General features: G+C 71.4%; 175 protein-coding genes, 4 pseudogenes, 2 CRISPR repeat arrays and 1 riboswitch (2 of these 182 running past the window's edge). Of the genes and pseudogenes, 99 read left to right on the top strand and 80 right to left on the bottom strand.

Going from position 1 to position 230686, the window contains the following annotated elements:
• Positions 1-92, top strand: partial view of a sigma 54-interacting transcriptional regulator gene (locus tag WMF11_RS01790; RefSeq protein ID WP_437976214.1) — the 3' end only. Its footprint begins 4648 nt before the window's first position; only the last 92 of its 4740 coding nucleotides appear in the window; its start codon lies off the left edge, out of view; the stop codon is at positions 90-92.
• A gap of 46 nt (positions 93-138) precedes the next feature.
• On the opposite strand, the gene WMF11_RS01785 is transcribed toward WMF11_RS01790, so the two are convergent.
• Complete coding sequence (locus WMF11_RS01785; RefSeq protein WP_437976213.1) at positions 139-729, bottom strand: Uma2 family endonuclease; 591 nt, start codon at positions 727-729, stop codon at positions 139-141.
• Positions 730-849: 120 nt separating this feature from the next.
• Here WMF11_RS01785 and WMF11_RS01780 point away from each other — a divergent pair, with 120 nt between their 5' ends.
• Positions 850-1179 carry a hypothetical protein gene (locus WMF11_RS01780; protein WP_437976212.1) on the top strand — a complete coding sequence of 110 codons (330 nt, stop codon included), beginning with the start codon at positions 850-852 and terminating at the stop codon, positions 1177-1179.
• A gap of 72 nt (positions 1180-1251) precedes the next feature.
• Here WMF11_RS01780 and WMF11_RS01775 read toward each other — a convergent pair whose 3' ends face one another.
• The 7 genes from WMF11_RS01775 to WMF11_RS01745 all read right to left on the bottom strand — a co-directional run bounded on the left by WMF11_RS01775 (position 1252) and on the right by WMF11_RS01745 (position 9125).
• Positions 1252-1962 carry an RNA ligase family protein gene (locus tag WMF11_RS01775; RefSeq protein ID WP_012232939.1) on the bottom strand — a complete coding sequence of 237 codons (711 nt, stop codon included), beginning with the start codon at positions 1960-1962 and terminating at the stop codon, positions 1252-1254.
• Positions 1963-2326: 364 nt separating this feature from the next.
• Positions 2327-2776: a hypothetical protein gene (locus tag WMF11_RS01770; RefSeq protein ID WP_437548928.1), complete on the bottom strand. Its 450-nt coding sequence runs from the start codon at positions 2774-2776 to the stop codon at positions 2327-2329.
• A 400-nt stretch (positions 2777-3176) separates the two neighbouring features.
• Positions 3177-4400, bottom strand: coding sequence for a matrixin family metalloprotease (locus tag WMF11_RS01765; protein WP_437976211.1), 1224 nt, complete (start codon positions 4398-4400; stop codon positions 3177-3179).
• Position 4401: 1 nt separating this feature from the next.
• A complete protein-coding gene (locus WMF11_RS01760; RefSeq protein ID WP_437976210.1) occupies positions 4402-4974 on the bottom strand; it encodes a hypothetical protein in 573 nt (190 codons plus the stop codon).
• Positions 4975-5437: 463 nt separating this feature from the next.
• Positions 5438-7078 carry a tetratricopeptide repeat protein gene (locus WMF11_RS01755; RefSeq protein WP_437906704.1) on the bottom strand — a complete coding sequence of 547 codons (1641 nt, stop codon included), beginning with the start codon at positions 7076-7078 and terminating at the stop codon, positions 5438-5440.
• A 308-nt stretch (positions 7079-7386) separates the two neighbouring features.
• Positions 7387-8721, bottom strand: a complete 1335-nt coding sequence (locus tag WMF11_RS01750; RefSeq protein WP_437906702.1) for a LysM peptidoglycan-binding domain-containing protein — start codon at positions 8719-8721, stop codon at positions 7387-7389.
• Positions 8718-9125, bottom strand: a complete 408-nt coding sequence (locus WMF11_RS01745; protein ID WP_437548918.1) for a hypothetical protein — start codon at positions 9123-9125, stop codon at positions 8718-8720. The genes WMF11_RS01750 and WMF11_RS01745 overlap by 4 nt, the downstream gene beginning before the upstream one ends.
• Positions 9126-9345: 220 nt before the next feature.
• On the opposite strand from WMF11_RS01745, the gene WMF11_RS01740 reads away from it, so the two are divergent.
• From WMF11_RS01740 to WMF11_RS01725, 4 genes are all read left to right on the top strand, one after another.
• Entirely contained in the window at positions 9346-9861 is a 516-nt protein-coding gene (locus WMF11_RS01740) for a hypothetical protein (RefSeq protein WP_437976209.1), read from the top strand.
• Positions 9831-10484: a Holliday junction branch migration protein RuvA gene (gene ruvA, locus WMF11_RS01735; protein WP_437548914.1), complete on the top strand. Its 654-nt coding sequence runs from the start codon at positions 9831-9833 to the stop codon at positions 10482-10484. The genes WMF11_RS01740 and ruvA overlap by 31 nt, the downstream gene beginning before the upstream one ends.
• Before the next feature lie 244 nt (positions 10485-10728).
• On the top strand, positions 10729-11820 hold the full coding sequence (locus WMF11_RS01730) for an FHA domain-containing protein (protein WP_437906694.1): 1092 nt from the start codon (positions 10729-10731) through the stop codon (positions 11818-11820).
• 91 nt (positions 11821-11911) lie between these two features.
• Positions 11912-12310: a (deoxy)nucleoside triphosphate pyrophosphohydrolase gene (locus WMF11_RS01725; RefSeq protein WP_437548910.1), complete on the top strand. Its 399-nt coding sequence runs from the start codon at positions 11912-11914 to the stop codon at positions 12308-12310.
• Positions 12311-12325: 15 nt separating this feature from the next.
• Here the strand turns inward: WMF11_RS01725 and WMF11_RS01720 are convergent, their stop codons facing one another.
• The 3 genes from WMF11_RS01720 to WMF11_RS01710 all read right to left on the bottom strand — a co-directional run bounded on the left by WMF11_RS01720 (position 12326) and on the right by WMF11_RS01710 (position 15035).
• Entirely contained in the window at positions 12326-13354 is a 1029-nt protein-coding gene (locus WMF11_RS01720; protein ID WP_437976208.1) for a FecCD family ABC transporter permease, read from the bottom strand.
• Between the two features lie 38 nt (positions 13355-13392).
• Positions 13393-14292, bottom strand: a complete 900-nt coding sequence (locus WMF11_RS01715) for a type III pantothenate kinase (RefSeq protein ID WP_437715229.1) — start codon at positions 14290-14292, stop codon at positions 13393-13395.
• 101 nt (positions 14293-14393) lie between these two features.
• Positions 14394-15035 (bottom strand): O-methyltransferase, encoded by a 642-nt coding sequence (locus WMF11_RS01710; protein ID WP_437906690.1) that lies wholly within the window; start codon positions 15033-15035, stop codon positions 14394-14396.
• 93 nt (positions 15036-15128) lie between these two features.
• Between WMF11_RS01710 and WMF11_RS01705 the strand changes: the two genes are divergently transcribed.
• Both WMF11_RS01705 and WMF11_RS01700 read left to right on the top strand, forming a co-directional pair.
• Positions 15129-15839, top strand: coding sequence for a hypothetical protein (locus WMF11_RS01705; protein ID WP_437976207.1), 711 nt, complete (start codon positions 15129-15131; stop codon positions 15837-15839).
• Between the two features lie 80 nt (positions 15840-15919).
• On the top strand, positions 15920-16354 hold the full coding sequence (locus tag WMF11_RS01700; protein WP_437715226.1) for a hypothetical protein: 435 nt from the start codon (positions 15920-15922) through the stop codon (positions 16352-16354).
• 11 nt (positions 16355-16365) lie between these two features.
• On the opposite strand, the gene WMF11_RS01695 is transcribed toward WMF11_RS01700, so the two are convergent.
• A complete protein-coding gene (locus WMF11_RS01695; RefSeq protein ID WP_437548900.1) occupies positions 16366-17256 on the bottom strand; it encodes an SDR family oxidoreductase in 891 nt (296 codons plus the stop codon).
• A gap of 376 nt (positions 17257-17632) precedes the next feature.
• On the opposite strand from WMF11_RS01695, the gene WMF11_RS01690 reads away from it, so the two are divergent.
• Both WMF11_RS01690 and WMF11_RS01685 read left to right on the top strand, forming a co-directional pair.
• Positions 17633-18211 (top strand): protoglobin family protein, encoded by a 579-nt coding sequence (locus WMF11_RS01690; protein WP_437906685.1) that lies wholly within the window; start codon positions 17633-17635, stop codon positions 18209-18211.
• Positions 18212-18475: 264 nt separating this feature from the next.
• Positions 18476-19834 (top strand): hypothetical protein, encoded by a 1359-nt coding sequence (locus tag WMF11_RS01685; protein WP_437976206.1) that lies wholly within the window; start codon positions 18476-18478, stop codon positions 19832-19834.
• A 21-nt stretch (positions 19835-19855) separates the two neighbouring features.
• Here the strand turns inward: WMF11_RS01685 and WMF11_RS01680 are convergent, their stop codons facing one another.
• Together WMF11_RS01680 and WMF11_RS01675 are read right to left on the bottom strand one after the other, a co-directional pair.
• Positions 19856-20071 (bottom strand): hypothetical protein, encoded by a 216-nt coding sequence (locus tag WMF11_RS01680; protein WP_437906681.1) that lies wholly within the window; start codon positions 20069-20071, stop codon positions 19856-19858.
• Positions 20072-20466: 395 nt separating this feature from the next.
• Positions 20467-23886, bottom strand: coding sequence for a DUF2126 domain-containing protein (locus tag WMF11_RS01675; RefSeq protein WP_437976205.1), 3420 nt, complete (start codon positions 23884-23886; stop codon positions 20467-20469).
• A gap of 387 nt (positions 23887-24273) precedes the next feature.
• Here WMF11_RS01675 and WMF11_RS01670 point away from each other — a divergent pair, with 387 nt between their 5' ends.
• The 3 genes from WMF11_RS01670 (at position 24274) to WMF11_RS01660 (ending at position 28975) form a co-directional block, all read left to right on the top strand.
• A complete protein-coding gene (locus WMF11_RS01670) occupies positions 24274-26157 on the top strand; it encodes a serine/threonine protein kinase (RefSeq protein ID WP_437976204.1) in 1884 nt (627 codons plus the stop codon).
• Positions 26158-26167: 10 nt separating this feature from the next.
• Entirely contained in the window at positions 26168-27244 is a 1077-nt protein-coding gene (locus WMF11_RS01665) for a hypothetical protein (RefSeq protein ID WP_437976203.1), read from the top strand.
• 177 nt (positions 27245-27421) lie between these two features.
• The gene (locus WMF11_RS01660; RefSeq protein WP_437976202.1) at positions 27422-28975 is read left to right on the top strand and encodes an ATP-binding protein; all 1554 of its coding nucleotides are present in this window, start codon (positions 27422-27424) and stop codon (positions 28973-28975) included.
• Between the two features lie 21 nt (positions 28976-28996).
• Here WMF11_RS01660 and WMF11_RS01655 read toward each other — a convergent pair whose 3' ends face one another.
• The 7 genes from WMF11_RS01655 to WMF11_RS01625 all read right to left on the bottom strand — a co-directional run bounded on the left by WMF11_RS01655 (position 28997) and on the right by WMF11_RS01625 (position 37375).
• Positions 28997-30010 carry an MvdC/MvdD family ATP grasp protein gene (locus tag WMF11_RS01655; protein ID WP_437976201.1) on the bottom strand — a complete coding sequence of 338 codons (1014 nt, stop codon included), beginning with the start codon at positions 30008-30010 and terminating at the stop codon, positions 28997-28999.
• A complete protein-coding gene (locus tag WMF11_RS01650; RefSeq protein WP_437976200.1) occupies positions 30007-30960 on the bottom strand; it encodes an MvdC/MvdD family ATP grasp protein in 954 nt (317 codons plus the stop codon). Before WMF11_RS01650 ends, WMF11_RS01655 begins: the two co-directional genes overlap by 4 nt.
• Positions 30961-30983: 23 nt before the next feature.
• Positions 30984-31190, bottom strand: coding sequence for a hypothetical protein (locus WMF11_RS01645; protein WP_437976199.1), 207 nt, complete (start codon positions 31188-31190; stop codon positions 30984-30986).
• A 260-nt stretch (positions 31191-31450) separates the two neighbouring features.
• Positions 31451-33232 carry an ABC transporter ATP-binding protein gene (locus WMF11_RS01640; protein WP_437976198.1) on the bottom strand — a complete coding sequence of 594 codons (1782 nt, stop codon included), beginning with the start codon at positions 33230-33232 and terminating at the stop codon, positions 31451-31453.
• A 169-nt stretch (positions 33233-33401) separates the two neighbouring features.
• Positions 33402-34478, bottom strand: a complete 1077-nt coding sequence (locus WMF11_RS01635) for a hypothetical protein (RefSeq protein WP_437976197.1) — start codon at positions 34476-34478, stop codon at positions 33402-33404.
• Between the two features lie 231 nt (positions 34479-34709).
• Entirely contained in the window at positions 34710-35825 is a 1116-nt protein-coding gene (locus WMF11_RS01630) for a hypothetical protein (RefSeq protein ID WP_437976196.1), read from the bottom strand.
• Between the two features lie 17 nt (positions 35826-35842).
• Positions 35843-37375, bottom strand: coding sequence for an RNA polymerase sigma factor (locus WMF11_RS01625; RefSeq protein ID WP_437976195.1), 1533 nt, complete (start codon positions 37373-37375; stop codon positions 35843-35845).
• 124 nt (positions 37376-37499) lie between these two features.
• Here WMF11_RS01625 and WMF11_RS01620 point away from each other — a divergent pair, with 124 nt between their 5' ends.
• The 7 genes from WMF11_RS01620 (at position 37500) to WMF11_RS01590 (ending at position 43753) form a co-directional block, all read left to right on the top strand.
• Complete coding sequence (locus WMF11_RS01620) at positions 37500-38192, top strand: DNA-binding protein (RefSeq protein WP_437976194.1); 693 nt, start codon at positions 37500-37502, stop codon at positions 38190-38192.
• 706 nt (positions 38193-38898) lie between these two features.
• Entirely contained in the window at positions 38899-39954 is a 1056-nt protein-coding gene (locus WMF11_RS01615) for a hypothetical protein (RefSeq protein WP_437976193.1), read from the top strand.
• A 226-nt stretch (positions 39955-40180) separates the two neighbouring features.
• Positions 40181-40315, top strand: a complete 135-nt coding sequence (locus WMF11_RS01610) for a hypothetical protein (protein ID WP_437976192.1) — start codon at positions 40181-40183, stop codon at positions 40313-40315.
• Positions 40316-40612: 297 nt separating this feature from the next.
• On the top strand, positions 40613-40924 hold the full coding sequence (gene tnpA, locus WMF11_RS01605; RefSeq protein ID WP_437976191.1) for an IS66 family insertion sequence element accessory protein TnpA: 312 nt from the start codon (positions 40613-40615) through the stop codon (positions 40922-40924).
• Positions 40921-41277, top strand: coding sequence for an IS66 family insertion sequence element accessory protein TnpB (gene tnpB / locus WMF11_RS01600; protein WP_437976190.1), 357 nt, complete (start codon positions 40921-40923; stop codon positions 41275-41277). Before tnpA ends, tnpB begins: the two co-directional genes overlap by 4 nt.
• A gap of 50 nt (positions 41278-41327) precedes the next feature.
• The gene (tnpC, locus tag WMF11_RS01595; RefSeq protein ID WP_437976189.1) at positions 41328-43235 is read left to right on the top strand and encodes an IS66 family transposase; all 1908 of its coding nucleotides are present in this window, start codon (positions 41328-41330) and stop codon (positions 43233-43235) included.
• 44 nt (positions 43236-43279) lie between these two features.
• A complete protein-coding gene (locus WMF11_RS01590; RefSeq protein WP_437976188.1) occupies positions 43280-43753 on the top strand; it encodes a Uma2 family endonuclease in 474 nt (157 codons plus the stop codon).
• A 91-nt stretch (positions 43754-43844) separates the two neighbouring features.
• Here the strand turns inward: WMF11_RS01590 and WMF11_RS01585 are convergent, their stop codons facing one another.
• The 11 genes and pseudogenes from WMF11_RS01585 to WMF11_RS01535 all read right to left on the bottom strand — a co-directional run.
• Positions 43845-44426, bottom strand: a complete 582-nt coding sequence (locus WMF11_RS01585) for a hypothetical protein (RefSeq protein WP_437976187.1) — start codon at positions 44424-44426, stop codon at positions 43845-43847.
• Positions 44423-45868, bottom strand: a complete 1446-nt coding sequence (locus tag WMF11_RS01580; RefSeq protein WP_437976186.1) for a hypothetical protein — start codon at positions 45866-45868, stop codon at positions 44423-44425. The genes WMF11_RS01585 and WMF11_RS01580 overlap by 4 nt, the downstream gene beginning before the upstream one ends.
• Before the next feature lie 95 nt (positions 45869-45963).
• Entirely contained in the window at positions 45964-48081 is a 2118-nt protein-coding gene (locus WMF11_RS01575; RefSeq protein ID WP_437976185.1) for a hypothetical protein, read from the bottom strand.
• 26 nt (positions 48082-48107) lie between these two features.
• Positions 48108-48668 carry a peptidoglycan-binding domain-containing protein gene (locus WMF11_RS01570; RefSeq protein ID WP_437979275.1) on the bottom strand — a complete coding sequence of 187 codons (561 nt, stop codon included), beginning with the start codon at positions 48666-48668 and terminating at the stop codon, positions 48108-48110.
• On the bottom strand, positions 48602-49561 hold the full coding sequence (locus WMF11_RS01565; protein ID WP_437979274.1) for a type VI secretion system Vgr family protein: 960 nt from the start codon (positions 49559-49561) through the stop codon (positions 48602-48604). Before WMF11_RS01565 ends, WMF11_RS01570 begins: the two co-directional genes overlap by 67 nt.
• A 7-nt stretch (positions 49562-49568) precedes the next feature.
• A pseudogene (locus WMF11_RS01560) lies at positions 49569-49766 on the bottom strand (contractile injection system protein, VgrG/Pvc8 family); the annotation flags it as partial.
• A gap of 86 nt (positions 49767-49852) precedes the next feature.
• Complete coding sequence (locus WMF11_RS01555; RefSeq protein WP_437976184.1) at positions 49853-50866, bottom strand: SGNH/GDSL hydrolase family protein; 1014 nt, start codon at positions 50864-50866, stop codon at positions 49853-49855.
• Positions 50867-51204: 338 nt separating this feature from the next.
• Complete coding sequence (locus tag WMF11_RS01550) at positions 51205-52233, bottom strand: hypothetical protein (protein ID WP_437976183.1); 1029 nt, start codon at positions 52231-52233, stop codon at positions 51205-51207.
• A 500-nt stretch (positions 52234-52733) separates the two neighbouring features.
• Positions 52734-56854: direct repeats of the CRISPR family, unit length 36 nt; unit sequence GCTTCAATGGGGCCGCCGCCTTTCAGCGGCGGAGAG.
• A 108-nt stretch (positions 56855-56962) separates the two neighbouring features.
• A CRISPR array of direct repeats spans positions 56963-61550; the repeat unit is 36 nt; unit sequence GCTTCAATGGGGCCGCCGCCTTTCAGCGGCGGAGAG.
• Between the two features lie 905 nt (positions 61551-62455).
• Positions 62456-62746, bottom strand: coding sequence for a CRISPR-associated endonuclease Cas2 (gene cas2, locus WMF11_RS01545; RefSeq protein ID WP_437976182.1), 291 nt, complete (start codon positions 62744-62746; stop codon positions 62456-62458).
• Positions 62747-62821: 75 nt separating this feature from the next.
• Entirely contained in the window at positions 62822-63964 is a 1143-nt protein-coding gene (gene cas1 / locus WMF11_RS01540) for a CRISPR-associated endonuclease Cas1 (protein WP_437976181.1), read from the bottom strand.
• Between the two features lie 148 nt (positions 63965-64112).
• Positions 64113-64433: pseudogene (locus tag WMF11_RS01535) on the bottom strand (CRISPR-associated protein Cas4); the annotation flags it as partial.
• On the opposite strand from WMF11_RS01535, the gene WMF11_RS01530 reads away from it, so the two are divergent.
• The 12 genes from WMF11_RS01530 to WMF11_RS01475 all read left to right on the top strand — a co-directional run bounded on the left by WMF11_RS01530 (position 64405) and on the right by WMF11_RS01475 (position 77648).
• Positions 64405-64689, top strand: a complete 285-nt coding sequence (locus tag WMF11_RS01530) for a hypothetical protein (RefSeq protein ID WP_437976180.1) — start codon at positions 64405-64407, stop codon at positions 64687-64689. The pseudogene WMF11_RS01535 and the gene WMF11_RS01530 sit on opposite strands and share 29 nt — an antisense overlap.
• A 400-nt stretch (positions 64690-65089) precedes the next feature.
• Entirely contained in the window at positions 65090-65365 is a 276-nt protein-coding gene (locus WMF11_RS01525; RefSeq protein WP_437976179.1) for a hypothetical protein, read from the top strand.
• Positions 65366-65398: 33 nt separating this feature from the next.
• Positions 65399-65908 carry a hypothetical protein gene (locus WMF11_RS01520; RefSeq protein ID WP_437976178.1) on the top strand — a complete coding sequence of 170 codons (510 nt, stop codon included), beginning with the start codon at positions 65399-65401 and terminating at the stop codon, positions 65906-65908.
• A gap of 112 nt (positions 65909-66020) precedes the next feature.
• A complete protein-coding gene (cas3g, locus tag WMF11_RS01515) occupies positions 66021-68654 on the top strand; it encodes a type I-G CRISPR-associated helicase/endonuclease Cas3g (protein ID WP_437976177.1) in 2634 nt (877 codons plus the stop codon).
• Positions 68651-70897: a type I-G CRISPR-associated protein Cas8g1/Csx17 gene (gene cas8g1 / locus WMF11_RS01510; protein ID WP_437976176.1), complete on the top strand. Its 2247-nt coding sequence runs from the start codon at positions 68651-68653 to the stop codon at positions 70895-70897. Before cas3g ends, cas8g1 begins: the two co-directional genes overlap by 4 nt.
• 2 nt (positions 70898-70899) lie before the next feature.
• Positions 70900-71871, top strand: coding sequence for a type I-G CRISPR-associated RAMP protein Csb1/Cas7g (cas7g, locus tag WMF11_RS01505; protein ID WP_437976175.1), 972 nt, complete (start codon positions 70900-70902; stop codon positions 71869-71871).
• Positions 71871-73544 carry a type I-G CRISPR-associated protein Csb2 gene (gene csb2, locus WMF11_RS01500; protein ID WP_437976174.1) on the top strand — a complete coding sequence of 558 codons (1674 nt, stop codon included), beginning with the start codon at positions 71871-71873 and terminating at the stop codon, positions 73542-73544. Before cas7g ends, csb2 begins: the two co-directional genes overlap by 1 nt.
• A gap of 64 nt (positions 73545-73608) precedes the next feature.
• Complete coding sequence (locus tag WMF11_RS01495) at positions 73609-74355, top strand: radical SAM protein (protein WP_437976173.1); 747 nt, start codon at positions 73609-73611, stop codon at positions 74353-74355.
• Positions 74352-75428, top strand: a complete 1077-nt coding sequence (locus WMF11_RS01490) for a radical SAM protein (RefSeq protein ID WP_437976172.1) — start codon at positions 74352-74354, stop codon at positions 75426-75428. Before WMF11_RS01495 ends, WMF11_RS01490 begins: the two co-directional genes overlap by 4 nt.
• On the top strand, positions 75425-76417 hold the full coding sequence (locus WMF11_RS01485) for a class I SAM-dependent methyltransferase (RefSeq protein WP_437976171.1): 993 nt from the start codon (positions 75425-75427) through the stop codon (positions 76415-76417). Before WMF11_RS01490 ends, WMF11_RS01485 begins: the two co-directional genes overlap by 4 nt.
• A gap of 11 nt (positions 76418-76428) precedes the next feature.
• The gene (locus WMF11_RS01480; protein ID WP_437976170.1) at positions 76429-77046 is read left to right on the top strand and encodes an AAA family ATPase; all 618 of its coding nucleotides are present in this window, start codon (positions 76429-76431) and stop codon (positions 77044-77046) included.
• Positions 77040-77648 (top strand): Uma2 family endonuclease, encoded by a 609-nt coding sequence (locus WMF11_RS01475; RefSeq protein WP_437906641.1) that lies wholly within the window; start codon positions 77040-77042, stop codon positions 77646-77648. The genes WMF11_RS01480 and WMF11_RS01475 overlap by 7 nt, the downstream gene beginning before the upstream one ends.
• A 70-nt stretch (positions 77649-77718) precedes the next feature.
• Here WMF11_RS01475 and dnaX read toward each other — a convergent pair whose 3' ends face one another.
• Positions 77719-80040 (bottom strand): DNA polymerase III subunit gamma/tau, encoded by a 2322-nt coding sequence (dnaX, locus tag WMF11_RS01470; protein ID WP_437976169.1) that lies wholly within the window; start codon positions 80038-80040, stop codon positions 77719-77721.
• Positions 80041-80442: 402 nt separating this feature from the next.
• On the opposite strand from dnaX, the gene WMF11_RS01465 reads away from it, so the two are divergent.
• The 4 genes from WMF11_RS01465 (at position 80443) to WMF11_RS01450 (ending at position 84290) form a co-directional block, all read left to right on the top strand.
• Positions 80443-80766: a YbaB/EbfC family nucleoid-associated protein gene (locus WMF11_RS01465; protein ID WP_437976168.1), complete on the top strand. Its 324-nt coding sequence runs from the start codon at positions 80443-80445 to the stop codon at positions 80764-80766.
• Between the two features lie 98 nt (positions 80767-80864).
• Positions 80865-81479, top strand: a complete 615-nt coding sequence (gene recR, locus WMF11_RS01460) for a recombination mediator RecR (protein ID WP_437331070.1) — start codon at positions 80865-80867, stop codon at positions 81477-81479.
• 96 nt (positions 81480-81575) lie between these two features.
• Entirely contained in the window at positions 81576-81962 is a 387-nt protein-coding gene (locus tag WMF11_RS01455; protein ID WP_437279214.1) for a RidA family protein, read from the top strand.
• Between the two features lie 54 nt (positions 81963-82016).
• The gene (locus tag WMF11_RS01450) at positions 82017-84290 is read left to right on the top strand and encodes a hypothetical protein (RefSeq protein WP_437976167.1); all 2274 of its coding nucleotides are present in this window, start codon (positions 82017-82019) and stop codon (positions 84288-84290) included.
• A gap of 113 nt (positions 84291-84403) precedes the next feature.
• On the opposite strand, the gene WMF11_RS01445 is transcribed toward WMF11_RS01450, so the two are convergent.
• From WMF11_RS01445 to WMF11_RS01435, 3 genes are all read right to left on the bottom strand, one after another.
• Entirely contained in the window at positions 84404-85237 is an 834-nt protein-coding gene (locus WMF11_RS01445) for a hypothetical protein (RefSeq protein WP_437906633.1), read from the bottom strand.
• Between the two features lie 151 nt (positions 85238-85388).
• On the bottom strand, positions 85389-86381 hold the full coding sequence (locus WMF11_RS01440) for an aminotransferase class IV (protein WP_437976166.1): 993 nt from the start codon (positions 86379-86381) through the stop codon (positions 85389-85391).
• 14 nt (positions 86382-86395) lie between these two features.
• The gene (locus WMF11_RS01435) at positions 86396-97549 is read right to left on the bottom strand and encodes a tetratricopeptide repeat protein (protein ID WP_437976165.1); all 11154 of its coding nucleotides are present in this window, start codon (positions 97547-97549) and stop codon (positions 86396-86398) included.
• Positions 97550-97866: 317 nt separating this feature from the next.
• Here WMF11_RS01435 and WMF11_RS01430 point away from each other — a divergent pair, with 317 nt between their 5' ends.
• From WMF11_RS01430 to cobJ, 20 genes and pseudogenes are all read left to right on the top strand, one after another.
• Complete coding sequence (locus WMF11_RS01430) at positions 97867-98757, top strand: 3-hydroxyacyl-CoA dehydrogenase family protein (RefSeq protein WP_437906627.1); 891 nt, start codon at positions 97867-97869, stop codon at positions 98755-98757.
• 544 nt (positions 98758-99301) lie between these two features.
• Complete coding sequence (locus WMF11_RS01425; protein WP_437976164.1) at positions 99302-100129, top strand: enoyl-CoA hydratase/isomerase family protein; 828 nt, start codon at positions 99302-99304, stop codon at positions 100127-100129.
• 1155 nt (positions 100130-101284) lie between these two features.
• Positions 101285-101493, top strand: a riboswitch (cobalamin riboswitch).
• 98 nt (positions 101494-101591) lie between these two features.
• A complete protein-coding gene (locus WMF11_RS01420) occupies positions 101592-102305 on the top strand; it encodes an energy-coupling factor ABC transporter permease (protein ID WP_437911127.1) in 714 nt (237 codons plus the stop codon).
• On the top strand, positions 102302-102643 hold the full coding sequence (locus WMF11_RS01415) for a hypothetical protein (RefSeq protein WP_437906623.1): 342 nt from the start codon (positions 102302-102304) through the stop codon (positions 102641-102643). Before WMF11_RS01420 ends, WMF11_RS01415 begins: the two co-directional genes overlap by 4 nt.
• Positions 102633-103382: a CbiQ family ECF transporter T component gene (locus WMF11_RS01410; RefSeq protein ID WP_437906621.1), complete on the top strand. Its 750-nt coding sequence runs from the start codon at positions 102633-102635 to the stop codon at positions 103380-103382. Before WMF11_RS01415 ends, WMF11_RS01410 begins: the two co-directional genes overlap by 11 nt.
• Positions 103379-104200 (top strand): energy-coupling factor ABC transporter ATP-binding protein, encoded by an 822-nt coding sequence (locus WMF11_RS01405; RefSeq protein WP_437976163.1) that lies wholly within the window; start codon positions 103379-103381, stop codon positions 104198-104200. The genes WMF11_RS01410 and WMF11_RS01405 overlap by 4 nt, the downstream gene beginning before the upstream one ends.
• Complete coding sequence (locus WMF11_RS01400; protein ID WP_437906617.1) at positions 104176-105363, top strand: CbiX/SirB N-terminal domain-containing protein; 1188 nt, start codon at positions 104176-104178, stop codon at positions 105361-105363. Before WMF11_RS01405 ends, WMF11_RS01400 begins: the two co-directional genes overlap by 25 nt.
• Before the next feature lie 147 nt (positions 105364-105510).
• Complete coding sequence (locus WMF11_RS01395) at positions 105511-106221, top strand: TetR/AcrR family transcriptional regulator (RefSeq protein WP_437906615.1); 711 nt, start codon at positions 105511-105513, stop codon at positions 106219-106221.
• Positions 106218-106955 (top strand): ABC transporter ATP-binding protein, encoded by a 738-nt coding sequence (locus WMF11_RS01390; protein ID WP_437906613.1) that lies wholly within the window; start codon positions 106218-106220, stop codon positions 106953-106955. Before WMF11_RS01395 ends, WMF11_RS01390 begins: the two co-directional genes overlap by 4 nt.
• Positions 106952-107719 (top strand): hypothetical protein, encoded by a 768-nt coding sequence (locus WMF11_RS01385; protein WP_437906611.1) that lies wholly within the window; start codon positions 106952-106954, stop codon positions 107717-107719. Before WMF11_RS01390 ends, WMF11_RS01385 begins: the two co-directional genes overlap by 4 nt.
• A complete protein-coding gene (locus WMF11_RS01380) occupies positions 107716-108522 on the top strand; it encodes a hypothetical protein (protein WP_437976162.1) in 807 nt (268 codons plus the stop codon). Before WMF11_RS01385 ends, WMF11_RS01380 begins: the two co-directional genes overlap by 4 nt.
• Before the next feature lie 133 nt (positions 108523-108655).
• Positions 108656-109030, top strand: a complete 375-nt coding sequence (locus WMF11_RS01375; RefSeq protein ID WP_012232878.1) for a DUF3209 family protein — start codon at positions 108656-108658, stop codon at positions 109028-109030.
• A gap of 80 nt (positions 109031-109110) precedes the next feature.
• Complete coding sequence (locus WMF11_RS01370; protein ID WP_437976161.1) at positions 109111-109848, top strand: FAD-dependent oxidoreductase; 738 nt, start codon at positions 109111-109113, stop codon at positions 109846-109848.
• Positions 109849-109980: 132 nt separating this feature from the next.
• Positions 109981-113910 carry a phosphoribosylformylglycinamidine synthase gene (gene purL, locus WMF11_RS01365; RefSeq protein WP_437976160.1) on the top strand — a complete coding sequence of 1310 codons (3930 nt, stop codon included), beginning with the start codon at positions 109981-109983 and terminating at the stop codon, positions 113908-113910.
• A 134-nt stretch (positions 113911-114044) separates the two neighbouring features.
• Positions 114045-115190, top strand: coding sequence for a cobalt-precorrin-5B (C(1))-methyltransferase (locus WMF11_RS01360; protein WP_437976159.1), 1146 nt, complete (start codon positions 114045-114047; stop codon positions 115188-115190).
• Positions 115187-115906, top strand: coding sequence for a precorrin-8X methylmutase (locus WMF11_RS01355; protein ID WP_437976158.1), 720 nt, complete (start codon positions 115187-115189; stop codon positions 115904-115906). Before WMF11_RS01360 ends, WMF11_RS01355 begins: the two co-directional genes overlap by 4 nt.
• A complete protein-coding gene (gene cbiE / locus WMF11_RS01350; RefSeq protein ID WP_437976157.1) occupies positions 115903-117222 on the top strand; it encodes a precorrin-6y C5,15-methyltransferase (decarboxylating) subunit CbiE in 1320 nt (439 codons plus the stop codon). The genes WMF11_RS01355 and cbiE overlap by 4 nt, the downstream gene beginning before the upstream one ends.
• Positions 117219-118019: a precorrin-2 C(20)-methyltransferase gene (gene cobI, locus WMF11_RS01345; RefSeq protein ID WP_437906599.1), complete on the top strand. Its 801-nt coding sequence runs from the start codon at positions 117219-117221 to the stop codon at positions 118017-118019. The genes cbiE and cobI overlap by 4 nt, the downstream gene beginning before the upstream one ends.
• Complete coding sequence (locus tag WMF11_RS01340; protein WP_437976156.1) at positions 118016-119155, top strand: cobalt-precorrin 5A hydrolase; 1140 nt, start codon at positions 118016-118018, stop codon at positions 119153-119155. Before cobI ends, WMF11_RS01340 begins: the two co-directional genes overlap by 4 nt.
• Positions 119148-120419 (top strand): annotated as a pseudogene (gene cobJ, locus WMF11_RS01335) (precorrin-3B C(17)-methyltransferase). The gene WMF11_RS01340 and the pseudogene cobJ overlap by 8 nt, the downstream one beginning before the upstream one ends.
• Before the next feature lie 98 nt (positions 120420-120517).
• Here cobJ and WMF11_RS01330 read toward each other — a convergent pair.
• From WMF11_RS01330 to WMF11_RS01295, 8 genes are all read right to left on the bottom strand, one after another.
• Entirely contained in the window at positions 120518-120958 is a 441-nt protein-coding gene (locus WMF11_RS01330; RefSeq protein ID WP_437906595.1) for a hypothetical protein, read from the bottom strand.
• Positions 120959-121552: 594 nt separating this feature from the next.
• Positions 121553-123781, bottom strand: coding sequence for a TOMM precursor leader peptide-binding protein (locus tag WMF11_RS01325; RefSeq protein ID WP_437976155.1), 2229 nt, complete (start codon positions 123779-123781; stop codon positions 121553-121555).
• Positions 123782-123952: 171 nt separating this feature from the next.
• Positions 123953-124903: a BMA_0021/BMA_0022 family TOMM bacteriocin gene (locus tag WMF11_RS01320; protein ID WP_437976154.1), complete on the bottom strand. Its 951-nt coding sequence runs from the start codon at positions 124901-124903 to the stop codon at positions 123953-123955.
• A 62-nt stretch (positions 124904-124965) separates the two neighbouring features.
• Positions 124966-126153, bottom strand: coding sequence for an amidohydrolase family protein (locus WMF11_RS01315; protein WP_437976153.1), 1188 nt, complete (start codon positions 126151-126153; stop codon positions 124966-124968).
• Between the two features lie 127 nt (positions 126154-126280).
• Entirely contained in the window at positions 126281-127051 is a 771-nt protein-coding gene (locus WMF11_RS01310; protein WP_437976152.1) for a BMA_0021/BMA_0022 family TOMM bacteriocin, read from the bottom strand.
• The gene (locus tag WMF11_RS01305; protein WP_437976151.1) at positions 127048-131121 is read right to left on the bottom strand and encodes a TOMM system kinase/cyclase fusion protein; all 4074 of its coding nucleotides are present in this window, start codon (positions 131119-131121) and stop codon (positions 127048-127050) included. The genes WMF11_RS01310 and WMF11_RS01305 overlap by 4 nt, the downstream gene beginning before the upstream one ends.
• 51 nt (positions 131122-131172) lie before the next feature.
• Positions 131173-132930, bottom strand: a complete 1758-nt coding sequence (locus WMF11_RS01300; RefSeq protein WP_437976150.1) for a sigma 54-interacting transcriptional regulator — start codon at positions 132928-132930, stop codon at positions 131173-131175.
• 184 nt (positions 132931-133114) lie between these two features.
• On the bottom strand, positions 133115-133690 hold the full coding sequence (locus WMF11_RS01295; RefSeq protein WP_437976149.1) for a GNAT family N-acetyltransferase: 576 nt from the start codon (positions 133688-133690) through the stop codon (positions 133115-133117).
• A gap of 77 nt (positions 133691-133767) precedes the next feature.
• On the opposite strand from WMF11_RS01295, the gene WMF11_RS01290 reads away from it, so the two are divergent.
• Together WMF11_RS01290 and WMF11_RS01285 are read left to right on the top strand one after the other, a co-directional pair.
• Positions 133768-134745: an AraC family transcriptional regulator ligand-binding domain-containing protein gene (locus tag WMF11_RS01290; protein ID WP_437976148.1), complete on the top strand. Its 978-nt coding sequence runs from the start codon at positions 133768-133770 to the stop codon at positions 134743-134745.
• A gap of 103 nt (positions 134746-134848) precedes the next feature.
• Positions 134849-135964 (top strand): BPSS1187 family protein, encoded by a 1116-nt coding sequence (locus WMF11_RS01285; protein WP_437976147.1) that lies wholly within the window; start codon positions 134849-134851, stop codon positions 135962-135964.
• A 33-nt stretch (positions 135965-135997) separates the two neighbouring features.
• Here the strand turns inward: WMF11_RS01285 and WMF11_RS01280 are convergent, their stop codons facing one another.
• Together WMF11_RS01280 and WMF11_RS01275 are read right to left on the bottom strand one after the other, a co-directional pair.
• Complete coding sequence (locus tag WMF11_RS01280) at positions 135998-136393, bottom strand: type II toxin-antitoxin system VapC family toxin (protein ID WP_437976146.1); 396 nt, start codon at positions 136391-136393, stop codon at positions 135998-136000.
• Positions 136390-136623 (bottom strand): hypothetical protein, encoded by a 234-nt coding sequence (locus WMF11_RS01275; protein WP_437976145.1) that lies wholly within the window; start codon positions 136621-136623, stop codon positions 136390-136392. The genes WMF11_RS01280 and WMF11_RS01275 overlap by 4 nt, the downstream gene beginning before the upstream one ends.
• A gap of 119 nt (positions 136624-136742) precedes the next feature.
• On the opposite strand from WMF11_RS01275, the gene WMF11_RS01270 reads away from it, so the two are divergent.
• The 8 genes from WMF11_RS01270 to WMF11_RS01235 all read left to right on the top strand — a co-directional run bounded on the left by WMF11_RS01270 (position 136743) and on the right by WMF11_RS01235 (position 145388).
• Positions 136743-136913, top strand: coding sequence for a hypothetical protein (locus WMF11_RS01270; protein ID WP_437976144.1), 171 nt, complete (start codon positions 136743-136745; stop codon positions 136911-136913).
• A gap of 60 nt (positions 136914-136973) precedes the next feature.
• Positions 136974-138842 carry an FG-GAP repeat domain-containing protein gene (locus tag WMF11_RS01265; RefSeq protein WP_437976143.1) on the top strand — a complete coding sequence of 623 codons (1869 nt, stop codon included), beginning with the start codon at positions 136974-136976 and terminating at the stop codon, positions 138840-138842.
• A 147-nt stretch (positions 138843-138989) separates the two neighbouring features.
• Positions 138990-140315, top strand: a complete 1326-nt coding sequence (locus WMF11_RS01260) for a formylglycine-generating enzyme family protein (protein ID WP_437979420.1) — start codon at positions 138990-138992, stop codon at positions 140313-140315.
• Between the two features lie 306 nt (positions 140316-140621).
• Positions 140622-141683, top strand: a complete 1062-nt coding sequence (locus WMF11_RS01255) for an IS701 family transposase (protein ID WP_437976142.1) — start codon at positions 140622-140624, stop codon at positions 141681-141683.
• Between the two features lie 101 nt (positions 141684-141784).
• Positions 141785-142408, top strand: coding sequence for a hypothetical protein (locus WMF11_RS01250; protein WP_437976141.1), 624 nt, complete (start codon positions 141785-141787; stop codon positions 142406-142408).
• A gap of 119 nt (positions 142409-142527) precedes the next feature.
• Positions 142528-143883, top strand: a complete 1356-nt coding sequence (locus tag WMF11_RS01245; RefSeq protein ID WP_437976140.1) for a DDE-type integrase/transposase/recombinase — start codon at positions 142528-142530, stop codon at positions 143881-143883.
• Positions 143880-144695 (top strand): ExeA family protein, encoded by an 816-nt coding sequence (locus WMF11_RS01240; RefSeq protein ID WP_012238190.1) that lies wholly within the window; start codon positions 143880-143882, stop codon positions 144693-144695. Before WMF11_RS01245 ends, WMF11_RS01240 begins: the two co-directional genes overlap by 4 nt.
• Positions 144696-144998: 303 nt before the next feature.
• On the top strand, positions 144999-145388 hold the full coding sequence (locus WMF11_RS01235) for a hypothetical protein (protein WP_437976139.1): 390 nt from the start codon (positions 144999-145001) through the stop codon (positions 145386-145388).
• A 143-nt stretch (positions 145389-145531) separates the two neighbouring features.
• On the opposite strand, the gene WMF11_RS01230 is transcribed toward WMF11_RS01235, so the two are convergent.
• The 6 genes and pseudogenes from WMF11_RS01230 to WMF11_RS01205 form a co-directional block, all read right to left on the bottom strand.
• Positions 145532-147148: a hypothetical protein gene (locus tag WMF11_RS01230; protein WP_437976138.1), complete on the bottom strand. Its 1617-nt coding sequence runs from the start codon at positions 147146-147148 to the stop codon at positions 145532-145534.
• 586 nt (positions 147149-147734) lie between these two features.
• Positions 147735-148556, bottom strand: coding sequence for an ATP-binding protein (locus WMF11_RS01225; RefSeq protein WP_437743789.1), 822 nt, complete (start codon positions 148554-148556; stop codon positions 147735-147737).
• Positions 148556-150142 (bottom strand): IS21 family transposase, encoded by a 1587-nt coding sequence (gene istA, locus WMF11_RS01220; RefSeq protein ID WP_437974280.1) that lies wholly within the window; start codon positions 150140-150142, stop codon positions 148556-148558. Before istA ends, WMF11_RS01225 begins: the two co-directional genes overlap by 1 nt.
• 206 nt (positions 150143-150348) lie before the next feature.
• Positions 150349-150612 carry a hypothetical protein gene (locus WMF11_RS01215; protein ID WP_437976137.1) on the bottom strand — a complete coding sequence of 88 codons (264 nt, stop codon included), beginning with the start codon at positions 150610-150612 and terminating at the stop codon, positions 150349-150351.
• A 10-nt stretch (positions 150613-150622) separates the two neighbouring features.
• A pseudogene (locus tag WMF11_RS01210) lies at positions 150623-151734 on the bottom strand (IS1 family transposase).
• Positions 151735-151971: 237 nt separating this feature from the next.
• Positions 151972-152814 carry a DUF6602 domain-containing protein gene (locus WMF11_RS01205; RefSeq protein WP_437976136.1) on the bottom strand — a complete coding sequence of 281 codons (843 nt, stop codon included), beginning with the start codon at positions 152812-152814 and terminating at the stop codon, positions 151972-151974.
• Positions 152815-153910: 1096 nt separating this feature from the next.
• On the opposite strand from WMF11_RS01205, the gene WMF11_RS01200 reads away from it, so the two are divergent.
• On the top strand, positions 153911-154708 hold the full coding sequence (locus WMF11_RS01200; protein ID WP_437976135.1) for a hypothetical protein: 798 nt from the start codon (positions 153911-153913) through the stop codon (positions 154706-154708).
• A gap of 896 nt (positions 154709-155604) precedes the next feature.
• Here the strand turns inward: WMF11_RS01200 and WMF11_RS01195 are convergent.
• The 4 genes from WMF11_RS01195 to WMF11_RS01180 form a co-directional block, all read right to left on the bottom strand.
• Complete coding sequence (locus WMF11_RS01195) at positions 155605-156153, bottom strand: RNA polymerase sigma factor (RefSeq protein WP_437976134.1); 549 nt, start codon at positions 156151-156153, stop codon at positions 155605-155607.
• On the bottom strand, positions 156150-156491 hold the full coding sequence (locus WMF11_RS01190) for a transcriptional regulator (RefSeq protein WP_437976133.1): 342 nt from the start codon (positions 156489-156491) through the stop codon (positions 156150-156152). Before WMF11_RS01190 ends, WMF11_RS01195 begins: the two co-directional genes overlap by 4 nt.
• A 148-nt stretch (positions 156492-156639) precedes the next feature.
• Entirely contained in the window at positions 156640-157962 is a 1323-nt protein-coding gene (locus WMF11_RS01185; protein ID WP_437976132.1) for a protein kinase domain-containing protein, read from the bottom strand.
• Between the two features lie 15 nt (positions 157963-157977).
• A complete protein-coding gene (locus WMF11_RS01180; RefSeq protein ID WP_437976131.1) occupies positions 157978-159828 on the bottom strand; it encodes a hypothetical protein in 1851 nt (616 codons plus the stop codon).
• Between the two features lie 493 nt (positions 159829-160321).
• Between WMF11_RS01180 and WMF11_RS01175 the strand changes: the two genes are divergently transcribed.
• The 7 genes from WMF11_RS01175 (at position 160322) to WMF11_RS01145 (ending at position 166828) form a co-directional block, all read left to right on the top strand.
• On the top strand, positions 160322-160561 hold the full coding sequence (locus WMF11_RS01175) for a hypothetical protein (RefSeq protein WP_437906576.1): 240 nt from the start codon (positions 160322-160324) through the stop codon (positions 160559-160561).
• 347 nt (positions 160562-160908) lie between these two features.
• Positions 160909-161703 carry a precorrin-4 C(11)-methyltransferase gene (gene cobM, locus WMF11_RS01170; protein WP_437976130.1) on the top strand — a complete coding sequence of 265 codons (795 nt, stop codon included), beginning with the start codon at positions 160909-160911 and terminating at the stop codon, positions 161701-161703.
• On the top strand, positions 161700-162260 hold the full coding sequence (gene cobO / locus WMF11_RS01165; RefSeq protein WP_437906573.1) for a cob(I)yrinic acid a,c-diamide adenosyltransferase: 561 nt from the start codon (positions 161700-161702) through the stop codon (positions 162258-162260). Before cobM ends, cobO begins: the two co-directional genes overlap by 4 nt.
• Complete coding sequence (locus WMF11_RS01160; protein ID WP_437906571.1) at positions 162260-163756, top strand: cobyrinate a,c-diamide synthase; 1497 nt, start codon at positions 162260-162262, stop codon at positions 163754-163756. Before cobO ends, WMF11_RS01160 begins: the two co-directional genes overlap by 1 nt.
• Complete coding sequence (cobU, locus tag WMF11_RS01155; RefSeq protein WP_437548783.1) at positions 163753-164343, top strand: bifunctional adenosylcobinamide kinase/adenosylcobinamide-phosphate guanylyltransferase; 591 nt, start codon at positions 163753-163755, stop codon at positions 164341-164343. Before WMF11_RS01160 ends, cobU begins: the two co-directional genes overlap by 4 nt.
• Entirely contained in the window at positions 164340-165278 is a 939-nt protein-coding gene (gene cbiB / locus WMF11_RS01150) for an adenosylcobinamide-phosphate synthase CbiB (RefSeq protein ID WP_437548782.1), read from the top strand. Before cobU ends, cbiB begins: the two co-directional genes overlap by 4 nt.
• Positions 165275-166828, top strand: a complete 1554-nt coding sequence (locus tag WMF11_RS01145) for a cobyric acid synthase (RefSeq protein ID WP_437976129.1) — start codon at positions 165275-165277, stop codon at positions 166826-166828. The genes cbiB and WMF11_RS01145 overlap by 4 nt, the downstream gene beginning before the upstream one ends.
• 31 nt (positions 166829-166859) lie before the next feature.
• Here the strand turns inward: WMF11_RS01145 and WMF11_RS01140 are convergent, their stop codons facing one another.
• Positions 166860-167531, bottom strand: coding sequence for a hypothetical protein (locus tag WMF11_RS01140; RefSeq protein WP_437976128.1), 672 nt, complete (start codon positions 167529-167531; stop codon positions 166860-166862).
• A 155-nt stretch (positions 167532-167686) separates the two neighbouring features.
• Here WMF11_RS01140 and WMF11_RS01135 point away from each other — a divergent pair, with 155 nt between their 5' ends.
• The 7 genes from WMF11_RS01135 to WMF11_RS01105 all read left to right on the top strand — a co-directional run bounded on the left by WMF11_RS01135 (position 167687) and on the right by WMF11_RS01105 (position 180241).
• Positions 167687-169864 carry a DUF362 domain-containing protein gene (locus WMF11_RS01135; RefSeq protein WP_437976127.1) on the top strand — a complete coding sequence of 726 codons (2178 nt, stop codon included), beginning with the start codon at positions 167687-167689 and terminating at the stop codon, positions 169862-169864.
• A gap of 91 nt (positions 169865-169955) precedes the next feature.
• Positions 169956-170594: a regulatory protein RecX gene (locus WMF11_RS01130; protein WP_437976126.1), complete on the top strand. Its 639-nt coding sequence runs from the start codon at positions 169956-169958 to the stop codon at positions 170592-170594.
• 109 nt (positions 170595-170703) lie between these two features.
• Positions 170704-174207, top strand: coding sequence for an ATP-binding protein (locus WMF11_RS01125; protein ID WP_437976125.1), 3504 nt, complete (start codon positions 170704-170706; stop codon positions 174205-174207).
• A 67-nt stretch (positions 174208-174274) separates the two neighbouring features.
• On the top strand, positions 174275-174691 hold the full coding sequence (locus WMF11_RS01120; RefSeq protein ID WP_272097267.1) for a GAF domain-containing protein: 417 nt from the start codon (positions 174275-174277) through the stop codon (positions 174689-174691).
• A gap of 141 nt (positions 174692-174832) precedes the next feature.
• Positions 174833-176062: a radical SAM protein gene (locus WMF11_RS01115; RefSeq protein ID WP_437976124.1), complete on the top strand. Its 1230-nt coding sequence runs from the start codon at positions 174833-174835 to the stop codon at positions 176060-176062.
• 355 nt (positions 176063-176417) lie between these two features.
• Entirely contained in the window at positions 176418-177044 is a 627-nt protein-coding gene (locus tag WMF11_RS01110; protein WP_437906554.1) for an L-2-amino-thiazoline-4-carboxylic acid hydrolase, read from the top strand.
• A 359-nt stretch (positions 177045-177403) separates the two neighbouring features.
• Positions 177404-180241, top strand: coding sequence for a hypothetical protein (locus WMF11_RS01105; RefSeq protein ID WP_437976123.1), 2838 nt, complete (start codon positions 177404-177406; stop codon positions 180239-180241).
• Positions 180242-180296: 55 nt separating this feature from the next.
• Here WMF11_RS01105 and WMF11_RS01100 read toward each other — a convergent pair whose 3' ends face one another.
• A complete protein-coding gene (locus WMF11_RS01100) occupies positions 180297-181250 on the bottom strand; it encodes a S1 family peptidase (RefSeq protein ID WP_437976122.1) in 954 nt (317 codons plus the stop codon).
• Between the two features lie 423 nt (positions 181251-181673).
• Here WMF11_RS01100 and WMF11_RS01095 point away from each other — a divergent pair, with 423 nt between their 5' ends.
• The 5 genes from WMF11_RS01095 (at position 181674) to WMF11_RS01075 (ending at position 189655) form a co-directional block, all read left to right on the top strand.
• Positions 181674-183122 (top strand): cytochrome P450, encoded by a 1449-nt coding sequence (locus WMF11_RS01095; protein ID WP_437976121.1) that lies wholly within the window; start codon positions 181674-181676, stop codon positions 183120-183122.
• 242 nt (positions 183123-183364) lie between these two features.
• Positions 183365-183622, top strand: coding sequence for a hypothetical protein (locus tag WMF11_RS01090; protein ID WP_437906550.1), 258 nt, complete (start codon positions 183365-183367; stop codon positions 183620-183622).
• A 219-nt stretch (positions 183623-183841) separates the two neighbouring features.
• Positions 183842-184756 carry a hypothetical protein gene (locus WMF11_RS01085; protein WP_437976120.1) on the top strand — a complete coding sequence of 305 codons (915 nt, stop codon included), beginning with the start codon at positions 183842-183844 and terminating at the stop codon, positions 184754-184756.
• Positions 184757-184841: 85 nt separating this feature from the next.
• On the top strand, positions 184842-188357 hold the full coding sequence (locus WMF11_RS01080) for a PD-(D/E)XK nuclease family protein (protein WP_437976119.1): 3516 nt from the start codon (positions 184842-184844) through the stop codon (positions 188355-188357).
• 83 nt (positions 188358-188440) lie between these two features.
• On the top strand, positions 188441-189655 hold the full coding sequence (locus WMF11_RS01075; RefSeq protein WP_437976118.1) for an ABC transporter permease: 1215 nt from the start codon (positions 188441-188443) through the stop codon (positions 189653-189655).
• Positions 189656-189718: 63 nt separating this feature from the next.
• On the opposite strand, the gene WMF11_RS01070 is transcribed toward WMF11_RS01075, so the two are convergent.
• The gene (locus WMF11_RS01070; RefSeq protein WP_437906546.1) at positions 189719-192076 is read right to left on the bottom strand and encodes a GAF domain-containing protein; all 2358 of its coding nucleotides are present in this window, start codon (positions 192074-192076) and stop codon (positions 189719-189721) included.
• Between the two features lie 514 nt (positions 192077-192590).
• Positions 192591-193121: a hypothetical protein gene (locus WMF11_RS01065; RefSeq protein WP_437979432.1), complete on the bottom strand. Its 531-nt coding sequence runs from the start codon at positions 193119-193121 to the stop codon at positions 192591-192593.
• Between WMF11_RS01065 and WMF11_RS01060 the strand changes: the two genes are divergently transcribed.
• Positions 193011-193880: a DUF4142 domain-containing protein gene (locus tag WMF11_RS01060; protein ID WP_437976117.1), complete on the top strand. Its 870-nt coding sequence runs from the start codon at positions 193011-193013 to the stop codon at positions 193878-193880. The genes WMF11_RS01065 and WMF11_RS01060 overlap by 111 nt on opposite strands.
• A 175-nt stretch (positions 193881-194055) precedes the next feature.
• Here WMF11_RS01060 and WMF11_RS01055 read toward each other — a convergent pair whose 3' ends face one another.
• Entirely contained in the window at positions 194056-194481 is a 426-nt protein-coding gene (locus tag WMF11_RS01055; RefSeq protein ID WP_437548747.1) for a hypothetical protein, read from the bottom strand.
• Between the two features lie 149 nt (positions 194482-194630).
• Between WMF11_RS01055 and WMF11_RS01050 the strand changes: the two genes are divergently transcribed.
• Positions 194631-195260, top strand: a complete 630-nt coding sequence (locus WMF11_RS01050) for a hypothetical protein (RefSeq protein WP_437976116.1) — start codon at positions 194631-194633, stop codon at positions 195258-195260.
• Between the two features lie 145 nt (positions 195261-195405).
• Here WMF11_RS01050 and WMF11_RS01045 read toward each other — a convergent pair whose 3' ends face one another.
• Positions 195406-195765: an arsenate reductase family protein gene (locus WMF11_RS01045; RefSeq protein ID WP_437906543.1), complete on the bottom strand. Its 360-nt coding sequence runs from the start codon at positions 195763-195765 to the stop codon at positions 195406-195408.
• Between the two features lie 727 nt (positions 195766-196492).
• Between WMF11_RS01045 and WMF11_RS01040 the strand changes: the two genes are divergently transcribed.
• On the top strand, positions 196493-197833 hold the full coding sequence (locus WMF11_RS01040; protein ID WP_437906542.1) for a sigma-70 family RNA polymerase sigma factor: 1341 nt from the start codon (positions 196493-196495) through the stop codon (positions 197831-197833).
• A gap of 24 nt (positions 197834-197857) precedes the next feature.
• On the opposite strand, the gene WMF11_RS01035 is transcribed toward WMF11_RS01040, so the two are convergent.
• The 4 genes from WMF11_RS01035 to WMF11_RS01020 form a co-directional block, all read right to left on the bottom strand.
• Positions 197858-198019 carry a hypothetical protein gene (locus tag WMF11_RS01035; protein ID WP_437906541.1) on the bottom strand — a complete coding sequence of 54 codons (162 nt, stop codon included), beginning with the start codon at positions 198017-198019 and terminating at the stop codon, positions 197858-197860.
• A gap of 465 nt (positions 198020-198484) precedes the next feature.
• The gene (locus WMF11_RS01030; RefSeq protein WP_437976115.1) at positions 198485-198850 is read right to left on the bottom strand and encodes an RCC1 domain-containing protein; all 366 of its coding nucleotides are present in this window, start codon (positions 198848-198850) and stop codon (positions 198485-198487) included.
• A gap of 324 nt (positions 198851-199174) precedes the next feature.
• On the bottom strand, positions 199175-199372 hold the full coding sequence (locus WMF11_RS01025; RefSeq protein ID WP_437906539.1) for a hypothetical protein: 198 nt from the start codon (positions 199370-199372) through the stop codon (positions 199175-199177).
• A 385-nt stretch (positions 199373-199757) separates the two neighbouring features.
• Positions 199758-200678 (bottom strand): transposase, encoded by a 921-nt coding sequence (locus WMF11_RS01020; RefSeq protein WP_437976114.1) that lies wholly within the window; start codon positions 200676-200678, stop codon positions 199758-199760.
• Positions 200679-201710: 1032 nt separating this feature from the next.
• Between WMF11_RS01020 and WMF11_RS01015 the strand changes: the two genes are divergently transcribed.
• Entirely contained in the window at positions 201711-204149 is a 2439-nt protein-coding gene (locus tag WMF11_RS01015) for a PAS domain-containing protein (RefSeq protein WP_437906537.1), read from the top strand.
• A 60-nt stretch (positions 204150-204209) separates the two neighbouring features.
• Here WMF11_RS01015 and WMF11_RS01010 read toward each other — a convergent pair whose 3' ends face one another.
• The gene (locus WMF11_RS01010; RefSeq protein WP_437906536.1) at positions 204210-204476 is read right to left on the bottom strand and encodes a hypothetical protein; all 267 of its coding nucleotides are present in this window, start codon (positions 204474-204476) and stop codon (positions 204210-204212) included.
• 338 nt (positions 204477-204814) lie between these two features.
• Between WMF11_RS01010 and WMF11_RS01005 the strand changes: the two genes are divergently transcribed.
• The 3 genes from WMF11_RS01005 to WMF11_RS00995 all read left to right on the top strand — a co-directional run bounded on the left by WMF11_RS01005 (position 204815) and on the right by WMF11_RS00995 (position 210452).
• Entirely contained in the window at positions 204815-208102 is a 3288-nt protein-coding gene (locus WMF11_RS01005; protein ID WP_437976113.1) for a protein kinase domain-containing protein, read from the top strand.
• 101 nt (positions 208103-208203) lie between these two features.
• Positions 208204-208959, top strand: a complete 756-nt coding sequence (locus WMF11_RS01000; protein WP_437906534.1) for a glutathione S-transferase — start codon at positions 208204-208206, stop codon at positions 208957-208959.
• Positions 208960-209192: 233 nt separating this feature from the next.
• Positions 209193-210452 (top strand): PAS domain S-box protein, encoded by a 1260-nt coding sequence (locus tag WMF11_RS00995; protein ID WP_437906533.1) that lies wholly within the window; start codon positions 209193-209195, stop codon positions 210450-210452.
• A gap of 76 nt (positions 210453-210528) precedes the next feature.
• Here WMF11_RS00995 and WMF11_RS00990 read toward each other — a convergent pair whose 3' ends face one another.
• Positions 210529-211191, bottom strand: coding sequence for a TetR/AcrR family transcriptional regulator (locus tag WMF11_RS00990; RefSeq protein ID WP_437906532.1), 663 nt, complete (start codon positions 211189-211191; stop codon positions 210529-210531).
• A gap of 127 nt (positions 211192-211318) precedes the next feature.
• On the opposite strand from WMF11_RS00990, the gene WMF11_RS00985 reads away from it, so the two are divergent.
• Both WMF11_RS00985 and WMF11_RS00980 read left to right on the top strand, forming a co-directional pair.
• Positions 211319-211927, top strand: coding sequence for a VOC family protein (locus WMF11_RS00985; protein WP_437906531.1), 609 nt, complete (start codon positions 211319-211321; stop codon positions 211925-211927).
• Positions 211928-212158: 231 nt separating this feature from the next.
• The gene (locus tag WMF11_RS00980; RefSeq protein ID WP_437548723.1) at positions 212159-212584 is read left to right on the top strand and encodes an organic hydroperoxide resistance protein; all 426 of its coding nucleotides are present in this window, start codon (positions 212159-212161) and stop codon (positions 212582-212584) included.
• Here WMF11_RS00980 and WMF11_RS00975 read toward each other — a convergent pair.
• The 3 genes from WMF11_RS00975 to WMF11_RS00965 all read right to left on the bottom strand — a co-directional run bounded on the left by WMF11_RS00975 (position 212570) and on the right by WMF11_RS00965 (position 218158).
• Positions 212570-214504, bottom strand: coding sequence for an ABC transporter ATP-binding protein (locus WMF11_RS00975; RefSeq protein ID WP_437976112.1), 1935 nt, complete (start codon positions 214502-214504; stop codon positions 212570-212572). The two genes, WMF11_RS00980 and WMF11_RS00975, sit on opposite strands and share 15 nt — an antisense overlap.
• On the bottom strand, positions 214501-216441 hold the full coding sequence (locus tag WMF11_RS00970; protein ID WP_437976111.1) for an ABC transporter ATP-binding protein: 1941 nt from the start codon (positions 216439-216441) through the stop codon (positions 214501-214503). Before WMF11_RS00970 ends, WMF11_RS00975 begins: the two co-directional genes overlap by 4 nt.
• 154 nt (positions 216442-216595) lie before the next feature.
• Positions 216596-218158, bottom strand: a complete 1563-nt coding sequence (locus tag WMF11_RS00965; protein ID WP_437906528.1) for a hypothetical protein — start codon at positions 218156-218158, stop codon at positions 216596-216598.
• A gap of 696 nt (positions 218159-218854) precedes the next feature.
• On the opposite strand from WMF11_RS00965, the gene WMF11_RS00960 reads away from it, so the two are divergent.
• Positions 218855-219766 (top strand): LysR family transcriptional regulator, encoded by a 912-nt coding sequence (locus tag WMF11_RS00960; protein ID WP_437906527.1) that lies wholly within the window; start codon positions 218855-218857, stop codon positions 219764-219766.
• A 95-nt stretch (positions 219767-219861) separates the two neighbouring features.
• Here WMF11_RS00960 and ilvE read toward each other — a convergent pair whose 3' ends face one another.
• Both ilvE and WMF11_RS00950 read right to left on the bottom strand, forming a co-directional pair.
• The gene (gene ilvE / locus WMF11_RS00955; protein ID WP_437976110.1) at positions 219862-220752 is read right to left on the bottom strand and encodes a branched-chain-amino-acid transaminase; all 891 of its coding nucleotides are present in this window, start codon (positions 220750-220752) and stop codon (positions 219862-219864) included.
• A gap of 5 nt (positions 220753-220757) precedes the next feature.
• Positions 220758-221471, bottom strand: a complete 714-nt coding sequence (locus WMF11_RS00950; RefSeq protein WP_437548713.1) for an IclR family transcriptional regulator — start codon at positions 221469-221471, stop codon at positions 220758-220760.
• Positions 221472-221714: 243 nt separating this feature from the next.
• Here WMF11_RS00950 and WMF11_RS00945 point away from each other — a divergent pair, with 243 nt between their 5' ends.
• The 3 genes from WMF11_RS00945 to WMF11_RS00935 all read left to right on the top strand — a co-directional run bounded on the left by WMF11_RS00945 (position 221715) and on the right by WMF11_RS00935 (position 223736).
• Positions 221715-222407, top strand: coding sequence for an alpha/beta hydrolase (locus WMF11_RS00945; protein ID WP_437976109.1), 693 nt, complete (start codon positions 221715-221717; stop codon positions 222405-222407).
• Positions 222408-222598: 191 nt separating this feature from the next.
• Positions 222599-223006 carry a cupin domain-containing protein gene (locus WMF11_RS00940; RefSeq protein ID WP_437976108.1) on the top strand — a complete coding sequence of 136 codons (408 nt, stop codon included), beginning with the start codon at positions 222599-222601 and terminating at the stop codon, positions 223004-223006.
• A gap of 181 nt (positions 223007-223187) precedes the next feature.
• On the top strand, positions 223188-223736 hold the full coding sequence (locus WMF11_RS00935; protein WP_437906523.1) for a hypothetical protein: 549 nt from the start codon (positions 223188-223190) through the stop codon (positions 223734-223736).
• A 93-nt stretch (positions 223737-223829) separates the two neighbouring features.
• Here WMF11_RS00935 and WMF11_RS00930 read toward each other — a convergent pair whose 3' ends face one another.
• The 7 genes from WMF11_RS00930 to WMF11_RS00900 form a co-directional block, all read right to left on the bottom strand.
• Entirely contained in the window at positions 223830-225140 is a 1311-nt protein-coding gene (locus tag WMF11_RS00930; protein WP_437906522.1) for a hypothetical protein, read from the bottom strand.
• Complete coding sequence (locus WMF11_RS00925; protein WP_437548705.1) at positions 225140-225778, bottom strand: peroxiredoxin; 639 nt, start codon at positions 225776-225778, stop codon at positions 225140-225142. Before WMF11_RS00925 ends, WMF11_RS00930 begins: the two co-directional genes overlap by 1 nt.
• Before the next feature lie 137 nt (positions 225779-225915).
• Complete coding sequence (locus WMF11_RS00920; protein ID WP_437976107.1) at positions 225916-227238, bottom strand: S41 family peptidase; 1323 nt, start codon at positions 227236-227238, stop codon at positions 225916-225918.
• A 329-nt stretch (positions 227239-227567) separates the two neighbouring features.
• Positions 227568-228920 carry an LLM class flavin-dependent oxidoreductase gene (locus WMF11_RS00915; protein WP_437976106.1) on the bottom strand — a complete coding sequence of 451 codons (1353 nt, stop codon included), beginning with the start codon at positions 228918-228920 and terminating at the stop codon, positions 227568-227570.
• Complete coding sequence (locus tag WMF11_RS00910; RefSeq protein WP_437976105.1) at positions 228917-229705, bottom strand: ABC transporter ATP-binding protein; 789 nt, start codon at positions 229703-229705, stop codon at positions 228917-228919. Before WMF11_RS00910 ends, WMF11_RS00915 begins: the two co-directional genes overlap by 4 nt.
• Complete coding sequence (locus tag WMF11_RS00905) at positions 229681-230589, bottom strand: ABC transporter permease (RefSeq protein ID WP_437906518.1); 909 nt, start codon at positions 230587-230589, stop codon at positions 229681-229683. Before WMF11_RS00905 ends, WMF11_RS00910 begins: the two co-directional genes overlap by 25 nt.
• A protein-coding gene (locus tag WMF11_RS00900) for an ABC transporter substrate-binding protein (protein ID WP_437976104.1) crosses the window boundary here: on the bottom strand, positions 230586-230686 show its 3' end. It continues 811 nt past the right edge of the window; only the last 101 of its 912 coding nucleotides appear in the window; its start codon lies beyond the right edge, outside the window — the gene reads right to left on this strand; it ends in the stop codon at positions 230586-230588. Before WMF11_RS00900 ends, WMF11_RS00905 begins: the two co-directional genes overlap by 4 nt.

Below are 230686 nucleotides of genomic sequence, written 5' to 3'. Positions count from 1 at the left end.
GCTGTAACTGGAACCGGGTGAAGGCGGCGCAGGTCGTGGGCCTGCCGCGCCGGACGTTCTACCGGCGCCTCAAGGAGTACGGGATCCAGTGACGCGGGGGCCGCGCTCGGGGCAGGGCGCGGCGGCGAAGCTGGCCGGCTACCTCGCCCAGAGGACCGAGAGATCGAGCTCGATGGCCTCGAAGGGCTCAACGCGGACGCATGCGGCGTCGCGGTGGACGACGGCGGGCCCCCAGCGACGATCCTGGCCGAGCACATAGACCTCGAGCGTCCGCGCGATCGGGTCGACGAGCCACGCGTGCCGCACGCCCTCGCGCGCGTAGATGGGCATCTTTTCGTCGCGGTCGACGTCCTCGGTCGACGGGCTCAAGACTTCGCAGACCCAGTCCGGGGCGAGCGCGAAATAGGCCGTCTCGGGCAGCTCGGGCATGCGCTCGCGGCGCCAGCCGGCGAGGTCGGGCACGAGCGCGTCGATCTCCCCCGGCGCGTCCGGCTCGGGGAAGTGGAGTTCGGGCTCGTCCAGGATGATCCAGCCACCCGGGCCGCCGCGCCCACGCTGGAAGGGGCCGATGAGCTCGGCTCCCAGGCCCGAGGATGTCCATGCGTGCTTCGGCGCCGGCCGGGGGAACACGTGCAGGGTGCCGCAGACGAGCTCCGCCACCTTGTTCGGTGGGACAGCTTCGAGATCGGCGTACGTCGCGCGGCGCTGCTTCTCGGCGGGCTGGCCCATGGGCGAAGCCTGCCCGGGGGCGGATGGCGCGGCAAGGCGCCGAGACGTGCGGGGTCGACCCGCCAATAACCCCTGGAAACGTCGCACTTCAGGGCGCATCATCCCAGCCACGGGATCCACGTGAGCGATCGTTCGAACCTCGCCGCCTCCATCGACGGCGCGCCCCTCGCCGACGAGGAGGCGCGCGATCTCTGGACGCGGTTCAGCCGGTACATGGATGAGCACCGCGGCGACATGGCGGGCTTCGCGCGAGAGAACGGCTACGTGAGCGTGACGCCGACCTTCGAGCGCGGGCGGGCGTTGCTCGTCGTCCGGACGACGGAGGCGCCGCCGGAGAAGCCGGCCCAGCGCCCAAGTGGAGAGAAGCCGGCCCCGCGCCCCGGTGGAGAGAAGCCAGCGCCGCGCCGCAAAGGCGGCAGCAAGCCAGCGCGCGGCAGGCGGCGGCGCTGAGCGCCCGCGGTACGGGCGCGAATCGCGAGCTGCCTCGATCCCGGCGGAGAGGCGCCCCGCTCGGCCGGAGCCTCACCGCGACTTGCCGGCCCCTCCGGGGAAGTCCTTGCGCTTGATCTTGGCGCGCCGGCCGTCGGGGTGGTGGAACACGATCCCCTCGGCGAGGTGGCCAGGGGCGAAGCGGCTCTCCAGGTGCTGGAACAGGCCGCGGAGGCCGTCATAGGTCCTCGGGACGTCATCGTAGACGGGGATCTCGAGGTTGAACGGCACGACCATGTGCCTGGCGAGCCCGAGCGGGTTGCCCTGAATGCTCGGTCCGAGCGCCTCCGCCGAATGCTCGCCGTCCGGCCAGCCCTGGAACTCCGTCCCGCGAACCGCCTCGAAGATCCACCTGTCTTCCGGGCCGTGCTCGTCGGCGTCGACGTACCAGCCGTCGATGATTCCCTGCTGCTTCTGGAGCTTGCTCGGGTTCCTGCGCTTCTCGACCCGGACCACGTGGCCCGAGCGGATGGTCAACCGCACGTTCGTACCGTCGAGCTTCTCGGTGGGACGGCCCTCGCCCGCAAAGACCCACTCGCACCCCTCCCGCGGCTTCGGGAGCACCTTGAAGTCGTCGCCGCGATCGAAAATCGTCGGAATCTTCTCCATGACCTGAATGCCCTTTCGTACCTGGCCGAGCAGCTCGTCAGGGGTGATGACGCCCCCAGCGAGCCCGCTCGCCAGCGCACGCACCAGCTCCGCGACGGAGGTGCTCGCCTCGAGCGCGACGCGCTTCAGCGCCATCCGCTCCTCCGGCGAGATCCACGCGACAAGGCGTGACCAGCCTTCGGGCGGAACCCATGTCGCGAGCTGCTGCGGATCCTTCCTCGGTCTGCCGCGCGGGCGGCCTGGCGCTGTCACGAGCTTCAAGGTAGCCCGATTTTCTATTGTGTCAATTGGCAAAACAAAAATTGGGAGCGAGGCGGGAGAGGTAGGAACAGGTAAGACGTCGAGTGCTGCCCTCGTGTCGAGCGCTGCTCTCGTGGAGATCGGGAGACAGGGCGAGCTCCGCGAAGGCGCGCGTGGAAGCGCGCCTGGGGACATCGGGGGCTCCGTGCGCGGTGACGCCCTCGCCCTGCAACAGGGCTGCTGGTCTGCCGACGCGGGTTCAGTCGGGGAGGATCCAGGTGGCCTTGGCGGTGCAGCCGTAGGCGTCGAGCGCGCCGGGGTGCGTGAGGGGGACGAGCTTGGTCTGGCCCTTCGCGAGCGGCCCGGTGACCGAGCGGGTGTAGGGCCCCGGATCGCCGTAGTAGTGCGTGACGGTGAAGGTGATCTTCGCATCTTCCGGAACGCCAAAGAGCGAGGTGTTCTTGATCGCGGCGTTCGGGTTGAAGATGCTGGGATAGGTGATCGAGCAGGAGAGGTTCACGGTCTTCGTGACCGGGCCGCCGCCGTCATCCCCGCCGGGGCCGATGATCGCCTCTGCGCCCTCGCCCACGACCTCGGCGGCGTCGCTCGCGCCCTCATCGACGCTGTCGCCCTCGAGCGGCTCGGCGATGCAGCCGACGAGCGAGGAGGAAGAGATGAGCGAGCAGAGGAGCAGGTTCTTGATGTTCATGGTGGTGTGTCCTTGGGCCTTGTGTTCGCGCTCGCGAGATCGCGTGTCGACGGCCTCTTTGCGAGCTCGAGCTCGCCTCGGCGTCCCTCGTCGCTGTCTCGCGGCGTCGCATCCGGATAGAGCAACCGGCGGGCCAGGTTGTCGGGGTGCTTCGGCCCGCCCTCGGCGCGCCCAGGATCCGCGGGGAAGACGGCCTATCTCGGGGTTTTTGCGCTCCACCGCGCCGCGCCGGCGGGCGCCCGCGCGGCGCGGTGGAGGTCAGAGCCCCCACGCCGACGGCGCGGGCCTCCACCAGGTGTCCTCTCAGGTGCTCTCTGGCCCGGAAGATGGCGGCAGGCCCAGACGCGAGCCGCGCCGCCGCGGGGGCCGGCGCTCCCCCTGAAGCCCCGCGACCGAACGCTCAGCGCCGGCGCCGTCGCGACGCCAGCGCGCCGAGCACGCCGAGGAGCATGACGCCGCCGAGATCGGCCGATCGGCCGGTCGTCGAGCAGGAGCACCCGGCATCGCCGCCAGACTCCTCATCGCCGCTCTTCGGCGTGTCGTCGGGATCGGCGCCGCCCGCGCCGCCCACCCCGCCGCTCGAGGCGACCGACGAGCTCACGGTCGCGCCCACGGTCGATCCGCCGCCGGCCGATGAGGAGGAGGTCGACACGCTGCTGCCGTCCGCTCCGCCATCGCCCCCGCTGCCGCCGGCGCCGCCGGCGCCGCTGCCGCCGCCATCGAAGCCAGCGCACTCGGTCGAGCACTCGGTCGAGCATTCCCCGCAGATGCACTCGAGGATGCTGATATACATGCCGGCGCCCTCGGCATGGTCATCCATGCATCGCTCGACGCACGCGTCGTCCTGGCACTCGTTGACACAGCCGATGAATCCCCTGCACGCGTTCGACCCACCGCACGCGTCATAGGGCGCCCTGCAGGTGTCCGCGAGCGAATCGTTGGAGCAGCTATCGCAGCTGCCGCCGCCGCCGGCGGCAGCGCTCGCGGCGCTCGCGGCCGTGGTCCCGCCGATGGGATACAGCGCGCACACGCCATCGATGTCGTCCTGCTCGATGGTGCGCATCGACGAGCCCACGACATAGTAAGGGGTCATCGTCGCGCTCCGCTCGGCGGAGTGGCCGAGGCCCAGGAAATGCCCCTCTTCGTGCGTGGCGATCGACTGCGTGTCGACACAGCCGTTGTTGCCGGTGTCGTTCCAGCAAAACCCGACGTCGTTGAAGACCATGTCGGCGTCAATGATGGCGCCGTCGAAGCTCCAGACCGGCATCGTGACGCCGATGACCGAGTTGACGTCGCCGAGCATGTTCGGCCAGGAGGAGCTGATCCACTGAAACACGTTCTTGCCGTCGTTGTAGTTGTAACGATCGGTGGTGTCGCCGAGGAGCTCGACCTGCCACGCCGTACACCCCGCGTTCGACCAGGCCTCGAACCCGGTCTCGACACGGTCGACGGCGAAGGCGGAGATCTCGCCCGGGATCGTCGAGCGGTTGATGTAGTAGGTGACGGGCAGCTTGCCCCAGCGGGGGACCACGTCATCGAGCGGCGTCCACGCGGCGGCCTCACGGGCCACGGCGAGGGACGAGACGGCGCCGAGCAGGGCGGCGAGGGCGACGCGGCGCCTCACCTCACTTCCCTCCCGCGATGCGCACGACGTCCGTCATGAGGCTCTCGATGGGCTCGACCGCCTCGACGGGCGTCTCGACGGGCACCAGCGCGGCTCCGGTCCGCCGGACGAGGTGCAGCCCATCGAGGATGCGCCGCGCCATGCCCTTCTTGTCCACGTGATAGGCCGACAGCGCCAGCGCCGTGAGGTGCCACCGCCCCTTGTCGCCCGAGCGCAGGAAGACCACGGCGTCCTCGCCGGGCGAGAGCTTGGCGTCGCCGAGCAGCCGCTGTGTCTTGCCGTTGTAGGTCCCGCCCATCTGCTCCAGCACAATCATCTTCGCCCCCCCCTTGTCCGCCGCGCCGCCCTTGAGCGGCTGGGTGATCGTGAGCTCGGTGCGGGTCACGATCGATTTTCCGTCGTCGGATTCCGCCGTGTACGATCGGCCGACGATCACCCGCGCGATGGTCGCCGACTGGCGCACGAGCTCCTCCCGCGAGAGAAGGACGGCCGTCGTCGCGTCCGCGGGCGCACCGATGCCTAGCAGAGCGAGCGCGGCGGACAGGGCGAGCACTGCTTTCAAGCCTCTCTTCATGTAGATGACTCCTTAAGACATTCTTTTCTATCCCGAAGCGCACGCGGCGGCCAGACAGGAAACAGCGCTGCAACGTGCTCGCGATGCCGTGGTGTTGCCCATCTGTCGTGACGGCGGATCATCACACCGCGGCGCGATGCCATGCCGACATGTACGGAAGCGGGCATTGGCGCCCGCGCCGTGGTGCGCCTGTATTTGTGCCGTACATGTAGACGACCCACTCCGGAGCTCTCGGGAGGAGATACCCCTTATCGGGTCATCCCGGCTCTCGGCAGCATCGGTCGGAGTCAGGGTGGTTGTCCGTCGATCCGGTCAACTCGCCATCAGCGTCATCAAAGGCTGTCCTCGCTCGCCGGGAGCGGCGCGCGGGTCCTCGGTGCGGCGCCGCGCCGCCCGCGGAGGCCCGGGGGCGCGGAGGCTCTCCCGGGCGCCCTCCGCGCGCCGGCGCGGCTCAGGGCCTCTCTCAGTCGAACCGCTTCAGGCCGTTCGGCGCCCTGGAGTCGCGCTTCGCGAACGCCTCGTCCCGGGCCACGACGCGGCCGGCGAGGACCGCCTCCGCGAGCTCGCGGTGCTCGGCGCTGGTCGCGCGATCGGCCCGCGCGAGCGCCTGCTCCGCCGCGGCGCGCGCCTCGGCCGCGCGGCCCGCGAGCGCGTGCGTCCGGGCGATCTCGGCGAGGGTCGCCGAGAGCTCCGCGGCGTTTCCCGACACGTCCAGGAGCCGCTTCGCGCCGAGGTAGAGCGACAGCGCCCCGGCGAGATCCCCCTGGATGCGCGCCAGATCGCCCCGCGCCCGCAGCACGCCGGCCTGACCCGCGCCGTCCTCGAGCACCTCGAACAGGGCGAGCGCCTGCTCGTAGTCCGAGAGCGCCTCCTCCAGATCCGACGCGTCGGCCGCCGCGACGCCCACGAGCTCGGCCACCAGCTCGAACTGCTTGCGGCGGAGATCGCCCCGCACCTTGAGCGTCGCGGCCTGCCCGCGGCGCTCGAAGCCCGTGCGGAACAGGGCGAGCGCCCGGTCGTAGTCGCGCACCGCGTCCACGAGGTCCTCCTGCACGGAGCGCAGATCGCCCCGCGCCTTGAGCACCGCGGCCTGGCCCAGGACCTCGCGCGTCGCCGTGAACAGCTCGAGCCCCTGGTCGTAATCCTTCTCGGCGCCCGCCAGATCCCCCTGCCGCACCCGGAGATCGCCCCGCGCCTTGAGCACGCCGGCCTGCCCGAGGTGGTCCTCGGTCGCCTGGTAGAGCGTGAGCGCCCAGTCGTAGTCGCGCGCGGCGCCCGTCACGTTGTCCTGGGCGAACCGCATGTCGCCCCGCGCCTTCAGCACGCTGGCCTGCCCGCTCCGATCCCCCGTGTCCTGGAAGAGCGCGAGCGCCGTGCTGTAGTCGCGCGCCGCTCCCGCCAGGTTGCGGAGCCGGACCCGCAGATCGCCGCGCGCCTTGAGCGCCCGCCCGTGCGCGGCGCCGTGAGGGCGGGCGCGAGGCGGCTCCGAGGGGCCCGGGGCGTCGGCGTCGCCGGCCGCCCCGCGCGACCCGGCCCGGGGCTTGAGCGGCTCGCGATCGCCGAGCTGCAGGAAGAGGTGGATCGCCAGATCGTAGTCGCACACAGCGCCGCCGAGATCGCCCTCCTCGGCGCGCGCGAAGCCCCGCGCCCGCAGCGCGTCGCCCTCCGCCGCGCGATCGCCCGCGGCCTGGAACAGCGCGAGCGCCTCGTCGTAGTCGCGCACCGCCTGCACCGGGACGCCCTCCCGCAAGCGCAGCGCGCCCCGATCCATGAACACCTGGGCCTGCCCGAGCGCGTCGCCCGTCGCCCGGAACATCGCGAGCGCCTCGTCGTAATCGCGCGCGGCGCCCGCGTAGTCGTTCCGCCGGAGGAGCAGGTTGCCGCGCTCCCGCAGCGCGTGGCCGCGCGCCTCCGGCGGGGTGCTGTTGAGGCTCGGAGGCGCCGCGCTCGAACGGGGCCCCCGCACCACCCCCTCGCCGAGCACCTCGGCCAGCGATCCGCTCCTCGGCGTGCAGCGATCCGTCACGCTGTCGAACGAGCGCTGCGTGGGAGGATCGCCGTCCACTCCCCTCAGCTCGGACTGGACTTCGGGAAGGCGACGCATGCCAGGCGGAACATCATACCGCGCCGGCACCCCCCTCGTGGAGACATTGCGCGGTCAGCGCGGCGGCAGTGCTTGATCTCCCCCCGCCTTCTTCCCCCCCGCCTTCTTCCCCCCCGCCTTCTTCCCCCCCGCCTTCCTCCCCCCCGCCTCCCTCCGCCGCCGCCTCCGCCGCCCAGGTCGCGCGCGGCGGCGCGCCGACGGCTGGGGCCGCTGCCTTCGCGCACGTTGGCCCGCTCACGCAATCGGACGCGGGGCCGTGGGCTTCGCCCCGCACACCCCGGCCGTGAAACGCCGCAGGCGGTCGATCCTCAGAGGCCCTTGCGCGAGACAAGCACCGCGTCCCGCTCGACCTCGTACATCGCGTGGGTCACGAGCGCCGCAGCCGTGCGCTCGCGCACATGCACGACCCGCAGCTCGGCGTAGGTCTCGTCCGGCAGCAGCTCCTCGTCGACGCCGAACTTCGGCTCGTCGACCTGCGCCGGACGCTCGTCCTGCACCCGCGGCCGGACCGTGGCCAGCTTGCCGGCGCCGCTGATCTGCTGCAGCCAGCGGTCGCCCCGCCGGACCGCGAAGAAGCGCTGCCCCGGCTTCACGCCGTCCTTCTCGCCCTTGTCGATGAACACCACCTGGTGCTGCCCGACGAGCTGGTAGGGGTAGACGGCCGCGAGGATCTTCGCCTCGAGATCCGCCTCGGCGCCCACCGGCGGCACCACGTCGAGGCGCCGCAACACCGCGCCGACCCTGTCCGTGCGCTCGACAACGTCGAGCGACTCGATGAGCCGCGCGCGCACCATGTGCGTCTTCGGGTTGTAGCGATCCACGCGCGCCGTGCCGCGCACCGTCACGAGCTCGCCCTTCACGTCCCCGCTCTTCACCTTCTTGATCTCGCGGAAGATCGTCAGCTCCTGGCCGATCGAGACGTCGTGATCGTCCGAGAGGCGGAGGTAGACGTCGTCGCCCTCGCTGAGGAGCATCTGGTCGTCGGGGCTCGCGACGAGCTCCCCCCACGTGTCCTTCTTCACGTCGTCGACCCAGCCGAGCTCGCGCAGGAAGATCGTCTTCGACGGCACGCGCCCCCCTCGCCCCAGCTGGTTCGCGCCGAACCCGATGCTGCCGCGGGTCGGGCCCTCGCTCGGGTCGCGGAGCCGGATCCGGTCGCCCGGGTAGATCCAGTGCGGGTTCTGGAGCTGCGGGTTCAGCGCCCAGACCTGCGGCCACGCATAGGGGTTCGTGTAGTACCTGCCCGAGATGTCCCAGAGCGTGTCGCCGCGCCGCACCGAGTGCGACTCGGGCACGAACTGCCCCTCGACGACGTAGCTGCCGTTCGCGCCGCCCTTCACCGAGGCGGCGCCCTCGCTCCGGCGGCCCAGATCGAAGCCGTCCGACGGGCGGGACGTGTCCGTCGTGCCCCGCGAGCTCGAGGGCAGGTGGGCGTTCGGATCGAACCCCGGCTGCGGATAACCCGGCACCACGACCTGCGTCTCGACGGTCGGCTCGCCCCTCGGGAGCTGGACCACGGTGACGCCCGGCGCCTGGCCGGCGCCCTCCTCGCCGCCCTGCTGGTCCTGAGCGCGCGCCAGCGGCGGCGCGGCGACGATCGCCAGGGAGACCAGGACCAGCGTTGCCTTCGCGGGGAACATCATCGCTTGCGCCTCGACAGGGTGGAGGGGGGCTGGCTCGACGGCGGCGACCCGCCCGGGGGCTCTTCGATCACGGCGCCGTTCGCGGTCGAGCGGAGCACCGGCGGCCGCGCGCCGTCGTCCTCCGGCGCGAGCCGCACCACCTCGAGGTCGGGCCTGTCCGGCTCCTCCGGGGGCACCGCGCGCGCCCCGGCCTCGTCAGGGCGCGCCGCGCTGCGGGCGCCGCCCCGCGAGCGCTCCAGCGAGCCCACACGATCCGCGAGCACCGCGTTCTCCGCGCGCACCCTGACGAGCTCCGCGCGCAGCTCGGAGAGCTGTCGTTCGACCGCGTCGTGCCCTCCGCCGCAACCGACGTTGAGCGCGGCGAGCGCGAGCGCCGTCGAGCCGATGCCCAGGCCAATCCTCATGGGACGCCCAGCCTACCCGCCGCCGCGCCGGCCGGCCAAACGCGCGGCGATCTCCGCGCCCAGCGACAGGACGCCGCGCGCCCCGACGGGGCGACACGCCGCGCGCGCCGCGCTGGAACAACCGCACGCGACCGGAGGTGCGCGGCGCGACGTCACGCGTTACGGAGCGCGCGCAGTTCTGCTAGGGTCCCAGCCCGAGATCTGGGTGCGAGGGGTGAACGTGCGGAAACTCTTCCTGATTTTCCTTGTCGCGACGGCGTGCGCCGGCGCCGGCTGCGGTGACGACGGCCCCGGGCCCGCGGCGACGGAGTGCTTCGACTACAGCAAGTTCGACGGCACCACGCCCGAGGTGAGCTTCGCGGGCGAGGTCCTCCCCATCTTCCAGCGGTCCTGCGCGTTCAGCTCGACGTGCCACGGCGCCGAGGCCGGCTCGGCCGGGTTCGCGTACCTCGGCCCGCCGCTGATCGAGCAGGCCACGCAGGCGCAGATCGACGCGATCGTGGCCCAGAACGTCGGCGCCGCGTCGAGGGCGCCCTCCGGGATGGCGCGGATCACGGCCGGCGACCCCGCGAACAGCTTCCTCATGCACAAGCTCGACGACACCCTGAGCTGCGGGGACCTCGAGTGCGCCCCCGACGGCTGCGGGGCCCCGATGCCCTCTGGCGGCGACCCCCTGCCCTCCGCGGAGCGTGACGTCATCCGCAGGTGGATCCAGCAAGGGGCCAAGGTCAATTGATCGGCCGGCTCTCCGGCCACGTCGTGGAAGAAGGCGACGAGGGCACGGTCGTCCTCGACGTCAGCGGGGTCGGCTACGAGGTGACCGTCCCGCTCGGGGCGCTGGGGCGCGCGCGCGGCATCGCCGCGAACGCGAAGGCCGGCTCGGACGCGATCACCCTGTTCGTCCACACCCACGTGCGCGAGGACGCGCTCCTCCTGTACGGCTTCGCGACGCGCGAGGACCGGGCGGCCTTCCGCGTGCTCATCGGCATCTCCAGCATCGGCCCGAAGATCGCGATGGCCATCCTCAGCGCGCTCGGCGCGGGGGAGCTCGCCGCGGTGATCACCCGCCGGGAGACCGCGCGCCTCACCGCCATCCCCGGCGTCGGCAAGAAGACCGCCGAGCGGCTCGTCCTCGAGCTGAAGGACAAGCTCGTCCACCTCCCCGCGGCCCCGCTCTCCCCCGCGGCCCCCCCGCCCGCGGCCACCGGCGCCAAGCAGGACCTCCTGCACAGCGCGCTCACCCGCATGGGCTACCGCCCTGCCGAGGCCGAGCGCGCCGTCACCGCCCTCGGCGCGCGCGTCGACAGCGCCCCGCTCGGCGACCTCGTGCGCGATGCGCTCGCGCTCCTCTCCAAGTGACCCACGCCGCCGGCGGCCGGCAAAACGCGATCGCCCGCGCCCGGAAAAACGCGGCCGCCCGCGCCCGGCGAGCCGCGATTTGCCCGGCAGAATCGCCCCGGCGAACGGGCGGGCGGCGGCGCGGGACCCCCGCTCGAGGGGGCGGAGGAGCGACAGACAGTCGACAGAGGGCCGCCGCGGCGAATATGCTCCCGCCGCCGTTCGCCCTGGGACCCAGTCCGGTCGCTCGTTGTGAGGAGGCGTGGTGATCACCTGCCCGAAGTGCTCCAAAGAAAATCAGGACCATTACAAGTTCTGTCTCGGCTGCGGCGCCGAGCTGCCTCGCGACGTTTCGCCCAAGAAGTTCGCGGCAGGCACCCCGCCCCACGGCGTGCCGGCAGCGACGCGGGCGAAGGATTACGGCGATGAGCCGACCGCCATCGGCACCGGCGCCCAGAAGGGCCCCGCGGTCGCGCCCCCGCCGCCCGCGCTCGTCGATCCCGCGGCGTTCATCGCCCCGGCCCGCGGGGAGGACACCGGCGCCAGCAAGAAGGCCGCGTCCGCGACGCCGGCGGCGGCGGCCGGCGCAGGGACGGTCGTCTGTCCCCAGTGCCAGGAGCCCAACCCGCCGTCGAACAAGTTCTGCGCGCTGTGCGGCTTCAAGCTCGTCAAGCCGGCGGGCCAGGCCGCGCAGCCCTCCACGCCGATCGTCTCCACGTCGGGCGCCGCGAACGTCGTGCTGACGGCGCTCCGGGCCGACGGCACCGAGGCCGGCTCGTACACGCTGCCCACGAACCCCACGCTCATCGGGCGCGACTCGGGCACGATCTTCGGCGGCGACAGCTACCTCTCGCCGCGCCACGCGACGTTCTCGATCAAGGGCGGGCGGCTCTTCGTCAAGGACGAGGGCTCGCTGAACGGCGTCTACCGCAGGCTGCGCAGGGACACGCCGGTGCAGCTCGACAACGGCGACGTCTTCCGCATCGGCCAGGAGATCGTCCGCGTCGAGCCGCTCTCCCCGGCGCCCACGACCCCCGACGGCGTCGAGCGGCTCGGCAGCCCCTCGAAGGGCTACGTCGCGCGGCTCGCCCTCATCATCGGCAGGGACGCGACCGGCAACGCGTTCCCGGTCCCCGACACCGGCCTGCACCTCGGGCGCGAGCGCGGCGACATCCTCTTCCCCGAGGACGGCTACGTCTCCGGGCTCCACTGCCAGATCTCGCTCCAGGGCGGCCGGCTGTTCCTCACGGACCTCGGCAGCTCGAACGGCACCTTCCTCCGCGTCCTCGGCGAGACCGAGATCACGGGCGGCGACATCCTGCTCATGGGTCAGCAACTGTTCCGCATCAACGTCTGAGCGCGCGCCAGCGGCGCCTTGAGGGCGGCGACCGTCCCGCTCGCACAACCCGACGCCCCATCGTACGCTCAGCAGCCCTGAGGCACTCGCCATGGAAATGGTCCGCACCATCCGCGTGGTCGCCGCCGTGATTGAACAGGACGGCCGGTACCTGATCACCCAGCGCCGGCCGACCGCCGTGCTCCCGATGCTCTGGGAGTTCCCCGGGGGGCGCGTGGAGGAGACCGAGACGGACGCGGCCGCGCTGAAGCGCGAGGTCCGCCACCGGCTCGGCGTCGAGATCGAGGTGGGCCAGCTGATCTCGTTCGTGAGCCACCCCTACGAGCGCTACGTCGTCGATCTGTACCTCTACGAGTGCCACATCAGGAGCGGCGAGCTCGCCTCGCTGGCCGTGAACGCGTTCCGGTGGGTCACGAGCGCCGAGTTCGATCGCTACCCGTTCACGCCGGCGGACGAGGCCAGCATGAACAAGCTCCTCGGCATGACCTGACGCGCCCGCGCGCCCTTACAGCCGCGGCGAGCGCCGCAGCAGCACGAGGAACAACGGCCCGCCGAGCACCGCGGTCACCGCGCCCACCGGCGGCTCCGTGCCGAGCCACCGGAACAGGAGCCGCGCGACGAGGTCGCACGTGACGAGCAGGACCGCGCCGGCCACGAGCGACAGCGGCAGGAGCCGCCGGTGATCCGCGCCGCAGAGCCGGCGGACCGCGTGCGGGACGATCAGCCCGACGAAGCCGATGAGGCCCGTGCGGCTGACGATCGCGCCGACGACGCACGAGGACGCGAGGAAGACCCGGCGCTCGACGGCGCGGACGTCGACGCCCAGGGTCCCGGCCGACTCGTCGCCGAGCGAGAGGAGGTTCAGCCGCGCGGCGTCGGCGAGGAGCACGGCGCAGCCGGCGGCGACGTAGACGGCGACGCCGAGGAGGGCCGAGGTCGTGGGCAGCTCGACGAAGCCGATGAGCCACCGGAGCAGCTGCTGGGCGCGCGAGGGAGAGACGAGCGTCTTGAGGAAGGAGATGAGGCCCGCGGCGATGGAGTTCACGATGACGCCGGCGAGGAGCATCGAGGCGCCGGAGGTGCCCTCGGCCGCGCCGCGCGCGATGGCGTAGACGAGCAGCGTCGCGACGAGGCCGCCGGCGAGCGCCGCCGCGGGCAGGAGGGTGGCGCCGAGGACGGTCGTCGCGCCGACGCCGAGCGCGATCGCGACCGCGGCGCCGAGCGCGGAGCCGCCGGAGACGCCCAGCACGTACGGCTCGGCGAGCGGGTTCCTGAGCAGCGCCTGGAACGCGGCGCCCACGGCCGCGAGGCCGGCGCCGGAGACGGCCGCGAGGAGCACGCGCGGCAAGCGCACGTCGATGAGGAGGGTCCGGTCGAGGCCGGGCTCGGCGACGGCGCGCGCGATCGAGACGGGCTCGGCGCCGAGGAGGACGGCGAGGACGAGCGAGAGCACGAGCGCCGCGGGCGCGGCGGCGAGGACGAGCGCGCGGCGGGGGCCCCGGCCGGACGCCGGCGGCGCCGGGAGGGAGGGCACGCTCGCTCGGCGCGGGGCGGGACCGGACACGGGCGACGTCAATCCTGGCCGCCTCCGCGCGCCGCGGGCGGCAGGGTGGCGGGCCCGCTGTTGCGCTCGGCGTTCCGCTCGTAGATGAGGCGCAGCCCGGTGAGCGTCAGGTCGTCGTCGACCTCCTCGATGGTCTCGGTCTGCGGCGCGATGAGCCGCGCCAGGCCACCGGTCGCGATGACGCGGCACGGGTAGCCGAGCTCCCGCCGGAGGCGGCCCACGAGCCCGTCGACGAGCCCCGCGTAGCCGTACACGATGCCCGACTGCATCGAGTGGACGGGGTTGCGGCCGACGACCCGGGGCGGGAGCGCGATCTCGACGCGGGACAGCCGCGCGGCGCGGGAGAAGAGCGCCTCGGCGCTGATCTGGATGCCCGGCGCGATGACGCCGCCCAGGTACTCTCCCTTCGGGGTCACGCAGTCGAACGTCGTCGCCGTGCCGAAGTCGACGACGATGACGCCGGCGGCGGCGTGATCCCCCCGGTCGTGCTCGGCCGCGTGCGCTCGCGCCGGCGCGGCGCGGGGCGCGGGCTCGGGCTGCCGCCGCACCCACTCGTGCGCCGCGACCGCGTTGACGATCCGGTCGGCGCCGACCTCGCGCGGGTTCTCGTAGAGGATGGCCATGCCGGTCTTGATGCCGGGCCCCACGACGAGCGGCTCGATCCCGAACGCCCGCTCGACGAGCCCCACCATCGTGTCGGTCAGCGTCGGCACGACGCTCGCGACGATCGCGCTGTCGATGCGGGCGAGGTCGACGCGGCGGAGGTCGAGCATCTGCCGGACGAGCACGGCGTACTCGTCCGAGGTGCGGGAGCGCGCGCTCTCGCAGCGGAGGTGGTGCTGGAGCACCTCGCCCTCCAGCACCCCGAAGCTGATGTTGGTGTTCCCGACGTCGATGGCGAGCAGCATGCTGGCCCGACTCTAGCGCCGCGCGCCCGGGATCCGGCCAGGATTTCGGACGCGCTGCCGGCGCGCGCGGCGCGCTGCCGCACGTCCGCCGCGCCCGGCCTTCAGCGCTTGCGCGCGAGCGTCACCCCGTCGCGCACGGTGAGCATGACCTTCTCGACCCGGGGATCGCGGAAGACGAGATCGTTGAAGGCGGCGATGGCGCGGCCGTCCACGCTCTCGGGGGCGAGGACCTCGCCGCTCCAGAGGGTGTTGTCTGCGACGATCAGGCCGCCGCGGCGGAGGCGCGGGAGGGCCTCCTCGTAGTAGGCCGGGTACCGCTCCTTGTCGGCGTCGATGAACACGAGATCGAAGGCAGGGCTCGCCGGCATGGCGCGCAGGGTGGCGAGCGCGTCGCCGAGCGCGATCCGGATCTTCCCGCCGTGCTCGCTGCGGTCGAAGAACGATCGGGCGATGCGGACCACCTCGGGGTCGCGATCGCACGTGATGAGCTCGCCGTCCGGCGGGAGCGCCTCGGCCATGCTGAGCGCCGAGTAGCCGGTGAACGTCCCGATCTCGAGCACCCGACGCGCCTGCATGAGCGCGACCAGCATCCTGAGCAGGGAGCCTTCGACCCGCCCGACCTGCATGACCGCCCTCGGCTCGTGGGCCAGGGTGAACTCGCGCAGCTCATCGAGGAGCGCGGGCGGCGGCTCGGAGTGGTCGTGAACGTAGCGATCCAGCTCTGGATTGACGATAGCGATCATGGCGAGGCTCCTCGGCCGCGCACGGTAGCATCGGTGCGCGCTCCCTCCTCACCTCACCTTGAGCCGCCGGCGGCCTTCGCGGTAGCGTCGACCATGGCCTTCTCTTCCTGGAAGACGTGCGCCGCAGCGGCGCTCCTGGCGGCGGCCTGCAGCTCGACGGACGGCAGCCCCGGGACGGGCGGCGCCGGCGGCGCCGGCACGGGCGGCTCCAGCGGGGGCACGGGCGGCGCCGGCGGCGCAGGCATCGGCGGCGCAGGCGGCTCCGGCGGCGCAGGCGCTGGCGTGGGGGCGAGCTCCACGACGGCCGGCGGCGGCGCGGGGGGAGAGGCGGTCTACGATTGCGCGTCGCTCGGCGATCCGTGCACGACCTGCCTCGCCCTGCGCTGCCAGGAGAGCTATTGCGCGTGCCAGCGGAGCGCGGAGTGCGCCGCGCTGGGCAACTGCCTCCTCGGCTGCGCGGCGGAGGACGCGGCTTGCGAGCAGGCGTGCCTGACGGCGCACCGGGCGGGTATCTCGGGCATCTTCCTCGAGGGAGGCTGCGCGTCCGAGCGGTGCAGCGCGCAATGCCCATCGCGAGACGCGCTGTCCCCTTGCGCGTCCTGCCGGTTGACAGGGTGCGCAGCCGAGATGAACGCGTGCGTCGCCGAGCCGTCGTGCAGGGCAATGCTCGCGTGCGTGGATGCCTGCCGTGCGGACGGAGATGGCTGCCTGGAGGTGTGCTCGGCGATGCACGCGGACGGCGTGCAGGCTGCCGGGGCGGTCTTCGCATGCGAAGAGGCGCGGTGCGGGGCGGATTGCGAGTGACCGGTGAAACGCCGCGGGTCGCCATGCCGCGCCGCGCCGCGGGGGTCGACGCCCTGGGCGAACAGGCATAACATTCCGTCGTGGCCTTCCTCGGATTGCGCGAGATTGAGCGGGACCCGTACGCGGTCGTCCATCACGACCCCGCTCAGCAGCTCGTGCTCATCAAGCGATATTCGCTGAACTATCCGAGCATCGCGGCGATCGAGCTGAGCTTCGATCGCATCGATCGGTCGCTCGAGGCGATCGCCAGGCGGCACACGCTCCTGCTGGTCGACGCCCGCGACGCACCGCTGCGCAACGACGCCGGATTCGAGAATGCGTTCGCGCACTGTCACACGCGGCTGACGCAAGGTTTCAAGAAGACCGCGGTCCTCCTGAAGAGCGCGACCGGGGTGCTCCAGGTCGGCCGGCTTTCGAAGGGCTATGAAAAACCGATGGGCATTTTCACCCGCCCCGAGGACGCGCTCCACCACCTCGGCGTCAGCGTCGACCTGAAGCAGCTCACCGATCCCTGACGCGCCCCGCTCTAGGAAAGCGGTTTGCCGCCGGTTACACCGAGGACCTCGCCGTTGACGTAGATCGCCTCGTTCGAGGCGAGGAACACGAATGCGGGGGCGAGCTCGACCGGCTGCGCCGGGCGCTCCATTGGATGATTCTTGCCGAAGGTGGCCACCTTCTCCTTGTCGAACGATTGCTGGATGAGCGGCGTCCACACGGGGCCGGGCGCCACGACGTTGACGCGGATGCCACGCTCGATGAGGTCCTGCGCCAGGCCCTTGCTGAAGGTGACGATCGCCCCCTTCGTGGACGCGTAATCGAGGATCGCCGGGCTCGGCTGGTACGCCTGGATCGAGGCGACGTTGATGATCGAGCCGCCTTCCTTCATGTGCGGCAGCGCGTACCGGATCATGTGGAACATGGCCAGGATGTTGACGCGGAAGGTGCGCTCGAGGCGCGCTGCGTCGATGTCCTCGAACCGCTCGACGGCCTTGCCCTGCTCCGCCGCGTTGTTCACAAGGACATCGATGCGCCCGAATTTACGCGCCACCTCCTCGACCACCTTCCGGCAATGAGCCTCGTCGGCCAGGTCGCCGGGTAGCGTGAGCGCCTCGCGCCCCGCCTCCTTGATGACCCGCGCCGTCTCCTTCGCGTCCTCGTGCTCGCTCAGGTAGGAGATCGCCACGTGGGCCCCCTCGCGGGCGAACGCGAGCGCGACGGCTCGGCCGATCCCGCTGTCCCCTCCGGTGATCAGCGCGATGCGGTCCTTCAGCCGGCCGAGCCCCTTGTACGACGACTCGCCGTAATCGGGTCTCGGATCCATCTTGGCTTCGATTCCGGGACGCTCCTGTGTCTTGCCCTCGAAAGGCGGCTTCGGGCCCGCGCCTTTCGGATCCGCTGCCGGTCCAGTGTTCTGCATAACCTCCTCCTGACGCTGCGATGTCGTGAGAGGCCGAACGCGCTCCCACCGAACCCTCGCCATAAGGGCGGCGGCACAGCCCGGCCATCGGTGGCCGCCTGCTCTCCAGATCGGAGCCGCCCCTACACCGGCGCAGCGACCCGCGAGCGGCGCGCCGTCGGCCCCTCGCCGGGCGCTCCCGAGCGGACACGGCGGCAGACATCTCTCGTGGCTCGACGTGGATCGACGTGATCGAGCAGACGGCGCGCGCCACTGTCGCGCGGCACCGCCACGACCTGTCACGTCAAGGCTTGACAGGCGACAGCTGGTCCGGTGTCTTCACCCTGCGTTGTCTCGCGGCACGCCGCCGGCGAAGACGCGGAGGAGAACCGTGGTGATGAAACACGTCGACGAGAGCCGTCTGGAGTCAGATCTCGAGTATCGGTTCGGTTATCTCATCGAGTTTGTCGGCTTCGGCGAGGCGGACATCGCGGCGATCCACGGCGCCGCGCCGCACCTCGCCCCGCGGGTCGAGGCGCTCGTCAACGCGGTGTACGAGAAGCTGTTCCTCTACGACGCCACCAAGCGCCACTTCGTGCCGAAGCAGCACGGCTACGAGGGGGCGCCCCCGGTCGACCTCGCGTCGCTCACGATGGACCACGAGCAGATCAAGTTCCGCAAGCAGCACCTCGCAGCCTACCTCGTCCGGCTCGTGACCCATCCGTACGATCCGAAGATGGTCGCCTACCTCGATATGGTGGGGAAGATCCACACCGCGAAGGCCGGCAATCCCGAGGTCGTCGTCCCGCTCGTGCAGATGAACGCGCTCATGGGCTTCGTGTCGGACGCCCTGCTCCAGACCATCCTGTCGCTGGGCCTCGACCGCGAAACCGAGGTGCGCACCCTCCGCGCGTTCAACAAGCTGCTCTGGCTCCAGAACGACCTCCTCGCGCGCCACTACGTCTCGGCGGCCTGATCCCCCTCCCCTTCCGGCCATGTGTCGCCCGCCGGGACGGACCGCAGCGGCGGGCTGCGCGCCGGCATCCCGGGGGCGGCGGCGCGTCGAGCGGACGGCCCATTGCGCAATCGCGCGACCGTTTGCGCAAGCGCACAACGGCGCGCGCTGCGCCGCCCTGCCGCGCGCGCCACGCGCCGGCGAGGGCGCCTTTGGATCGCCTGGATCGGCCGGGAACACCGCGACGAAGAGCCCGGCACATGCGGTGCTAGGCGCCCGCCCACCATGAACCGATTCTTCGATGGCATCGCGCTTCTCGTGGGGCTGTCCGTCATCCCGACGATCGCCGGCTGCAGCGACGAGCCATCCGAGGAGGAGCGCCGCTTCGCCCGGCTCGCGAAGCGCGCCGAGCAGGTGCGCGAGCTGTCATTCCGCCACGCCGTGCCGGTCGTCACGATCACGCGGGACGAGTTCGAGGCGGACCAGGAGGCGGCCGCGGCCGCCGCCGAGGAGGCCGATCTCGCGGAGATGGCCGCGACCTACGGCCGGCTCGGCTACTTCGCCGCCGACGCCGACCTCCGGGAGACGCTGGCTCGCTCGGGGGACTGGGCCGCTGCGTGGTACTCTCTCGAGAGCAACGGCATCGTGCTCATCGGCGAGGTGGACGACTCTGTTCTCATCCACGAGTACGTGCACGGGCTCCAGGATCAGCATTTCGACCTGGCGCCGGACCAGGACGACGCGCTGACGAGCGACGCGTTCCTCGCGCAGCGGGCGGTCACCGAGGGCGACGCGACGCTCGCGGAGGGGCGCTTCATCATGCAGGAGCACCTCGACGCTGATCTGCACCTCGTGGACTGGGGCCGGCTCCTGTCCTCGGTGCATGCGCAGCGGGAGGAGCTCCTCGCCGGAAGCGGGCTCCCCCTCTTGTTCATGGCGTATCCATCGTTCGCCTACAGCTTCGGGCTCGAGTACTGCGCCCACAACCTGACCGGCGCGAGCGCGGCGACGCCCGTCATCGACAGGCTCCCGCCGTTCGACTGGTCGAGCGAGGACGCGCTCTTCACGACGCGGGCGCCCACGAGCACCCAGCAGATCCTCACCCTCGACGCCCAGGACCCCGAGGTCGGCGTCGGCCTGGACGAGATGCCGTCCACGCTCGACGATCGGCTCGAGCGGCTCGACTGGGACACCCTCGGTGAGTGGTTCACCTACCTGCTCCTGCGCCCGCTCGAGGGCGCGCCCGATCTCGGCGACATGCGCGCGCTGGCCGCGGCCTGGGACGGAGATCGCGCCCTGTTCGTGCGCGATCGGAAGACGGACGCGATCGGCACGGCGTGGGCGTCGGCGTGGGACGACGCCGGCGCCGCGGCGGGCGTCGAGGCCGCGCTGTGGCAGCTCTACGACGGCTCGCCGATCGCCGGCGACGAGCCGCGGCTCGGGCGCGCCGGCGACGGCGAGCTCATCTGGATCGAGCGCAGGGAAGAGCGCGTGGTCGCCCTCAAGAACGTGGACGAGGCGCTCATGCCCTCGCTCGCCGAGGCCGCCTTCCCCTCCGGGATCCGGCCGATGCGGCACATGATCCGGACGCGCCCGTCGCTCGCGGCCAGGCTCTCGCGGCGCCTGGCCGGGCGACATCACTGAAGCAGCGACGGCGCGGCGCGCTCAGATGCAGAGCGAGTCGCAGTCGTGATCTTCTTCGCACGCCGAGACGCAATCGCCGTCGTCGTCGCACGCCGCGATGCAATCGTCTCGATCCGTCGAACATGCCGTGATGCAATCGTCCTCGCCTTCGTCCTTGTCGTCGTCCGCGTCGACGAAACAGCCGGCGGCCAGGGGAATCGTGGAGACCAAGAGCACTGCAAGCACCTTGCGCAACATGGGTTGTCCTCCTTCGTGGTGTACTGTCCGCATGCGATGCAGGGGACATCGAACACTCAAGCAGGGGGCGTACCAATCGCTGTTCTGACGCGACTCACCCGCTGGATCGCAGGCCCGGAGAGCCGTTATGCCGCGCAAAGCGAGCTCGGCGCCGGAGCTCCGGGTCACCCGAGCGCCCCGGCCGGCGGACGTGAGGGTTCCCGCGAGAAGGCAAATCGCCACAGCGGAGGAGGCCATGGCGGCGCGCGACGCCCTCGGCGCCGGGCTTTTCCGCGCGGCGCGCCGGGCGTGCGCGCTGGGTCAAAGTGTCACAGCCGGCTCGACCGTGGGCGACGGACCTCCGTCCAGGTGAGCCTCCGGCCACGCTGGGTCTCACCGCAGCGCGGCCCGGCAGCTCACGCCTCGTCCTCGGGCTTCTGCGGCTTGGGCGGCGGACGGTCCACGGCGTAGCGCCGTAGATCCAGCGTGTAGGGCGCGTCCCCGTGGGCGATCGCCTGCTTCGCGGTCACCGGCCAGGGCGTCGGCCCCTCGATCGTGAACCGCTGCGCGCGCCGCGCCGCCGCCTCGAACCGCGTGAGCGGCGCGGCGTCGTAGGCGCGGCCCTCGGGGTGCCACACGTGGTAGGCGCACGCGCCGATCGAGCGCTTGCCCCACGTGTCCAGGATGTCGATGTGGACCGGGTGGTGAATGCCGATGTGCGCGTGCAGGCTGTGCGGCGGCGCCCAGGCGCGGAACCGCACGCCGCCCACGTGCTCGCCCGCCGTCCCTGTCGACCGGAGCGGCAGCACGTGGCCGTTCACGAGCACCGTGTGGCGCTCCGGCGTGAGCCCCTGCGCGCGCACCTCGATGCGCTCCATCGACGAGTCCACGTAGCGCGACGTGCCCGTCGTCGTCAGCTCCTCGCCGAGCACGTGCCACGGCTCGATCGCGTTGCGCACCTCCAGCACCACGTCGCCGGCGTGCAGCGTGCCCACCACCGGGCAGCGCAGCTCGATGAACGGCCGGTACGCGTCCGCGGGCAGGGCGAGCCCGCGCTGCTTCAGGTGATCGAGCACGTCCTCGAAGTCGCGCCACAGGTAGTACGGCAGGAGGAAGCGGTCGTGCAGCGCCTGGCCCCAGCGCACGAGCCGGCCCGTGTACGGCTCCTCGGCGAACGAGGCGAGCAGCGTGCGGACGAGGAGCGCCTGGGCGACCGCCATCCGGAAGTGCGGCGGCATCTCGAAGGCGCGCAGCTCGATGAGCCCCTGCCGGCCGTGCGCCGTCTGCGGATCGAACAGCTTGTCGATGCTCACCTCGGCGCGGTGCGTGTTGCCCGTCATGTCCACGAGCAGGTGGCGGAACAGGAGGTCCGAGAGCCACGCCGGCTCGTTCTGCCGGCGCTCGAACGCGCGCGCGAGCGCGATCTCCAGCTCGTAGAGGTTCTCGTGGCGCGCCTCGTCCACGCGCGGCGCCTGCGACGTCGGGCCGACGAAGAGGCCGGCGAACATGTACGAGAGCGACGGGTGGTGCTGGTTGAACGTGAGCAGGCTGGCCAGCAGATCCGGCCGGCGCAGGAAGGGGCTCGAGAGCGGCGTCGGGCCGCCGAACGTGAGGTGATGGCCGCCCCCGCTCCCCGCCATGCGCCCGTCGACCAGGTATTTCTCGCAGTGCAGGCCGCTGTGCAGCGACGCGTCGAACACCGTCTCGAGGAGCGACGCGTACGCGCGCACCCCGTCGGAGGGCGGCAGGTTCACCTCGAGCACGCCCGGGTCCGGCGTCACCGAGAAGCGGAGCACGTTCGCGCCGGACGGGGGCGGGTACCCCTCGAGCAGCACGTCGATGCCCGTCTCCTGCCGGGTCGCGTCGATCGCGGCGATGAGGTCGAAGAAGTCGGCCGGCGAGAGGAGCGGCGGCAGGAAGACGTGGACGAGGCCGTCGCGCGTCTCGACGCAGAGCGCCGTGCGCACGCCGTAGCCCGATCGCCCCGCGGCGGGGGCGGCGCGCTGGGCGTGATGCGCGGCGCGCTCGCCGTCGTGGGCGTGCCGCTGGGCCGCGCGCGCGCGCGCCGTCTCGGCGTGCTCCGGGTCGCCATCGGCCTCGAGGAGCTCGACGCGGCGCTGCCTCTCTTCCTCCTCGTCGGCCTCGGGCTCGCCGCGCCGCGGGTCCTGCGGCGACACGAGCTCCTCGATCGGCGGCGGCGGGGCCACCGCGACGAGCGAGCGGAGCGGGAGGCGCAGGCCGATGGAGCTGTCGCCCGGGAGCAGGAAGAGGTGCCCGCGCCGGAAGCCCCAGCGCTCGCTGATCCACGACCCCCACTGGCGCGCGAGGGGCAGGACGAAGCCGACCTCTCGCCCGAGCCCGCGATCGAGGACCCGCGCGAGGCGCCGCCGCTCCTCCGCGTCGTCGAGGTTCGCCTTGAGCGGGTCGACGTCGGTGGGCAGGCTCGCCTCGTCCTGGAGGTGGCGCCAGGGGTCCTCGAGGGCCGGCATCAGGAAGTCAGCCAGCCCGAGCCGCGCCGCGAGCGCGTCGGCGAACTTCCGCGAGAGCTCGACGCCGCGCCCGCGCGACGCGCTCGTCGCCGGATCGGCGTGGCGCGCCTGGGACATCTCGGTCCAGATCGGGACGCCGTCGCGCCGGCCGATGATCTCGAGCGCCCAGCGGGGCAGGCTCTCGCCGGGGTAGTGCTTGCCGGCGCGGAGCAGCAGGACGCCGCCCGGCGTGATCCGGCGCCGGAGCTCGTGCGCGAGCCGGAGCCCTTGCGACCACTTCGTCGGGCCGAGCGCGCCCTCGCACCACTCGGGCGCGTCCGGGTACTCGCGCGAGTTGAACGTCGGCTCGCCGCCCATCGTCAGGGAGAAGCCCGCGGCGGCGAGCCGCTCGTCGGCGCGATCGGCCACGGACAGGAGCTCCTGCCACACGGGCTCCTCGTAGGGCGTGGTGGGCCTCGGCTCGTGGCCGAGCCGCCCGACCTTCATCTCGAAGGTCACGTCGGTCGCGCGCGTGTCGCTCGTGCCCTCGACCGGCGCCGCGAGCGCGGGCGAGGCGGTGCAGGCGAGCGGGATGTGGCCTTCGCCGCAGAGCAGGCCGCTCGTCGCGTCGAGGCCGATCCAGCCTCCGCCGGGGAGGTAGACCTCGGCCCACGCGTGCAGGTCGACGACGTCGCGGCTCACGCCGCGCGGCTGGTCGGGGATCATCCCCTCGTCCGTGAGCTGCACGAGGTAGCCGCTCACGAAGCGCGCGGCGAGCCCGCGCGACCGGAGCGCCGCGATGAGCAGCACCGCCGAGTCGCGGCAGCTGCCGCGGCCTTGCGCGAGCGTCTCCTCCGGCGTCCAGATGCCGGCCTCCTCGCGGATGACGTACTTGATGCGCCGGTTCACGGCGGTGTTCAGCGCGACGAGGAGCGACACGGTGTCGCCCTTCGAGGGCAGCCCGGCGAGGAACTCGTCGAGCAGCGGGCCGCGGGCGAACGAGGGGTCGGTGCTGTCGAGGAAGGGGGCCAGGTCCTGCTTGAGCTCGGCCGGATACGCGAACGGGACCTCCTTCGCGCGGTCGTCGAGGAAGAAGTCGAACGGGTTCACGGGGCGCACGCTGACCGCGAGCTCGACAAGGACGTCGAAGTGAGGGACGCGCTCGCCCGCGGGCAAGAGCACCCGCGCGACGTGGTTGCCATACGGGTCCTGCTGCCAGCGCGCCGCGATCGGCGGGTCGATCTTCAGGCTGTACGACTCGATCTTCGCCTTCGCGTGCGTCGCGGGCCGCAGCCGGATGAGCTGCGGGCCGAGCGAGGCGGGGCGGGGATAATTGTAACGGGTCCGGTGCTGGATGAGCAGGCGCACGGTGGTTTGTCTCCGGGGGTGGCCCTATCCAACCAGAAGTGCCCCCTTCCGTCTCGCCTTCCGTGACGCGCGTGAGGCGCGCTGCGCGATCGTTTCGAGGACGATTCGGCCAGGGATCGACGGCGTGGCGGCGCGTGGGCGCGAGCGTGCGGCGGGCGAGCGTCTGACGGCGCGACCGCGCGGCGACGCGAGCGTCTGACGGCGCGACCGCGCAGCGACGCGGCCTCGCGACGGCGCGAGCCGCGTGCCGAAGCGACCGTGCGACGGCACAAAAACCGCGTGCTGCGGCGCCTTTGACGCCGTTCTGTCCGCCTCGTCACGCCGCGCCCCGACACCGGAGCCGCCCGCGCTTGCCGTCCGAGGGCGAAGCGGTGATCATCGCCCGCTGTGTCGGGTTCGGAGACGAAACAGCCCTCGCTGCCCCCGGTCGAGCCGGGGACGGTGCTCGCCGGCAAGTACCGCGTGGAGCGGGTCATCGGCCAGGGCGGCATGGGTGTGGTCGTCGAGGCCCGCCACGTCGTGCTCGACGAGCGGGTCGCCCTGAAGTTCCTGCTCCCCGCGTTCACCGAGCACCCGGAGGGGTCGGCCCGCTTCCTCCGCGAGGCGAAGGCCGGCATGAAGATCAAGAGCGAGCACGTCGCCCGTGTTTCGGACGTCGGCACGCTCGAGAACGGCGCTCCCTACATGGTCATGGAGTTCCTGATCGGGAGCGACCTGGCGCGCCTGCTCCGCGATCAAGGGGTGCTCGGCATCGAGGACGCGATCGATTACATCGCGCAGGGCAGCGAGGCGATCGTCGAGGCCCACGGGCTCGGCATCGTCCACCGCGATCTCAAGCCGGCGAACCTGTTCCTGACGACGCGCGTCGACGGCTCGCCGCTCGTCAAGGTGCTCGACTTCGGCATCTCCAAGATGGCGACCGGCGCGGTCGACATCCTGACGGGCACGGACGCGGCGCTGGGCTCGGCCCTGTACATGTCGCCGGAGCAGATGCGGCAGACGCGCTCGGTGGATCACCGGACGGACATCTATGCGCTCGGCGTCTCGCTCTACGAGCTGCTCGCCGGCAGGCAGCCGTACTACGCGGAGACGCTGCCGCAGCTCTGCGCGGAGGTGCTGACGGGCACACCGACGCCGCTGCGGGAGATCCGCCCCGACGTGCCCGCCGCGCTCGCGGCCGTGCTGGAGAAGGCGTACGCGCGCGAGCGCGAGCACCGGCATGCGTCGGTCGCCGAGCTCATCGTGTCGCTCGCGCCGTTCGCGCCCGCGCGCACGTACACGACCCTGGCCCGGATCGCGCGCATGGGCGGCCTGTCGCTCCACGCCGCGATCCCCGGCGGCCAGCGCGCGTCACAGCCGTCGTTCTCCACCATCGACCCGAGGCCCCCTGGGCCGGCCGCTCGCGAGCCGTCGTGGCCGGGGCTCGCCTCGCATCCGGCCGGGCAGCGCGACACCGGGCAGCCGCGCCCGCCGACGCCGCTCCCTCACGGGACGCCGTTCCCGCAGGCGCCGTCGCCCGTCGCCCACGCCTCGACGCCTTACCCGCATCCCTCGTCGCCGTTTTCCCAGCCTCCGTCGTCCGGCAACGGCGCCTTCGGGCCTCGCCCTGGCGAGGACGGCAGGCCGAGCCCGGTCCCGCCGAACGGCTTCCCGGCGCCTACGCCGCAGCAGCACATCGTCCCCGGTCCGTACAACGCGCCGATGAGCTCGCGCGCCGCCGCGACCTTCGCGTCGTCGACCCACCTCGGGATCTCGTCGGACGGGCGCCGGATCCCTGGGCTATCGGTCTCCCCTTCCGCGATCCTCGCGATCGCGCTGATCTCCGCGACCCTCCTCCTGGGGCTCATCGTCGGCAGCGTGTACATGCTCCGCCGCAGCGGCGCCGACGGGACGGAGAGCACGGCGGCGGCGCCGACGGTCGCCGTGAGCGCGACGGAGACCGCCGCGCCGGCGCCGGCGCCGACCCCCGAGCAGCCCGCGCCTGCCGCCGGGACGACGACGCCGGACGGGCCGACGATCCGACCGACAGGCGCGGCAGCCGACGCAGCGACCACGGCGGACACAGCGGCGGCGAGCGCCACCGCGGCCGCGAGCGCCACCGCGCCGAACGCCGCGGCGGCCGCGAGCTCCCCCGCGGCGTCGCCGAGGACGGCGCCCACAGCCGCCCGGGGCGGCTCGCCCGCAGCGCGGACCACGCCGGCCGCCCGCCCGTCGCAAGCCACGACGACGCAGCGCCCTCCGAAGGGCATCGACCTGAACGACCCGCACTGAGCCCACAGCCATGATCCCCTCGACAGTCCATGCCCCCCGCGCGCTCCGTCGCGCCCGCCTCGCCCTCGCCGCGGTCGTGCTCGGCTCGGCCGCCCTGCTCGCGCCCTCGGGCGCCGCCGCGCAGGGCGCGGGCGGCGATCCGACGCTCGCCCAGACGTTGTTCGAGGAGGGGCGCCGCCTGATGGAGGCGAAGTCGTACGCGCAGGCGTGCCCCAAGCTGGCCGAGAGCCAGCGCCTGCGGCCCGGCACGGGGACGCTGCTCAACCTGGCCCTGTGCAACGAGGGGCTCGGCAAGACGGCGACGGCGTGGGGGCAGTTCAAGGAGGCGCTCTTCGCCTCGAAGAAGGAGGGCAACGCCGCGCGGGAGGCGTTCGCGCAGGAGCACATCGACGCCCTGGAGCCGAGGCTCTCGAGGATCCAGCTCAACGCGGAGAACACGCCCGGCCTGCTGGTCCGCGTCGACGGCGGCGACATCCCCGCGGCCGCGCTCGGCACGCCGATCCCGATCGATCCCGGGGCGCACGAGGTCGAGGCGACGGCGAGCGGCTACACGGTCTGGTCGACGACCGTCCAGGTCGGCGAGAGCGCCGATCTGAAGGCGATCGCCATCCCGAAGCTCCTGCCGGTGGCACCCACGAGCAAGCCCGCCGGGCCCGAGGCGCCGCCGGCCGGCGGCACCGACGGCGGCCGCAGCGGCGGACGCGGCCTGCAGACCGCGGGCTTCGTGATCGGGGGCGCCGGCGCGGCGGTGCTCGGCGTCGGCGCGGTGTTCGGCATCCTCGCCGCGGGGCAAGCGAGCGACGCGGAAAAGGACGAAGCGCTCTGTCCGGAGAAGCTGTGTACGCCGGAAGGTCGCAAAGAGATCAACGCGGCGGAGACCAAGGCGCTCGTGTCCACGATCGGCGTCGGCGTGGGCGTCGCCGCGCTCGCCGCGGGGGCGGTCCTCGTGCTGACCTCGGGCCCATCGAGGGCGGAGGGCGCGAGCGCCGCGGCCGTACGGCAGGGCTCGCCGGCGCGGGTGCAGGCGCGCATCGTGCCGCTCATCGGCCCTGAGGGCGGCGGGGTCGGGGTGCTGGGCGCGTTCTAGCGCCGGGGCGCGGCAGACGCCGATCGGCCGGGGACTGAAGAGCCAGCGGGCCGAGGGCGGAGGCGTCGGGCCCGGTGGCCGAGGGCGGAGACGTCGGCCCCGGTGACGGTCACTTACGCGCCAATCAGGGGGTGTCCTCACGTGACATCCGCGCCGGCGGGCGCTCGCTTTGTAGCGATGGATGACGCCGGCCCGCTAGCAAAGATCTCCGCTGCCTCCCGGCTCCGCAGCTGCAAGCGCGACGTGCTCGATCGCTGGACGCGCCGGGTGCTCGACGATCCCAGGGCGCCGGCGCCGCGGCGGGGCGAGCGCCCGGTGCTCGTCGACGCGGCGCCGGCGCTGCTCGAGCACCTCATCGAGGCGCTCGCGGCGAGCCGGCTCACCGGCGAGGACGCGGCGCTCCGCGGCGCTTACGAGCGGGTCGAGGACCACGCGCGCCGCTGCGTCACGCGGGGCCGCTGCATCGAGGCGGCGCTGCGGGAGCTATCGCACCTCCGGGCCGCGCTGATCGAGGAGTGCGTCGCCCAGGGCATCGCGCTCGGGGCGGGAGAAGCGCAGGTCCTCCACGCGGTGGTGGACGCGAGCATGTGGACGAGCGCGCTCGAGATCGAGCGGGCGACGCGCGCCGCACTCGAGGACAGCGGCGCGCGCCTGCGGCTCGCGACGCAGGCCGGCGGCGTCGGCGTCTGGGATTACGACACGGTGACCGGCAAGCTGCGCTGGGACGACCGCTGCCGGGAGGTGTGCGGGCTGGAGCCGGCGTCGGACGTCGATTACGAGCTCTTCCTCTCGGCGATCCACCCGGACGATCGCGCGCGCGTGCAGGAGGCCGTGCTGCGCTCACAGGCCCCGGAGAGCGGCGGCGAGTACAGCATCGAGTACCGCCTCGTGGGGATCTGCGACGGGATCGAGCGCTGGGTCTGCGTGCAGGGGCGCACCTTCTTCGACGCGACCGGGCGCAGCGTCCGGATGATCGGCACGGCGATCGACATCTCCGATCGCAAGCGGGCGGAGGCTGCGCGGCTGGACGATCTCGCGTTTCGCGATCGATTCCTGGCCGCGCTCAGCCATTACCTGCGCACGCCGCTCACGGCGGTCACGCTGGCGTCGAGCACGCTGGTGCGCCACGGCAACCTGACGCCGCGCCAGGCGACGAGCGTCGAGGGGATCGCGGCGAGCGCGCGCCGCATGGCGCGGACGATCGACGACCTGCTCGACCTGACGCGGAGCTGCTTCGGCGACAGCATCCCGATCGCGCGGAGGCCGGGGAACCTCCATGTCCTCTGCAAGGGGGCGATCGACGAGCTCCGGGCGACGCGCGCGGGGGTGCCGATCCGGCTCGATCTCCGGGGGAGCGGCGCGGGGCTGTGGGATCCCGAGCGGATCGCCCAGATGGTGACGAACCTCGTGCAGAACGCGGTCGACCACGCCGAGCCCGGGAGCGCCGTGCGGGTGGCGCTCCGGCCGCGCGGGGGGGACGTGCTGATCGAGGTGCACAACAAGGGCCCGGAGATCGCGCCGGAGCGGCTGGCGACGCTGTTCGAGCCCTGGCAGCAGGCATCGCCCGCGGAGGGGCGAGCGAGCGCGGGGCGGGGGCTCGGGCTCGGGCTGTTCATCGCGCACCAGATCGCGCGGGCGCACGGCGGGGTGATCGAGGTGGCGAGCCAGGCGGAGCGGGGGACGACGTTCACGGCGCGGCTGCCGCGGAGGGGGGCGGCGGCGAGGGGCTGAGGGACGGCGGCGGCGAGCGAATCACGCGTCTGGCGGCGCCGGGAGGTCCGGGAACCTGCGACGCGACCCCGGCACGCCCACGAGGACGTCGACGAGGGCGGCGACCATCGGGTGGTGGGGTGGGTTCGCCTCGAGCCAGAAGAACTCGCCGGCCGGGTTGACCTCGAGGAGCACGTGCTCACCGGCCGGGGTCACGATGAAGTCGGCGGCGCCGTACTGGAGGCCGACCGCGTCCTGGTAGCGGTGAAGGGCGTCCTCGACGTGCCTCGGCAGCGCGTGGTCGCGCCACGCCTCGATGGTCTCGAGCCCCTTCGTGCGCCAGTCGACCTCGGCCCCGGCAAACGTCGGCGAGTCGAGGCGCGCCGCGAAGACCTTGGTGCCGAAGACGGTCACGCGGAGCTCGTAGGCTTTCGGGACCCTCTCCTGGAAGTACATGGGGCAGAGGCGGAGCTGCTCGAGCTTCTCGAGCGTCTCGGGGCGCACCTCGCTCGTCATCACCACCTGGAGCTTTCCGTCGTCCTTCCGGAACGGCTCCGGGCTCAGCATCTTGACGACGGCGCCGTCCGGACAGCTCGCGAGGAAGGCGCGGGCCGCCTCCGGCTCGTTCGTGCCGAGCGTGCGCGGCGTGCGAACGCCCGCTTCCCGGAAGATACGCTGCTGCAGCGGCTTGTGGTCGGCGCCGCGGACGCGCGCGTACGGGTCCACCTTGAAGGCGGGGCAGGCGGCGAGCACCCCGTGCAGGAACCGCTCCGTCTCCGCGAGGACCATCCGCCGATGGCCCGGGTGCATGGCCTCTGGCAGCCCGACGGGGGCATGGTAGCGGCGCGCCCAGATCGCGTCGCCCGCCCCGATCGCGTGCCCGCCGAGGAGGAAGCGCTCGCCGTCCGGCCCCTGGGCGAAGGAGATCGTCGCCTTCGTCGGGAAGTCCTCCACGTAAAAGACGACCGGCTCGGCGCCGCGGCTTCGGGTCTCGTCGGCCACGCGCTCGATGAAGCGCGGGGCGTCGGCGCGATGGGTGATGAGAAGGACCTTCATGGTTCGTCCTCGTCGCGGAGCAGCGTTTCGGCGAGGGATGCGGCGATCGGCAGACCGAGCTCGGCCTCGAGCATCCCCCACTCGCCGGTCGGGTTGACTTCGAGAAAGACGGTGTCGCCGTCGGGCGTGAGGATCAGATCGAGACAGCCCTGGCGGAGACCGAGGCGCTTCATGAGCGCCGCGAGCTTCGCCCGGGTCGCGGCCTCGAGCGCGTGCGGCTTCCAGGCGCCCGCCGCCGAGAAGCGCCAGTCGACGTCGGTCTCCTTGCCGTCGAGCGCGCCCGTCCACGCGGCTCCGCCCGCCCAGGCGACGCGGAGCTCGAGGGCCTTCGGGATCGCCTCCTGGAAGATCATCGGCCCCCGGCGGAGCGCGTCGAGGCGCGCGAGGTCCTCGCGACGGAAGCGGCGCGTCGGAAAGGCGCGGTGCGCCTGCATCCCGTAGTCGAGGGGTGCGTGCAGCTTGCACACGACGCGCCCCTCGTGGGCGTCGAAGAGGGCGCGGACCGCATCCGGGTCCGAGGTATACCGCGTATCCGGGATACGGAGGCCGACCGCGCGCGCACACCGGAGCTGAAGCAGCTTGTTCTCCGCGGCGCGGACACGCTCGGGGGCGTCCACCCAGCGTCCTTCGAGGAGCGAGCTCGCCCCGAAGAAGAGCGCCTGTGCTTCGCGGTTCACGGTGGCGCGGTGCGCCTCCGCCATCGCCGGCGCGTCGATGCGCGGCCAGGCCCGCCAGAGCCAGATCGCGTCCGGCCGCACGCGCTCGCCGCGGACCCACACGGTGCCGGGATCGTCTCCGGCGAGGGAGGCCCCGAAGGGCCCGTCGTCAAAGAGCCTGTCGGTATCGAGGCGAACGGGGAGCGCGCCGCGGCGGCGGAGCTCCTCGGCGACGCGCTCGGTCACGAAGGGCTCACCCGCGTGGGAGAGCAGGAGGATTGTCGGTGCGACCACGGTGCTCGGGGATCGCTGCGCGCTCAGGAATAGTCGCAGTAGGGCTTGTACGAATAACAGTCGTCCGCGTCCGACGGGTACTTCTTCGTACACTCGCTGTCGAGGCAGTGATACGTCGGGGCGGGGCCGCTGGAGCCGCCGCTTCCCGCGGCCGGGCTCGGCTGCTCGTCATCGACGAGGAGGTGAGCGAAGAGCGGAGTCGCGTCGTCGTGGTCATTCGGGTGGGACATGGTGAGTCTCCTCCGGTTCGGACCTGTAGTCTGCGGAGCTTCGCAGCTTGGCCGAGTCTATCAACGTACGCCCAACGAGACGCTCTCTACAAGCCTCTTTTCCATGAAGCCTCTCTTTCGATGTTCTCGTGTGGTTCGTGTGGTTCGTGTGGTCTAGCTTTCATGCTCATGCCGTCACGCTTCACCGTGCTTGTCGGCGCGCGCTCGCGCTTACTGGTGTGTGCTTCCGCGTGCTTCCGTGTGCTTCCGTGTGCTTGCGTTTACCGGTAGCCGGCCGCCTGCAGGCGGAAGAGGGCCGCGTAGCGCCCGCCCGCCGCGAGGAGCGTATCGTGGTCACCGCGCTCGGCGATGCGCCCGCCATCCATCACGAGGATCTCGTCGGCGAGGCGGACCGTGGAGAATCGGTGGGAGACGAGGATGGCCATGCGCCCTGCGGTCTCCGCCCGCACCCGTTCGAAGAGGGCCGCCTCGGCGGCGGGATCGATGGCCGCGGTCGGCTCGTCCAGGAGGAGCAGGTCGGCGCCTTCGCGGAGGAAGGCGCGCGCGAGGGCGAGCTTCTGCCACTCTCCGCCGGAGAGCTCGACGCCGCCGGAAAACCACTTGCCGAGCCGCTGCTCGAGGCCGCGCGGGAGCCGGCCGACGGCCGGCGAGGCATCGCTGCGGGCGAGCGCGCGCGCGATCGCGTCGTCGGGCACGGCGTCCTCGGCGGCGCGTGGGGCCACGTTCTCGCGGACCGTGAGCTGGTAGCGGACGAAGTCCTGGAACACCACGGCGAGGCGCGCGCGGAGGGCCTCCCCGTCCCAGGCGCGCAGGTCTCGCCCGTCGAGGAGAATGCGCCCCTCGGTCGGCTCGTAGAGGCCGGCCACGAGCTTGAGGACGGTCGATTTGCCAGAGCCGTTCTCGCCGACGAGGGCGAGCTTCCGGCCGGGGGCGAGGGAGAAATCGACGCCGGCGAGCGCGGGGCGAGCGGCCCCCGGGTAGGTGAAGCCGACGTTCTCGAAGCGCAGCCCCTGTTCGTCCTGCGCGCGGGCCGCGGGGGCGAGCTGCCGCGGAGCGGGGACCGGGAGATCGAGAAAGTCGTAGAGATTGGCGAGGTACTGCTGGTCCATGTAGAGCCCGCGCACGCCGCCGAGGGCCTGCTTGAGGGCGCCGTCCCCCTGCCGGAAGGTGACGAGCGCGAGGCCGAGGTCGCCGACGGTGAGCGCCCCGGAGAGGGCCCGGAGCGCGACGTAGACATAGACCGCGTAGAAGAGGGCGAGGGCGACGAGGTCCGCGACCAGACCGACGAGCAGCCGCCGTCGCGCGAGCGCCTGATCCTCCTCGAAGACGAGCGTGAAGACGCGCCGCGCGCGCTCGAGGAAGGTGGGCCCCGTTCCGAAGAGGCGCACCTCCTTTGCGTGGTCGTCGCGGGTGAGCACCTGCTCCAGGTAGGCCTGTTCGCGGGCCTCGGTGGCGCGCCGGTTCTGGAGGCGAAAGAGCGCGGTCGCGAAGCGGGTCTCCGTGAGGAAGCCCGGGAGCGCGGCGAGGAGGATCGCGAGCGCGCAGAGCGGCGAGAAGCGGAAGAGGAGCGCCGCGGAGCCGCCGAGCACCGCGAGGGCCTGAGCCACGGCGAAGAGCCCGGCGAGGAGCGCCACCGGACGCCCGACCGCCTCGCGCCGCGCCCGCGAGAGCGCGTCGTAAAAGCCGGGGTCCTCGAAGCAGGCGTAAGGGACCGCGATCGCCTTCTCGAGGATCGACCGCTGGAGCAGGAAGCCGAGCGCGAGGCGGAGGCGCGCTGTCGCGAACTGGTTGAGGCCCCCGGCGACGTAGGTGAGGAGCAGGAGCCCCGCCTCCGCCACGATGCCCGTGATCACCGCCTGTCGATCGCCGTGAGCGACGCCGTCGAGGACCCGGCGGGCGTACCAGGCCAACCCGGTCGGAGCGATGCCCGCGAGGACGCCGGCGAGGGCCATGGCCGCGAGGGCGAAGGGGCTCGCGCGAGCGGCAAGGGCGATCGTGCGGAAGAGCCCGGAGCGAAACGTGCGGAGGGGCGGTGGCGGCACGAGGCGAAGGGGACGAGCAGCGGCCGGAAGCGGCCGTGAGAGCGTGAGGATACCCCCGGGCCGCACGAGGCAGCGGGGATATCCGGATCCCTGGTGAAATTTGGAGGGTAGTTCTTCCTGCGCCGATCGGAGGAGCGAGGTGCCTTGATGACTTCCGGGGATGCCCCGCTCAGGCCGTGCAGCAGAAGGTCGATGGCGCGCTCGCCTGGAGCTCACCCACGGGCTCGCCCCCGTGCGGGGCGCACGCGCCCGGCTCGACATCCGCGATCACGGCCGACTTGCTGCCCAGGGCGACGCCGGGAGGCGTCACGACGCAGAACGGGACGCTGGAGCTGACAAGGCTCGACGCGAGCAGGTCCGTGCAGGCGGCGTCGCGGTACACGGACGCCATGAGGGTGCACGAGGCGCCGGTCGGATCGCCGCAGCCGCAAGGGGTGCACTCGCGGCCGTCGATCACGTCCTCGAAGAAGACGTGCCTGACGGCGTACCCCTCCGGACAGCCGGCGTCATCGCCATCGTGGTAGACGCAGGTCAGGAAGCCCGACGGCGCGGCTGGCACGCATGTCGTCGCGTCCTCGCACGCGGTGTATGCGCCGGCGAGACACGCCCTGGCCCGCGTCGCCCACGGATCGAGCCTGGGGACAGGCGGCGGCGCGTCGATGCGCGGCGTGCACGAGCCGGTCGTGACCGAGGGCGCCGCGATCGTGAGCGACTGCACGCAGGGCTCGCCGTCGCAGAGCTGATCTTCGGGGATCGGGTTCGCCGCGGTGCACGCGCCGTCCCAGCCGTCGGGCGCGGCGAAGGAGGTCATCACGGTGCCCGGCTCGTCGCCGGGGCACGAGGCGGACGAGGATGCGGCCCAGCCGGTGGGGAGCGCGCAGGAGGCCTCGGGCGGATCGCACGCGCAGATCGCGCAGTCCATCGGCGGCTGCTGGAGATCGGCGAAGCCTTCGTAGCCGAGCGTGGGCGCGTCGGCGGGGCAGTCGGGGACAGCTTCGGGTGGGCCGAACCAGAGCAGCGCCGGGCCGAACCAGCCGAGCGGCGCAGGCGGGGTGCACTGGCCGGAGCACAGCGAGCTGTGCATGTCGCCGCCGGCGCCGCCCTGACCGCTGGCGCTGGCCTCGCCGCCGGCCGCGCCTTGGCCACCGGCGCCGCCCTGGCCGCCGTCCGCTCCGGCGTCGCGCAATACGCCGCAACCGGACAGATTGTGCTCGATCTCTTCTGGCAGACAGGGACCCGTGATCACGAGCGGCTCCGTGGTACAGCCAATGCACAACAGCAAGCCTGAGAGAGCCCAATGGAATCTGCGCATCGCCGTGAATCTACATGACCGCAGGTCTGCGGCGCAAGATGCGCATTCACGAGCTGCACCATCAGCACCAGCACATCCCCGGATCAGAGCATTCTCCTCATCGCCCCTTGGATTTTCACGCATTACGACTCCGCTTCCTTCCCATTTGTCTTGTTTCGGAATCGCTCAAAACCTCGCATGTACACCTAGCCCGAACGCTACAGAGGCGATCGGTGCGCTCCACAGGGCGCGCTGGGAGCCAGGAACATTTGGGTGACGCTCGATCGCCATACCGCTCAGGGTCTGGACGACGTCGGTGTATGCGCGCGCCGACAAGCTCTCGGCAAAGGGCCAGGCGACGCCGATCCGTGCGCCAAGTCCAGCCCGGAGACTCAGCCGCGAGGCACCACCCAAGGGGACGTCGGAGGAAGCACGAAGCCCCCCGAGCTCCGAGAGTCCGCAGGCGAAAAGAAACTGTCGATGATGGCATATGGCAGCGTTCGCCGTCAGAAGAGACACCGCCATGGGAACCTTGTCGATTGTCTTCGGCAGCGAGGCGAGCCCGCGGACCTCCAGCGCGACCGACCACGCCGGCCAGCGTGCCCCGAAGGACAGCGCTGGCCCACCGGCGACGCCGGGTGTCATCCCGAGGCCCGCCACAGCGCCGAGGCCGGCCACCCAGGAGAAGCGCTCCCCCGCGACCGGCGACGCGCGGCTCCGGTGCGGCGCGCGCACGGGTGACGCCGTGCGCGGGGATGATGGCGGCGCAGGGGACGGCTTCGGCGGACAGGGCCGATCCGGCGAACAGGGCCCCTCGGGTGGTGCGGGCGGCGAAGCGGGCTTCGCTGACACCCCAGGTGGTGCGGCGAGCTCGGCGGCGTCGTCGAGCAGCACGGCGATGGACAGGGCCATGGCGGTGACGAGCACCTTGCAGTCATCGTAGGCGCTGAACCCGTCGAACCAGCGTCCGTGACCGTCGCCGTCGCGGAGGAACATCGAGGCGGCGAGCTTGCCGCGCCGGCGCTCGATGGACGCCGTCATCGTGAACGCAGCCTCCGCGTCATAGGGGTCGACCCCGCCCATCGCCCGGACCGTCTCCGCGCGCAGGAGCTGCTCGTCCGGGCACTCCTCGGCGCCTGGCCCGCGGATGAACTCGAGCCGCGCCCGGAGCGGCGTGGCCGCGGGCTCGGCCCGGACCGGTGCGACCCCGGCGGCCGAGATCGCGGCCGCGGCCATCGAGGCGAGCGCTGCGCGTGCTGCCCGCTTCCTGCGCGCGCCCTCGTCGTGCGATCTCCCGCGCATCGGCCTCGTCCGCGCGGTCACGGAAGCGTCTGCCCCGCCGCGCTGCCGGCCGGCGCTGCCTGCACCGCCGCGGCCTTAGCTCGCAGCCGCTCGCGCGTCAGTTTGAGCCGCCCCTCGGGGAACCGCCGCGCGTGGGCGGCGATGCGCTCCAGCGCGGTCGCTCTATCGCCTTGCAGCAGCGCCTGCCTGGCGGCGCCGAGCAGCTGCAGCTCGTCGGCGAGCGGCTCTCCATCCTGGTCGGAGGGAGCGTGCTGCTCCGGCGCGGCGGGTTTGCGCTGGCGGAAGACACGTGCCGGCGCGGGCGTGGGCGCGCGAGAGGGTGGAGCTTCCTTGTCCGAGATCGCATCGGCTCGCGGCGCCTCGGAGCTCGGCCTTCCACCGGGCTCCGTCTTCGGCCGCGCATCGAGGTCGACCGCACGCGAGAGGAGGAGCGGTGTCGCGATCGGGCCAAGGCGGTTGGCCCAGAGGGCCGGCGCCGGCGCGAGCGCGGCAAACAGCGCGGCGCCGCCGACGCCTGCCGTCGCCCACGCCAGCGCCGGGAGGATGAACCGGGCGAGCGCCGGGCGGACGAACCGGGCGAGCGGGCGCGCGAGGCGAGCGGCACGCCCGGGTCTATCGGCGATGTCCTGAGGTCCGAGATCGCTCGGCAGCTCGGGACGGGTCGCGGGCGTGTTCGTCTCGGCGATGGCAGAGGCGCCGGAGTGGACGGCCGGCGACGCGACGGCGGAGCGCGAGGAGGCGAGGGAGAAGAGCGGGACCATCAGCAAACCGGACCGGAGCGCGCGCTGCTCCTCGGGGCGCAGGCGCTTCACGGCGGCGCGGAAGTCTTCACGCGCCAGGCGCAGCCGACTCGAAGCGGTGTTCTCGTTGAGCTCGAGGGACCGCGCGATCTCGCGCAGCGGGATCTCGACCATGTCGGCCATGATCAGGATGGCGCGCCGTTCGGGCGCGATCGTCGCCAGCAGGCGGGTCGCGATCGCGATCCGCTGGTTCGTGGCGATGCGCTGCTCGCTGCTCGGCGCGATCTCGGCGCCCTCGAAGTACGCCTCATCCGCGAGGCCCACCGGCACCTCGAGGCGCCGGTAGTTGCGCTCCAGATGGCGCCGGACCTTTCGCCAGGCGATCCCGAAGAGCCAGCTGGACTCGGCTCGCCAGCGCGGGCCGAGGCCGTGCGGGCGCGATGGCCGAGGGGGATTGCGCGGCGCCGGCAGCGGGAGCGACGCCGGGTCGTCCTGCTCCTGCTGCTCCTGGGCGGTGTCCGCGGCGGCAGCGGGCACGGCCAGCACGAAGTCCTGGAGAAACGGCGAGGCGACCGGCGGCGGTGAGGCAGACCCGGGTGCTGCGACGGGATAGGCGGGGTTGTACCGGGGGAGGCTCGTGTAGGCGCCCAGGAGGACCTCCTGGGAGAGGTCGTCGATGTCGTCCTCAGCGACGCCGAGGTAGCGGAGCATCCCCGGGAGCACGTGGACGGCGGTCGCGTGCATGGACGTCCAGGTGCTGTGCTGGACGAGGTCGGCGGGAGGAGGCGGGAGGGGAGAGAAAGGGCTCATGCTTAGAATTGCGGTGGATTCTCGGGATCGTCACAGAATCGACGGGGGCTGGCGCCAAGGGGCGACATCGAGCGCTCCGGGGCCATGTCTTGTCCCTGGGGGACAGCACGGCTAGGGACGGGGAATGCGCAAGACCGTCTCGACTCCCAGCATCGTCTCGATCGCCATCACCACCTGCGTCCTCGCGACGACGGCCTGCAGCTCTGACGAAGAGTCGCCTGCTCCGGACGAGGAGGTCGCCGTCGCCATCTCCGAAGCCCGCGGCCTGGCCGAGGGCTCCACGGCGACGGTCGACGGTGTCGTGACCGTCGCGCCTGGCACATTCAATTCGGCGACCGGCGAGCAGGGCTTCGCGCTGCAGGACGACACCGGGGGCATCTACGTGAGCCTGCCCGACGCGCTCGATCTCAACCTCGACACCCGGGTGCGTGTCACGGGGACGCTCGGGCAGACGGCCCAGCAGACGGTGCTCAACGCCAAGGCAGCCTCGGTCACGACGCTCGGCGAGGCCCGCTCCGTCGGACCGAAGGACGTGACGACCGGAGAGGTCGGAGAGCCCGTCGAGGGCCTGCTGGTGCGCGTGGGCGGACGCGTGACCAAGGCGGTGGAGGACGACCAGCCCTACGGCTTCAAGGTGTACATCGACGACGGCTCGGGCGAGATCCAGGTCTTCGTGCATATCGTGGACAGCCAACCTGTCATCGACACCGCGTCGCTCAAGGTCGATCAGGACATCACGGTGACCGGCCTCGGCGCGCAATATGAGACGACCTACGAGGTCGCGCCGCGCTTTGCAGGAGACCTCGTGGCGCAATGAGCGAGCCGGACGGCGCGTGAGGGCCACCATCCACGCGTGGCCCTCCTCCAGGTGCCGACACGCTCTACCGTGACCTCTGGCGCTTCGACGACAAGGCGCTCGCCGCGCTCGACACGACGCTCGTCGAGGTGCTCCCCGACATCGTCCATCTCGACGTGGACACCACCGTCGAGCGGCTGTTCGGAGCGCAGGAAGGAGCCCGACCGGGACCCAATCCTCGCTACCGCGGCAGGCCCAGCTATCCGTTGACGCCGCTCTCTCGCTCTGCGATCGGATCGGCACATCCAGTAGCGGCAGGAAAGAACACATGAAACACCTACTACCTATGAGGACGATCGCTCTCGTCCTGTGCGGCGCGTTCGCGGCAGTGCTCGCGTCGGCATGCGACTTGTCCTACACCTGCGACACAGTTGAGGCGGGAAGCGCGGCGCCGGATATCCTACAGAATCCGCAGGGCGGGAGATTTTCCAAGCAACGGCAACAGTGAAGAGGACGAAGAGGTTGGCAGCGAATCGCTAGAACTGATGGCTGGGTGTACGCCACTCAACAAATGCACGGAGATGTATGAGAAATGCATCGCGAAGGGCGATCCGTGCACGCGTCGAGTTCAAGAAAAAAAGACCATGTGCGCCGTCTGTCAGGACAACTGCTGGCAAGATGAGCCTTACAAGTTCAGGCAATGCTATGACTGCGGGTTCTATTGATCATGGCAGAGGTCACCGCTCTACAGACGGCGACACATGTCGCCTTTGATACACCAACAGCAGAGCGTCTGGCACAACTCGGCGCAACCAACGTCGTGCGCGCATCCGATTGCCTTATCGTCGGACCCAGCCGCCGCGACGCCGCTGCACATGTGCGGGCACGTGAGGCGTGGTCTTGTTTGTCTGAAGATCCAGCAGACACCGATGACTTGGGCGAGAAGTGGGATCGTCTCTATTCCTCGGATGTCCGCTGGGATACTCCTGTTGCATTGTGGACGTCGTCGAATCTAAACGATCGAGTGAACCTCTGGAGGGCTTGTAGCTGGCTGCCCCACGTGGGGATCCGGTGCCGCGATATCCTCGTCCTTGAGTTTGAGCCAGTGCCACCGTCAGCGACGAGGAGCGGCGAGCGACCCGCGCGTCCGTTCGACTGCTCGACCTCGGTGTCCGATCATCCTGACGATAGACTTCTGGAGCGCCTCGGAACGGCGCATGCCTGGCCGCCCGAACGCTACGAACAGGCCGTTCGTCTCTGGGACAGCTACACCGACGAGAACCCATTGCCGCTCGTTGAAATTTGCACGCGTGGCGTCGAAGGATTTCCAGAGCTTGCTCGCCTCTGGGCGCTCCTCTCGTGCTTCTTTCCACGAAGGACTGCAGAAGAAGTGCTGCGCCTCAGCCGATTCGACGAGCTCATCTTGACCATCCTGTCCGCGGAGTGGCAAACCCCATTGGCCGTGGCTGTCCAAGAGTCGCAGGCGAGGGTGGATCTGTGGAATCTTCTTTTCTGCACAGGCGATTTGTTCCTGCAAGATCGGCTGAAACAGTGGGCAAAGCACGATTCAAGCGCCGCTGTGGAGAGCGCTCCTGGCCCAAAACCGCCTGGTCATCCGATGCTCTCGCAGGTATACCGGCTCACCGAACGTGGGATGCAGCTCCGAGATAGGGGCCTCGAGCAGCTCGAGGATGCACCAGGGCTGCCCATCGCGGGGATCGAGGCCTATGCGGCTTCAACACCGTGGGTGCTGTTCGAAGATGGTCAAATCGCTCGGTTATGAGAGCTGATGTCGGCGGGCTGGGCATGGCCGCGAGAATCGATGGCCGTTTGCGCACGGGGATCGCGGTCCCGCAGCGTCGAACGCGTGCGTGCGCCGCCTGACGTGCGCTGCTCCGATTCAGGAAACCGAAACGTCTCGGCGGCGATGCCCTCCTCCCCCGTGACCTCGTCGCCGAACCAGATATTCAGCTCACGGCGTCCCTGCCACGGGGACGCTCGGGCATCTCATGGACGGCCAGCCTGTCATCGACACCGCGTCGCTCGCGGTCGATCAGGACATCACGGTGACCGGCCTCGCCGCGCAATACGAAACGACTCACGAGGTCGCGCCGCGCTTGGCAGGAGACCTCGTGGCGCAATGAGCGAGCCGTCCGGCGCGCCGACCCGACCCTGCGCCTTGACGCCTTGCCCCGCTGTGCACCCCGGGCAGACTTGGCCCCTATGGGCCAAGCCGCCGAGAAACAGCGCCGCGCCACGTACGCCGACCTCGAAGCCGTTCCGTCGCACCAGGTGGCGGAGCTCGTCAGCGGCACCCTGCACGTGTTCCCCCGGCCGGCACCGCGACATGCACGGGCGTCGTCCAGGCTAGGCATCAAGCGTAAGCGCTGCGCGAAGCGCCGTCTCACCCCGGCCGCGCTGTCCAGTTCATGATGGCGTGCATGACAAGGACGAAGGCGACCGAAGTGATGTGGTCCGAGCGCGTTCGGGCGTGGCGCGAGAGTGGTGAAACGGCGGAGGAGTTCGCTCGGAGCCGCGGATTTGCGGCCTCGACGCTGCACGGCTGGTCGAGCCGGCTGTCGCGGGCCGAGCCCCCGCGCTTTCTGCGCCTGGTGCCGAAGGCGCCCGCCGTGACGAGCAGCGCTGCGGAGCTCGTCGTCGAGGTCGGCGGCGCGCGGGTGCGCGTCGCCGCGGGGTTCGACCCCGCGCTGCTGGCGGAGGTGGTCCGTGCCCTCGGCGGAGCGGCGCGATGATTCCGGCGGGCGTGCAGGTGTTCGTCGCGCTGGAGCCGGTGGACATGCGCTACGGCTTCGAGCGGCTTTCGGGTCTCATCCGTGAGCGTGTGGGGTACGAGGCGCGCTGCGGAGCGCTGTTCGCGTTCGTCGGCAAGCGGCGGACCACGATCAAGATTCTCTTCTTCGATGGCAGTGGAATCTGCCTGTTTTCAAAACGCCTTGATCGCGGAGCGTTCGCACTTCCCGACCCCCCGACCGAGGGCGCCACGCATGTCGAGGTGGACGACGCGACGCTCGAGACGCTGCTCGACGGCATCGAGATCGCGCCCACGCCCAAACCGCGAAGGCGCGCACCGCGCCGCGTCCACTGAGCCGCACGAATTCGCTCGACAAGTACGCGCGGCTTACGTAGAGCGGCGTCGTGCACGACGCCGCCGCCAAGCCGACGCTCTCGGCCGAGCAGCAGCGCATCGCGCAGCTCGAAGCGGAGCTCGCCGCGGCAAAGAGCGAGCTCGTGGGAGCGCGCGATGCGCTCGCGCAGCTTCGGCGCGCCTACACCCGTGCGCTCGAGCAGCTGCAGCTTCTGCAACGTCGACTGTTCGTGGCCAAGGCGGAGCGCGCCGAGGTGAGCGCGGAGCAGCTGGCGTTCAACTCGATGTTCCTCGAGGTCCAGCGTCTCGAGAAGGCACTCGAGGCCGCCGAGCGCAACACGGGCGACGAGCGGCAGCACGACGACCCCAAGGGGCCGAAACGACGGTCCGGCGGCAAGGGCCGTCGCGACCTGTCCGAGTCCGACCTGCCCGTCGTCCGCATCGAGCTCTCCTGCCCCGAGCTCGATGCGACGGCGACCCGCATCGGGGTCGAGGAGACCTCGCGACTCGGCTACGAGCGCGGCGGAATGCGCCGCATCGTGCTCGCACGCGTCGTGTACAAGGCCGAGCGGTCCCTCACGGACGCGAGCAGCTCTGGCGAGGGGGAAGCGGCCCCGGTCCAGGTCGTCGCGAGAGAAGCCCCGACGCCGACGCCCGCTGCGAGCGTCAGCCCGGAGGACACGGCAGCGGCCGGCGAGCCGAGCGCTTCCTCCACAGCGCTCGACGCGCCCTCGCTCGACGCGCCGCCGCCGACGCCGAAGGGCGAGACCTGCACGGTCTTCATCACGACGCCGCTTCCGAAAGAGCTGTTCCGGCGGTCGTTCCTCGCGCCGTCGATGATTGCGCACATCCTCACCAGCAAGTACCTGCTCGGCGTCCCGTTCTATCGACTGGAGCAGCAGCTGGAGCTTCAGGGCGCGTCGCTCGATCGCGGCACGATGTGCCGCTACGCCGAAGACGTCGGTGCGACTCTGGGCGCCATCGTCGAGGCCGCGCGCAAAGAGGCCTTCGAGACCGCCTTCTGCCTGTCCACCGACGCCACCGGGGTCTCCATCCAGCCTGGGCCCATCCAGGAGCGCAAGGACAAGAAGCCCGGGCCGTGCCGCAAGGGACACTTCTTCGTCGTCCTCGCGGACAAGGATCACGTCTTCTTCGAGTACCAGCCCAAGCATACCAGCGCTGCGGTCTGCGATATGTTCCGCGGCTTCTCTCGGTATATTCAAGCTGACGCTCACGCCATCTATGACGCCCTCTTCCGCGGCACACCACCAAGAGGCGCTGCTGCCGACGAGAAGCGCGGTCCGCCCCCGACCGAAGTAGGATGCTGGTCGCATTGCCGTACCAACTTCTGGGAGGCGGCGGTCTGCAAGCACGAGCTCGGTGTCGAGGGGCTGCGTCGCATCAACGCCATCTTCGCTACCGATCGTGCGCTCGCGGATCTTGCGCCCGCGCAGCGCAAGGTGCGCCGAGATGCCGTCGTCCGTCCTCTGGTGGACGCGTTCTTTGCCTGGGCCAGGGCCGAGCACGCGCGTCCTCGCGAGCGCGGCCTGGTCTCCACCGCGCTCGGCTACGCCCTCAACCAAGAGCAGCCGTTGCGGCGCTTCCTCGACGACGGTCGGCTGCGCCTGGAGAACAACGCCAGCGAGCGAGCGCTGCGATCCATTGCGGTTGCGAGAAAGTCCTGGCTCTTCTTCGGCAGCGACGACCACGCCTCCGCCGCGGCCAACCTCTTCTCGCTCGTGGCGAGCTGCAAGCTGCACGGGCTCGACCCGGAGGCCTACCTGGCCGACGTCATTCGCGCGATGCCCTACTGGCCGCGGGACCGTTACCTCGAGCTCGCCCCCAGGTACTGGGCGCGCACCCGCGTCCGGCTCGTTGACGACGAGATGAACGTCGCCCTCGGGCCGATCACCGTCCCGCCTCCGCTTCCCGCGGAAGAGCAGCGCGCCACGAGCTGACCGAGCCGGTTCCATCGCCCCCATCCTGCACCAGCTGACCGAGGTTGGGGCCGACGGCGCTTCATGCAGCGCTTACCATCAAGCTGGGCGGACCGTTCGACCTGGGCGACGGAGGGCCCGGCGGCTGGCACATCATCGACGCGATCGAGCTGCGCTTCCCCGACCCAAGCGCGCCGGGCGAGCTCGACGCGCTCGTGCCCGATCTCGCCGGCTGGCGCCGCGAACGCATGCCCGAGATGCCCGACACGGCATACTTCGCGCTCGCCCCGGACTGGATCTGCGAGGTGCTTTCCCCTTCGACGGAGGGCGTCGACCGCGACGACAAGATGCCGATCTACGCACGCGAGGGCGTGCGGCACGCGTGGCTGGTCGACCCGATCGCCCGGACGCTGGAGGTCTACGTGCTCGGCGCGGATCGCGGCTGGGGGCCCGCCGTCGTCCACCGCGACGCCGCCCGCGTCCGCGCCGAGCCCTTCCACGCCATCGAGCTCGATCTCTCGGTCCTCTGGGGGAGGTGACCTGCAGCCGCGCTGATTTGTCCGAGCCGACCTGGACCGAGCAGCGCTCGGTCGTACTCCTGGGCCAGGCGGTACAGGGTCCATCTTGGGATCAGCGCTTCTTGCTGGGCCCGCGCGCCGGATCGAGCTCCTGGAAGGGCAGCGCGGGCCGGGGGACGAACCGGCTCATCTCGGCGGTCCCGTGGAGGTTCCGCAGCGCTCCGGGCGCCGGCTCCGCGGGCGGAGCGGGCCACGGCGCGCTCGCGGCCTCCCGAGGCGCGCTCGCGGCCTCGTCGCGCAGGTACGACGGCCGCTCCGCCGCACGCTCGCCCTCGAACGCGCGCGCGCCGTCGATGTCCCCCTGCTGGGCCACGGGCTCGCCGAGCGACTCGATGCGCGGCGGGAACTCGCGAAGTCGCCGCTCCTGGGTCGCGAGGGCCTTCGCAAAGCGCGTCAGCATCTCCGGCTCGTCGCGGGCGAGCGCGCTGCTCATCGCCGTGCCCCAGCCGCGCGTCGCCGCATCCCAGCGCGCCGGCTGGATGCCGAGCCGGAGCAGCACCTCGGTCGCGCGCGCCGCGGGGAAGTGGCGGCGATAGGCCATCACCTCCGCGTAGCGCTCGATCGTGAGCCCCTCGATCTGCGGTTCGCGCTGGTGCGCGCGCCCTGCCTGCCGCCCTCGCTCTGCCGCGCTCATCTCGGCTCCTTGGTCGCGGCGCCGCGCGCCTTGCGCTTCGCCAGCCGCTGCTCGCGCTCCTTCACCCATTTCGGGGTGTGGAGCGCGGGGTTCTTCAGCCACCCGCACGCCTCGCGATCGCCTCGATCGCACGCGAGCTGCGCGGTCTCGCGCGCCTTCTTCGGGTCCCTGGGCACGCCCCAGCCCTTGTCGTGGAGCAGGGCGTAATCGAGGCAGCTCGGACGGCTATCGCCATTGCATGCCTCGCGGAGACGCTCGGCGCCTTCGCGCATCCCTTCTCCCTCCCGTACCTCCTCGCCGTCGTGGGAGATGAGCCAGACACCGAGGGTACGGCATGCATTGCTGTCGTGCCAGCCGCAGGCCCTTCGCCGGAAGTCGAGCGATTTGTGGATATCGCGCCCCGTCCCCTCCCCGTTGAGATAAAGTGTGCCGAGGATGTCGCAGGCAGGCGTATAGCCGAGCGCGCAGCTCCGCTCGGTGAGCACGAACGTCTTGCGCGGATCCTTCGCCACGCCGTAGCCGAATTTGTAAAACCTGGCGAGCTCGAAGCAGGAGGGCTCAGCGCCGCCTCGGCACGCGATCTCGAACAGCGCTGCTGCGGCCGCGTAGTCTCTGTCGCCTTGCTCTCCTTCGTCGTACATCAGCCCGAGATCGTTACATGCGGCGATGTTGTTGCGGGTTCGGCAGAGATCGTCGAGCAGGCTCCTCGCGCTGGTGATATCCTCTTTGGCGACCAGGTTGCAAAATCGACCGGTGTCCTCGCAGGCGGCCTTGCGTAGCGCCACCTGACGTTTGGCGAACTCGTTGACCCGCGCCCATCTCTCATGCTCCTTGATGTCGCCGAGGGCGGGGAGGTCCGCGCGGGCCCACATCTCGGCTGCATGGCCGCAGCTCCATTCGTTGCCCATGGCGCATCCTCTTGCGAGGAGCGCGCATCCCTTGGCCTGATCTTCCGGCACATGGATCGCCGTGAAATGGATCGCCCCCAGCGTACCACAGGACTTCGCATCATCGGCGTTGCAGGCGCGCTCCAGGAGCTTGATCGCGGCGGCGAAGTCCTCGTCGGTCTGCGCCTCGACGCCCGGCTCGCTCCGGAAACGGAGGTCGGCCAGGCGACCGCAGGCGGGTTGATATCCGGCGTCGCAGGCTTTGGTATAGAGCGCCGCTGCGCGCGGATAGTCCCTCTCCAGCGCGCCGCCAAGGTAGAGCTGCGCGAGGCGCTCACAGCCGCTTTGCTCACCGCCGTTGCACGCCTTCTCGAGCACGGCCGCCGCCTCTTTGGGATCGGCCTGCATCCGGATCTCCCCGACGCGGACGCAGCTCGCGAGCGCCCCGTGATTGCACGCCCACGTGCACTCCTCGATCGTGGCGCTCTTCGCGCAGTCTTTCGGGCCTGCTGGCGGAGCGCTCGCCGTCGCTGCCGCCGCCGTGGGACGTGCCACCGCGGGCGCTGCGGACTGAAGCGGTCGGGGCGGCGGCGTTCCAGAGCAGCCGAACACGAACATCAATCCGGCAAGCAGAGACGCGACCACCGATCTCATGCGAGCTCCACCTCACCCGGTGTCTTCGGTTCGTCGTCGATCATGCTCATCCTGAGCTCTTCGGCGTGGTCATCGTCGGTCGCGATGGGCTCGGCGTCATGCTCGCTCGCGCTCCTCGTGTCCTCGCCGTCACGGAACAGCGATGGAATCGTGATGTCGATATCGCTGTAACGGTCGTCGAAGCGCTCGCCGTTCCAGGGCACCTCGAGCTTGGGATCGCGCCCCTGGCGCGCCACGGGCGCCACGCTGTCCTTGATCGCGTTCGGCAGCGGGTTGCCCTGGATCTGCTCGTTCGTCACCCCGAAGCTGAGCTCCGACCGAGCCCGGCTCCAGTAGAGCGCGCCTCCTCGGTCGTCGTTCGTGAGGACGATCTGCGCCACGTAGTCCTCACCGTAGCGGAGCCCTGGCGCGGGCGCGGGATCCTTCTTCGTCTTCTTCGCTTGCTCCTTGTCGAACTTCATGCGGCGGATGACGGACACGTCGCGTGCCATCTCCGAGAGCTTCCGGCTCCGTGCGCCCTTGGTCCACATCATCCTCGCGAGCTCCATCCGAGGGATGTAGATGATCCACCAGGGCTGGAGGCTGGTGAACCCGGGGGTGTTGCGCAGGGACCAGGCGCACTTGCTCACCCAGAAATTCTGCCCATCGTCATCGTACGTCCGCATGAGCTTGCTGACGAACAGCACATGCCGATCGCTGAGCTCGGGCCCAGGGCGGCGCTCCGCGATCACGAGGCGCATGAGGCTGATGGGCCGCGCGCGGCGGATGTGGTCGGCCATGGTGTCGAGCGCCACGGGGGCCGTTGGCAGCACGCCCATCCCGCAGAAAACGTTGCCTGGCGGGGCCGCGGTGAGGGAGATGCCGTCGTAGATCCCCGCCTTGCCGAGCGGGTCCATCACGGTGTCCCCTACGTATCTGTCGAGCGGGTGGCCGTTGCTGGTGTCGAACTTCTGGATCCGCTTCTTGTCCTTGCTCACGCGGAGCACGAAGAAGATGTGAGATCCTTTGCGCTGTCCGGTCGCGGGGAGGGGCACGCCGACGAGCATGTTCGCGGCGTCTGACTCCGACGTCGGTGTCGAGGGAGTAAAGTTCAGCTCCTCTACCTTCGTGAGCTGCTCCGTCGGATCATCGACTTGCCGCTTCGGCGTCCCGTACTGCGACTTGCGCTCGGTGATGTCGTTCAGCGTCTTTTCTCTGAACTGGGCCTTGATCGCGGGCGCGCCATGCGCGTCGGTCTCGATCCACCCGATAGGAACGAAGCCGGTCACCACCTTGTTGTCCCCGAAGGGGTTATAGCAGTAGATCGTCCCGGGGCCGATCGGCGGCGTCTTCAGCAGACCCGCCGCGACGTCGAGCGTCGATTCCTTGGTCGGATACCACTTGCCGCCCGCGAACTGCCCCGCGTCGAAGATGGGGCGTCCGGGGTTCTGGCCCGCCGCCCAGCCGGCGCCATTCATGTGCTGCTCGAGCGTGAAGCCCCGCATGATCGTTCCGTACGTGGCATTGTGCTCACACGCGCAGCAGATCGAGATGGCCGGGTCGTCGTTGTCCTCCATCGCCGACTCCATCCTGCGACCGTCCTTCTCGAGCTGCTTCTTGAAGATCTGGACCTCGAGCCAGGTCGCCGGCGCGGTCGCGTTCTTGCGCACGCCCCACACCTTCTGGCTCATGTAGTCGATCGACGTCTTCTGCATCCGCGAGAAGATGAACGAGTCCCACTTCGAATCGCCGAAGTAGCACTGCCCCGGCCCCCCGTACCGCTGGCCGAACATCGCCTCGCTGAGCGCCTTGGCCCAGGCCTCCTCGGCGGGGTCGTCGACCCACTCGCCCTCGCCGTCCGTGCCCGGCGGGCCGGCCCACGCGTCGTCGAGAGGGGCGTGGATCCGCGCGTCGATGTGGGCGAGGATCTGCTCGATGCTCGTCGCGTCGGTGAGATCCAGCTCGTGCGCCGGGAACTCCGGCGCGCCCGTGGTGCCGTCGGGGTAGTCGACGGGCGTCATGTTGAGGCACGTCGTGAGCCGCGGCGGCTCGGCCTCGAACGCGGCTGGCGGCGAGGCGTGGCCAGGGCCGCCTGCGGGGACCTTGACTCCCATCGGTGCGCTCGGAGCGGGCATCGTCTCTTCTCTCCCTTGGCGTCGCGTCAGCTCCCGTGCCGCTCGACGATCGACCCGGCGGTCGCCCCGTCGAGCTCCCCCGTCGGCTCCAGCGCGTGGTCGCTCTGGAATTTCCGCAGCGAGGCGCGCGTCTCGTCGTCGATCTCCCCCTTGCCCGCGCCCCGGTAATAACCGAGGTTCTTGAGCCGGATCTGCGCTCCGGCGATCGACGTCGGCGCCGGCAGGTCCTCGATCTGGATCGAGTAGCGCCGCACCTGCCCCGTGGGGAACGCGCCGAGCCACAGCGTGATCTCCGCCGTCCTCGCCGCCTCCGGCACGTCCGCCTCGATGGATCCGTCGCCGCCCGTCGCGCCGTCGAGCTTCAGGCCCTCGCACACCATCTTGAACCGCTTGCCGGCGTAGGGCTCGAACCTCTCGTCGGTCAGCCGGATGCTGAACCTCTTCGTCCCCGGCGGCGCCTCGCCGTCCTCCGGCGGCTCGGGCGCGCCCTCGTCGCAGTTGAGGAGCACCTGCTCGCCCTTCACGCTCGCCTTCTTGCCGAGCTCGATCGAGGCCTCCTCGCCGTAGATCTTGACGACCTTCGACACGATCTCCACGTCGCTCGCGAGCCGCACCGCCGGGCCCGGGCCGGACAGCGACGCGCGCTCCGAGCCCACGATCTCGATCGACCTCGCCCGGATGACGAGTGGAGCGCGCCCACGACGACGGGGCGGTCGAGATCGCCGCCGAGGAAGCCGACGAGTACCTCCATCCCCACGCGAGGCACGAACTGGAAGCCCCAGCCCGCGCCCGCCCACGGCGTCGCGACGCGGAGCCAGCACGAGCTCCTGTCGTCGCGCGCGCCGTCGAGGTCCCAGTGGAACTGCACCTTCACGCGGCCGAGCGCGTCGGTGTGGATCTCCTCGCCGGGCGGGCCGACGACGGTCGCGGTCTCGAGCGCCTGCCGCACCGACGCGCGGGGCGCGGGCGGCCTCACCGGCACGGCCTCGGGCGCGCAGCGGAAGCGCGCCTCGTAGCTCGGCCCGTCGCTGCCCGAGAGGTGCGCGTTGTGCCCCTCGTGCTCGACCCGGGTCAGCACATAGCGCCCGTTGAGCGCGGCGACGTCGTGGCCCTCCAGCGAGAACCTGTGCCCCGGCGCGAGCCGCCGGCACCACGAGGCGCCCTCGCCGAGATCCGCGCGCGCCCGGGCCTGCTCCAGCACGATCTGCGCCCGCTCGGCGCCCGCGTCGATCCGCTCGTCGTGATCGTGGTGCTCGTACGTCGTGCGCGCCCGGATCGCCTCCCCTCGGGTCCCGCCGAGATCGAGCGCCGGCCGCGCGAAGTCGAAGCCCTTCACGCGCGCGCCGCGCGGCGCCTTCGCCTGCCTCCGCACGAACCGCGTCACGTGCCGCTCCTCGGGAGCGAGCGCGGCGGCGCCGGTCGCCTGGCGGTAGGCGAGCGTGGGATCGCCGGCGATCTGCGCATAGGCCCCGGGGGAAATCGGCGAAGACGATCACCTCGGGCGCCGCCGGATCGCCGCCCTCGGGAGGCTCGAACCAGAAGAAGACGCCGTCCTCCGCGCAGAGCCTGGCGATGAAGGCGAGATCGCTCTCCTGGTGCTGGACGCAGTAGACGCGCGGGGGCCGGGGCGCGCGTCGCGGTCGGCTCACTCGTGCTCCGTGGGCGCGAAATGGGCGCGAAATCAAGGCTGAGATTACCTACCCCCTGGTCGAGCCTGCACACGCCGCGCCGGACGTCGGGCTCCGCGCGCCTCCCTTGAGCGACCGCGCCGTCAGAGCAGAGGCTGCAACGCCGCGTACCACTGCTCGCCCAGCAGCACGTAGCCCTGGAGGTTGGGGTGCCACTGATCTTCGAGTAACGTGGTCTTGTTCGGATTGAAGGGCGTGTACATGTCGACGGAGATGATGTGTCGGCCTGCGTCCGCGCGGGCCTTCACCACCGCCGGAATGGCGTCGTCGTAGGTCTTGATGCGCGCGCTGAGCGCGGTGTCGTCGCCCTTGCTCGCATCGCCGCGCGACGGGACGGGCGCGGCCACTACGATGAGAACACTGGGGAGCTGCTCGTAGATGCTGTCAATCAACGCGCCCAGACGTTTGGGGGCGTTGGGCATGTCGTAATTGTCGATTGCGTCGTTGGTTCCAATCATCAAGAGCACGATGTCGGGCTTGTATTGCGGCATGACGGTCGACACCAGCGTCGAGATGCCGCTCCTTCCGCCGGCGGGGGCGATCGTCCAGCCGCTGTGGCCCTCGTGGTTGTGCGGGAACGCCACGCCGCCAACGGTGTTCGGTCCGTTCGATCCCGAACCGACGAACGTGATGTTCTTGCCCGCCGCGTGCGCGAGCCGGAACAGCTCGACGCGATAGCCGCCCGGCGTGTCCCCGTTGTATCCGTCGGTGATAGAGTCGCCGAACGGCATGATCTTGCACGCCGTACCGTCGGTCGGGCAGGGCCGATAGGTCGAGCCCGCGCCGCCACCGGCGCCACCCTGCGCGCCCGAATCGCCGCCGCTGCCGCCGGCCGCCGCGCCGCCGCCATCCCCGCCACCGCCCGTTCCCGCGAGCGATCCACCGGTGCCGGCCGCAGAGGTCGTTCCGCCGGAGCCCGCGACAGCGCCGTCCGTGCCGCCGCCGTCGTTCGTTCCGCCTGCGCCGCCGCCGGCGCCCGCTTCGCCCGCTCCGCCGGCGCCCGAGCTGCCGGCGCCCGCGCTGCCGCCGCTGCAGCCGAGAGCGATAGCGATGACGACGAGCCCGGACACGACCGGCCAGGATGTGATCGGCTTCATGCCGGAGGATGGTAACGCCGAAGACTACGGCGTTGTCAACTGAAACGACGGCAGTCGGAATCGACGATCGGGCAGCCTATGGCAATCTCACGGCGCCACGCCGGTCGCCCATCCGGTGCCCAGCATCGAGAGCTGCAGCTTCGCTCTCCCAACGGACGCATTCGAGATCACCTACCTGATGCGGGCCGACGAAAGCGCGAGGGTGCGAAGCGGCAGCGACGCCGACCGCAGTCACGAGCTCACCCGAGAAGCCACGCGCCAGGAGAAAGAGAGCGGCGAAGATGTCGGCTGCCACCTGACTTGAGCGTCGCCACGACCCGCATTGTCGTGGCGAGCGTTCAGCCTGTCGAGGCACGACCGGTGGAACCGTCAGCGGCCGCAAGCCGAGTCACGTATGGCGTACCCCGCACATCAAAGCGACATATCCAGGCGTGTTCTGGGTCGTATGCAACGGCGCCTCCGATAGAAACGGGTGGTGCGACTTGCAAGCTTGGCAGCGCATCGAGTATCGCCTCCCCTCCCGCACGCCATCGGAAGGACCATCGACTCAACTCAGACGACTTCCCCGGATGCTCCTCGCATTCAATAATCCGTCCGTGGGTGTGGCGAGACCAGGACAGCAGTCGCTCCGGCACGTAGAGATCGCCGACGTGCGAGAGCCAGGCATGTAGACCGGACCGCGCCCTCATTCCGCCGGAAAACACTTTAACCGGTTTGATCCAATCGCTGGACAGCTGGCGCAGCAGAAGCTCGTCAAAGCGCGACATCAACAGACCGCGCTCCGTCCGTCGCGGGAAGAATCCCGCATGATAGCGCCCAAGATTGGCCAGCAGCGGGTGCAGCGCGCCACCCGTTGCGCAAAATCGTGACATCGCGACCGGCGAGCGTCGACACCACAGTTTCCACAGCGTAGCCGAGAGTGCGATCTCAAGCTCTGAACACCGAGCCATGGGCGGCGTTCGCCTCAGTGCGTCAGCGACATCGACATAAACTTTTGGCGACGGATCAGGTCCCTGTGGCATTGCGCCCACGGCATCGGGCTCAAGCGCCACCGTATAGACTTGTCGCCTTCGAGCAGCTCCTGAAGCGCAGATCCTGGAGAAGCTCAGTAGTCCGTCAATCGTCGACGGCAGCGCTATGCAGATCGGCTTACCATCATCGCGAGCAATACTTTTGTTCAGCTTTGCAGATGGCTGGACCCCCCAGTACCGAGTCCGCATGACGCGATGGCGCTTCGGATCTGCGCTCGACGGGCCAAGAAGAAGGCAGTCATCCTCTACCACGACCGGGGACACGACCTTTCTCAGCTCTGATTGGGCGATTCTGCCTATCGCGACATAGACGGCATCTTGAAGCGAGTAGCTCATCAGCGAAACCCGCATTGTCTACAGTTGCACTGTGACGGATACGGCCGGTCGTCGAGGCAGGCAGCAAGGCAAGACTTGCAGGGGCTGCTGCCGTGAACGTCGCATCCGGGGAATCCGACGATGCACCTTCCGCCGATATCCTCGCAGTCCTCGAACATGTCATAGCAGTCTTTCGACGTGCATCCCGCCATCAGCGCTTCCGACGCTGCGTTGATGTCTTCCTCTCCCACTTGTTCACCATCTCTAAAATGATCCCCTGCTCCTGCTGAGCCTGTCGGTATCCCAGCACCAGCGCCTCCCGAGTCCACGGGTTCGCACTCGTAGCTCAAGTCGCATGCAGAGCTGAGCACGAGCAGGAATACGCCGCACAGAACGAGAGCGATTACCTGCACTTTCAATCGATGTTGCATCTGTTTCCTCCGAGTCCTTCCGGACGCGCCGTTCCGCTTTTCTGCGGCGGAGAGGGTCACGAGATCGATCCGGCCGTTCACCTTGCGCACGCCTCAATAGATCCACCGCCTTTCTGCGACGGAGAGGGAGGCGCAGCGCGCCCAGGGCAGCGGCAAGCGACGGATTCAATGGTGCTGCCGCATTTCAGCGGCAGATAGCGTTCTCCAGCCCCGCGAGGTGCGCGCCATCGTTCAAAATTCAATGGGGCCGCCGCATTTCAACGGCGAAGAAAACGTGCCGGACATGGGCCTGGTCGACCATACGACCGGGCTTCAATGGGGCCGCCGCCTTTCAGCCGCGGAGAGCTGATGCTCTGAGGAGACCTCATGCACCGATATCTGCTTCAATGCGGCCGCCGCCTTTCTGCGGCGGAGAGAAGGCGAGGAGGCGCTCAGGCAACTCGTGTTCATCGCTTCAATAGGGCCGCCGCCTTTCTGCGGCGGAGAGGACGGTCATCGACCCCGTGAGCTACGCCGCCTGGAAGCTTCAATGGGGCCGCCGCCTTTCTGCGGCGGAGAGAGCGAGTCTCCACCCGCGCACACCGACACAACCTCGCTTCAATGGGGCCGCCGCCTTTCTGCGGCGGAGAGGAGCGCCTCGAGCGCGGGCGAAACGTCCATCAGGCGCTTCAATGCGGCCGCCGCCTTTCTGCGGCGGAGAGCTGGTTGAGCGGACACTCGGCCAGCACCGGCCGGGCGGCTTCAATGGGGCCGCCGCCTTTCTGCGGCGGAGAGCAACCTTCATACGGCGACTCCGCTGACGAAAGCCAACGTGCTTCAATGGGGCCGCCGCCTTTCTGCGGCGGAGAGAAGATTAGGATGACTCAGATGACGAAAAATGCTCTGCTTCAATGGGGCCGCCGCCTTTCTGCGGCGGAGAGGACATCCGGAACATCGCTCAGACGTGGCGCGCAATGGGCTTCAATGGGGCCGCCGCCTTTCTGCGGCGGAGAGCGGCAAACCGAGCGACTGGCTCGACTTCGCAAAGCAGGTGCTTCAATGGGGCCGCCGCCTTTCTGCGGCGGAGAGGTCGGTCTCGACGACGCCGCGGCGATCGACGATCGGGCTTCAATGGGGCCGCCGCCTTTCAGCGGCGGAGAGGTCGAGACGGACGTAGCAGCGGTCGCGAGGGCGCTGCGGCTTCAATGGGGCCGCCGCCTTTCAGCGGCGGAGAGAGATCCTCCAGCCGGCCCTCGACGCGCGCGAGCAGGCGCTTCAATGGGGCCGCCGCCTTTCAGCGGCGGAGAGCGCGCGTGCAGCTGCCGCGTGATGCGGTTGCAGCCGCTTCAATGGGGCCGCCGCCTTTCAGCGGCGGAGAGCGCTCCGCGCGCACTGGCTGCAGCACCGCACGCGCATCGCGTCGCTTCAATGGGGCCGCCGCCTTTCAGCGGCGGAGAGCCAGCTCGTGCAGCGCGCCGGCATGGGAAAGCTGGCGCTTCAATGGGGCCGCCGCCTTTCTGCGGCGGAGAGCACCGGGTGCCGCACTTCGACCTCGCCCGCTGCCTCGCTTCAATGGGGCCGCCGCCTTTCAGCGGCTGAGAGATCTGCGCGCGGCTGGCGTGAAGGTATACGACAATGGGCTTCAATGGGGCCGCCGCCTTTCAGCGGCGGAGAGACTACGCCTCCGGCGTGTGGCTGGAGCTCCTGGCGATGCTTCAATGGGGCCGCCGCCTTTCAGCGGCGGAGAGCGGCGAACCCAGAGAGACCTGCGGCTTCGGACCCATGCTTCAATGGGGCCGCCGCCTTTCAGCGGCGGAGAGCTCGGTGTCCCCGTGGCGCGGACCTATGCAGATCATGCTTCAATGGGGCCGCCGCCTTTCAGCGGCGGAGAGGAGCGACTCCTCGTCTCCCAGGACGGGGACATCGGCGTGCTTCAATGGGGCCGCCGCCTTTCAGCGGCGGAGAGCGTCGGCGCAGACGCCGACGTTGCATGCCTCGTGGCATGCTTCAATGGGGCCGCCGCCTTTCAGCGGCGGAGAGTTACACCATGTCGGGTGTCGGCTCGCGAAGCTCCAATGCTTCAATGGGGCCGCCGCCTTTCAGCGGCGGAGAGGTCGCCGAGGATCGCGGGCGGCTTCGCCGGTGAGACGCTTCAATGGGGCCGCCGCCTTTCAGCGGCGGAGAGGTCGGGGGAGAGCTTGCCTAGCGCGATGAGAGCGTCGAGCCTCAATGGGGCCGCCGCCTTTCAGCGGCGGAGAGTTCGGGCAGACCGACACGCACGCGGTCGCGACGCCGCTTCAATGGGGCCGCCGCCTTTCAGCGGCGGAGAGCAGCGGCGCTGAGGGCGGGCGGAACGGAGGCAGCGTGGCTTCAATGGGGCCGCCGCCTTTCAGCGGCGGAGAGTCGGATGGCGCACCCGCGCGACCCGGCCTGGAGGTAGCTTCAATGGGGCCGCCGCCTTTCAGCGGCGGAGAGTCGCGCTCCGCGCCGCTTCGAAAGCGCTCGACGCTCAGCTTCAATGGGGCCGCCGCCTTTCAGCGGCGGAGAGGGCCAGGCGAGCGGCCAGATCTGGCCGCACCGACACGCTTCAATGGGGCCGCCGCCTTTCAGCGGCGGAGAGCGCGTTGTAGGTGGCGTCGAACCGCTGGCTTCCCTCGCTTCAATGGGGCCGCCGCCTTTCAGCGGCGGAGAGCATGTTCGCGCGTCGGTCGTAGAACGCTGCCTTGTAGCTTCAATGGGGCCGCCGCCTTTCAGCGGCGGAGAGTCGCGGCGTTCCTGCGTGAAGTGGGGCCGTCCGTGATGCTTCAATGGGGCCGCCGCCTTTCAGCGGCGGAGAGTTGCGGCAAACCGTCTGCTGGTGAGCGCCATACGGAGGCTTCAATGGGGCCGCCGCCTTTCAGCGGCGGAGAGTGCGGGATGCGCGTGCAGGTTCCGGATGATCTCGTCGCTTCAATGGGGCCGCCGCCTTTCAGCGGCGGAGAGGGATCAGCGAGCAGGATCACGGCATCAAGCAGCGCCGGGCTTCAATGGGGCCGCCGCCTTTCAGCGGCGGAGAGCCGCGAACTCCTCGAGGATGCCCTCGTGCAGGTCGAGGCTTCAATGGGGCCGCCGCCTTTCAGCGGCGGAGAGGGCGGGACGCTCGCGAAGGGCGAGGCTGACCGCATCACGCTTCAATGGGGCCGCCGCCTTTCAGCGGCGGAGAGACGGTGGCGAGCAGATGGAGGACGACGGGTGGACGTGCTTCAATGGGGCCGCCGCCTTTCAGCGGCGGAGAGTTCGATGCGGATGACCCGGCAGTCGAGGCCGCCAGCGCTTCAATGGGGCCGCCGCCTTTCAGCGGCGGAGAGCAATCCACCAGCCCCTACTTTTTTGGGCACGCGCTACTGCTTCAATGGGGCCGCCGCCTTTCAGCGGCGGAGAGAAAGAGAATGGCGAAGTTCCGAGGACGGACCAGGCCGCTTCAATGGGGCCGCCGCCTTTCAGCGGCGGAGAGCAACCTCGTCGATCACTGGGGGCGCGGCCTCGCGCCGCCGCTTCAATGGGGCCGCCGCCTTTCAGCGGCGGAGAGCTGAGCTGCTGCGCGAGCGTGAGCCCCGCCGACGGGGTGCTTCAATGGGGCCGCCGCCTTTCAGCGGCGGAGAGGTGCTACGACGCGACGCGCGCGCAGCGGTTCTGGGGCTAGCTTCAATGGGGCCGCCGCCTTTCAGCGGCGGAGAGCACGTCGTGGAGACAGCGTCTCCAGCGAAGGCAGCCCCCGAGCTTCAATGGGGCCGCCGCCTTTCAGCGGCGGAGAGATCGCGTATGTCCCACCCGTCAAGTCCGTTCGCATGTGCTTCAATGGGGCCGCCGCCTTTCAGCGGCGGAGAGCGGCTTTTCTGGACACGACCAGCCGCGCGCCGGGGGTCGCTTCAATGGGGCCGCCGCCTTTCAGCGGCGGAGAGTACCTGCAGCGGCGGGACGGCGGCGGGGCGCCCGTCTAGCTTCAATGGGGCCGCCGCCTTTCAGCGGCGGAGAGGCGATGGCGGACGAGATCAAAGAGACGGCGGAAGAGCTTCAATGGGGCCGCCGCCTTTCAGCGGCGGAGAGCGGGATGGCGGAAGCGAAGGCCAAGGGGCGGAAGCGGCTTCAATGGGGCCGCCGCCTTTCAGCGGCGGAGAGCACGCCCCCCGTCACCGCCACCGCCAGGCCGGCGACGGGCTTCAATGGGGCCGCCGCCTTTCAGCGGCGGAGAGCGGCGGGACCGGGCAGAGCCCGGCCGGGCCGGAGGCCGCTTCAATGGGGCGCCGCCTTTCAGCGGCGGAGAGCGGCGAGCACCGGCAGCGAGACGGCGCCGATGCCGATGCTTCAATGGGGCCGCCGCCTTTCAGCGGCGGAGAGTTCGGCCCGCTGCTCGCGAAGCTGCGCAACGGGGCGCTTCAATGGGGCCGCCGCCTTTCAGCGGCGGAGAGCGCGGTGACGCCGTAGGCGCCAGCGACGTCGGGCGTGCTTCAATGGGGCCGCCGCCTTTCAGCGGCGGAGAGGTACGCGCTCCAGTCGATCGCGAACCGCATCAGCATGCTTCAATGGGGCCGCCGCCTTTCAGCGGCGGAGAGCGTGGAGAGCGGCGCCGCGAGCGGACGCACGCCAGAGATGCTTCAATGGGGCCGCCGCCTTTCAGCGGCGGAGAGGCGGCCCTGGCGCCGGTGTTCTTCTGGCTGCCCGACGGCTTCAATGGGGCCGCCGCCTTTCAGCGGCGGAGAGGCGTGGTCACGCCGCTCTTGGTCTGCGTGCCGCCGTAGCTTCAATGGGGCCGCCGCCTTTCAGCGGCGGAGAGTGGAGGATGTCCGCGTCCACCGCGCCGCGATGGCGTCGCTTCAATGGGGCCGCCGCCTTTCAGCGGCGGAGAGCCTCGTGGCCGCGATGGCCGTGAAGTCGACCCAGCAGCTTCAATGGGGCCGCCGCCTTTCAGCGGCGGAGAGGATGATAGGTCGTCCAGCTGAAGACGGCGTAGCGTTCGCTTCAATGGGGCCGCCGCCTTTCAGCGGCGGAGAGCTTGGGATGTGGCGAGGACGCTCTTGCAGGTGATCTGGCTTCAATGGGGCCGCCGCCTTTCAGCGGCGGAGAGCGCTCGAGGGCCGGGCTCGGCGACGAGCGCCGGCCGGCTTCAATGGGGCCGCCGCCTTTCAGCGGCGGAGAGAGCGCGCGCACGCTGTACCGGTACGTGGTGCGCGAGGTGCTTCAATGGGGCCGCCGCCTTTCAGCGGCGCAGAGTGCCAGGAGGTCGCGCGGCGCGCCGAACTCCAGGATGCCCGCGCTTCAATGGGGCCGCCGCCTTTCAGCGGCGGAGAGGGGGAACTGGAGCCGCAGGTCGTCGCTTGAAGGCGGGCTTCAATGGGGCCGCCGCCTTTCAGCGGCGGAGAGCTACCCTGACCCGGACAAGGGCAACAACCGCCTGGAGCTACAATGGGGCCGCCGCCTTTCAGCGGCGGAGAGGACCGCCCGCCCGACGTGACCGCGCATGGGCTCTGGCTTCAATGGGGCCGCCGCCTTTCAGCGGCGGAGAGCACTAGACGTCGAGCGTGAACACCGGCGTGAATATCTGCTTCAATGGGGCCGCCGCCTTTCAGCGGCGGAGAGGGTTACCTCACTCCCTGGCTTCTCTGGCGCCTCGGGAGGCTTCAATGGGGCCGCCGCCTTTCAGCGGCGGAGAGTCGGGGACGGGAGAGTCCCAGTTCTTCAACGGCGCACTTCAATGGGGCCGCCGCCTTTCAGCGGCGGAGAGGGGTAGAAGGCCCTATCACCGCTGGTGGGGACTCAGGCGCTTCAATGGGGCCGCCGCCTTTCAGCGGCGGAGAGAATCCCGTAGACACTGCGTGCAACGTGGCGACGTCGGGCTTCAATGGGGCCGCCGCCTTTCAGCGGCGGAGAGAATGTCCTCGTCGTTCAGTTCCGCGCTAGGAATGAGGCTTCAATGGGGCCGCCGCCTTTCAGCGGCGGAGAGGAACAGCGTCAAGGCGGCTCTCCAGGGCCCCATCTCCGCTTCAATGGGGCCGCCGCCTTTCAGCGGCGGAGAGCAGCTTTCCGTTGCGCTCTACCCATGCCAGGGTCTTTGCTTCAATGGGGCCGCCGCCTTTCAGCGGCGGAGAGATGGCGGTGCCGATCGCGTCGCGCGCCGGGCCCTTGGGGCTTCAATGGGGCCGCCGCCTTTCAGCGGCGGAGAGTGTTGAAGAGATCGAGCAGGCGCAGGAGAAGCAGCAGCTTCAATGGGGCCGCCGCCTTTCAGCGGCGGAGAGGCGGGGCGAGGCTTGAGGCGCCTACGCCTTCCGAAACGCGCTTCAATGGGGCCGCCGCCTTTCAGCGGCGGAGAGACGGCCACGGGCACGTACCTCATCACGTGGGCCGCGGCTTCAATGGGGCCGCCGCCTTTCAGCGGCGGAGAGGGCGCGCGACGTCGGCGATCCGTCACACCCCGTAGCACTCGCTTCAATGGGGCCGCCGCCTTTCAGCGGCGGAGAGCAGGGAGAGCGGGGAGAAACTGGACGAGGCGATCGTCGCTTCAATGGGGCCGCCGGCTTTCAGCGGCGGAGAGCTGCCGGAGTGATGGAACCGGCAGGACGCCAAAAGACGCCTTCAATGGGGCCGCCGCCTTTCAGCGGCGGAGAGGCCGGAGAACCGGTGAGGCTACCGTGCACCAAGCGATGCCAAAAGACGCCTTCAATGGGGCCGCCGCCTTTCAGCGGCGGAGAGCGCACCGAGCGCCGCACGGTAGATCCACGGCCGGTGCCTTCAATGGGGCCGCCGCCTTTCAGCGGCGGAGAGGCCACTCACCGCTCGATAGGCACCGAGCCCATATGTCCTTCAATGGGGCCGCCGCCTTTCAGCGGCGGAGAGCATGAACAAGATCGTTCGCGTCCAAGTGGAGGACTCCCTTCAATGGGGCCGCCGCCTTTCAGCGGCGGAGAGGACAGCGGGTGGAGGTGGCACCGACGCGGCGAGCGCCCGTCAACGGGGCCGCCGCCTTTCAGCGGCGGAGAGCCGGAGAACCGGTGAGGCTACCGTGCACCAAGCGACCTTCAATGGGGCCGCCGCCTTTCAGCGGCGGAGAGGCGGCGAGGCTCAGCGAGACCGACCGCCGCCTGCTGCCTTCAATGGGGCCGCCGCCTTTCAGCGGCGGAGAGACGAAAAATCGACCGACCGATCGCAGACAGCGCTTGCCCTTCAATGGGGCCGCCGCCTTTCAGCGGCGGAGAGTTGTTCGCGTACGACCCGCGCCCGCGCTTTGACACCCTTCAATGGGGCCGCCGCCTTTCAGCGGCGGAGAGCACCTCCAAGCGGTCGAGAAGCGCAACAAGGCTCAAGAGGACCTTCAATGGGGCCGCCGCCTTTCAGCGGCGGAGAGCTCGAGCCGAGTCCAGACGTCGAGTAGCGACTCGGTGTCCCTTCAATGGGGCCGCCGCCTTTCAGCGGCGGAGAGCGAGCGCCGCGACCGAGGCGGTCCCAGCCCGGATGCCTTCAATGGGGCCGCCGCCTTTCAGCGGCGGAGAGACATCGGCGAGGAGATCTACACGCGCTTAGACGATGGCCTTCAATGGGGCCGCCGCCTTTCAGCGGCGGAGAGGCAGCCCACAGAAGATGGAGGCGCGGTGATCTGCCTCCTTCAATGGGGCCGCCGCCTTTCAGCGGCGGAGAGGTGCCGCTGGACTTCCGCACCGTGCGTCCCGTCGATGTCCCTTCAATGGGGCCGCCGCCTTTCAGCGGCGGAGAGATTACAGTGTTGCTTATACGGACAACCCCCGTACTTTTCGCCTTCAATGGGGCCGCCGCCTTTCAGCGGCGGAGAGGCCGGAACGTGATCTCGTCGCTCACTGGCTCGATGCCCTTCAATGGGGCCGCCGCCTTTCAGCGGCGGAGAGGTGAACGAGCACGTTCAAGGCGGGCAAGTTCAGAGGGCAATCCTTCAATGGGGCCGCCGCCTTTCAGCGGCGGAGAGTCGCGCGTTCGTGGAGCCAGGCGAGCGCCCACGATTCCGCCCTTCAATGGGGCCGCCGCCTTTCAGCGGCGGAGAGGACCAGGAAGCGGTCACCAACCCCGAGACGCAGATGGCTGCCCTTCAATGGGGCCGCCGCCTTTCAGCGGCGGAGAGCAGCGCCTCAACCTCGCCGACGTGCGACGACCCCGGCCTTCAATGGGGCCGCCGCCTTTCAGCGGCGGAGAGTCGATGCGGATGGCGGCGACAGCGCCGCGGCGGTCCCTTCAATGGGGCCGCCGCCTTTCAGCGGCGGAGAGGTCTCACCCGACGTTGGCACAGAGGGCGGAAGTTGCCCTTCAATGGGGCCGCCGCCTTTCAGCGGCGGAGAGCGTCACCGATGGCCGAGGTCGTGATCGCGATGGCCGTCCTTCAATGGGGCCGCCGCCTTTCAGCGGCGGAGAGGTGCGCGGCGACCTATACGTCGTGCTGGAGTGCGTCGACCTTCAATGGGGCCGCCGCCTTTCAGCGGCGGAGAGGCCACGCTGCATACGTGGCGAACTTCACGCCGCGCTTCCTTCAATGGGGCCGCCGCCTTTCAGCGGCGGAGAGTTGTCTCAGCTCTCCCGACGCCGTAGGGCTCGTCTAGCCTTCAATGGGGCCGCCGCCTTTCAGCGGCGGAGAGTACGTGTAGGTGACGTAGAGCAGCACGCAGATCTGCGGCCTTCAATGGGGCCGCCGCCTTTCAGCGGCGGAGAGCCGGACCCCGCCATGCTTGGCCGCCCACGCCTCAAGCCCCTTCAATGGGGCCGCCGCCTTTCAGCGGCGGAGAGCGGCGCGCTTGAACGTGCTCCACCCCTTCGGCGCGACCGCCTTCAATGGGGCCGCCGCCTTTCAGCGGCGGAGAGCTCGGTTGAGGGGCTGACCAGCGTCGTGGCGATCGAGCGCCTTCAATGGGGCCGCCGCCTTTCAGCGGCGGAGAGGGGCCTCCCAGGCCTACCTGACATTTCGCGTACTTGCAATCCGGTTTGCGAGAGGTTCCCGTTCCGCCCCCCGCTCCGGCTGCCGGAGCCCCGTCCGCGAGGCCCCGGCCATCTCAAAATCCGTTGTCTTTTCAAACACCTGGCGGCCTTGCGAGCGCCCCCCGGGGTTTTCGCGTCACTCCACCGCTCGCAGCCGGTGCACCCGACCTCTTCTACCACACCCCCTCCTTCCCTCGCCCAGCCCTTGCGTCGTGCCCGGCCGCTCTTCCGTCCCGTCCTTCACCTCCGCCGCTCGCCGTCCCGCCTCCGACACCGTCGCCCCTGGCTCACCCTGGCCGTCCCCAGCGTCGCGCCATGTCTCCGCGCGTCTACCGACACCCCCTTCATCTCGCCCGACACATCCTTGGCCTCGCCGACCTCGCCCCGGCGGGGCGCTCGCCTCTCACAAGGAGCTCCGGCCTCGACCGGCCGGGCCGCCGGCTGGCGCCTCGTCATCGCCGAGCTGCCGCGCCCCCCCGTGCTCCCGCACCTGCTCGGCGCGCGTCGCGCTCCGCGACGCCCCTCCGCCAGCAAGCCGCCCTGGCCGGCGACGCCTGGGAGAGGAGCATCGTCATGTTCCTGGTTGACAGACGATCGCAGGTCGAGGGCCGCGCGGCTCGATCACCTCGACCCGGATCGCCTCGCCGACGTATGGATGAGCCCTCCGCAGACGCGTTCGCCGCATGGCCCACAGACCCGGCGACCAACAGACGGCGGCTCGCCGCCGGCGCCTCCCCCGCCTCGATCGGCCCCGCGCGATGGCAACCCGCGCCGACCGATGAGCCAGCGCGCCGCCGCCCTCCATCCGTGCTGCCGCCGCTGCAGGCGACAAGCTCAGCCGGTCCTCACCCGGCCGGCTCAGCGCCTCACACCACCACGGCCACCCGCTCCGAGGGGACGTACGCCCTCCCGAGGGACGCGATGGCGCTCAGCCCGCGCCCGTTCGCCGGACCGATGTCGATGATCAGCACCTGGTCCACCCTCGGATCGACGATCTGCCCGAGATCGCGCCGCAGCTCCACGAGCTCCCTCCGGCTCAGCTCGCACTGCCACACCGAGAGCTGCAGCCAGTCGCCGTACCCCCGCATCGCCTTGAAGATCTTGCGCAGCCGCTTCGGATCGCAGACGTCGTAACTCACGATGTAGCTCTGCCTCACGCCGGCCTCCTTCGCTCGCTCTCTCCCGCGCTCTCCCGCGCCGTGCCTTCATTCACCTCGTCCTGGACGACGCCTTCACCTCGTCCGGAACGACGGGTACGCCTCCACCTCGCCGAGCAGCACCCGCGCGAGCAGCCGCGCCTGCACCTCCAGCACCCTGCGGTAGCTGATCCGGTATCCGAACACCGGGTGCGTCACGAGCTGGTCCATCCGCCGCTCGTAGGCCTGGAGGAACTTCTTGCGCCCCGCGGGCCGCAGCGCCACCGCGCCGCCGAACCGCTGAAAATCGTCCGGCGCGACAACCCCGTTGTTGATCGCCGCCACGACCACCGAGTCCGCCACGATCGGCCGGAACTCCTCCATCAGGTCGAGCGCCAGCGCCGGCCGCCCGAAGCGCGGCTGGTGATAGAAGCCGAGCAGCGGATCCAGCCCGACCGTGCCCAGCGTCGTCGCGAGCTCCTTCGCGAGCAGCGCGTAGGCCAGCGACAGCAGGGCGTTCACCGGATCCCGCGGCGGCCGCCGGTTCCTCCCCTCCAGGTCGAACTCGCCCCTCGCCTCGCCCGCGCCCTTCAACATGCCGGCGAACGCCCCGAAATACACGCGGGCCGCCGTCCCGTCGATCCCGAGCAGCGACGGCAACGACGGCGCCTCCGCGGCCTTGCGCGCGAGCTGGTCGAGCTCCGACAGCACCGCCGCCTCGGGCGCCGCGTGGTTGCGACGGAGCATCGTCCTCGCGTTCTTGATCTTCGACACCACCACGCCGCGCGCGAACGACAGGCAGAACGCCTCGTCCGCCGCCGCCCGGTGCTGCGCGACCCGGAGCTCCACGTTCCGCGACTCGAGACCTGTCGCGCGACCCAGGTAGTAGCCGCCGTACGTCATGAAGCAGAGCGGTATCCCCCGCTCCAGCAGCGCCCGCATCGCCTGCGTCGAGATCTGCACGTTGCCGAGCAGCGCGACCTGCGACGTGTTCGAGAGCCGCGCCTCCGTCATCCCGCCGGCCCGGCTGGTGATCACGAGCCGCTCCCCCGCGAGCCCGATGCGCGCCCCCCTGCTCCTGCACGTAGACGGGGAGCTTGTCGTCCCGCGCAGGGTGGAGGCGCCTGAGCTCCGCCCCGGGCTGCTCGTCCGCGTCCTCGGACCTCGCCTCCGCGCCCGCCGCGCCGGCGAGCCCCCATGGGTCCACCTCCAGCAGGCCCTCCAGCTCCTCCGACCCATCGGCCTCGACAGGCGGGCTCTCCGTCTTTGCCTCCACCGCCGCGTCGAGATCCTCCCCGTCGAGGCGCCGCAAGAGGTTGGTCTCGTCGGGCAAGCAGATCCCCACGAGCGAGCAGCCGTTGCACTTCGGGCTGTCGACGAGCGGCGGTGGAATGGCCGCGGCCGCCGTCACCTCCCGGGCGCGGGCAGCAGCCGCGTGGGTCGTGGCGATGAGCACCTCGTCGATCGCGATCGAGACCCGCCGGCGCGACGCCGCGAAGTAGATGGCCGCCTCGTCGGACAAGTACCCGTGCTCGCGCAGGAGCAGCACGTGCGCACAGAGCTGCGCGCGCTCCGGCAAGTAGGCCCCGCCGGGCACGTCCGGCGCGCGGCCGCGCTTGTACTCGATCGGGACCAGGCGCCCCGACGCGTCGCCCTCCACCACGTCGATCTTCGCCGTGATGCCGAGCCGCTCCGACGACAGCCACACGCTGCGCGCCTCGTACGGCGCGGGCTCCTCGGCCTCCTCGTCCGCGTCCGCCCGCTTCCCCGAGGCGCGCCGCCGCTGCGCCGGCGCGGGCGGCGCGGCAGGCGGCGCGGTGGCCGGCACCTCGGTGGAGCCGCCCGCCGCCCCCGCCGGCCGCGGCGGCAGCTCGCCGCCCGCGACGTCCGCACGCCGGTGCACGCTCCGGCCCTCCACCGTGAAGACGTTGTCCTCGAACTCGCCCTGCGCCCACTCCAGGTAGAGCAGGCGCTCGCAATACAGCACCTCGTTGATCATCCGCGCCGGCACCAGCTCCGGCGGCGCCCCCGCGACAGGCAACCTGCGCGGGAGCGGCTTCGCCCGCGCCAGCGGGTCGACCGGCTCCTCGGCAACACACTCGTGGGCTCGCTCCACCGCCATGGCGCCTCCTTGTGAGGTCATGAGACGCCGGCGCCGCCGGAAGGGTCAAGAACCGAGAAAAACATAAAATAGTGATAATTCCGAGCGGGAAACCGCAAGTGGATACGCGTGCCCCTTCTTGGCCCGATGCGGAGGGCGCCTTGTAGAACCCGCGCGGTACCAGCCGCAGATCCCGCCGCTCGGCAGGCCGGCCGCTCGACAGGGATGACCCGGCCGCCCTGCCGCGGTATGCTGGCGCCGTCATGCCGGGCACCGGGTATACCGCTGTCGTCGATGGCCATCGCGTGGACGTCCTGCGGGATGGAGTCGTCGTGTCCACCGGGCGATGGACCGGGCAGCGCATCGAGCAAAGCGCTGCCTGCCTCATCCAGGGAGACATCGCCGATCTGGACGAAGCGCTCGCCGCTTCGGACGCGATCTACGCGGAGCTGGAGGAACGGCTGGCCGCCGAAGAGGCCGCGGCGCTGGCCGTGCCCACGTGCAACGAGGAGGGCGTCGATCTGACCCTGATCGACTAGGTCCTCGACATGACGCCAAGGGAGAGGCTTGAGATGCTCGAGTCGTACGCGGGTGTCCCGTTCGGTCGCATCCTCGAGATCCTCGAGACGCACGAGGTCGAGTTCATCGTCATCGGCGGCGTGGCCGCAAGCCTGCAAGGCGCAGACTGGAACACGAAGGACCTCGACATCTTGTACTCGCGCGACGCCCGGAACATCCGCCGCTTGCTGGACGCGCTGTCCGCGCTCGAGGCCCGCTTCCGCGATTTCGCCGGCCGACACATCGTCCCCACCGAGTCGCACCTGGCCTCTTTCGGCGTCAAGCCTTTGAGCACGAGATTCGGTCCGCTGGATCGGCTGGGAACGCTGAGCATGCACGACGACGAGACAACCTATGAGTGCCTCCTCGACCAGACGCTCACGCTGGAGACACCGCGGCTCTCCATCCGTGTTCTCACCCTGGAGAAGCCGGTCGAGGTCAAGAAGAAAGCTGGACGTCCCAAGGACATGCTGGCGCTGCAGATCCTGCAAGCAACCATCGAACGCTCGCGACAACGCGGATGATCCATAGCCGGCGTCGATCTCACGCTTCCCCTGCCCTCCCTCTTCTGCGAAGCTGCTCTGGCCTGCGGGAGGCGCCTCCCCGCGCACCCGGCACCTGGAACGTCCCCACGTGATGCCTCCGCCGCCCTACGCTGCCTGGTTCGAGACCGTCACCCGCTTCCCGCCCCACGGCTGGCAGCGCGCGCTCGGCGAGGCGACGCAGTGCGGACACCGGCTCCTCCGCATCCCGACCGGCTTCGGCAAGACGGCGGGTGTCGTGCTTCCCTGGCTCTATCATCGCGTGCTTCGCGAGGACCTCGGCTGGCCCACGCGCCTCGTCTTCTGCTTCCCGATGCGCACGCTCGTCGAACAGACCGAGACTGCCATCAAGGCCTGGCTCGAACGGTCGGGGCTGTCCGTCGCCGTGCATGTCCTCATGGGCGGCGTCGAAGCCCAGCGCTGGGAGCTCGCTCCGGAGCAGCCGGCCATCCTGCTCGGAACGCAGGATATGCTGCTCTCGCGCGCCATGAACCGCGGCTACGGCGCGGGCCGCGCGCGGTGGCCCATGCCGTTCGGGCTCGTGAGCCAGGACGCGCTCTGGGTCCTCGACGAGATCCAGCTCATGGACGTCGGACTCGCCACGAGCGCGCAGCTCGCCGCCTTCCGCGACCACGACGCGACCGAGCGACAGCGGCTCCGGCCCACCCAGGCATGGTGGATGAGCGCCACGCTCCAGCCCCGGTGGATCGAGACCGTCGACTTCAGAGGACAGGTCCCCGCCCTCGACGAACAGGCCGTGCGCATCCCCGAGGCGGAGCGCCAAGGAGGGCTGTGGGAGGTGAGCAAGTCGATCGACCTCCGCGATGCCTCCGCCGAGGCCGACGTCGCCAAGCTCGCGCTGGAAAAGCACTGGCCAGGCACGCTCTCGCTCATCGTGGTCAACCAGGTCCAGCGCGCCGTCGACATCTTCCAGGCGCTCGACGATCGATGTCACGAGCGCAAAGGAAAGACTCGTGTCCGGCGGCCTGGCGCGCCAGAGCTCAAGCTCGTGCACAGCCGCTTCCGCGGCGCCGAAAGGGCGCAGTGGAGCCGTGAGTTCCTGAGCCGCGCCGCGAGCCGCCCGGACGCGCTCCCCGCGGAGGGGCGCATCCTCGTCGCCACGCAGGTCGTGGAGGCGGGCGTCGACATCTCGGCGCGCCTGCTGATCACGGACCTCGCCCCCTGGTCGAGCCTCGTGCAGCGGTTCGGGCGCTGCGCCCGCTATGAAGGGGAGTCCGGCGCCATCGTGGTGCTCGGCAAGACGAAGACCGCGGCGCCCTATGCGGAGGCCGAGCTCGACGCCGCAGCCGAGGCCGCCGCGGCGCTCGCCCGGAGCGCCGGCGACGCCTCGCCCCGCGCCATCGACGCCTTCGAGCAGGCGTGCGGCCCGGATCTGCTCGGCCGGCTCTACCGCTACGCGCCGGCCCACGTCCTGCGCCGCCGCGACGTCGACGAGCTGTTCGACACGACGCCCGACCTGACCGGCAGCGATCTGGACGTCGGCCGGTACATCCGGAGCGGGGAAGACCGCGACGTCCGCGTCTTCTGGAGACCTGTCGACCCGGCAAGCAAGAGCGTCCCCCGCGAGCAGGTAGGCCGGGTGCACCGCGCCGAGCTCTGCCCCGTCCCGGTCCGCGATCTGCGCGACTTCGTGCGCGCCGACCGCCGCGGGCGCCCCGTCTTCGCGCTCGATTACGTGCTCGGCACCTACCGCAGGGTCGACGAGGTCGATCGCATCCCGCCGGGGAGCACGCTCCTGCTCCCGTCGTCCGCAGGCGGGTACACGGAGGATCTCGGCTGGAACCCCAAGGCGAGCGCCGACGTCGTGCCCGTGGTTCCACCGGCGGAGCCGGCCGAGAGCGCGGCGCTTCGGCTCGATCAGAGCGCCGAGGCCGCGGAGGACGACAGCCTCTCGCAGGCGGCGTGGAAGAGCATCGCCACGCACGGCCGCGAGACGGCCGAGGAGCTGCGCGGCATCGCGACGGCGCTCCGGTTGCCGGCGCGGCTCGCGGATCTCCTGGATCTCGCGGCGCGCTGGCACGACGCCGGCAAGGCGCATGCGGTGTTCCAGGACGCCATCCGGCAAGACGCGCGCGCGGAGGCCGGTGAACTCGGCCTCCGCCGAGATCTCGCCAAGGCACCGCGCGGGGCGTGGACCGGGAAGGGCTACCCGACGCGGCCTGGCTTCCGGCACGAGCTCGCGAGCGTCCTCGCCCTGCTCGCGCTGCTCCGCCGCGCGGATCCGCAGCATGCCGCGCTGCTCGGGGGCAGCGCGGAGCTCCTCGCAGCGCTGGGCGAGCCGCCGCCCGCGGCGCCGCCGGAGGCCTCCATCGACCGGAGCCATCCGCTCGCGCACGAGCTCGCCGCGCTCTCGGAAGAGGAGCTCAACCTCGTCGCCTTCCTCGTCTGCGCGCACCACGGCAAGGTGCGCACCGCGTGGACGAGCACGCCGCTCGACCAGGCCGAGGGCCACGGCGGCATCCACGGCGTGTGCGAGGACGACGCGCTCGCCCCGTTCGAGCTCGCCGCTGCCGACGGCGACGCCCCGGTTCCGTCGCTCACGCTGTCCCTCGAACCCGCCGCGCTCGGCGTCGGAGCGCGGTTCGGCGCCTCCTGGGGCGAGCGCGTCTCCGGGCTGCTCGAGGCGTGGGGCCCCTTCGCGCTCGCCTACCTGGAGGCGCTGCTCCGCGCCGCCGACGCGCGCGCCTCGATCGACGCGACCTCATGAGCCTCCATCTCCACCACCTCGCCGGATGCACCCCCGAGCCGATCGCCGGCTACCTCAAGGCGCTCGGCGTCCTCCGCGCCGTCGCGAGCCAGGCCGACCGCGGGGCGCGGGCCCGCTGGAACAGCGGGCGGTTCGAGCTCGTCACGTCGCTCGATCGCGATGGCATGACGCGCTTCTTCCTGGAGGCCTACGCGCCGTCGCCAATCATCGCGCCGTGGAACGGCGGGAGCGGGTTCTATCCGAAGGACACGAAGGACGGCATCGAGCCCCTCTCGTCGTCGCCGGCGGATCGCTTCGCCGCCTACCGCGAGGCGGTCGCCGCGGGGCGCGCGATCGTGGCGGCGCGCGCCGAGAGCCCGAAGGGCGAGGAGAAGCTCGAGATGATCCGCGCCTGCCGGCGCGCGTGGCCCGAGGCCATGCTCGCGTGGCTCGACGCCGCGGTGGTCCTGGCCGGCGACGCGGCGAAGTACCCCGCGCTGCTCGGCACGGGCGGCAACGACGGCCGGCTCGACTTCACCAACAACCGCATGCAGCGCCTGATCGAGCTCTTCGATCCGGCGACCGGCGCCGCGCGGCCGGCGGCGCGCCCGCTGCTCGCGGCCGCGCTCTTCGGCGAGCCGGCGCCGGGGCTGGAGCGGCGCGCGGTCGGCCAGTTCCTGCCAGGGAATGCGGGCGGTCCGAACCAGGCCTCGGGTTACATGGGCGAGTCGCTCGTGAACCCGTGGGATTTCGTCCTGCTGCTCGAAGGTGCGCTGCTCCTGCCCGTCGCTGCGGTGCGGCGGCTCGAGAGCGCCGGCCTGGTGCAGGCGGCCGCGCCGTTCGCGGTGCGGGCGCGGGCCGGCGGCTACGCCAGCGCGTGCGCTGCAGACGAGGGCAACCAGCGCGGCGAGCAGTGGATGCCGCTCTGGGGCGGCGCGGCGACGCTCGCCGAGGTGCGCGCCCTCTTCGCCGAGGGGCGGCTCGTCGCCAGCGCAAACAAGCGGCAGGCGGGGCATGCCATCGACGCGGCGCGCGCGGTCACCGGGCTCGGCGTCGCCCGCGGCGTGAGCGAGTTCGTCCGGTTCGGGTACATCGAGCGGAACGGGCAGGCGAACCTCGCGGTGCCGCTCGGCCGGTGGGCGGTCGGGGCGGGCGATCGCGGCAGCACCTCGTCGCGGTCGCGGTTGCTCGACGAGATCGATCCCTGGGTCGAGGGCCTGCGCAGCCTGGGCCAGGGCGACAGCGCCCCCGCGGCGCTCGTCCGCGCGCTCCGCGGCGTCGAGGCGGCGATGCTGGCGGTGTGCCGCGACGGGTCGCCGGAGCGCTGGCAACGGCTGCTCCTCGGGCTGGCCGAGGCGGAGAGCGCGCTCGTCTCGCGGCCGAAGGTCGCGGCGTCAGCGCCCTGGCTCGGGCCGCTTCCGCCGCTGTCCCACGCGTGGTGGAGCGCGGCCGACGACGGCTCTGCGGAGCTGCGCCTCGCCGCCGCCATCGCGTCGCAGACAGGCCCGGCGGAGCGCGCCGCGGCGAACGAGCTCGGCCCGATCCGCGCGCACTGCCTCCCGCTGGATCCGCGCTCCGGCTTCCGCCGCCTCGCCTTCGGTGCCGACGGCCTCGTGCGCGACCCGCGCGTCGTCTGGACCGGCCGCGATCTCGCCGACGATCTCGCCGCCGTGGCGCTGCGCCGCATGATCGAGGCCCCGCTCCACGGGGCGCGCGCCTTTCCCCTGCGTGGCCGCGCGTACGCGCACCTGGACGATGTCGCGCTGTTTCTGGACGGCGCGGTGGACGAGGCGCGCGTCGCCGGGCTGTCGCGCGCCTTGATGGCGGTCGACTGGCGACGTGCGCCGCGGCCGTCGCGCGCGCCGCGCGCCGAGCGCCCGTCGGCGCTGCACGGGCTCTTCCGGCTCGCGTACACGCCCGACGCGGTGAGCCCCCGGCCTGCTGCCGGCCGCGATGGCGCCGGCGACCTGTCGCCGCTGGAGCCGCGCCTCGATCCAGCGCCGCTGCGCCTGCTCGTCGCGGGGCGCCTGCACGACGCAGGAGTCGCGGCGGTGCGCACGCTGACCGCGGCCGGCGCGCGCCCGAAGCTGCGCCTCGTCGCAGGCTCCGCCGATCTCGCGCGGCGCCTCGCCGCGACACTCGCCATACCCGTCGCGCCCGAGGATCTCGTGAAGCTCCTCAGGCTGGTCTGTAAGCCGGCCGGTCCCGCGGTCGAGGACGCGCCGTCCACGCCGCTGCCCGCGGCACCTGCAACGTCGGAGTGATCATGCCCATCGATCTCAGCGCCCTGCTCCCCGATCGCGCCCCGTACCCCTCTCGCCTGCTGCTCGAGCAGGAGCTGCGACCCGTGCAAGGGGTCCGCTTCCAGCCGACCGGCTTCCCGGATCTGGGCGCGAGCGTCTTCGAGGATCCCGTGAACGGCGGGCAGCGGCTGCTCGTCGAGAGCGCGCAGAGCATGGCCAACCGGCTCGAAGCGGTGTGCTGGGACCGGACCGCGCAGGACCTGGTCCCCGAGCTCAAGGCGCTCTCGTATGTGCGCGTGGTCCGCCCGGACAAGAGCTATCTCACGAGCTCGATCACGGAAGCGCACCGGCTCAACTCGCCTTACATCCTGGAGAGCAAGGACAAGTCGTTCTTCAACCGGCTGAAGGACGAGACCGCACCCCTCGCGGAGGGACCGATCGATCGCACAAAGCTCGCGGCCATCGTATTTCGCTACGACGCGAACACGCTGCTTCACGGCCTCTTCCTCGCGAAGCCCGACCTCGTGGGCGGGCGATTGCGCATCGAGCGCGCGCTATCGTCGTTCATCGAGGCCGAGGACGTGCGCGTGGCCGCCTCCGGTGGCGTAAAGAACGATGCGGTGAACCCGAGCGGCGATACGGGCAAAGGTTTCGGCAACGTGCCGTTCCACCGAGACGAGTACACAGCGAAACGAATCATGGCGTTCTTCAGCCTCGATCTGCACCAGATCCGCGGCTACGGCCTCGGCGCGGCGGCGGAGCGGCTGCTCACGTTGCTCGCGCTCTACAAGATCGCTGCGCTGTTGGAAGGTGACCTGCGCCTGCGGACAGCGTGCGACCTCGCGCCCCAGGGGTCGTTGCGCGTGGTTCGCCCCGAGTCGTTCGTCGTGCCGCCCGCGGCCGCGCTGCGGGCGGAGCTGCCCTCGGCCATCGCGGCGTGCAAGGACCTGTTCGCGGACGCCGGCGCTCCGACGACCGTCACCTTCTCTGCCTGATGCTGCGGCTAGCTATCCGGTTCCTGGCCGGTTCGTACCACGCGACCCCCTGGGGCCGTCACGTGAACGAAGGAGACATCGAGTGGCCACCTAGCCCATGGCGCCTCTGCCGTGCGCTCCTCGCGACCGGGTTCGCCCGGCTCGGCTGGACGGAGGTGCCGCCGGAAGGACGGACGCTGATAGAACGGCTGGCGACATCGCCGCCCGTCTACCATCTTCCGCCGGCGTCGACTGGCCATACGCGCCATTACATGCCCGTCCACAAGAACGCCACGGCCAAGGTGCTCGATGCGTTCGCGTTCGTCGGGCGCGGCGACGGCGCGGTGCTCGGCGTCACCTGGGACGTGGAGCCCACGGCGGCGGAGCGAGCACTCTTCGAGGCGCTCGCAGAGCGCTTGAGTTACCTGGGACGCGCCGAGTCCTGGGTGGCTGCCGAGGCGACGGAGGTCCTGCCGGAGGACCTGTCTCCGTGCCGCGCGTCGGAGTGTGCCCCCGGGCCGGGCTACGAGCGCATCGCGCTGCTCGCGCCGCTCGGCGCCCCGGAGTACGCGGCGTTCCGAAGAGAGCGCGTGGGCGCAGCGCGCGGCACGGAGCAGGAGGAGCCGGCGCGGCGAGGCGCGAAGGCGCCGAAGAAGAGCGCGGCTTCGAAGGAGGCCGCGAAGCTCGACGCGCTTTATCCGGCGGACCTCTTGGCGGCGCTCCTCAAGGACACCAGCGATCTTCAGCGGGAAGGGTGGAGTCAGCCGCCCGGCAGCCGATGGTTATCGTACTGGCGCAGCCGAGACGCGCTTGCGAAGGTGCCAGCAAGCGCAATGCGGGCAGCTCCCCGGAGCGCATCGCAGAAAGACACGGCGCTCCTCGCGTTGTCGTCCAACACCGCACGAGGAGAAGTCCTGCCTCGTCTCGTGGACGGCCTGCTCTGGATGGAGGTGCTGCATGCGAAGCTCGTCGGCCACTCGGATCACCGCGACGGCAGCGGACCATCTCCCTGCCTGAGCGGGAAAGACGCGCGTGGAGAGCCGCTCAAGGATCACAGACACGCATGGCTCTTACCAGCGTCGCTGGAACGCGAAGGCCATATCGACCACGTCCTCGTCCATGCGGCGATGGCATTCGACAGGCGCGCGCAGGAAGCGCTCTCCAAGCTGCGGCAATTTCATGTGAAAGAGGTGCTCACGTTCGTCACGCTGGTGGGCACCGGCACGCGGGAAGACTTCGAGCAGGCGGTGCCTTATGCCAGGGCGGCGAGGGTCTGGAAGAGCGTGCTGCCCTTCGTACCTCCGCGGCACCTGAAGAGGCAGGGAGCGAGCTCGCTCGAGGGCCAGGTCCAGGCCGAACTCGCATCCCGGAATCTGCCGCGTGCCGAGCGCATCGAGGTGGAGCTCGACGGAAGCGGCTACTGCGCCGCAAGCGATTTCTGGGAGCTATGGAGCCACCGTCATCCCGGTGAGGTCCGCGTCGAGGCGCGCGGGGAGGGCGCTCCCCAGCCGGAGGAGCGCCTGGCGGCGCGCTGGCGTCACTTTCGCAACGTGCGCCAGCTCAAGCCCGAGCAACGCCCTCCCATCGCCACGAGCCTCGGCCTGCGCCTCACCTTCGCCGAGCCCGTCCGCGGCCCAATCGCCCTCGGCTACGCCTCCCACTTCGGCCTCGGTGCGATGGCCCCATCGCCGTGATCCGCCGCCCCGGATCTCCTTCATCCCCTCCCCCCGCCGCCGTATCCTCCTCGCAGGAGGCTCCATGCCGACCGCGACGCGCCCCCAGAACGCCACGCTCACGGGCACCCTGCCGCTCGACCGCCCCACGGCGGAGCGGCCGCACCGGCTCTACGTGGCCACCTCGAACCACTGCAACCGCTCCTGCCCGTGGTGCTGCACCTGCTCGTCGCCCCGGGGGCAGACCTTCCTCGCCCTCGATCGCTACCTCGCGAGCTTCCCGGCCGAGGGCCCCTTCGAGGTGCAGCTCGAGGGCGGCGAGCCCACGATCCACCCGCACTTCGACGAGATGGTCCGCCTCGCCCGCGCCGAGCCCCGCTGCGCGCGCGTCGTCGTGGTGACCAACGGCGTCGAGATCCCGCGCGATCCGGCCGGCCTCGAGGCCTGGCTCCAGAAGCTCGGCGAGCCCGCCACGATCAAGCTCTCGGTGAACCACCACCTCCTCGAGCACGACGGCGGCCTGCTCGCCCTCGCGCGCGCCCTGCGCGAGCGGCTCTCCGCGCTTGGCGGCGATCGCCAGCTCGTCCTGAACGTCCGGCTGCGCAAGACCGAGCCCGACGGCGATGCATGGGTCGTCGAGGCGGTGCGCGACGCGGGGCTCATCGAGTTCGCCAATGTGTTTCACCTCCAGCGCTATGGCTTCGCGCAGAAGCGTGACGACTGGGACGAGCCTTTCCTCGTCGGGACCCACTTCACGATGCTCAACCCGGACGGCAGCGCCTTTGGCCCCGACCTCGTGGCGCGCTCCGACGCGATGAGGAGGCTGCCGTGAGCGCCCGTCCCTTCCGCGAGGAATGGCGCCGCCTGAAGAGCCGCGCCTTCGATCTCAAGGGCAACAGCACCGCCGGCGACACCGTGCGCTTCGACCTCTGGGGCCAGCCGATCGAGGTCTATCGCAACGCGAACTTCTCCATCTACAGCCGTCAGCCCTGCAACGCGAAATGCCACTTCTGCGTCGAGGAGCTCAGGCCCGCATCGCGCGGGCGCAGCCTGTCGGTGCAGAAGACCGTCGAGGACGACGACGGGCGCTATTTCGATGCCATGGCGGCGTCCCTGGAAGCGCTCCGGCCGCTCGATCCGACGGTCTCGGTGACCGGCGGCGAGCCGAGCCACGATCCGCGATTGCCCCGCATCCTCGCGCTCGGGCAGGCCCACCGGGGCCGCAAGCGGACGCTCACCACGAACGGCTCGGGGCTGCTCCAGCAGCGCGAAGGAAAGCGGGTGATCGACTGGATCGTCGACACCGGTATCCAGCACCTCAACATCAGCCGCGCCCACCCCGATCACGACAGGAACGCACGGCTGATGATGATGAAGGACGGCCTCCGCGCCGACGAGCTGCGCAGCGTCGTGGCGGCGGCGACGGCGGGCGGCACCCGGGTGCGCCTCTCCTGCGTGCTCCTCGACGGGCAGATCGACGCGGTCGAGCCCATCGTGGATTACCTGCGCTTCGCCCGGTCGCTCGGCGTGGACAACGTGATCTTCCGGCAGCTGATGAAGACCGACCCGGCCGCTGTGGTCGAGAACCACGTCGTCAAATACAGCGATCGCGCGCGCGTCCGGCTCGAACCGCTCCTCGACGCGCTGAGCGCCGACGCGCGGTTCTCGTTCGAGCGGCAGATCGTGGGCTATTACTACTATGTCGAGGTGTTCCGCTTCGAGGACATGGATGTCGTCTTCGAGGAGGCCGACCTCGCCCAGCTCGAGGAGACGAAGCGCTCGGGCCCGGGCATCGTCCACGAGCTCATCTTCCACCCCAATGCGAGGCTCGCCTCGACCTGGCAACCCTGGGACGGCGTCCTCGGCCCTCCTCCTTCGATGCGCGCCTCGCTTCCCACGTCATGACACCGCTCATCCTCCCCCTTCCCTACATCGGCCGGAATCTGCTCTTCCTCGAGGAGGTCCTGGACGAGCTCGAAGAGCGCGGCGCGCCTCCCCCTCTCCTGTTCCGCGCGAGCGAGGCGGACAAGCTGTCTCGCCTCCTCGAGCACGGCACCGACCGCGCAGGATACCCCGGAGAGAGGGCCTGGACCGACGGCCCGGATCAGGGGCGGCCGATCCGGCACGAAGACGTGATCTTCGCGACCACCGCGGACGAGATCCGGAGAGGGGAACGGGAGCCCGAGCGGTCCACGTCGCTCAAGAAATTCACCGTGATCGAGCGGCCTCTGTTCATCGCGCACGACGCCCGCTGCTTCGTCAAGCTGTGCGACAGGCAGTACGAGTACCGCGATCCGGCGCAGAAGCGAGCGGCGCTGCTCGCGCTGTTCCCGGTGACCCGGGTCGCGCCCATCCAGGGCTGGTTCTCCGAGGAGGACGGCCTCGCCTACCGGGCGCTTGTGCGCCCCCTCCGGGGCGGCGCGATGGTCGAGGTGGGCTCGTGGAAAGGGCTCTCCACGGCGTACGTCGGGCGGCTCGCCGCGAGGAACGGGGTCGCGCTCCATTGCGTCGACACCTGGGCAGGCTCGAGCGACAAGTACGCTGACAGGTATCGCGCCATGCTCGCCGCGGAGGACGTGCCCGGCGCGTTCAGGGCGAACATGGCGGCGCTCGGGATCCAGCCAGACGTGCTCCGGATGGCGTCCACCGACGCGGCGGCGCGCTTCGCCGAGGACAGCCTGGATCTCGTGTTCCTCGACGGCTCGCACGACCGCGCGGCCGTGCTCGCCGATCTCGAGGCCTGGTGGCCCAGGCTCAAGCCGGGCGGCGTCCTGGCCGGCCACGACCACAACGAGGATCACGCGGGCGTCCTGGAGGCCGTCGCTCACTTCATGTCCCGCGCCGGACGGGCGATCGAGCGCGGCGCAGGCTCGGTGTGGTGGGCGCGGCGATAGGTGGGCTGGTGATGGGCAAACCTCTCTTCGTGGCGACAGGGGCCTATTCGTGCGGCAAGACCACGACGCTCCGTCACCTCGCGTCCACGCGGGGCTACCGCATCCATGGCGAGGCGCACCGGCGCGTGCTCGACGAGCTCGGCGCGCGCACCCACGGCCACGCGCCGGACGCGCCGTTTCGCCCGATCGACACGCCAGAGCACCTCTGTCCGATGTGCCGAAAGCGGGAGTTCGCCGCGCTCGTGCTGGAGACCCAGAAGGCCATCGAGGTGGACGCGCGCGAGGGAGACTGGCTGGAGCGCGGGTACCTCGATCCGGTCGAGTACTACCTGCGCACGAGCGGAGAGGCGGAGTACCCTTGGCGGGAAGGCGAGCCCGCCTTCGAGCGCTATGCGCTGGTGTTCCTGTTCGCCGTGATGCCAGAGCTCCAGGAGCCGCGCTGGGGCAAGAGCAGAGAGGCGCGCGCCGCCGACGCGGAGCGGATCAACCAGCGGCTCGGCGCGCTCTACCGCGCTGCGGGCTTCGAGGTGATCGACGTCGGCCCCGGCACGGTGGAGGAGCGGGCGGAGCTCCTGGCGAGCCGCGCGCGGCTCATCGAGCGTGCTATCCTGGGCACGAGCCCATGGTAGCCGCTGCGCACATGCCGCTTCCGTCCTCGACCGCTCCTGCGGGGGAGCAGCGGTTCGTGATCCACGGCGTCCCCTGGCAGACCTACGTGAGGCTGCGGGACGAGCTCGACACCCCTGGCCTGCGGATGACCTTCTGCGAGGGAACGCTGGAGCTGATGAGGCCGTCCATCGATCACGAAGTGGCGAAGAAGAGCATCGCCCGCCTCATCGAGCTCTTCGCGCTGGAGCGGGACGTGCCTCTCTACGGCTACGGCTCGACCACGTTCCGGCGCGAGGCCAAGTCACGCGGCCTCGAGCCCGACGAGTGCTATTGCGTCGGCGGCACGCTGAAGGAATTCCCCGATATCGCGATCGAGGTGGTGTTGACGAGCGGCGGGCTCGACAAGCTGCCTGTGTACAGCGGGCTCGGCGTCCGCGAAGTCTGGTTCTGGGAGCGCGATGCGTTCCACCTCCACGCGCTGCGCGGCGAGCAGTACGAGCCCATCGCGGCCAGCGAGCTCATTCCGGATCTGGATCTCGTCGCGCTCGCGCGCTTCGTGCGCTGGCCGGATCAACACGAGGCGGTCAAGGCGTTCCGCAGCTGGCTGCGAAACGGAGGCTGAGGCCGCCCCGCCGTCAGCCCACCGCCATGCTCGGCGCGCCAGGGCGCATGGCGCGGCGGGCGCGGGGCCCTTACCCCTCCGCGAAGTCCTGAGCGAGCCGCACGTCCTTGAGCTCGGCGCCGAGCAGCTCGATCGCGGCCGTGACGAGCGGGTGGTCAGCCACGGCACGCTTGGCGGCCTCGATGCGGGCCTTGCGCTCGGCGGTCTCGACCTGGGCGAGCGACGGGCCGGCGCTGCCTCGGGTGATCGTCTCGAAGACCAGCTCGGCGGGGGCGCCGAAGTGGGCGCCGAGGACGCGGGCGAGCAGGTCGCGGGACGCCGGCTCGGTGGCCTGGCCGGACAGGAACGAGTTCGCCTCGTAGCCGAGCGCGACGCGGGTCGGCGTGAGCTCCAGCACCGCCGCGTGCTCGAGGACGGAGGCGAGCGCTGGCCGCTGCACCCTGACCGCGGCGATCACAGCGCGCCAGGTGGCGAGGTCCTCCGCGCTCATCGCTGGCGGCGGCGGCGCGCTCGACGCTGGCGCCGGGCTCTGCGCCGAGGGCGGCGCGCTCGACGCTGGCGCCGGGCCCTGCGCCGACGGCGGCGCGCTCGACCTCGGCGCAGAGCCGGGTGCCACGAACTGCGGCGCGCTCTGCGGAACGGAGTACAGCGCGCCGCGCGGCGACGGCGGCGGAGCGCTGTCGGCGCGGTACGCGGGCGCGACCGCGCCGCTCGCGTACGGCGGCGCCTTCGCGAAGGCCGGCGCGGCCCCGCCGCTCGCGAAGCTGGTCGCGGCGCCGTGCACGCCCGGCGCGCCGTTCACGAAGGGGACGACGTTGGCGGCCGACGTGCCGCTCGCCGCGACGCCGCCGTTCGCCGCCACGCCGCCGTGCGCTCTCGCCACCCCGCTCCCGCCCGGCGCGCCATAGACGGCCGCCGCGCCGTTCGCTCGCGCCACGCCGCTCGCCGCCGCCACGCCGTTCGCCGCCGCGCCAGTCGGTCTCCCAGCCCCGCCCGCGCCCGCCGCGCCGCTCGCGAAGGCGACGCCGTTCGCCGGTGCGCCGGTGGCGGCCGCGCCGTTCGCTCGCGCCACGCCGCTCGCCGCCGCCACGCCATTCAACGCCGCCGCGCCCTCGGGCGCAGCCTCGGCCGAGGACGCCCCGCGCCGGGGCGCAGCCGCTCCGCCGGACGGCGCGCCGGGCCGCTGCGGCCCGCGCTCCGGCGCGCCGCCGCCGCCACCCCCGCCGCCGCCTCCGCCGTTCAGGCGCCGCTCGAGATCGCCGAGGCGGCGCAGCAGCTCGTCGATCGGCAGGAGCGGCGGCCTCCGGGCGAGCCGGACGAGCGCCATCTCGAACGAGGCGCGCGGCTGGCCGCTCCGGGCGATGTCGTCGAACGCGCGCGAGAAGCCCTGGTGAAGCCGCGTGAGATCGTCCGCGTCCGCCCGCGCCGCGAGCGCGCGCGTGTCGGCGACCTCCTCGTCCGCGAGATCCAGGAGCGGCGCCGGGTCCTCGCAGACCTTGGCCACCACGAGATCGCGCAGGTGCGCGAGGAAATCGCGGGCCACGTGGGGCAGATCGTACCCCTCCTGCGCGAGCTCGCCGACGATGCGCACGCACGCCGCAGGGTCGCCGTCCACGAGCGCGCCCGCGAGCCGGTGCAGCACGACGCGGTCGGCGACGCCGAGCACCTTCGCAACGCCCTCGGCCGTGATGCGATCGCCGCTCGTCCCCACCCACGCGATCACCTGGTCGAGCAGGCTCATCGCGTCGCGCATGCTCCCCGCCGCCTCCCGCGCGAGCGCGCTGAGCGCCGGGTCGTCGGCGGGGATCTTCTCCTGATCGAGCACCCAGCGGAGCCGCGCCGCGATCGCCTGCGCCCCGATGAGCTTGAAGTCGTAGCGCTGGCACCGGCTCAGGATCGTGACCGGGACCTTGTGCACCTCCGTCGTCGCGAAGATGAACTTCACGTGCGGCGGCGGCTCCTCGAGCGTCTTCAAGAACGCGTTCCACGCCGCGTTCGAGAGCATGTGGACCTCGTCCACGATGAAGATCTTGAACCGGTCGCGCGCCGGCCGGTACGGCAGGCTCTCCTGGAGCTTGCGCACCTCGTCGACGCCGTTGTAGCTCGCGCCGTCGATCTCCTGGACGTCGACGTCCGCGCCGACCGTGATCTCCGCGCACGGCGCGCACGTCTGGCAGGGCGTCGCCGTCGGCCCGTGGACGCAGTTCAGCGCCTTCGCGAGGATGCGGGCGCTCGTCGTCTTGCCGACCCCGCGGACGCCCGTGAAGAGGAACGCGTGGGCGACGCGATCCCGCGCGATGGCGTTGGCGAGCGTCGTGGAGACGTGCTCCTGTCCGACGAGATCCTCGAAGGACTGCGGGCGCCATTTCCGCGCGAGGACGACGTAGCTCATACGCTGCTCGACTAGCACCTTCTCGCGGGCGCGTCGCCGCGGCTGTGGCCGGTACGGAAGTCGCCCTGCATTCCGGAGAGTTTGCCAGAATTGCCGCACAAAATGCACCCCGCCCGCGCCAGGGCCGGAACGGGCCGGAACTGGCCGGAACCGCGCCGCCGCGCGCGCCAAGGAGCCCCTGGAGAGCGCGCCAACCAGCCCCCTGAAGAGACGGAGGAGCCCGCTCGCGGCGGGCGGCCCCGGAGGGCGACGCCCGTGGTGCCGCGCGCTGCGTCGAACGGCCGCGCGCTGCGTCGGCGGGCCGCGCGTCCAGCGCCCCTCCTCGTCCCCGTCCCTCCCCCGTCCCCCTCCCCTTCACGGTTGCGGCGCGGCGCGGTTCACGGCATAGACGCCGATCTGAATATGCAATTTCGCGGCGGAATGAACGAGCTGGTTCGCCAGGCGGCGCGCGTGCAGCGCAAGATCGACCAGGTGAAGGGCGAGCTGAAGGACCGCGAGGTGAGCGCGACCGCCGCCGGCGAGAAGGTCACCGTCGTGGTCTCCTGCGAGGGCAAGGTGCGCCGGATCGAGGTCGACCCCGCCTTCCTCGCGAGCGAGGGCCTGGAGATGGCGCTCGACGCCATCGTGGCCGCATCGAACTCGGCGCTCGAGGCGGCCGACAAGCTCGTCGAGACCGAGATCACCAAGGTGACCGGCGGCGTCAAGCTCCCCGGCATGCACACTTGACAGCGTTGCGCTCCCCGTCGTCGCTCCCCGGCTCCTCGAAGGTCCCGAACGGCGACCGGGGCGCGCCCGCGGCCGGCTTCCGGAGCGCGCCCGGCGGCCTGCCCGGCCGGTTATCGCGGGTCGCCCAGCTGCTCGCCCGCCTTCCGGGCGTCGGCGAGAAGACGGCGCAGCGCTTCGCCCTCTTCCTCGTGACCGCCGGCGAGGACACCGCGCGCGACCTGGGGGGCGAGCTCGTCGAGCTCTGCGATCACATCAGGCCGTGCATCCGGTGCGGCCACATCGCCGAGCTCGACGACGACGGCCGGGCGCTCTGCGCCATCTGCCTGGATACGCGGCGCGACGGCGCGCTCCTGTGCGTTGTCGCGCGCGTCCAGGACCTCCTGGCGATCGAGCGGAGCGGGGCGATGCGCGGGCGGTACTTCGTGCTCGGCCGGCTCCTCTCCCCGCTCGAGGGGGTCGGCGCCGAGGAGCTGCCGCTCGAGGCGCTCCGGGCGCGCGTGCGCGATCCCGAGCAGCCGGTGAGGGAGGTGCTGGTCGCCACCCCGCCTTCCGTCGACGGAGAGGCGACCGCGCTCCTGCTCGCGCGGGAGCTCGGCGCGATGGGGATCCAGGTCACGCGGATCGCCAGCGGCGTGCCGCACGGGGGAGATCTGGAGTTCGCCGACCAGGTGACGCTGGGGCGAGCCATCGAAGGCCGGAAGAGCTTCGGCTAGCAGGAAACGCGAGAATCGGCCCCAGCCAACGAAAGCGAGGGGCGGGGCGGGCGGGCGTCCTTCACGCCGAAGCGCCCACGAATTTCAGAGGTCGACATGTCCAAAATCGCCATCACATCCGATCGGGCCCCGCGCGCCATCGGCCCCTACTCGCAGGCCGTCAAGGCCGGAGATCTCGTGTTCTGCAGCGGCCAGATCCCGATCGATCCCGCGACGGGCGAGCTCGTCGCCGGGGGGATCGAGGAGCAGACGGCCCGGGTGATCAAGAACCTGACCGAGGTGCTGTCCGCGGCCGGCGCGAGCTGGAGCGACGTGGTGAAGACCACGATCTACCTGACGGACCTCGCGGATTTCGCCATCGTCAACCAGGTGTACGGAGCAGCCGTCGGCGGCGTGCTGCCCGCACGGGCGACGGTGCAGGTGGCCGCGCTGCCCAAGGGCGCCGCCGTCGAGATCGAAGCTGTTGCCCATCTTTCGCGATAATCGGGGAGCCGCGGCCGCGGTCCCCATCTCCACTATGTCCCCGGGAGCCTCGACATGAGCACAAAGAACGAGAGCGAGAGCACGGAGCGGACCGCCAGCGCAGTTCCCGAATCTGCGCGCGAAGGCGCCCCCGATGCAGAGAGCGGAGACAAGCCGCGCGCGCGGCGGGTCGTCCGGTCGGCGAGCACGTCCGTTGCGGCGAGCGGCGCGAGCGGCGTGAAGCGGACCGACGAGCCCTCCGAGGGCGCGTCGGCGCAGCCCGCAGGCGAGGCGCCGCGCCCCTCGTCGAAGGCCGCCGCAAAGGAACCGCAGGGCTCGCTGCTGGATCTCATCGCGCCCCGCAAGCGGCCGGCGCTCGCAGACGCGCCGCCGCCGCCGACGACCGAGGACGCCGCGCCGCCGCCGGCCGCCGCGCCGCGGGTGGTGCGCGACTACCGCGCGCCCAGGCCCGAGCGGCCCGCCGTGGCCTCCGGCGGGCCGAGGCCCGACCGCGGGCCCAGGCCCGATCGCGGCCCGCGCCCCGACCGTGGACCCAGGCCCGACCGTGGACCGAGGCCCGACCGCGGGCCCAGGCCCGACCGTGGACCCAGGCCCGAGCAGGGCGCTGGAGCGGCGCAGGTAGCAGGCGCAGAGCAGGGCGCGAGGCCCGACCGCGGGCCGCGCCCCGACCGACCCTGGTCCGACCGCGGGCCCAGGCCCGACCGCGGGCCCAGGCCTGACCGCGGGCCGCGCCCCGACCGCGGGCCGCGCCCCGAGCGCGGGCCCAGGCCCGACCGCGGCTTCTCGGCGCGGCCGGCAGCAGAAGGCGGTCGGCCGCAGGGCCCCGGGGGCGCCGAAGGACGAGCGCCCGCCGCGGCGAAGCAGCAGCAGAGCGACCGGATGGTGACCGTGGTCGGCCAGGGCGCGACCGCGACGGTCGTGACGGGCAAGAGCGCCCGGCAGCCGCAGGGCCCGGCCAAGCCGGCGCACCTCCTCTTCGCGCTCCCGGCCGCCAAGGCGAAGCCGGTCGCGACCACGGACAAGCCGGCGCCCACGGCGCGCGAGGCGCTCGGCGCGCGCACCGCGAAGGCCCAGCAGGCCGCGGCCACCGCGAAGAGCAAGGCCGAGAGCGGCGCCCGCCCGGAAGGCAGCCCGAGCGCCGGGGCGACGAAGGTCGACTTCGACGCCGAGGTGCTCGCGGCGGGCTGGGATCGGGCGCTCGAGGCGCTGAAGTCGGCGGGCGACGCCGCGCCGGCGCTCGTCGACGCCTGGCTCGGCGCCTCCAACGCGGAGGCGATCGCGGCGGCCGCCGAGTCGGAGGACGCCTCCGGCGCGGCGCGGAAGGCGGCGCGGCGCGCGCTCAACGTGATCAAGTCGCGCGGGGTGACGATCCCGACGCGCCCGCGCGTGGTGCGGCTCGCGGAGGAGCGCGCCGAGGTGGTCGAGGCCACGCTCATCCCGCCCGACTCGAGCGGGACCGAGGCCATCGCGATCACGAGCCGCGACACCAGCGGCCGCTACCGGATCGCCGAGGTGATCGTGCGCGACTCGGTCGGCGTGCTGCACGCCGGCGCGGGGTGGCTCAGCGGCTCGCAGATCAAGGAGGGCCGCGCGCGCGCGTACGAGAACCTGGGCACGGCGCCCGTGCCGGTCTCCCTGGAGTGGGCGCGCCACCGGATCGCGGCCGCGAAGCGGCAGAACGCGGTGTCGGGGCAGGTCGTGCCGCTCGGGTTCGAGGGATGTCGCGATCTCATCGAGCCCGCGCCGGACGCCGAGCCGAGGCACCCGGTGGCGGACCTCGAAGAGAGCCTGACGGACGAGCTGGTGACGGCGCAGATCGCCGGCTCCGCCGCGCTGCACGAGGAGCCCGAGTTCCGGCACTGGCTGCCCTCGCGGCCGGCGCTCGACGAGCTCCTGCAGAAGGTCGGCCAGCGGCTCGGGGCCGCCGGGATGCGCGATCCCGGGCTTGTGAACACGGCCCTGCGGGAGGAGATCGACCTCGCGACCGACCGCTTCTTCTCGCCCGAGGTGCGCGGGCAGCTCGCGACGCGGATTCGAAGCAGCGCCGTGTCGCTGCGGGCGCGCAAGGGCGACGCGGCGGCCACCACCGCCCTCGCCGTCGCGCGCGCCATCAAGGACGCCGGGCTGATCACCTCGCCGCCGCGGGAGATCCCCTTCCTGGCGGCCTTCTTCCAGAAGGCGCTCGGCGTGCTCGCCCAGCAGGGCGGCGGGCAGCTGCGGATCCCGGTCCCGGCCGGCGCCGTCCCGCCCGCGAGGGACGCCGCGGCGGGCAGCGAGGAGCCCGCCGAGGGCTCCGGCCCCGAGGCCCAGCCGTCGACCGGCGGCTGATCGGGAGCGCCGGCCTCGCCGGCGCGCCGGCGACGCGAAGCCGGTGACCCAAAGGCCAGGAGGCGAGCCCGGGGCGACCCGGCGCTCGCCTCTCGGCTTTTGTCCTGGCGGAGCTACTTCACAGCGATGGTGATGTCGCCGTTCTCGGTGAAGAGCTCGAGCAGGCCGCCGTCGCCGTCCCCCATCGTGTACGACGTCGCGCTGCCCTCGCCGGCGGTGGCCCACGTCGAGGGGATCCCCTGCTCCACGACGTCGCCGTTGAGCGTCTGCGCGGTCATCGTCCCGTCCACCCCGGCCGGCACCGAGAGCTCGATCGCGCCGTTGCCGGAGCTGATCGCGCCGTCGGAGGCGCTCCACGCGTCGAGGTCGACGAAGACATGACCGTTGTCGGTGGTCACGTCGATCGCGCCGCGCGCGCCGACCACGTCGATGCTGCCGTTGTCGCTCACCACGGTGGTGCCCCGGGACGGGGCGCCATCCAGGTTGATCTCGACGCCGCCGTTGTCCTGCTCGACACGGAGCCCGCCGTCGAACGCGGCGGGCAGGACGACCTGGATGTCGGCGCCCAGCCCTCCCCACCCGCCCGACACGCGCCGCGTCGAGATCACGACATCGCCGTCGGTGATCGCGGCGAGCTTGAGGTCGTTCTCGATCTCCTCCACCGCGACCTGGTTCTCGTCCTTCTTGCGCATCGTGAACGGGGAGAAGATGACCTCGACCTCGCTCACGTCCCCGGTGACGACCTCGACGTCCCCGTTCTCGCTCACGATGCGGACGCTCTGGGTCGGTAGGTAGTCGACCCGAGCGCGCTCCTCGGTGCCCTCGTAACGTACGAGGGTCTCAGCGGTGATGGAGTTGTCGTCGATGCTCAGGGCACATCCGGCCGTCGCTGCAGCGGACGCGGAGCACACCAGGAAGCAGGCGATTCGAAGCGAGCGATTCATCATGGATTCCTCTCGGGCAGATTGTACGGCGGGCGAAGTGCGAGCCCCATCCGACCCGCGCAGGGAACATGCCGGCCAGTTCCTTGGACGCGCGCTCCGAGCGGCACGTCATGGATCGCAAGATTTCGACGCTGTCGAGACGGCCGCAGCTGGCTCAGGGCGTCTCCCACGGGAGGGGCATCGCACCAGCACCCACCCTCCTGCGGAAAGCCGCGTGCAGCGCCCGGGTCTTCGGGCCGGGGACACCCGCGCCGATCGTGTGGGCGTCCACGCGAACGACCGAGACGATCTCCCGGAGGCTCGAGGTGATGAACACCTCCTCGGCGGCGAGGAGGCGGGCCATCGTGACCGGCTCGCAGCACACCGGCATGCCGAGCTCGCCGGCGACGTGCATCACGTGAGCCCGGGTGATGCCGACGAGGATCCCTGCCTCCTTGGGCGGCGTGATCAGCAGGTGCCCCGGGTCCTCCGCGCCCTCGAGCGCCGCGGGCCTCCGCTCGACAAGGAAGACGTTGGACGTCGTGCCCTCGACGACATGACCTGACGGGTCGAGGATCAGCGCCTCGTGCGCCCCCGCGGCCCGCGCCTGGCGCAGGGCGAGCAGGCTCTCGAGGTAGTTCGAGACCTTGGCGCCGGGCGCCGCGTCGCCGGCCCGCTGGGTGCAGATCGTGATGACCGAGATCCCCTCGCGGTAGAGCCCGCCCGGCAGCGGCTTCAGCGGCTCGACGAGGATGACGCGGAGGGGCGCGCCCGCGAGCGAGGGATCGAGCCCGAGCGGGCCGCTGCCGCGCGTCAGCATCACCCGGAGGGTGCTCTCGAGCGGCGCGGCCGAGTCCGCGGCGGACGCCGAGCCCTGAGCGCCCGCCGAGCCCGCCGTGCCCCCGGCGCTCCCGGCCGCCGTCGCTGCCCGGAGCAGCGCGACGACCTCGCGGCCGAGCTCGTCGCGCGGGATCGGCAGGGCGAGCGCGATCCGCTCGGCCGAGCGCTCGAGGCGGGCGAGGTGCTCTTCCAGAGCGAACGGCTCGCCGCCGTAGGTGCGGATGGTCTCGAAGACGCTGTCGCCGTAGAGGAAGCCGCGGTCGTAGACCGAGACCCTGGCCTCCTCCGGCCGGTGGATGACACCATCGATGCTGACTAGCCGCGTCACGCGGCGAGATTACGTCACTTCTTGAGCTGCGCCAGGAGCTCCTTCGCCGGGGCGAAGTCCCGCTCGTTGTCGAGCGCGCGCTCCAGCATCTGGATCGCCTTCTTGTCGTCGTTCTGACGGTGGCTGATCACGCCGAGGTAATAGAAGACCTCGCCCTTGCTGATCGGCGCGCCCTCGTCGAGCTTCTGGAGGAGCAGGGCGCGGAAGGTCTTCTGCGCGCGATCGATGTGCGCCGCCTTCGCCGCGTCGTCGCCCGACTCCGACAGATCGAGCGCCAGCACGCCGAGGTCGCGGAGGATGGCGATCGAGCCCGGGTCGATTTTGAAGGCGATGTCGAGCTCGGCGAGCGCCCGCTCCCGCTGCCCCTCGGCCAGGTAGGCCTTGGCGAGGCGGTGGTGGATCGCGGCGAGATCCTTCGAGCGGCGGCCGCCGTAGGACTCGACGATCTGCTGGAGCGCCTCGGCGGCCTTCTGGCCGCGGCCCGAGGCGCTGTACGCGTCGCACAGCGCGAGCAGGAGCTCGCGGTCGCCCGGCACGAGCTCGGTCGCCTTGACCAGGAGGTCCGCCGCGCGGCCGGGATCGCTCCGCTTCGCCAGGTGGATGCCGGCCGCCTTGCGGTAGAGCGCCACCTTCTCGGCCGGCTGCGCGGCCGCCTCGGCGTCGCCGGTGATGAGATCGGCGAGCTCGGTGAAGGCCTGCTGCTTCTCGTAGAGGGCGAGGAGCTGCTTCCTGATCTCCTGCGCCGACCCGTCCGCCGCGAGCCCCCGCTCGAGCACGCGCCGGACCGCGCCCTCGTCGCCGAGGGACCGGTGCAGATCCGCGAGCCGGAGCGCCGTGCCGACCGCCTCCGCGGCGCGGGCGTCCTCGAGGATCACCTCGAGCCGCTGCGCCGCCTCGGCCTTCTCCCCGCGCTGCTCGTGCAGGCGCGCCAGCGCGAGGAGCGCGCCGTGGTGGCGCGGCTCGCGCTCGAGGACCGCGCGGTAGGTCTCGATCGCCCGCGCCGTGTCGTTCAGCCGCGCCTCGTAGACCTCGCCGAGGCGGACGCTGTACGAGAGCTCCGCCGCGACGTCGCCGCGGTCCTTCGCGCGCTCGATCTGCGTGACGAACAGGTCCGACAGCTCCTGATCGCGGCCCGTCTTCTCGAGCAGCTGGGCGAGCAGGACGGTCGCCTTCTCGTTGTCGGGCTGCTCGTCGAGGACCGCGCGCAGGTGCTCGGTCGCCTCGCTCACGGCGTCGAGCCGCGAGAGGCAGATCTCCGCGCTCTCGAGGCGCAGCGCCGAGCGGGCCTCGGGCGACTCCGCCAGGTCGGTGAGCCGCTCGAGCAGCGCGAGCAGCTCCTTGTGCTTGCCGGCCTTCGCGTAGAGCTCGCGCAGCGCCGTCGCGGCGCGCGCGTCGCCCGGATCCGCCTCGAAGAGCGTCTCGTAGAGCTCGATCGCCGCCGCGTCGTCGCCGAGCCGCTCGCGCGCGACCGCCGCGGCGGCGTGCCGCGCGTCGCGGATGCGCTCGGCCTCGGCGTAGAGCTCGGACTGGCGCACGAGCAGCCGGAAGACCTCCTTGTGGTCGCCCGCCTCCTCCCGCACCTTCGTGAGCTCGGCGAGCGCCCAGGTGTCGCCCTCGTCCGCGGCGATCATCTCGCGCAGGATCGCCTCGACGAGCTCCCGGTCGCCCAGCGCGCGCTCCGCGAGCTCCTTCGCCTCGCGGCGGAGCTCGCCCGCGCTCCCTTCCATGCCGTCGAGGGCGGCGATCCGGCGCAGCGTGCCGATGAGGTCGCGCTCGCGCCCCGGCGCCCGCTGCAGCTCCTCGATCGACCGCAGGATGTGCTCGCTCGTGGCGTCGTGCGTGAGCGCCGCCTCGTACGCCGCCTCGGCGGCCTTGGCGTCGCCCACCTTGTTCTTCTGCCACTCGGCGATGCGCATCCACAGGTCGCGCGCCGTGTCGCCGTCGAGCTCGGTCCCGGCCCGCACCGCCCGCTCCAGGGCGGAGGCGGCGCTCGCCCAGCCGCCCGTCAGCGGGGCCAGGCGCTCGATCTCGCCGAGCACGTCCGGATCCGACGGGTCGTCGGCGAGCGCCTTCTCGAGGGTCTCCAGCGCCGCCCTCGGGTCGTTCGAGCGCACCTCGAGCACCTTCGCCAGGTCGAGGCGCATGCGGATCCGCTCCGCGCCGCCCGGCGCGAAGCGGATGCGCTTCTCGTAGAGGCGCGCCAGCGCGGCGTTGTCGCCCCGCGTCCGGTAGACGCCCTCGAGCGCCTCGGCCGCCTCGTCGAAGAGCGCCGGGTCCTCGGTGAGCGCCTCGATCGCGCCGCTCGCCCGCTCGTGATCGACCGCGCGATCGAGCGCCTGCCGCAGGGTGTTCAGGCCCTGGGGCTTGTCGCCGAACGACCCGATCTGGATCACCGCGAGCCGGTAGAAGAGATCCGCCTGGTCGCGATCGCCGGGCGTGACCGCGACGCGGCGCTCGAGCACGTCCGCGAGCGACCGCTCGTCGGCGAGGCGGCCGTAGAGCCGGTCCAGCGCCTCGAGGAGCTCGGGCGTGTCGCCGGCGTGCTCGACGGCCTTCGCGTAGGCCTGGGCGCTGCGCCGGTCGTCGCCGAGCTTCTCCTCGGCGATGCGGCCGATCCGCAGGAACAGGTCCTTCGCGATCGTCGCGTCGAACGTCGCCGCGGCCCGCTGCGCGAGCGCGTCGCAGTAGCGGCTGAAGCCGTCCGTGCGCTCCGCGAGCCGCTCGATCTCGCCGTGCAGCGACGCGTCGTCCGGCGCGTCCTCCAGCGCGCGGAGCAGCGCCTGCTCCGCCTCGAGCGGGCGGCCGAGCTGCACGTCCTGCACGAGGGCGATCGCCCGGAGGGTCGCGGCCCGGTCGGTCGGCTCGGTCTGCGCGCGCAGGCGCAGCTCGAGCGCGGCCGCGAGCTCCTCGTGGCGGCCGGCCGCGCGGAGGACGGGCTCGAGCACCTCGGCGGCGTCGAGCCGCAGCTCCTCCCGGCCCTCGCCGATGGCGCGGACCGCCTGGATCGCGTGGTCGTTCACCGCGTCCTCGTCGAGGACGAGCCGGTACTGCTCGATCGCGTCGCTCGGGCTCTCCAGCTCCCCCGCGTAGAGGTCGCCGATCGCCGTCCGCAGCTTGATGCGCGCGCCCCTGTCCGCGGCCGCGCTCGCCTGGAGCATCAGGTTCGACAGGAGCTCGTCCCACATCCGCTCGGCCCGGTAGAGCCGCTCCAGCGAGGACAGCACCGCCGGATCGCCCTGCTTCGCCTCGAGCGCCGCGTTGAGCGCCGCGATCGCGTCGCGCGGGCTCGAGAGATCCCGCTCGTAGCGCTCGGCGGCGCGCACGTTGAGGTCGTAGCGCAGCTCCTCCTCGTCGGGGCCCGCGAGCTCGACGCGCCGGCCGTAGAGCTCCACGAGGCGGCTCGCGGCGCCGCGCGGCTCGTGCAGCTCGATGAGGGCGTCGATCGTCATCGCGCTCTCCGGATCGAGCTCGAGCGCGCGCTCGTACGCCTGGATGGCGCCCTCCGTGTCCTCGAGCATCTCGAGCTTGGTCTCGGCGATCCGCCGGCAGATCGAGGCGTTCTCCTCGTCCGACGCCATCTCGCTCTTCTTCTCGAGGACGGAGATCAGCGTGTCCCAGTCGCTGAGCAGCACGGCCAGGGTGTCCATCTGCTCGAGCGGCTCGGGATCGCTCGGGTCGAGCGCCGACAGCCGCGCGTAGGCGCGGAGCGCCCGGCGCGGGTCGTCGATGCGCGTGTCGTAGACCTTGGCCAGCGACGAGAGCAGCTCGCGCTTCGTGAGCTCGTCCGACGTGGTGGTCACGCCCGCCTCGAGGCTGTCCGCGAGCTCCTCCCAGGCGCCGAGCTGCTCGGCGAGCCGCTCGAGCTCGCCGCGCGTCTCGCCGTCGTCCGGATCGAGGCCGAACGCCGTCCGCGTCGCGTCGAAGGCGCGCAGCTCGTCGTTGCCGCGCGTCTCCCAGAGCTTCGCCGTCTCCCGGAGCACCGCGACCTTCTCGCGCGCGTCCGAGGCGAGGCCGAACCGCTCGTCGTTGAGCCGGACGAGCTGCCGCCAGTCGTCCGCCCCCTCGTAGAGCGGGCCGAGGATCTCGACGACCCGCGCCTTGTGCTGCGGATCCTGGATGAGCGCCTCGAGCGCCCGGATCGCCTCGGCGTGCGAGGGCACCTCGCCGACGATCGCCTCGAGCTGATCGATCGCGCCCGAGGTGTCCTCGAGCCGCGTGCGCAGGAGCGCCGCGAGCGCGAGCCGGTAGGGCGCCGCCCGCTCGCCGTTCGGGGCCGCCTCGGCCCGGCGCAGGTAGAGATCGGCGAGGTCGCGCGGCCGGTCGAGCTCGCGGTAGAGCTCCGTCAGCGCGTCGAGCGCCCGGGCGTCGTTCTCGTCGACGTCGAGCGCCGCGCGGTACGTCTCGATCGCGAGCGCGGGCTCGCGGAGCTCCGTCCGCTCCAGGCGCGCGATCGTGTGGAGCGCGTCGAGCCGGTCCTCGTCCTTCCGGTAGTCGAGCGCCGCGCGGTAGAGCTGGATGCGCTCGGCGTGGCGCCCTTCCTTGACGAGCAGCCCGTCGATCGCGTCGAACAGCTCGCGCGAGTCCGGCTCGAACTCGTGCGCGCGCCGGTACCACCGCAGCGCGTCCGCCACGTCGCCGAGCTGGGCGTAGAGCTCGCCGGTGCGCCGGCTGAGCTTCGCGCTCGACGCGTCGTCCGAGGTGAGCTCCCCGAGCTCCGCCGCGTAGATCTCCGCGAGCCGCCGCTCCGCGCTCGCCACCTTCGCGAGCCGCTCGAGCTCCGCCCAGACCCCCTCGTCGGTGAGGTCCTCGTGGAGGAGCTTCGCCACCGTCTCGAGCGCCGCGCGGTAATCCTCGAGCTGCTCCTCGTGCAGCGTCGCGAGCCGCTGCAGCAGATCGCGGCGCTCGACCGGGTCCTGGCTCGCGGCGAGGCGCGCGTCGAGCGCGATCTTCACCCGGTTCCAGTCCGCCCGGCGCAGGTACACCGGCTCGAGCATCTCGCCCGCGCGCGCCCTGTGCTCCGCCTCGGCCGAGCCCTCGAGGATCGCCTCGAGCAGCGAGACCGCGCCCTCGTGCGCCGGATCGATGAGCAGCGCCTCGGAGAGCTCGTCGAACGCGCGCTGCAGGTCCTCGGTGTGCCGGTGCGCGACGAGCGCGATCTTGACGTGCAGCTCGGCGAGGTCGCCCGCGCGCACGTCGAGCTGCCGCTCGTAGAGCCGGATGAGGTCCTGGAAGCGCCCCGCCTCGCGGTACAGGCCGTCCAGCGCCGCGATCGCGTCCGGGTGGAGCGCGATGTCGAGGATCGTCTCGTAGGTCGCGATCGCGCTGGCCTGGTCCCCGAGCGGGCCCCGCTCGAGCTCGGCGATCCGGAAGAGCAGCCCCGTCTTCTCCTCGTCGGTCTCGGCGTTCTCGACCCGGAGCTTCAGGATCTCGAGCAGCCGCCCGGCGTCGCGCGCCTCGCCGTAGAGCTCCTCCAGCGCGATCATCGCCCGCCGGTCGTCCCCGCGGGCCTCGAGCGCCTTCTTGTACTGCTCGACCGCGAGCTCGCGGTCGTCGAGCTTGTGCCGCGCGAGCTCGCCGACCCGCAGCCGCACGTTCTGCTGCACGTCGCCGTCGAGGATGTCCGGCGCGATGCGCTGGAACAGCTCGCACACCTCGGACCAGCGCCCGGTGGCCTCGCCGAGCCGCTCGACCGTGGCGATCCAGGTCGTCACCTCGGGCTCGCCCGCCGCCTCCCGCACGCCGCGGAGCGCGTAGCCGAACGCCCGCGACGTGTCGCCGAGCGGCCCCTCCGCCGTGCGGAGCGACTTCTGCAGGGTGGCGAGCCGCTCGCTCGGGAGATCCGAGGTCTCGACCTTGATCTCCAGGACCCGGAGGAGGCGCTCGGCGTCGCCGTCCGCCTCGTAGAGCGGCTCGAGCGTCTCGGCCGCGTCGCGCCGCGCGTCCTCCCGCTCGAGCATCGCCTCGAGCGCCGCGCGGCAGCGCGCGTTCGACGGGTCGAGCGAGAGCGCCTGGCGGTACGCCTCGAGCGCCCCCGTCGCGTCGGCCTGGTGCAGCCGCCGCACGTCGCCGAGCCGCGCCAGCAGATCGAGCCGGGCGGGCGTCTCCACCGCGAGGGACAGGTCCACCTCCAGCGTCTCGGCGAGGTCGACCCAGCGCTCGTCGAGCTCGTAGAGCTCCTCGAGGGCCGCGAGCGTCGGGCGCTCGGGGCCGAACTCGTCGAGCACCGCGCGCCACGCGTTGATCGCCTCGGGCACGTCGGCGAGCTTCTGCGCGAGCGTCTCGGCCGCCTTGGTCATCGCGCGCCGCCGCTCCTCCGGCTCCGTCGTCGACTGCTCGCGCGCCCGGAGCACGGAGACGAGCTCCCGCCACTGCGACGTCCGCTCGTAGAGCCGCTCGAGCGCCGCGAGCGCCGCCACGTCGGCGCCGTCGTCGCCGAGCCGCGCCTGCCAGGCCTCGATCGCCTTGGCCGGGTCGTCCAGCACCGTCTCGTGCAGGGTGCCGATGCGCTCGTAGAGCGACCGCCGCGTCTCGACGTTCTCCTCGAGGCGCACCTCGATCGCGAGCACGCCCGCCAGCGCCTGGTGCTGCTCCTTCGCCGCGTAGATGCGGCCGAGCGCCTGCGCCGCCGGGATCACCAGCGTCGGATCGGTCGGATCGATGGCGAGCACGCGCCGGTAGACCTTCTCGGCCCGGTCGGCGTCGCCGAGGAGGTCCTCGCAGATCCTCGCGACTTCCATCAGGATTTCGCCGCGGATGGTCGCCGTCCCGCACGCGTCCGCCGCCGCCGTGAGCACCTCGGCGACCTGCTCGTGCTCGCCGAGGCGCCGGCCGATCTCGATGAGCCGCTCGCGCGCCGCGAGGTCCTCCGGCTCGAGCGGCAGGAGCTCCGACAGGCTGGCGAACGCGCCCGCGTCGTCCCTGAGCCGCTCGTCCTGGAGCACGCTGACCCGGCGGAGCAGCTCGCGCCGCTCCGACTCGGTCTCGGCGCCCTGGCGCCGGATCTCGAGGACCCGCACGAGCTGCCGGATCTCGTCCCGCGCCTCGTACACCGCCTCGAGCACGCGCGCCGCCCGGAGCCGGAGCGCCCCGATGTCGAGCAGCCGCTCGACGAGCTCGCGCGCCTTCGGGTCGTTCTGGCGGATCCGCAGCACGTCCTCGAGGTGCCCGAGCGACCCCTCGGGCTCGTGCAGCCGGTCGAGGTAGATGCTGCCGAGCGACAGCTTGATCTCGACGCTCTCGGCCTCGGTCGCCGTCTTCAGGCGCTGCTCGAGGAGCGCGGCGAGGTCGCGGAAGCGGCCCTCGCGCTCGTAGAGCTTCTCCAGCGAGTCGAGCGCCGCCGTGTAGAACGGATCGAGCTCGAGGATGCGCTCGTAGTAGCCGATCGCCTTGGCGGCATCGCCGATGATCTCCTCGGCGATGAGCGCCACCTCGTTGAGCAGCTCGATGCGCTCGCTCTGGTCCGTCGTGCCCTTCGCGGCGCGGTCGTAGAGCTCCTCGAGCTCGCCCCACCGCTCGGCCGCCGTCAGGATCTGCTTCAGCCGCTCGAACGCGCGGTGGTTGTTCGGGTCGAGGCTCAGCACCCGCTCCAGGTAGGGCTTCGCGCCCTCCGGGTCGCCGAGCTGCTCGTCGTGGAGGCTCGCCGCGCGCTCGCAGAGCTCGACCTCCACGGAGCTGCCGAGCACCTTGTCGCCCTCGGTGCGGCCCGCGACGAGGTGCACGCGGTACGCCTCCGCGAGGTCGGTCGGGCGGCCGGCGCGCCGCGACAGCTCGGCGGCGCGATCCCAGAGCTCGATGTCGTCCGAGAACTCGTGCAGCGCCCGGAGGAGCGCGTCGAACGCCGTCCCGGCCGCGTGCAGCTTCGTCTCCTCGACGCTCGCGAGCGTGAGGTAGAGCTCCCGCCGCCGCGCCGGATCCCGCTCCGACTCGAGGATGACCCGGAGCGCCATCGCCTCGCGCCGGTGGTTGCCCGTCTCGGCGTACTCGACGGCGAGCACCTTGGCCGCGCGCACGCGCGTCTCCGGGCGCTCGACGAGCCGCGAGAGGACGGTGATCGCGTCCGGGTCGTGCGCCGCCAGATCGAGCGCGCGCACCGCCGCCTCGAACGCGTCCGCCGGCCGATCCAGCCGGTCCAGGTAGAGCGTCGCGAGCTCGATCTCGCGGCGCGCCCGCTCGTCGCCCTCGCTGACGTCGCGGTGCGTGGCCACGATCACGGACGCCGCCTCGTACTCGCCCGCGGCGTTCAGGAGGCGCGAGAGCACCCGCAGCGCGTTGATGCGCCCGGGCGTGAGCGCGATGACCTTGCGCAGGAGCTCGATCGCCTTCGCGGGGTCGCCGAAGACCTCCTCCTCGAGCGTCGCCCACTCCTCGAGGATCTCGGCGCGGTCCTCGCCCCCGACCTGGCTCGCCCTGAGCTCGAACAGCCACCGCAGATCGGCCTGCCGCTCGTTCGCCCGGAGGAGCGCGTCGAGCGCCCGCACCGTGGCGTCGTCGGACGGATCGTCCTCGACGAGGCCGCGGTAGACGGTGACCGCCTCGTCGAGCTTGCCCATCTCGCGCGCGTACACCTCGGCGAGCTTCAGCCGCAGCGTGCGCTGCACGTCGGTCTCGAGGTCCTCCGCCGTCCGGAGCCGGCCCTCGACCGCCTCGACGAACGGCCCCCACGAGCCCGCCGCCCGCGACCAGGCCTCGAGCAGATCGAGCCCGTCGTCGTCCGGCTTCAGCTCGTAGGCGCGGCGCGCGTAGCCGAGCGCGCTCGGCTTGTCCGAGAGCGGCCCGCCCGTCACCGCCGCGAGCTTGCGCAGCATGCCGACCTGCGCCTCGGCGTCGTCGGTCGCGTCGAGGAGGATCTCGTAGAGCGCCGGCAGCCGGGCCCACTTCTCCTCCTCCTCGTAGATCGGCACGAGCGCCGCCGCGGCGCGCGCGTCCTTCGGAGAGACGCTGAGCACGCGCTCGTACGAGCGCGCCGCGCGCTCGGGCGCCTTGAGCTGCTCCTCGAAGATCCGGGCCGCGCGGAAGGAGATGTCGAGCTTCGTGGCCGGGTCGGTCGCCTTGTCCGCCGCGCCCGAGAGGAAGTCGACGAGGCCCTCCCAGTCGTTCTGCGAGGCGTAGAGCTCCTCGAGCCCGTCCCAGTCGCCCGCGGCGAAGTACGCGTCGCGCAGGACGCGGAGCGCGCGCGCGTGCCCCGGCGAGAGCGTGAGCACGCGCCGCCACGTCCGCGCCGCCTGGGCCGGATCCTTGAGGCGCTCGGCGTACACCGCCCCGAGCTTCTGCAGCGAGACGAGCCGCGCCGCGTCGTCGGGCGCGAGGTCGACGCGGCGCTCGAGCACCTCGGCGACCGTGCCGAAGTCCTTCTCGCGCTCGGCCTGCTTCTCCAGCGCGTCGAGCACCCCGGGGGCGCTCGGGTCGAGCTCGAGGATCCGCTTCTGCAGCGCGATCGCGTCCGCGCCGCGGTCGAGCCGCTCGGCCGCGAGCTTGGCCATCTCGCCGAGGAGCTCGATCTTCGCGGCGCCCTCGGCGCCCTCGAGCTTGCGCTCGTAGAGCGAGTAGAGCTGCGGCCAGGCGCGCCGCTTCAGGTAGAGCTCGCGGAGCTTCTGCTGCGCCTCCTCGTCGATCGGCTCGACCGTGAGCAGCGCCTCGTACGCCGCGATGGCGTTCTGGACGTTGGAGAACTGGTCGAACCAGCGCCGCGCGACCGCGCGGTAGAGCCCCGCCTTCTCGGCGGGGCTCTCGGTCAGCTCGGCGAGGCGCTGCTGGTACGAGAGCAGGTCGCGCCAGCGCCCGAGCGACTCGTAGATGCGGGTCAGCTCCCGCACGGCGTCGACGTCCTTGTCGTCGAGCTGGACGATCTGGGTGAGGACCGTGACGAGGGCCGCGTCGTTCTTGGCGCGATCGCGGTAGATCCCGGCGATGTCGCGGAGCACCCCGACCCTGCCGGCGACGTCGTCGGCGGGCGTGCGCTCCAGGTCCTGCCGGTGGAGCTCGACGAGGGCGTTGTACCCCTCGGTCTGCAGGTAGAGGCGCTTCAGCGCGTCGCGCGCCTGGCGGTTCTCCGGGTCGGTCCGGAGCACGGACTTGTACTGCTCGATCGCCTTGGCGGCGTTCTCCTGCGACTCGGCGAGCCGCGCGAGCTCCGTGGCGATGGCGCGCTTCTCGGCGCCGTCGGGCACGGCGCGCTGCGCGTCCGTGAGGATCGTCGTGAGCCGCGGCTTGTCGCCGCGCTGCTCGAGGACCTCGCGGTAGAAGTTGAGCATCCCGGCGTGCGCGGGGTCGGCGCGGCGCACGCGGTCGAAATAGGGCTCGGCCGCCTGGGGCTGGCCGCGCATGCGCCAGTGGACCATGGCGATCTGCACGAGCATGCCGAGCTCCTCGCCGGGCTTCACGCCGCCGCTGCGGAGCTGGTCCTCGTAGAGGGCGACGAGGCGATCCCAGTCGCCGGCGGCGGAGTAGGCCTCGGTCAGGAACGAGAGCGCCTCGGGCTGGCCGGGCGAGAGGTCGAGCAGCTCCTCGTACGCCCCGACCGCGCGGGCCGGATCGTTCAAGCGGGCCTTGGTGGTGCGCGCGGCGCGGAGGGCCGCCGCGATGCGGTCCTCCTTGAGCTGGGCCTCGGCCTTGACGAGCGACTGGACGCGGACGACGGCGTCCCAGTCCCCCGCGGAGGAGAAGGCGATCTCGGCGAGGTTGGCCGCGCGGAGGTTCTTCGGGTCGAGCATGAGGGCGAGCTCGATGAGCTCGGCCACCCTGGCGCCGAGCTCGGCGCGGCCGTAGCGGTAGCCGATGTCGGCCGCGCTCGTGTAGAGCGCGCTCTTGAAGGCGCCGTCGGTCGCGCCCTCGGCCTCGGCCACGTACCGGTCCACGAGGTCGCGCCACCGCTCGCGCTTCGAGGCGTCGGTCTCGAGCGCCTCGGCCGCGGCGTCGTCGTCGGGGCGCAGCTCGAGCAGCCGCTTGTACGCGGCCGCCGCGCGGTCGACGTCGATGAGCTCCTCGTGGTAGACGCGGGCGAGCTCGGCCTGCATCGCGGGCTCGACGGCGCTGCCTGCGGCGAGGGCGATCTCCAGCTCGAGGAGGCGGGCCACGGCCTGCCATTCCTTCCGCTGCTCGTGCCGCCCGCGCGCCGCGCCGAGCAGGCGCTCGACGTCCCCGGGGCCCGCGCCGTTGTTCGGAGCAGTCACGGCCTCCGCGAGCTCGTTCCAGGCTGCCTCGTTTTCGGGCTCATCCTGCAGACGCCCAAGGGCCATCCGAATCGTCTCAACGCTCATCGTCTCTCCGCGGACCTCGCGAATTCGGTCCGGTCCGTTCACGGGCCGGGCGAAGATAGCCGGGCGGACGACACGGTTTCAAGGTTCCTCGCCCCCGCGGGCCTGGAAGGTCGGCCGGAGCTTTCGCGCGCTTCTGCTCCTGTGGCGCGTGGACGTCCGAGCGGGCGGGCCGTCAGGCCGCGGCCGAGGGCGGTTCACCGCGCTCTCGGCTTCGGCTATCAACCGCGGGCATGGAAGCTACGACGATCAAGCGCTTCGGGGTGATCGGCGCGGGCCAGATGGGGCGAGGCATCGCCCAGGTCGCCGCGGCCGCGGGCCTCGAGGTGGTCCTGTGCGACGTCTCGAGGGCGCTGGCGGAGTCGGGCAAGGCCCAGATCGCCGCCATTCTCGCGAAGCAGGTGGAGAAGGGCAAGCTGGCCGCGGAGGCGCGGGAGGCGCTCCTCGGCCGGGTCGCGGTGGCCGACGGGATGTCGGGCCTGGCCGGGGTCGACCTGGCCGTGGAGGCGGTGACCGAGAGCTTCGAGGTGAAGAGCGGGATCTTCAAGCTCGCCGACGCGGCGCTGCCGAAGGGGGCGATCCTGGCGTCGAACACGTCGTCGATCTCGATCACGCGGCTGGCGGCGGCGACCGGCCGGCCTGAGCTGGTCATCGGGATGCACTTCATGAACCCGGTGCCGCTGATGAAGCTCGTCGAGCTCGTCCGTGGGGTCCAGACGTCGGACGCGACGTACGAGGCCGTCCGGGCGCTCTCGGTTGGGCTCGGCAAGACGGTGATCACCTCGAAGGACCAGCCCGGGTTCATCGTGAACCGGATGCTGATCCCCTTCCTCAACGAGGCGTGCTTCGCGCTCCAGGAGGGGCTGTCCACGCCGGAGGACATCGACGCGGGGGCGCGGCTCGGGCTGAACCACCCGATGGGGCCGCTCGAGCTCGCCGACCTGATCGGGCTCGATACGGTGCTGTCGATCGCGGAGGTGCTGCACCGGGAGTTCGGGGACTCGAAGTACCGGGCGGCCACGTTGCTCCGGAACCTGGTGGCGGCGGGGTGGTACGGGAAGAAGAGCGGGCGGGGGTTCTACGTGTACGACGAGAAGGGGCAGAAGAGCGGGCGGGCGGTGTAGGCGGCTGCTGCGGAGCCAGGGAGGGAGGGGGCGCCGCGCGGGGGGCCGGCGGGGGCCCCTCCCACGAACTCGCGCCTTTTGGGGGGCCGTGGCCGGCTGAACGGCGGAGCCGATCCGAGAGGGCGTCGCACGAAGCGGGCCGGCGCTCGGGTTCGTGGGGCCCTACCCCGCCGGCCCCCCGCGCGGCACCCCCTCCCTCCCTGGCTCTCTCCAGGGGGGATGATGACGGGGGAGCGGCGACGGGATACGCGCGAGGCGAACACGGGTGTGCGGGTCGGAGGACGGGCGGTCTGCCCGACTCACCACGATCGCACGCGGGCTCGCGACAGGACCGTCACGTCGCGCACCCGCACTCAAGCGGTGAGTTCGGATCATCGAGCGACGGGCCATGTCCCGGAACAGGTGCGAGACTCCTCCGGAAATCGCTCGCTCGTCGGCTCGGCAACGGCCTCGACACAGCGGGATCGGGCGGACACGGAATGACGCCTTCCCTGGCTCACGGCAGGCGCTTCCCACCGGCGCGGGGCGCTGCTAACCACGCTCCATGACCGCTCAAGAACAGCAGCCGGGGGCCCCTGCTCGCGGTACGCTCCAGTTCGTCGCCGTCGAGCGCGCGGATCACGTCGCCATCGTGACCATCCAGCGGCCCGACAAACTCAACGCCCTGAACCCCGCCGTCCTCGGCGAGCTCACCACGGCCTTCCGCGACCTCCTCGCGCCCGCCGAGGGCAACGAGGTCCGCGCGGCGGTGCTGACCGGCGCCGGCAAGGCGTTCGTCGCCGGCGCCGACATCGCGGAGATGGCGACCATGAACAGCATCGCCGCGAAACGGTTCGCCGACGCAGGCCACCGGCTCGCCGAGCTCATCGAGACTGCCCCCTTCCCCGTGATCGCCGCCGTCAACGGCTTCGCGCTGGGCGGCGGCTGCGAGCTCGCCCTCGCATGCGACTTCATCTACGCCGCCGAAGGCGCCAAGCTCGGCCAGCCCGAGGTGAACCTGGGCGTCATCCCGGGGTTCGGCGGGACCCAGCGGCTGCTGCGACGGGTCGGGCCAGGACGCGCGCGCGAGCTCGTCTATTCAGGAGACATGATCACCGCCCAGCAGGCGCTGTCGATCGGGCTCGTCAACGCCGTCTTCCCGGCGACCGAGCTCCTCGCGCGCGCCCGCGAGACCGCCCTCAAGATCGCCTCGCGCGGGCCGCTCGCCGTCGCCGCCGCCAAACGCGTCCTCCTGCGCGGCGAGAGCCTCGACCTCGCCGCCGCCAACGAGCTGGAAGCCCAGGCATTCGCCGCGCTCTTCGGCAGCGAAGATCAACAGCTCGGAATGAAAGCGTTCCTGGCGAAATCGCAGGCCACATTCACGGGCAAGTGAAGGCTCGGGAGGCGCGAACCGCGCGCTCGACGGCAAAAAAATACCGCGCATCACGCTGGAGGGGGGCCCAGAATGACCGCGGCAGGGACACCGCGCCGGAGTCTTGAACGTCCGCCACGGTGCGAAGAAAAAAGACCGCATGCGCTCCGGGCTGGGGGGTCCGCGCCGGTGCGCATGCGGTAGTCAGATTGTGGCATCCGCAAGCGCGTTGTCGATAACAAAGTGCAATGACTGCACGCCGAGCGAGCAGAGCGCTCCAGACACGAAGGCGGCCAGGCGGGCGCGCAACCCACACACACAAGCGCAGCGGGAATTCACGTTCGAGCCGGGCATACCCCTCCACCGGAGACAGCGCACAGCGCAGCGTTCGCCGTGCATTCCGAGACGAGCGAACACGAAATCCCTCATCTCTTCAATAAGAGATGCCACGAGGCAGCAGGCCGTACACCGGACGCCTGCTCCCGAGTAAAGAGCCCGGACGAACAAAGCACACTGCGGAAAGAACGCGCCGGCGCCTTGTATTCAAGCGCACGAGAGACCCCGCTCAGGCGCTGCACGCGACAGGCGCTGCACCCGCACGGCGATAAAGTAAACAGGTTTTATCTAAGGGGGACATAATTCAAGACGTGTGCTCGACGACTCTTCGCGTGATGCGTCTGGGTCAATTTCTCGGCCTCGGCCATCGCATCACAGGGCCTCGATCGCTCGTCGGCGCGCCCATGTCTGCTCGATGGGGGCACCGACGGGCGCGCGGCGCGCCTCGGCAGTGATGGCTTCGTGCGCCCCGGCAGTGCCCGCGAGGGCGAGGCGTCCACCAGCGGCAGGCATCACCGCCGCACCAACGCCGCGGACGAGGGCGCTCGCGGCGGGCCGGAGCGCGCAAGGCGGAAGCTCGACCCCGGTCGACGCACCCGGGTTCGCCCGGTCCGCGCGCCCGGGGTCCGCACCCCGGTACGCGCCCGGCTCGCGTGATCGCGCCGCCTGGATACGTGGGCCGACGCGCGGGGCACCGCGCGCGAGGCGGAGCTGGCCCGCGCTCGACGGGGAGCTCGTCCGACACGCCATGCCAGATGCAGCGCCCGCTGAGCGCCTCCTCCGCGATCGGGGCGCGACGTCCTTGACGCCGGGCACGAAACGGGATTACCGAGCACCGGCCTGACAATCCATTCCTCGGGTGCCCTCCGGGGCATAACAGGGAAGCCGGTGCAAAACCGGCGCGGTCCCGCCACCGTGAGTGGGGAGCTGCCTCCGAAGACCACTGGGCCTCATTAGGAAGAGGCCTGGGAAGGTGGACGCAGCGCTGGGAGCTCGATCAGCTCCCTGAACCCATGAGCCGGGAGACCTACCCGAGCCTCCCACGAGGTGCAGCTTGCGCACGTCTTCGTGGCGTTCGGGTGCGGACTTCACCCGGAGCGCCGAAATCGGTCTTCACGGCCGCGCATTGTCGATCGCTGCCGTGTCCCTGGGGACGCTCCTCGCGCCCCGGCCCGCGGCCGCGATGCACCTCGCGGAAGGCGTCCTGCCGCTCGGCTGGTGCGCCTTCTGGAACGCGCTCGCCCTGCCCTTCGTCGCGATCGCCCTCCACCTTCTCCGGCGCCGCACCGAGCAGGACGCCTTCTACAAGCCGTTCGTCGGCCTCATCGCGGCCGCCGTCTTCGCGATCTCGTGCATGCCCGTGCCGGTGCCGACCGCCGGGACCTGCTCCCACCCGTGCGGCACAGGGCTCGCGGCGGTGCTCATCGGCCCCTGGATGACCGTCCTCGTCACCGTGGTGGCGCTCCTTATCCAGGCCCTCTTCCTCGCGCACGGCGGCCTCACCACGCTCGGCGCCGACGTCGCGTCGATGGGCATCGCGGGCGCCTTCACCGGATATTTCGCCTTCCACCTCGCGCGGCGCTGCGGCGCGAACCTCTGGGTCGCGGGGTTCCTGGCGGGCGTGACGTCGGACTGGGCAACCTACGCCACCACGGCGCTCGCGCTCGCGCTCGGGCTCTCGGGCGAGGGGTCGGTGACGTCCATGTTCACGGGCGTCGCCCTGGCCTTCGTCCCCACCCAGCTGCCGCTCGGCCTGCTCGAGGGCGTCATGACCGCGGGGGCGCTCGCCTTCCTGCGCGCCCGGCGGCCCGACATCCTGGACCGGCTCCAGGTCGTCCGGCTCGCCCCGGGGGCGTCGTGACGCGGCGGCTCGGACAGCGCCCGCTGCCAGCGCCGCTCGCGCGGCGCGCGTGCGCGGCAGCGCTCCGGCTCGCCGCTTCCCTCTGGCTCGCCGCCTGCGGCAATGCGTCCTGGGACGGCGTCGACGAGGCCGTGGTGCGCCGCGTCGCCGAGGACGCAGGGCGCCACGACACGGGGCCGCTGTTCGCGGGCCTCGAGGGCGACCTCCTGCTCTTCGCGTTCCTCTGGGCCGGGCTCCTCGCCGGCTTCGCCCTCGGCTATTTCTCGCGCGTGCTCTTCGTCGAGCGCGCGGGCGCGCCCGCGGTCAAGGCCGGCGGCCAAGGCCTCCGTGCGGACTGACCCGCCTCCGCGGCTCCGCGACGTGGACGCCCGGCTCCGCCTCGGGGCCGCCGTGGCGGCGTGCTGCGTCGCCGCGGGCGCGCGCTCGCCCGTCACGCCGGCCGCGCTGCTCCTCCTCGCGTGCGCGGCCCTCCGCCTCCAGGGCACGCCGGCGCGCGCCGTCCTCCGCGCCGCCGCGCCCGCCGCGTGGATCGGAGCGGTCGCGGCGGCGCTCGCGCTCGCGCTCACGCCGGGAGCGCCGCTCCTCCCCGGCGCGCCGTTCCCCGTCGACGCGATCACGGCCGAGGGGGCCCGCCGCGCCGCGGCCATCGGCGCGCGCGTCCTCGCGGCGGCCGCCGTGCTCCGGTGGCTCGCCGGCGCCGCAGCGCCCGCCGAGATCGAGGCGGCGCTCGCCGGGCTCGGCGTCCCCGCGGCCCTCGTCGAGCTGCTCGCGCTGACGCGGCGCTTCGCCGGCGTGCTCCAGCGCGCGGCCGACAGCGCGTGGAGCGCCGCCGCGCTCCGCGGCGGGTTCACCCGCCCCGGGGCCGCCGCGCGCTCGGCCGGCGCCGTCGCGGGCGTCGTGGCGCTCCGGACGCTCGAGCGCTCCGAGAGCGCCGCGCTCGCGATGCAGCTCCGCGGCTACCAGGGGAAGCTCCCCGTCGCCGACCGGAGGACGAGCGCGCCCGCCGCGAACGTCGCGTTCGCCGCCGCCGCCCTCGCGGCCCTCGGGCTCAGCGTCGCCGCGGGAGAGGCCGGATGATCGCGCTGCGCGCCCCCCGGCTCGGCTACCGGCGCGGCGAGCCCGTGCTGCGCGACGTGCGCCTCGACGTCGGCGAGGGCGAGTCCGTGGCGGTGCTCGGCGGCAACGGCGCCGGCAAGACAGCGCTGCTCCGGACGCTCGTCGGGCTGCTCCCGGCGCCCGGCGGCGGCGTCGAGATCGCGGGCCGCCGCGTGGGCTCGCCCTCGGACGCCGTCGCCGCGGGCGCCGCGCTCGTGCTCCAGGACCCGGACGACCAGCTGCTCGGCGCGACGCTCCTCGACGACGTCCTGTTCGGCCCGCGAAACCTCGGCCTGCCCGCGCCCGAGGCGCGCCGCCGCGCCGAGGCGGCGCTCGCCGCCGTGCAGATCGCCCACCTCGCCGACCGGGCCATCGAGGCGCTGAGCTTCGGCGAGCGCAAGCGCGCGTGCATCGCCGGGATGCTGGCGATGCGGCCGCGGGTGCTGCTGCTCGACGAGCCGACCGCGGGGCTCGACCCGGAAGGCGAGCTCGCCCTGTGCCAGACGCTGCGCGCGCTCTCCGAGCAGCAGGGGACCACGCTGGTCACCGCGACCCACGCGGTGGATCTCGTGCCGCTCTTCGCCTCGCGCGCTGTCTTGCTGGGCGACGGCCAGGTCCTCGCGGACGGGCCGCCGCGGGAGGTGTTCGCGCGGGGGGAGCTCCTCGCGCGGGCGCGGATGCGGCGGCCGTGGGTCGCCGAGCTCTGGACCCGGATGAGCCCTCTGCCGCCGCGGGGCGGCGCGGGCCTCCCGCTCACCCTGGAGGAGGCGCTCGCGTGCATGACGACGGTCTCCTGCTGATCGGCCACGGCAGCCGCGACGCCGCGTCGAACGCCGAGTTCGAGGCGATCGTGGCCGATTACGCCGCGGCGCGGCCCGAGATCGCCGTGCAGCACGGCTACATCGAGCTCGCGACGCCTCACCTCGCCGACGCGCTCGCGGCGCTCGCGGCGCGGGCGTCCCGCGTGGCGGTCGTGCCGCTCTTCCTGTTCGCGGCGGGGCACGTGAAGAACGACATCCCGCTCGCGCTCGAGCGGGCGCGGGCCGCGCACCCGGGGGTGCGCTTCTCGGCGGCGCGGCCGCTCGGCGTGCACCCGGCGCTCGCCGAGCTCGCGTTCGAGCGCGCCGCGACCGCGCTGCCGGCCGACCCGGCGGCGCGGGCCCGGTCGGCGCTCGTCGTCGTGGGGCGCGGGTCGAGCGACCCCGACGCGAACGGCGATTTCTGCAAGACGGCGCGCCTCATCGGCGAAGGCCGCGGGCTCCAGCTCGTCGAGCCGACCTTCATCGGCGTCACCCGGCCCTCGGTCGAAGAGACGCTGGAGCGGGTCGCGCGGCACCGGCCGGAGCGCGTCGTGGTGGTCCCCTACTTCCTCTTCGCCGGGCGGCTCATGACGAAGCTCGCCGAGCAGGTCGAACGCTTTTCATCGACGTACCCGTGGATCCGGGCGTCGCTCGCGCCGCACCTCGGCCGGTCGAGCGCGCTCGCGGGCCTGATCGACGAGCGCGCGCGCCAGGCGCTCGCCGGCGAGGCGCCGCTCCCCTGCGACACGTGCATGTACCGCACCGCGCTGCCGGGGCTCGCCCGGGAGGTCGGCGGGCTCAAGGCGATGCTCTACAGCGTGCGCCACACGCTCACGCACACGCAGGCGTCGAACCACCCGCACGCCCACCGCTCGCTGCGCAAGCACGTGCTCGTCTGCGGCAACGCCGACTGCGTGGACCGCGGCAGCCTGGCGCTCCTCGAGTCGGTGCGCCGGCTCGTGAAGCAGGCCGGCCAGCAGCAGCAGATCCGCGTGACGAGGACGTCGTGCATGGGGCGCTGCGGCGAGGGGCCGACGGTCGCCGTCTACCCCGACGGGGTCTGGTACCGCGGCGTCCGCGAGGAGGACGCGAAGGACCTCGTCGAGGAGCACCTGCTCGGCGACCGGCTGGTGGCCCGGCTCGTCGACGACATCATGCAGTGAGGCGCGGCGCCGGGCGCCGCCTCGAGCGTGGATCGCCGACGCGCGGAGCCTCCCCCGCAGCCCGCGCGCCACCTCGGCCGTCGTGGTCCCCTGCCCACGTCCCGCGCCAGAGCCGCCCGAGTTGACTCATATGCCCAATTCAGTCATATGAGTTCTGTGCCCGTCCGCCGCCCCGACAGACCCCGCGACCCTGCGCGGCGCACCAGGATCCTCGACGCCGCGAAGCGCCACTTCGTCGAGCGCGGCTTCAAGGGCACCAACCTCGACGCCGTCGCCGCCGAGGCCGGCTGCGCAAAGGGCGCCCTCTACCTCGAGTTCGCCGACAAGGAGTCCCTCCTGCGCGAGGTGGTGGAGCAAGCGTTCGCCACGATCCGCGCGCGCTTCGCCGCCGAGGTGCTCGGCCTGGAATCCCCGCTCGATCGCCTCGTCGCGACCCTCCGCTTCGCTTACCGACAGCAGGCGGCCGAGCCGCTCTTCGGCAAGCTCCTCCGCGAGGATCCCGACCTCCGCGCGCTCCGCCCGCTCGACGACGCCGCGAGCGCCGCCGCCGCGAAGGCGCAGATCGCCCAGATCAACGGCTGGGTCGACGAGGGCATCGCGCGCGGGGAGATCCGGCCCGACGTCGATCGCGACGCGATCCCCTTCGTCCTCGGCGTGCTGCGCTTCGCGCCCCAGCACCTCGGGCTGATCACGTCGTTCTGCGCCTTCGCCGGTGAGCGCACGCTCGACGCGATCGCCGACATCTTTCGCGCCGGCCTGGCCGCGCGTCCTGCAGCGCCCCCCACGGAGACGACCTCCACGACGGCGATCCCCACGGAGCAGCGCGCGACCGCGTCGCGCGCAAGGAGCAAGCGATGAACCAGGCGATCGAGGTGAACGCGCTCGGCAAGCGCTTCGCGAAGGTCACGGCCGTCGAGGGCGTGAGCTTCAGCGTCGCGGCCGGCGAGATCTTCGGCTTCATGGGGCACAACGGCGCCGGCAAGACCACGACGCTGCGCATGCTCCTCGGCCTGACCCGGCCCACCGCGGGCACCGCGCGCGTGCTCGGGCGCGACGTCGTCCACGAGACGCTCGAGGTCCGGCGGAACGCGGGTTACCTGCCCGCGTCGTACTCGCTGCCCCCCGACATGACGGCGCGCGGCTTCCTCCACTACATCGCCGCGATGTTCGCGCTGCCCGGCGACGTCGCGGCCGCGCGGGCCGGCGCCCTCCTGCGCCGCTTCGGGCTCGAGCGCGAGGCGGACCGCCCCCTGCGCGGCTTCTCCACCGGCATGGCCCAGAAGGTCGGCATCGCCCAGGCGCTGATCAACGAGCCCGCGGTGCTCCTGCTCGACGAGCCGACCTCTGGGCTCGATCCCCTCGGCCGCCACGAGCTGCTCGAGGTGCTCCGCGCGCTCGCGCGCGAGCGCGGCGTCACCATCGTGTTCTCGTCGCACATCCTCTCCGACGTCGAGGCCCTCTGCCGCCGCGTCGCGGTGATGCACCGCTCGCGCCTCGTCGCCTGCGACGAGGTCGAGCGCCTCAAGGACGCGCACGGGGCGCGCACCATGGACGATCTCTACCTCGCGCTCGTGCGCAGGGAGGCCTCGTGATCCGCCTCCTCTGGCTCGACTACCTCACGACGCTCCGCGAGCGGAAGACCTGGCTCTGCGTCGCGATGCTCGTCTACGCGCTGGTCGCGATCCCCGTCGTGCTCGCGCGCCCGCCCGATCACGTGCGCGCCGCGATCGCCGCGTGGTTCGGCGACGCCGCGCCGTTCCAGGTCTTCATGTACGTGTGGATCGACCTGACGATGAACAAGGTGATCGCGTTCATCCCCGTGGTGCTCGCCAGCGGCGTCGTGCTCCGCGAGCGCGACACCGGCGTGCTGCCGCTCCTGGCCAGCAAGCCGCTCTCGATCCCCCGCTACTTCGTGCTCCGCGCGCTCAGCGCGTGCGCGGTGATGGTGACCCTGCACGTCGCGACCCAGCTCGCCGGCGCCGCCTACTTCACGGCGCGCGTCCCCGGCTTCCGCCCCGGCCCCTTCCTCGGCGCGATGTCGCTCCACGCCTTCGCGGCGCTCTTCGCGACCGCGCTCTGCGCCGCGATCGCCGCGTGGGTGAGGCACCGCGGCGCCTCGGCGCTGATCGGGTTCGCCACGCTCGGGGGCCTCGTGGGCCTCTCGCTCATCGGCTTCTATCAGCCCGCCTGGCGGAGCCTCTCCCTCGCGAACCCGATCGCCCTCGGCGCGCTCGGCCTCGGGAGCCTCGACCACCTCGGCCCCGCCGTGCTCGGCCCCCCGATGCTCGCGCTCGCCGCGCTCACCGCCCTCACCATCGCGATCGGCGCCGCGGGCGTCCGGAGGATGGAAGCATGACCCGGGCGACCGCCCCCGCCGCGGGCTCGCTCCGCGGCTACATCGCGCTCGAGGCGCGCCGCGCCCCGCGCCGCACCTCGCTCGTCGCGGCGGCCGCCGGCGTGCTCGTGGTGCTCGGCAGCCACGCGCTGATCGTGCGCCTGCCGGCGCAGGTCATCCGCTTCCTCGAGCAGGCCTTCGCGATCGAGGGGATGGCCGCCGTGCTCCTCATCAACGATCTCCTCGCCGCCTACTTCGTCGCGTACTTCGTCGCCCTGGCGGGCCTCGTCGACGCGACGGTCACGGCGCGAGAGGAGCGTCGCCTCGAGCTCCTGCTCGCCAAGCCGGTCCGCGCCCGCGTCTTCCTCGCCGCGCGCACGGCGCCCTCGCTGCTCGCCGGGGCCGGGGCGGGCGTGGTGGTCGCGGCCTCTACGGCGCTCGCCGTAGCGCCGCACATCGGCGCGAGCGACATGATCAGCGCGGCGGGCGCGCTCGGCGCCGGCCTCTTCCTCGTCGCGCTCTCGATCGCGCTGCTCTCGGCGCTCCTGCCGCTCCTGGCGCGGATGCGGGACGGCTTCCTCGCGCTCCTGGTCGCGTCGGGCGCCTGGATCGCGCCGCTGATGCCCACGGCGGCGTTCATCTACCGGCCCGACGCGTTCGAGGCGCACGAGGGGCTCAGGGAGGCGACGGTGCTCGCGTCGCTGCTCTGGAGCGACGCGACCTCGGCCTGGCTCGGCCCGGTCGCGCTGGCGATCGCCATCCCGCTCGCCGCCATCTCCATCGCCGCCTCGGGCGTGCTCCTCGAGCGCACCGACGCGCTCTGAGCCCGGCGCGCGCCGCGGGGGTCGGGCGCGCCCCGCTCGCTCTCACGCGGCGGCGCGCGCGTCTCTTCTCCCCGCCTTCGTCTTTCCGCCCTCTCTCCTAGCTGGTACGAGGGCCCGACAGAAGGGAACCGATATGGCCTGTCACGAGATCGCCGCGCTCCGCCTTGGGCTCATGAACATCCTGGGCATCGACGACCCCGCCGAGCGCACGCACGAGCTCGCCGAGCTCGGCGCCGCGGCCGCCGAGCCCGGGCCGGTCTCGGCGATGCTGCGCGCAGGGGACCTGAAGAACCTCTCGCGCCTCTTCGAGGGGTCGCTCGTGGAGCTCCAGGAGAAGGTCGCGAAGACCCCCGCCGGCGACCCGAAGCTGCCTTACCTGCGCTCGCTCCTCATCCTCACGAAGCAGGTCGAGCTCGATCTGCGCGCCCAGGTCGACGGGCTCGGCCGGCTCTACCGGGAGCTCGAGGAGATGCACGACTTCGTGCACGAGATCTACCCGGCCGAGTGAAGCGCGCGCCGCTCACGCCCCGCTCACCGGAGCGCCCATGAGGCGCGTGATCGCGACCGCGCGAACGCAGGAGTGACGTCATGGCAACACAAGGCAACCCGAAGATCAGGATCGCCCACGCAACGCCGCTCGGCGACGCCGCCCGGCTGCTCCGGCTCGAGCGCGTCGACGGCGCGGAGATCGGCTTCGCCGGCGGGCAGTACGTGATCATCAACACCGGCGTCACCCTGCCCGGCGGCAGGCTCGCCAAGCGCGCCTACTCGATGCTCTCCAGCGACGCCGAGCAGCGCGCGGTCGAGATCGCGGTGAAGCGCGTCGGGGCCGGGCCGGGCTCGAACGTGCTCAACGACATCGCCGTCGGCGCCGAGCTCGAGTTCAGCGGACCCTGGGGCAAGCTGCGGCTCGCGCCGGGCTTCTCCGGCCGTGCGCTCGTGATCGCCACCGACACCGGCATCACCGCCGCCCTCGGGATCGCCCGGAGCGCGGCCGCCGCCGGCGCGGCGCAGCTCGACCTGCTCTGGCTCGTCGAGCCGGGCGAGACCTTCGCCTCCGAGCCGTTCGTCCGCGAGCGCCTCCCCGCCGCCGTCCGCCTCGCGGTCGCCCGCGATCTCCCCCCGATCGGCCACCCCGAGCGGCCGGCGCGCGCGTGCGCCCTCGTGGAGCGGGAGCTCGCGGGAGGGCCCTACGACGCCGCGCTGTGCGCGGGCGACGGCGCGATCCTCTACCCGCTCCGCGACCACCTGGTCTCGCTCGGCGCGCCGGAGGGGAGCGTGCTCCTGGAGAGCTTCTTCAACAACCCTGCGAAGAAGTCTTTGTGATCGTTCGGGATCTTGCGAGGGCTATCCCTCCGGCCGAGGGGTCGGAGGGATAGCCCTCGGTGGCAGAACCGCCGGCGCCCGTGGCTGCCCGTTTCGGTTGAATCGGCCGCCCCCATGGGCCAAAAGCCCGCCATGGCTGCTTTCCGACACGTCCGCGGCGCGCGCGCTCTCTCTCCGTTTCGTACCGACAAGCGCCTGACCGAGCTGAAGCAGCGGGTGCCCGAGGTGGTCGGGCTGGGGAGCCGCTGGATCTACTTCGTGCACTCGCGGGCCTCGCTCGACGAGCGCGGCGAGCACGTGCTGTCGCGTCTCCTGGACGACGACGCGCTGGCGCACGGCGGGGGCGGGACGGGCGAGGACGAAGGTCAGCTCGTGCTGGTGGTGCCGCGCTTCGGCACGCTCTCGCCCTGGAGCTCGAAGGCGACCGACATCGCCTGGGTGGCGGGGCTCGCGGCGGTGCAGCGGATCGAGCGGGGCATCGCCTACCACGTGCGGGCGTCGCGGCCGCTGACCGGCGAGGAGCTGACGCGCGCGGCGGGGGCGCTGCACGATCGGATGACCGAGTCGGTGGCCTTCGATCTGGCGGCCGGGCAGGCGCTCTTTCGCGAGGAAAAGCCGCGGCCCCTCGCCCGCGTGCCGCTGTCGCGCGAGGGGCGGCTCTCGCTGACGCGCGCCAACAAGGAGCTCGGCTTGGCCCTGGCCGAGGACGAGATCGACTACCTGCTGGCCGCGTTCACGGAGCTGAGGCGAGATCCGAGCGACGTCGAGCTGATGATGTTCGCGCAGGCCAACAGCGAGCACTGCCGGCACAAGATCTTCAAGGCCGACTGGGTGATCGACGGCGAGGCGCAGGGGCTCTCGCTGTTCAAGATGATCCAGAACACCTTCGCGGTGACGCCGCACCATGTCCTGTCGGCGTACAGCGACAACGCGGCGGTCATGGAGGGGCTCGACGCCGAGCGCTTCTTTCCACAGCCGGGGGCCGGCGCGCTGTACGAGACGCGGCGTGAGCCGGCGCACGTGCTGATGAAGGTGGAGACCCACAACCATCCCACGGCCATCTCGCCGCATCCCGGCGCTTCGACGGGCAGCGGCGGCGAGATCCGTGACGAGGGCGCCACGGGGCGAGGCGCGAAGCCCAAGGCCGGGCTCACCGGTTTTTCGGTGTCGAACCTGCGCATTCCCGGCTTCGAGCAGCCGTGGGAAGCCGAGCCGATCGGCAAGCCCGATCGCATCGTCTCGGCGCTCGACATCATGATCGACGGGCCGCTCGGCGGCGCCGCCTTCAACAACGAGTTCGGGCGTCCTGCCCTGGCCGGCTACTTCCGGACCTTCGAGCAGAAGGTGCCGGGCGACGGCAGCTCGGCCTCCAGCGTGCGCGGCTATCACAAGCCCATCATGCTGGCGGGCGGGCTCGGCAATGTGCGGCCCGAGCTGGCGCTGAAGAAGACCTTCCCGGCCGGGGCGCCCATCGTCGTGCTCGGCGGGCCGGCCATGTTGATCGGCCTGGGCGGCGGCGCGGCGTCGTCGATGGCCTCGGGCTCGTCGTCCGCCGATCTGGATTTCGCCTCGGTGCAGCGGGACAACCCGGAGATGCAGCGGCGCTGCCAGGAGGTCATCGATCGCTGCAACGCCCTGGGCGCCGGTTCGCCCATCCTCAGCATCCACGACGTGGGCGCGGGCGGCCTGTCGAACGCCTTGCCCGAGCTGGTGCACGACGCGGGCGTGGGAGGGCGCTTCGAGCTGCGCCGGGTGCCCTCGGTCGAGCCCGGCATGTCGCCGCTCGAGATCTGGTGCAACGAGGCGCAGGAGCGCTACGTGCTGGCTCTGGACGCCTCGCGCCTTACGATCTTCGAGGAGATCTGCCGGCGCGAGCGCTGCCCCTACGCCGTGGTCGGTCACTCGACGGCGCAGAACGATCTGGTGCTCGACGACGCCGAGCTCCACGACCAGCCGATCGACATGCCGCTGTCGGTCTTGCTCGGCAAGCCGCCCAAGATGACGCGCGACGTCCGCCGCCTGCCCTCCCCCAGGCAGGCGCTCGACGCCGCCAAGCTGCCGCTGCGCGAGGCGGTCTATCGCCTGCTGCGGCTGCCCACGGTCGCCGACAAGTCCTTCCTCATCACCATCGGCGACCGCACCATTACCGGCCTCGTGCACCGCGATCAGATGGTCGGGCCCTGGCAGGTGGCCGTGGCCGACGCAGCGGTGACGCTGACCGACTACACGGGTTACGGCGGCGAGGCCATGGCCATGGGCGAGCGCGCCCCGCTCGCCGTGCTCGACGCCGCGGCCTCGGCGCGCATGGCCGTGGGCGAGGCGCTCACCAACCTGGCGTCGGCTCCGATCGAGAGCCTCGAGCGCGTGAAATTGTCGGCGAACTGGATGGCAGCGGCCGGCGCCCCCGGTGAGGACGCCAGGCTCTATGAAGCCGTGAAGGCGGTGGGCCTCGAGCTGTGCCCGGCGCTCGGTCTCGCCATCCCCGTCGGCAAGGACAGCATGTCGATGCGCACGGTCTGGGACGGCGGCGAGAAGAGCGTCGTCTCTCCCATCTCGCTCATCGTCTCGGCCTTCGCCCGTGTGCCGGACGTGCGCGGCGCGCTCACGCCCCAGCTCCGCACCGACGCCGGGGACACCGTGCTCGTGGCCGTCGACCTGGGGCGCGGCAAGAATCGCCTGGGCCTCTCGGCGTTCGCCACCGTCAGCGAGCAAGTGGGCGACAGCGTGCCGGACGTCGACTCGCCGGCCGATCTGCGCGCCTTCTTCGAGACCGTGCAGGGCCTGCGGCAGCGGGGGCTGGTGCTCGCCTACCACGATCGTTCGGACGGCGGCCTGTTCGTCACCTGGGCCGAGATGAGCTTCGCCGGCCGCGTCGGCGCGGAGCTGTCGCTCGACGCGCTGGCGGCGGACATCTCGCTTCCGGCCGCTCAGGCTGCAGCCTTGTTCTCGGAAGAGCTGGGCGCGCTCCTGCAGGTGCGCGCCCAGGACGCGCCCGAGGTCATCTCGGCCTTCGCCCGCGCCGGTCTCGAGGGAGCGGCGCACGTCGTCGGCAAGCTCCGCAGCGACGATCGACTGGTGGTGACCGCGGGCGGCCAGGCCGTGCTCGACGAGCCGCGCGTGGACTTGCGCCGCGCCTGGTCCGAGACCAGCTACCGCATGCGAGCGCTGCGCGACAACCCCGAGAAGGCCCGCGAGGAGTTCGACGCGCTGCTCGACGCCGGGGATCCGGGCATCTCGCCGCATCTGCCCTTCGACGTCGAACGATCGCTGGCTCGCCCGCTGATCGAGGCCGCCAGCGAACGGCCCAAGGTGGCCATTCTGCGCGAGCAGGGCGTCAACGGTCAGATCGAGATGGCCGCCGCCTTCCACCGCGCCGGCTTCGCCGCCCACGACGTGCACATGAGCGATCTGATGAGCGGCGCCGTGTCGCTCGAGGGCTTCCGCGGCCTGGCCGCCTGCGGCGGTTTTTCCTACGGCGACGTGCTCGGCGCCGGCATGGGTTGGGCCCGCTCGGCGCTCTTTCACAGCGAGACGCGCGAGGCGCTGTCGGCCTTCTTCAGGCGACCGAACACCTTCGCCCTCGGCATCTGCAACGGCTGCCAGATGATGGCCGGCCTCAAGGACATCATCCCCGGCGCCCAGCGCTGGCCGCGCTTCGTCAAGAACCGTTCCGAGCAGTTCGAGGCCCGTCTCGCCCAGGTCGAGATCCTGGAGAGCCCCTCGGTGCTGCTGCGCGGCCTGGTGGGCGCGCGGCTGCCCGTGGCCGTGGCCCACGGCGAGGGCTATGCCCACTTCGCCAGCGACGCCGATCGCAGCGCGGCGCGTGTGGCGGCCCGCTGGGTGGACGGCCGCGGTCAGGTCGCCACGCGCTACCCCGCCAACCCCAACGGCTCGCCCGACGGCATCACCGGCCTCACCACCGACGACGGCCGTGTGACGATCCTCATGCCGCACCCCGAGCGCGTCTTCCGCGCCGTGCAGCACAGCTGGGCTCCCCCGGAGTGGTCGGAGCGCGGCCCCTGGCTGCGCCTCTTCGAGAGCGCGCGGGCGTTCGTGGGCTGAGCGTCTCTCCTGGAGTTTCGCCCCGACCGACCAGCAGGGCGGGAAATCGTCACGCCGCCCGAGGGCGGCGCGCGCCTCGAAAGCTTCTCCCACAACGCCGCGCGAAAATCGTTGTAGTCGTTCCGGCACCTGCGATGGCAGAGCTCCGGCCGAGAGACCCGAAAGGGCAGCGCGAGGGGTTCACGACGGGCGCGTGCGCGGCCGCCGCGGCCAAGGCGGCGGCGCGCGTGCTCGCGCGCGGCGCGGCGGTCGACGCCATCGAGACCACCCTGCCAAACGGGCAGAAGGTCACCTTCCCGCTGAGGCGCTGCGATCGCGACGGGCCGCGCGCCACGTGCAGCGTCATCAAGGACGCCGGCGACGATCCCGACTGCACGCACGGCGCCGAGCTCGTCGCCGAGGTCGAGCTCCGCAGCGAGCCGGGCGTCGAGATCCGCGGCGGCGCGGGGGTCGCCGTCGTGACCAAGCCGGGGCTCGGGCTGCCCGTCGGCGCGCCGGCCGTGAACCCCGTGCCCCGCCGGAACATCACCGAGATGGTCCTCGAGGAGCTCGAGGGCTCGGGCTTCGCCGGGGCCACGGTGACCCTCAGCGTCCCCCAGGGCGAGGAGATGGCGAAGCAGACCATCAACGCGCGGCTCGGGCTCATCGGAGGCATCTCCATCCTCGGGACGAGCGGGATCGTGAAGCCGTACTCGACCGCCGCCTTCCGCGCGAGCGTCGTGCAGGCGATCGACGTCGCCGCGGAGCGCGGCATCGCGACGCTCGCGCTGACGACCGGCGGCAAATCCGAGGCGTACGCGATGAAGCTCTACCCGGAGCTCCCGGAGGAGGCGTTCATCCAGGTGGGCGACTTCATCGGCACCGGGGTCCGCCACGCGGCGCGGCGGCGGATCGCCCGCGCGATCATCGTCGGCATGATCGGCAAGCTCTCGAAGATGGCCGACGGCAAGATGATGACGCACGCCGCCGGCTCGGAGGTGAGCATGGAGCTGCTCGCGCAGATCGCCGAGGAGCTCGGCGCGCGGCCGGAGATCGCCGCCGAGATCCGGCAGGCGAACACCGCGCGGCACGTGCTCGAGCTGTGCCAGCGCGAGGGGCTCACCGGCGTGCCCGGGGGGATCTGCCGGCGCGTCGTCGAGCACACCTCGCGTCACGCGGGCGGCGCCCTCGAGGTGCACGCCTGCCTCGTCGATTTCAACGGGGCGCTGCTCGGCCGGTATCCGGCCGGCGACGCCGGTGCCATCGGTGCGGACAGAGCGGAGAGAGCGGAGGAGCCATGAGCGGTGATGAGGCGCGCGCGGTGAACGACATGCGGCAGATGACCGCGCTCGGGCGGCGCATCGAGGACAAGAGCTTCGCGATCATCGACGAGGAGGCCGGCGCGCACGGCTTCCCCGAGGCCGAGTGGCAGGTCGTCCGCCGCGTGATCCACGCGACCGCCGACTTCGAGTTCTCGTCGCTCATGCGGCTCCACCCCGAGGCGATCGCGCGGGGCATCGCGGCGCTCCGGGGCGGCGCGCCGGTCCTCGTCGACGTGAAGATGATCGGCGTCGGCCTGAACGAGCAGCGGCTCGCGTCGTACGGCTGCGCGATCCACTGCTTCATCTCGGACGACGACGTCATCCAGGCCGCCTCCGCGGCCGGCTCGACCCGCGCGATCGAGTCGATGCGCAAGGCGCACCGGCTCGGGCTCCTCGACGGCGCGATCGTCGCGATCGGCAACGCGCCGACGGCGCTGCTCGAGGTCGTGCGCCTCGCCCGGGAGGAGGGGGCGCGGCCGGCGCTCGTGATCGGCGTGCCGGTCGGCTTCGTGTCGGCGGCGGAGTCCAAGGAGGCCCTCCTCGAGTCCGGGCTCCCCTTCATCGTGGCGCGCGGCCGCAAGGGCGGCAGCCCCATCGCCGTCGCGATCGTCCACGCGCTGCTGCTCCTGTCGGCGGACTCGGCGGAGCCGACAGGATCCGCCGGCTCGACCGGAACGGCCAAGGTGGCGCGATGAGCGCGCGCCGCGCCGTCACCGTCGTCGGCATCGGCGACGACGGGTGCGCCAGCCTGTCGAGCCGCGCCGCGTCCGCGGTCGCCCGCGCCGAGGTGCTCGTCGGGGGCGAGCGGCACCTCGAGTTCTTCCCGCAGTTCCGCGGCGAGAAGATCGCCCTGAAGGGCGGCCTGTCCGCGGCGCTCGAGCGCGTGGACACCCTGTCCGCCGAGCAGAACGTGTGCATCCTCGCCTCGGGCGACCCGCTGTTCTTCGGCGTGGGCGCGCTCGTCGTCCGGAAGCTCGGCGGCGAGCACGTCGAGATCATCCCGAGCCTGAGCTCGGTCCAGTGGGCGTTCGCGCGCACCGGCATCGCCTGGGACGACGCCGCGTTCGTCTCGGTCCACGGGCGCGCCCCCGAGGGGTTCGCGACGCGCCTCCGCCGCCTCACGAAGGTCGCGGTGCTGACCGACGGGGAGAACAGCCCGGCCCGCCTCGCGGCGCGGCTCCTCGAGCACGGCGACGCCGGCTGGAAGGCGTGGGTCTGCGAGAGCCTCGCGGGCGCCGGCGAGCGCGTGCGCGCGTTCGACCTCGCCGCGCTCGCCGCCTGTGAGGACATCGGCCCGCTGAACGTGCTCCTGCTCCTGCGGAGCGACCCCGCGTGGCGCCCGCCGCCGGCCGTCCCCTACCTGCACGAGGACGCGTTCGCGAAGCGCATGCCGAAGAACGGGCTGATCACGAAGCGCGAGGTGCGCATGCTCTCGATCGCGTCGATGGCGATCCGCCCCGACGCGGTCGTCTGGGACGTCGGCGCCGGCTCGGGGTCGGTCTCGATCGAGGCGGCGATGCTCTGCCCCCTCGGGCGGGTCTATGCGATCGAGGTCGACCCGGAGGGCGTCGAGATCTGCCGCGACAACGTCCGCACGCACGGGGTCGACAACGTGCGCGTCGTCGCGGGCCGAGCGCCCGAGGCGCTCGCGGCGCTCGAGGACCCGGACGCGGTGTTCGTCGGAGGGAGCAAGGGGAGCATGGAGGAGATCGTCACGGTGGCGCTCGATCGGCTGCGTCCGGGCGGCCGGCTCGTGGTCAACGCCATCACGATGGAGAACGTCGCCGAGACGTACCGCGCGCTGCGGGCGCGGGGGCTCGACCCCGAGGTCACGCTGCTCTCGGTCTCGCGCGGCGTCCCGCTCGCGCGCTACGTGCGGTACGAGGCGCTGAACCCGATCCACATCTTCGCCGCGACCAAGCCGGCGAACGCCGAGGAGGCCGTGGAGGGCGCAGCGCCGACCCAGCCTGCGGCCGGCGGCGCGCGGCGGTCCACCTCGGAGGCGTCATGAGCGGCCTCGGCAAGCTCTACGGCGTGGGCGTCGGCCCCGGCGCGCCGGACCTGCTCACGCTGCGCGCCGTGCGCGTGCTGCAGGAGGCCGACGTGCTCGCGCTCCCCCGCAGCTCGGATTTCGGCGCCTCGATGGCCTACCGGATCCTCGAGCCCGTCGTCGGCAAGCAGCGGGACAAGGAGCGGCTGCTCCTCACCTTCCCCATGAGCAAGGACCCGGATCGCGTCCGCCCCTACGTGGACGCGGCCGTCGAGCAGATCGGCGACCGGCTCTCGCGCGGCCTCACCGTGGCGTTCGCCACCGAGGGGGATCCGTCGCTCTTCAGCACCTTCGTCTATGTGCGCCGCGAGGCGCTGCGCCGCTTCCCCGGGCTCGAGGTCGAGGTCGTCCCCGGCGTCACCTCGGTCACGGCGGTCCCTGCCGTGAGCGGGCTCGCGCTCGCCGACGGGCAGGAGCGCATCGCCATCCTGCCCGCCACGTACGGCGTCGACGACCTGACCGACGTGCTCCAGCGCTTCGACACCGTGGTCCTGATGAAGATCGGCTCGGAGATGCCGAAGGTGACCGAGGCGCTCACGCGCGCTGGCCTCCTCGATCGGGCCGTGTTCGTGTCCAAGGCGACGATGCCCGAGCAGCGGATCGTCCGCGACCTCCGGGCCGCGCAGGGCGAGCGGGGCGACTGCTTCGCCATGGTCGTCGTCACGCGCGGGGAGCGGAGCGGGCTGCTCGTCGGGGAGGCCCCGGCCTCGCCGCCGGGCGGCTTCGACAAGGCTGCTACCGAACCGGAGGCCCCATGATCGCCGAGCGCAAGCCCTACGCCATTTACGCGATCACCCGGCACGGGATCGAGATCGCGAAGAAGCTCGCCCCGGGGCTCCCGGGCGCGGATCTCTACGTGTCGCAGAAGCTCTTCGACGGGGCGCCGGCGGGGGCGAAGCCGCTCCCGCTGCCGATGGGGCCGCTCTTGAACGAGGCGTTCACGGCCTACGACTGCCACGTCTTCGTGATCAGCGTCGGCGCGGTCGTGCGCATGATCGCGCCGCTGCTCAAGAACAAGAAGGTCGATCCCGCGGTCGTGTGCGTCGACGACACGGCGCGCTTCTCGATCTGCGTGCTCTCCGGGCACGTCGGGCGGGGCAACGCGTTCACCGAGAAGGTGGCAGGGCTGCTCGGCGCGCAGCCGGTGGTGACCACGGCGTCCGACGCGCTCGGGACGCTGACGGTCGACATCCTCGGCCGGGACCTCGGATGGACCCTTGACGATCCCGACCGCAACGTGACGCGCGGCTGCGCCGCCGTCGTGAACGCCGCGCCGGTGCTGTTCGTCCAGGAGACCGGCGAGCCCTCGTTCTGGCCCGAGGCGACGCCGCTGCCGCCCGGCGTGCGTTACGCGACGTCGCTCGACGGCGTGGACCCCGGCGCGTGGGAGATCCTGCTCGTCGCGAGCGACCGCGATCTCTCCCGCTCGCACCCCGAGATCGTCGAGCGCGCCGTCGTCTACCGGCCGAAGAGCCTTGTCCTCGGCGTCGGCTGCGATCGCGGCGCGCCGCTCGACATGGTGGAGCGCGGCGTCGACCGGCTGCTCGAGGAGCACGGGCTGTCGGCGAGATCGGTGAAGGCGCTGGCGACGATCGACAAGAAGGCCGACGAGGAGGCGCTGCTCGCGCTGTCGGCGCGGCGGGGGTGGCCGCTCGTCACGTTCACGCCCGAGGAGCTCGACGCGACCGAGGGCATCGAGAACCCGTCGGAGACGGTGAAGAAGCACGTCGGCGCCCGGGGCGTCGCCGAGCCGGCCGCGCTGCGGGCGGCGGGGGCCGCGAGGCTGCTCGTGCCGAAGCGGGCGTACACCGAGGAGGGCGTGGGGCGGTCCATGACGCTCGCGGTGGCGCGCGTCCCCTTCTCGAAGCGCAACGTGGAGGAGAGCCATGGGTGACAGCAAAGGAGTCCTGTCGATCGTCGGGATCGGCCCTGGCGCCGAGGAGCACGCGTCCCGCGCCGCCCTCGAGGCGATCGCGGCCTCGGACCTCATCGTCGGGTACACGACGTACATCCGGCTGGTGAAGCACCTGATCGAGGGCAAGGAGATCATCAAGACCGGCATGACCGAGGAGATCGGCCGGGCGCGCGCCGCGGTGGAGCGGGCGCGGGACGGCGCGCGCGTGGCGATCATCTCGTCGGGCGACGCGGGCGTTTACGGCATGGCCGGGCTCGTCTTCCAGGTGCTGGAGGAGATCGGCTGGAAGCGCGGCGAGTCGCCGGAGCTCCGCATCGTGCCCGGCATGACGGCGCTCAACGCGTGCGCGTCGCTCGTCGGCGCGCCGCTCGGCCACGACTTCTGCGCCATCTCGCTCTCCGACCTCCTGACCCCATGGCCTGTGATCGAGCGGCGGCTCGAGGCCGCGGCCGGGGCCGACTTCGTCATCGGCCTTTACAATCCGGCGAGCGGGCGGCGCACGCGGCAGATCGTGCGAGCGCAGGAGATCATCCGCCAGCACCGCGCGGGCACGACGCCGGTCGCGCTGGTGAAGAGCGCCTACCGCAAGCTGGAGAGCGCGGTGCTCACCGATCTCGACCATTTCCTCGAGTACGAGATCGGGATGCTGACCACGGTGCTCGTCGGGTCGACCAACACCTTCATGTTCGAGGGGTACATGGTCACCCCGCGCGGATATACCAACAAGTACACATGGGATGGAGCCGCGCTCCCCGGCCAGACGCCGGGGCGCTCGCTCGTGCTCTCGGACGAGAGCGGCACTGCGGAGGAGGTCTAGATGGCACGCGTAGGGAGGCTGGGCGGCGCGATCCTCGCCGAGACCCAGGGGGCGTATTACCTCATCGGCAACACCAAGGCGCCGTGCGACTTCCGCGCGGCGGGGTTCGAGCCGCCGGACGAGGTCGATCTCGTGAAGGGGGCCTATGTCCGGCTCAAGCCGCTGCGCGACCCGGGCGAGATCGAGGTGGCGCCGCCGGTGCTGCTGCTCGACGTCGAGGGCGAGGAGCTCGCGAAGAAGCTCGTCCATCGCTTCGTGATCGACCGGAATGGCTCGGTGAGCGAGCGGCTGTGGCGGCTCGTCTACAGCCACGACGACCCGCTCGACGACGCCGAGGCGCCTGTCGAGCGGGACGCGCGCTGGCTGGGCGGGATCCCCGAGCCGATCTGGCAGCTCGTGCGCGACAACGTGCTGCGCTGCCTCTGATCTCGGCTCCTGGCGCACGCCGGCGAAGCTTGTGAGCGGCCGACGCCGGGCGCGATCTCACCACGCGCCTCGATCCCCAGTACAGGACCGAGCTCGCGCTAGTTCCGCGTGGTGACGGTCCAGTTGTCCGACGTGTTCTGACCGCCCGTGTCGGCCACCACGTCGTATGTGATATTCCCGCTCTTGATGGAGAACGAGATTGTGCCCGAGATATAGTTGAGCGCCTGCTGCGTGGGCGTCACGAAGAAGCCCTGCGTTGGAGACGTCGTGGAAGGGGCCGCGGAGGAGAAGACCATCTTACCTCCCGGGATCACTATCGAAAAGCTGGACGTCACCGGGTCCTTGCTCCCCGACCACCAAACGATGATGTCCTCCTGCTTCAGGGTGACATTCTGCAGCGCGAATTCGCTTTTGTTGGTCACCGAGATATTCACGGTGTTCACATTGTTCACGCCGAGGTTGGTCTGGCCGAGCGAATACGTGAAATTGATCACGACGTCACTCGGGTCGACCGTGAGGATTTGCCTGCTCTTGCTCATGATTCACTCCTGCTCGTTGGTGAGAGTTGCTGCCTGAGCGGCGACCTTGGGTCGAGGCCCCCTTGGCCTGGACCGGACGCCGCCCGTCATGGCGCGAAGGGCGGGTTTGCCCCGTGCGCCAAACCTGTTTCGTGTGAAGGTTGCCGCGTCGGGCCTACGTTCGTACGACCCCGAAGCGCGGCAAAGCGGGGACACGGGAAGTCGGCTTTCTCCGCGGCGAGGAACGCAAACGTCGCGTCCCTCGCCGGCGGCGCCTCGAATTGAGCCGGGTCACCTCGATCCCCTGTCCCCTGTCCGCTGTCCACTGTCCCTTGCAGCACGCATACCAAGCACTCGAACCGTCTCCCGCGAGCCGCCGACGGGGCGATCGGCGCGGCCCGCGCGGGCATGCAGGGGCCTCCCGGCAGCCGACGACGGCCGGGCTGCGTCACCTGGAGACACGACGCTTCTTCCAGAGACATGCGCGGCCGGCCACGGAGCCGGGGGGCACGTGGGCAGACGAACCTCACCCCGATTGGCCGGCTGCTTCCGTTGCACGAGGCGCGCGTGCGTGCCCTCGTGGAGGAGGATCTCGCCTGCGCGGATCCTCGGCAGCTAGACGAACAGCGGGACCGGGTTGAGCTCGCCCTCGGCGAGCGGGCGAGCGAGCCACCCCAGCGCGCAGGGCACCTGGTAGAGCCTCCCCGGGCCGAACCGGGGCCAGAAATGGCGCAGCCCCGGGACGATCACCTGGACCACGGGCAAGCCGATGTCGGGGCGGGTCTTGTCCACCGCGACGAGCTCCAGACCCGCCCCGTCGAGGCGATCCAGGCATTGCTCGATGTCGGCGCGCAGGTCGGCGCCGCCGATCCGGGGCAGGTGCTCGGCCGCGACCCGGCGGAGATCGGGGCTCGGGAAGAGATGCGCGCGGTCAGGGAGCCGCTCGAGGTCCCACGGCGCCCGGCGCGCGCCGCCGGGATCGAAGAGCTGGTTCAGCTCGGTGAGCGATCGCTGCACGGCGAGGCGCGGGTCGAGGTGGCAGCCGAACCCGATGGTGAATCGATCCTCCCGGGCCTCGTGGGCGAGGGCAACGCAGGTGGGGATACCGAGATCGTGCGTCAGATCGAGCACCCAGACGGCCCAGCCGAGGCGATCATAGTCCGCCTGGAGGGCTTCGAAGTACGGGTCCCCGAAGCTGTCGAGCGCGATGGCCGGGCGCGCGAGCCGGTTGTACCACCAGATCGCAGCGGCATCGCGCTCCACGAGCTCGAGCAGGCCCTGCAGCACGGCCTCTTCGAGGCAAGTGCCGGCCGCCACGCCGTTGCTGCAGGGCCCGCAGAAGGCGGTGCCGCTCTCGGCCGGGGCCTCGGCGTAGCAGTAGGCCAGCGGGACATAGCGCCGCTCGCGCTTGCTCAGCGACCAGGCCGGGGTCCAGTCGATCCTGGTGCCGGCATCGAGCGGCTCGGGTATCCACTGGCGACGATCCGCTGCCCGCGCGTTGAGGTGAGCGCGCTCGCGGTGCTGCGCCTCGCTGAAGTTCAGCAGATCGCCGAGCGAGAGCGCCGCCGGGCCGAGCTCGGCCTCGCTCGCGCGGACGCGCGCCTCGTCCCCCTGGTAGACGCCGCTGTATCGCTCGAGCGCCTCGCAGAGCGCGCTCACCCTGGCCTGGTCCGCGCTGCGCCCCTTGCCGGCGCAGGCCTTGTCGAAGACGTTGGTGCGCGGGACGTCCTCCCGAGGGCAGGCCAGGTAGCCGGACGCGTACACGGCGCGGAGCTCGGTGTCCCGCCCCGGCATCGGCACGAGGTATGTCACGGCTCCGGTGATCGGGCTGACGAGGTGCTGATAGCGCTCGTAGGTCCGCCGCGGGGTCTGCCGGCGATATCCACCGTCCTCGTAATGGGCCTTCTCCACCGGCTGCAGTTCGACCGGGCGCTCGCCGACGGCCGCCATCCGCGCCGGATCGCCGCACACCGGGCACTGCGGCCTCCGGACGACCGCGTGCCTGGTGATCTCGAACGTGGCCAGATCGAGGGCGAGCACCCGAGCACCGAGCGCCTGGGGAGCGCTGGTCTCCTCCCTGGCGAGCGCGCGGGCGATGGCCGAGGCGCCGAGCCCGCAAGCGGTCCGTACGCTCGCCTCGGTGGCCGCCCTGGGGGGAGGGACGTGGCCCTCGTGCCCCCGGCGGCGGCGAACGAGCTCCTCGACCGGGCGGTTCTGGCGGATCCAGAACGCCAGGCAACCCCAGCAGGGGCCGGCGCCGGGCTCGAAGACGGGCCCGATGAGCGGCTGGACGCCGGCTGGCTTGATCAGGAACCAGCGCGCTCCTTCGCGCAGCGCGCGGCGGTTGATCGAGGCCAGCTCGGGCTGCAAGTAGTCGTCGGCCACGACCACCTGCACCGCCGCCTCGCCGTCGATCCGCACGCCTGCCTGTTCGAGCGCCTCGGTCATCCACCCGGCGGGAGCGGCTTCGCCGACGGCCAGGACCGACACCGGAGTCCGGCTCAGGGCCTCGGCGGCCGCCTTGCCGTCGAGACCTACCCCGCGCCAGAACGCCGCGTGCTCGGAGGGCAGCTCCGGCGTTGCGGGGACCAGGTAGCCACGCGCCGCGAGCCGGCTCATGGCATACAGGGTCTCCGGCTCGGAGAACCGATCGCGCGCGGCGCGCAGGATCTCGTCGACCGTGCGCCGGCCGTCGACGAGCGCGGCCACCTCGGCGGCGCAGGCGCCGGAGACGACGAAGCGCTCGCGCTCGCCGATCAGGAAGACCACGCCCGCATCCATGCGCTCGACGCGCAGGGTGGGCTTGAACGCCAGCACCTGGCTCAGCTCCAGAGGATCCATCATCGTTCCTGGTTTCACCCGCCGATGGGCAAGTGCAAGCGGCGCGCTCGAGGAGAGCGACCGCTGGATGGCCGGGGATCGCCTCGCCCCCGAGACCCGTCAGAATCCGGGCGGAGCGGCGTCGCACGCGGGCGTCCCACGACATCCCCGTGAGGCCCTGGTCTCGTCCCCCGATCAGCAGCAGCAAGTGAACGGGTACGCCGCTCCCCTCGCGTTGTATACGGCGAGCGCGATGGGCTCGGAGTCCACGTTGCTCGGCTTCGTGGGCAGATAGAGCTTGAGCGTATGAGGCTGGAGCGAATCCCAGTACGACGGATGGTCCTTGTCGAGCGGAGATCCCGGCGGATGCCACCGGGCCGCGCCGTCCTCCTCGACGCGCACGCTCATCGTCCAGGGTAGCCTGTAACCTCGGATGGTTCGCAGCGCCGAGGCAAGGTCGATCGTGAGCGCTCGTCGAAATTCCTGGTCGCTCCAGGCTTTGGCCATCGCCGCGAGCAGCACGACGTTGAACTCGGCGAACAAGCCGTCGTCGGGAACGAAGCCCCCCGCAGGAGGGCCGCTGTGGAGGCCGACACGCTCTTGACCCGCCTCTTCGCCCTCATGACAGCACCCCGCGTGCTCCCGCCCTCGTTCGGGGCGACGGACGAGCTGCACCCCGTGGTCCGCCCGCATGTTGAGCCCGCCCCCTCTGTCCTGAGGGCGCGCATGAGCCCCGTGCTGATCGCGCTCCCGGCTCGATTGATCGCTGAACAGCGACGGGCGCTGCTTGTAATAATCCCCGAGCGCCCTCGCGTAGTCCTCCGGACGGAGGTCTTCCCGCAGATCATCGTCCCCTGGACGAGCTGCGGAACGCTTGGGCGCGAGCGGCAGGCGCAGCGTCAAGCAGTCGAGCAGGTCGCTGGGCCAGACCCACTCATCGTGGATCCACACGAAGTCCTCGTCCGCTCGTGCGATCTGAAGCTCGCACGTCCTTGGCCATGGCCAGATATAGCCAAATCGATCCTTGAGCGCGGAAGCGGGGTCGCCCCCGGTCAACTCCTTGCCAAAATCGTCCGGATCGGCCCATGCCTCTGCGATCGCGCGCAGGTACGTCGAGCGAAACTCCGTCAATTGGTTCGTGCTCATGAGCCCCTCTTTGCTTGACCGTTGTTCGCGATGAAGTGTGCGCGGGTCGGTGTCGCGCCCGTTCACGCGCCGCGCGGGCGCGCTGCTTCCGGCAACCCCATGAGCCGCGCAGGGTTGTCCCACAACGCTGCCCGGAGCACGTCCTCGGCGAGCGGCCCGCCCCCGTCGAACAGCCTGGCGACGATCGCGGGATCGTGGTCGACGTGGGGGAAGTCGGTGCCGAAGACGACGCGATCCGCGCCGATGACGCCGACGCAGTGCGCGAGCATCGCCTCGCCCGGCTCGAACGCGATCCAGCACTGGCGGCGGAAGTAGCTCGAGGGGCGCTGGTTCACGCGACCTCTGACCTCGTTGCTCAGCTGCGTATACTCGATCTCGTCGAGGCGCCAGAGCCAGTAGGGCAGCCACCCGCAGCCCGACTCGAGGAAGCCGACGCGAAGGCCCGGATGGCGCTCGAGGACGCCTCCTTCGAGCAGGGCGAGGAACGCCATCATCGCCTCGAGCGGGTGGGAGCAGGCATGCTGCGCGAAGTGCGTTCGGAAGCGCGAAGCGCCGGCCGTCTGCACGCGCGTGTGCGTCCCCTCGTGCAGCAGCAGCGGGATGTCGTTCGCCTCGCAGGCCGCGAAGAAGGGCTCCAGCTCCGGCGCGCCGAGGGTCCTCCCGCGGACCGGGTTCGGCCGGACCACGGCGGCGCTGAGGCCGTCCGCGAGGCCGGCCTCGAGATCCGCGACCATCTGCGCGGGATCGTGGCGCGAGATGAGCGCGGCCCCCTTGAGCCGGGTCGGGTCTCGCCGGCACTGGTCCGCGAGCCAGCGATTGTAGGCTCCCGCGTAGGCGCGGGAGCGATCCGCGTCGATCTCCTCGTCGTACACCAGGAACCCCGTGTAGGTCGGGTGCAGCACGGCGACGTCGACCCCCGCCTCGTCCATCGTTGCGAGCTGGCCGGCCGCCGTCTCCGCGGCGATCAGCTCGCGGCGGTGCTCCTCCGCATGGATCCCGACCTCGATGTAGCCCACCTCGGTCATCCCGCGACAGATGGGCTTTCCTGCGACCGTGACCACCGGCGGGGTCGGCAAGAGGCCATGGTCTCCCAGCCGGTGCAACCGAGCCCGGAGGGGCTCATCATGCTTCGAGAGGGGGCGGACGTCCGGCGCGACGTCGCGGTACCTCGCCGGCAGGTACTCCGGCCAGAGCCCCATGGGCTCCATGACGTGGCGGTCGATGTCGATGATGGCAATCCCGTCGCGCACGCTACCCTCTCCCTACGAGCAGAGCTCCGGAGCTCCATGCGGTGCGGAGGACGCGCCGCGATCCGTCCGGCGGCACGGGATCACGCGAGCGCCTCCTTCGCCCCCGGTCCAGCCAGCGATCGCAGCGTCAAGCGCAGGTGAAGGGGTACTGGGGACCCGTGTCGTTGTACGCGGCGAGAGCGATCGGCCAGATGGCATCATCCGGCGGAGCCTGAGGGATGTTGACGGTGATCGTCACCCGAGCGGGGATCCGGCTCGCAGATTGGCCGTCACCTTGGCCCTGATAAGGGATGTTGTGCCAGAACTTTTCCCAATGGAGGGAGGAGAATTTCAGCTTGAAGTTCCAGTGAATGATCATGCCCATCGAGGCTTGCACGAGGCGCCGAGCATCCTTCGAGGCGAAGAGCTGCTCTTTGAATTTCTCATCGTACCACGTCATCGCGAGGAGGCGGGACGTGATCACTCCGAACTCGCCGAAATCATCGGGCGGCTGGCTCGTCCCGTCCGTCGGCGGACCAAGCATCGACGGGAACCATTGGCAATAGAGAGCAAGGGCGTCCGCGGGCGGCGTGCCGTCCGTCGGAGGGCCCGGCAGGATGATATCGATCTCGTCACCGTCGGCGAGCCAGCCGAGCATCTCATTCGGCCGCCACTGCGGCCTGGGCTCGTCGGAGATGGCGAATTTCACGCTGAAAGGGAACTTGAAGCCATATTCCTTCTCGAGGAGGGGGAGGACGCCATAAGGATCCTCCTTGGACGCACTGACCAGCTGCTTCAGGAAGTCCCGATCGCGCCAGGCACGGGCGATAGCTCGCAGGTAGGCGGTGCGCAGGCGGGGAAAGGGGGCGGCGCTGCCTGTTCCGCCGGTCTCCCATGTTTCAGAGGGCTTGGTCGTCATGGATCACTCCTCGGTGAAAGTAACTTCAGATCAGGAAACGAGTCATGGAGCTGCGTCAATCGGTCCACGAGCGCGGTGTCGTCCCCGAAGACACGCCGGTGCTCCTCGATCGCCGCTGCCTCGAAGCGGTACATGCCGCGCTCGCCGGCCAGCAGCCGAGCCCTGGCGAGCATCTCCCGGATGGCGCCCCGATCGGGCTCCGGCAGGCGCATCTCGTAGCGCGCGCGGCGCCGCAGGAGCTCCACCTCGAAGAAGTGCTCGCCGAGCTCGGTGCACATCGAAAGGCAGGTCTCCACGCGGGCGATCGCCTGGCGCAGACGGCCGGCGTCTGCCTCGATGTCTGCCAGAAAAGACCCGTAGTAGGTGAGCGCCAAGTTGCAGTGGAGGGACTCGAGGGTCCGGATGATCACCTCGACCCCCTGCAGATCCCCCGCGGCCCACGACGCGAGGGCCGCACCGTAGCCCTCGAAGGCAGGCAGCCCGTATGCCTGGGAGGTCGCGAGCAGCTCGCCCGTCGTCTTGTGCACCGCGGGCTTGTCCTCGTTCATGTGCTGGATCTGGCCGAGGTAGAGCAACGCGATCCCGAGGGACGGGACGTGCTTGATCTCCCGCGCCCAGGCGATCGCGTCGTTCGCGAGCTGGAACGCCCGCGTCGTCCGCCCCATACCCCATTGCACCCACGCGAGCTGTCCCGTGGCCCAGACGCGGCAGTCCATGCCGAACACCGAGCCCTGCCGCCCGTCGCGCGCCGGGTCGTACAGATGGATCGCCTCGTCGAACCACGCCTCGGCGTCCAAGAACCGCCCCTCGGCGTGGAAGCCGACGCCTTTGGCTGTCGCGGCCACGCACTGGAGCGACGGGTCCTCGATCCGGTTGGCGAACGCCACGAGCTCGTCGGCCACCCGCCGGCACGCCGCGCGCTCGCTCGCCACGTGGTAGTGCATGTACAGGGCGAAGAGGGTGGACACGGTGTGCTCGGTCGTCGTGCTCGCGGGGAGCAGCGCCCGGGACTTCTCGGCCAGCGCACGCACGTCGGGGGAAGCCCAGCCCTGCATCGACATCAGCGCCTGCAACCGGATGCCGTTGGCGCCGAGCTCGGCGTCCACCCGTTCGCCGGTCGGCAGCGCCCCGATCCAGTCGACGACATGGGAGGCGTGCGCGCTGGCCTCGGCGTAGGCCGAGCGCCCGAGCGCCTGATGTGCCGCCGTCCGGGCGTACCCGATGGCCTCCCGCATCTGCTCCGCCGCCGCGTGGTGGTGCGCGAGCAGATCCGGCCGCGTTCGGACCACCTCCGGAAACCCCTCCTCCAGCGTCTTCGCGATGCGCGCGTGGCTCCGCTGCCGCGCGCCGGTGGACAGCGACTCGTACGCCGCGTCCCGCACCAGCGCGTGCTTGAAGCTCCCCACCGCGTCCTTGCCGCGCCGCCTGCGCAGCACGATCCCCGCGCTCATCAGGCGCTCCAGATCCTCTGCCACCGCCGCCGGGCCGAGCGGGCTCGCGGCCGAGAGCACCTTGACGCTGAACTCCCGGCCCATCGCCGCCGCGAGCTGGGCCGTCTGCTTGGCGCGCGAAAGACGATCCAGCCGCGCCGTGAGCAGCGCCCGCAGCGTCCCCGGGATCGCCGCGCCCGAGAGCGGCCGGGTCAGCTCGTAGCGATCCTCCCGCTCCACCAGGAGCCGCGCATCGATCATCATCCGGAGCAGCTCCTCGGCGAAGAGCGGCACCCCGTCCGCGCGGTCTGCGACCTGCTCTATCACGGCGGGAGGCAGCGCCTTGTGGCCCGAGAGCCCGGTGAGCATCTCCTCCATGTGCGGGCGCTCCAGGCGGCTCAGCGGGAGCAGCAGCATGTCGGCCGTCGAGAACGACGGTGAGAACTCCGGGCGAGCCGTCATGATGACGCACAGGGGGACCGCGGGCGCCTCGCGAACGAGCTGGGCGAGGAACTCCATCGTGGTGGGGTCGGCCCAGTGCAAATCTTCGGCCACCAGGAGGACGGGCCGCTCGTCGGCGATCGCGAGGAGCAGCGACGCCACGGCCTGGAGCGTCAGCGCCTTGTGCCGCTGCGGCGAGACGTCGAGCGGGGCGTACGGTTCGCCGAGGGGCAGGGAGAAGAGCGGCACGAAGAGCGGCATGGCCTCGGCCAGCGTGAAGCCATGGCCGGCGAGCTCCCGCTCGATCCGCGCGATCTTGCCGCCCGCGTCGGGCTCCTGATCGAGCCCGAGCGTGCGCTCGAGCAGATCGACCACCGGACGGAGGGGGCTGGTTTGCGTGTCGGGCGAGCACCGCGCCTCGAGAAAGGTGTGGGCCTCGCGCGCCAGCCGATCGCGCAGCGCGCGCGCCAGCCGGCTCTTGCCGATGCCGGGCTCGCCCGTGATGAGGATCGACTGGCCCGCCCCCTCGCACGCGCGGCGCCACCGCTCCGCGAGGAGCCCGGTCTCCTGATCTCGGCCGGAGAGCGGCGCCTTCGAGCCGTCGGGGGTCGGCCAGCTCGCCGCGGCGCCGTGCTCCTGCCGGAGGCGGTAGGTCTCCACCGGCGCCGCGATCCCCTCGATGGCGCGGCCCCCTTCGCTCTCGAGGTCGAACGAGGCGCGCAGCAACGCTTGCGACGCGGCGCTGACCGCCACGGATCCCGGCGGCGCCAGCGCGGCGAGCCGCGCGGCGAGCCGCGGGGTGGCGCCGGTGACGAGGCACGCGCCGTCGAGGTCCCCCAGGTTCCCGTCGACGACGAGGCCGGTGTGGAGGCCGACGCTCACGTCGATCCGCGCGCCCGGCGCGGCGCTGCGCGGGTCCTCGGCGTCCTCGGCGCCTGCCATCGCCAGCGCCGCGCGGGCAGCGCGCCTGGCGTCGTCCTCCGCCGCGCTGGGGTAGCCGAAGTAGACGAGCAGATCGTCGCCGAACGCCGCGGCCACGTACCCGCCATGGCGGCGCCCGAGGTCCGCGCAGCGGGCGAGCGCCGCGCGCAGGGGTTCGTCCAGCCGCTCGACATCGACGGCGTCGAGGGCCTGCGCGACGGCCGCGCGCGCCCTCACGTGACAGCAGAGGGCCGTCAGCTGCCGGCGCTCGCCGTCGAGCGCGGGCGGAGCGGGCTCCCTCCGCCGGTCGAGCGACGTGGCGACACTCGCGATCGAGGACAGAGACCGCGTGTCCCCGCCGGCCGGGCGGCCGCTGGCGGCGAGCATCGCCTCGCGCGAGAGCCCGCGCAGGTTGCAGGCCTCGAGCGCCTCGAAGAGCCCGCGGGCGGTGGCGTCGCGCGCGCCTTCGTCCTTGCGGAGAGCGCGGGCGAGCAGGTCGCCCAGGGGGTGGTGCTCGAGCGCGGCGGGGATCGGGACGGGATCGGGGCCGAGCAGCCGGTAGAAGATCTCGGCCTCCGTGCCGCCGTACGCCGGCTTGCCCGTGAGGCACTCGAGGAAGACGAGGCCCCACGAGAACAGATCCGCGCGCGGCGAGGCCTCGGCGCCGCGCCACTGCTCCGGCGCGCCGTAGCCGGGCGTGCCCAGCGCGTCGTAGCTGCCGGTCAGGCGCGCGGATCGCCCGTCGTCGAGCGTGGCGCCGATCCCGAAGTCGAGCACCAGCGCGTTGCGGCGGGCGCCCGTGGGGATCACCATGATGTTGCTCGGCTTGAGGTCGCGGTGGACGACGCCCGCCGCGTGGGCGCAGGCGAGGGCGTCGAGCGCCTGGAGCATCAGGTGCCGCGCCTCGGACGGCGCGAGCGCGCCCTCTCGCTGGAGCAGGGCGGCGAGGTTGTCGCCGGGCGCGAAGGCGAACGCGGCGTAGAGGGTCCCGTCTCCTGCCTGCCCCGCGTCGACGAGCTGGACGATGTTGGGGTGGTGGAGCTGGGCGCAGAGCCGCGTCTCGCGCAGGAAGCGCGCGGTCCGCCGGTCGGCCTGCGCGGCGCCTCCCTGCTCGGCGAGGCGCAGGATCTTCAGGGCGATCGGCTGCCCGGTGGTGAGCTGGCGGGCCTTGTGCACCACGCCGAAGCCGCCCTCGCCGAGCTTGGCGAGGATCTCGTAACGCCCGTCGAACGTGGCGCCTGGCGCGAGCGCGGCACCGTCTGCGGCATAGCACTGCATGCTCGATCTCGTGGTCGCTGGAGGCGCTCGGAGAGCGCTGGCACCGCGCCCTCAGGGCTCCTTGTCGGCGTCGAGCACCGCCAGGAGCTCCGGGTCGACCTCACCTCCGAGCAGGTCCAGGACCTCGCGCACCCGCGAGAGCTCGCGCCGCAGCGTCCGATGATGGTTGCGGTTCTTGAGCAGCATCTCCTGGCCGAGCAGCGTGAAGGCGTCGTCACGGTTGCCCGTCCGCTGCACCGCCGCGCCGAGGACCATGCCCCGGAATGCGTCGGTCAGCTCGAGCGGGAGCGGGGCGCCGCCGCCGCGGCGTCGCTCGGCCTCGTTCACGAAGCTGAGCGCCGCCCGCCAGAGCAGCTTGGTCAGCGCGCTCGGCTCGGCGTCGCCGTCGAAGGTGAGCGCGCGCTCGACGTGGCGCCGCTGGATCACCAGATCGCCGCCGAGGCCGCTCTGCCCCGCGAGCTGGAGCGCGTAAGCGCGCCGGACGATGTTGTCGAGCTGCCGCAGGTTGCCCGGCCAGGGCGCGGACACGAGGAGCTTCATGGCGTCGGGCTCGAAGCGCGCCGCCCCCTTGCCGTCGGCCTCCTGATGGCGCCGGTTCAGCATGTAGTCGGCCCAGCGCGGGAGCTCGTCGAGCCGCTCGGCGAGCGGGAGCAGCCGCACCGGCAGCACGTTGATGCGGTAGTACAGGTCCTCGCGGAAGCGGCCGGCGCGCACGGCGGCGCGCAGATCGGCGTTGGTGCCGACGAGGAGGCGCGCGTCGGCGCGGCGCTCCCCCGCCCCGTCATCGCCCAGCATCCGGTAAGCGCGCTCCTCGATGAAGCGCAGGAGGCCCGCCTGGGCCTTGAGCGAGAGCTTGTCGATCTCGTCGAGGAACAGCGTGCCCTTCGCGGCGCGGGCGACCGCGCCCGGGTTGTCCTTGACCGCTCCGGTGAAGGCGCCCCGCTTCCAGCCGAACAGCTCGGCCATCTGCAGGTCCTCGGGCACGCCGAGGAGATCCAGCGATTCGAAGGGCTGGCCCCGGCGCTGCGAGTGCTCGTGGCACCAGCGCGCCAGCCTGGATTTTCCGGCGCCGGTCGGGCCGGTGATCAGGATGGTGTCGTCCCGCGGGGCGAAGGCGCGGAGCAGCTCGACGAGGTGCGCGGTGCTCTGACCGACGACCGGCAAGAACTCGTCCGGGCTCGCCGGCTCGTCCGAGCGAACGGGCAGCGCGCGGGCGGCGATGAAGGCCCCGGCGATGCTGGCGAGGATCGCCAGCTCCTCGTGGCACTCCGCCCAGGGGAGCTCGAGTCCGGCGGCCCCCCTGCAGCTCACCTCGATCGCGATCATGCCGTCGACGCTGCCGCCCGGCGCGCGCAGCGGGACGACATGGACGTGGGTCGCGTCGCGACCGAGCATCCGCTCGCGCGTCGCGTCGCCGGGCATACCCGCCGCCTCCGGCGCGTGGCGGAGCGCGATGGCCCCGTCCGGCATCCACGAGCGGAGCGAAGCGCGCTGGACGTCGATCGAAACGGAACAGCGGTGCTTCTCGATCCAGCTCCAGACGCTGCCGGAGGTGAGATAGCCGGTGCCTTCGATGCGCGCGCCGCTCGGGCGGTCGATGCCGAAGAGGCGCTGGTAGCTGTCCTCGGGACGGAGGTGGACGACGCCACGCAGGATCCGGGCGCGGCTGGCGAAGGGGCTGCCGGCGAGCGCCTCCTCGACGCAGGTGAACATGGCCTGGAGGACCGCCGTGGCAGCCTCGTCGAAGTACGTGGCCGACACCAGGCGGGGGACGAGGGAGATGAAGCTCTCGTCACGGGACGCGGTCACGGTGGGGAGCAGAAGAGCAGGAGAACGGGGGCGGGTCCAGGTGGAACGAACAGGCTCGCGTCTCCCGCGGACGCAGTGCGTCCCGGCGGGACGCGAGCCCCCTGTCACCTCGGAGGCCGTGGCGGCGCCGGCGCTGCTGCTCGGCGTCGGTGCCGGGGCCGGAAGACGCCAGCTCCTGCGGGCGTCACCTCGTCTTCTCGAGCGGGCGTGAGAAGACGAGCACCGGGAGCCCGCTCACCGGCACCACGCTCTCGTCCACCAGCGTGAAGCCGTGCTTGCGGTAGAACGCGGCGTTGCGCGGCTGCTCGGTGCGCAGGACGCAGGTCGTCCACCGCTCCGAAAGCACGGCGAGGGTGCGCTGGAGCAGCCGGCCCCCGTGCCCGCGCCCGGCCAGCGACGGCTCGACGCCCAGCGTGCCGAGGTAGACGCTGCCTTGCCCGAGAAAGGGGCGAACGCGGGCCATCCCGGCGTCCTCGTGCGCCGACAGCCGCCACCACACCGCCGGCGGGGCGACGAGCATCACCTGCCACAGGCCGCTGCGGACGACGTCTCCGAGGCCCATGCCCGCGTGCGCGGGAGGCTTCCAGTCCACCGAGCCGACCCCGGGCTCGAACAGCCGCCCGCCGTGCCGGTCCGCGTGCGCCAGCATCGCTCCGAACACCGTGGTCATCGTTTGCTGTCGCCGGGCGGGGTCGGGCTCCGCCCAGGAGATGAAGGGATCTTCGTGAAACGCCCTGGCCAGTATCTGCGCAGCGGTCATGCGCCCACCATGCATTCAGGCGTTTGTCCGTGTGCGCCAGTTGCTTGTCTTCGCGCGCCACGTGGTACCCTCGCGGCATGCCCGTCGTCGCCGCGACCGCACAGGCCATCTCCGAGGCGCTGGGTCGCTTCGGGGTCGATGTTCCGCGGCTGAAGATCGGCCCCATCCACGACGACCTGGCGCTCGCGACGCTGTGGGCCCGGGCGATCGCGCGCACGGGCCGGCGGACCCTCCCGCTCGAGGTGGGGCTGACGATGCCGCTGGGCACGATGGGCGTGGTGGACTACCTCGCGGCGTCCTCGGCGACGGTGGGGGCGGCGCTCACGGTGGCCCAGCGGCTCTTCCCGCTCGTCGCGCCCGGCGTCCAGTTGCTCCTCGAGCGGCTGCGGAGCGGCGTGCGGCGCGTGGTCATCGTCAACCAGCCGCCCTTCCCGGGGGAGCTCGAGAGCGACCTGCTGGTGCTCGGCATCGTGCTGGCGCGGATGCGGGCGCTGGCGAGCCGGTCGCTCGAGATGCCGTCGCTCGAGCTCGCCGAACCCAGCCCCGAGCCGCGCGCGCGGTGGATCGAGCTGCTCGGCGTGGCCCGTTTGCGGTTCGGCGCGCGGCGCACCGCGCTGCGCTTCTCGTCGGGCGACTGGACGACGCCGCTGCGCAGCGCCGACCCGCGGCTGCTGGCGACCCTCGAGGCCACGGTGGGGGCCGAGCAGCGCACCAGCGACGCGCTGCTCGTGGCCGTGCGCGCCCTTGCGCTGCAGCGCCTGCCCGGCACCCCGACCCTCGGCGAGGTGGCCTCGGCGCTGGGGCTCAGCGTGCGCTCGCTGCAGCGCAAGCTCTCGCTGAGCCGCACCTCGTTCGTGGAGGTGCTGGACGAGGTGCGCCGCGATCGCGCGGAGCAGCTGCTGGACGAAGGGGCGCTGACGCTCGGCGAGATCGCCGCCCGTGTGGGGTTCGCCGAGCAGGCCTCCTTCACGCGCGCGTGGCGGCGCTGGCGCGGAGAGGCCCCGTCACGGAGCCGCCGCCACGGATCGGCGCTCACGCCAGGGCGAGGCCGGTGAAGCGCCGCCGTGCGCGCCCGCGCCGCGCTGCGTGACCGAGAAAATCGGGAGATCCGGCTCGTCCACCGCGGGGCGCAGGAGGTGATCTGGTAACGTTTCGAGCATGCGGATCGCGGCGTGGATCGGTTGCGCCTGGTGGACGCTCGGGTGCGTGGCGTGCGGCGGCTCGTCGAGCGACGGCGGCCCCCCGGGCGCTGGCGGCGGAGCAGCCACGGGCACCGCGACGACCGGGACCGGCGGCGCCGCCGCGACCTCCGGAGTCGGTGGCTCTGCGGGCGGCGCGAACGGCGCGGGCGGCGCGAACGGCGCGGGCGGCGCGAACGGCGCGGGCGGCGCGGGCGGCGCGGGCGGCGCGGGCGGCGCGGGCGGCGCGCCGCGCGAGCTGCACGTGGACACGAGCTCACCCGAGCTCAGCGAGATCCGGTTCAAGCCCAGCGAGCTCGATCCAGAGGTCTCCGACCGCGACCTGGAGCAGGTGGCCCTCCTCGACACCCGGGTCGCGCGGTTCGCGGGCAAGCTCGTCGTCACGCTGTCGGGGAGCAGCCAGCCTCCTGGCCCGCTCGACCTCACCCGCTTCGTCGCCGCGCGCGGCTTTCACGCGTTCGCGGTCGCCTACAAGAACGACTACAACATCGTTCAGAATGATCCGGACACGTTCGGCGACGCGCGGCTCGAGGCGTTCGACGGTCAGGACCACACCGCGCTCATCGAGGTGACAAGGGCCGACAGCATCGAAGCGCGGCTGGCGAAGGCGCTCGCGCACCTGAAAGAGGTCCACCCGCGAGGCGACTGGGGCTACTTCCTCGAAGACGACGGGAGCCCGCGCTGGTCGGTCATCATCTTCAGCGGCCACTCGCACGGCGCGAGCTCGGCCGCCCGCATCGGCAAGGTCGTCCGGCTCGATCGGGTGGTGTCGCTGGCCGGGCCGCGCGACACGAACCCGGTGAGCGCCACCTGGCTCTCGGAGCCGTCGGCGACGCCCGTGGATCGCATGTTCGGATTGACCGGCGAGCGCGATGAGCAGCACCCGGATCACCTCGAAGCATTCGACCTCATCGGCCTGCCCGGCGAGCTCGTCGAGGTGGACGTCCCGGGCGCGGCGCCGCCGTACGGCGGGTCGCACCGGCTCGCGCTCAGGGACGGCGACCACGGAGCCGCCGGTAATTGCGGCGCGCACGTCGCCGTCTGCGAGGCGATGTTCGGCTTGCCGCTGCCGTGATGTCGCGCTCCACGTCGATCGACGCCTGCTCGATCACTTGCACGCCCAAAGGATAGGCACCTGATACGCACGCAACAAGTCATCCGACGTGATGAGCGTCGCATCCTCCAGCTGCGCTTGCGCCACCAGCATTCGATCGAACGGATCGCGGTGGTGCAGCGGATAGGAGGTCGCCATCCAGACGTGCGCCGCTTCGATGGCCAGCTCCCGCACCGTCGGATAGCCAAGCCACCACGTCCGGAGCTGCTCCGGCGGCAGGCTGCCTTCCAGCCGTCCGATGGCGTGCTTGATCGCAAGCTCCCACCAGGATGCGACCGAAATCAATATCTGCGCACCGGGGTCCTGGACCGCATCGACGACCTCCCGCCGTAAGCGGCTGGGATCGGCGGCGAACCAGATTGCGACGTGCGTGTCGAGGAGCCACTTCAAGGCTCGTCTCCCTCGAATGCACTCCGGATGTCGTCAGGGAGCGGAGCGTCGAAATTTTCCTTGAGTTTGATCTGCCCGAGCAAGCCGCCCGCGACCGGCGCGACAGCAGAGGGCGGCTGCGCCTCCCCAAGCGCGATGAGCTCGACGCGCTGCCCACGGAGCGGCGAGAGGGCAGGCAGAGCCCGGACGACGGAATCGTCGACCACGACGTGGATCTTGAGGGCTTGCATGCGCACAGGATGCGCCACCGAGCGTCGGAGGTCCATCCTGCCGAGGCGGACGGCGGAGCGCGGCGCTGCTGCTCGACGTCGAGGGCAAGGAGCTCGCGAAGCAGTTCGTCCAGCGCTTCATGATCGACCGGAACGGCTTCGTGAGCGAGCGGCTGCGGCGGCTCGTCTACAGCCACGGCCCCGACGACCCACTCCACGACGCCGAGGCGCCGGTCGAGCGCGACGCGCGCTGGCTGGGCCACATGCCTGAGCCCATCTGGCAGCTCGTGAACGTCCTGCGCTGCCTGTAGTAGTCTCGGCCGGATCGCTTTTCCCGCGGCGACCGCGGGCGTGACGATCGGAGGTCGAACGTGAAACGGTCTTTCCTCGCCCTCGCGGCGGCGTTGCTCGCGGTGGGCTGCTCGGCGAAGTCGAGGACGTTCTCCGGCGAAGAGCCCCAGGGCGGGGGCGGAGACGGCGGCGGCAGCAGAAACGACGGCGGCGGCGGTAACGGTGGCGGCGACGCGGGCACCGGCGGCGGGCCGCTGTGCGCCGGCGTGGACTGCAGCCACCTCGACGGCGGCTGCATGCGCGGCGTGTGCATCGAGGGCGAGTGCTTCGCCCAGCCGCGACGAGCGGGGACCGAGTGCGCGGCCGCGGCCGGCGAGTGCGACGCGGCCGACACGTGCGACGGCGCGGGCGAGTGCGTCGCGAACCGCGCGGCGGAGGGCACGGCGTGCGCGGGGTGCCCGAGCGGGGCGTGCGGCGGCTGCATGATGGGGGTGTGCGCCGATGGGCCCGCGGTCACCTGCGGCCTCCGCTTCGCCGACGTGACCGCCGCCTCGGGCCTGCCGGCGACGACAGGTAGCTCGGTCGTCGCGTGGCTCGACGTCGAGAACGACGGCGACCTCGACGTGTTCCTGCGCGGCAGCGGCCTGTACATCAACAACGGCGCGGGCGTGTTCACGGAGGGGGCCGCCGCGCGCGGCATCCGGGATCTCGGCTTCCCCTCCGCGCACTACCCGGTGATCGCCGCCGACTTCGACAACGACGGCGACATGGACATCTTCGTCGCCAACGACACCCGCTCCGGCACGATCCCGAACCGGCTCTATCGCAACGACGGCAGCGGCACGTTCATGAACGTCGCGCTCTCGGCCAACCTCGAGCTCACGGCGACGACGCCCGGCCCGGCGGTGTGGGTCGATCACGACCGCGACAACGACCTCGATCTGCTCTTCGGCTCGGAGTTCGGCGCGTCCGGCATGTTCCGGAACGACGGTGCGCTGCCGTTCGCGGATGACAGGGCGCGCTTCAGCACCTTCCTCCAGGGCGACAGCGCGGCGTGGGCCGATCCCGACGGCGACGGCGATCTCGACCTCTACATGGCCACCGGCTCGACCGGAGACGGGAACCGCTTCTTCCGCTTTACATCGCCGAGCTGGACGGACGTCGCGACATCGACGGGGCTCGAGGACACGCCGACGGCCAGCTCCCGCTGGGGCGGCGCGACCTGGATCGATATCGACGCCGACGGCGACCTCGATCTCCTCTCGGTGCGCGACGGGGACGCGGACGACCTGCTCTACTACAATGCCGGCGCGGGCGCGCCGTTCTCCGGCGCCATGGCGGCGAGCGTGGGGCTCGGAGACGGATCGTTCATGAGCGCGAGCGTATGGGCCGACTGGGATCAGGACGGCGACCTCGACGCGTACACGGGCGGCACGCTCTACCGCAACGACGCGGGCACGTTCGCGGCCGCCGGCGCCTCGCTCGGGATCACCGCGCGGCAGGTCGGCTCGTTCGCGGACGTCGACGGCGACGGCGACCTCGACCTCCTCACCACGAGCTTCGGAGAAACGGCGCTCTACCGCCGCGACGTGACCGGAATGCCGTGCCGCGCGCCGGGCTACGCGGTCGTCCGCGTGCTCACCGATCGGGACGGCAATGCGACCGACGCGAACGTGAGGGAAGATCGCGACGCGATCGGCGCGCGCGTCGACGTGGACCTCGACGGCGACGGCGACTTCCGCGCTGGCGGCTATACAGGGGCCGATCGCGTGGCGACCTACCTCGTGGGCTCCGGCCAGTGGGGCAACCGGCAGCAGAGCCAGCTCCCGCTGATCATCGGGATGGGGGCCGCGGCGTCGGTCGATATCCGCGTGACGTTCCCCGACGGCTCGGTGGTGACACGCAACGATGTCACATCGGGCGCGCGCATCACGATCAACGATGTCTGACGAGGGTGGTGAGCGAGATAGGCGCGATCCGGAGTGGCGGGTCGATTGTCCAATGCGGGCTCGAGGCGCACTACCCCGAACCGGGTCATCCGCCCGGTTCGGAAGGTGACTTGACAAATGCCGGGCAAAGATCGGAGTTTGGTGTCGATGCCTCAGGCGCGCGGCGCAGCACGGTGGACCGCGGGGTGGCTCGCGGCGGTGCTCGCTGCTGGCTGTGCCCAGATCCTGGGCGTGGACTGGGATAGCTACACGCCTCCCGGAGCGCACGGGGGAGGTGGCACGGGCGGCGGCTCCGCATCTGGCCACGGTGGCCAGAGTGGCGGCCCCGATCAGGGGGGCGGCGGGGGAGTGGCCGGAGGCGACGCGTCCGGTGGCGGCGGCAGCGGCGCCAGCAGCGGCGGAAGCGGCACAGGCGGTGACGACGGCACAGGCGGCTCCGGCGGTAGCACCAGCAGCAGCAGCTCCGGCGGTGGCGCCGGCGGCAGCGGCGGCTCCGGCGGTGGCAATAGCACCAGCAGCAGCGGCTCCGGCGGTGGCACCAGCACCAGCACCGGCTCCGGCGGTGGCGCCGGCGGCAGCGACGGCAGCGGCGGCTCCGGCGGCGGCGTGACCGCCCCGAGCTGTGCGACCAGCCCGCCTGAGACGGTCCCCCTCTGCGGGCCTCCTCCCGGCATCAGCTGCTGTGATAGCCGCGAGGTCCCGGGCGGCACGTTCAACCGGAACAACAACCCTGCATTCGCCGCGTCGGTCAGCAGCTTCCATCTGGATACGTTCGAGATCACCGTGGGGCGATTCAGAGCCTTCATGGAGAGCGGACACGGCGTGCGGACCTCGCCGCCCGCCGCCGCAGCGGGAGAGCACCCGAAGATCCCGGGGAGCGGATGGCAGTCCGCATGGAACGAGGCGCTCCGCCCGGACGCCACCTCGCTCTCGGCAGCGCTGCGCTGCACCAGCATGACCGCGACGTGGACCCCCGCGGCTGAGCATAACGAGGCGCTGCCGATCAACTGCATCACCTGGTACGAGGCGTTCGCGTTCTGTATCTGGGACCGCGGGCGGCTGCCCACCGATGCCGAGTGGAACTACGCAGCTGTCGGAGGGAACATGCAGCGAAAGTTCCCCTGGGGCGACGTGATCACCCATGACCACGCGGCGTACGCCTGCACGATGCCGTGCGCCTTGAGCAGCCTCCTTGAGGTCGGCTCGCTGCCGCAGGGGCGGGGACGGTGGGGCCAGTTCGATCTCAGCGGCAACGTCTCGGAATGGGCGCTGGACTGGGCCGTCAACTACACCGTTCCCTGGAACGACCAGGCCCAGCTCTCGGACGTGGCTGCTGACAATCAACGCACCCGTCGAGGCGGCTACTACGCCTCGGATGAATACACGGTGAGCAACGCGCACCGAGGCACCGACCCTCCGACGGTGCGCGGCCCCTGGACCAGCGCGCGTTGCGCGAGAGATCTCCCTCCCTAGAACAACGATCACGTTGAAACCCGGAGAATTTTCACAGGGAGGCGGGGAGGCGGGGAGGAAGAAGGAATGAATTTCTTTCTCTTGCCGTCTCTCGCTCCCCGCCTCCCCGTCTCCCTGTGAAATTCTTGCTTTTTCTCGTCGTTTCAGCCCGTTTGTCGCGCTAACACCACTGCGTCGCAGCCCGTCGAGCCCGGCAACGACCGACCGGCGGGAGCTGCACGCTCGGGCGGATATCCCTGTAGATCGAGGAGTCTTTTCGTCGCGCCGGGGTCGACGCGGCGCCCGCGCGACACAGCCTTCGGGGCCATGGAGTACATCATGGACCCCGCCGCGGAGCAGCGGTTGCAGGCCTACTTGTCTGAGATTGGCGACGTGCTCGGCCATCCGCTGCGGCGCGAGTCCTTCGCGACGTATGCGTTGGGGCTGCTCGGCGAGGCGGAGCGCAAGAGCGTCGAACCGATCGCGGCGCGCGCCTGCCCCGATCCCGAACGCGTCGAGGTGGCGCACCAACGCCTGCTGCACTTCGTCTCGAACTCGCATTGGGACGACGAGGCCGTGCGCCTTCACGCTGCGCGCTATGCGATCGGAGCGATGACCCAGCAGGCCCCCGTGACCTCGTGGATCGTCGACGACACGGGCTTCTTGAAGAAGGGGACCCACTCCGTCGGCGTTCAGCGGCAATACACCGGCTCCGCCGGTAAGACCACCAATTGCCAGATCGGGGTCAGCCTCAGTGTGGCGACCCGCTATCACCATGTCCCCATTGACTTCGAGCTGTACCTGCCGCAAAGCTGGGCGGACGATCCAGCACGACGACGAGAGGCGCGCATCCCCGACCAAGTCGTCTACAAGACCAAGATCGACTTGGCGCTCGAGATGATCGAGCGCGCCGCCCGTCATGGCATTCCCGGGGATATCGTGCTGGCCGACGCCGCCTACGGCAATTCTAATGCGTTCCGGGAGACGGTGCGGTTGCTGGGCTTCGACTACGCCGTCGGCATCGAATCGCCCACAAAGGTCCTCCCGCTGCGACGTCGTGGCGCTGTCGACCCAAGCTATTACCGCGCCCTCTCATTGATGCGGCAGCGCATCGCATCGAGCATGCTGCTTGATGGTGAGGGGTTCTGCCCAACGAGGCTGGCCATCAAGGAGAGTGCTCGCTCCGCGTGCGCGACCCGAGAGGACGACTCCGGAGGGCCGCGGCGCACGCGCATTACCTCCAGCCCCTCAAGATTCTCATCGCAGCCCTCTCTGCGCACGGTTTCGTCGACCCCAGAGAAGCCCTTCCCGCGCGGGCACCCCACTTCCGTCCATCGGTCGAAAATTACCACCTCTTGTTGCTCCCGCGCCCGCCTCACGACGGGGTAGGCCGACCGCAGGAGCGGAGCAGCGGCGCGGTGCCGGCCACAAAATAGGCGACGAGGAGACCTGATCTTGGCGGACAGCCTCCTCGTCGTGCTCCGGTTCTTGTGCCCAGGAATCGAAGCGGTCGCAGTGTTATCCAGAGCGCCATCGACATCAAGCGCTGGCAGCAGCAGCTGCCCACGGTCGTCGAAGCTAGGCCTGCGCGCTGCCCCGTCTGCGGCGCTGCGAGCTGTCCGCTGGGCGGCGCCATCCGGCTCCAAGGCCACGGCAGGCGGGAGCGGCAGGTCTGGGGCCCCACCAGCCCGGACCAACCTCCCGAGGTGCTCTCGGTGACCGCCCGCCGCTACCGCTGCCTCGATTGCGGCGCGGTGCTCCTCGTCGTTCCTCGCGGTGTGCTCGGCCTTCGCGTGTACAGCGCCGCCGCGATCGGCTTCGCCCTCGCGCTCTGGGGCCTGGCGCTCTCGACGGCGGCTGAGGTCCGTCGGCGTGTGGGCCCGGCGAAGATCCTCGGCGACAGCGCCGTCGCTGGTTGGGCCACGCTGCGCCGGTGGGCGCGCGACGTCGCGCAGCGACGTCTGTTTGCGGATGCCCCCGACCCAGGCCCGTCCGCCTCGCTCCGGAAGAGCGCAGCCGCCGCTGCGGCATCACTCGCGGCAAGCGCGGACCCGACGACCCGGGCGCTACCGCTCGAGCAGCGCGCCTTCTTCGGCGCCGCGCATGCGGCGTGAGGTCCTTTGCCCCCAAGGAGACCCACTCGTACAGCCCACCTGAGAGGATCGCTGCCGAAAACGCCGCCGATCCCGGACAAGGACCGCGCGCCAGCAAGGCGCAGAAAGGACCTGTCCGAATGCCCCTCGGCCCTGCCGACCCAGCCGAGACCGTCGCGATCTATCGCGCCACGGTCATTGGCCCTCTCATGCATCGCGTGCTCACCCACGGCCAGCTCGCCGCCGAGCTGCGCACGCTCAGCGAGCAGCGGTTTCGACCGCCGGGCGCGCACAGCACGCGCACCTACTCGGTGCCCACGCTCGAGCGCTGGCTGTATGCGTATCGCTCCGCTGGCCTCGACGGCCTGCGCCCGCAGCCGCGCAGCGATCGCGGCTTCGCGCAGGGCCTGTCGGAGGAGCTGCGCACGCTGCTGCTCGACATCCGACGCGAGCATCCCGACGCCTCGGTACCGCTCATCCTCAAGACGCTCGTCGACGAGGGGCGGCTCGAAGCGGGCAAGGTCTCCGAGCCCACCGTACGGCGACTGTACGCCGCGCACGGCCTTCGCCGCCGCGCCGCGCGCGCCGAGGGCGAGTCGAAGACGCGGCTGCGCTGGCAGGCCGAGCGCCCCGGCGCGCTCTGGCACGGTGACGTCTGCCACGTGACCGGCTGCACCGTCGGCGGCAAAGCGACGCCGCTGCGCATCCACGGGCTGCTCGACGACGCCTCTCGTTACGTCGTGGCGCTCGAGGCGCACACGACCGAGAAGGAGGTCGACATGCTCGCCATGACCGTCGACGCCCTGCGTCGCCACGGCAAGCCCGACGCGCTCTATCTCGACAACGGCTCCACCTACCGCGGCGATGTCCTCAAAACCGCGTGCGCGCGGCTCGGCATCACGCTCCTGCACGCAAAGCCGTACGACCCAGAGGCGCGTGGCAAGATGGAGCGCTTCTGGCGCACGCTGCGCGAAGGGTGCCTGACCTACCTCGGCGCCGTGGCGTCGCTCGTCGACATCAACACGACGCTCCGTGCCTTCCTCGACAGGCGTTACCACCCGGCGCCGCACGCGGGCCTGCTCGGCCAGACCCCGGCGAAGATCTATGCGGCTCGCCCCGCCGCCGAGGGCGGCGTCGACGAAAAGGCGCTGCGCGTCGCGCTCACCGAGCGCACTCGCCGCCGCGTCTCGGGCGACAACATCGTTTCTGTCGACGGTGTCGCCTGGCAGCTCGATCAGGGCTACCTCGCCGGCCAGATCGTCTCCGTCGCCCGGTGCTTCGTCGCGCCTGACGAGCCGCCGTGGGTCGAGCACGAGGGCAAGCGCCTGGTGCTGCATCCGGTCGATCCGCAGCGCAACGCGCGGCGCAAGCGGGTGCCGTGCGGCGGGCCTGCGGCGGACAAGCCGACACGCCCGGTGGACTTCAACCCCGCGCGGACGCTCGGCCGCTCGATGGGCACTGGCGCCGACACGAGCGAGCGCGGAGGTGAAACGTGAGCGAGTCCTATGTCCGCTTCTTCACCCTCTCCGCCGCCCCCTTCTCCAAGGAGATCCAGGACGGCGACCTGTGGCTGCCGCCCTCCAAGGAGCAACTCGTCGAGGAGGTGTGCGAGGCCGTGCACGAGCACGCCCAAGTGCTGCTGGTCGGCGAGCCCGGTGCCGGCAAGACATGTGTGCTGCGGGCAGTGCGTCATCGGTTGCCGCAGGCCGGCTTCCGGCTGACCTACTGCCACAACGCCACGCTGGGCCGTCGCGACTTCTATCGCCAGCTCTGCCATGCCCTCGGACTCAACCCCGCCGCGACCGCAGCGGCTGTCTTCTACGCAGTCAGCGCGCATATCGAGACCCTCGGCCGCGAGCGCATCCACCCGGTTTTCCTGCTGGACGAAGCGCACCTGCTCCACCAAGACACGCTCGATCATCTCCACATCCTGCTCAACTACGAATGGGACAGCCGCGCCCTGCTGTCGCTGATCCTGGTAGGGCTCTCTGACCTCCAAGACCGGCTTGAGCTGCGCAAAAACCGCTCGCTGTATTCGCGCATCGAGCGGCGTCTCTCGATCGGTGCGATGGTGCCCGACGATACCGGAGAGTACGTGCGGCTACGGATGAGCCGCGCCGGCGCCGACCGCGACGTCTTCACCGCGGACGCTCTGACGCTGCTCCACGAAGCGGCCGGCTCGAGCCTGCGCGAGATCGACCGCATGGCCACCGCCGCGCTGCGCGAGGCGGCGCGACGGAAGAAGAAGCTCGTCGAGCGTGACGTGATGGCACGCATCGTCGGCGATCTGGGGACGGACGGCAGCTGACGCTGACCGACACGACGGGCGTCACCTCGGCGCTGGCAAAGGAACACCTCGCCGGCGCCGACGGCCACGAACGATGATGGCCATCGCGAGTCGCCCTGCGGCGCGCGTCCGAGCGATGGCCATCGCTCTCCTTGACTGCAACCGCGCACGCCGGCGATCGCCATCAAGCGGCCTGCGCGGCGGACCATCAGCCAGCCTGAGCGTCAACACCCAAGCCCGACCGTCAGCGCCGCCGACTTCGCGCAACGCCTCGGACGCGGGGCGTTTCGTCGCCTGTGCTGGCGGGAAGGCACGTGTCGAACGTTGTCCTCGCGCTTCGCACTTCGGCGCGTCCAGGTGGCGCACGAGGACGGGATCCCGATCGAGCAGCACCCGCCCGTTTGGCTCCTGATGGAGTGGCCAGACGACGAGCCGAAGCCGACCAAGTTCGCGCTCACGACGCTTCCGGCGCGGATGACGAACAAAGAGATCGTTCGGAGGTTCAAGGAACGCTACCGCACCGAAAAGGTCTACGAAGAGTTGAAGGGGGAGCTGGGCCTCGACCACTTTGAGGGCCGTCGGTTTCGCGGCTGGCATCATCACGTCACGGTCGCGCTGAGCTGCTATGCCTTCGTGGTCGCGGAACGCACGCGGCCTTTTCCCCCCTCGGCCGCCCGGCCGCGTCGCCCCCGTGCGCTCGCGCTCGCGGCCTGAGCGCCACTTCCCGGACTCCTTTCCCACGGTTCGTCTCGCCATCGCTCGCGTGCTGACCCGCTGGTTGCCCCGATGCCCAAGCTGCCACGCGTCGCAGTCCAGGGGCGATCCGTTTCAGCTCGCTGGGCCGTGACGCAGTGGTGCTAACGCCGCGCCCGCAGCGCGCCGAGCCGCGCTCGCGCCTGCTCCGCGGAGATGGATCGCGGGCGCGCCTTGCCCCAGCGCTCGAGGACAGCCTCGTACGCCGCAGCGGCGCCGCGCAGATCGCCTGTCGCCTCCAGGGCCATGCCGAGGTAGAGCCGCGCCTCCGTTGTCGAGAACGGGTCGGCCAGGGCCGCGCACGAGCGCGCCACGCGCGTCAGCGGCCCGATCGCCTCCTGCCCCTTCCCCGCGAGCGCGTACACCTTGCCGATGTGCAGATCGAGCAGGAGCCACCGGCCGCTCTCCGACGGGAGCGGCTGGTCGAGCGGCATCGTCTTGAACGCCGCCGCCGCGTCGGCCGCGGTCTCCACGCCGGCGGCGTACGCCTCGGTCCAGAGCAGCCAGCGGTGCTCCGGCTTGATCTCCTGCGCCGCGGCGCGCCACTTCGCCTGGACCCGCTCCACCCACGCCGAGCGCGCCGCGTCGTACGCCTCCTGCGTCATCGACCCGGCCCGGCGGCTGTACGGCAAGAACGCGATGGTCCAGTCGGCCGTGGTCGCAGGCTCGGACCAGGCGCTCATCCGGCGGAGGAAATCGTCCGCCACACGCCCGGCCTCCCGCGGCAAACCCATCTCACGGTAGAGCTCCGCCAGCCTGAGGGCCGGGCTCGCGTGCGCGTCCTGATCGTTCCTGCCGGCGACCTCCCGCTGCCACGCGCGGGCATGCTCCACCGCCAGCTCGAAATCGCCGTCCAGGACCGCGAGCGAGATCCGATCGAGCAGCTCCTTGGCCCTCCGCTCCCCCTCGGGGACCTCCGCCCACCCCTGCTCCAGGGCCACGAGCACGCTCTCGCGCGGCGCGCCCCGCGCGTGGAGCGCCAGCGCCAGATGCCTGTGCGCCGGCGCCGCCTTCGGATCGATCGAGAGCCAGCGGCGCGCGTGCTCCTCGACTTGCTGGCAATCGCCCTGGCGATGGAGGAGGCGAACCCGGTTCGCGAGGCAGAGCGTCGCGCCGGGAGCCGTCTCGGCGCACGCCTGGTAGGCCGCGAGCTCCGCCGCGACATCCCCCTTCATCCCGAGCGACTCTCCCTTGGACCCCCACGCGAGCACGTGGCCCCGGTCCAGGGCGAGCGCCCGATCGTAGGCCTCGATGGCGGCGTCGAACCGGAGCTGCGCGAACCTCGCCGCGCCGAGGTACACGAGGAGCTCCGGATCGGCCGGGAACCTCGAGACCGCGGCCTCGAGCCGCCGCTCCCACGCCACGGCGTCGGAGGGCTGGCGCACGTACGGCTCGGCCGCGTCGAGCAGCGCCATGTCGCGCTCGCCGAGGGCGGCCCGGTGCCGGAGCGCGAGCTGGAAGTGCTCGCGCGCCGCGGCCGGCCTCTGTCGAAACGTCCAGATCGCCACGCGCAGGTAGCCGGCGCCGAGGCCACGATCCAGCGCCACGGCGCGCTCCATCGAGCGCGCCGCCACGTCCGGCGCGCCGTCGCGGTAGGCCTGCAGCGCCTCCTGGTAGAGCGCCGCGGCCTCCGGGTTGCTCGAGGCGGGGCGCGGCGGCTCCGGGGCGGCGATCGGCGCGCGGCTCGGCTGGGGCGGCGGCTCCGGGGGGCGCCGGAGCACGGCGACCGGTAGTGGCCAAGTTTGGCCAGGCGCTTGATCTGGCTAAGTTTGCCTACTCGGCCATGTAGGCGGCGTCGATGAGCGCCCGTTCCAAATCGAAGCGCTGTCGCACAGCATAATCCAGGCCCCCTCGTATGTCGGATACCAAGGATTCTGCTGTGACGAGTACCGTGATGCTCCCTTCTCTTGCTCGCGACTTCCGCGACAGGCCGCGGTACACCCGAACGATGTCAGGGTTCCCTGGATTGCCACGTCGCAGGGTCATGGGGCCACCCCGTCGCAGGGTCATGGGGCCAGGGGGAGACACCGTGATCGGTCTCGACCATGCCCGAGACCGCGAAGCGTGTCGAGGTCCCCGGAGCCGGGCGCGCAGCGACCGGCGACGTCTCTCTTTTCGCAGGGTCATGGGGCCACCCAGGCCCCCGGTAGATCCCGGCAGGGTCCGCGACGCTCAGGAGCAGGCAGGTTCGCCCCGCCCCCAGCAACACCAGCGGTCCCATCGACGAGGGTGGGCGAGGCACGCCGCTCGGAGCGAGGGGTCAGAGGCGCGGCCCCAGGCTCGACGTCCTCGCCGGGGCCGCAGCGGTCATCGCCGCCTGCCGCGTGGGTGGGTGGGCGGCTTGCTGCGCGCGGGCACCAGCGCGGCCGTGGTGCTCTCGTCGAGCTTCGGCTTGAGCCGCGGTCTGTACGACTCCCCGTCGATGATGAAGTCGAACGCCGCGTTCTTGAACCGATCGACGGCGCTCTGCGCGAGCAGCACGTCGTCGAACATCGCGAGCCACTCAGCCGTGTCGCGATTGCTCGTGACGATCATCGAAGCGTTGCCTGTGCGTTCGAGGAAGAGCTGGTACACGTCGCGGCTCTCTTCCTTGTTCATCGCCTCGAGCGCGAAGTCGTCGAGGATGAGCAGGTCGACGGTCGTGAGCGCGACCATCTCGGCGTCGCGTGAGTTGTCGAGTCTGCTCTGGCGCAGCCTGCGCAGCATCGCGTCCGCGCGCAAGAAGCGCACGCTGTAGCCGTGCTGGCACGCGAGGTGTCCGAGCGCGTTCGCGAGGTAGGTCTTGCCCACGCCGACAGAGCCGAGGATGACGATGTGCTTGTGCTCTTCGAGGAAGCGTAGGCTCGTGAACCCGCCGAGCAGACGCTTGTCGAAGCTGACCTTCGCGGTCTTGTCCCAGAGCTCCAGGCGCATGGCCGGGTCGAGCCCGGCGTCGCGTACGCGGCTCTCCGTCGCGCTGGCCTCGCGGCGCGCGATCTCGTCGGTGAGCAGCATGAGCAACAGCTCCTCGTGTCCCATCGACTGCTTCTCGGCGACCAGGAGACGCTCGCGCAGCGTCGCCGCGATGCGGCCGAGACGAAGGCGCTTGAGCGCTGTGATGAGCGCAGGGTCGACATCGCTCGAGCTCATCACGAGTCCTCCTTGGTCGCGGCAGCCGCCGGCATGCGCGTCGCGAAGTGCTCCGTGCTGCGCGCGAACCGCGGCGCGGGCAGCGCAACGACCGTGCGCTGCCCCGTGGACGGTGACGCCGGCGTCTTCGCCGTCTCGAGCATGCGCGCCACGCGCTGCACGTCGATGACATCAAACGCGAGCGCGCTCTGGCAGATCGCCTCGACACGCCCATTACCGAACTTCTTGCACAGACGCAGCAGCGCGTAGACCAGCCGCATGCGCGTCCAGGGCAATGGCACCGCGAGCAGTCGCTCAGCGTAGACGCCGACGTGCACTCCGCACGTCTTCGCGCTCGCGATGAGCGAGGCGACGTCGCGCACCGCTGCGACGTCCTTGCCCATGGGGTAGTCGCTCGGATCGGTGGAACGCTTGCCCGGCGCGACGCGCGCGTGCACTTTCACGAGCTCCGTACCGGCGTAGATTCTCACCGACGCGCTGTCGGCGCGGACGCGCACCGTGCTGCCGACGTAGCGGGTGGGCACGCTGTAGAGCGACCGGAGCACCTGCACGTGATGATCGGGGTGCACCTTCGCGTCGGTCCAGTACGGCACGTCGAACGGTGCTGCCGGCGCCGGCTTCATGGCGCTCCTCTCGCGCGCCTCGAACACCTCGCGCGGTACCTCGCGCGTCGTGCCGTGGACGCGCGCGCCGGCAACGTCGCGGCACCACCGCTCAGCCGACACGCGCGCGTCGTCGAGGCTCGTGAACGATTCGCCGTCGAACCAGCTCTCCCGCACGTAGGCGACCTGATTCTCGACACGCGCCTTGTCTCTCGGCGACCGGACACGCGCGGCATCGACGAACAGCCCGCGCGTCTGCGCGTAGTCGAGGAAGGCTGGCACGAGCACGGGGGCAAGCTCGTCGGCGCGCAGCACGATGGCTTTCATGTTGTCCGGGATGATCACGCGCGCCATCGCGTCGAAGAACCGCCACGCGGCATCCAGGCCCGCGCACACCGCCACGGTGGTCTGCTCGAACGACGGCCACACGAACTGGTAGCGGCTGTACACGAGCGTCACCACGAGCACCCACAGATTGCGAGCTCGCTGCGTCGCAGGATCGAACAGCCTGCCCATGAGGCCGAAATCGACCTGCGCGACCTCGCCGGGCTCGGTATCAGCGACACGAACCGTCGGCGTCTTCTTGCGCCACGCGAGCTCCTCCTTGGCGAAGCGCCAGAGCGTGTCGTAGCTCGCCGTGACGCCGTGGTCGCGCTGGAGCAGCGTGTGGATTTTCCGCAGCTTCAGCGGGCGAGATTGAGCGAGCCAGGCCTCGATACGCACGCGATGCGCGTCGATCTGCTTCCTCTCGTCGCTCGCGTCGGGCACCGGGCGCGCCTGCACGCGCTGGGCGATCGCGTGAATCTCCTCGTCCGTCGGCTCGCGGTCGAGTGGCAGTGGCAGCGTCGCTGCGGCCTCGAAGTACCTGCCGACCGTCTTGCGATCGAACCCCGTCTCGCGCGCCACCTGACGCGCGCTTTGCCCCGCCGCACGACGGCGGAGCATTTCCTTGATGTCAACCATGATCAGCTCTCGGTAGGGCATCGGGCTCCTTCCGACGGCGACCCGCGCCGTCATCGGAAGGAGCCCGTCTCAGATCCCGACCGCGGCGTCCCGAGCTGGCCCCATGACCCTGCGAAAAACCTCGGAAGCTGGCCCCATGACCCTGCGAAAAACTGGGTCACGCCCCCGCGCGGGTGGCCCCATCCTCCTGCGATTGGGGTGGCCCCATGACCCTGCGAAAAACGCCGTCAGGTGGCCCCATGACCCTGCGAACTGGCACCTGGATCCCGTCCTGCGTACATCAAAAGCTGCAGCAGCGTCAGAGCACGATCGGACTGCTGTTCAAGAAACCGTTTCAGCTCTTGAGCGGCCGGTCTGGCATTGGGCACGGCGCCGTCCGGCAGGCCAACTGAAAGTTCCCTTACGCGCCGCCTTTCCTTGTCGGCTTCGGCAGCGAGCACGAGCGTTTCGTCTACGACGGTCTTAAATGTTCGAGTTGGGACAGATGTCATGCGCGGCAGCTTAGTCCCAAGGTGGTGTGTCGTCGAACAAGGACAACTGCACTGGCTTCCGGGGCTTCGGGCGCCAGGAGAGCAGGTCGAGCTGACCGGACGGCTCGACGGGAGCGGGCGCGCTCGGGGTCGCGGCGACGGGCACCGGGGCGACCGGCGGTGGCACGGGAGCAGCGGGTGGGTTCGGCGCGGCGCCGCCCTGGACCACGCGCAGGAAGGCAACTCGCGCGCGGTGCCCTCAGGCTTGCGCGGGGCGAGCGGCTTCGCGCTCGGCGCTGGCGTCTCGGGCACGGAGAGCAGCGCGTCGAGCAGCTCCGGCAGCTCCCAGATGTGGCTGGTGACGCCGGCCGCCATCGCGGGCGTGACGCGCGTCGTCTTCACGATCAGGCACAGGTTGTAGTGCGTCAGCCCCAGGCTGACGGCCGCGCGGTGGTGCTCCGGGTCTTTACTGAAGGCCAGCACCAAGCGCCTCATCCGCCCGATGTGGTGCCGCAAGGTGGCGTTGTTCCGCTCGACGTGCGCTGTCGTCGCGGCGTCGACGTTCGGAGCACCGAAGACCGCGCGGCGGGTCAGGAACGGGTTGCGTGGCGGTTCGTAGCGGTGGTCGTCGTCCCGCTGTCCGCCACGCGAGAACGTCTTGATGACCTGGGCGAAATCTACGCCAGGACCGAAGCTCGCCCCGATCGCGCCCGGGTAGGCGGTGAAGCCGTCGGAGGTGAGCGACGGCATGACGATGAGCCGCGAGCGGAGGTCCTTGATGAACGCATCAGCGCTCGTCTCGTCGCGCTTGCCAACGTGCCACGTCACCACGTAACGGCTCGGCATCGCGAGCGCCGTGAAGGCGTACGCCTCACCGAGGCCGGCCGCGTGCTCCGCGGGCGTCACGCGAGACTGCTTCTTTTGTACGAAGGACCAGACTTCATCGCTCTCGATGAGCGAGCAGGTCAGATCGCGCGCCACGGTGTTGTGGAGGCTCTGCGCGGCGACGCCGACCCGGAGCGCGAAGCGGTTGATCGTCGGCCGACTGACGCCGGTCATGCGCTCGGTCGCGCGCTCGCTGTTGCCGTCCACCAAGGCCGCGAGCACGGCAAGCCGCCGCTCGCGTGGGAGCTCGTTCGCCACGGACCCTTGCCTCTCCCCAGGCGCGTCCGTACCCTTCGCGGTGCGATGGGCGCGAGGTAGGCGACTGCCTGGCGTTTCGCAGCCCCGTTTTGGTGCCAGCCAAAACGGGGTGCTTTCGTCTAAGGTCCTCTGATTGTAGCTGTTTTCCCGGCGAAAACCGCTCGAAAGGGCGCCAGGCAGATGCCGGCAGGACGGGGTATGTCACAGCCGGCGTGGGCTTCGTGCGGAGTCATCGCTTCATGACCGGCGTCTGCTCTTGGTCACCCGCGCCTCGCCGCCTGCCCGAAGGCGGCCGCGCTTACTGGGCTCCGGGTGCGCGGGCGTGGACCACGCCACCCCCTCACATCTATCCCACATTGAATTACTCCAAGCATGCAACCACCAAGGCCATAAAAAGCCGTGACTCTGGATACTGAACCACATCCAGGTCAGCATAGAAAGCAGTCCAGTTCCGTCACCATGTTCAGCTATGTCTAACCTAATGAGCTGCGCGTCGGCCCAACGATTTCCCAGACGATTGGGTGCCAACACATATTTACCACGCACGTATACCGCATCCGGAATTCTGCCATTGGCGACATCCACGGACTCTGCCACACGCCTGAGGCATTCTACGGCGAGCTCAGTCGATGGCCCCTCATACGCATAAAGCCCAACAAAGCACGTTGCGTCTAGCCGCAACGCCGTCCTGAGTTCGGATAAACTTGCCAGGCTCTCGACAAACGTCTTCTCTTCATCTAGGCATGTCTTCACCTCGATAGCGGCAGCGACGGCATTTGCATCTACCGCAACCACGCCTCCGGCGTCATACAGCGTAGGAAGCTTTGCGTGATCAAAAATAATGATATCCTGCTGTCGACTAACCCCGCTCTCTGAGACGATGAACCCGGTTCCGCACCTCAGCCTTGATGGCAGATAGCGCGATAGCACGTTCATAATGAACGCCTCGTGCGTTCGCCCGACCTCTCCAGGGTGTTTCGTGAAGAAATTCAGCGTTCTAAATTGAGCATCGAGTTCCTCTGCGTAGCGGCCTGCTAGTCCTTCGATATCTGGCTTGGTCTTCTGTCTTGAAATTGGCATGGTGGATCTCTGCGAAATTGTGGGCCGAATGTTGGCATCCGGGATTCCGGATTCGGCTACGCCCACGGGCCGTTGAGACGCTCCTGGAGTTGCCCCCCCAAATCCCTCTGTGCCCTCTCCCGCCGCCTTTATCCGGTTGATGAGGGCGAGGTGCGTCGCGGGGTCGATCTGGAGCGCAAGATCGTGGAATCTCGCCGAGGTAGACGAGCACATCGACGCGTTCGGCGTCGCGCTCCGCGATGCCGACGGATGCCGACGCATCGCTTGCGACCGGGGCCCCCACGGAGCCGGAGCTTCAACCGCCATCCGCGCCGAGGCCGAGGCGAGCCAGCCACCCCAAAAGGGTGGCTGGCAGGTTGGCGCAGCGCGTCGGCCACTGACGCGCCCTCTGGCGCACGTTCTCGCCGCAACCGGCGCCACGCTGCGCCGACCTGCCCGGCATGGACGACCTCGACCCTGACGCTCTTGACGACCTTGCGGCTAGAATCGCAGCGTTGGCCGCCCGCCCGGACGAGCGAGTCCGGGATGGCCACATCCTGGAGCTCCACAAGCTTGGGCAAGGCATGGCAGCCGCTCTCCAGGATGAGCCGTACCCGCTTGCGGCGGGGGCTGTCCGCCGAAGCGGGGAGGGCCACGGTTGGCGTTGCGCGGATGATACCCAACGCACCGCCTCCGACAGTGCCGAACGGACGCCGCCTGCTCCCGTAGGCCAGCGGCGCGAAGCGCGCCCAGACCAACACCCTAACAAGGCGAATTTAATTGGGAATCGCCCGAATTTTCAGCTTAGCGTTCCTGGAGATCACAGATTCAGCGGCATGTCAAGAAACATCTTCGATGTTCCTGGCTCGTTCGTCTCGGGTGGCTACAATGTTCTGGCGCACCTAGGACGTTCTATGTCATCTCAAGCCGGCGGAATCGTTGCCGATTTTCCTGTTGGCGGTACAATTGTTCAGTGCTGGAACGGGCGCTGGGATGGTTGGGGCTGGCTGCTCGCGTTGCTCGCCGTGCGGCCCTTGCGGTTGAAGCCGTCCGGTGGATCCGCGTACGCTGGCGGCGTCCTGCCGATGCCGCTCGTGAGACGAAAGAGGCGATAGCCATGGACGCAGCGAGGACGGACATTGTCCTACAGTATGCGCTAGCCGTGGCGTCCGAGGCGGACGACTACTTCGATCGGTGGTTGGGTAAGATCCATCTGCTGAAGTATGTGTACATCGCGGACTTGGCGTATGCCAGCAAGCACGGCGCCACGTTCACCGGTGCCTCGTGGCGTTTCTACCACTACGGGCCATGGGATATGGCGGTGTGTGACCGGATTGAGCCGGTAGTTGCATATTTGGGAGCGCGGGAATTCATAAGGCAAAACAGCAAGTACGATTCCGATTTTGCTGGATGGTGGATAAACAAGGATGAAGCGAAGGAGCTGTTGCGCACTCTAGACAAACAATTGCCGATTGAGGTGACTGTGGAGGTCAAGCGCGCAGTTCGTAGCTTTGGCAACGACACAACTTCCTTGCTCCATCATGTGTACGCCACATCGCCGATGCTTCACGCTGCTCCCGGTCAGACTCTTGACTTCACGATCGCGAAAAATGCACGAAGTCCGGTCTCATCGTCAGCTGACGCAAACACTCGTGAACCAACCGCCAAGGAGTTGAAGCGACGCAAGGCGGATATGCTCAAGCTCAAGGAGAAGCTCCGTGCCGCCACGGCCGCTCCTGGGCCGCGACAGAGAAAGCCTCCGGCTATACAGCCGATATACGACGAAGTCTTCTTTAAGGGTGCGCGCCAGATCGACGAATTGGCCGGTGTCTCTGCTGACGGTCTCAGCGGGGAGGCGGCCCTTTCTGACGAAATTTGGACATCGGAGGCCCGAAGACGTGGGCAGCTACCATGATGACTGCATCCAGTGTCTTTCAGATTCATGGTGGACAAAAGACGCCAGCAATACACTGTGTGTTGGTAGGCTAGTTCGCGCATACATACCGCACGTGGAGCAGGAAGCTCTAGCGATCCGTGTAAATGGGCGCATTACGCCAACCAATCACAACTCTGTCGACATAAGTGTCGCCCCACTGGATGCAAGATCGCCACCACCACCTCCTGCGACTCCGGTAGCCGGGTTCCCTCACTACAAGGGGGAGGTGTACATGGTCCAGCGAGCCAAGCTCAGGCCGGCAATCATCGTGTCTGTCGAGCCAACCGCTGTTCCAGCGACGAAAGGCGGTCCGGCGTGGCAGGTTTTGCCAACAGTATACGTTGCGCCTGCCTATGGCGCTGATCAAGATGGATCGCGCGCTGGGTGGGACAAAGAATTCCTGGACCGGATAAAAATGTGCATGTATCCGCAATACATGCTCGATTGGTTGCCTCTTCCTGGATCGGAGATGTCAGTTGTGCGCTTCGACCAAGTGCAGCCGATTGCCAGAAGTCATAAGTCGATCATTCCGACAGAACACTGCCTTAGTGGCGAGGCTGTAAGGGTAATCCACGAGTGGATAACGTGGATCCACACTGGTGAAATCCCCGTGAATGGGGCCATTGACATTTTTCAATCTGGGATGAAAGAAAGGGCGGAGAGGGAGTCCGCTAGATAGCGAGCGCGCTGGCGTGATTGGAAAGGCCACCATACTCGCCGCGATCCCTCTGTGCGAGCACCGCGCTCGCCCAGCGCCTCGCCGAGTGTGCGCTCTTGCGCGTCGCCTACTTGCGGACGAAGCGCCGCTCGATGGCGTCGCGCGCCTGGCAGGTGCCGCGCGCCTCGCCGACGGCCTCGGTCGGGGTGGGGAGCGCTCAGCGCCGCTGCTTTAGCTTCCGAGCGAGGCGAGCCCGCGCGAGCCGCAGGCGACTGCCCGCCGTGCCGAGCGGGATGCGGAGGATGTGGGCGATCTCGGTGCCACCGTGCCCGAGCGCGGCCAGGACGAGCACTTCGCGGGCCCAGAGCGGCATGGCGGCGATGGCCATGAGCGCCTCGGCTGCGTCGATACGTTCGCCGACGTGCCCGGGGTCAACGCGCTCCTCACCCGTGGCGGTCCATGGGTCGGCGACGGGCACCTCTCGGCGGCGGAACGCGCGCTCGTGGTAGTGCGTGCAGTGGAACCTGCACACCCCGAACAGCCAGCGCTTCAGCGCGTCCAGAGGTTCGCGCACAGGGTCGGGTCTGTAGCGCCCGGCCTGGGAGCTGATCCATGCCCCGAGCATCACGTCCTGGATCACGTCGTCGATGTCGACGGCGGGCACACCGAGGCCACGCAGGACGCTCCCGATGAACGGAGCCTGCTCGGCGATCTCGGCGATGCTCAGGACGCGCGCGGGGCCGGCTTGATGGCCCCATGCGCTCATGGGGCGCCTCGGCCGCAGGCGGGGCACCTACCGGCAACGGCGGGCCTGCCGAGAACCTGATCGAGCGTCACACCAGCGGCCTTCGCGGCGCGGAGGGCCATCGCGTGCGACCCGCCGTTGCCGCTGGCGATCTGCTGGATCGTCCCGGCGCTGACGGCCATCGCCTCGGCCAAACAGCTCCAGCTGCCGTACAGGGCGCGCAAGTTGCGCAGGGCGGCGCGGAGCCGCATGCGCTCGGTGTCGGTGAGACGGAGGACGGGGGAACGGGGGCGGCGTTGGCGCTTGGGCGCACCTTCGCCTTCTTGCTCGCCCGAAGGCGAACGGACTACGGTCAGCATCGTCGGGACCTCGCGCTACGTGTGAGGTGTCGGCCACGCGGCCCGGGGTGGTGGAACACCCGCGGGCCGCACCTACTTCGGGGCCGAAGCTTAGCGACGACGTCCGTGCATCTGGCCAAGCTTGGCCAGAATCACCCAGCCTTAGCCACTACCCGGCGACCGCGGCGCCGGCGACCGCCGAGGCCGCGAGCGCGAGCGCGACGAGCCCGCGCCGGCCCGGCCGCGCGCGCTCGTCGCGTGCGGTCCGCACGACGACGGCCTCGCCCGACGCGGCCCCAGCCCCATGGTCCGGCCGCTGCGCAGGCTCCGCACCGGCCGGCGCGGACGGCGCGCCATCGGGGCGCAGCGACGCCGGGTCGGTCCGGTGCGGCACGGTCGGCTCGAAGCCGATCCCCGCGGGCGTGCCCGCGTGCTCGGCGCCCGGCGCAGGGCCGCCCAGCGCGTTCCCGCTCTCGACCCGCGTCTCGGCCTCTCGCGCCGCGGGCGGCGAGCGCGGCGGGAGGCTCGGCAGCTCGGCCTCGAGCCCCTCGGCGGCGATCAGCGCGCGCCAGAACGCGCCGGCGTCGGGGTACCGGTCGCGCGGAGAGACGCTGAGCGCCCGGGAGAGCACGCGCTCGACAGCGTCCGGCGCCGAGACGCCGCGCGCTCGCAGCGTGGGGCGCAGCGCGGGATCGACGACCACCGAATAGATCTCGACGATCCCCTCCCCCTCCAGCGCCCGAGCGCCTGTCACGAGCTCCACGAAGACGAGCGCGAGCGCGAAGACATCGGTCCATGGCCCCGTCGCGCCCCGCTGCTTGTCGAACTGCTCCGGCGCGCCGTAGCGGGGCGTGAACACCGACGGCCCCTCCGCGGTGCTCGCGAGCGCCGCGGTGCGCGAGCGCTGATCGCCGATGATCTTGGCGATGCCGAAATCGAGGACCTTGAGCGTCCTCGCGCCCCCCGCCTCGGCGAGGAAGAGGTTCTCCGGCTTGACGTCGCGGTGGGCGATGTTCTGCTCGTGCGCCACCGCGAGGGCGCGCACCGCGGGGTCGAGCAGGAGGATCGCCTCGCGGCGGGACAGGGCGCCGCCGCCTCCGGCGCGCAGGCGCTCGAGGTGGCTGGCGAGCGTCTCGCCGTCCAGCCACTCGAGCACGAGTAGGGCACGCGAGCGCCGTCCGGGGCCGTGAAGGCGCCGATGTCGAGCGCCTGGACGATGCCGGGCGAGAGGCGCGAGAGCTGGAGCAGGAGCCGCCCCTCGTCGCGCAGCCGTCGAACGAAATCCTGCTGCGCCTCGGGCGAGAGCTCGTCGGGCAGCTTGAGGCACTTGATCGCGACGGGCGCGTCGAACCCCTCGTGCACGCCGCGGTAGACGACGCCGAACCCGCCTGCGCCGACGGCGGAGAGGACACGGTATTTGCCGTCGATCGTGGTCCCGCAGAGCCGAAATATGTCGCGCTGGGCGCCGGACATCGGCGGAAGTATACGCCATCTCCGGAGGACAGACTCAGGGCGACTCGGCGTTCGCCATGGCGGCCCGGAGCCGGCCGCAGGCCTCCACGAACCCGGTCGCGAGGATCTGGTCCAGGTGCCAGAAGTTCCTCTGCCGCTCGTGCTCGTAGAACCGGGCGATCGTCACCAGGAGCAGGTCGACGCACAGCGCCGGGTCGCGCCAGGCGAGCTCCGTCCGCGGCCCGCTCCGCGACCCGCTCCGTGGCCCGCCCGCGCACGACGCCGCGAGCGTCCGCTCGAGCACCGCGGCGACCTGCGCGAGCTGGAGCACCATCCGGCGGCACGCGCTCGCGCGGATCCCTCCGCCCCTGGCAGCCACCGGCCGCAGCGTGTCGTCGAACGCCGTCGCGAACTCGCGCCACAAGAGCGCGCCCGCCTGATCCACCGCCTCCTTGAGCCCCGCAGCCGGAACGCGCGGCGAGAGCGCGTCGACGAGGCGGGCGCGCGCCCCCTCGTCCTCGGCCAGCGCGCGGTACGGCTTCGACCAGCGGGCGACCTGGCGGCGAACGTCACCCACCGTCAGATCGAGCTTGAGCCCCGTGATGGGGAGGAGCGACGCGTCCGGCAGCTTCAGGGAGGGCCTGTGCCACGCGTACTTGCTCTCCATGAAATCGGCGAGCATCTCGGCGATACCGTTGCTCGCGGCCACCTGGAGTCGCGCCCTGATGTCGGCCTCGGCGAAGCGGAGCAGCGCCGCCTCGTCGAGCTCGGTGCGGCCCCCGCGCTCGACGAAGGCCGCGGCGATGCCGGGGCCGACCGCGCCGGGAAACACGGTGTCGAGCGCGAGGGGCTCCTCGATCCGCGGCAGCACCGCGTACTCCCACTCGAACTCGGCCAGCGCCTCCTGCCACGCATGGCCCCAGGCGTCATGAACCACGTAGTCCTCGACCTCCGGCGTCCGGAGGACCATCACCATGGTGGCGAGGGTCTGTGTGACGACCTCCGTCGGGACCGAGGCCGCGTCCGCGAGGGAGCGCGCGAGCGCCGGATCGATGGCCGCGCGGTCGAAGTAGCCGAACGCGGGAAAACGCGCCGTCGCCGCGGTGTTCGTGTCGTCGCATCGCGCGATGAAGGCGGAGATGGCGCGCCGCTCGTCCTCGGGGCGCTCGTCCCAGCCGGGCACCTCGAGCCGCGGCGCCTCGCCGGAGCCCGCCGCCCCGGGCGAGCCGGTCGCCGGCGCCGACGCGCGGATGCACAGGAAGATCGCGGTCGACGTCATGAGCAGATCCACGTCGCCCGGGCGCCACGGCAACGGGCCGTAGATCGCGCTCATGAGCTCGGCGCACGCGGCGGGCGACGCGCCCCCCTTCGCGGCGAGCTGCGAGGCGATCGCCTTCGTGATCGCGTGCTTCACCGCGAGGTTGGAGGTCATATGATCCATCGCGGCCTCGACCTGCGCGAGCTCCGCCTCGTCCCACCCGAGCGCCTCTCGCAGCGCCCGCCGGACGCGCGGGATCCCCTCGCTGCCCGCCGGCAGATCGAGCGGGAAATCGAGGAGCGGGCGCGACGCGACCGTATCGATGAGCGGCGCGGAGCTGCTGCCGGCGAACCGGAGCCAGAGCAGCACCGCCTCGGTGAACCAGGCCCGGAACGACGCGCTCGCCGCGTGGAACTCGTCCGGGGTCGGCTCGCTCAGGGCGTCGATGCCGCGCATCAGCCGCTCGCGAAGATCGCGCCCCCTCGCCTCCCGCTCCTCGCGGCTGCCCTTCGCCGCGTCTTGCAGCTCCTCGATGTCGGCGAGCAGATCGAGCGTGGGTCCCCACGCGGCCGGGAGCGTCGGCTCGAAGAGGGCTGCCGCGGACAGGATGGGCGCCGCGGGCTGAGACCCGGTGTTCTTCTGGTCCATTGCCTTTCCTCGTGAAGGGGAGCGATCTCCCATCGCATCACAAGCGCATGGCCTGAGCAAGGTCAGCGGATTCCAGGGGAGCCGGGTGTCATGCAAGGTAGGCGCCGCGCCGCCGCCAAGGGTCGCGGCGGCGATTGCCATCCAGCCATCCAGCCATCCAGCCATCCAGCCATCCAGCCATCCAGCCATCCGTTGCCTTGCCCGCTCGATCGGATCGCGCTGGTGGCTTTGCGGGGCGCTCTTCGGCACTGCTGCGAGAGGTCGCCCCGGTTCAGCAGAAGAATCACCATGCAGCCAGCCGGGGTTCCGCGCGAGGTGGGGTTCCGCGCGAAGCGCTTCCTCCGGTGATCAGGGATGCCGGACACGATTCCGCCCGGCGCGAGCGCTTGACGGGGTGAGAGCTGTGGGTTCTAGTGGCTGGCCAGCCGTCCGTTCGAGGTTGGGCAGATGTCCACGGTATCCTTCAACTCACCGAAAACACTGAGGAAATACCATGCCAAGCTGCAAAGTATACGGCACCAAACCTGGGACTGGCCCTGGCCAGCTCGCTGCGCAGGCTGCGCTCAATTCGATCAATGGGCTCAATCCTACCTGGGGCGTGACCCTCAACTACAATCAAGGGCTTACCGAAGCGACGTACGTCACCAACGCCGCCGGCGTCGGGACTGCTGCGCTAGAAACAGCCGTCCAGAACGAATTCGTGGCAACTGGGTACGACGTCATCGCTTGGTGAGCGGTGAGTTGCCGGGGGAGCGGCGAGACGCCCGCAGCCACCGCGATGGCGCCGCCCCCACGGAGCAGGGTGGCGTCGGCTCTGCCGCTTGACAGACCGCGCGGCGGAGCACGACGCCCACCGCTCCCGCCTCGGGTAGCCACGATGGCGGTCTTCCTCGGGACGCGGCTCGCCTGAGCAGAGCGACAGGCGCGCTCTCTCCCTCGACGCCGCAGCGTCCGTCTCCTCGGGCATCTCCGCCCCGAGGCGTCCGCCATGAACGCTGGCGTTTGTTCCGCGACCGCTCTAGCTTCGCGCGCCGCCGGTCCGCTCCGGGATCGCCGGCGCACGAACCGAGGAATAACACCATGCGCGTCTACATCATCGGCGCGGGCCCGGGCGACCCCGGGCTCATCACGGTGCGCGGCGCCGAGCTCGTCGCTCGCTGCCCTGTCGTCATGTACACGGGCTCGCTCGTCCCCCGGGAGATCGTGGCGTCCGCGCGGCCGGACGCCCGGGTCATCGACTCCTCCGGCATGACCCTCGACCAGATCGTGGAGGTCCTCGTCGAGGCCAGGGACGCAGGGCACGACGTGGCGCGCGTCCACACGGGCGATCCCGTCCTCTTCGGGTCGACGGCCGAGCAGATGCGCCGGATGGATGCGCTCGGGATCCCGTACGAGATCATCCCCGGCGTCTCGTCCTTCACCGCGGCCGCCGCGGCGCTCGGGCGCGAGCTCACGCTGCCCGAGCTCTCGCAGACCGTCATCCTGACGCGCGCCGAGGGGCGCACGCCGGTGCCGCCCGCCGAGCGGCTCGAGGAGCTCGCCCGCCACCAGGCGACCCTGTGCCTGTTCCTGAGCATCACCCTGCTCAAGGACGTGACCGCGGCGCTCATCCCGGCCTACGGCGCGGATTGCCCGGTCGCGGTGGTGCACAAGGCGAGCTGCCCCGATCAGAAGATCGTGAGAGGCACGCTCGCCGACATCCGGGACAAGGTGCGGGCCGAGGGGATCAAGAGCCAGTCGATGATCCTGGTCGGCCGGGTGCTCACGTCCACGGATTTCGCCGACTCGCGGCTCTATGATCCGGATTTCAGCCACCGCTTCCGCAAGGCCGAGAAGAAGCTCCTCGTCCCTGGCAAGACCGAGGAGGGCTCGTGAGCGCGGAGGAGAGCGCCGGCACGGGCGCGGCGGCCGCAGGTCGAAAGGGGCTCGTCATCGTCTATACGGGCCACGGCAAGGGCAAGACGACGGCCGCGCTCGGCATGGTGTTCCGCGCGCTCGGCCGGGGCATGCGCGTCGCTGTCGTGCAGTTCATCAAGGGGAAGTGGAAGACGGGAGAGCGGCTGTTCGCCGAGACGCTCCCCAACCTGACGTTCCTCGTCATGGGGCGCGGCTTCACCTGGGAGAGCGACGATCTCTCGCGCGACAAGGCGGCGGCGCGCGCGGCCTTCCAGGAGGCCGCGGCGCTCATCGCGGGCGGCGAGCAGGACATCGTGGTGCTCGACGAGATCACGTATGCGCTCCATTACGGCTTCATCGCCGAGGACGAGCTGCTCGCGGCGCTGCGCGCGAGGCCCGCGCACGTGCACGTCGTGATCACCGGCAGGAACGCGCCCGACGCGCTCCTCGCGCTCGCCGATCTGGTGACGGAGATGAGATCGGTGAAGCACCCGTTCGAGCAGGGGCAAAAGGCCCAGATCGGAGTCGATTTCTGATGTCCCGGGCCATCCCCCGGCTCGTCGTCGCCGGCACGGCGAGCGGCGTCGGCAAGACGACCGCCACGGTGGCGATCGCGCGCGCGCTCCGCGCCCGCGGCCTCCAGGTCGCGCTGTTCAAGTGCGGCCCCGACTACCTGGATCCGACGTACCACGCCCGCGCCGTGGCCGGCACATCGCACAACCTCGACGGCTGGATGATGGGCCGGGAAGCGGTCCTGTCGACGTTCGCGGCGGAGACCGCCGGCGCCGACGTCGCGCTGATCGAGGGGGTGATGGGGCTGTTCGACGGGGCGAGCCCGACCGGGGAGGAGGGCTCGACCGCCGAGATCGCGAAATGGCTCGAGGCGCCGGTCGCGCTCGTGATCGACGCGTCCGGGATGGCCCGCAGCGTCGCGGCGCTCGTCCAGGGCTTCGCGGGCTTCGATCCGGCGCTGCGCATCGCCGCGGTCGTGTGCAACCAGGTCGGCAGCCGCGGCCACCTCGACATCCTCCGACAGGCGCAGGCGCAGGTGAACCGGTCGCTGCCCGTCCTCGGCGGCCTGCCGCGGGACGAGGCGCAGCGCTTCCCCGAGCGCCACCTCGGCCTGCGCACGGCCGACGAGGCCGCGCTCCCCGAGGAGCGCCTCGACCACTGGGGCGCGCAGGCCGAGGCGTGGATCGGGCTCGACGCGCTGCTCGAGATCGCGCGCGCCGCGCCGCCCTTGCCGGCGGCCGGCGCGGCCAGCGCGGCCGCGACGCCCGGCGCTGCGACCGCCGGCGCGCAGCGCGGCCGGGCGCGGATCGGCCTGGCGTTCGACGAGGCCTTCCACTTCTACTACGCGGACAACCTGCGCCGCCTCGAGGCCGCCGGGGCCGAGCTCGTGCGGTTCTCGCCGATCGGCGACGCGCGCTTGCCCGACGTCGACGCGCTCTACCTCGGGGGCGGCTACCCCGAGGTGCACGCGGAGCGCCTCGCCGCGAACGCCGCGCTCCGCGGCGAGATCCGCGCGTTCGCCGGCCGTGGGGGCCCGATCTACGCCGAGTGCGGCGGGCTCATGTACCTGACCGAGGCGATCCGCACGCTGGACGGGCGCGCGCACCCCATGGTCGGGCTCGTGCCCGCCGAGGCCGCGATGTGCGAGAAGCTGCAGGCGCTCGGGTACGTGGAGGTCGAGACGCAGGCGCGCACGATCCTGGGCGGCGCGGGGCTCCGCTTCCGCGGGCACCAGTTCCGCTACTCCGAGCTCCGCCCGTCGCAGCGCGCTGTGCCGGTCGAGCCGTCCGCAGCGCCAGCGCCGGCCGAGCAGCCGCCGTCGCCGTCCGCACAGGCGCCCTTGCCGATCGAGCACGCCTACTCCGTGCGACGCCGGCGCGGCGGGCAGGTCAGCCGCGAGGGGTACCGGACAGCGAGCGTCCTCGCCTCGTATGTGCACGCGCACTGGGCCTCGAACCCGCTCGTCCCCGAGGGGCTCGTCGCGAGCGCCGCCGCGCACCGGAAGGAGCGCGCGCGATGAGCGGCCCGGGCACGGCGCCGCGCCGGGTCGCGCTCATCGGCGGCGGCGTGCGCTCCGGCAAGAGCGCGTTCGCGCTCTCCCTCGCGCGCTCGCTCGGCGAGCGCCGCGCCTTCATCGCGACCGCCGAGCCGTTCGACGACGAGATGCGGGCGCGCATCGACGCGCACGTCCGCGAGCGAGGCGGCGCGTTCCTCACCGTCGAGGAGCCGATCGCGCTCCCCGAGCGCATCGCCTCGCTCTCCGGCGTCGACGTCGTCGTCGTCGACTGCCTCACGCTCTGGCTCTCGAACCTGCTGCTCCGCGACGAGACCGAGGGCCGCGCGCTCGGGCCCATCGAGGAGCGCATCGAGGCGCTCGCCGCCGCGGTCGAGTCGGCGGCGCCGCACGTCGTCCTCGTCTCGAACGAGGTCGGCATGGGCGTGGTCCCGGAGAGCCGGCTCGGCCGGGCGTTCCGCGACCTCGCGGGGCGCGCGCACCAGCGGCTCGGCCGCTCGGCCAGCGAGCTCTACGTGGCCGTGATGGGCGCGATCCTGCGCCTGCGCCCCGGCCCGGTCGCGCTCGTCGGCGGCGGCGAGGACGCGCGATGACGGCCGCCGCCGCGCTGCTCGTCGCTGTCGCGTTCGACCTCGCCTGCGGCGAGCCCCCTTCCGCCGTCCACCCCGTCGTGTGGATGGGCTCCGCCATCCAGGCCCTGAAGCGCGCCGCGCCCACGGGCGGCCGCGTTGCGGAGCTCCTCTTCGGCGCGCTCATGGCCCTCGCCGTCCCCTGCCTCTTCGCGGCGCTGGGCGCCGGCGTCGCGGCGCTGCTCGCCCCGCACCCCGTGCTCGCGCTCGCTTTGTCAGGTCTCTTGCTGAAGCCCACCTTCGCGCTCCGCGCGCTCCGCGACGCGGCCTTCGGCGTGCGCGACGCCCTCGCGGCGGGCGACGTCACCGGGGCCCGCGGCGCGCTGCGGAGCCTCTGCAGCCGCGACCCGTCGGAGCTCGACGAGCCCGCGCTGGTCGCCGCGTCGGTCGAGTCGGTCGCGGAGAACGCGTCGGACAGCTTCGTCGCGCCGCTCTTCTATTTCGCGCTCTTCGGGCTCCCGGGCGCGCTCTTCTACCGCGCGGTGAACACGCTCGACGCGATGATCGGCTACCACGGCCGCTACGAGTACCTCGGCAAGGCCTCGGCGCGGCTCGACGACGCGCTGAACTTCGTGCCGGCGCGGCTCACCGCGCTCCTCCTGCTCGCCGCCGGGTGGCTCCGCGGCGCCGACGCGCGCCGCGGCCTCGCCGTGCTCCTGCGCGACGGCGGCCTCACCGAGAGCCCGAACGCCGGCCGGCCCATGGCGGCGATGGCCGGGCTGCTCCGGGTCGAGCTCGAGAAGCGCGGCCACTACCGCCTCGGCGACCCCGTGGAGCCGCTCCGGCGGGGGCTCATCGACGAGGCCTGCCGGATCGTGCAGCTCGCGGCGCTGCTCTTCGCCGGGCTCGCGGCGGCCCTCCTGGCGGCGGCTTCCTTTGGACAGGAGCTCTTCCGATGACGGCGCTCACGGTGATGGTCCAGGGCACGGCGTCCTCGGTCGGCAAGAGCCTGCTCTGCGCGGCGCTCTGCCGCATCTTCCAGCGGCGGGGCCTCCGGGTCGCGCCGTTCAAGTCGCAGAACATGGCGCTGAACTCGTTCGCGACCCTGGACGGCGGCGAGATCGGGAGGGCGCAGGCGGTGCAGGCCGAGGCGGCGCGCGTCGCGCCGACGGTCGACATGAACCCGGTGCTGCTCAAGCCCGAGGGCGACTCCCGCTCCCAGGTGATCGTGCTCGGCAAGCCGATCGGCAGCCTGCACGCGCGCGACTACTTCGCGTACCGGGGAGAGCTGAAGGACATCATCGCCCGCTCGCTCGGGCGGCTGCGCGAGGCGCACGACGTCGTGGTGATCGAGGGGGCGGGCAGCCCCGCGGAGATCAACCTGAAGGACCGCGACATCGTGAACATGCACGTCGCGCGCGTCGCCGACGCGCCGGTGCTGCTCGCCGGCGACATCGACCGAGGCGGCGTGTTCGCGGCGCTGGTCGGGACGATGGCGCTGCTCGAGCCCGACGAGCGCGCGCGCGTGGCCGCGTTCGTGATCAACAAGTTCCGCGGCGACCTCAAGCTGCTGGAGCCGGGGCTCGACATGCTGACGGCGCGGACGGGCGTCCCGGTGCTCGGCGTGGTGCCTTACCTGAAGCAGCTGCGCATCGCGGACGAGGACTCGGTGTCGCTGGAGGGCCGTCGGCGCCGGGCGCCGGCGGGCCCGGGGCAGCTCGACATCGCGGTGGTCCGGCTGCCGCGGATATCGAATTACGACGACGTGGAGCCGCTGGAGCACGAGCCCGGCGTGGTGGTGCGGTTCATCGAGCGGCCGGACGAGATCGGCGATGCGGACCTCGTGCTGCTCCCCGGGACGAAGAGCACCATGGCCGATCTCGCGTGGCTGCGCGCGAGCGGCCTCGCGGAGGCGGTCGCGGCGCGCGCCCGGCAGGGCGGCTGGACGCTCGGGATCTGCGGCGGCTGCCAGATGCTCGGCGGGGCGATCGAGGATCCGGAAGGCGTCGAGTCGGCCGAGCCGGCGGCGCGGGGCCTCGGGCTGCTCGATGTGTGGACGCGGTTCGAGCGGACCAAGACGGTCGCGCAGGTGCGGGCGCGGCTCGCGGGCGGCTCGTTCCTCGGGGCGGCGGGCGCTGGAGAGGCCGAGGGCGAGGGCGCGGGAGAGCTGACCGGCTACGAGATCCACATGGGCCGCGTGGAGCGGGTGGGCGGCGCGGCCGCGGCGTTCGCGATCGGGTCGCGGGGCGGCAAGGCCGAGCGGGCGCTCGACGGGGCCGTCTCGGCGGACGGCGCCGTGGTGGGCACGATGATCCACGGGATCCTCGACAACGACGGGCTCAGGCGGTCGCTCCTCGCGGCGCTGCGCGAGCGACGGGGGCTCCCCAGGGCCTCGGGGGAGCCGGCGATACCGAGCCGGCACGAGGAGTACGACCGGCTCGCCACGGCGGTCGAGGCGAGCCTCGACCGGGCGCTGCTCGACCGCATCGTGGGGCTCGACCGGCGCTGAGCGGCGCCCCGACGACCGGGCTCGCCGCGGCTCACTCCTTCGTGAACCTCATGTAGTGCTGGATGGGCCCCGAGGCGTCCGCTCCCGCCGGTACCGGGAAGCCTCTCGTGAGCGAGGATCCCTGCGCGCAGAACGGGCTCTCTTCGGGCTCCCGGCGCTCGGGCTCGACGGTCAAGATGGAGCCGGAGACCGACCAGGTGCCCATCGACGGCGTCGTGAGCCGCCCCAGGACAAACGTACACGCGCAGTCGGCGCCCGCCTGAGCGCACTCCGCCGAGGTGAAGGGCGACTCCTTCCCAGAGGCGGCCCGCTGCATTTCCGCGCTGAGCTGCGCGCACGAGATCGGCATGTCCTCGGCCGCGAGGCACGCCGCAGGGTACACCACCTTGATCGGCCCTTGCTGCGTGATGGTCGTGGCATAGGAGTGATCGGCCCGGAATTCGGCGCGTCCGCTCACCACCAGGCCGCTGATGTCGATCTCCGCGTCACACCCCTCGTCGAGGTCCTCGAACATCGAGGGATCCAGGCACGCCTCATCCATCGTCCACGTTCCTGTCGGATCGCCGCCGCACGCCGCGACCAGCCCGCAGGAGGGGCCTTCTTCCTTGCTGTTTCGCTCGTCGTCGACGCTGCCGCCGCACGCGGACAGCGCCAGCAGGGTCGCCACGATCACCGCCGAGAACACGCCAGAAGCGGATTTCATCCCATCCTCCATCCGCAAGAATTCGCTATTGGAAGTAAATTCCACGCCAGCAGGGCCACACATCCGTTCATTCCGCGCCTGCACTGGAATGCATGAGCTGTATCAAAATTCTTCCTTCTCGCCGCCGTCGTTTCGCCCCATCGTGCTCCGCGAGCATGAACACGACACGGGCGATCCACGGCCGCTGGGCGCGGCGCTCTTCCCTCGAGATCGCGGCGCTGGTCGCCGTCCTCGCGAGCTGCGGGGACCGGCCGCAACAGCCGGGCGGACCTACCAGCGACGGCGGGCCCGCCGTCGCCGCGGCGGCGCCGCCCGACGCGGCGGCGTCATCCCCCGCGCCGGCGCCGACCGCCTCCTCCTTCGCCGCCGCGTCCGCGCACCCGGCCGTCCCGACCGCGGTGCCGAGCGCGTCGAGCGACGTGGTCGCGGGCGCGTCGCAGCGGTACGAGTCCGGGCCCTCGGTGATCGCGTCGGACAGCATCGACGGCGCCGCCCTCAGGAAGCGGCACGTCGAGCGCATCAAGGCCGACGACTCGCCCGTCACCGTGCTCCGCGGCCAGGGTCCCCTGGAGCTCGGCAAGCGCATCTGCGAGGCGGTGGTGCCGAGGCGCCCCGCGGCGACTCCCGTGCTCCTCAAGCCCAACATCTGCGGGTTCGACAGCGTGAAGGACCCTGCGAAGTCGAAGGGCGACGACGGCGTGACCGGCCGGATCACCCAGCCGGAGTTCGTTCGAGGCGTCGTCCAGTGCCTCAAGGCGCGCGGACACACGAAGATCACGATCGCCGAGGGCTGCGGCCACTCGCACAAGTTCTGGAAGGACATCGCGCAGCGCACCGGCTATGAGGCGATGGCCGCCGAGGAGGGCGCCGCGCTCGTCGCGATGGACGACGACGGGGTCTACGACGTCGCCGGCGACAGGCCCGGAAAGCCCCTCGCCATCCGCGGCATCCAGGCGACCCACGTCCCGACGCTGCTCATGCCGAAGGTGCTGGCCGAGCACCTCGACCACGGGCTCTTCCTGTCGCTCCCCCGGCTCAAGATGCACCGGTACTCGGTCATCTCCGTCGGTATCAAGGGCATGCAGGGCACGGTCATGCTGTCGGACAGCGCGCCTGCCTACAAGCAGAAGTGGAGGATGCACAGGGAGCTCAAGGCGTACCTGGACACGAAGTCCGCCGGCCAGGAGGACAGAGCTCTTTACTTATCGTCGCTCCGCGTCTTCGCCGAGCGCATGGTCGACGTGCTCGAGGTATCCGCGCCGGACGCGGTGCTCGGCGACGGCGCGCCGGCGATGGGCGGAGACGGCTTCCAGGTCCTCCACCCCACGGCGGAGATGGTGGCCGTCGGCGGCACGAACCCGGTGCGGGTCGACCGCGTGGCGGCGGAGCTCCTCGGCGTGTGGAACAGCCCCGCGCTCGCGCGCGAGCTCGGCGGCCACCGGACCTCGCCGCTCATCGACGCCGCGGCGAAGCGCTTCGGGCTGGATCTCAAGGCGACGGCGATCACGGGAGACGGGGCAGATCTCCTGAAGAGCCCGAGGCCCGTGCATTACAAGGCGATGGCGCCCTTCCGGCTCGACTGGGAGCCCGGACAGGCGCCCTTGCCCGGCGGGCCCGCGAAGGGGCTCGATCCCGCGCCGCCGGCCTCGCAGAAGGCGCCCAACGGGAAGCAGGGCGAAGGGCCGGGCGGAGGCCCCGCGAAGCCGGAGGCGCACGCCTCGCCGCTTCCGCCGGGAGAGCAGGTCGTGCTCGACGGGAAGGCCGACGACGCGGCGTGGGGCCGCGCGAAGGCCGTGCAGTGGGACACCGACTATGCCGGCAAGCCCGCCGGGTTCCCCACGCGGGCGCGCTTCCTCTGGTCGAAGCAAGGGCTCCACGCGCTCTTCGAGCTCTCGAACGCGGGGCTCAACACGGATCGCTCGAAGCCCGTCGGCACGGAGCGAAAGGGGCTTTACAAAGAGGATTGCATCGAGCTCTTCCTGACGCCGGCCCCGGGCTCGCCGAGGCGGTATTTCGAGGTGGAGATCGGGCCGTTCGGCCATTTCTTCGATATCGCGATCGACCGCGACGCGCGCCTGGAAGACACGGCGTGGTCGAGCGACGCGACGATCGCGACGAGCCAGGACGCGCAGGCGCGCACGGCCGTCATCGAGGCGCTGCTGGCGGCGCCGGGGATCGTGGGCGCGCTCGCCCCGAGCGCGCGGCTGCCCATGAACCTGTACCGGATGGAGGGCAAGGACCCACGGCATTACCTCGCGTGGAGCCCGCCCCGCACGAGCAAGCCGAACTTCCATGTCCCGGAGGCGTTTGGCGTGCTCGTGATCGATCCGTGAGGTGAGCGCGCAGGCGCCCCGCCGCGGCCGGGAGCAGGCGGGGTGACCGGGAGCTTGCGGCCCGCGCCAGGTGCGCCATCGTCCCTCGCGCATGCCGATCATCACGGGAATCGTCCCCTCGCCCGACAAGCCCGGCCACGTCGTCATCCTGGTGGATGGGGTCCCCTTCGCCACGGTGCCCGAGCAGGCCGCCGCCGGCCTGACCCCCGGCCAGGACAGCCCCGGGGCCGCGGCGGAGCCGCCCCGGAAGAGCGCCGCGGGCGAGCAGAAGACCTACGAGCGGGCGCTGCGGCTCCTGTCGTTCCGGGCGCGATCGGCCAGGGAGCTGGAGAAGCGCCTGATCGAGAAGGGCGAGCCCAGGGAGCACGTGACGACCGCGATCGAGCGCCTCACCTCGAGCGGGCTGCTCGACGACGCGCGCTTCGCGGAGGCCAAGGCGCGCTCCGGCATCGTGGGCAAGCCCCGGTCGCGCCGCAGGATCGAGCAGGACCTCGCCCGCAAAGGCGTCTCGCGCGACGTGGCGGACGCGGCCATACGGCAGGTCATGACCGAGGAGGGAACGGACGAGTCCGCCGTGGCCGAGCGGGCGGCGCGCAAGAAGCTCCGCTCGCTCTCGGGGCTCGCTCCTGCGGAGCAACGGCAGAAGCTCTATGCTTTCCTCGCGCGCCAGGGCTATTCGCCCGACGTGGCGCGCCGGGCGCTGCGCGCGGTGCTCGACGCGCCGCCGTGAGCGGCGCCGGCGCGCCGGCCCCTCCGCGGTGTACGGGCTCCCCCGAGTAGCCCGAAACACCCTGTTTTCTGCCCTTCTCCCACCACCTACAGCACGCTACAAAGCGTCCATGTCGCTCGAACTGGATGGCCTGCCGCCGGCTCGCGCGGACGCTCGCGCGGTCCTCGCCGGCGGAGGGGAGATGGGCGCGCGCATGCGCGCGATCGACTGGTCGAAGACGCCGCTCGGGCCGGTCTCGTCGTGGCCGCAGAGCCTCAAGACGTGCGTGCGCATCGTCCTGACGTCGCGCCAGCCGATGTTCGTCTGGTGGGGCGACTCGCTCATCAATCTGTACAACGACGCCTACAAGTCGATCGTCGGCGGCAAGCACCCCGAGGCGCTCGGGCAGCCCGCGTCCGTCGTGTGGCGCGAGATCTGGGGCCAAGTCGGGCCGCGCGCCGCGTCCGCGATGCGCCGCGACGAGGGCACCTACGACGAGGCGCTCCTCCTCATCATGGAGCGGAACGGCTACCAGGAGGAGACGTATTACACGTTTTCCTACAGCCCTGTGCCGAACGATCAGGGCGGCACGGGCGGAATCCTCTGCGCCAATACCGAGGATACGCGGCGGATCATCGGAGAGCGGCAGCTCGCGCTCCTCCGCGACCTCACGGCGCGGACAGCGCACGGGCGCTCGTGGGAAGACGTGTGCGCGCGCAGCGCGAGCTCGCTCGCGACCAACGCGAAGGATCTCCCGTTCGCGCTCCTCTACGTCGTCGACCCGGACCGGCGGCGCGTGCAGCTCGCCGGCAGCATGGGGTTCGAGCGGGGGCACCCCGCGGCCCCCGAGACGATCGCGCTCACGGACGCGTCGCCGTGGCCGCTCGCCGCGGTGCTGCGAGAGCACGAGTCCTGCCGCGTCGTCGAGATACCGGCTCACCTCCGCGATCTCCCGACCGGCGCATGGCAAAGGCCGCCGACGCGAGCGGCCGCGCTCGCGATCTCCCCTTCGGGCGAGACGGGGCGCGCCGGGGTCCTGATCGTCGGGCTGAATCCATTCCGCCTCTTCGACGACGATTACCGCGGCTTCCTCCACCTCGTCGCCGGCCAGATCTCCGCCAGCATCGCCAACGCGCAGGCGTACGAGGAGGAGAAGCGGCGGGCGGAGGCCCTCGCCGAGCTCGATCGCGCGAAGACCACGTTCTTCAGCAACGTGAGCCACGAGTTCCGCACGCCCCTCACGCTGATGCTCGGGCCGCTCGAGGACGCCCTCGCGTCGGCGGAGCGGAGCCTGTCGGGCGCGGCTCTCGAGACCGCGCACCGCAACGCGGGCCGGCTCCTCAAGCTGGTCAACGCGCTGCTCGACTTCTCGCGCATCGAGGCGGGCCGGATCCAGGCGTCGTATGAGCCGACCGATCTCTCCGCGCTCACCGCGGATCTCGCGAGCGCCTTCCGCTCGGCGATGGAGCGCGCGGGGCTCGCCTTCGAGGTCGATTGCCCGCCGCTGCCCGAGCCCGTCTACGTCGATCACGACATGTGGGAGAAGATCGTGCTCAATCTCCTCTCGAACGCGCTCAAGTTCACGTTCGAGGGGACGGTCTCGATCTCGCTCCGCGCGCACGGCGATCGCGCCGACCTCACCGTGCGGGACACCGGGACGGGCATCCCGGATCGCGAGCTCTCGCACCTGTTCAAGCGGTTCCATCGGGTCCAGGGCGCGCGATCCCGCACGCACGAGGGCTCCGGGATCGGGCTCGCGCTCGTCCACGAGCTCGTCCGCCTCCACGGCGGGACCATCCACGTCACGAGCGAGCTCTCCGTGGGGACGTCGTTCACGGTCTCCCTGCCTCGCGGGGCCGGGCACCTGCCGAAGGACCGCGTGAACGCCGCGCGGACGCTGGCGTCGACGACGACGGGCGCAGCGCCTTATGTGCAGGAGGCGCTCCGCTGGCTGCCCCGCGCGGAGAGCGACTCGCCCCCCGGCGCAGAGGGTGACTCACCCGCCGGCGCAGAGGGTGACTCGCCCCCCGGCGCAGAGGGTGACTCGCCCCCCGGCGCAGAGGGTGATGACGCCGTCGAGCACCTCTCCCCGGCGGCGTGGACGTCGTCCGACGGCGCCGCGATCCAGGCCGGGCCGGCGGGGCGCGTCCTGCTCGCGGACGACAACGCCGATATGCGCGAGTACGTCGGGCGGGTGCTGCGCGAGCGCTGGACGGTCGAGGCCGTCGCCGACGGGGCCGAGGCGCTCGCGTCGGCGCGCCGCAGCCCGCCCGATCTCGTGCTCACCGACGTGATGATGCCGAACCTCGACGGCTTCGGCCTGCTCCGCGCGCTGCGCGCGGACGAGCGCACGAGGGGTGTCCCGGTCGTCATGCTCTCCGCGCGCGCCGGGGAGGAGTCGCGCGTCGAGGGGCTCGAGGCGGGCGCGGACGACTACCTCCCCAAGCCGTTCTCCGCGCGCGAGCTCGTCGCCCGCGTCGCCACGCACCTCCAGCTCGCCCGATTGCGGGCAGCGGCCGAGCGCGAGCGCGAGAAGCTGCACGATCTCTTCATGCAGGCGCCGGTCCCCATCGCGGTGTTCGCCGGCCCCGAGCACCGCTTCGAGGTCGCGAACCCGCCGTACTGCGAGATGGTCGGCCGGCGGGACCTCGTCGGGAAGAGCGTGCGCGAGGTGTTCCCGGAGCTCGTCGAGCACGAGGCGATCGCGATGCTGGACCGCGCGCGGAAAGCCGGCCAGCCGCTGCGCATGACCGAGCTGAGCATCCCCGTCCAGCGCGGCGACGCGGTGCACGAGGCCGTCTTCAACTACGTCGCTCAGCCCATCCGCGACCCCTCCGGCGCCGTCTCGGGCGTCATGGTCGTCGGCTTCGAGATCACCGATCAGGTGCTCGCGCGGCGCCGCATCGAGCAGCTGAGCCAGCACCGAGAGGAGCTCATCGCAGCGCTCGCGAAGACGAACCAGGAGCTCGACCAGTTCGCTTATGTCGCCTCGCACGACCTCAAGGCGCCCCTCCGGGGGATCGCGAACCTGTCCGAGTGGATCGAGGAGTCGCTGGCGGGGAAGCTGGACGGCGAGACGCAGGAGTACATCCACCTCCTGCGCGGGCGCGTGCGCCGCCTCGAGGCGCTCATCGACGGGATCCTCCATTACTCGCGGGCAGGGCGCCTGCGCGGCGACGTGGTCAGCGTCGACACCGGCCATCTGCTCGCGGAGATCGTCGAGCTGCTCTCGCCGCCCGCGGGCGCCCGGGTCGACATCGCGCCAGGGATGCCGACGATCGCCGCGGAGCGCGTCCCGATGCAGCAGGTGTTCCAGAACCTCATCAGCAACGCCCTGAAGCACGCGCGCCGCAGCGACGCGCGCGTCGAGGTGACGTGTGAGGACGCCGGCGCCTACGTCGAGTTCGCCGTGAGCGACAACGGGCCCGGCATCGCGCCCGAGTACCACGAGCGCATCTGGGATCTCTTTCATACGCTCGAGTCGCGCGACAAGGTGGAAGGCACCGGGATAGGGCTCTCCGTCGTGAAGAAGATCGTGCAGAGCCGCGGAGGGAGCGTGTCCGTCTCGTCGCGCCCCGGCGCAGGAGCCACCTTCATCGTGCGCTGGCCCAAGCGGGTGAAGGACGAGGCCTGACAGATCCGGCGCGTCCCGCGAGCTGCCCCGGGTTGACGCAGGCCCCGCGACGGCCGAAGGTGCGGGCATGCATGCGCGCCGAGAGTCGTTGGAGCCGTGGCTTCGGAGCTTCGTCGCCGACAACGGGGGTATCGCTGGCACGGTGCACCTCGTCGAGGGCGATGCGCTCGCGCTGGCCGCCGCCGTGAACATCCCCGAGAAGGTGCAGGAGATCACGCGCCGCGTCCCGCGGGGCAAGGGGATGGCCGGGCTCGCCTGGGAGCGCGACCAGCCCGTGCAGACGTGCAACCTGCAGACGGACACGTCCGGCGACGTGCGGCCCGGGGCCAGGGCGGTCGCGGCGCAGGCGGCGGTGGCGCTGCCCGTGCGCGACGCCTCCGCGAGCGTGCGCGCCGTCGTGGGGATCGCGTTCGCCGGCGAGCGCGAGCTCGGCCAGGACGAGCTCGATCGCCTCGCGCAGGGCGCTGGCGCGCTGCCGGCCTGACAAGAGCGCTCCCGCCCCACCTCGCTGCCCGCCGCGGGGCTGCTGCCCGCCGCAGCCCCGCTGCCCAGCTGCACCGCCGCACCGCCGCAACACAAGCCCCTTGTTTTTCGCGGCTGCGATGCTAGCGATGCCCGCTCTCCCATGGAGACGAACGGACGCAGCGCCCCGAAAGCCGCGATCGACGCTCCGCCCGACGCGCTCGATCCGGGCGCCCGCCCGCACGTCCGCGTGGAGGACCTCGTGCGCGGCGCCGCGAACGAGCCCGCGTGCGAGCGCGCCGCAGCCGGGCCTGGCGAAGGCGGCGCCGCGGGCGAGCCCCTCACGGCGAAGCTCGCCCGCCGCACCGTGCCCGGCGCGCTCTACGAGCCCGGCCCCGAGGAGGGGTATCTCCGGTGCACCGCGTGCGCTCACCGCTGCGTCCTCGCGCCGGGTCGCGCGGGCGCGTGCGGGATCCGCTTCGAGAAGGACGGCGAGCTGCGCGTCCCGTTCGGCTACGTCGCGCGCCATTACGTGCGCTCGGTCGAGACGAACACGATCTTCCATGTGCGCCCCGGCGCGAGGTCCCTCACCTTCGGGATGTTCGGGTGTGACCTGCGCTGTCCTTATTGCCAGAACTGGAAGGTCTCCCAGGCCCTGCGCGAGCCGGAGGGCGACGGCGAGCCCATCGACATCAGCGCCGCGGATCTCGTCGAGGTGGCCGTCGCGGCGGGCTGCGGGGTGCTCGCGAGCGCCTACAACGAGCCGATGATCACCGCCGAGTGGGCGCGCGCCGTCTTCGCGGAGGCGCAGCGGCGGGGGCTCGTCACAGCGCTCATCTCGGATGGCAACACGACGCCCGAGGCGCTCGCGTACATGCGCCCGGTCGCCGACGTGTTCCGCGTCGACCTGAAGGGGTGGAGCGCGGATCAATACCGGACGCTCGGCGGCCGCGTCGAGCCGGTGCTCGCGGCGATCGGCGAGGCCCGGCGCCTCGGCTACTGGGTCGAGGTCGTGACGCTCGTCGTCCCCGGCTTCAACGACAAGGCGGCCGGCCTCCGCGCCCTCGGCGCCGAGATCGCCGGGGTCGACCCCGACATCCCCTGGCACCTCAACGCCTTCTACCCGCGTTACAAGATGCGCGATCGCATGACGACCGACCCGGCGTTCCTCGTGGACGTGGCGGGCGTCGCCTATGCGCGGGGGATGAAGTACGTTTACGTCAGCAACGTGGCCGACCGCGTCCGTGAGCTCTCGCATACACGCTGCCCCGCCTGCCACGAGGTCGTTGTGCGGCGGTTCAACTACGAGACGCAGGAGGTCCTCCTCTCCGGCGGCGCGTGCCCCTCCTGTGGGACGCGCGTGCCCGGGCTGTGGGGACCGGCGGCGCCGTAGCGCCGCACAGACGGACACCCGGCTCCTGCCGAGCCCGCGCGCGCATCGCCGCCCGGAAGCCGACTCGGCCTGTTGCTGAGAGGTTTCTGTCTCATTTCACCAGACGCCCTGTCCGGTGCTCCGCGCATCCCGGCAGAGCCAACTTGCGTCCCTACCGGACTCCCCCCGATCGCAGGAGCGTCGCTGACCCTCTGGCCGCCCAGGCCGGCTGGAACAGGCTGCGCCCGCTGTTCGGACTGGCCTGCTGGCCGGCCAGTCGATTGGCCGGCCAGCAGGCCCCTTCAGCCGGCCACTCCTCTCACGGAAGCTCCCACAAGGAGGCTTGCCGCGGCGCCGCATGTGATAAATTTCCAGCATGTCGTCGCCGTCCGAACGTCTCGCGCAGATCCTTGCGGAAGGCCGAGTCATCGCGACTCGCGAGCTCGGCGAAGAGTGTGCGGCGGAGCTCCACACGCGCGCCAAGGAGCGGTATCTCGCGCTGGAGGCGACGATGCCGCGGTTCCAGAGCAGCATGAATCGCAAGCTCTTCGAGCTCGGCCCGCCGGTGCTCGCGATCTACCAGGCGCTCCTGCACGACCTCGGCGTGGACCGGGAGCCGGCCCTGCGCCTCGCCGAGGACATCCTGCTGGCCTTCTACCGCAAGCAGCTGAACCGGAGCCCGCTCCTCGGCGCCGCGATGGATGTGATGTTCCGGCTGAAGCCAGCGCGGAGCCTGCTCATGATGAGCCTGCGCGCGGACGAGCCGGAGGGCATCCGCTTCGACGAGGCCAGCGGCACCGGCGCGCTCCTGGCCTTCGACGTGCGCGCGTGCCCGATCGTGGCGTTCGCGCGGCGGCACGGCGCGCCGGAGATCGTCCCCATGATCTGCCGCCTCGACGACCTCAAGGTGAAAGAGCTCCACGGCGTCGAGCTCCGCCGCACGGGCACCCTCGGCACGGGCGCCGAGCGGTGCGACTTCCGGTACGTGACCGCGAAGAAGTAGCGTCGCGCCCCGCGGCCCCGGGGTAGACGCGAGCTCGTCCGCGTAGCGCGCGGCGGCGCCCCGCCCTCTCCTTATCTCATCTCCCGCACCGCCAGAACGCACATGGGCTCACCACCCGTCGCTCGGGTGCGCCGGCGGGCTGCGCGCGTCGCCATTCAATGCTTGCCCCATGACGCGCCGCACCCCTGAAAAGGGTCATGATCGTGGGGCGGTGTGCGCTGTGGACTGCGCGCTGTGCGTATTTCAAATTTGAAACACAAATGCTCTTTCCTGGATCCCCAAAGAGCGTGTCCGTGTTAGTTGTTGAATGATCACTCGATCCCCGATCGCTCCTGAAGTCGCTTTCTCGAGGAGGTCATATGAAGTCACCGTTCGCCCTGCGAAGGGTCGCCGGCGGCCTTTTGTCCGCCGCAACGTCGTCTCTTGTCTTCGCGGCCAGCGCCCCCGCCCTGGCGGAGCCATCTTACACGCTCTTCGAGAGCGGGCAGGTGCGCCCGCTCGCGCTCTCTCCCAGCGGAAACCTGCTCTTCGCGCTCAACACGCCGGATGGCCGCCTCGAGGTCTTCCGCGTCCATCACGGCGCGCTGGTCCACCGGAGCTCGATACCGGTCGGGCTGGATCCGGTCGCCGTGGCGGCGCGGAGCGACACCGAGGTGTGGGTCGTGAACCACCTGTCCGACAGCGTCAGCGTCGTCGAGCTGTCCCCTGGCGGATACGGCGGCCGCGTCGAGCGCACGCTGCTCGTGGGCGATGAGCCGAGAGACATCGTGTTTGCCGGCCCCGGGCGGCGCCGCGCCTTCATCACGGCGGCGCACCGCGGCCAGAACAACCCGAACGATCCGCAGCTGACCACGCCGGGCGTGGGCCGGGCCGACGTCTGGGTGTTCGACGCGAACCACCTGGGCTCGTCGCTCGGCGGCGAGCCGCTCGCGATCCTCACCCTCTTCACCGACACGCCGCGCGCGCTCGCCGCGACGCCCGACGGCGCGCGCGTCTACGCCGCCGGCTTCCACTCGGGCAACCGGAGCACCGTCGTCACCGAGCTGCTCGTGCCTGACGGCGGCGCGGTAAACGGCGGCTCGCCGGGCCCCATGACCAATGCGTTCGGCGACCCGGCGCCCGAGGTCAGCCTCATCGTGAAGTTCGACGGCGCGCACTGGGTCGACGAGCTCGGCCGCACCTGGGACGACACGGTGCGGCTCTCGCTGCCTGACAAGGACGTGTTCGCCATCAACGCCATGGCGACCCCCCCGCGGCCGATCGCCGGGCCCTCGGGCCATTTCACCGGCGTCGGGACGATCCTCTTCAACATGGTCGTCAACCCGGTGAACGGGAAGGTCTACGTCTCCAACACCGACGCGCGGAACGAGCAGCGGTTCGAGGGCCCCGGCGTCTTCGCGGGGCAGAGCCTGCGGGGCCACCTCCACGAGAGCCGGATCACGGTGCTCCGCCCCGGCAACGCCCCCCCGCGCGTCGCGCCGCGGCACCTCAACAAACACATCGATTACTCGGTCTGCTGCGCCCCCACGCCGAACGCCGAGAGCGAGGCGAGCCTGGCCCAGCCGGTCGACATGGCGGTAACGAGCGACGGCGCGACGCTCTACGTGGCCGCGCTCGGGTCGAGCAAGGTCGGCGTGCTCGGCACGGCCGCGCTCGAGAGCGACACGTTCGTGCCCGACGCTTCCGACCACATCGAGGTGAGCGGCGGCGGCCCGTCGGGGCTCGCGCTCGACGAGGCGCGAGGCCAGCTGTTCGTGCTGACCCGCTTCGACAACTCCATCTCGATCGTCGACACCGCGACCCGGGCCGAGACGGCGCACATCGCGATGTACAGCCCCGAGCCGCCGAGCGTCACGCTCGGGCGGAGCTTCCTCTACGACGCGCGATCCAGCTCGGCGCACGGCGACTCCTCGTGCGCGAGCTGCCATATCTTCGGCGACTTCGACAGCCTCGGGTGGGATCTCGGCAATCCGGACGAGCCGGTCACGACCAACCCGGGCCCCTTCGTCGGCCCGCTGCTCAACCTCTTCACGCAGCAGCCGATGCCCCAGGAGTTCCACCCGATGAAGGGCCCGACGACGACCCAGAGCCTGCGCGGCATGGCCAACCACGGCCCCATGCACTGGCGCGGCGATCGCACCGGCGGCAACGACGCGCCCACCGCGCAGCCGGACAGCGGCTCGTTCGACGAGCGCGCCGCGTTCATGAAGTTCCAGGCCGGCTTCACCGACCTCCTCGGCCGGAGCGGCCCGATCCCGGCCGCCTCCATGGAGGCGTTCGCGGACTTCATCCTGCAGGTGACCTATCCGCCCAACCCGATCCGCCGTCTGGACAACGCGCTCACGCCGGATCAGCAGGCCGGGCGCGACACCTTCATGAGCGGCAACCTGGACGGCACCGCCATCTGCAATGGCTGTCACGTCCTCGACCCGGAGGGCAACCCCGGCGTCGACAAGCCGGGATTCTTCGGAGCGAACGGCAACATGACGTTCGACTTCCAGCCGCAGCTCATCAAGACGCCGCACCTGCGCAACATGTACCAGAAGGTCGGGATGTTCGGGATGGCCGCCCCGCTGTTCGGCATCCTGCCCGGCGACAACGATCCCATGGGAGACCAGGTGCGGGGGTTCGGCTTCCTGCACGACGGGAGCTTCGACACGCTGTTCCGGTTCTTCCGCGGGATGGGCTTCTCGCCGTTCACCGGCTTCACCAACCAGTTCGGCACCTTCCCGGACAACCCGAACGGCCTGCCGGACTCGCCTGCGGGCGACGCGGTCCGCCGGCAGATCGAGTCGTTCCTGCTCGCCTTCGACTCGAACGTCGCGCCGATCGTCGGCCAGCAGGTCACGCTCGGGTCCGGCAACCAGGCCGCCGCCGATCCGCGCGTCGATCTCCTGATCGCCAGGGCGGACGCCGGCGAGTGTGATCTCGTGGCGAAGAGCCACCTGACCTTGCAGGAGATCGGCTTCCTCCACACCGGAGCAGGGCAGTTCGTCGCCGACCGGATGGCGCTGCCGCCGATCCCGGACGCGGTGCTCCGCCAGATCGCCCTCGCGACGGGGCGACCCCTGACCTACACGTGCACGCCGCCGGGCTCGGGCTACCGCATCGGCCTCGATCGCGACGAGGACGGCTTCCTCGACGGCGACGAGCGGAGCGCCGGCAGCGACCCGGCGGACCCGGACGACACGCCCTGAGCTCCGCCTCGCGGCGCGGCGCGCGGCCGGCGCCCGCTGGCCTTCACCTGTCCCGTCATCTCACCTGCACGCCGGCGCGGAGCGCGCAGTCCGGGTCGGCCGGGAACGCGCAGGCGAGGGCGCACACCCCATCTTGGCCGCAGTGGAGATCGGCGCAATCGGGGTCGACGATCTCGGGCCCGACGTCACAGGCCGCCTCGCAGAGGCCGTCCGCGCGGCACGGGTTGTCCGGCTCGAACTCGTCGATCGTCGGCTGGATGAAGCGAGATATCTGGTCGAGATCGGTGCGCGCCTGCACCCCGTCCAGCGTACAGGGGTCGTCGCCGAACGAGGTCACGCCGGCGTGGCGCTCGACGCCCCCGCGCACGAGGAACGCCGGACCTCCGGAGTCGCCGGCGCACGTGTTCATGTCGGGGACCTGGTAATAGAACTGGGTCGCGTCGATCGTCCCCGGCGTCCCGCCGACCTGGGCGGGGCCGACGGCCACGATCGGGAACGTCACGGCGCGGCGCATGCCGAACCCCGTCCCCGCGACCCCGTCGGAGACACCGTAACCGACGAAGGTGTAGTCCGGCCCGACGTACCAGGTGGTATTCTCCATCGATTCGCGCAGGAGGGGCGCGGGCTGCACGGGCGCGTCGCTCTCCAGCCGGAGGAGGGTAAGGTCGTTCTGGAGGCTTGCGGGATCGAAGGCGGGGTGCCTCCTCGACGTCTCGATCCGCACGCTCTCCGACCGCCGCCCGAGGGTCGGGCCGAAGAAGACGCGCGTGAGCGCGCCGTGGCAATGTCCCGCCGTGATCACGGTGCGCCGCGAGATGACGGTCCCGCTGCAGTACGCCCGGTTCCGATTGCCCACGCCCACGACATAGGCGTGCGTCGTGTCCACAGCGCCTCCAACGATGCGCTGCCGGGACGTGAGCAATGGCTGCTCGCCGTCGCCCCCGAGAGGTGCGTCCGCGCAGCCGAGCCCGCCGAGGCACAGGATCGCGATCGGGATGGCATTCTTCATACTGCAACCTTTCCGTCCAGAAATGGTGTCCAGAGCGGCGGATTGCGGAGGCGCCCACGGTTCGGCGCCGCTCGGACCCGTGGGCGCGCGGGGGGCATAACAAGCGCAGTGCCAGCGCCATGCTCGGCGAGCGCGCGAGTCGGCCGCGGGGCGCGGCGGAGACTCCTGGAATGGCGCGCGAGCGGGGGGATCTCGTCGGAGCGATCACCGCTGGAGGGACGGCGCGGACGTTCGCTCCGCTCCGGAGCGACCTTCGTCACGCGCCGGCTCGCCCAGGGGCGCCTCGCCGCCGCGCTCGCGATGCCGGCGCGTGACGAAGGCGGCGCGCCGGTGAGCGCCCACGCACACGCCAGGACGAGCTACGTTGCACCTTGACCGCGGCGGCGCCAGCGCGGGCCGCTCTCGCTCTCTCGAAAGGAGACCATGGAGACCGCCAGAGCAGAAGTCGCCCCTTCAGCGGGCATGCGCGATCTATCGACGCTCCCAGGACCGCGGAGGCTGCCGCTGCTCGGCAACCTCCTCGAGATCCGGCCGACCCAGTTCCACCTCACGCTCGAGGGCTGGAACCGCAGGTATGGCGATCTCTACACCTTCTGGCTCGGCCGCACGCCGGTCATCGTGGTCGGCGGCGCCGAGCTCGTCCAGCCCATCCTGCGCGAGCGGCCGAAGGAGTTCCGCCGCTGGAGCCCGCTGCAGGAGCTCATCGACGAGATGGGCTTCGGCGGCGTCTTCTCGGCCGAGGGGGAGCAGTGGACGCGGCAGCGGCGGCTCGTGATGAGCGCGTTCACCGCCGCGCAGCTGCGCGAGAGCCACGGCACGCTCTCCACGATCACCCGCCGGCTCCGGGAGCGATGGCGCGCGTCGGCCGCGCGGGGGGCGCCGGTCGACGCGCGGCGAGACCTCGCCCGTTACACGGTGGATGTCACCACCGCGGTGGCGTTCGGCCTCGACATGAACCTCATCGAGCGCGGCACCGACCCCCTGTCGCACCAGCTCGAGACGGTCTTCGCGTCGCTCAACCGCCGCATCTTCGCGCCATTTCCGTACTGGCGGCACGTCAAGCTGCCCGCCGATCGGGCCCTGGATCAGGCGCTCTCGGAGGTGCGCACGCGGATGCTGGGCATCCTCCGGACGACGCGCGCGGAGCTCGACAGGGATCCGGCGCGGGCCGCGGCGCCTCGCTCGCTGCTGGAGGCATTGCTCGTGGCGCGCGACGCCGACGACCCGAAGGCGCGGCTATCGGAGCAGGAGGTGCTCGGCAACGTGCTCACGCTGCTGCTCGCCGGGGAGGACACGACGGCCGACACGATGGCCTGGATGCTCCACTTCATGGCCCTGCGCCCCGACGTCCAGGCGCGGATGCGGGCCGAGGTCGACGCCGAGCTCGGCGACGCGGATCTGCCCGAGAGCCCGGAGCACGCGCAGCGGCTGCGCTATCTCGGGGCGGTGGCGCAGGAGACGCTGCGGCTGAAGTCCGCGGCGCCGATCCTGTTCATGGAGGCCTGCGCGGACACGGTGGTCGGCTCGCTGCGGCTCGCGGCGGGGACGCGGATGATCCTGCTGACGCGGCAGATCGCCCTGAAGGAGGAGCACTTCCACGACGCGGCCTCGTTCATGCCCGAGCGCTGGCTGTCCCCGCGGCCGGCGGGCGCCGGCAAGCACGACCCGCGGGCCGCCCTCGCGTTCGGCAGCGGCCCGCGGGTCTGCCCCGGGCGCGCGCTCTCGATGGTCGAGAGCGCGATGGTGGGCGCCATGGTCGCGCGCGACTTCGATGTATCGCTTGTCGACCCGGCGCGGCCCGTGAAGGAGCTCCTCGGGTTCACGATGAAGCCGGAAGGGCTGTTCGTCCGCTTCACCCCCCGCCGCCGCTGACCTCCCATCGAGCCTCGTTCCGGGGCGATGCTGCGGTTGATCCCGCCGCGAAAGACGCCCTGAGCCCATCGGGACACGACATGCATACCTCCTTCCAATCCGCAAAAATGCGCTACCTCCTGGTCCTCGGTGTCGCCATCGTTTCCTTTGCGCTCGGATGGCTTCTCAGGCCATCCGTCCGCGTCGCTGGCTTCCCGGAGATAGGGGAGCTGCAGCCGTTCACGAAACGGGGCTGCACGAAGGTGGGAGTACCGTTAACGGAGCTCGGGGCGTTCTCGGAGGCCTCGCTCCGCTACTCGCCCGGCGACAGCGCGCGGCTCCAGGTGGTGGCCTTCCGCCGCACGGGCCCGGACGCGGAGCTGCTGCAGCTCGACGCGGGCGAATACGATGACGAGTTCGACGCCAGCGGGGAGGTCTTCAACCTGCGCTGGGATGCCGCCAAGGGATGGCAGGTCGACGACTGTCACGTGGTCGTGAGGTACTGGCCTGGGAGGCCATGAGCCGAGCGTCGTGCTCATTCCCCACAGCCGACCGGAGATCTCGTGCGGCCGACAAAGATTTCCACACGACTTGCTCTGCCTTCCGGTAAGCGCTTGTTCTCGCACGCTGCATTACGTGCACAGCTCCACTCTCGCAGTGCAAATTGCGGCTCTCCGATTCGCCCCTTCGCATCGAACAAGGCTGGACATGCCGCGATGTTCGATTAGAGTCCCGCGCCAGTGCACAACCGCTCCGACCAGTTCACCAAGAGCTTGCTGCGGGACGGACTGAGCCTTGCCTCGGCGGCCGAGACCGAGGTCGAGGTGCTGGCGGCGACACAGAAGATCGATGTCTACAGCGTGCGTGATCCCGCGCGGGAGTCCGAGCGCGCCGCCATGGGCCTGCTCGGCGAGCTCTCGGCGGAGCCGAGCCTGTTCGAGCCGTTCCAGGGCACGCCGGGCCTTCGTCAGGTCCGTCACTGCCCGCGCAAGCAGCTCACATGGCATCACGAGCTCGAGCGCCGCGTCCGCTCGGCAGCCCGCTCGGTCGCGCCGGACGAGGACACCGACACGCCGCCGCAGCCGGCGGTCGCCTTCCCTGCGCTGGTCGTCATCGGCCCGGGGCGTCCCGAGACGGTGCTCGACGCCTACCGGTGCGAGCCGGTGCAGGCTGGCGTCTACCAGGCCGTGCCGGGCCTGGCGATGCGCGTGGTGGTGCTCGCGGAGCTGCCCCGGACGCGCGCACCCCTGCTGCTGCGGCTGCTCGGCTCGGGCCGCCGCTTTCGCGAAGCGGTGGCGGATCTGGCGGCGTTGCCCCGCGATGCCTTGGAGAAGAGCGTCGCCGTGCCGCTGCTGTTACACTTCGGGTTCGACCAACAGGAGCCCACAACCGACGAGGAGGACGATGTGAGCGCAGCGATCCGGGCTTGGTTCGAGGAGTACACGCAGCAGCTCCGCGACGAGGGGCGGAACCAGGGGCGCGCCGAGGAGGCGGCGCGTGCCGTGCTGACCGCGCTCCGGGTTCGCGGCATCGCGGTACCGGACATCCTGCGCAAGCGTATCCTGATCGAGAAGGATCCTGAGCTCCTGGAGCGGTGGCATGAGCGGGCCATCGTCGCTGCATCGATCGAAGATGTGCTCCCGGACCTGAGCTGAGCGATGCCAGCCGACGGCAGACTGCCGAGCTCGTAAGCGTCGCTCATCACCTCCCCGCGGTCTCCGCCGCCTCCCGAGCCACCCCGTGCCCCACGCCGTCATCACCTCCCCCAGCGCCGCCGCCCGCATCGATCGGGCCGTGGGCTGGCTGCGCCGCCGGCGCCCCGCGGAGCGCGTGCTGCTCGTCGGCGCCTCGGTCGAGGCCGTGAGCGAGCTCGCCCGCGCGTCGATCCGCGGCCGCCGCGCCACCTTCGGCTGGCACCGGCTCACCCTGGGGCGCCTCGCCGCCGCGCTCGCGATGCCGGCGCTCGCCGAGCGCGGCCTCGTCCCGGCCAGCGCGCTCGCCATCGAGGCGCTCTGCGCGCGCACCCTCGACGGGCTCGCGCAGGACGGGCTGCTCGGCCGCTTCGCCCGCGTCGCGGATCGACCCGGGCTGCCGCGCGCCGTGGCGCGGACGCTCGACGAGGCGCGGCTCTCCGGCGTCGCGCCGGACGCGCTCGCGCCGGCCGATCTCGACCGCATCGCCCACGCGTTCGACGCCGCCCTGGACGACGCGGGGCTCGCCGATCGCGCGATCGTCCTGCGCCTCGCGGCCGAGCGCGCCCGGGCCGCGGACGACGGCGACCCCCGCTCGCGCCACCCGCTGCTCGGGCTGCCGATGCTCCTGCTCGACCTGCCCGTGCGGTTCGCGCTGGAGCGCGAGCTCCTCGAGGCCGTCGCCGCGCGCTCGCCGGACGCGCTCGCCACCGTACCGGCCGGCGACGCCGCGTCGCTGCGGCACCTGCAGGCGGCGCTCCGATCGCCGCCGCGGCGGGTCTCGCTGACCGCGGTCTCCGCCGCGCACGACGGCGCCGGCGCGGGCAATGGCGTGGACGACGGCGCAGATGACGGCGCGGGCGACGAGCCGCCGCCGGTCGCGCCCAGCACCTCGCTCGCGCGCCTGCAGGAGCACCTGTTCGACCCGCTGACCGATGAGGCCCCCGGGCTCGGCGACGAGGTCGAGATCCTCTCCGCGCCCGGCGAGAGCCGGGAGTGCGTGGAGCTCGCGCGCATCGCGCTGCGCGAGGCCGCCCGCGGCGTGCCGTTCGAGCGGATGGCGATCCTCCTGCGCGCGCCCGAGCAGTACCGCGCGCACCTCGTCGAGGCGCTGCGCCGGGCCGGGATCCCTGCGCACTTCGCGCAGGGCTCGGTGCAGCCCGACCCGGCGGGCCGCGCGCTGCTCGCGCTGCTCGCGTGCGCCGCCGAGCACCTGTCGGCGTCGCGCTTCGCCGAGTACCTCTCGCTCGGGCAGGTCCCCGACGCGACGCCCGCAGGCGAGCCGCCGCCGGCCGCGCCCGAGGCCGATCGCTGGGTGCCGCCGGACGACGACCTCTTCCCCGAGCTCCTGCGCGGCGGCTTCGACGAGGCGCCGCCGGACGACGACATGGCGGGGGAAGATCTCGGGTTCGATCCGCCAGGGAAGAGCTTCAGTCCGTCCGCCCAGAACCCCAATCGGACAGCCCAGAGCCCCGATCGGACAACCCCAAACCCCGATCCGACAGCTCAAAACCCCGATCCGACAGCCCAGGGCCCCGACGCCCCCGTGCACGACGGCACCCTGCGCGCCCCGCGGCGCTGGGAGCGCATCCTCGTCGACGCGGCGGTGATCGGCGGGCTCGATCGGTGGGAGGCGCGGCTCTCGGGCTTCGAGCGGGAGCTCCGGCTTTCGCTCTCCCGCGCCCCCGAGGACCGCGACGCCGCGCGCATCGCGCGGACGCTCGCGGACCTCTCGGCCCTCCGCGCCTTCGCGCTGCCGCTTCTCGCGGCGCTGCCCGGCGCGGGCGAGCGCGCGACCTTCGGCGAGTGGCAGCGCCGCCTCTCGGCCCTCGCGACGCGCGCGCTCCGGCGGCCCGAGCGCGTGCTCGCCGTGCTCGCCGAGCTCGCGCCGATGGCCCACGTCGGCCCGGTGGACCTCGGCGAGATCCGCCTCTGCCTCTCGCGCCGCCTCACCGACCTCGTGCTGCCACCGGCCGCCCGCCGCGACGGGCGCCTCTTCGTCTCGCCCATCGAGGGCGCCCGCGGGCGCTCGTTCGACGTGGTCTTCGTCCCCGGGCTCGCCGAGCGGATCTTCCCGCAGAAGGTCACCGAGGACCCGATCCTCCGCGACGCTCTCCGCCGGACGATCGCCGGGGGCGACTCGGGCCTCGACACGAGCGACGACCGCGTGGCGCGCGAGCGCCTCGCGCTCCGGCTCGCGGTCGGCGCGGCCCGCCAGCGGCTCGTCGTGTCGTACCCGCGCGTGGACATGGATCAGTCCCGCCCTCGAGTGCCTTCGTTCTACGGCCTCGAGCTCCTGCGCGCGGCCGAGGGCAGGCTGCCCGGCTTCGGGGAGCTCGAGCGCCGCGCCGAGCAGGGCGGCGCCGCGCGCATCGGGTGGCCCGCGCCCGCGCGGCCCGAGGACGCCATCGACGCGGCCGAGCACGACCTCGCGCTCCTCGAGACGCTCTTCAGCCTGCCGGAGGCGCAGACGGTCGGCACCGCGCGCTACCTGCTCAACGCCAACCCCCACCTCGCGCGGGCGCTCCGGTTCCGCGCGCGGCGCTGGATCCCGGGCTGGACGAGCGCCGACGGGCTGTTCAAGCCGATCGCGGAGGCGCGCGAGGCGCTCGCGAAGCACGCGTTCGGGCGCAGGTCGTTCTCGCCGACAGCCCTCCAGCACTTCGCCGCGTGCCCTTACCGCTTCTTCCTCTACGCCGTGCACAAGCTCGCCCCGCGCCCGGCGCCCGAGGCGATCGAGGAGCTCGACCCGCTCCAGCGCGGCCGGCTCGTGCACGACGTGCTCTACGAGGTGCTTGTCGCCCTCCGCGACGCGGGCAAGCTGCCGCTCGGCCTGCCAGCGCTCGACGAGGCGCGGGCCGAGCTCGATGGGGCGCTCGACCGCGTCGCCGCGCGCTACGCGGACGAGCTCGCGCCGGCGATCCGGCGCGTCTGGGACGACGGCATCGCGTCGGTGCGGGCCGACCTCCGGGAGTGGCTGCGGCGCGCCGCGGAGGACCGCGACTGGGAGCCGATCCATTTCGAGCTGTCGTTCGGGCTGCCGCGCCGCCTCGCCACCCGCGATCCGGGGAGCTCGGACGCGCCCGTGGAGCTCGACTGCGGCGTCCGGCTCCGGGGCTCGATCGACCTGGTCGAGCGGAGCGTGTGGGGCGCGATGCGGGCGACCGACTACAAGACGGGCAAGGCGCGGGCGCCGCGCGACGCGGTCGTGAGCGGCGGCGGCACGCTCCAGCCGGTCCTCTACGCGCTCGCGCTGGAGAAGCTCATGCCCCCGGGCACGCAGGTCGAGTCCGGGCGGCTCTACTACTGCACCTCCGCCGGCGGGTTCACGGAGGTGCCGATCTACCTGGACGCGCGGGCGCGCGACGCGGCCGCCCAGGTGGCGGGGATCATCGGAGACGCGATCGACAAGGCGGCGCTCCTGCCGATGCCGGCGGAGGGGGCGTGCGCGCAGTGCGATTACCGGCCGGTGTGCGGGCCCTACGAGGAGCTCAGGACCGGGAAGATCAAGCGGCGCGACATCGAGCCGCGGCGGCGGCTGGAGCAGCTCCGCCGGCTCGCGTGAGCGCGGGTGTCGCACGGAAGCGTCGCCCCCAGACGGCGGCCCGCGATCGCCGGGGGCGTGGCCGGGGATGTATACACTCCATCATGCACAGCAAGATCGCTTTGCCCTGCGCCCTGCTCGCGCTCGCGGCGACGGGCACCGGCTGCAATCTCATTTTCGGCATCGAGCCTGGCACGGAGGGGCCTTCCGCCGCTTCCTCGACGACGAGCACCGGACCTGGTGACGGAGGCTCTGCCCAGACGACGTCGGGCGGCGGCGGCGACGGCGGCGACGGCGGCGATGGAACCGGGGGCGACGGTGGCGATGGCGCTGGCGGCAGCGCCGGGGGCACGCCCTCGTGCCCCCCGTCGAACTGCGCCGTGGGGGAGTGCCCGGTGACGCAGATGCAAGGGGAGCTCGGGTCCAACGTGAAAGGCATGGTGGTCACCCGGGATCTCGTGCTCATGGCCAACAACCAGGCCATCGTCGCCATCCCGAAGGACGGCGGGGCCGCGCGCACGCTCCCGGGCACCCTCGGCTTCGGGGATACCGCCTGGATCACCTACTCGGGCGGGCAGCTCTCGTGGACCAACTGGAGCAACGGAGACGTGCTGGGGATCTCCATCGAGCCGCCGAGCTCCAGCCCGATCCAGATCGCGCAGGTCCCCCTGCAGGAGAACGGCGATCCGGCGGTCACGGCCTTCGGCCGGATCGCCTCCTTCGGCGACAGCGTCTACTGGGCGACGCAGACGCCCGCAGCCGTCTGGCGGGCCAAGGCCGACGGCAGCCAGGCCGTCGCCGAGCTGGTCGCCCCCGACGACCATCCGATCGGCGTCGCCGTCGACGCGACGCACGTCTACTGGTCCAACTACTGGTCGCGCCAGATCCTGCGCAAGACGAAGGATCCGCTCGGCGAGACCGCCGAGGTCTTCGCGGAGACGAACGGCAACCCGACCACGCTCGTCCTCGCCAACGGCGTCGTGCACTGGGTGACCGACACCAACGGCGCGGTCCAGTCCAAGGCGACGAGCGCGGCGCCGAGCGCCCCGCCCTTCACCACCACGGTCGACGCTCAGGCCGTCGCCAAGTCGCTCGCTGTGGACGACGAGTTCATCTACTGGACCGTTTACATGAACAGCGAGGGGAAAGGCGAGGTGCGGAGGGCGCACCTCGGCATGGGGGACATGATCACCCTCACGACCGGGCAGCCGTACTTCTTCGAGATCGCCGTCGACTGCGGGTCCATCTACTGGAACGTGAACAACGTGGAAGCCGAAGAGGAAGGCGTGGTGTTCCAGATGCCGAAGCCCTCGAACTGAGCACCTCGTCCCCCGACTCCGTCGCTGGCAGCGCGCTCCCGGGCAGCTCGGCGGGCGCGACGACTACCCGGCGCCCTCCGCCTCTTCCCTCCTGGGCCACGTGAACCGGAACGTCGCGCCGCTCTTGCCGTCCGACTCGACCCACGCCCGCCCGCCGCGGCTCTCCACGATCTTTCGCACGATGGCGAGGCCGATCCCCGTGCTCTCCACCTTGTCCCTCGCCTGCAGCGTCTGGAACATCCCCCACACCTTCTCCTGGAACGCAGGCGCGATCCCAGGCCCGTTGTCGGACACGGAGACCTCGACCCTGTCGCCCTGCTCCCGGGCGGACACGGAGACCGCCGCGTCCTCGCGGCCCGCGTGCTTGAGGCCGTTCGTGATGAGGTTCATGAGCACCTGTTGCAAGGGCACCCTGTACGTCCGCAGGGTCGCCGGCGGCACGTCGAGCGTCACCCGCGCGGGCGGCCTCGGGGCGATGAGCTCGACCACCTCCCTCGCCAGCCTCTCGAGGTCGACGCTCTCCGGCTTCTGGCGGAACCTCGTGGCGCGGGAGTAGGCCAGGATCCCCTCGATCAAGGCCTCCATGCGCCGCACGCGCCCGCGCAGGAGCTCCATCTGATGGCGCGTGTCCGCGGTGAGCTTGTCCGAGAGGTCCTCCTCGATCCACTGGGCGAGGCTCGCGATGCCCCGCAGGGGCGCCTTCAGATCGTGGCTCGTCACGTACGCGAACTGGTCGAGCTCGGCGTTGGTCCGCTCCAGCGCGCGGATGAGCGATTGCGCCTCCTGGAACCGCCTCGCGTTGTCGATCAGCAGGGCGACGCGGTTGGCGAGCTCCTCGGCGAGCGCGACGTCCGCCTGGCTGAAGCGGCGGCCCGACTCCGCGTGGACCAGCGTCAGCGCGCCGATGGTCCGGTCGCGCCCCCGGAGCGGGACGACGACATACGATCTCAGCCCGAGCGACCGGATCAGGCGGAGGTGCTCGGGGCTCAGCGCGGCGGACTCGATGGCGGCGTCCGGGATGTCGGCCATCCACTCGGAGCGACCGGCGCGGATCACCGCGGACACGCCCGCCGGGGCGTCGGGCCGGGGCGGGGCCATCGCCCGGAGGCGCTCGGCGAGCTCGATCTTCGCGGGATCGCCGTGGTGGACGGCCACGCGCTCGATGGAATCGCCGTTCAGCATGTCGACAGCGCACCAGTCGGCCAGGGTGGGGACCGCCAGGTGGGTCAGGTGCGTGAGCCGCGACGCGACGTCGAGCGAGCCGGAGAGCGCGGCGCCCGCCTCGCTCAGGAGGCGGAGCGTCGCCTGCTGCCGCTCGAGCTCCGCCGCGAGCATCTCCGCGCGCGCCCGGGCCTCGCGCTCCCGCTCGAGGAGGCGCGCCCTGTCCAGCGCCGACGCGCACTGCGCCGCCACGCTGAGCAGGAACTCGCGCTCTTCTGGGCTCCACGCCCGATCGTTCGCGAACGAGAACGCGAGGCCGCCGAGCAGCGCCGCGTGGGCGACGATCGGCAGGACGGCGAGCGCCTTCACGTCGTCGCGGACAGGCCGCAGGGCCGCGAGCTCGGGGTACGCTGCGTGCAGGCTTTGCCTCGTGTCCACCCAGATGGGGCGGCGCTCCCGGAGCGCGTCCGAGAGCGGCAGTCGGGCGTCGAGGGGCACCCTCGCGTAAGGGCTCGTGCGCTGCTCCTCGAGCCCCGAGTGGCCGACGAGCGCCGCGACGCCGGCCGCCTCGTCCGCCGTGTACATCATCGTCGTCGAGGCGCCGAGCACCCGGTGGATGTCGTTCACGACGGCGGCGGAGACCTGCTCGACCGTCACGGCGCCGCTCAGCGCGGTGCTGACCGCGAGCAGCGCCTGGGTGAGCCGGGCGCGGCGATCGAGCTCCTCGACCCGCCTCGTGAGCTGCGCGGCGAGCTCGCCGCGCTCGGCCTCGACCTGCTTGAGGCGCGAGATGTCGGCGAACACCGAGATGCCGCCCTCGAGCTCGCCGCCAGGCCCGATGATGGGCGCGGCGCTCCCGAGGACCATGCCATACGTCCCGTCGAAGCGCTGAATCCGGGTCTCCTCGCTCTCGATGACCTGCCGTTCGGACATCGCGCGGGCCATGGCCCAGTCGTTTGCCTCGTACGGGCGGCCGTCCTCGTGGAAGGCGCGATACAGCGTCCAGTCGTTGATCGATTCGGTCGAGGCGCTGCCGGCCCAGATGCGCTCCGCCGCCCGGTTGTGCAGGACGAGCTTCCCGGAGGCGTCGCAGAGGATGACCCCGTGCGGGCTGTGCTCGAGCACGGCGTCGAGCCACCCGCGATCCCGGGACCCCACGGCGCGGAGCCGCTCGAGCTCACGCTTCAGGGCCTCGATGTCCGTCGTATCGACGCGGGCGGCGGGCCCGGGAGACGGGCCGTTGTGCGCGGAGGTTCTCATAGGATGACGGCGACCGGCGCCTCGGCAGAGGGCCGAGGCGGCGCTCGGTCGGACGTCGCCGGAGCTTACGCGCATCGATGGCGCGGCGGAAGGCGGCGCGACCCGGCCGGGCGGGTTCCTCAGCGCGCGGCGCTCGTGCGCATGCCCGGCTGCCTGGTTGCGATCCGGCCGCCTGGCAGCTTGTCCGGCGCCGCGCAGGCGCGGGCGGACAGCGCCGGCGGCGGCGCGCCCTCGCGCGACCGGGTGCCCGAGCGGGTCCTTGGGATCACGGTCGATCGCCGGCCCGGCCGCTGCGCACCGGCTGGGTCTGGGTCAACGCCGAGCGGGACTGCGACTCTCGGCGCGATCGCGCAGGGGGCGCAGGGGCGCTCGGGGAAATGACGATGCTGGCTTAGGGCTCCACCTCGCTCACCATCCTCGCTTCCCGAACCCAGATGTTCGGGGCCGATAACCGGCAGGTGAGCGCGACAGCGCGCCGGTGTCGGCCAAGGAGCAAGCAATGATGGGCAATCGTTCAGGTCGCCTCATGGCGATCATGTTCGCTGGGAGCTTTGTCCTCGCGGGGGCCGGCGGCTGCATGGGCAGCGACGATGACGCCGAGGCGAATCGCGATGGAAGGGATGGGCAAGAGCGGACCGGCACGGGCCCCGACGGCAGGAGCCACGGACAGACGGGCCGAGACGGCGCGCGAGGCGCCGGGAGGGGCGGTGGAGCGCAGGCCGGCGGCAGGCAGGGAGGCCGCGAGCAGCCCGGTCATCAAGGCGGCCGACAGGGCGGCGGCCAGCGCGCGGGCGACAGGCAGATGTGCGGCGAGCAGGCCGGCCATCAAGGCGGCAGGCAAGGGGGCCGCGGACAGATCGGCAGTCAGGGCGACAGGCAGGGAGGCAGCGGAGAGCGCAGCGGGATGCAGCAGCCGTCGGACGCGGAGCTCACGATGCTGATCTCGTTCATCCACCAGAAGGAAGTGGATCTGTCGCAGATCGCCTTGGACAAGGCCGAGTCCCCGGATGTGAAGCGCTACGCCGAGCAGATCGTCGAGGAGCACGCCCAGTCCGAGCAGCTCGGCGCGGGCTCGAGGGGTTCAGGTGTGAAGATGGAGTCGTGCTCGCGCTGCCGGGAGCTCGACGAGAGCTCGACCGAGGTGAGCGGAGCGCTGGAAGAGGAGGAAGGCGCCGAGTTCGACACGGCCTTCATCTGGGCTCAGATCTCCTTCCATCGCCGCGCCCTCGAGCTCCTCGACGTGCCGGGCGTCGCGAACGCGGAGAACGCCAGGATACGAACCAGCGTGAAGGCGATGCGAGCGGACGTCGAGCAGCACCTGACCGAGGCCGAGCAGCTGTTCTGCTTGCTGCTCCACGAGCAGCAGGGAGGCGGCCAGCAGCAACGCGGCCAGCAGGAAGGCACCCAGCCCGGCCAGCAGCAACGCGGCCAGCTCGGCTGGGCGCAAACCGGCCAGCAGCAGGGTATCCAGGTCGGACAGCAGCAGGGCATCCAGGTCGGACAGCAGCAGGGCATCCGGGTCGGACAGCAGCAGGGTACCCAGGTCGGACAGCAGCAACGCGGCCAGGCCAGCCAGATGCAGCCCGGCCAGCGGCAAGGCGCCCAGCTCGGCCAGCAGCAACGCGGCCAGCAGCAACGCGGCCAGGTCAGCCAGATGCAGCCCGGCCAGCGGCAAGGCGCCCAGCTCGGCCAGCAGCAAGGCGGCCAGTTCGGCCAGCCGCAACCCGGCCAGCAGCAACGCGGCCAGCAGCAAGGCCCCCAGGCCTACGCGCAGCGGCAAGGGGAATCGCAGAAGTCCCAGTAACAGGGCTTCATGTCCGCAGGGCGGCGGCGACGGCGCCTGCTCGCGGCCTTCGCGAGCGCCGAGCTCGCCGAGCGCGACCCCGCCTACCCGATCCAATCACGGCGTCCATGATCTCGTGACCGCGATCGCGGGCGAGTAGGCGCCTGCGCGCCGCCGCTCAGGTGAGCCGCGCGCGTCATGAGTCGATCCACGTCCACGGGAAATCGACCTCCACCAGCGTGTCGGCGCCGTCGAACACGTCGACGCTCTCGACGCGCACGATGTCGCTCATCGCGTGTCCGTCGAAATCCACGAGCCAGACATCGACGTCATAGTACCCCTCGGAGAGGCCGTCGATGGTGAGGCCGAGATCATCGCAGTCCCCCACGGCGTCGAGGACGAGGAAGCCATCCTCGTCCTCGACGCTGACCGCGACCCCGCTCACGTCGTGATCGAAGCACGCCCACGGGTCGTCGCTGCCGTCGATGGTCAGGGCGACGGTGAGCGAGCCGCGCATGAGGTGATCGTGGTCATCGTCATGATCGACGACGATGCACCCCGCGAGCGAGGCAGTGGCGAGGACGCAGCCAGCGAGACCGGTGAGCACCTTCGAAAGTTTCATGGGGATCGTCTTCCTTTATCCAAGTCTGGCGCTGTCGCGCCGATGCGCGGCACGGCAGCAAGCGCTATACCAGCGAGCGGCGCCCTGCGGTGCCACGCGGCCACGCCCCCCTTCGCCGGGTGGCACCGCAGTTGCTCCTGTGAACCCCCATGGAGATGAACGTGCCAGTCCTCGATATTTCCTCCCCCAGAGCTGCGGCGCGCGCTCAGCAGCGCAGCAGCAGGCTCGCCGTGCTGGCCGCGCTCGTTGCGCTCGCGCTCCTCGGCGCGATCGGGTGCGCGGCAGAAGTCCACACCAGGGCCGCTGCGCCGGCGCATGCGACCGTCACGTACCAGGAGTTCGCGGTGTACGAGGAGCCGGTCGTTCACATCGCAGCGGCGCCGGTCCACGTCGAGACCTACCCGCGCGTGTACTACCGCGGGACCTACGTCTACTATGTGGACGGCCGCTGGTACTACCCGTCGCACCACGGCTGGGTCTACTACCGCGACGAGCCGCGCGCCCTGGTCCGCTACCGCGTCGGCTTCGAGCGACACGGCCACCATCACCATCACCATCACCACGCGCACCGCACAACCACGGTCAGGCCGGCAGCGACGGTCCGGGCGGGGGCCTCGGTCAGGCCGGCAACCTCGGTCAGGCCGGCAACCTCGGTGAGGGCGGGGGCAACGGTGAAGGCGGGGGCATCGGTCAGGCCGGTGACTCCGGCGAAGCCGGCGAAGAAGCATCGCGTGGAGCGCCGACGGCACCACGTCGAGGAGAGGCGCCCCGAGCGCTGACTTCCGCCTCGGCGTTGGCACAAACGTTGCGCTTACACCAGCGACGAGGCGGCGGCGCGAGTCGCGGCATGACCGCGCTCCCTTCGAGGCCGCCTCCGCCCGCGCACGGGCCCAGCCTCCCCCGATCCCCTCGCCCGCCCTTCCGCTACCCGCCCTTCGCGGCGTCAGCGAAGGCCTTCCAGGTCGCCTCGGCCGCGCCCACGCAGGCGCGCGTCCCGTCGCGCACGATGGGCGTGCGGAGCAGGAGCGGATCGTCGACGAGGAGCTCCGCGAGCCGCGCATCGCTCGGGCCGAGGTGCTGGAGGCCACGCTCCCTCACCCGCGCGCTCTCCGCGTCGTAAAGCGCGCGCACGCCGCCCACCGCGCGCGCTACGCTCGCGAGCTCCCCCTTGGAGAGGCCCTTCTCGCGCAGATCGACGAGCTGCACCTTGATGCCCCGGTCGGCGAAGAACCGCTGCGCCGCCCGCGTCGCCTTGCACTTGGCCGTGCCGAAGATCTGGATCATGCGCGTCGCTCCTCGGTGGAATGGCTACTGCGCGCTCCGGAGGGCAGCGCGGGCGTGGAGCATAGCAACCGCTGCCCGGACGGCGCAGGGCCAGCGGCGCGCGGGACGCTCCGCGTCGTGCCCGAAGCGCATCGCCCCGAAGCGCGGCTCAGCAGCAGCGCCGCCGCGCGCACGGGTCGATTCTTCCGACCGACGTTGCCGTCCGCTGCCGTCTCGGATCGATGCGCCCCGTCGCGGCCGCTCTACCGGACGGATGGCGACCTCGCGCCGCCCCCTCCGAGGTCGCCCGCTCCGGTCTCGACCGGCCCCGCTCCCCCGCCGGGCGGTCCCGGCAACTCGCGACCTCGCCGTACCCCCTCCGAGGCCGCTCGTGTCGGTTCGAGAGCGCCCCCCCTCGAGGCCCTCCGCCAGCGCCCTCACGTCGCGCCCTCCAACGCCCGCTTCTCCGCCCCGCAGCGCGTTCGATCGGGACGCGCCCGCTCGCCCGGCGACGTACACTCGTCCGGCAACGCACACGCGCGCGCCGCCATCCCAGGACAACGAGAACGCGCCGCGCCGAGCGGGGCAACAACACCGAAAAACGCCGTGGAAATGCGCCATGTCGGCGGTCGATTCGTTTTCCTATTTACGTCCTCAGCGGTTAGGATATCGAGGCGCATTGATGATCGTGCCCCCTCACACCCTTCGCGGTCGGGTACGACGCAGCGGCAACACTGGAGCGCATTGAATGAGGTTCCGTCCCTCGCTCCCGACGAGCGAGTCCGAATCGAGTCATCCCGTTTCCATCGCTTCCGCGGGCGGACGCGCGGGCGAGCGCGCGCCAGCTCGGCGCGCGAAGGCCGCCGGCGCGCAAGCCACGCTCGGCGCGACCGAGCTCTACTTCAGGGCGCTCGCCGGCAGCCAGCCGCTGACGCGCGAGGGCGAGGTCGCGATCGGCCGTCGTATCGAGGCGGGCGCGCTCGCCTGCTTCGAGGCGTGGGTCCGATCGCCCGTCGCGCTGCGCGAGCTCGCCTCGACGGCGGAGGACGTCCAGGTCGGGGCGCTGAGCCTCCGGGATCTGCTGTGCGAGACCGACGCGGGTGATCCCGAGGCGGACGCCTCCGCGAAGCGGCTCGCGGAGCTGCTCACTCTCGCCCGCTCGCTCCTCGGCCGGCAGATCACCGAGGACGGCGTGGAGACCGCCCTCGCGGGCCTCGCAGCAGGCCTCGCCGAGCTGCGCCTCGATCCGACCTTCGAGGAGCGCATCGAGCGGAGCCTTCGCACAGCAGCGGCCGAGGGGGACAAGGCGGAGCGCGCCGCGATCGAGGCCACGATCGCGGCGATCGCCCGGGGGCGGCGCGCCGTCGCGCAGGCGAAGTCCGAGCTCGTCCAGGCGAACCTGCGGCTCGCGGTCGCCATCGCGCGGGAGCACCAGCGCTTCGGCGTCCCGCTGCTCGACCTCGTGCAGGAGGGGAACCTCGGGCTGATCCGCGCCGCCGACAAGTTCGAGTACCGCCGCGGCCACCGCTTCGGCACCTACGCTGCGTGGTGGATCAAGCAGGCGATCAAGCGGACGATCCTCAACCAGGGAAAGCCCGTTCGGATGCCGGTCCACCTCACCGCGATCCGGAGCCAGGTGGTGCGCGCCCGGCGAGATCTGGTGCAGGAGCGGGGGCGCGAGCCTTCCGTCGAGGAGATCGCGGAGCGCAGCGGCCTCACCGTGGAGAAGGTGCGGGTGATCAGCGAGCTCGCGCTCGAGCCGCTCAGCCTCGACGCCCCCGTCGGCGAGGAGGGAGATACCCGGTACGGCGATCTGCTGGCCAACGACGAGCCCACGCCCGCGGACATGCTGGCCCGGCGCCGGCTGATCGAGCAGACGCGCGAGCTGCTCGACTCGCTGCAGCCGCGTGAGCGCGAGCTCCTGCGGCGCCGCTTCGGCCTCGACGGCAACGAGGACGAGACGCTCGAGGAGATCGGGCAGTCGTTCTCGCTGACGCGGGAGCGCATCCGTCAGATCGAGGCGAAGCTGCTCGAGAAGCTCCGGACGCGCTCGCGGCAGCGAGAGCTCGGCTCCTATCTCGAGGGGTGAGGGCGCGGGGAGCGCCGGCGCGCATCAGAAGCTGTACCCCACCGCCCCGCCCAGCCGGTGAGACGAGCCGGCCGCGTTCTCGACCGCGAGCTCGACGTGGTTGGGGACGAGGAAGAGCAGGGCGTCGACGAGCAGGCAGTCGTCCTTTCCGTCGCACAGCCGCTCGTCCTGGCTCCCGAAGATCATGCGCCACTTCACGGGCAGGCCGAGGCCGAGGGCGGCGCGCGCGGAGCGCGCCGCCCTCGGCCTCGGGGAGCCTGTCGCTCAGCGTCCCGGCGAAGAGGTAGACCGGCGCGACGGCCAGATAGACGTGGTGGTTCATCGTGCGGCTCTTGCCGACAAAGCCGGCGCGGAGTTCGGGACCGAGCGCGTAGCGCGCGACGCGCACCTGGCCGTCGAAGCCACGGCGATTGTCAACGTCGGTCGAGCCGAGAGCCCGCGGAGAAGTAGGGGGCCCACGACGCGCTGTCGGGGCCGGTAGACCCGCACTAGTCGAGAAACAGCCTGCTCTCGAAGACCCGTACGCCGCTGCCCGCGCGCGCGCCGAAGGCGAGATCCATCTGAAAGGACCGCACCGGATCGGCGAGAGCAGCGCCCGGGCGAGGGTGCCGGCCATCCCTGCCACGGCCGCGAGCAACCACACGGCGCGCGTCACGGTCGCCCGGTCCCGATCTGACCTTGGCTGTCACTGCCCCAGCAGAACACCCCGCCCTGCTCGTCGAGCGCGCAGGTGTGCTCTCGCCCGGCAGCGAGGGCGACCGCGCGCACGTCGAGCGCCGCCAGCACCGACGCGGAGACCAGGTTGGCCTCCTCGGAGCCGAGCTGGCCGCTCTGGTTGGAGCCCCAGCACACGACGCCGCCGTCGTCGAGCAGCGCGCAGCTGTGGCGCCCGCCGGCGATGACGGCCTTCGCAGCGGCAACGCCCTCGACGAGGGTGACGCCGACGCCCTGGTCGGCGCTGTCGACGATGGGCCCGCCGCCGCTCTGGCCGTTGAGGTTCCAACCCCAGCACGCCACCTATTCCGTGCCGAGCGCAACGCAGCTGTGGCGCACGCCCCCGCTGCAACGTCGGTCGCGCCGCGCACGCCCAACGCCCGGGGAACCCACCCAGGTTGAGCACGAGGCGGACGAGCGCGGGCTCGCTCCTCACGGTGGCCTCGGGATCGGAGCCGAGCTGGTGGCTGCGGTTGTCGCCCAGCAGACCACGGTGTCGGCACCGCGCACGACGCACGTGAACTCGAGCGACGGGTCGTCCGCTCCACGAGCCCAGCGAGACCTACCTCGGGGAGGTACTCAGCGAGCCGATAGAAACGTCGCCAAGCTGGTCCGCGTCGTTGTGCCTCAGCACGCGGGATTACCGTTCCTGAGAATCGCGCAGGTATGGTAGGCACCGGCGACGACCTGCGCCGCGGGTTCGAGCGCCTTCACGCGCACCGTGGTGAAGTGGTAGTCCTCCGAGCAGCCACCGGCGAGGGGCGCCCTGATGCGCAGCGAGGCGGCCGCCCACCTTCGGGAGATGAAGCCTCTTCGTCCGATCATCATTCGCCTCGTCCGCGTGCCTGCATAACCCACCCTACCCAGGTTGCGCCGCGCCCGAAAACGACGAAAACGACCGACCTACCTTGCGATGCGGCCAGGTTGCGTTGCAACCGGGGCGCGGCGGCACCCCACCCCGGAATGACTATCCCATGGGTCCACCTTTCGAGAGGAATCATTCGGCTCGGCCAACCATCGCGTACAGCACTCTGCCCCTGACGCCGCTTCCTCTGGGTTCGGCACCGCCTGCAGACGTACGAAGGCACGGATACACCGCCGCACGAGATTCGGCCGTCCACACCGCCGGTCCTAGACGGAAGGCCCCACGACAAGGCACGGATGCCCTTGCCCGTCCCGCCCGCCTTCCTGCAGCGCCGCCGCTGTGGCTCTACATCGTGAGCACGACGTCAGCCACGCTGGCCCCGTGAAACGTGCACATCCACCACGTCCCCGCGGGGAATACGGCGTCGCGTACGCCAGCACGCCATCGCTCGAGTGCCGCACGGTACAACGTTCGAAACGCACGCACAGCGGCACCAGCGATTCGCCACGCGTCTCCCTGCTCGCGACCAACCGCAAACGTTGGATTGCCGTCGCGCAGCGGCTCGAAGCTCGTCACGCGCTCGTAAGGGGACACCTTACTGACTCTCTCGGCGCCCAAGAAGTGACGTCCTTGCCGCTGCACCTCCGCGCGGGCCCGGGCTTCCTGGCGCTCGAGCTCGGCAGAGACGTCCTGGCGAAAGCCCTCCGCGCTGTCCTCCTCGATGGCCGGCGGCAGCGCGAGCGAGACCGTCACCTCCTCGGGCCACTGCGGGTTTTCCGGGTCGAGATACACCGAAGGCCGTGCCGCGCGCAGCACGCCGCGACCGAGGTCGTCCACGTCCACCTTGGCGCCCGGCCACTCGCGAGCATGCTGCACCAGGCCAGCGGCGACAGGATTCGCCATGACATAAGCAATTTTCTCCACCACCGCCGCGCGCGTCAGCAGCCGCACCACGCTCGTGGCCTCGTGGTCCCACACCGGGCCTTCCCACCCGCGAAGCACCTTCGTGCCGAGCGCGACGATGCGATGGAAGAATTGCAAGAACCGCGGCAAGACGCCCCTCGAGTCGGTCACGACCAGGTGCAGATGCGTTGACATGGCGCAGAGCGCATGGACCTCGATGCCGTAACGGCGGGTCGACACCGCGAGGACGTAGACCAGGAGCTGGGTGATTGCCACATCGGGGCGGAAGAGCAGGTGCCGGCGCAGGACGCGACGGGTGATGAGGTAGGTGGCTCCGGCAGCGATCTCGCGGGGCTGGCTCATGACAGGCGCAACAAGACAAGTGCCGTGCCAGGGATTTTCGTCAATCATTTCGCTGCTCGATCAAGCTTCGTGGGTGGCGGCCGCCAGGCGGTCCGCCACCCGAGCGGGAGCCGTTGCTACTCCTAGCCCTCCTCTCCCAGCCCAACCTGGGTTGCGGTTAGTCCGGCTGCAACCTGGTCGAGACCACTGCCACCGCCGCCAACCGGTATCGGATCCGCTGCACCTGGTCGGTCCACAGGAGCCGGGCCGCCAACCTGGGTCGGGTCCGCCCAACGCTCACACTGTAATTCAAGTTTTCTCTTGCGCATCTATGTCGCCCGGCCGTATGGCATCGACGGGTCGCGAAGACCCTTCTGAGTGGGGGAGGATGAAAGCCACCTGAAACCTCGCCGCGCAAACGCCGGGGTCTTCCTGCATCGCGTGAATCCCGGGTTGCGCCTCCGCACCCCCGCGTGGAAGCGCGGCTCTCGGTTCGATGGTTCACCGGAATGCCCCTGTTCCGGTGTGATTGGCCATCACAGAGCCAGAGCCCGCGCGCCTGTGCGGCGCAACCGAGGTATGCCACCTCCGCACGCCTGGGTGCGCGCGACGGCGTTCGACCCCTACAGCGACGATGAGAGGTTACCGTCAGTATGCAAATCGCCCACGCACTTCGAGAGGTGCGAGGGTGCTTGGCCTTCGCCACGAGAAAGCGACGCTGCCCGATAGCCGCCTCCCGGCGCGCTGGCCGCTGCGCATCTCCTCCCCGGCGTCCTCCTCAGCCAGCGCGGGCGCGGCAGAGCCGCCGCCGGTCTGCACCGGCCCGGGCCCTGGACGGCCGCCTGAACCAGGTTGCGGAGCGAAGGCTCGTGAACCAGGTTGCGGAGCGAAGGCTCGTGATAGTCTCGCCTCGCGCCCACCAGGATCCGGGTAGAAGGCGCGAGGGGCGGATTGAACAGCGACGACAGAGGGCGCGGAGCCGAACGGGGTGGACCGTCCAGGGAGCGACACCGCGGGGATCCGCCGGCGTCGGACGACACGCTCGCCCGCGCCGTGGCCGACGCGTCGATGGCCCCCTCGCGCGCCGGCGATGACAGTCCGCAGCAAGCGCTCGTGGCGGCGGCGGCGCGCCTCCTCCACGTCGACATCGCCTGCCTCTACGATGTCGCGCAGGCGCCGCACACGCTCGGGCTCGTCGCCTCCGCGGGCGGCAGCGCGGGCTCGCTGGACGCCCTCCGGCGCCTGCCGCTCGACGCCCCGAGCCTCGCCGGCGCCGCCGCCCGCTTGAACGTCGCGCAGGTCGCGCCCGAGGACGAGAGCGCCGACGCGCTCCTGGACGCCGGCCATCTGCGCCGATGCTGCGGCTGCACCCGCGCGTTCGCGATCCCCATCGCCTTCGCCGGCACCCTGCGCGCGGTGCTGCTCTGCGCCACGGCGCAGCCCACCCTCCCGCAGGCCGAGCTGGTCGAGATCGCGGGCGCCCTGTCGAGCCTCTTCGGGATGGCGCTCGCCGCCCCCGAGCTCCACGCCCAGCGCGCACGGATCGACGAGCTCGAGCGGGAGAACCACGAGCTCGAGCGCGCGCGCGAGCAGCTCCACGCGACGCTCGCGGAAGCCAGGCAGACGGAGGCCGCGCTCCGGCTGAGCGAGGACAGCCTCGCCCGCGCGCAGAGGTTGGCGAAGCTGGGCAACTGGGACTGGCGCATTCCGAGCGACGAGCTGCTCTGGTCCGACGAGTGTTATCGGATGCTGGGCCTGTCCCGCGACGCCGGCGCGCTCACGTACGAGCGGTTCCTCGCCTGCATCCACCCGGAGGACCGCGAGGGTGTGATACGCTCCGTCGACCTCGCGCTCCAGGGCACCCTGCCCTATTGCGTCGATTACCGGATCGTCCGCCCGAACGGCGAAGAGCGCTCCCTCCACACCGAGGCGGACGTGATCCGCGCCGAGGACGGCTCTCCGCTGCGGATGATCGGCACGGCCCTCGACGTCACCGAGCAGCGGCGCGCCGATCGCGCCTTGCGGCTCAGCGAGGAGCGCCTGCGGCTGATCGCGGAGCACGCGAGCGACGTCATCTTCCATATACGGCTCGGCCCGGAGGGGGGCTACGAGTACATCAACCCCGCCGTCCTCGAGCACACCGGCTATCCGCCCGCGGCCTGGTACGAGAACCCTGAGCTGTTCGTCACCCTGATCCATCCCGAGGACGTCGGGCGCTATCATGCGTTCGTCGAGCACATGGCCGCGGCCGGCGGCCGGCTCACCTTCCGGATCATCGACAGGAGCGGCCGGACCCGCTGGGTCTCGACCCACATCACGATCCAGCACGACGAGCACGGAAACCCGATCGCCGGGATCGGCATCTCGCGCGACGTCACCACGGAGAAGCTCGCCGACGAGGAGCGCGACCAGCTCCTCGGACAGCTCGCTGCCGAGCGGCGCTGGCTCCACGCGGTCATCGAGCGCTCGCCTGTCGGCATCCTCCTCCTCGACCATTCCGGCGCGCAGATCGCCCGGAATCGCCGCGCCCAGGAGCTCGCCGGGACAGACTCGCCGCCCGGGCTCCCGGGCGCATGGTGCCTGTGCCTCCCCGACGGGGAGCCCCTCACGGACGAGGAGCAGCCGTCGGCGGGCGCGCTGCGAGGCGAGGTCACGAGCTCGAGGGAGCTGTCGCTCCGGCGCGCCGACGGCAGCATGCTGGCGGTGCTCGCGAGCGCCGGCCCCATCGTCGACGGGAACGGCAAGCTGCTCGGCGCGGTCGTCGTCTTCGACGACATCACCCGGCTCAAGGAGCTCGAGCGGCTCAAGGAAGAGTGGACGTCGGTCGTCGCGCACGACCTGAAGCAGCCCGTGACGACGATCATCGGCTACGCGACCCAGCTCGAACGGAAGCCCCAGGTCACGACCGAGGTGAAGACGAGGGCGGGGCACATCCTGGCGAGCGCCAAGCGGCTCGGGCGGATGGTCTCCGATCTCACGGACATCTCCCAGATCGAGTCGCGTCGCCTCGCGATCGAGCGCGCCCCCATCGACCCGCGCGCGCTCGTGGAGGCGGTCGTCGAGCGGATGGAGAGCGAGACCGAGGGGCGCGCTGTCGACGTCGAGAGCCGCGGGGAGATCCCGATCGTGCACGCGGACGCCGGGCGCGTCGAGCAGGTGCTCAGCAATCTCATCTCCAACGCCGTCAAATACGGTGATCCAGAGACGCCGATACAGGTGGCGCTGGAGCGGCGCGACGACGCGGTGCAGATCTCCATCCGCAACAGCGGCCGCGGGATCCCGGCCCAGGACCTCCCGCTCCTGTTCGAGCGCTTCTTCCGGGGAAAGGCGAAGGAGGAGCGCGTGGTCGGCCTCGGCCTCGGCCTGTACATCGCGAAGGGGCTGGTCGAGGCCCACGACGGCAGGATCTGGGTCGAGAGCCCCGAGGGGGGCCACACGACGTTCCATTTCACGCTTCCGGTGGGCGCGGCGCCGCGCCGGGATGCAACGTAGCCACGAGCCGCCCGGCCCTCGGAGGCGGCCTACCGAGAGGAGATGGCCTGCTGTGCGCGTTCAGCGCGCGCCCGCGACCGGAGCGGGCGTCCACAGCGGCGGCTCCGACACGCCCCTCCCCGCTCCGGCCGGCACAGCATGGCTTCGTCCGGTAATGCGCTCGAACTCCACGACGTCGTGAGAGCACACGAGCCTCACCTCGTGGCCGCGCTCCTCGCGCAGCGCGCGCAGCCGCCGCTGGTTCTCGAGCCGCGCGCCGCGGTCCTTCTCCATCATGAACTGATAGAGACGCAGACCCGGCGTGCACGCCGGCCGAACCGGATCCATCTCATCAGCGCGCCGCCGACCGGACAGGTCGAGATGCAGTTGAGATGATGGATTCGCACGGACGCACCTCCCCCTTCGCGGCTACCCTGCTCCCGCGACGACCGCTCGACGCGCTGGCGCCGACGCGGGCCCACGGCGCGGTGTGCGCTCGAACTGCTCATCGCGACCCGCGCGCCGGAGATCACAAGACCGGAGCCAGGCCTCACCGGAGCGCATGAGGCGCTGGGACTGCACGGGGTATGCCGATCTCCGGGCCCCGGACGCCGTAAACGACGGAAAAACGGGCGGCGCGGGCGCGCAGGTTCTCCTGAGGCGCCAAGGCTGGTACGCTGGGCGACATGTCGGATGAGAGTGCCCGCCGTCCGCACCAGGCCACCAAGCCATCCGCTCGCGGGAGCGACTCGACAGGGGCCAGGAGCGTTGGCCCCGGGGATGTCGTCGGCCAGCACTTCCGGATCGACGAGCTCCTGAAGAAGGGAGGCATGGGCCGGGTCTACCGGGCAACCGATCTTCGCCTCGGCGAGCCGGTCGCGCTCAAGCTGATGGATCCGGCGATCGTCGGCACGGAGCGGGCGCGCGCCCGCTTCTTCCGCGAGGCGCAGACAGCGGCGAAGCTGCGGAGCAAGAACGTCGTGCAGCTCCTCGACTTCAACGTCGATGCAGCCACGCAGGTGCCCTACATCGCCATGGAGCTCCTTCGCGGCGAGGACCTGGCCCAGCGGATCGCCCGCGGGCCGCTCTCCTATGAAGAGACGAAGGCGATCCTCGGCGATGTCTGCAGCGCGATCGCCAAGGCCCACCGCATGGACATCATCCATCGCGACATCAAGCCGGCCAACGTCTTCCTCGTCGAGGACGACGATGGACCGCTCTGCAAGGTCCTCGACTTCGGGATCGTCAAGCTCGGTGACCTCGGGCTCGACCCCCAGGGAGCGCCGCAGACGGACGCCGGCGCCACCCTGGGCACGGTGAGCTACATGAGCCCGGAGCAGATCGCCGACGCCCGTGGGGTCGACCTCCGCGCGGACCTGTGGTCGATCGGCGTCATCGCCTACGAGTGCATGACCGGGCAACGGCCCTTCCGCGGCGAGTCGCTCTTCGAGCTCGTCCACAAGATCTGCTTCGACGTCCCGGCCCCGCCGTCGCGCCTGGCGGACGTCCCGAGCGGCTTTGACGCCTGGTTCGCCCGGGCGACCCACCGCGACCTCGACCGCCGGTTCACCTCGGCCCGCGAGCTCATCGAGGCCCTCCGGGCGCTCGCCGAGCGCCCGCCGGAGCCGCCCCAGCCCCGGCCCGCGCCGCCCGATCTCCCCACGAACCAGAGCTGGGCCTCGGACGCCAACCAGATCGATATCGGCGCCCTCAAGGACCTGACCTTCAAGAACGCCGTGGTCCGCGAGTTCCTCGACAGCGCCAACAAGCACTTTGTCTCGGGGAGCAAGGGGCTCGGCAAGACCCTCCTCCTCACGTACAAGCGCTCGGTCCTCAGCGAGATCTACCTGGCGGCGACCGGCCGCGAGCGCCGCCACGCCGCCGTGCAGTTCATCCCGGAGGGGCGGCCGTACCTCGATCTGATGGGCGATCTGCCCAGCGTCGATCTGACCCGGAGCGACCTCATGTCGGGCCTCCACGAGTGCAAGCGGCTCTGGAGCTTCAGCTTCCGCATGTCGATCGTCTCCTACCAGTCGGCGGCCACCGGCGCCGCCGGCGCCGGCGATACCGCGGATCTGGCGCCGCTCCCCCGGAGCCTGCGCGGGCTCCTGGAGGGCCGGCCTGTCGAGCCGACGATCGTGCTGAAGGAGCTGCTCTCGCTGACCGTTCGCCAGATCAACCAGGTCGTCGACGCGATGGAGCGCCCGCTCGAGCGGCGGCTCCGCTCGCTCCACAGCGGCGTCTTCATCTTCATCGACAAGCTCGATCAGGCGCTCCGGCGGCTCCCGCGGGCCGCGTGGATCCACATGCAAGCGGGCATGATCGAGGCCGCGTGGGATCTGATGAACGCCAACCGGCACGTCAAGATCTTCGCCGCCATCCGCGAGGAGGCGTTCTCCGCCTACGAGTCCGACATCAAGACCAACCTCTACGGCGCGACGTCGACGCTCCGCTACGCCAAGCACGAGCTCTTCGAGCTGCTCGAGATGCTCACGTATTATTACGAGCGGCTGCCGCTCCGCGAGTTCATCCACCTCGACGTGGTGAGCGCGGGGCGCTCGGCCCGCGGCGAGTCGACCTTCGACTTCCTCCACCGCCACACCCTCGGGCGGCCGCGCGACCTCGTGATCCTCGCCTCCGAGATCTCGCGCAACCGACAGGCGCTCGACGAGCGGACCTTCACGCAGATCGTGCAGCGCACGAGCGCCGGCCTCCTCGTGGCCAACATCTTCGACGAGATGCGGGTCTTCCTCGAGGTGCTCTGTCACCGCGACAAGCGGGCTCGCTTCCTCGGCCTCCTCCCCTGCGACGTCCTCACCCACGACGAGGTGGTCGAGGTCTGGTGCAGGTTTCATGAGGTCGATCGCGCGTTCTACGACGCCCACGGCCGGAACGCCGACGACGTCTACCACCCTTTCCGCGAGCTCTTCGAGTGCGGCCTCCTCGGGGTGCTCGGCGCCGATCCGGGGGCCGAGCGCCAGGTCCAGCGCTTTCGCCAGCCGCACGACGCCGTCGCCGGCTCGCGCCACGAGCTGCCGCGCTCGCGGTATTACCTGCTCCACCCTTCCCTCCGCGCGCTGATCGAGCCGCTCCCCGGCGGCGGCCGATTCCACGCGATCCGCCACGTGATCATCGGCCACGGGGAGCCCTGGCCCCGCCACTGGGATCTCGTGGTCGACGTCCAGCGCGAGCTCTTCCGGCGCCCGGACGCCGACGAGGAGATCGCCGGGGCGGTGTTCTCCCTCCTCGACCGCCTCTCGACAGAGGTCGCCGACGGCGAGGGCCCTGACGCCGCGCGGCGGGCGATCGCCGCCTCCCCCACCTTCGCCCGCCTCAGCGCGCACCTCGAGCGAATCCACTGGGACGATCTCCACCTCACGCTCCTCGAGCTCTTCCCCGACGAGCGGCGGGAGGAGACGGAGCCGACCGACCGGGCGGAGGTGGCGATGCTGCTCATCGACATCGTCCGGTCGACCCACATGATCCGCAGCATCGGCGACACCGGCTTCGTCGACCACCTTCACCGGCTCCGCGGCTCCCTCCGAGGGGCGACGAACCCGCGCCTGCTGAAGGGGACCGGCGATGGGTACCTCGCGGTCTATCCCACGGTGGCCCGCGCCGTCGACGCGGCCCGCATGCTCCGTGGCACCGTCGACGACCCTGCCCAGCTGCGCCTCGTCGTCCACTGGGGCTGGGTGCGCATGAGCGATCACGACGTCATCGGCAGGGAGGTCCACCGGCTCTTCCGGATCGAGGCGGTCACCGAGGAGGATCGCGCGGACGAGCCGAGCTCCGGGATCGGCCTGCCGCGCCCCGGCCGCGTGACGCTCTCGCGCTCCGCGGCCGCCGCGCTCCCCGACCCGTCGCGCGCGGACTTCCGCCGAGCGGGCGCGTTCCGGCTCAAGGGGTTCGACGACCTCGAGTCGATCTGGGTGGAGACCGACGGGACCGACGAGACCGACGCCTGCCCGTGAGATCGCTCGCAGTGAGCCAAGGGCCCACCGACGGGCCGCGCCCGCTGCCCGCGAGCGATCGGCCGGAGGCGCGCGGCCGTGTGTGGTAGCCTGCCGGCGCCATGACCGAGCTACTTGGCCTCATTTTCTCGCCATGGACGGAGAAGGCCCGCTGGGCGCTCGACGTCCGGCGCGTCCCCTACACCTTCCGGCACTACCAGCCGCTCGTCGGCGAGCCGGCGCTCCGGCTGAAGCTCCGCCGGCTCACGGGCCGTGTCTCGGTGCCGGTGCTCACCACCGACGACGGGCGCGTGCTCGGGGACTCGGCCGACATCGCGCGCTGGGCTGACGGGCGCGGCGCGGGACCGACCCTGTTCCCTGTCGAGCACGAGGCCGACATCGCGCGGCTCATCGACCTATCCGAGCGCGGCCTCTCCGCCGGGCGCGCCCGCGCGCTGACGCGCATGCTGGCCGACGACGAGGCGCTCGCCGAGATGGCGCCGAGGCCGATCCGCCGCGCGCTCGGCCCCCTCGCCTCGCGGCTGGGAGCGCTGGGGGTCGCCCGCACCCTCCGCAAGTACGACGGCCACAAGACCGACGGCGAGGCGCACGGGCAGACGCAGGTCGCCGTGCTGGAGGAGATCCGCGAGACCCTCGCGCGGGCGGCGCCGTCCGGAGACGCACCGCGGACGCTCCTCGGCCGCTTCACGTTCGCGGATATCGCGATAAGCCAGGTCCTCGTGAACGTGGCGCCGCCCGCCCAGCTGAAGCTCGGCGCCGCCAGCCGCCGGTGCTTCTCCGACCCCGACCTGCGCGATCGCTACGACGACCTGGTGGCGTGGCGCGACGAGCTCTACCGCGCCTACCGGACGAGCTGACCTGCCCGGTCGGGCGAGCGCGATGTCTCAAGCGCGGTGAAGCCCGGCCAAACCAGCATGGCACTGCGCTTCATCGGGGGCTCTCTCCTTCAGGCGTTGAGGGCGACTGACCGGGAGCGCGGTCGTCCAGCGCGCCGCCCCCGACCGTTTGCAGGCGCGTCCGCAGCGCTGGGCCTCGCCTCGCGCCAGAGGCTCGATCATGGACCCCGGATCTGGTAGCGGTGGAATTTACCATGAAACAAGCGTGGCAAACGGACGAGCTGGGCCGCTTCTTCGAGATGTCCGTGGATCTGATCGGCACCGCCGGTTTTGACGGGCATTTCAAGCGGGTTGGCCAGGCGTGGGAGCGCACGCTCGGGTTCTCGCGCGAAGAGCTCCTGTCGACGCCGTTCATCGACTTCGTGCACCCCGACGATCGAGAGCGCACGCTGGCCGAGTCGGCGCAGGTGTTCGGCGGCAGCGGCAGCGTGACGTTCACGAACCGCTACCGGTGTCGCGACGGCTCTTACCGGTGGATCGAGTGGAACTCGTCGGTTCACCCGGAGGAGGAGCTCGTCTATTTCGTCGCTCGCGATATCACGGATCGCAAGCGCGCGGAGGAGTCGCTGCTCGAGGCCGAGTCCCGGTTCCGGGCGGCGGTCGAAGGGAGCCTGGACGCCTTCTTCGTGCTCCGGAGCGTGTTCGACGAGGCCGGGACACTCGTTGATTTCGTGATCACCGACGCCAACCAGAGGGCCCTCGCGGGGATGTCGATGCTCCGCGAGGAGATCGTCGGCAAGCGGCTCAGCGAGCTCTCGCCCGCCGCGCGCCAGCAGCTGGACAAGTACGCGCGCGTCGTTCGGACCGGCGAGCGGCTCCTCGAGGAGGAGCAGAGCGAGAGTCCAGCGCACAAGGATCGGTGGTTCCAGCATCAGGTCATCCCGCTGAGCGACGGTGTCGCGATCACGATCAGGGACATCACGCCCTTCAAGCAGCTGGAGGCCGAGCTCAGGGAGGCGCTCCAGCGCCGGGAGATCCACGCGGAGGAGCTCGAGGAGAAGAACCGCCTGCTCGCGGCGGAGAACGCCGAGCGCGAGCGCGCCGAGGCGCTGATGCGGCGGCAGCAGGAGACGATGCGCGCCATGTCCACGCCCATCATCCAGGCGTGGGAGGGGGTCCTCGTGCTGCCGATCATCGGGACCGTGGAGACCGGGCGGGCGAATGACATCATGGAGCGGCTCCTCACCGAGATCGTGCGGACGAGCGCGCGCTTCGCCATCCTCGACCTGACCGGCGTGAACGCCGTGGACGCCGCGACCGTGGCGCACCTCCTCGCCGTGGTGCGCGCGGCGAACCTCCTCGGCAGCAGCTGCCTCGTCTCCGGGATCTCGCCCGAGATCGCGCGGACGATGACGGAGCTCGGCGCGGCGGATGGAGGGTTCAAGACCTTCGGCGTGCTCCAGAGCGCCTTGCGCTACGCGCTCTCCCGCTGCGGCGCCGAGGGCGCGCGGTGAGCCGCCCGGACGCGCGCTCGAGCTGACGTGAGGAGGCGGGGAGCGCCTCTGCGTCGCTCGACGGCTGTCGGGCCGCTCACCCGCGGCTGCGCGCCCGCTTGCCCTCTGCGGGTGCGAGCCATCGCTCGAGCTCGCCCGAGACGAGGTGAAAGTCGAACGCTTCGGCGTTGATCCCGAGCTGGGTCATGGCGCCGATGATGAAGGACGTGACCACGCGGGCCGCGGCGCGAGGATCCAGATCGGAGCGCAGCTGTCCGCCGCGCACGCCTTGCCGCACGAGGTGCTCGACAGCGAGGTTCCACTCCTTGTGGACGGCGCTCAGCGCGGTCCGCGCCGCCGGGTCGCGCTGCGCGCGCACGGAGAGCTCTTGCAGCACGGCCGTGAGGTGCGGAGTGTCCTGGAAGGTGCGCCATGCGCTCTCGAGGTGCGCTCTCAGGATCGCGCGCGCGTCCGCCGGCCCTGCGGCGCCCTGGCCTGCCGGGCGGCGCTGCGCCTCCACGAATTTGTCCGTCACGTGCGTGACGATGGCCGCGAGGAGCTCGTCCTTCGTCCCGAAATAGTAGTGCAGCGTCGAGATGTTGACCCCTGCGCGCGCCGCGATGTCGCGCGTCCGCAGCCCCTCGAGGCCCTTCTCGGCGATGAGCGTATACGCCGCCTCGAGCAGGTCGCGCCGCCGCGCTGCACCGAGCTCCGTGGCCGAGGTCTTGCTGGCCGAGGCGGCGTGTCTCGTCTTCGCCAAGTCCGCGCAAAGCTACAGGTTTTCTCCGGTCCCAGCAAGCGCCCGCGGCGCGCGCCTTGACCGTCCGGCCGCCGTCGCGTATTGTCAATCAACTGATTGATTGACTTCCATCGCATGGAGGAAATGCATGACGTCCTTGGAGCTCACCACCGCGCCGCTCGCCGCCCGGGTCCAGCGAAAGGCGATAGGCGTGGGGATGCGTCTCTTCTTCGCCTGGTCGCACCTTGCGTATCGCCTGCTTCCGCCGTGGGGCGGCAAGCTGCGCGCGGTCGATCATCTCACGCTGCCGTGCGCCGATCTCGAGGTGGCCGAGCGGTTCTATGTCGGGCTGCTCGGCGCGCGCGTGGTGATGCGGGTCGACGTCCCGTTCCTCGAGCGGATGGGGCGTCCTGCGGACGAGATCGCGCGGGGGGTCCACCTCTCGGTCGTGTTCGCCGGGGGCCCGCGGTTCGACCTCTTCGAGTCGCCGATCGGGCAGCCGCCCCGCGAGGCGGATCATCCGCACTGCGCGCTCTGGGTCGCGCCTGGGAAGCTGCTCGCGTGGAAGGAGCGCTTGAATGCCGCTTCGGTGCCGACGTACGGCCCGACGCGGCTCGGTCCACCGGGCCAGGCGTCGCTCTATTTCAACGATCCATTCGGCAACCGCCTCGAGCTCGTCACGCTCGGCTTCACAGGGGAGATACCGGTCGGGGCGCCCGACGTCTCCGCGCTGAGCTACACCTGGGCTGGCCGGTGAGCTGCAAGCTTGCAGTCAGCGGACTGCAAGCTGACTGCAAGCGGATGACAGGCGGATGACGCCGCGCGGTCGATGCCGGACGTGATTTCCGGGTGGCGTCTCCTCCCGCGGTTGCCCGGGAGGAGCGTGGGCACTATGGGAGCGTACCCGAACGGCGCTGCCCGGTCGGGCCGTGCCCGGCGGGGACGCGCTGCCCGTGACCGGGCTCATCGCCACGAAAGGAACGCTCCAATGCCTGTTGACGTGAAGTACACGACGCAAGCCACGGCCAATGGCGGCCGCGATGGCCACGCTGCCACTGCCGACGGTGCTCTCAAGGTCAAGCTCTCGACGCCGAAGGAGCTCGGCGGCGCTGGCGGCGAGGGGAACAACCCGGAGCAGCTGTTCGCGGCGGGTTATGCGGCCTGCTTCCTGGGCGCTCTCAAGTTCGTGGCCGCGCAGGAGAAGGCCCGCATTCCGGCCGAGGCCACCGTGACGGCGACCGTCGGCATCGGCCCGCGCTCCGAGGGCGGGTTTGGCCTCGACATCGGCCTTCGGATCGCGCTGCCGGGCCTGGAGCGGTCGCAAGCCGAGCAGCTTGTCGAGAAGGCGCACCAGGTTTGCCCCTACTCGAACGCCACCCGCAACAACGTCCCCGTCCGTCTAGAGGTCGCCTGACCTTCTGACGCCGCGCGCCCCCTCCACGGGGGCCGGCCCCTCATTCACGAGCTCCCGGTGGAGCGCCGCGAACGCTCCCCCGCGCGCGAGCAGCTCCGCGTGGGTCCCCTGCTCGACGACCCGACCGTGGTCGAGCACGACGACGCGATCGGCGTGCCGGATCGTGCTCAGCCGGTGGGCCACGACGAAGCTCGTCCGCCCTCGCAAGAGCCTCCCGAGCGCCGCCTGCAGCCGGGCCTCGGTGAGCGCGTCCACGGCGCTCGTCGCCTCGTCGAGCAGCACGATGCGCGGATTGGCGACCATGGCGCGCAGGAAGCACACGATCTGCCGCTGCCCGAGCGACAGCGCCGTCCCGCGCTCGCCGACCTCGGTGCCCAGGCCGTCCGGCAGCGCGTCGAGCATGTCGAGCACGTCGAGGCCCCGCGCCGCGTCGCGGATCTCGGCGTCCGTCGCGGCGGGGTTGCCCAGGCGCACGTTGTCGAGCACCGTCCCGCTGAAGAGGAAGTTGCTCTGCAGCACCAGCCCGAGCTGCGCGCGCAGCGAGGCGGACGAGGTCGCCGCGAGATCGTGCCCGTCGACGGTGATCGACCCCGCCGTCGGCAGGTAGAGCTTCGCGAGCAGGTTCAGGATCGACGTCTTGCCGCTGCCCGTGTGCCCGACCAGCGCGATCATCTGCCCCGGCTCGGCGACGAGATCGACGCCATGGAGCACCGGCTTGCCCGGATCGTAGGCGAAGTGGACCCGCTCGAACACGACCCGGCCGCGCGCCGGGGGCAGCGCCGGGAGGCCGCGCTCGTCGGGCCAGTCGGGCGCGGTGTCGAGCACGCGGAAGAGCCGTTCGGCGCCCGCCATCGCCGTGAGGGCCTGGTTGTACTGGTTGCCCAGGACGGGGATCGGGTTGAACAGGAGGTTCGCGAGGAAGAAGAACTCCACGAGCACGTGCAGCTCGATCGCGCCGTGAAGGGCCTGATAGCCGCCGACGACCACGAGGACGGCCAGGAACAGCTGCCCGTTGAACTCGAGGAGCGGGAGGAACGTCGCCGAGTGGCGCGCCGCATCCATGTTGTAGCGGGAGTGGTCCAAGATCAGCGCGCGGAACAGCCCGCCGTTGATGTCCTGCCGCACGAAGCCCTGCGTCACGCGCACCCCCGTGACCGACTCGGCGAGCGTCGCGGTCACGCGGGTGAAGCTCTCCTGCGCGCGCTGGTGGGCGGCCCCGAGGCGCTTGTGGAAATAGACGATCAGCCCCCAGAAGACGGGGACCATCGCGACCACCACGAGGAAGAGCTGCCAGTGCGCGTGGGCCATCAGCGCCATCGCGACCGCCATGGTGCCGAGGTTCACCGTGCTCACGAACACGACGTCCTGCACCGCCACCCGGATCGCGTCGATGTCGGACGTCATGCGGCCGATGAGGCGCCCCACCTTCGTCTTCACGAAGAAGCGCATCGGCATGCGCAGGAGGTGGCTCTCCAGCCGATCGCGCATGTCGAACACCACCGCCTCGCCGAGCTCGAGCGCGAGCCGCGCGCGGTAGTGGAAGACGATCTCGGTGAAGAGCACGAGCGCCGCGAAGCCGAGGACGGCGAGCAGCGTGGCGCGCTCGTCGCGCCGCGCCACCGGGCCGCTGATGATGGCGCCGACCGCCCAGGTCAGGATCGGGAGCTGGATCGACCTCACCACCACGAGGGCGAAGAGCGCGTTCCGCTTGCGCGCGTACGGGCGGGTGAAGGCGAACACCCGCCGCGCGAGCCCGAGATCGAGCGTGCGGTGGTGCTGGTCCGCCTCGTCCTCGAGCGCCACGCGCGCGAGGCCGAGGCGCGCGTCGATCGGCGCCGCCTCGGCCGCGGAGCGGGGCGTCCTCGACGCCGTCCTCGACGCCGTCGCGGGGCGGCTCGGCGCGTCGACCGCGCGGCTCACGCCGGGTCCTCGGCAGGGCGCGCAGCCGCGGCGGCGCGGCGCGAGGGGGTGTCGTCGGCCCGCGCCCCGGAGGCGTGGGCGTCGTGCAGCGCGAGGGCGCTCGCGTAGTGGCCGCGCCGCCGGAGCAGCTCCTCGTGGGTCCCCCGCTCGGCGACGCGGCCCCGGTCGAGCACGATCACCTGGTGCGCGCGGCGGAGCAGGTGCGCCCTGTGCGTCGCCATGATCGTCGTCCGCCCCCGCGTCGCGCTGAGGATCGCGTCGAGGATCTCGCGCTCGGTGCTCGCGTCCACCGCCGCTGTCGGGTCGTCGAGCAGGAGCAGCGGCGGGTCGAGCAGCACCGCGCGCGCGATGGCCAGCCGCTGCCGCTGGCCGCCCGAGAGGTTGGCCGCCGCCTCGCCGAGCTCGGTGTCATAGCCCTCGGGCAGCTCCCGGATGAACTCGTGGGCGCAGGCGATGACCGCGGCGCGCTCGATCTGCTCGCGCGTCGCGTGCGGGGCGCCGAACGCGATGTTCGCCGCCACCGTGTTGCTGAAGAGGAAGTTGTCCTGGAAGACGACCCCCATGCGCCGGCGGATCTCGTCGAGGTCGTGGCGCCGGAGGTCGATGCCGTCGAGGAGGACGCGCCCCGACGTCGGATCGTAGAAGCGCGGGATCAGGCTGAGCAGCGTGCTCTTGCCCGCGCCGGTCGGGCCGATCACCGCGACGAACTGCCCGGGCGCGACGTCGAGGTGGACGTCGTGGAGGACGGGCCTCTCCGGATCGTACCCGAACGTGACGCGCTCGAACACGACGCGCCCCTCCACCCGCGCGGGGCGCGCCGGCGCCTCGGGGCTCGTGATCTCGACGGGGGTGTCGAGCACCTCGAAGACGCGCTTCGCCCCGATGAAGCTCTGCTGCGCTGTGTTGACGATCGTCGCCATGCTCGCGATCTGCCCCGAGAATTGCTGCAGGATGCCGGCGAACACGACGAGCTGCCCGAGCGTCAGCCGGTCGCGCGTGACGAGCAGCCCGCCCATGCCGAGCAGGATCACGATGTTGATCTGCCCGAGCAGATCGATGGTCGGGCTGAGCACGCTGACGGTCCGGAACGTCTCCTGCTGCTGCTCGCGCACCTCGCGGCTGCGCTCGTCGAAGCGGCGATGGGCCTCGCGCTCTCGCCCGAGCCCCTTGATGACCTGGATGCCCTGCAGCCCCTCCGTGAAGCTCAGGACCATGCGGTCCACGAGCTCCCGGTTGCGCAGGTAGGCGGGCTGCGCCCACCGGGCGAAGAGCGTGCTCGCGATCCAGAGGAGCGGCGTCGGGGCGAGGCACGCGAGCGTCAGCAGGACGTGCGCGCGGAGCATGTACGCGACGTACACGCCGAGCGACAGGACCATGATGACGCTCGGGAGCAGCACCCCGTCCACGAACGAGCGCACGAGCTGCACATCGCCGGTGACGCGGTTGATGAGCGAGCCGCTCTTGTTGGCGTCGAAGAACCGGAAGCTCAGCCGCTGGAGCTTGTCGTACACCCGCGCCCGGAGATCCGGGACGATCTCCATGTGGACGAGGTAGCCCACCGAGAGCGCGTAACCGTAGTTGATCACCGCGCGCGCGGCCGCCATCGCGAGGATGGCGGCGCCGATCGAGAGGACCGCGCGCATGGGCTCACGCTCGGCGTCGACCAGCGTTCCTAGGCCGGCGCCGGCCGGCAGCTCGGGGAGGTGGATCGACGGATCGAGCCGGTGGCGGAGGATGTCGATGGCGAGCCCGGTCAAGCCGAGCCCGGCGAGCCCCAGCGAGAGCAGGATGATCTGGTAGCCGAGGACACGGAGGACGCGCCCCCGGTAGGCCCAGCTCAGCCCGAGGAGCCGCAGCAGGAGCGAGCCCCCCTCGCGGGAGCGCCCTGTTTCAGGCGAAGCGAGGGAAACGACATCAGGACGTGAACCGGACAACATCAGCGCAGGGCACCTGGCATTCCGGCCATGCCGGGGCCCGTAAGCTACCGATTTGTGCGGCGTTCGCCAGCGGCGGGGACACGAACCCCGGGGCGCGGCCCGCGTGTCGCCTGGACCGCCGGGCCAGCGCCCTGACAGGGCTCCTGGCGCGCCGCTAGTACATCAGGTTGCCCTTGCCGAGCTGGAAGTTGATGTTCGATCCGAACTGATCGCGCGCGTTCTGGACGCGCGAGATCGCGTTCGAGATCCGGCCCTGGCGCTGCGACCAGGTCGCCGCCGAGAGGCCCGCCGCGATCTCGGTCTTCGCCAGCTGGAGGCGATCCGTGGAGACGGGGTGCAGCGGCGTGCCGCCGGCGTCGAGGACCTCCAGCGCGTCGTCGATCTCGGCCTCGGCCAGCTCCATCAGGCGCTTCTGGACGTCGGCGCGCGTGTCGTGGAACTGCTGGACGAGCACCTGGGCGGCGTTCAGGCGCTGCCTTGCGATGTCGAGGTTGAACGCCGCGTTCAGCACGCGAAGGAACCGCCCGATCTTGTTGATGTCGGTGTCGGGGAACTGGATGGGGCTGCCGAACCGCGCCTCGAGCTCCAGGCCGGCCGGCGAATCCCTGAAGAAGTTCGAGATATAGAACGCCACCGCGCCCTCGATCTGGTTCCCGAAGGCGTTGGTATGGAAGAACGGCGGCGTGTCCACGGCCTCGATGAGGGGCGGGGTGCTGAACGTGCCGTCGCCGAACCCGTTGAGAAAACCGATGTCCAGCACATCGATGTTGGGCGAGGCCAGCCCGGAGCCGCCGAAGCCGCCGTCGAACGCGCCGATGGTGCCGGTCGCGGGGGCCTTCCGGGTGCCGGTGTCCAGGTTGCGGTTGCGCCCCGTGTCCAGGTGGTTCGCGCCCGCGTTGGAGTGGCATACATTGCAGCGGCCCCGCGCCGGGTCGAGGAACGCCTGCCGCCCCTCGTTCGCCTCGGGATCGGCGAGGTTCACCTGCGTGAGGTCGAGCTCGTTCGTCCGGCCAAGGCTCATCTGGTAGGCGAGCGTCAGATCGAGCTCCTGCTCCGTCGGGAGCCGGAAGGCCACCCCCGGCTCGCGGCCGAGATCCGTCGGGTAGTGCTGCGTGACCGCCCCGGTGAGGAACTCGCGCAGCGAGCCGGTGCCCGGGGCGCCGTCGCCCGACCAGCCCGTGCGATGGACCGGCGGGCTCGTTATCCCGTCCACCGGGTCCGGCGTGATGCTCGTCGCCAGCGAGAGCGTGTGGGGGACCGCGCGCATCGAGAACTTGTTGTCGAGATCGTCGAAGCCGTCGATGTTCTCGCGGATCAGGCCGAGCGTCTTCAGCTCGGGCGTCTCGAGATCGGTCAGCCCCGGGTCCTGCTCGAAGACGAACAGCGGGTCGAGCGGGTTATCGACGAGCAGAGCGTCGATGAAGGGGATGTCAATCGTGAAGTTGTTTCCGACAGGATGGCACGTCCCGCAGGAGCGGCCGTTGCCCTCGAAGGTCTCGCGAAAGAAGATGTCGGCGCCCGCGCAGATCTCCCTCGTGACGAGCCCGGCGATCACGCGAGGATCCTGGTCGCACGCCGCGAGCCGCTGCTGAGCCGTGAGCGCGCTCGACGCGGCGCCGAGGGTTTCTACCTCGCCCTCGCCCTCCGGCGCGGACTCCGGCGCGGACGGCGCGCACGAGGCGAGGAGAGAAACAGAGACGATGGGAGCGAGGATCAAGGAACTCAATCTCGGACTTGGCATGACGCTCTCTCTTCCTGTTACGGTTGTTCGACACCGATTCCGAACCACGGCGTTCATGGATGCGGCGCGCCGTTCGGCGGCAACACCGGCGAAACACAGGTGAAACCGACCTGGCGCCACGACGGCGGACGGCGGCCGACTGCCAGCGGCCGACGCGGCGCCGGCGCTGCGGGCGAGATGGCCGATCCAGGCCATCCGCGCGGCTTTGGAGGCACTCCGGAGCGCTCGAGGCCCGGTCCTCGCGCGCTCCATGCGACAAGCGCGCTCGGGCCGCTCCGCCTCGATACGACCCCTTGCGGGGATCGCGCCACAGGCGATCTCAGGCGGCGATTACTTAGCGGACCGGACCAGACATGGCAACGTTCACAAACGTTCGCAGCACAAATCTGACTTCTTAACGAACCTTTACAAACAGGATCAGGAGACGACATCCCCCGGCGGATCGGCCTGCGGCATCGCCGGGTATCGCCATGACGGCGGGCGGAGCGGGCGCGAGGAGGAGCCGTGAGCCCGGCTCCGCGGGCGCGCTCGGGAGATCGAAGCGGGACATGGGCGCGAAGGCCGGCGGCATCCCCCCACCGCTCTCGGTGAGGTCAGTGACCGTGCCGGCTCAATGGCCAACCTTTAGGTCAGCCGATGGCGCCCTTCCAACTCATTAGTAGCATGGGCCCCATGCATCCCGTGCATCTCGCTTCCATCGACCTGAACCTGCTCGTCGTCCTCGACGCCCTGCTGGCGGAGGGGAGCGTCACGCGCGCGGCGGCGCGCGTCGGGCTGAGCCAGTCGGCGATGAGCCACGCCCTCGGGCGCCTCCGCGTGTTGATCGACGATCCCGTCCTCGTGCGCACGCCGCGGGGGATGATCCCGACGCCGCGCGCGCAGGAGCTCATCGGCCCCATCCGCGAGGCGCTCGCCAAGATCGAGGCGACGGTCGCGCGCAGCCCGCGCTTCGAGCCCGCGACGGCGCGCCGCTCGTTCACCGTCGCCACGGTCGATTACGTGGAGCTCATCCTGCTGCCGCGGCTCGTGCAGAAGCTCGTCTCCGAGGCGCCCTTCATCGACCTCGTCGCGCGCCCCTACGACAGCGAGATGTGGAGCGCCATGGAGACAGGCAAGGTCGATCTCGCGATCGGCCTGCTCCCCGCCTTGCCCGCGGGGTTTTACCGGCAAAGGCTCATCGAGGAGCGCTACATGTGCGTCGTGCGGAGGAGCCACCCCGCGGTCCGGGGCAAGCTCACGCTCAAGACGTACACGAGCTTGCCGCACGCGCTCATCAGCCCGCGCGGCGAGGGCGGAGGCCGGGTGGACGAGGTCCTCGCCGAACGAGGGCTCTCGCGCCGCGTGGCGCTGCAGATCCCGCATTTTCTCGTGGCGGCCCACATCGTGGCCCAGACCGATCTCGTGCTGACCGTGCCGGAGCGCATCGCGCGCGTGTTCGCGGAGATGGAGCAGCTGCACGTCATGAAGCCGCCCGTGGAGCTCGGCGGGTTCTCGGTGGATCAGGTGTGGCACGAGCGGCACGCGAAGGACCCGGCGCACACCTGGCTGCGCGGCGTCTTCGCGGAGATCGCCCGCGACAGCTGACGCGCTCTCCAGCGCGGCGGCCAGGGCTCGCAGGATCAGGGGCGAGCCGGCATGCCGATTGATGCAAAAATGAACCGGTTAACCGGCGCCTTCGTTCAACCGGGGTCGCGGGGCGCCGCGATGAACGGGGCGCCCTCGGTCTCGGCGAGCTGCCTGTGGAGCGAGGTCAGGCGGGCCGTGACGGGGCCGCGCTCGCCGCGGCCGATGGTGCGCCCGTCGAGGCTTCTGACGGCGATCACGCCGGCGCCGGTGCCGGTCAGGAACGCCTCGTCGGAGGCGAAGAGGTCGAGCCGCCCGATCGAGCGCTCCACGACCGTGAGCCCGACGCCGCGCGCGAGCTCCATGACGGCCGCGCGGTTGATGCCCTCGAGGCACCCGTCGGTGGCCGGCGGCGTCGCGAGCACGTCGCCGCGGAGCGCGAACACGTTGGCCACGGAGGCCTCGGCCACGTGGCCCCGCGCGTTCAGGAGCAGCGCGTCGTCGGCGCCGCGCTGCCTCGCCTCGAGCTTCGCGAGCGCGGAGCCGAGGTAGTTCAGGCTCTTGATCCGCATGTCGAGCGCGTCCGCGTTGGGCCTCCTGTGGCTCGACGTGATGAGCTCGAGGCCGCGCCGCCGCTGCTCGTCGTCGAAGAGGCGGATGGCCCCCACGATGCAGAACAGCCCCGGCCGCTCGCAGGTCGTCGGGTCGACGCCGAGCGGGCCCACGCCGCGCGTCACCACGAGGCGCACGTAGGCCTCGGGCTGGCCGTGCGCGCGCGCCGTCTCCTCGACGATGGCGCGGAGCCCGTCGAGCGAGCGCGGGAGCGCGATGCCGAGCGCCCTCGCGCCGATCTCGAGCCGCGCGAGGTGGCGCTCGATCCGGAAGACGCGCCCCGCCGCGACGCGCATGCCCTCGAACACGCCGTCGCCGTAGAGCAACCCGTGATCGGTCACGTTCACGGTCGCGTCCGCAGCGTCGACGATCCGCCCATCGATCCATGTCTTCATGCCGTTCACCTCCTGCCCTCGCCCTGGAGGGCGCGCGCGACCCGCTCGGCGGCGTCGCGCGTGTGATTCACCGCGGCGTCACGACGATCGCCGCGCAGGCTCTGGGCGGCCGCGGCGCAGGCGACGCAGCCGTGCAGGCCGCCGCGCGCGAGCACCGGGGCCGCGATGACGGTGAGCCCGTCGATCCACGCGCCCTCGTTGACGTCGTAGCCGCGCTTCGCGGCGCGCCGCGCGGCGCGGAGCATGGCCGGGTCCGCGCCCGCGGCGCCCACGAGCTCCGGCGCGTGCGCGAGGTAGAGCCGGCCGCTCGCGGTGACGTCGACCGGCACCTCGGCCCCGACGGTGGGCGCCGCGCGCAGGAGCCCCGTGCCCTCCGCCTTGTCGAGCACGACGAGCCTGCCGGCGCGCGCGGCGACGAGGAAGAACGTCTCGCCGAAGGCGCGCGCCGCACGCTCCAGCTCGGGCCTCGCGACGCGCGCGACCGCGTCGAGCCCCTGCGCCCCGAGCCCGAGCCGGATCAGGCCGACGCCGAGCCGGTAGCGCCCCTCCCCGTCCTGCTCCACCAGCGCGTGCGCGGCGAGCGACGCGAGCAGCCGGTGCAGCGTCGCCTTCGGCATGCGGAGCCGCCCCGCGAGCTCCGAGAGCGAAGCGCTCCCGCCGCCCTCGCCCAGCGCCTCGAGGGCGCGCACCGCCTTGTCGACCGTCCCGGATCGCTCCATGCTAGTTCCACTATTCGGAATGACGTTCCGATTATTGGTATAGCTCCATCCCGTGCCTCGGTCGAGGGCGCGGCGCGGCGCGGCGCCGCGGGATCCCCGCGGCGTGGCGGGCGTCGGCGCCCGGGGGCAGGCGGAGGCGCGGGGGGGAGCGGGCTCAGCGCTGCGGGCGACGCGCGCTGGTGTCGCTCGAGGGGGTCGGATAGCGTGTTCGGTCCCGCCGTGAGCTGCGGAGGAGAGGAGCACATGCGCAAGATCTCATCGGTCGTACTCGTCCACGGCGCCTGGCACAGCCCGTCCTGCTGGTCCCAGGTCGCGTGTCGGCTGCTCGCCAGCGGGCTCGACGTCCGGGTGCCAGAGCTGCAGAGCGTCGGGCCCGCCGCGGGCGGCCTCGCGGGGGACGCGGAGGCGGTGCGGGCGGCGCTGGCCGAGGCGCCCGGCGAGACCGTCGTGGTCGCGCACTCCTACGGGGGATTGCCGGTCACGGAGGTGGCGGCCCGCGCGGGCAACGTCGCCCACCTCGTTTACGTGTGCGCGTTCATGCTCGGCCCGGGGGAATCCCTGCTCTCGGCGATCGGAGGCCAGGAGCCGCCATGGTGGATCACCTCCGCGGATGGCCGGACGATGATGCCCGACCGCGCGCGCGACATCTTCTACAACGACTGCAGCGACGAGGTCGCGGCCGCCGCGGCAGCGGCGCTGCGGCCCCAGTCCAGGGCGTCCTTCGCGGAGCCGCTGGGGGCCGCGGCCTGGCAGGAGCTGCCCTCCACCTACGTGATCTGCGAGCGCGACAACGCCATCCCGGTGTTCGCGCAGGAGGCGATGTCGCGGCGCGCGAGGGACGTGCGGCGACTCGACGCGGGCCACTCTCCGTTCCTGTCGCAGCCGGACGAGGTGGCCGCGCTCGTGCGCAACATCGTCGCGGCCGCGGCCGGCTGAGCCGACGCCGGCGCGCGGCGACGTCGGGGCGGCCATCGCCCGCGCCCGGCCCCCGGAGCCGCATCGACATTTCGGCTCGGCCAGCGAAACGGAGGCGGAGGGCTTCCGTATCCAGCGAGCAGGGCGGCCTGTCGCGACGGCCTGTCGCACTGGGCAGACCCGCGCACGACGCTGCCGTGGAGGATCAAGCCATGACTGTCCTGAACATCGCCTCGATCGAGAAGCTCAGCCTGCCCGGGCTCGCGCACCAGACCCTCGCCGGCCCTCGCGACGGCCTCCGGACGCTCGAGGTGTGGATGCAGACCGTTGCGCCGGGCGCGCAAACGCCGCGTCACCGGCACGCATGTGAGGAGGTGATCGTCGTCCTCCGCGGTTCCGGGACATGCGAGATCGATGGAGTGGCCCTCACGTTCGGCCCGGGCTCGACGCTCATCGTGCCGGCGGGCGTCCCGCACCAGATCGCGAACACGGGTGAGGAAGAGATGCACGTCGTCGCCGCGCTCGGCGCAGCGCCGGTCACCGTGGAGACGCCTGCCGGCGAGCGCATCGAGCTGCCGTGGGATCAGCACCGCTTCGCTCGCGAGAAGCGCGAGGTCTGACGTTCATGTCGCTGCGCAGGCTGAGCCAGGCCGCACGCCGCGTTCCGGCGAGCTCGCCTGCCTCGCGCAACCAGGCGGGCGGGCGTGCAGTCTTGTTCTGCCCGGCCGCAGGACGCCGCCCGCACCGGAGCCACACGCGGCGTCCTGGCTCGTGGCACAGCAGTTGCCAGCCGCCGCGGGCATGAAACTGAACACGCTCTTCAAGGTCCTTGCGCTGGTCGCTAGCTTCCCGTTCACCGCCGGCTGCGCTCTCGGCTCCGAGGAGGAGGCAGCGCCTGAGCAACAGTCGCTCGGCGCTTCGTCCGAGGCCGAGGGGATCTGGCTCTCCACGAAATACTCCTTCGGTCTCTGCGCCGGCGAGTGCGTCACGACGGTGTCCCGCGACGGCGTCGAGCTCTCGCTCACGGCCTGCACGCGCAACCAGGGCTGTCCCCGCTCCAACCTGGCGACGCTGACGGACGAAGGCGCGCGAAAGCTCGACGAGATCGAGGACGCGCTCTCGGGCGTCGCCCTCGACGGCCGCTACGGCTGCCCTGACTGCGCCGACGGCGGCGCAACATCGGTGCGCCTGCGCCGCGGTGGTCTCGAGACGTCGCACCTCTACGAGTACGCCGGAGCGCCTGCACCGCTGTCGGCGCTCGATCACCTGGTAGCCGACCTCCGGCTCGGCCTGGACTCCTGCACATCGGGACCGCTCCTGAAGCTCTCGCCGGGGTGCACGCCCAAGTGAACGCGCTCGACCGGAGGCTCCGGGTCGGCTCGTCTGGGGGAGACCGCCGCCGCTGGAGCCGCGCCCGGCCAGCGCCGCCCGCCGGAGCGGGCGCTACCCGTCGTCCGGCAGGTAGAGCTTCACGTCGTCGAACTCGGCGGTGCCCTCGTAATAGTTGATGTGCGGATCACCGAAGAAGAAGTGATCCGGGTAGGCCGACCCCGCCGGCCAGGTCTCGAAGGTCTTGCCGAAATCGACGGTCTCGTTGGGGTGTTCCGCCTCGAGCTCGTCGGGGCGCTGGTTGTAGTGCCACGTCACCGGCGGCTCGCGGAAATCCCTCCGCGCGGCGTACGTCGTGCTGCCGCCGTGGTGGAACCTGCCCGCCGCGGACATCGCATAACCCCGGCCGTCGCGCTCGACGGTGACCACGTAAGCCTCCCTGTCGAGGTACTTGTCCACGAAGATGGGGCCGTCCTTCCACCCGCCCGCGGTGTACGACGTGAACCCATTTCCGGTCCACGGGCTCCCGAACGCGTCGCCGCGGAGCCAGATCATGCTCACATAACGTGATCCGTCCTGCTCGGCCCGGCCGGTCGAGGGGTTCCAGACCTGCGACCAGGGGCCGTCTTCGCCGAAGTTGCTGTCCGTGTCCATCACGACCTTCCGGTGGTGATGGATGAAGACGTTGTTGTGAGGGGCCGGCCGCGGGTAATCGGTGATGCAGAGAAAGTAAACACCGTTATCGAATGTCGCCGACCGCGGCGCGGCGCTGCGATCGCTGAACCGCCACGGGTCGGCCAGCTCGTCCCCGTCGTAGCCGTTGGTCTTGCCCCCGTGCGTCCAGCTGCCCTCGCGCAGGCCGCCGAAGTCGATGTTCGAGACCGTCACCTCCACGCGGTACCGCGCGGGCAGCGGCGCGGTCGAGCGGAGGATCGCGCCGTCGTAATGGCGGGTGGAGACGAGCCTCGCCTTGCCGCCCGCCGCCTCGAAGCGGCCGCCTGTCTCGGGGACGCCGTCGCGGTCGCTGTCGCGGCCATACAGCTCGACCGTGAGCCAGCCGCCCTCGCCATAGGTGAAGGACTTCCGGAACGATCGGAACCTCCGCAGGCCTTCCCGGAACACCTCGCCGCCCCGCGCGGAGAAGAACTCACCATCTTCGTCGAAGACATCGACGTGATAGGGGCTCTCGTCACCATACCGATCCTCGGTCCACGCCGCGGGCTCCTGGAACGGCGCATCGAAGGTCTCGTGGTGGACGAGCTTCCAGCCGGCGCCGGCGGCCCGCGCCGCCGGCGCAGGCCCGCCGCCGCTCGCCCCGAGCGCCTCGGGCGCGGGCGCGCGCGAGCACGCCGCCGGCAACACGAGCGCGAGCGCGGCGAGGCGTCGCGCCGACGCCCCGCGCGCACCGGCGGCGCCACGCCGCATCAGCGGTTGGGCTGCGGGGTGAGGCGCAGGTACGGGCGGACGGCGTTGTACCCCTTGGGGAACTTCTGCGCGAGGACGGCGGGGTCCTGGAGCGAGGGGACGATCACCACCTCATCGCCGTCCTTCCAGTTCGCGGGCGTCGCCACGGAGTGGCTGTCCGTGAGCTGGAGCGAGTCGATGAGGCGCAAGATCTCGTCGAAGTTGCGCCCCGTGCTCGCCGGGTACGTGAACGTCGCGCGGATCTTCTTGTTCGGATCGATGACGAACACCGAGCGCACCGTGAGCGTGTCGCTCGCCTGCGGGTGGATCATCCCGTAAAGGCCCGACACCTTCCGGTCGACGTCGGCGAGGATCGGGTAGTTCAGCTTCGTTCGCTGCGTCTCCTCGATATCCACCGACCAGCGCCTGTGCGAGTCGACGTCGTCGACGCTGAGCGCGATGGGCTTCACGCCGCGCTTGTCGAACTCCGCCTTGAGGTTGGCGACCGCGCCGAGCTCGGTCGTGCAAACCGGGGTGAAATCCTTCGGGTGGGAGAACAGGATCACCCACGAGCTCCCGGCCCACTCGTGGAATCGGATGGTCCCGTGCGTGGACTCTTGCTCGAAATCAGGCGCGATGCTTCCGAGTTGCAGGCTCATGACATTCCCTCCTGGCCGCGGCCCAGTCTCCGCTATGGCGGAGGAATCTCCGTCAAGCCGCTCAGGGTGTCAAGCCGGGAGCGGCGGTGTTTCGCGCCGGGACGCGGCCGGCGCGCTCGACCGCACCGCGCCGCGCCTCAGAGCGCGCCGACCTCGCGGCGGAGGCCGCGCCACGGGATCTCCCGCGGCGGCGGGGCGCGGCGCTCGCTCGCCCCGTCCGGCTGCGCCGCGGTCGAGCACGCGCCGTGCTCCAGCAGGTGCAGGGCCTCGGCGAGGCACGTCTCGCCCGCGTCGCCGAGCTCTGCGCCGAGCGTGTCGTCGGCGGCGCAGTCGGGGGGGAGGCCATCGTAGAAATCGCCCTCTTCCTTGGCGTTGAGCACCCGGAACGCGATCGGGTGCACGACCATGTCGCAGTTGTCCCATCCGTACATGCCGACGGGCTTGCCGTGGGTGGTCGAGCCGACGATCTTCACGTCCATGTAGGCGCGCAGGCTGTTGATCAGCGACTCGCTCGCGGAGGCCGTCCCGCCGGACGTGATGACGACCAGCCGGGACAGGGGGAGCGGCGGCTGGTCGAGGTCGTCGAACGTCTCCCGCTTGTCCCAGTCGACGTGCCTGTCGTTGTGCGCGGTGATGTCGAGCAGCGCGCCGGCCTCCGCCGGACGGTGGATCAGGCTCGCGAGGTGCCTCTCGACGGAGAGGCGCCCACCGCCGTTGTAGCGCAGGTCGAGCACCAGCTCGTCGACCTGGCTCTCCCTGAACAGGGCGAAGGCGCTGTCGAGCTCGCTCACCGAAGGCTCGATGAAGGTGGTGAGCATGAGATATCCGACGGTCGTGGACCCCGTTTGCAGGACACGCGGGCTCACGACCGTGGTGATGCCATACCACGCCTTCCGGAGCGCGACCGTGAAGGCCTCGGCGTCCGCGCGCTCGATCGTCAGCGACATCTCGTACCCTTCCTCGTCGGGGCCCGCGAGCTCCTCCCAGAGGTCGTCGCTCACGACCTGCTCGACGTCGAGCCCGTTGATCGCCACCACCGCGTCGCCCCGCCGGAGGCCGGCCTCTCCGGCAGGCGAGCCCGGCTGGATCAGCGCGAGCCGGAGGATGTCCTCCTGGTCGAAGCTCCACCGCATGCCGAACCCGAGGGTCTGCCCTTCCCGGAAGAAGGCGTCGTCGACGCTCTTGGTCGAGATGTAGCTCCAGCGGTCTCGCGGCTCGGTGACGAGATCCACGAGCAGCGCCTCGGGCGAGGGATACGCCCGGTAGTCCAGGTCGGGTACGCCGTCGTACCAGAGATAGGCGTCCTTCATCAGCTCGAACAGGAACTGGTTCTGTCCCTGCAGCGAGCAGTCTGCCTTTGGCTCCGCGTCACCGTCCGAGGCGGTGCAGCCTCCCGTCGCGGCGGCGGCCAGCGCGAGGGTGCATGCGGAGAGGACCGCGACGAGCTTCGAGGCGAGCATGCGCCTCAGCACACCACGAAAGGGAAAGGGCGAGCAACGGGGTTGGGTTGGCGGTTCGCCCCGACCGGGGTTGGGTTTGCCGGCAGCCCGCGCGGGGTTGCGGGTCGATCCCCGACCGAGGTTGGCCCCTGAAGAGGGTTGGGTTGGCGGTTCGACCCGACCGGGATTGGGTTCAGCCGCGGTTCATTCCCCGACCGGCGCCGCTGCCAACTGTGGCCTATCTCACTCTGCGCCTCGACCAGATCCCGACCGAGGTTGAGGTTTGCCGTCCGTTTCCCGACCGAGGTTGAGGTTTATCCGACCGAGGTTGAGGTTTATTGTAATACAAATCACTCTGCCGCCGCGACCAGATCCCGACCGCGGTTGAGGTTTGCCGGTCTCGGCAGCCCATAGTTGTCCCGCAACGTCTTCCCCGCATAGTCCGTCCGGAACAGCCCTCGTTTCTGCAGGATCGGGACCACATGCTCGACGAACGCCTCGAGCCCCGACGGCAGCACCGGCGGCATCACGTTGAAGCCATCGGCCGCCCCCTGCTCCCACCAGTGCTGGATCGCGTCCGCCACCTGCTCGGGCGCGCCGGCGAACGTCCGGTGGCCGCGGCCGCCGCCCAGCCGCCCGATCAGCTGGCGCACCGTCAGCCGCTCCCGCCGCGCCAGGCTCACGATCAGCGTGTACCGGCTCTTCGCCCCCTCGATCTGATCCTCGCTCGGAAGATCCCGCGGCAGCTCCGCGTCGAGGTCGAGCTCCTCCGGCTTCACCCGCAGCGTCTGCGCCAGCTGGCGCTTCGCGTACTCCGGCTTGATGAGCCGATCGAGCTCGGCGTCGAGCGCGTGCGCCTCGGCCTCCGTGGCGCCGATGACCGGCACGATCCCCGGCAAGATCTTGATCGACCCCGGATCGCGCCCCAGCGCGCGCGCACGCCCCTTCAGATCGACATAGAACCGCTGCGCGTCCTCCAGCGTCTGCTGCGCCGTGAACACCGCCTCCGCGTACCGCGCCGCCAGCTCCTTGCCGTCGTCCGACGAGCCGGCCTGCACGAGCAGCGGATACCCCTGCGGCGAGCGAGGCACGTTGAGCGCCCCCTCGACCTTGAAGTACCGCCCCACGTGCCGCGGCGGGTAAATCTTGCGGTCATCGCCCCAGACGCCGTTCTCCTTGTCGCCGAGGGGCGCGTCGTCGCCCCAGCTGTCCCACAGCTTCAGCGACACATCGATGAACTCCGCCGCCCGCGCGTACCGGTCGCTGTGCGCCGGCAGCTCGTCCAGGTTGAAGTTGCGCGCCGCGTCCACGCCCGCCGTCGTGACGATGTTCCAGCCCGCCCGACCCCCGCTGAGGTGGTCCAGCGAGGCGAACCTCCGGGCCAGGTTGAACGGCTCGTTGTACGTCGTCGATGCGGTCGCGATCAGCCCGATGTGCTCGGTCACCCCGGCGAGCGCCGCGAGCAGCACCGTCGGCTCCAGCGTCCCGGCCGGCCTCCGACCGACGTTGTTCCACAGCACCGGGCTGTCGGCGAGGAACACCGAGTCGAGCTTCCCCCGCTCCGCGATGCGGGCCAGGTTCTTGAAGTGCGCGACGCTCGTGTTCGCGAACGGATCGCTCTCCGGCAAGCGCCACGAGGCCTCGTGGTGGCCGACGCTCATGAGAAACGCGTTGAGATGCAGCTGTCCGGGTCGTTGGGTCACGGGGAACTCCGTTCCAGTTCAGGGTTCGCGTCAGGATCTCCGGCAGCGGCCGCGCCCGGCGCGACCCCCAGCGCCGAAAGCAGCGACTCGCGGTGGGCGAGGAACCGCGGATCGCGCAGCGGGCGCGGCGCCGGCAGATCGATCCGCCGCTCCTCGGCGATGCGGCCGCCCTCGAGCACAAGCACCCGATCGGCCAGCGCGATCGCCTCATCGACGTCGTGGGTGACCAGCAGCACGGCCGGCCGGTGCCGCGCACACAGCTCGCGCAGGAGGTCGTGCATGCGCGCGCGGGTCAGCGCGTCGAGCGCGCCGAACGGCTCGTCGGCCAGCACGAGCTCCGGATCGCGCACCAGCGACCGCGCCAGCGCCACCCGCTGCTGCTCGCCGCCGGACAGCTCGACGGGCCACGCGCGCTCCCGCCCGGCGAGCCCCACCTCCGCGAGCGCGTCCAGGCCCCGCTCCCGGGCCTGCGGCGCGTCGAGCCCGAGGATCACGTTGTCGAGCACCCGCGCCCACGGCAAGAGCCGCGTGTCCTGGAACACGACCGCCCGGTTGTCCGGCGCGTGCAGCTCGCCCGAGCCGGTCACCTCGTCGTCCAGCTCGGCGATCGCCCGCAGCAGGGTGCTCTTGCCCGATCCGCTGCGGCCGAGCAGCGCGACGAACTCGCCCCGCTCGATCGTGAGATCGATCCCGTCGAGCACCACGCGGGCGCCGAAGCGGCGGACCAGGCCGCGGATCCGCACCGCGGGCGGGGCCGCCGTCAGCCGGCCAGGATGCGGCGCCATGACAGGGCCTTTCGCTCGATGAGCCGCACGGCCGAGTCGGAGGCCAGGCCGAACAGCCCGTACACGACGAGGCCGAGGAGGATGATCTCCGTCTGCCCGTACGAGCGCGCCAGCGACATCATGTAGCCGACGCCGCTCGTCGCGTTGATCTGCTCGACCACCACGAGCGCCAGCCACGCGCCGGTCACCGCCAGCCGCAGGCCCATCAGGAAGCCCGGAAGCGCCCCCGGCAACGCCACCTTCCGGATGAACTGCCACCTCGTCAGGCGGACCGTCTCGGCCAGCTCCACGTAGCGCGCGTCGATGGTGCGCAGCGCCGCGTGGGTGTGGACGTAGACCGGGATGACGACGCCGAGGGCGATGGTGAGCACCTTCATCTGCTCGCCGATGCCGAACCAGAGGATCAGCAGCGGGATGAGCGCCAGCGTCGGGATCGCGCGCTTGATCTGCACCGGCCCGTCGAGCAGCGCCTCCCCGACGCGCGTCAGCCCGGCAAGGAGCGCCAGCACCGTGCCCAGGCCGGCCCCGAGCGCGAGCCCCAGGAAGGCCCGCTGCGCCGACGTGAGCAGGTTGGACAGGAGCCGCCCGTCGGCGATCAGCTCGTGGGCCGTGGTCACCACGGTCCACGGCGCGGAGAGCACGCGCGCGTCGAGCGCGCCCGTCGCCGAGGCGGCGGCCCAGAGCGCGAGCAGCAGCACCGGGCCGAGCGCGAGGCCGTACGGGATGCGCCGCCCCGGGCCCAGGCGGCGCCGCAAGCGACGGCTGGACACGCGGCGCCCGGTCGGGGCGCCGGACGGCGGCGCGGAGACGTCCGCGCTCGCGGTGAGATCCGGGAAGCTGGCGAGGCGCGGCGAGGCGGCGCTCGTGGGCAGTGCGGTCGTCATGGAGTGCTCCTGTCGGCCGTCGCCGGCCGGTCCGTCGGTCCGGCGCCCTCGGCGGCGCCAGCCACCTCCGCTCCGATCGTCTGGAATCGAAGGTCGA

It is taken from the genome of Sorangium sp. So ce295, from assembly GCF_051527405.1.
Lineage (GTDB): Bacteria > Myxococcota_A > Polyangia > Polyangiales > Polyangiaceae > Sorangium > Sorangium cellulosum_B.
The sequence above is the reverse complement of the archived record's forward strand: the minus strand, read 5'-3'. Positions and strand labels throughout refer to the sequence as shown.

What these genes read in the sequence shown, in the direction of transcription:
- WMF11_RS01620 (WP_437976194.1), top strand. Translation starts at nt 37,500, where the DNA reads ATGCGCAAGACCGTCTCGACTCCCAGCATCGTCTCGATCGCCATCACC.
- WMF11_RS01325 (WP_437976155.1), bottom strand. Translation starts at nt 123,781, where the DNA reads ATGATGGATCCTCTGGAGCTGAGCCAGGTGCTGGCGTTCAAGCCCACC.
- WMF11_RS01625 (WP_437976195.1), bottom strand. Translation starts at nt 37,375, where the DNA reads ATGAGCCCTTTCTCTCCCCTCCCGCCTCCTCCCGCCGACCTCGTCCAG.
- WMF11_RS01005 (WP_437976113.1), top strand. Translation starts at nt 204,815, where the DNA reads ATGTCGGATGAGAGTGCCCGCCGTCCGCACCAGGCCACCAAGCCATCC.
- WMF11_RS01310 (WP_437976152.1), bottom strand. Translation starts at nt 127,051, where the DNA reads ATGACGACCAAGCCCTCTGAAACATGGGAGACCGGCGGAACAGGCAGC.
- WMF11_RS01610 (WP_437976192.1), top strand. Translation starts at nt 40,181, where the DNA reads ATGGACGGCCAGCCTGTCATCGACACCGCGTCGCTCGCGGTCGATCAG.
- WMF11_RS01095 (WP_437976121.1), top strand. Translation starts at nt 181,674, where the DNA reads ATGGAGACCGCCAGAGCAGAAGTCGCCCCTTCAGCGGGCATGCGCGAT.
- WMF11_RS01270 (WP_437976144.1), top strand. Translation starts at nt 136,743, where the DNA reads ATGATCGACCGGAACGGCTTCGTGAGCGAGCGGCTGCGGCGGCTCGTC.
- WMF11_RS00985 (WP_437906531.1), top strand. Translation starts at nt 211,319, where the DNA reads ATGACGTCCTTGGAGCTCACCACCGCGCCGCTCGCCGCCCGGGTCCAG.
- WMF11_RS01690 (WP_437906685.1), top strand. Translation starts at nt 17,633, where the DNA reads ATGAAACACGTCGACGAGAGCCGTCTGGAGTCAGATCTCGAGTATCGG.
- WMF11_RS01135 (WP_437976127.1), top strand. Translation starts at nt 167,687, where the DNA reads ATGAACACGACACGGGCGATCCACGGCCGCTGGGCGCGGCGCTCTTCC.
- WMF11_RS01340 (WP_437976156.1), top strand. Translation starts at nt 118,016, where the DNA reads ATGATCGCCGAGCGCAAGCCCTACGCCATTTACGCGATCACCCGGCAC.
- WMF11_RS01000 (WP_437906534.1), top strand. Translation starts at nt 208,204, where the DNA reads ATGACCGAGCTACTTGGCCTCATTTTCTCGCCATGGACGGAGAAGGCC.
- WMF11_RS01295 (WP_437976149.1), bottom strand. Translation starts at nt 133,690, where the DNA reads ATGACCGCTGCGCAGATACTGGCCAGGGCGTTTCACGAAGATCCCTTC.
- WMF11_RS00935 (WP_437906523.1), top strand. Translation starts at nt 223,188, where the DNA reads ATGAAACTGAACACGCTCTTCAAGGTCCTTGCGCTGGTCGCTAGCTTC.
- WMF11_RS01555 (WP_437976184.1), bottom strand. Translation starts at nt 50,866, where the DNA reads ATGAAGCCGATCACATCCTGGCCGGTCGTGTCCGGGCTCGTCGTCATC.
- WMF11_RS00925 (WP_437548705.1), bottom strand. Translation starts at nt 225,778, where the DNA reads ATGAGCCTGCAACTCGGAAGCATCGCGCCTGATTTCGAGCAAGAGTCC.
- WMF11_RS01575 (WP_437976185.1), bottom strand. Translation starts at nt 48,081, where the DNA reads ATGCCCGCTCCGAGCGCACCGATGGGAGTCAAGGTCCCCGCAGGCGGC.
- WMF11_RS01390 (WP_437906613.1), top strand. Translation starts at nt 106,218, where the DNA reads ATGAACCAGGCGATCGAGGTGAACGCGCTCGGCAAGCGCTTCGCGAAG.
- WMF11_RS01520 (WP_437976178.1), top strand. Translation starts at nt 65,399, where the DNA reads ATGCTCGAGTCGTACGCGGGTGTCCCGTTCGGTCGCATCCTCGAGATC.
- WMF11_RS01160 (WP_437906571.1), top strand. Translation starts at nt 162,260, where the DNA reads ATGTCCCGGGCCATCCCCCGGCTCGTCGTCGCCGGCACGGCGAGCGGC.
- WMF11_RS01285 (WP_437976147.1), top strand. Translation starts at nt 134,849, where the DNA reads ATGCGGATCGCGGCGTGGATCGGTTGCGCCTGGTGGACGCTCGGGTGC.
- WMF11_RS01475 (WP_437906641.1), top strand. Translation starts at nt 77,040, where the DNA reads ATGGTAGCCGCTGCGCACATGCCGCTTCCGTCCTCGACCGCTCCTGCG.
- cbiE (WP_437976157.1), top strand. Translation starts at nt 115,903, where the DNA reads ATGAGCGCGCGCCGCGCCGTCACCGTCGTCGGCATCGGCGACGACGGG.
- WMF11_RS01775 (WP_012232939.1), bottom strand. Translation starts at nt 1,962, where the DNA reads ATGGCGCTGAAGCGCGTCGCGCTCGAGGCGAGCACCTCCGTCGCGGAG.
- WMF11_RS01215 (WP_437976137.1), bottom strand. Translation starts at nt 150,612, where the DNA reads ATGACATCTGTCCCAACTCGAACATTTAAGACCGTCGTAGACGAAACG.
- WMF11_RS01530 (WP_437976180.1), top strand. Translation starts at nt 64,405, where the DNA reads ATGCCGAGCCGCTCCGACGACAGCCACACGCTGCGCGCCTCGTACGGC.
- WMF11_RS01380 (WP_437976162.1), top strand. Translation starts at nt 107,716, where the DNA reads ATGACCCGGGCGACCGCCCCCGCCGCGGGCTCGCTCCGCGGCTACATC.
- WMF11_RS01320 (WP_437976154.1), bottom strand. Translation starts at nt 124,903, where the DNA reads ATGAGCACGAACCAATTGACGGAGTTTCGCTCGACGTACCTGCGCGCG.
- WMF11_RS01375 (WP_012232878.1), top strand. Translation starts at nt 108,656, where the DNA reads ATGGCCTGTCACGAGATCGCCGCGCTCCGCCTTGGGCTCATGAACATC.
- WMF11_RS01330 (WP_437906595.1), bottom strand. Translation starts at nt 120,958, where the DNA reads ATGAGCAAGAGCAGGCAAATCCTCACGGTCGACCCGAGTGACGTCGTG.
- WMF11_RS01115 (WP_437976124.1), top strand. Translation starts at nt 174,833, where the DNA reads ATGGAGACGAACGGACGCAGCGCCCCGAAAGCCGCGATCGACGCTCCG.
- WMF11_RS01455 (WP_437279214.1), top strand. Translation starts at nt 81,576, where the DNA reads ATGTCCAAAATCGCCATCACATCCGATCGGGCCCCGCGCGCCATCGGC.
- WMF11_RS01630 (WP_437976196.1), bottom strand. Translation starts at nt 35,825, where the DNA reads ATGCGCGGGAGATCGCACGACGAGGGCGCGCGCAGGAAGCGGGCAGCA.
- WMF11_RS00940 (WP_437976108.1), top strand. Translation starts at nt 222,599, where the DNA reads ATGACTGTCCTGAACATCGCCTCGATCGAGAAGCTCAGCCTGCCCGGG.
- WMF11_RS01665 (WP_437976203.1), top strand. Translation starts at nt 26,168, where the DNA reads ATGATCCCCTCGACAGTCCATGCCCCCCGCGCGCTCCGTCGCGCCCGC.
- WMF11_RS01020 (WP_437976114.1), bottom strand. Translation starts at nt 200,678, where the DNA reads ATGAGCCAGCCCCGCGAGATCGCTGCCGGAGCCACCTACCTCATCACC.
- WMF11_RS00995 (WP_437906533.1), top strand. Translation starts at nt 209,193, where the DNA reads ATGAAACAAGCGTGGCAAACGGACGAGCTGGGCCGCTTCTTCGAGATG.
- WMF11_RS01615 (WP_437976193.1), top strand. Translation starts at nt 38,899, where the DNA reads ATGGCAGAGGTCACCGCTCTACAGACGGCGACACATGTCGCCTTTGAT.
- cbiB (WP_437548782.1), top strand. Translation starts at nt 164,340, where the DNA reads ATGACGGCCGCCGCCGCGCTGCTCGTCGCTGTCGCGTTCGACCTCGCC.
- WMF11_RS01370 (WP_437976161.1), top strand. Translation starts at nt 109,111, where the DNA reads ATGGCAACACAAGGCAACCCGAAGATCAGGATCGCCCACGCAACGCCG.
- WMF11_RS01715 (WP_437715229.1), bottom strand. Translation starts at nt 14,292, where the DNA reads ATGCTGCTCGCCATCGACGTCGGGAACACCAACATCAGCTTCGGGGTG.
- WMF11_RS01770 (WP_437548928.1), bottom strand. Translation starts at nt 2,776, where the DNA reads ATGAACATCAAGAACCTGCTCCTCTGCTCGCTCATCTCTTCCTCCTCG.
- WMF11_RS01255 (WP_437976142.1), top strand. Translation starts at nt 140,622, where the DNA reads ATGGAGTACATCATGGACCCCGCCGCGGAGCAGCGGTTGCAGGCCTAC.
- purL (WP_437976160.1), top strand. Translation starts at nt 109,981, where the DNA reads ATGGCTGCTTTCCGACACGTCCGCGGCGCGCGCGCTCTCTCTCCGTTT.
- WMF11_RS01465 (WP_437976168.1), top strand. Translation starts at nt 80,443, where the DNA reads ATGCAATTTCGCGGCGGAATGAACGAGCTGGTTCGCCAGGCGGCGCGC.
- WMF11_RS00930 (WP_437906522.1), bottom strand. Translation starts at nt 225,140, where the DNA reads ATGCGGCGTGGCGCCGCCGGTGCGCGCGGGGCGTCGGCGCGACGCCTC.
- WMF11_RS01205 (WP_437976136.1), bottom strand. Translation starts at nt 152,814, where the DNA reads ATGCCAATTTCAAGACAGAAGACCAAGCCAGATATCGAAGGACTAGCA.
- WMF11_RS01110 (WP_437906554.1), top strand. Translation starts at nt 176,418, where the DNA reads ATGTCGTCGCCGTCCGAACGTCTCGCGCAGATCCTTGCGGAAGGCCGA.
- WMF11_RS01750 (WP_437906702.1), bottom strand. Translation starts at nt 8,721, where the DNA reads ATGATGTTCCCCGCGAAGGCAACGCTGGTCCTGGTCTCCCTGGCGATC.
- tnpB (WP_437976190.1), top strand. Translation starts at nt 40,921, where the DNA reads ATGATTCCGGCGGGCGTGCAGGTGTTCGTCGCGCTGGAGCCGGTGGAC.
- WMF11_RS01355 (WP_437976158.1), top strand. Translation starts at nt 115,187, where the DNA reads ATGAGCGGTGATGAGGCGCGCGCGGTGAACGACATGCGGCAGATGACC.
- WMF11_RS01140 (WP_437976128.1), bottom strand. Translation starts at nt 167,531, where the DNA reads ATGAAATCCGCTTCTGGCGTGTTCTCGGCGGTGATCGTGGCGACCCTG.
- WMF11_RS01710 (WP_437906690.1), bottom strand. Translation starts at nt 15,035, where the DNA reads ATGATCGCTATCGTCAATCCAGAGCTGGATCGCTACGTTCACGACCAC.
- WMF11_RS01685 (WP_437976206.1), top strand. Translation starts at nt 18,476, where the DNA reads ATGAACCGATTCTTCGATGGCATCGCGCTTCTCGTGGGGCTGTCCGTC.
- cobU (WP_437548783.1), top strand. Translation starts at nt 163,753, where the DNA reads ATGAGCGGCCCGGGCACGGCGCCGCGCCGGGTCGCGCTCATCGGCGGC.
- tnpA (WP_437976191.1), top strand. Translation starts at nt 40,613, where the DNA reads ATGACAAGGACGAAGGCGACCGAAGTGATGTGGTCCGAGCGCGTTCGG.
- WMF11_RS01060 (WP_437976117.1), top strand. Translation starts at nt 193,011, where the DNA reads ATGCTGATCTCGTTCATCCACCAGAAGGAAGTGGATCTGTCGCAGATC.
- WMF11_RS01130 (WP_437976126.1), top strand. Translation starts at nt 169,956, where the DNA reads ATGCCGATCATCACGGGAATCGTCCCCTCGCCCGACAAGCCCGGCCAC.
- WMF11_RS01145 (WP_437976129.1), top strand. Translation starts at nt 165,275, where the DNA reads ATGACGGCGCTCACGGTGATGGTCCAGGGCACGGCGTCCTCGGTCGGC.
- WMF11_RS01585 (WP_437976187.1), bottom strand. Translation starts at nt 44,426, where the DNA reads ATGAGCGCGGCAGAGCGAGGGCGGCAGGCAGGGCGCGCGCACCAGCGC.
- WMF11_RS00980 (WP_437548723.1), top strand. Translation starts at nt 212,159, where the DNA reads ATGCCTGTTGACGTGAAGTACACGACGCAAGCCACGGCCAATGGCGGC.
- cobM (WP_437976130.1), top strand. Translation starts at nt 160,909, where the DNA reads ATGCGCGTCTACATCATCGGCGCGGGCCCGGGCGACCCCGGGCTCATC.
- WMF11_RS01360 (WP_437976159.1), top strand. Translation starts at nt 114,045, where the DNA reads ATGGCAGAGCTCCGGCCGAGAGACCCGAAAGGGCAGCGCGAGGGGTTC.
- WMF11_RS00960 (WP_437906527.1), top strand. Translation starts at nt 218,855, where the DNA reads ATGCATCCCGTGCATCTCGCTTCCATCGACCTGAACCTGCTCGTCGTC.
- WMF11_RS01275 (WP_437976145.1), bottom strand. Translation starts at nt 136,623, where the DNA reads ATGCAAGCCCTCAAGATCCACGTCGTGGTCGACGATTCCGTCGTCCGG.
- WMF11_RS01200 (WP_437976135.1), top strand. Translation starts at nt 153,911, where the DNA reads ATGGACGCAGCGAGGACGGACATTGTCCTACAGTATGCGCTAGCCGTG.
- WMF11_RS01040 (WP_437906542.1), top strand. Translation starts at nt 196,493, where the DNA reads ATGAGGTTCCGTCCCTCGCTCCCGACGAGCGAGTCCGAATCGAGTCAT.
- WMF11_RS01430 (WP_437906627.1), top strand. Translation starts at nt 97,867, where the DNA reads ATGGAAGCTACGACGATCAAGCGCTTCGGGGTGATCGGCGCGGGCCAG.
- WMF11_RS01760 (WP_437976210.1), bottom strand. Translation starts at nt 4,974, where the DNA reads ATGAAGAGAGGCTTGAAAGCAGTGCTCGCCCTGTCCGCCGCGCTCGCT.
- WMF11_RS01185 (WP_437976132.1), bottom strand. Translation starts at nt 157,962, where the DNA reads ATGGCGTATACTTCCGCCGATGTCCGGCGCCCAGCGCGACATATTTCG.
- WMF11_RS00910 (WP_437976105.1), bottom strand. Translation starts at nt 229,705, where the DNA reads ATGGCGCCGCATCCTGGCCGGCTGACGGCGGCCCCGCCCGCGGTGCGG.
- WMF11_RS01125 (WP_437976125.1), top strand. Translation starts at nt 170,704, where the DNA reads ATGTCGCTCGAACTGGATGGCCTGCCGCCGGCTCGCGCGGACGCTCGC.
- WMF11_RS01050 (WP_437976116.1), top strand. Translation starts at nt 194,631, where the DNA reads ATGGAGATGAACGTGCCAGTCCTCGATATTTCCTCCCCCAGAGCTGCG.
- WMF11_RS01010 (WP_437906536.1), bottom strand. Translation starts at nt 204,476, where the DNA reads ATGGATCCGGTTCGGCCGGCGTGCACGCCGGGTCTGCGTCTCTATCAG.
- WMF11_RS01055 (WP_437548747.1), bottom strand. Translation starts at nt 194,481, where the DNA reads ATGAAACTTTCGAAGGTGCTCACCGGTCTCGCTGGCTGCGTCCTCGCC.
- WMF11_RS01480 (WP_437976170.1), top strand. Translation starts at nt 76,429, where the DNA reads ATGGGCAAACCTCTCTTCGTGGCGACAGGGGCCTATTCGTGCGGCAAG.
- WMF11_RS01705 (WP_437976207.1), top strand. Translation starts at nt 15,129, where the DNA reads ATGGCCTTCTCTTCCTGGAAGACGTGCGCCGCAGCGGCGCTCCTGGCG.
- WMF11_RS01100 (WP_437976122.1), bottom strand. Translation starts at nt 181,250, where the DNA reads ATGAAGAATGCCATCCCGATCGCGATCCTGTGCCTCGGCGGGCTCGGC.
- WMF11_RS00905 (WP_437906518.1), bottom strand. Translation starts at nt 230,589, where the DNA reads ATGACGACCGCACTGCCCACGAGCGCCGCCTCGCCGCGCCTCGCCAGC.
- WMF11_RS01495 (WP_437976173.1), top strand. Translation starts at nt 73,609, where the DNA reads ATGCCGACCGCGACGCGCCCCCAGAACGCCACGCTCACGGGCACCCTG.
- WMF11_RS01725 (WP_437548910.1), top strand. Translation starts at nt 11,912, where the DNA reads ATGGAAATGGTCCGCACCATCCGCGTGGTCGCCGCCGTGATTGAACAG.
- WMF11_RS01405 (WP_437976163.1), top strand. Translation starts at nt 103,379, where the DNA reads ATGATCGCGCTGCGCGCCCCCCGGCTCGGCTACCGGCGCGGCGAGCCC.
- WMF11_RS01070 (WP_437906546.1), bottom strand. Translation starts at nt 192,076, where the DNA reads ATGAGAACCTCCGCGCACAACGGCCCGTCTCCCGGGCCCGCCGCCCGC.
- cas1 (WP_437976181.1), bottom strand. Translation starts at nt 63,964, where the DNA reads ATGGGTCGGAGGAGCTGGAGGGCCTGCTGGAGGTGGACCCATGGGGGC.
- WMF11_RS01525 (WP_437976179.1), top strand. Translation starts at nt 65,090, where the DNA reads ATGCCGGGCACCGGGTATACCGCTGTCGTCGATGGCCATCGCGTGGAC.
- WMF11_RS01425 (WP_437976164.1), top strand. Translation starts at nt 99,302, where the DNA reads ATGACCGCTCAAGAACAGCAGCCGGGGGCCCCTGCTCGCGGTACGCTC.
- WMF11_RS01695 (WP_437548900.1), bottom strand. Translation starts at nt 17,256, where the DNA reads ATGCAGAACACTGGACCGGCAGCGGATCCGAAAGGCGCGGGCCCGAAG.
- ilvE (WP_437976110.1), bottom strand. Translation starts at nt 220,752, where the DNA reads ATGAAGACATGGATCGATGGGCGGATCGTCGACGCTGCGGACGCGACC.
- WMF11_RS01395 (WP_437906615.1), top strand. Translation starts at nt 105,511, where the DNA reads ATGAGTTCTGTGCCCGTCCGCCGCCCCGACAGACCCCGCGACCCTGCG.
- WMF11_RS01075 (WP_437976118.1), top strand. Translation starts at nt 188,441, where the DNA reads ATGCACAGCAAGATCGCTTTGCCCTGCGCCCTGCTCGCGCTCGCGGCG.
- WMF11_RS01485 (WP_437976171.1), top strand. Translation starts at nt 75,425, where the DNA reads ATGACACCGCTCATCCTCCCCCTTCCCTACATCGGCCGGAATCTGCTC.
- csb2 (WP_437976174.1), top strand. Translation starts at nt 71,871, where the DNA reads ATGCTGCGGCTAGCTATCCGGTTCCTGGCCGGTTCGTACCACGCGACC.
- WMF11_RS01645 (WP_437976199.1), bottom strand. Translation starts at nt 31,190, where the DNA reads ATGTCCCACCCGAATGACCACGACGACGCGACTCCGCTCTTCGCTCAC.
- WMF11_RS01025 (WP_437906539.1), bottom strand. Translation starts at nt 199,372, where the DNA reads ATGATCGGACGAAGAGGCTTCATCTCCCGAAGGTGGGCGGCCGCCTCG.
- WMF11_RS01305 (WP_437976151.1), bottom strand. Translation starts at nt 131,121, where the DNA reads ATGCAGTGCTATGCCGCAGACGGTGCCGCGCTCGCGCCAGGCGCCACG.
- WMF11_RS01680 (WP_437906681.1), bottom strand. Translation starts at nt 20,071, where the DNA reads ATGTTGCGCAAGGTGCTTGCAGTGCTCTTGGTCTCCACGATTCCCCTG.
- WMF11_RS01120 (WP_272097267.1), top strand. Translation starts at nt 174,275, where the DNA reads ATGCATGCGCGCCGAGAGTCGTTGGAGCCGTGGCTTCGGAGCTTCGTC.
- WMF11_RS01755 (WP_437906704.1), bottom strand. Translation starts at nt 7,078, where the DNA reads ATGCGTCGCCTTCCCGAAGTCCAGTCCGAGCTGAGGGGAGTGGACGGC.
- WMF11_RS00920 (WP_437976107.1), bottom strand. Translation starts at nt 227,238, where the DNA reads ATGCTCGCCTCGAAGCTCGTCGCGGTCCTCTCCGCATGCACCCTCGCG.
- WMF11_RS01105 (WP_437976123.1), top strand. Translation starts at nt 177,404, where the DNA reads ATGAAGTCACCGTTCGCCCTGCGAAGGGTCGCCGGCGGCCTTTTGTCC.
- WMF11_RS01180 (WP_437976131.1), bottom strand. Translation starts at nt 159,828, where the DNA reads ATGGACCAGAAGAACACCGGGTCTCAGCCCGCGGCGCCCATCCTGTCC.
- WMF11_RS01225 (WP_437743789.1), bottom strand. Translation starts at nt 148,556, where the DNA reads ATGAGCTCGAGCGATGTCGACCCTGCGCTCATCACAGCGCTCAAGCGC.
- WMF11_RS01195 (WP_437976134.1), bottom strand. Translation starts at nt 156,153, where the DNA reads ATGAGCGCATGGGGCCATCAAGCCGGCCCCGCGCGCGTCCTGAGCATC.
- WMF11_RS01290 (WP_437976148.1), top strand. Translation starts at nt 133,768, where the DNA reads ATGCCCGTCGTCGCCGCGACCGCACAGGCCATCTCCGAGGCGCTGGGT.
- WMF11_RS01450 (WP_437976167.1), top strand. Translation starts at nt 82,017, where the DNA reads ATGAGCACAAAGAACGAGAGCGAGAGCACGGAGCGGACCGCCAGCGCA.
- WMF11_RS01260 (WP_437979420.1), top strand. Translation starts at nt 138,990, where the DNA reads ATGCCTCAGGCGCGCGGCGCAGCACGGTGGACCGCGGGGTGGCTCGCG.
- WMF11_RS01660 (WP_437976202.1), top strand. Translation starts at nt 27,422, where the DNA reads ATGGATGACGCCGGCCCGCTAGCAAAGATCTCCGCTGCCTCCCGGCTC.
- WMF11_RS00970 (WP_437976111.1), bottom strand. Translation starts at nt 216,441, where the DNA reads ATGTTGTCCGGTTCACGTCCTGATGTCGTTTCCCTCGCTTCGCCTGAA.
- WMF11_RS01445 (WP_437906633.1), bottom strand. Translation starts at nt 85,237, where the DNA reads ATGATGAATCGCTCGCTTCGAATCGCCTGCTTCCTGGTGTGCTCCGCG.
- WMF11_RS01175 (WP_437906576.1), top strand. Translation starts at nt 160,322, where the DNA reads ATGCCAAGCTGCAAAGTATACGGCACCAAACCTGGGACTGGCCCTGGC.
- WMF11_RS01550 (WP_437976183.1), bottom strand. Translation starts at nt 52,233, where the DNA reads ATGAGCTACTCGCTTCAAGATGCCGTCTATGTCGCGATAGGCAGAATC.
- WMF11_RS01045 (WP_437906543.1), bottom strand. Translation starts at nt 195,765, where the DNA reads ATGATCCAGATCTTCGGCACGGCCAAGTGCAAGGCGACGCGGGCGGCG.
- WMF11_RS01655 (WP_437976201.1), bottom strand. Translation starts at nt 30,010, where the DNA reads ATGAAGGTCCTTCTCATCACCCATCGCGCCGACGCCCCGCGCTTCATC.
- dnaX (WP_437976169.1), bottom strand. Translation starts at nt 80,040, where the DNA reads ATGAGCTACGTCGTCCTCGCGCGGAAATGGCGCCCGCAGTCCTTCGAG.
- WMF11_RS00945 (WP_437976109.1), top strand. Translation starts at nt 221,715, where the DNA reads ATGCGCAAGATCTCATCGGTCGTACTCGTCCACGGCGCCTGGCACAGC.
- cas7g (WP_437976175.1), top strand. Translation starts at nt 70,900, where the DNA reads ATGCCCATCGATCTCAGCGCCCTGCTCCCCGATCGCGCCCCGTACCCC.
- WMF11_RS00950 (WP_437548713.1), bottom strand. Translation starts at nt 221,471, where the DNA reads ATGGAGCGATCCGGGACGGTCGACAAGGCGGTGCGCGCCCTCGAGGCG.
- cas3g (WP_437976177.1), top strand. Translation starts at nt 66,021, where the DNA reads ATGCCTCCGCCGCCCTACGCTGCCTGGTTCGAGACCGTCACCCGCTTC.
- WMF11_RS01745 (WP_437548918.1), bottom strand. Translation starts at nt 9,125, where the DNA reads ATGAGGATTGGCCTGGGCATCGGCTCGACGGCGCTCGCGCTCGCCGCG.
- cas8g1 (WP_437976176.1), top strand. Translation starts at nt 68,651, where the DNA reads ATGAGCCTCCATCTCCACCACCTCGCCGGATGCACCCCCGAGCCGATC.
- cobI (WP_437906599.1), top strand. Translation starts at nt 117,219, where the DNA reads ATGAGCGGCCTCGGCAAGCTCTACGGCGTGGGCGTCGGCCCCGGCGCG.
- WMF11_RS01035 (WP_437906541.1), bottom strand. Translation starts at nt 198,019, where the DNA reads ATGATCTTCGGGAGCCAGGACGAGCGGCTGTGCGACGGAAAGGACGAC.
- WMF11_RS01245 (WP_437976140.1), top strand. Translation starts at nt 142,528, where the DNA reads ATGCCCCTCGGCCCTGCCGACCCAGCCGAGACCGTCGCGATCTATCGC.
- WMF11_RS01190 (WP_437976133.1), bottom strand. Translation starts at nt 156,491, where the DNA reads ATGCTGACCGTAGTCCGTTCGCCTTCGGGCGAGCAAGAAGGCGAAGGT.
- istA (WP_437974280.1), bottom strand. Translation starts at nt 150,142, where the DNA reads ATGCCCTACCGAGAGCTGATCATGGTTGACATCAAGGAAATGCTCCGC.
- WMF11_RS01785 (WP_437976213.1), bottom strand. Translation starts at nt 729, where the DNA reads ATGGGCCAGCCCGCCGAGAAGCAGCGCCGCGCGACGTACGCCGATCTC.